The following is a 228,931-nucleotide window of genomic DNA, read 5'->3' as shown; positions in this document are numbered from 1 at the left end:
GGTGCCCTCGCATCATGTCAATCTGTGGACTGGGTCAGTAGCGGTCGACCTTGGGCATGTCGACACCATCGGTGGATCCGAGTGTGTATTCGAATGCCTTCTTCCAATCGCCGTCGTCCATGCCCTTCTCCAGAGCATCGTTGACCGCGTCCCGCAGGGCCTTGTCGTCCTTGGGCAGTCCGACACCGTAGGGCTCCTCGGTGAAGGGCTTGCCGACGACTTTGAATTCGCCTTCGTACTGCTTGGCATAGCCGCGCAGGATCGCGTCATCGGTGGTCACCGCGTCGACGGATCCCGACTGCAGGTCGGTGACGCACTTCGAGTAGGCATCGTAGGTGACGAGTTCGGCCTTCTTGTACTTGTCCTTGATGTTCTGTGCCGGAGTCGAACCGTCGACGGAGCAGACCTTCTTGCCGTCGAGGTCCTCAGGGCCGGCGATATCGGAGTCCTCGGCCACGAGCAGATCCTGACCGGCGACGTAGTACGGCCCGGCGAAGTCGACGACCTTCTTGCGCTCGTCGTTGATCGTGTAGGTGGCGACGACCATGTCGACGTTGCCCTGCTGCAGGAACGGCTCACGGTTGGCCGAGACGGTCTCCGTGTACTTGATCTGGTCGGGCTTGAAACCGAGCTGTGCGGCGACCATCTTCGCGATCTCGATATCGAAGCCCTCGGGCGTCTTCGATCCGGCCGAGACGTTGCCGAGACCCGGCTGATCGTACTTCACGCCGATGGTGATCTCGCCGGCGTCCTTCGCCGCCTTCCACGTCTTCGAGTCGGCGATGTCCGCGCTCTCGTTGACCGTGTATTCGGGTGCTTCTGCCTTGGCTCCGTCTCCGTCGGCAGGTGCATCCGGGGTTCCGCCCTGGCCGCAGCCGCTGAGTGCCAGCATTCCGATGGCCACCGAGGCGACCGCCAGTCTGAGCTTCTTCATGGTCTCTCCTTGTGAGTGAGGTGGTGCTGATTGAAAGCGGTTGTGTCAGTTGGTGAGGATCTTCGATAGGAAGTCTTTGGCTCGGGCGCTCTGGGGGTTCGTGAAGAACTCCTCGGGTTCGGAGACTTCGACGATCTCCCCGTCGGCCATGAACACCACACGATGGGCGGCTTTGCGGGCGAAGCCCATCTCGTGAGTGACCACGACCATGGTCATTCCCTCCTCGGCGAGTCCGACCATGACGTCGAGGACTTCGTTGATCATCTCCGGGTCCAACGCCGAGGTGGGCTCGTCGAAGAGCATCACCTTCGGCTTCATCGCCAGAGACCGGGCAATCGCAACACGCTGCTGCTGACCACCGGAGAGCTGAGCCGGATACTTGTCGGCCTGGTGGGCGACGCCGACGCGTTCGAGCAGCGCCATCGCCTGCTTGTCCGCCTCGGACTTCGGGATCTTGCGTACCTTGATCGGTCCCAGAGTGACGTTCTCAAGGATCGTCTTGTGGGCGAAGAGGTTGAAGGCCTGGAACACCATGCCGACGTCGGAGCGCAGCTGAGCCAGGGCAGCGCCTTCGGCGGGCAGTTCCCTGCCATCGATCGTGATGCTGCCGGAGGTGATGGTCTCCAGCCGATTGATCGTCCGGCACAGGGTCGATTTGCCCGAGCCGGAGGGGCCGATGACGACGACGACCTCGCGTTCGGCGATATCGAGGTTGACGTTCTTCAGCGCATGGAAGTCGCCGTAGTGCTTCTCGACATTGCTCAAGGACACCAGTGGTGGTGATTCAGCTCTCATATGTTGTGATCCTAGTGAATATGGGCGCGCAGAAGAACGGCACGCCCCGGGCAGACAGAACTGCAACCGACTTGTGACCTCGAGCACTCATCCGGCTGCAGTTCCTGCCTGGATGTGCCCGTCGCCCTCAGGCGTCGGCCGTGTGAGCGAGCTTCTCGCCCTCTCTGCGCAGCTCGATCTTGCGGATCTTGCCCGATACGGTCATCGGAAACGACTCACGGACTTCGACATAGCGAGGGATCTTGAAATGAGCGAGTCTGCCGGAGCAGAACTCACGGACCTCGTCGGCGGTGAGCGAGTCGAATCCGTCCTTGAGGATCACCCACGCCATGAGCTCCTCGCCGTACTTCTCATCGGAGACGCCGACGACCTGGACGTCGCGGATCGCGGGATGATGGTAGAGGAATTCCTCGACCTCGCGCGGATAGATGTTCTCGCCTCCGCGGATGACCATGTCCTTGATCCGTCCGGAGATGTCGACGTACCCATCGTCGTCCATGATGGCCAGGTCGCCGGTGTGGATCCAGCGAGCCGCATCGATGGTTTCGGCCGTCTTGTCCGGCTGATTCCAGTAGCCGAGCATGACAGCGTATCCGCGAGTGCAGAATTCGCCCTTCTGGCCGCGCGGAACGGTCTGTCCGGTGACGGGGTCGACGATCTTGATCTCCAGGTGGGGCATGACTCGGCCGACCGTCTCGGTGCGCTTCTCCAGTGAGTCATCCACTCGCGTCATCATCGACACCGGCGCGGTCTCCGTCATGCCGTAGCAGATGGCGACTTCGGACATGTTCATATCGTCGATGACTCGACGCATCGTATTGACCGGGCAGGGCGAACCGGCCATGACACCGGTGCGCAGCGAGGAGAAGTCGAATTCCGCGAACTGCGGATGCTCGAGTTCCGCGATGAACATCGTCGGTACACCGTAGAGCGAGGTGGCCTGCTCTTCGGTGACCGCCCGCATCGTCGCCACCGGGTCGAAGGCGGGAGCCGGAAGCACGATCGCTGCGCCATGGCTGAGTGCGGCCAGGTTGCCGATGACCATGCCGAAGCAGTGGTAGTACGGCACGGGAACGACCACGGTGTCGGCGGGGGTGTACGAGAGCATCTCGCCGATGAAGAAGCCGTTGTTGAGGATGTTGTGGTGGCTGAGCGTCACGCCCTTGGGGAATCCGGTCGTTCCGGACGTGTATTGGATGTTGATCGGATCATCGGCCGAGAGGTCGTCGATGAGCTGCTGCAACCGCACCGCGTATTTCGCCCCTTCGTCGTCGAGCATCTCGCGACCCTGCTCGATGAGGTGGGCGAAGGATTCGCGCTCGCCCACCGTGACACCGCCGATGAGGTCCTCGGTGACAGTGTCGAGGAAGACGAGGTCGAGGCCGGGGATCTTGGCCGCCACCTCGGTGGCGATGGCATGGAAGTCCGAGTGCGGAGGTGCGACGATCTGCGAGATCATCAGGCTCATTCCGGACTGTTCGACGACGAACTCGAGTTCGTGGCTGCGGTAGGCGGGGTTGACGTTGACGAGGATCGCCCCGATCTTCGCCGTGGCGTACTGGACGAGCGCCCATTCACCGACGTTCTGCGCCCAGATGCCGACGCGGTCGCCCTTCTTCACCCCACGTTCGAGAAGACCGATGGCCAGTGCGTCGGTATCACGATCGAAGTCGGAGTACGTCCACCTCCGGTTCGAATGCCGATCGACCAATGCCAGCGCTTCGGGATTCTCGGCTGCGGTGCGTTTGATGTGCTCGGCGATGGTGATCCCGAGCAGCGGTTCCGTCGAAGTTCCCGACGAGTAAGACAATTCGGACACTGCGGTGTGCTCCCTTGCATGCCAATTTTCACTGTGACTGATTGCACACTATTCCGTCACGGTCCCGCATGCAAAAGCTGAGGAGGAATTCAGCGGCCTCACCTGCGGATTCGGGGTCGACCTGCCCGATGGGAGCCGAGTGGGCGACGCTTCCGTTCTCGACCAGAACCAGGGAGTCGGCCAAGGCGGTGACATCGTCGACGTCATGAGTGACGAGCAGTGCACTGCGCCCCTTGAGCAGTCGGGCCACCACTTGCCGGGTCTCGACTGCCACATCCACGTCGAGGGCGGCGAGAGGCTCGTCGAGCAGCAGCAGCTTCGGCTCGACGACGAGAGCACGAGCCAGGGCGATGCGGGCGGCCTGCCCGCCGGAGACGGCGTCCGGTCTGCGGTTCGCGCACTGCCCCACGCCGAGGCGGTCGAGCATCGCCTGCGCGCGTCCATGTGCGGCGCCGCGAGACGCGCCCAAAGCCCGCAGACCGAAGCTGACGTTCTCGATGACGTTGAGGTGCGGGAACAGGAGCGGGTTCTGCGCGAGATGGACGATGCCGCGATCGTGGACGGGTGGCCACAGGCCCGCGGCGATATCGAACACCGTGTCCTCCCCGATGCGGAGTCGTCCGGAGTCGGGCACGAGGGCTCCGGTGAGTACCTGGAACAGGGTGGATTTTCCGGCCCCGTTGCGACCGATGATTGCGGTGGTTTCCGGTCGAGGCGAACTGAGATCCAGTGCGATTCCACGGGCACTGAGTCGGATTTCGGCACTGATGCCCTGCCCGGGGTCAGCGGATTGCGCGTCTGTGCTCTCCGCTCCCCCACGTTCGGATACATCCGTCGGGGAGCGCGGGGCCGCCTCGGCGGGGGCGGCGGCCGGGACCGTGGCGGCGGGAGTGGGCGTCGGGGAACTGCGCGGGGACTTCAGGCGGGGAGCGTGCGGGGACCGGTAGGCGAGGATGATGATGAGCACGGCGATGGCGATGAGCAGGAGCGAGAGGCCGATGGCTGCCTGCGGGTCGGATTCGCGCACGAGATAGATCTGCAGCGGCATCGTCCTGGTGACGCCGGACAGCGACCCGGCGAAGGTCAGCGTCGCCCCGAACTCGCCGAGCGAGCGAGCGAAGCACAGCACGGCACCCGTGATGATCCCGTGTCGGAGCAGCGGCAGGGTGACGGTGAAGAAGACGCGATTGGGTTTCGCGCCGAGCTCGGCGGCGGTGAGCTCATAGCGGCGGCCGAGCCCAGCGGTGGCGGTCTCGACAGACATGACCATGAACGGCAGGGACACGAAGACCTGCGCCATAATCACCGCCGAGGTGGTGTAGGCGAGGCTGAGGCCCGCCGCCTCGAGTCCGCCGCCGAGGATGGCCGACCGGCCCCAGGTGTAGAGCAGTGCGAGTCCGCTGACCACCGGTGGCAGCACGAGGGGCAGCAGGATGAGGGTGCGGACGATGCGCTGGCCGGGGAACGTTCGGGTGGCGAGCAGGTACCCGAGGGGAAAGCCGATGAGGACGCTGATGAGGGCCGAGGTCACCGAGGTCAGCAGGGACAGCTTCATCGCCAGTCGGGATTCCTCGGCCGCGATCACGGCAAGCAGACCCTGCGGTTCAACCCGGGTGAGCAGGCCGATGATCGGCAGGAGCAGGAAGACGATGCCGATGACGGCGGGCAGCCACAGCCAGCCCGGGATGAGCGGATCCGATCTGAGCCGCCTCTCTCGGCGGGGCGGGGACGTCTCCGGTGAGTTCGGGGAGGGCGCGGGCATTGTCAGCCTGCGGCGAAACCGGCGTCGCGCAGCAGCTTCTGGGCTGTGTCGGAGCCGAGGAACTTCACGAAGGCATCGGCTTGGTCCTGGTTCTCGCTGGCCTTGACGGTGGCGGCCGGGTACTTGTTGATGACCTTGTCTGCGCCGTCGAGATCGACCTGTTCGACCTTGCCGTCGCCACGGGCGATATCAGTGACGTAGACGATTCCCGCATCGGCCTGTCCGGCGCCCACCTTGCCGAGGACATCGGTGACCGAGTTCTCTTCGCTGACCGGATCGAGTTCGACGTCATTGGTCTCGGCCCACTTCTCCGTCGCGGCTCCGCAAGGCACCTGAGGCGCGCAGACGACGAGGTCATTGCCGGAGAAGTCCTTGGAGCTCTTGATCGCCTTCGGATTGCCGTCGGCCACGGCCAGGGTGAGCGTGTTCGAAGCGAACATCTCAGGATCGCCGGCGAGCAGATCGTCGTTCTCCAGCGTGTCCATGGTCTTCTCATCAGCGGTGGCGATGACGTCGGCGGGGGCGCCTTCGGAGATCTGGGAGACCAGGTCGGACGATCCGGCGAAGGAGAACTTCACCTCGGGTGCGTTCGGGTCGGCGGCCGTGAACTCATCGGCGATGTCTTCGAAGACTTCGGTGAGCGAAGCGGCGGCGAAGACGGTGATCTCTTCCGGTTGGTCCGCTTCGGCCCCCGTGTCGGGTCCGGAGGAGCAGGCGGTCAGGGTCAGGGCTGCGACGGTGCAGAGCCCCAGCAGGGTTTTCTTCATACCCCCATTGAACCCGCAGATGCGGTTCCGTGTCGACTTCAGTTCCGATTATGAGACTCGGATAATTTGCGCAGCACGGAAGAGTCGGCTGCCCCTCACGAACCCGGGACGGTGTCGATCGACACCATCGTCGCCTTCACCGAGGCGGTCGCGAGGCTTCCCGGTTCGAGCTCGAGTTCGCGACAGGCTTCGGCCGACATCAGCGATACCACGCGGAAGGGACCGCACTGCATGCTGACCTGGGCCATCACTCCGTCGATGTTGACGTCTGTGACGAGTCCGGCGAAGCGGTTGCGCGAGGAGCTCACGACGCCGCTGGGATCGGGCAGAGCCCCGGACGATGTTTGGGCGAGGGCGGCGAGCTCACTGCCTTCGACGACCGCCCGGTTCGACGCGTCTTTGTGTTGGGAGAGGCGACCATCGGCGACCCACCGGCGAACCGTGTCATCGCTGACTCCGAGGAAGCGTGCCGCATCGCTGATACGCAGTCGTGTCATTCGAGGGCTCCTACCCATTCGTCCGTGCCATCGCTGAAGTGCTGGTGTTTCCAGATCGCGACCCGGGCCTTGACCTCGTCGATGAGCTCGGAGCAGGCACGGAAGGAATCCTGCCGGTGAGCGGAGGCGACGACCGCGGCCAGGGCCACGTCGCCGATCTCGAGGTCACCGACGCGGTGGACGACGGAGAGCCTGACCGCGGGATGACGGGCAGCGACGTCTGCCGCCACCTCGGCGATCTGTGTTGAGGCCAGGGGGTGGTATTCATAGTGCAGTCGGCTCACTCCACGGCCTTCATCGTGGTCGCGGATGACACCGGAGAAGCTGACGGCGGCACCACAGGCGTCGGTGAGGACCTCGGGTTCGAGCTCCTGGGTCGAAATCGGGGTCTCGACGACTCCTGTGGTCACGACGGTTCCGGTGCTCATGACTCTCGTGTCCAATCGCCGCTCTTTCCGCCGGTCTTCTCGATGACCTTGATGTCGCCGATCACGGCTCGACTGTCGACGGCTTTGATCATGTCGAAGATCGTCAGCGCCGCCGTGGTCACAGCCGTCAGCGCTTCCATTTCGACGCCAGTCTTCGACACAGTCTTGACCGCGGCAGTGATGGCCACCGCGTCCTCGCGGAGTTCGAACTCCACATCGATTCCCGTCAGCGGCAGCGGATGGCACAGCGGGATGAGGTCGCTGGTGCGCTTGGCGCCCATCACGGCCGCGATGCGGGCCACGGGCAGGGCATCGCCCTTGGGCAGTCCCGCCTCGGTGATGAGGTCGATGACCTCGGACCGAGTGGTGATGAGGCCGGACGCGACGGCCCGGCGCTTCGTGACGTCCTTGTCGCCGACATCGACCATCTGGGCCGTCCCCGATGCGTCGACGTGGCTGAGTTTCATGCGATCTTCCACGTCATCAGCCTATCTTCCATAGCTGAGAACGGATCGCCTGTGCCCGCCTCCTCGGGTGAGACGAAGACGAGATGGCTGGCTTCGGCATAGCTGTGCAGCAGGTGGGATCGGGAGTCGCCGACGAACTCGAGGCCTGCCTCAGTCAGTCTGGCACGGCGGACCTGCAGCTTTCCGGCTGGAGGGGCTTCGTCGAATCCGTGGGCCAGTCGGTGGTGGGCGACTTCCCGGGGTGCTTCATGATCGGCCAGCCCGAGCAGGGCGGGGCGGATGAAGAGCTCGAAGCTGATGAGTGTGCTCACCGGGTTGCCGGGAAGTGCCACCCACGCGTGGTCGGCCAGACGTCCGCAGCCCTGCGGCCCCCCGGGCTGCAGGGCGATCGGTTCGAAGGTCATCGAAGAGCCCGCATCGAGATCGGCAGCGAGTTTGACGACTTCGTGCGCTCCCTTCGAGATGCCGCCGGTCGAGATGACCAGCTGAGCGTCGCTGTCGCGGACTCGGTCGAGCAGCTGCTGCGGGTCGTCGGGGACGAACGCGACCTCGGTGTCGACACCGAGGCGGCGCAGCCCGGAGCTGAGCGTCACGGAATTCGCGTCGTTGATCCCGGCGGCCGCCTCGGCGGCGATCTCATCACCCGTGCTCACGACGAGGACACGCGGCAGGCCGAGCACGGGCAGTTCGTTCACTCCACACGCGGCGGCCACGCCGAGGTGAGCGGGCGTCAGCATGGTGCCCGCGCTCAACACGGTCTGACCGGCGCTCACGTCGGAGCCGCGGGGGCGGACGAATGCTCCCGGGCGCGGTTCCGCATGAGCGTCGAGGGTGATGGATAGGGTGATGGATTCGGCACCGAAGCGTCCCGGCGAGGTGTCTTCGATCTTGACGACCATATCGGTTCCCTGCGGCAGCGGTGCCCCGGTCATGATCTCCACCGCGGTGCCCGGCTGGACTGTCTCACCACGGGACCCCGCTGCGACGCGACCGCATACGAGAATCGGGCTTCCGCCCATCTCTTCCACGGTGGCCGCGGCCAGGGCGTAGCCGTCCATGCTCGAGTTGTCGAAGCCGGGCACATCGATCGGCGATTCCACATCGGCGGTCAGTCGCCTCGGCGCTTCCAGCAGTGAACTCAGCGGCAGGCTCACCGGACCGGTCAGCGGCGATATGATTTCGGATATGCGCTCACGATGCATCTTCGCAGTAGTCATGGGACGATGATATCGACACGCTGTTCAAGGAGGATGACGCAATGGAGAAGATCGGCCTGCCCATGCCGGTGCTGAGAACTCCGACGGTCGACCCGGGCGAGGAGTTCACCGCTCATAAGGAGGACTCACTGCTCGACACCTTCGATCGCCGCGCTCGCGACCTCCGCATCTCCCTCACGGACTTCTGCAATCTGCGCTGCACCTACTGCATGCCGGAAGAGGGCGTCGAATTCATGTCCCGCGACTCCGCGATGTCCGGTGACGAGATCGTCCGCTTCGTCCGCATCGCCGTGGAGAAGTTCGGTGTCGACCAGGTCCGATTCACCGGCGGTGAACCTCTCACCCGCAAGGACATCAACGAGATCATCGCCGGTGTCGCGGCACTGGAGCCGCGACCGAACATCGCACTGACGACGAACGCGATCGGTCTGGACAAACGCGCCGCGGGACTGAAGGAGGCGGGACTGGATCGCATCAACGTCTCTCTCGACACGATCGATCCGGAGACCTTCGCGACCATGACCCGGCGCCCGTTCCTCAAACGTGTGCTCGAGGGCATCGACGGGGCGAAAGCCGCGGGACTCAACCCCGTGAAGATCAACGCCGTGCTGCTGCCGGGAGTCAACGACGCACAGGCTCCTGATCTTCTGCAGTGGTGCCTCGAACAGGATCTGAGCCTGCGGTTCATCGAACAGATGCCCCTGGACGCCGGACATTCCTGGGAGCGGACGACGATGATCACCGCCGCCGACATCTTCGCCCTCCTCGAACCCCGATTCGTGCTCACCCCGGATTCGGCCCCGCGGAACGGCGCCCCGGCCGAGAAGTTCCTCGTCGCCGATCGACGCCGTCCCGATTCGATCCTCGGCACTGTCGGCATCATCGCTTCGGTCACGCGTCCCTTCTGCGCCGACTGCACTCGCACCCGCCTGACCGCGGAAGGACGTGTGCGCACCTGCCTGTTCTCCCGCACCGAGGTCGATCTGCTCACGGCGATGCGCGACGGCGCCTCCGACGAATCGATTGCGAACCTGTGGAAGGGTGCGCACTGGAAGAAGCTCGCCGGTCATGGGATGGACACGGATTCGTTCGAGCAGCCACAACGACCCATGAGCGCCATCGGAGGATAAGTGCCCACCATCACCGTTCGGTTCTTCGCCGCAGCCCGGGAGGCCTTCGGCGCCCGCGAATCACAGATCCGTGCCGGGTCCGTCGATGAGCTCGTCACGACACTCGCCGAGGCGGCCGACCCCCAAGCCGCGACCGTGCTGTCGCGCTCGAGCTTCCTCGTCAATTCCGTGGCCGCCACCGATCGGTCCGTGAAACTGTCCGACGGTGACACCGTCGATGTCCTCCCGCCGTTCGCCGGCGGGTAGGACCTTGAACGGCGAGATCGGTTGAAGCCTCGTCAGCTCTGCTCTGGAGCCGCCTGTGACAGATAGGCGAGATATCCGCCGTTGACCGAGGTCACCGCGATGCCGTGAGAGCGCAGCTGCGCGGCGGTCTTCGCCGAGCGCACCCCCGAGCGGCAGTAGAGGGCGATACCGTGCGGCCGTGCTGGAGCGGCATCAGAGAAGGCGGACGTGTCCGCTGTGTCGGGAGTCGGCAGGCGGCTGGGATCGGCGAGCAGCTCGTCCATCGGAATGTGAATGGCACTGGGGACCATCCCCGAGGCGACCTCATCGTCATCGCGGATGTCGACGAGGATGGAGTCGGCGTCGACGTCCGCCCAGGTGACGGTGGCCGGCCCCAGAAGGCTTTCCCCTGTGGTCGGGCCGGCTATTCTCTCTGCGGTGTCGTCGGTCTTGAGTGAGTCGAACGTGTGCTGGGCGTAGTCGCCGCGGTGCTGCCCGAGGTCTGTCACCGGAGGCCTGCCCGGAATCGGTCGCACCGGGACCGTCTCCCAACTGGTGTCGAGGCTGCTGTGGATGGCCACGCTGTTGACGAGCGGTGTGCCGATTCCGGTGAGCACCTTGATGGCCTCCATCGCCATCGCGGATCCGATGCTTCCGCACAGGGGCCCGAGGACTCCGGCGACCGAACAGTCGGGCACACTGCCCGGAGCCGGAACCTCGGGGTAGAGGTCGCGCAGTGTGGCGCCGCGTTCGGCATCGAAGACGGCGACCTGACCGTCGAAACCGAGGATCGTCCCCCAGACGAGTGGGATTCCGAGAATCTCACAGGCATCGTTGGCAAGGTAGCGGGTGGCGAAGTTGTCGCTGCCGTCGACGACGATGTCGACGCCTTCGAAGAGTTCGAGAGCGTTGTCCGGAGTGAGCAGCTGCGGAATCGTCCGGACCTCGATCGACGAATTGATCCCGTTCATCCGCTGCCGGGCGGAATCGATCTTACGAGTGCCGATGGCCGCCTCGGTGTGGATGACCTGGCGATGCAGATTGCTCAGCTCGACGACATCGGGATCGATCACGGTGATCGTGCCGATGCCGACGGCCGCGAGGTAGCTGAGTATCGGGGCGCCGAGTCCCCCGGCACCGATGACGAGAACATGCGAGTCGAGCAGTGCGGCCTGCGCGCTTTCACCGAATCCGGACAGTCGGATCTGCCGGGCGTAGCGGGTCCGGTCGGCAGGACTCAGGCGTGAAGTCGACATGGCCCCATCCTAATCCGGAAGGGAGGGAGGGAAGGCGTCAGCACTCGAGGTAGTCGATGGCCGTGCCTGCGCACAGTTCTGCTGAACCATGCGGGGTATCGGTGCCGCGCGGGATTCTGATGATCACATCGGCCGCGGCGAAGTTCGGAAGCCTGGACCGGTCGGCAGGGAGGATCTCCCCTGATTCGGTGAAGGTGCCGGGACGGAAAGTGGCGGCGTTTCCGTGTGTTCGCAGACCGGGTCCTGCGAGAAGTCCCTTCCGCCATCTCCGTCGCAGGCTCTTCTGGGTCAGCAGCGAGCCGACGAAGAGGTGGAAGGCGACGAAGGCTCCCTGTGGAGTGCCGGGCAGATGGATGAGCGGCAGAGTGCCGCGGCGTCCGAAGCCCTGAGGCGATCCGGGTCGCATATCCAATCGGCGGAACGTCGAATGGTCGGGTTCCAGGACCTGACGGACGACTTCGAAGGCACCGGCGCTGATACCTCCGGTTGTCACCACGAGGTCGGCCTCGGCGCTCATCGACGTGAGCACACCTCGCAGCTCGTCGGCGTCGTCGCTGCACGTGGCTTCGATGGGTTCGGCACCGAAGCCGCGGACTGCGGCGGCGAGCATCGGCAGGTTCGAATTGAAGATCGAGGAGGCGTCCGCCTCGGTGCGACTCTCACCTGTCTGGTCGGCACCCTGGATTTCGTCCCCGGTGACGATCAGACCGATGCGGGGTCTGCGGAGAACTTCGATCTCGGTGATGCCGAGCATCGCCAGCACGCCGACTCCGGCCGAGGTGATCCGCTCCCCGGCGGTCAGGACGATGTCGCCCCGGCACATGTCCTCACCGATCGAGCGGATGTTCCACCCGGGCGGGACAGCGGCGGGGAGGGAATCGATTCGGATGGCTTCGGGAGCCGGCCCGGTCTGTCGAGCGTCGGTCAGCTCGACAGGGACGACCGCCTCGGCGCCGGAGGGAACGGGAGCGCCGGTCATCACGCGCACGGCACATCCCGTCTGCAGCGTGACGGCGGAATGTCCGGCGGGAGTGTCGCCGACGACTCGAATGGCATTCCCGTCGCGGGCGGAGTTCAGGGCGGCGCCGTCGAGGGCGAATCCATCCATCGCTGAGGCGGCGAAGTCGGGCACCGATCGCGGAGCTCTGATGTCCGAGGCCGTGGTGCGCCCGACGGCGCTGCGTACCGGCGTCGTCTCGGTGTGGAGATTCGGTGCCAATTCGGCGATGAGCTCGGAGTAGTCCTCTGGGTCCAATGATGTCCTTCCCTCGCTCCGATCCTACTTGTGAATCGGCGGAGCCAGACGCGATGATTCGGTGCGGCACTGGTCGAAGTTCCGGTGCGGCTCGGGCCGGGTTCGTCTACAGTGTGGAGCGTGGACACTGACCGAGCAGTAACCATCGAATCCTCACAGTTGAAACCGCTCAGCTGGGAGGCCGCTGCGGCTGCCTCGCTGGCGGTCTCGGCGGTTGTGCTCTTCGGCCTGGGAACGACGTTTCCGCAGGTCCGCGCCTTCGGATACGCACCGATGCTCGCGGCCCTGATCATCGCGTGGAGTGTCAATCGGAGTTTCGCCAGAGACCTCAGCATCATCGCCGCGTGTCTCGCTCTCATCTCGGCGATATCGGTCGAAGCCGATATCTCGTGGTCGAACATCGCACGCATGGGCGTTGTGCTCTCGGCCGTCGTCATCGGCCCTTGGCTCGTGACTCGTTATGTGTTCGAAGACAAGACGATCCAGTTTCCGCTGCGTCGCGGCCAGCCCTGGTCGCGGCTGGAGTGGGCCTGGCTGGTCTTCGTCGTTGTGGTCGCCTGGGCAGTGCTGCCGCAGTACTTCATGCGCACCGGGGTCTACCTCAACTGGCCTCCGCTGACGAACTGGTCGGAGATCATCCGACTGTTCTTCGGGGTCAACGCCGTGGGCATCTGGGACGAGCTGTTCTTCATCTGCACGGTATTCGCCCTCTTGCGCAAACACTTCTCGTTCTGGACCGCGAACGTATTCACCACGATCATCTTCGTCTCGTTCCTCTGGGAGCTCGGCTACCGGTCGATCGGTCCGCTGCTGACGATCCCCTTCGCACTCGTGCAGGCCTTCATCTTCACTCGCACGAAATCGCTGCCGTATACGGTCACGGTGCATCTGCTCTTCGACGCGCTCGTGTTCCTCACGATCGTCCACGCCCACCATCCTGACGCGCTGCCCATCTTCATCGGCGTCTGACTGTTGCAGGCAGCCTCTCGATGCCCGGCATCTGTCACCCGAACTCGTATAACCTGCCGGTGGCACCGCACCCCTCACCCGTCCGGCCACACCCTCGTGCTGCAACGCTCTGAAGCGACACTGCGGGTGAGGGATGCCCGCCCGGAAACGACGAAGGCTCCTGTGAGGCGGTGACCCACAGGAGCCTTCGGACTGCGCTGGCTATGCGCGAAGCTACTGAATCAGCGGATTCCGCGCAGCAGCCCCAGCATCGGCTTCGTCAGCGTCAGCGCGAGCAGGCCGAGCACGACCGACGATCCGCCGACCGACAGCCAGTAGGGTGCCTGGTTGCCGGCGTCGAAGTACCCGCCGAGCACACCGGACAGTGCCGTACCGACACCCGAGGCAAGGAAGAACACGGCGATCATCTGCGACTGGAAGACCTTCGGAGCGACCTTCGTCGAGAACGACAGGCCCACCGGCGAGATGAGCAGCTCACCGAAGACGAACACGGCCAGGGTGAGAACCACCCACAGCAGCGGAGTCTCATTGGGACCGGCCTCAGCGAAGGGCAGGAACATGAGGAAGCCGATGCCGATGAGCACGAGAGACAGTCCGGCCTTGACCGGTGTCGAGATCTGCTTGGGTCCGAGCTTCATCCACATCGTCGCGAACAGCGGGGCGAAGACGATGACGAAGAACGCAGGGATCAGCTGGATCCAGTTGATCGGCATCTCCCACCCGAAGATCGAACGGTTGAGCTGTGTATCCGAGTAGACGGTCAGAACGCCGAAGATCTGCTGGTACATCGACCAGAACACCACAACCGTCAGGAAGAACGGGATGAAGGCGAGGACACGAGAGCGTTCGTCGGAGTTCGTCTGCGGCGAGGTGTACATGACGATGAAGTAGCAGGCGGCCGCTCCGGCAGAGATCCCGGCGATCCACCAATCGAGGTTCTCCGGGTTGACGATCTTCGTCATCCACAGAATGACGGCGAGGAGAATGACGACCACGACGGCCACGATGAAGAGGTAGAGCTTGTTCTTCGGCAGCGGATTGACTGCAACACGAGACTCCGGCGGCAGGCTCTTGCGACCGGTGAGGTAGATGATCAGGCCGAGTGCCATACCGACCGCGGCGGCCCCGAATCCATAGTGGAATCCGATGTTCTTCTGCAGGAGTCCGGTGAGCAGCGGGCCGAGGAGGGCACCGATATTCACGCCCATGTAGAAGATGGTGAAGCCGGCGTCACGACGCGGGTCCTTCTCTTCGTAGAGTTCACCGACCAGTGCCGAGGCGTTCGCCTTGAGACCGCCCGAGCCGAGCGCGACAAGGATGAGGCCGACGGCCACTCCCCCGAAGCCGGGGATGAAAGCCAGGCAGATGTGACCGACCATGATGATGATCGCGGAGTAGAAGAGGACCTTCTCCGCTCCGGCGAGGCGGTCGGCGATCCAGGCGCCGAGGATCGTGGCGAGGAAGACCGCACCGCCGTACGCACCGACGATGCCCACGGCCGTACCCTGCTCCATCCCCATGCCGCCGTCGGTGACGCTGAAGTAGAGGTAGATCGCGAGGATGCCGTTCATCCCGTAGTAGGAGAATCGCTCCCACAGTTCCAGGCTGAACAGCTGCATGAGCGGCAGAGGGTGTCCAAAGAAGCGGGTATCGCTGCGGACGGCCTCGGTCGTCGAGGTGCTTGAAGACATTGTGTGCTTTCCGTAGTGGTGTGAGAGGCCACGATCCGTGGCGCATTTCACGATGGACCAGCGGACATCCTACTCCTCGGTTATGTCCCGGTCACACCTGGCAATGCCTGGGACACGCCGTCCCAAAACGCGGAAAGTCGAAGTGATTCAGATCTCTTCCTCGGCTCCGTTGACGCGCTGCCGTGACGGCTTGTCAGAGCCCAGATCGCGGTGCCTCCCGACGAACAGATTGAGGACACCGGCACACAGGACGATCGCCGAGGCGGCCACCGGGACGGCCATCGCCACGGCCGTTCCCCGATCCTCGGCGAGGATTCCGTTGATCGCCGAGGACACCGATTGGCCGACGATGATCGCCGACCCCGCCATCGACATCACGGTCGCCGACCGTCCGAGCGGCGCACGTTCGGCGGCGAGGCTGAAGAGGGTGACGAGGCTCGGGCCGATTCCCGTGCCCATGAGCAGCAGAGCCATGACGATGATCGGCATCGATTCCGTCGACGCGAGGATGACCGATCCCGTGACCAGAATGGGCGCGAAGCACAGCAGTCGCGCCCACAGAGCGAACGCAGAGGGGAACAGCGCCACCGAGATCGCCAGCACCGCAGAGCCGATGCCCATCACTCCGTAGATGAGACCGGCCTCCTCCGGCCGGCCGATGTCGTTGGTCAGCGCGGTGAGAGCGGTGAGGGTGGAGCCGAACACCATTCCGACGCCGAAGACACCGAGGATGATGACGAAGACACCGGCGGTGAACATGTCCTTGGCGGGGGCACGCTCGCCGAGGCTGCTCGACGTTCCAGTCGAACGCGCCCGCCCGGTCGGGTGGAGTGCGAAGGCGGAGACGAAGACGAGCGTCATCACGACCGCCCCGATGATGGGCGCGACCGGGGTGAAGAAGGTCGCCAAGAGTCCGACGAGGAAGGGTCCGAAGACGAAGATGACCTCATCGGCTGCGGATTCATAGGCCATCGTGGCATTGAGCACCTTCGGCCGCCTCGACAAGGGCAGCACAGACATGACGATGTCGACGAGGCGAGACCGCGACATCGGCGCGACCTGAGGTGAGGTGGCACCGATCGCGAAGGCGGCGATGAACACGACGAAATCCGGCAGCGGGCTGAAGACGACCCACGCCATGAAGGTCAGCGCCAGGCAGTTGAGGATCCCGGCGATGAGCAGAACATAGCGCTGACCCCACCGGTCGGCGGCCGCCCCGATGAAGGAACCGAACAGAGCCGTGCCCAATCCGACCACAGCTGAGTTGATCCCGCCCAAGCTCAGCGATCCGCGGCCGGCCACAACGAGGGTGAGCACACCGACGACGATCATGGCGAAAGGCATGCGGGCGACGAAGGCGATCGGGAAATAGCTGCGTCCGACGGCCGAGAACAGTGTCGGTGAGGACTGCTGCGCGGTGGTGCGCCGAGCCGAGGCGGGCATGTCGCTGTCTGTCATATCAATCCAGTTTCTGCTCCCGCTCGTCCGGGAGGTCGTGCCGCCGTGGTGACCTGGATCAAATCACTCGGTAGGTGCACGCTGTTGGTCTGAGAAAGTCGAACCGAAGGGTTCACCTTCAGGCTACTGTGTTTGGCGATCCGATTCGAGTGCCAATGCACCAAGCGACGTTGAGTTTGATCACCATGGCACGGACCTCATTCCCATCCGCGACTCAGAAAGAACGCAGATCGGTCTGCGAGGATGACGGCTATGAACTTCTTGTCTCGCGTCATCGTCAACGCCTGTGCGATCTGGGTGGCGGCCTGGATCCTGCCGGGTGTGACGATCACAGGGAACCGGGTCGTCGAGGAGCAGGCCGGCGCCATTCCGGCGATGATCATCTCCTACCTCGTCATCGGCCTCATCTTCGGATTGGCGAATGCCTTCATCAAACCGATCCTCAGCTTCGTCTCGGCTCCGATCACGTGTCTGACCCTGGGACTGTTCTCCATCGTCATCAACGCGATCATGTTGGCGCTGACGAGTTGGCTCAGCGGGTTCACCCCGTTCGAGTTCACCATCGATTCGTTCTTCTTCTCCGCCATCTTCGCCGCGATCATCGTCTCGATCGTCTCGGCTCTGCTCGGTTGGCTGGTCCCGGAGCGAAGCGCCGAACACGACCGGAGATGAGCAAAGTCCTCTACGCGATGTAGACTGTTGCTGAGAGTCAGCTGACCACCAGAAACATCGCCGGAGGAGACCATGTCCGATATCGCCGCCCCGAAGAGAACCCGCAATTCAGCATCGTTCGCCGATGTCATCGTCTTCGTCTTCGCCTTCGCTCTGTTCGTGTTCGGACTCTACCTCTTCGGAGCCTCATTCTCCTCACCTGAGGGAACCGAGTTCTGGGTGTTCTGGGGTGGTCTGCTCGCGTCGTGCTTCGCATTCCTCGTGCCGATTCTCTACCGCTGGGCGCGCGACTCCCGCCGCTGATCTCCAACACGGCTTGAGAAGGGCCGCTGCGCTGATGCGCAGCGGCCCTTCGTCGATTCACCGGCTTTCCTTGCGCCTTGTCACACGCCGAATCACCCGTCGATTCGCCGGTGGCAGAAATCCATGATCGCCGAGGCGGCCTCCTCCGACCGTTCATAGTGCACGAGGTGGCCCACCCCGCCCAATTCCACGAATTCGACGTCGGGGAGCTTCTCCACGAATGCCCGGGTCGGGCCGATCAGGGCAATGGCGTCCTGATCGCCGGCGATGACGAGCGTGGGCATACTCAGCTGGTCGGCCACCTCGGTGACGGTGTGCGCGACGGACGTCGCGAAGGCCTCTGACAGGGACGCGCGGTCAGCGAACGACGAGAAGTGCCGCGAATGCTGATCATGGATGTACGAACGCAGGCCAGGATCGCGGGTCGTGGCCATGGCCACGCTCATGGCGCGGACGATCACGGGGTTGCTCAGCAGGGAGCGACCGACTCGCTCGGGCAGCCGCGCGCCGAGGGCGTAATAGGCTCGGGTGACCGCGGTGAGGAAACGTGCGGGCCCTTCGAGGGCGGGGCTGGTGATCGGATTGATGAGCACGAGCTCGTCGACGACGTCCCGGTGGGAGGCCGCCAGGTGGCTGACCAGGATCGAACCGAAGGAGTGCCCCACCAGGATCGGTGTCACGCCCCGCTGCCTGCCCACCTCGGCGCGCAAAGCGAGGAGATGATCGACGAAGGCAGAGAGCGACGAACCCGAATCCAGCGGGGCAGTGAGACCGAACCCGGGCAGGTCGGGCACGATCACCTCGCGGTCGGTGATGCTGCCGGCGATGAGGTCCATTCCATGATGATCCCCACGGAAGCCATGCACCATCAGCAGCGGACGCCGACGCCGCTCACCCGGATAGATCCACGCGGCCGTGCTGTGGGAGCCCAGCCGGATGTCGGTCCGCCGTGATTCTCGTATCCGCACCTCAGTCGGTTTCGGCAGTGTGCAGTCGACTCACGGCACGTCGGGGCACGACCACCACCGGAACGGGCAGGACACGCAGCAGACGGCGAGCCTTCGCACCGATCGCGACCTTGCCTCCGTGGCCCAAGCGGCTCGATCCGATGAAGGCGAGGTCGCCGGGCTGCCAGTCGATGGTCTCGGCGGCCTCTTCGATATCGGCTCCGGCCTTGGTTCTCACCGTCGCACGGCCAGAGGCCAGCATCTCCGAAGCGTCGTCCGCCAGCACCGCTCCCCCGTACTGTTCGGCGAATTCGGTGATCTCGGCGACCTCGTCGTCATAGAGTCCGTCGTTCTCGATCAGGGACAGCAGTCTGAGATCGACTCCGAGGCCGACAGCCGATTCGATGGCCGCTCCGATGAGTGACGAAGCACCTGGGCGAGCCCCGTAGAGTGCGGTCACCCGCGAGATCGGCCCGATGTCGGACCTGCCCGACGGGGCGAGCACGACGGGCACCGTCGACGAGTGCAGCAGCGACGAAGCGACCGTGCCGATGCGCAGTTGGCGCATCAGTGTGGTGGCCCGTGCACCGATGATAATGCCCAGTGCGCCTTCCTGCTCGGCGACCTCCATGAGGCCCTTGGATTCGTTCGAGGCGATGTGGATGCAGCCTCTGGCGCGGATGTCATCGGGGATGAGTGCCAGGGCTTCGTCCAGCCAATCGTCGATCTGCTGGGCCACGATCCCGGCCCCGTCCTTGGGCACGGCGCTGCCGGCGAGAATCGTCGATGATTCCGGACGGACGATGGTGACCACGAGTTCGACGTCGATGGAACGCGCGATCGAAATGGCCAGCGAGATCGCATCCCGACCCCGATCCGTGGCGATGTATCCAACGACCAGACGTCTGGTGGTGGCGGTCTCTGACATCCTCAACTCCTCAAGCTGCGTGTCCGACTGATGCACGTCTCTTCCGATTCTACGTCGGCCCAAACAGCGCTTCGACCAACAGTTTTCACGAACCGTCTTTCTCACCCGAACAGACGAAGTGAAAATATTTGAGAAAATAATGAACAAAACTCCCACACGCAATGAAAGCTGTGCTAAATTCGACAGTGCAATTACGGATTCGCAGACACCACCCTGATTGCACCTTGACAATAGCGGACGTTGACGCCGTCCCCACGAGATCCACGACCATGAAAGGAGAGCAGTTACGATGATGAATTTTCTTGCAGGCCCTGACCTTCGAACGCCTTGGCATGAATACGCTGCCTGCCCGATTGGCGGACAAGGACTCGTCGGCTGACACAGCCGTCTCCCACGTCTTTTCCACCGGTTGGCTTCCGGCCACCGCTGTCCTCTGAGCCACCGGTTGCCTGATATCCGGCATTCTTCACGCCCGGCTTGTGTCCAGATCACTTTCGGCATCCCTGCTGTGCCTGGCACCGCCAGTTGCCGCACCTGATCCGGCCACTTCACGCCGACATCATTGAGTTCGGTCCGATCTGCTGCATTCGCGAGTGAGCGCCGTACCACCTGGCGCCTTCCGCTGTGCGGCCGACCAGTTCGGATTCATTGCCTATCGTATTCCGTTGCCATATCAGTGAATCTGTCATTTCAATGACCTATTGCCATATTGGCAATTAACTGCCTTTGTCATATGCACCCTTGCGCAGGCGATTCATTGTCAATGTCACGACTCTTTCGGCAATTGTTTATCTGACCGTCATTCCGGGATATCTCGTGCCCATTTGCGGATATCCCCTGCCCGAAAACCACGAGGAATAATTGTGTCCACCACATTCCCATTCACCTATCCACGACACTGGGCCCTGAGCACCGGAATGAAGCTCATCCGGTGGGCGCGCCGCCCAGCCCCGACACCCGAGTCGCGCCGCCTAAAGGTTGCCCTTCGTCAGCAGGCTCGCCTGCGCGAACACGCTCGCGAGCAGCGCGTACGTGAACTGCGCGAGCGGGATATCGTGCGCTACCTCAGCCAGGTCCGGCCGTTCATCTGATCCACCGCGGAGAATCCTCGGCGGATAGCTGACTCGCCGCGGCCCGAGTTCATCGGACTCGGGCCGCGGGGTTGGCCCCGATCAGTGCCTGAACACGGGGTTCCAGTATTCCCGCCCTTGTGGCGAGCGTCACTCTCCGCCGATTTGGTCTCTCACCCACACGTGGGTAATATTGATCAGGCAAGCGGGGGTATGGCGCAGTTGGTAGCGCGTCTCCATGGCATGGAGAAGGTCAGGGGTTCGAATCCCCTTACCTCCACCGCTGAAGGGCGGGGATCCGAACAAGGATCCCCGCCCTTCTTGCTACCTGACGGCGGCCCAGCAACCTGGCGCGAGGTTGCTGGGCCGCCGTCAGGTAGTAATTAGGGGCGGGTTTCCAGGGTGAGCAAGGTGCGTTTCTTTCCCTCTCCCCATGCGTAGCCGGTCAGGGATCCGTCCGCTCCGATGACTCGGTGGCAGGGCACGATGATGCTGATGGGGTTCTTTCCGTTGGCGGCCCCCACAGCACGCGCCGCACCGGGTCTTCCCAGCATCTCGGCCAGCTCAACGTAACCTGCTGTGCTGCCAAACGGAATCTGCGTCAGCGCCTGCCACACCGAGCGTTGGAATTCCGTTCCCTTCGCCGCCAAGGGCAGATCGAACTGTGTGCGCTGGCCTGAAAGGTACTCCCCCAGCTGTGCCTCGGCGCGGTGGAAGATCTCCAGGTCGTCTTCCGGAGTCGGTTCGACTCCGAACATTCTGTCGAGTCGAGCATCGATCGCCTCGGAGACCTCGAGATAGAGCCCGGTGAGGTGGGTCCCATCCGAGGTGAGCAGGAGAGGTCCCAGGTCCGTATCGAGGATCGTCGTATATACCGGCGCCGAGGCGGTCGGCAGCTCCATGGCAGCGGTGAACTTCCGTGCGGTGTCGGGTTGGGTCGTTGTCGGCGTGGTCATGTCTGCGTGTCCTTCGTGTGGGTGAGTCATGGGCAGAATCATTCGTTGCTCGGTCTCGGTCGGTCAGGCTGCTGGGCTGCGGGCGTGATGTGCCCACAGCAGGTGGGTGAGGTAGGAGCACCAGGGGCTGCAGTTCATGGCGACCTGCTTCCAATCGGCAGGTGCCGCTGAGTTCTCATCGAGTTCGGCGAGGGCCTTCTTCACGCCGAGGTCGGAGTCCATGAAGACATCGGGATCTCCGAGGGCGCGCATCCGGATATAGCCGTTGCTCCACGGACCGACTCCGGGCAGTGCCAGCAGATTCCGGCTCGCTTCCTCGCGGTCGCTGCCCGCGCCGAGGTTCACACTGCCCTCGGCCAACGCCTGCGACAGTGTCTGAATCGTCCTGATCCGACTCGAAGGCAACGCCCATTCGGATGCGGGGACAGCGGCGATCGCCTCGGCGGTGGGAAAGACCCTGTCGACTCCGCCGAAGCTCAGCTCCTCCGGCAGTGATTCTCCAACACCCGCGACGAGGCGTTCCAGATGGGTGCGGGCGGCGGCCAAGGAGATCTGCTGTCCGAGGACTGTCCGCAGAGCCAGTTCGACAGGGTCGCTGTGGCCCGGTGAACGAAGTCCTGGATGGTCGTCGACGAGACTGCGCAGGCCCGCCGACCGCAGTGTATGGGCGATCGCCTCGGGGTCGGCATCGAGGTCGAGGAGGCGCCGGACTCGTGCGACGGCGCTGCCGAGGTCGCGGGTGTCGGCCATGCGGATACGGCAGTCAACGAAGTCCCCGTGCCCTTGCCGCACCGTGATCACGGCGGGACCGTGAGCCAGCCGCATCGACCGGGTATAGGCGCCGTCCGACACGTTTTCGATCCCGGCAACGGCTCGTGCCTCGAGATACCCGAGCAGATGCGCGAAGTCGAACGGCGGGCGATACGCCAATCGGAGTACGACTTCGTCGGTCACCGAATGTTCGGCACCGTCTCTGCGCAGCTGTCGTGGGCAGATCGAATACATCGTTCGGAAGGTGTCGTTGAACTGTCGGATGCTGGAGAAGCCGGCGGCGAAGGCGATCTCGCTCATCGGCATCGCGGTGGACTCGATGAGTGTCCTGGCAGTGCGCACCCGTTCGGTGCGAGCCAGCGCCAGAGGTCCCGCACCGAGCTCGGCATGGATGAGGCGCCCGAGTTGGCGAGTGCTGTACCCGAGTTCGGCGGCGAGAGTTTCGACTCCCCCGCGGTCGACGGCACCGTCGCGGATGAGGCGCATGGCTCGGGCCACGACGTCTCCGCGGGTGTCCCACTGCGGCGAATTCGGACTGGCATCCGGGCGGCACCGTCGGCAAGCCCGGAAACCGGCGTCTGCCGCGGCCGCGGCCGTGACGAAGAAGTCCACGTTCTCCCGCCGCGGAGTCCTCGCCGGACACGACGGACGGCAGAAGATCCCGGTGGTGCGCACCGCGGTGAAGAACATTCCATCGAAGCGTCGGTCACGGGAAGTGACTGCCTGATAACACTGATCGGAGGTGAACATAGTTCCATTGTCCGCCCCGAGGAGAACGATTGCTAGCGGTTTTCGGTCACGGCAGTGGCCGGCACCAGACGAGGCAGGACGCGCACGAGGACGATCAGAACAAGAAGCTCGATGAGGGTCTGCGTCACGACCCCCGCTGGACCGATGCCCTCCCCGGTGATCGCACGAACGATCGGAAGCATGACCAGGGAATTGCGCGTGACGGCGGAGAGGATCACAGCACGTGACAGCCGCGGACCGACGTGCAGAGCCCGCGTGACGCCCCACCCGATCGTGGTCATCACGACAGCGAAGACTGCGAAGACGACGGCCACGGTCCCCAACTGTCCGGCGGAATGGGCGATCCTCGGGGTGACCGAGGCAGTGATGACGAGCAGCGTCAGCGTCATGACCGGATCCATCAGACGTGCGCTCGCGGCGAGGGGCCGGCCCAATCGTGGCCTCCGGCGGGCAAGTCGACGAACGACGACGGCGGCCGTAAGAGGAATGATGATGAACAGCACCAGCGCGCCGACGAGCGGACGAACAGGCAGATCGATGCTCAGCCGCCCTCCGGTGACCGCCCACAGCATCACGGGCAGCAACAGCAGCTGAGCGATCATGAGCATGGGAGTGAGCATCAACAGGCGATCGGCGGCGCCTCCGGTCGCGCGTGTGAATGCGATGACGTAGTCGATGCAGGGACACAGCAGCACGATGAGCACAGCCGGCAGCAGCGGATCAGCGATGTCGAAGACCGTGATGAGACCGGCGACCACCAGCGGGACGATGAGGAAATTCAACCCCGCCGTCACGGCAAGAAGAGGCAGATCGCGAACCGCACGCAATCCCGTTTCGAAGGGGATGTCGAGGAACGTGAGGAAGAGCAGAGCGATGAGGCACGGCGTCAGAGCGGTTTCGACCAGAGCGGCGAATCCGGAGATTCCCGCCCCGAGGATGACGCCGAGCACGGCACCGCCGAACCACCAGAGCATCTGCGTCGAGGGGCTGCGAACGGCGTCCGAGCTCGTCTGAGCCGATGGCTTGTCACGTCCGGACTCCGGGTGGGAAGGAGGCACAGCCGGTCGGCCGTTCAGTCGGCTTCGGGCCAGTAGTGGGAGTCTGGCAGCGCTCGTCGACCGAAGATGGCCTGCCCCACACGGACGCAGTCTGCGCCCTCTTCGATGGCCACTTCGAAGTCACCGGACATGCCCATCGACAGCCGCCCCAGGCCGAGAAGGTCAGGATCGGTTTCGCGAACCTGGTCGCGCAGACCGCGCAGAAGCTGGAAGCAGGGACGGACACGGTCGATATCCGAAGAGAAGACTGCCAAAGTCATCAGTCCCTGGACCTTGAGAGTCTCGAAGGCTCGCACCTCCTTGAGGAAGTCGAGGAGCTCTTCCGGCGGCATGCCGAATTTGGAGTCCTCAGAGGAGGTGTTGACCTGGACATACACGTCGAGGCTGCGTCCTTCCGCTTCGAGTCGACGGTCGAGGGCTCTGGCGACCTTGAGTCGGTCGAGCGCCTGGAATTCGCTGGCGAACTTCGCCACGTCCTTGGCTTTGTTCGACTGGAGGTGCCCGATCACTGCCCAATGAATGTCGAGGTCGGCCATCTCCTCGGATTTGCGGTGGGCTTCCTGAACCTTGTTCTCACCCAACTTCGCACAACCGGCGGCAACGGCGAGGCGGATGCCCTCCTGGGGTACGGTCTTGCTCACTGGAAGCAGCTCGATGTCGGCGCGGTCCCGGCCGGCGCGCTCGGCGGCAGCGGCGATCCGGCGCTTCACCTCGGCGATATTGGCTCGGAACTCCCCGACGGTCGTCGCCGTCGAGTACTGCCCATCGTGACTGAGTCCGCTGTCGTCTCCCATACGGTCATCGTACTCAGATTTTCCCTGCGTGCCCGCGATGTTCACGCCACGATGCGGGCCCGGTCGGTCGGTCCACGTCCGGTCATCGATTTGGCTTCCTCCCAGGCTGCGGCCAGTCGCGGCCCCACCTGCTGCAGTTCGCTCTCCGTCACCGTATAGGGCAGGCGCACCCACCGATCGAGTCCACCGGCGGGGGCGAAGTTCGGTCCTGCGACGAGGCGGAGACCATGGTTTCTCGCGGCGATCGAGAGTACCCCGGAACGTGCCTCCGGCAGTTCGGCCCACAGCGCCATTCCACCGGAGGGGACGATGAGCTTCCACTCTGGCAGCCATGACCTCACCTGTGCGGCGAGCAGGTCTCGGGCGGCTCTGAGCCGGGAGCGGCAGTCGGCGACAACGGCATCGTGATTGCTCATGAGTTCGACCGTGACGAGCTGTTCGAGGACCGGTGCTCCCAGGTCGAGTCCGAGCCGGGAGGACGCGAAATGACCGATCCGGTGGCGGGGAATGCGCATCCATCCGATGCGCAGGCCTCCCCAATAGATCTTGCTCACACTGCCCACTGTCACCGAGTCCGTGATCAGCGCGGACATCGGGGTGGCCATCCTGCCGTCCTCGAGTTCCAGTTCGACGAGGGATTCGTCGAAGACGGGGACGACTCGATGCCGACGAAGAGCCTCCGCGAGCTCACTGCGCTGGGCTTCGGGCAGCAGTGCGCCGGTCGGATTGTGGAAGTCGGGGATGAGATAGGCGCTGCGCGGACGTGTCTGTCCCATCAGCTGCTCCATGGCGTCGATGTCCCAATGATGCCCCTGAGTTCCGAACTCGAGGGGGTAGGTCACGAGAGCGGCGCCCGCGCCTTCGAGTGTGGCGATCGCATTCGGATAGGTGGGGCTTTCGATGAGCACCCGCGAGGTCGACCGTGCCCCGCCGAGGCGCGCGGACTCATGCGGTTCGACGTCGAGGAGGGCGCGGACGGCGATGGCCGCACCGCCGAGTGCCCCAGAGGTGATGAGGATCTGATCAGGGTCGGTCGGGGCGCCGCGCCGGGTATAGCGATCGGCGATGATCTCCCGCAGCACCGGCAACCCGGAAGGATAGTACCCGGTGCCGGGCAGGTAGGCACCCAAACGTGACAGTGCCCGATCGTAGGCGTCGAGGATATCCGGAGGTGCGACCGGAGCGGTGCACGTGAGATCGACCTCCGACTCGTCGCCGCCGGCAGGTGAGAGCAGGTGGTCGATACGGCCGCCCGGGACGCTGGGCAGCTGAACGATGCTGCCGGAGCCTCGGCGAGTGAGAATGTATTCCTGTTCCCGCAGCTGAGCGTACGCCCGTCCCGTCGTCGTCCGCGAGAGACCGGAGGCGGCTGCGAGTTCGCGTTCGCTCGGCAGCCTCGTGCCGACCGGGAGTCGTCCGTCGGTGATCGCCGCGGCCACTGCGGCGGCCAGCGATTCGTATGCGGGCGCCTTCCACGGTCCGTCTCCGATGATGCCGATGAGTCGTTTGGCTCCCAGGACCGGTGTGCTCATGGTTCTGACCTCATGGGACCACTTTCCACGAAGTGGCTATATCGCACAAGACCAATTTCGGTCATGATGGAAATGTCCCTCTGATCGCACCCTCAGAAAGCCACCACATGACGAAGATGAGAGCCCCGAGGCGTCAACTGGCCAACGTCGGTCCCATCGCTCAGCTGCGCGGCGGACGGCTGTGGCGGCGTCTCCCCCAGCTGATCCTCGGCCTCTACCTCTTCGGTGCCTCGATGGCGATGATGGTCAACGCGGGCTTGGGCATGATGCCGTGGGACGTCCTCCACTCCGGCATTCAGAAGCACGTGCCGCTGACCTTCGGCACCATCATCACAATTCTCGCGTTCCTCGTGCTCCTCATCTGGATCCCGCTGCGCCAGCAGCCGGGGATCGGCACGATTCTCAATGCCCTCCTCGTCGGGCCGGCGCTCGACCTCACCCGCCTGTTCCTGCCCCGGCCCGAAGAACTCGGGTGGAACATCGCGCTCATGGTCACGGGCGTCGTCCTCAACGGGGCCGCCTCGGCGATGTACATCGGCTCCCAATTCGGGCCGGGCCCCCGCGATGGGCTGATGACCGGGCTCTCCCGCGTGACCGGACGCTCGATCCGACTGGTGCGCACCCTCATCGAAGTCAGCGTCGTCGCCGTGGGCTGGCTTCTCGGCGGAGTCGTCGGGGTCGGCACAGTCCTCTATGCCTTGGGGATCGGCCCGATCACCCAGGCTCTGCTTCCCGCCTTCACCGTCGAACTCCGTCCCCGGTCGAAGCCGACGACCGCCGCCGAGGATGCACCCGAAGACTGAGCGACCGTCACCTCTGCGGGGCCCTCAGAAGATCGAGGACCTCAGTGAAGGACGGATCGAACGCATCCATTCACTCCATCGAATCGAGGATGTCGGTGAGATCGTCGAACGTCGTCAGCGGATTGACGATCGCGAACCTGGCATTCGGCCGCCCCTGGTGCGAGCTCGGGACGACGAAAGCGCGCTGGTCCTCGAGCAGACGATCCGACCATGCATCATAATCCGACCGCTGCCAACCGTCGCGTTCGAACACGACGACCGAGAGTTCGGGTTCGCGCACGAGCCGCAGATGCTCTCGATGCTTGATCTCCGTGGCGATCTCACGCGCCAGATCGATCGAATGGCCGATCGCCTCCCGATACGTTTCGGCACCATAGCTGGCCAGCGAATACCACAGCGGCAGCCCACGCGGTCGCCGCGTCAGCTGGATGGCGAAGTCTGAGGGGCTCCAATCCTGAGCGTCGGTGAGCGTATCGAGATATTCGGCCTTCTGCGTGTGCGCTCGCCTCCCCGAATTCGGATCGCGGTAGATGAGCACACAGGCGTCGAAGGGAGCGAAGAGCCATTTGTGAGGGTCGACGATGAGCGAATCGGCCTTCTCCACTCCGGCGAACTTGTGGCGTGCCTGCGGCGAGAGCATCGCGGCCAGACCGTAGGCGCCGTCGATGTGGAGCCAGAAGTCGAACTCGTCCTTGAGAGCGGCGATGCCGGCGATGTCATCGATGGTGCCGAAGTTCGTCGTCCCCGAGGTGGCGACCACCGCGATCACGGCGTCCCCGTGTTCGAGCAGGGCCTCACGCACGCCGTCGGGACGCAGGATCCCGTCCTCGCCGGTGGCCACCGGGGCGACATCGACATCCATGACCTCGGCAGCGGAGGCGACCGAGGAGTGGGCTTCGGCGCTGCACACGATCACCCAGCGTCCCGGCCGAGTCTCACCGAGCTTCTCCTTCTGTGCGTTGCGGGCGGCGACGAGAGCTGAGAGGTTGCCGATCGTACCTCCTTGGACGAAGACTCCCCCGGCTCCAGCGGGCAGCCCGAACTCTCCCGCCAGCCAGCGCAGGACTTCGTTCTCTGCATGGACGACTCCGGCACCTTCGAGCCACGAACCGCCGTAGAGAGCGCTGGCGGAGACGACCAGGTCGAAGGCGACAGCCGCCTTCGTGGGAGCGCTGGGGATGAACGACAGGTACTTCGGATGGTCGGTGGAGATACAGGCCGGAGCAAAGATGTGCTCGAAGATCGCCAGCGCCCGAGCTGATCCCAGCCCCTCCTCGGTGACGGTGGGACCGGCCAGTCGACGCAGCTCGGCTTCCGAGGTCGGATGGTCGAGCGGGGTGTCCTCGGCCAGAGTCCGACGACGCGAGTACTCGAGCACGAGATTCACGAGGTTTCGGGTCTCATCGGAGACGACGTGCATGCGGGAATGAAGACTGTCGGTCATTGGGGCTCCTCGGCGCGGTCGATGGTGATGGGGATCGCCCACCGATAACGAGACTAACCGCATAGAACCGATTTGTGGTGCCTCGGACGGTTCGGATCGACACGAATTCTTCTCCATGGCCACGGATCGCAAGTTCTGACTCTTATTCATATTTACTTGCGAGCGGACTTGTTGCTGAGGTAGGTTCGGCACCATGACAGGAGGGCAGACGACCGAAGCCGGGGATCATTCCCGCGGCACGATCGACAGGGGCTCCGAGGCCACCGGACTCCGCGTCCGGGACGCCATCCGGCGGTCCGGATTGAAGCAGCGCAAGATCGCCTCTGTGATCGGCATCGACGAGACGAAGCTGTCCAAGGCGCTGTCAGGTCGCCGCCGCTTCACTGCCGATGAGCTCCTCGGCGTGGCCACCGCCACAGGTGTGACCGTCCGGTGGCTGCTCGGCGACGAGTCCCAGGTCTCCGCGCTTCCGCCGAACCCAGCAGCCGCGGCAGTCAGCGACGACGACGCCAACCCGAGACGCACGATCGCCGAGACGGCGTGGACGCTGTTCGGCCGGTACGGCTTCGACGCGGTGCGCATCGCCGATATCGCGGCGGCGTCCGGGGTCTCGGCGCCGAGCATCCATTACTACTTCGCCAACAAATCCGAGCTCTTCGATGCCGCTCTCGACTATTCGGTCAAACTCGCCTTCGACCGTCAGATCGCGTGGCTCGACGACATCGCGGACCCCGCGCAGAGACTCGAAAGTCTGCTGAAGCTGCAGTCCCCACTGGGACGCACGGAACGCGGCGAATGGTCGATCTGGCTGCAGACGTGGACTCGAATGGCCCTCGAAGGTTCGGCCCTGTCGAACTATCCGCTCAGCTACGAACGCTGGTCGCGCACCGTCCAGACGACGCTCGAGGACGGTCAGCGCACCGGCTGCTTCCGAGCCGGCGATCCACGTGCCATGGCCGACGAGCTCACCTCCCTCCTCGACGGACTCGGCATCAAGGTGCTCACCGGGGTGATGGACACCGAGACTTTCTCCCGGCGTCTGCGCTCCTACCTCGATCGCGCCATCATGCATCCGTCGCAGGAAGCGACCGCTGCGAGTACAGCAGCCGCGCCGTCCGCCGCAGAACAACCCACGACCGACACAAAATCCGCAACCGCAACAACCGCCGATCGACTGAAGGAGTCATCATGAACCGCAAGGTCATCCTCACCTGTGCCGTCACAGGAGCCGGGGACACCACCGGCAAGAGCGAACACGTTCCCGTCAGCCCCGAAGAGATCGCGAACGATGCCATTGCCGCGGCCCGCGCCGGGGCGTCGGTCGTCCATGTCCATGTCCGCGACCTCGAGACGAAACAGGGTTCACGGGAGGTCGCGTACTATCGTGAGGTCGTTCGTCGCGTCCGCGCCGCCGATGTCGACCCGGTCATCAACCTCACCGCCGGAATGGGCGGCGACCTCGTCATCGATCCGCAGGATCCGCTGACCACGATGCCGGGCACCGATCTCATCAACGCCCTGGACCGACTCCCCCACGTCGAGGAGCTGCTGCCCGAGATCTGCACGATCGACTGCGGCAGCCTCAACTTCGGCGAAGGTTCGAACCTCTACGTCTCAACTCCTGACATGCTCCGCGAAGGGTCGAAGCGCATCCAGACCCTGGGGGTGCGCCCGGAAATGGAGATCTTCGACACCGGCAACCTGTGGTTCGCCAATGTACTGGTCGAGGAGGGACTCATCGACGCTCCGCCCCTGTACCAGCTGTGCATGGGCATCCCCTACGGTGCTCCGGCCGACCCTGGCCTATTGGCTGCAATGGTGAACATGCTGCCCAAAGGTGCGCAGTTCACGTCATTCGCCATCGGTGCCAACCAGCTGCCGTGGGTGGCCCACTCCGTGCTCGCCGGTGGTCATGCCCGCGTCGGACTCGAGGACAACCTCTACATGTCCAAGGGCGTCAAGGCCACGAACGCCGATCTCACCGCTCGTGCCGTCGACATCATCACCGGCCTCGGCGCATCCGTGGCCACTCCTGACGAGGCCCGCGAGATCCTCGATCTGCGCGTGCAGACACCGACCATCACCGGAGGCGATCTGTGAACGATTCCACCCCCGCCGCGCCCCTTCCCGACACGCCGGAGTTCCTCGGCTTCGACGCGATCGACACCATCACCTGCGTCGGCGCTGGAACGATCGGCGGCGGCTGGGCCGCATACTTCCTCGCACAGGGCTACCGGGTGAAGATCTGGGACCCGGCTCCGGACGCCGGCGAGAAATTCGGGCGCCTCCTCGATGCGGCTTGGCCGGCCCTGGCCGAACTCGACATGGCCGAGTCAGCCGACCGCACCGCCTGGTCGATCCACACCGACCTCGCCGAGGCGGTCGCCGGCACCGGATTCGTCCAGGAGTCCGCACCCGAGGACCTCGCCCTCAAGCGCGGACTGCTCGCCCAGATCGACGACGTGTGCCCACTGAATATCGTGATCAGCTCGTCGACCTCGGGATACAGCATGACCGAAATGGCCACCGAGGCGGCCCACCCCGAACGACTCGTCGTCGGCCACCCGTTCAACCCGCCCTACCTCATCCCCTTGGTCGAGGTCGTCGGCGGCCGGTCCACATCTGCTGCCGCCGTCGACTGGGCCGCCGGCTTCTTCAGCCATATCGGCAAGTCCGTCATCCGCATGGACCGCGAAGTCCCCGGCTTCATCGCCAACCGATTGCAGGAAGCTCAGTGGCGCGAGGCCCTGTACATGGTCGAGCAGGGCGAGGCCACGGTCGAGCAGATCGACCGCTCGATCACCGATGGCCCCGGTCTGCGGTGGCCGTTCCAGGGACCGATGCTCACGTTCCACCTCGCCGGCGGCGAGGGCGGAATGGCGCATATGCTCGACCATTTCGGCCCCTCGCTGAAGTCTCCGTGGACGCGGCTGACCGCCCCGGAGCTCAGTCAACAGCTGCGTGACGATGTCGTCGCCGGCTGCGATATCGAGGCCGGTGACCGCTCCATCGCCGACCTCGTGGCGCATCGTGATGCCGGAATCATCGCCCTGCGTCGGCTCACCGACCAGTTGGCCACCACCACGGCAGGCTCCGTCGGCGGTGAGTCTGCGGACGGCGCGGCAGGCGCTCCCCCCTCCTCTGCTGCGACCCCGACGTCCGCACCGATGTCAAGGGTCGCCTCGGCGACAACACTCGGGTCATACAGCACCGAAGTCGTTTCCGAGTGGATCGACTACAACGGGCACATGTCCGAAGCCTTCTACGTCCTCGTGTTCGGTTTCGCCACCGATCAGGTGATGGATCAGCTCGGCCTCGATGCCGCCTACCGGGTAAGCGCGAAGGCGTCCCTGTACACCGTCGAATCCCATATCCGCTACCTCGACGAGGCGGCCCTCGGCGATAGGCTCACCGTCGTCCCGCACCTCGTGAGTGCCGCTGAGAAGAAGCTGCACCTGGCCTATGAGATGTACGTCGGTGACCGGCTCGTATCGACCGAAGAGATCATGGCCCTCCACGTCGACCAGGCGGAGGACCGAGTCGTGTCCTTCCCGGACACCGTGGCGGAACGGATCTCACAGATCGACATGGAGCGCCCGGATTGGGTGGGTCGGGCGATCGGCTGAAGTACGTCAGGAATCAAGAAGCCGGCACCGCCTCGTGCCGCTATTCTGAAAATCATTGGTTCAACAGAAGCCGAGTGTCCCGACCCGAGCATCCGTACTTTGAGGAGTCACCATGACCGCCACGACTGCCGACGTCACTTTCACTGCGAACGCCGAGCTGCTCTTCGACCGGCCGATTCTGCGCCTGCCTCAGGACGCCAGCGATCAGCTGCCCTCACGCGGCCAGGTCGCAGTCACGGGCACCCTCGATGGCACCGATTTCAGCACTGTCATCGAACCCGACGGACGCCGTGGTCATTGGATCAGTCTCGATGACGACCAGTGGGAGAAGCTTGGGAAGAGAGAAGGAGCGGGGATCGAGGTCGGCCTGACGCCGACGAAGAACTGGCCGGAGGTGACGGTTCCCTCGGACCTCCGTGCGGCTCTCGACGGCGCCGGTGATCTCGACGATGTCTGGGCCGGACTCACGCCGATGGCCCGGTGGGAATGGGTGCGCTGGATCAAGTCGACGAAGAACGCCGATACACGGGCACGCCGTGTCGACGTCGCAATCTCGAAGCTCGAGTCCGGCAAACGTCGTCCCTGCTGCTTCGATCTGTCCTCATGTACGGACCCGGAACTGTCGAAGAGCGGAAAGCTGCTCGGGCTGGCCTGAGCTAGAGCTCATCCGACCGACGAGTCGGATGAGCTTCAGTCCGGCTGCGGAGCCCGCAGCACGGCACGTGCCGGGTGCACAGTCAGCGTCAGTCCTGCTCCAAGCACGGAGACGACCGCGGCGGCCGCGAAGAGCAGCCAGAACCCACCGACCAAGGCAACGAGCCCGGCGCCCAGGAGCGGACCGATCAGCTGTCCGAGGTTCGCGGAGCTGTTGACGAGACTGAGGTCGCGAGCATGGTCGTCCGGCTCGAGCAGAAGGTCCGTGGCCAGGGCGAGGCTGACCGCCATGTAGGCTCCGTATCCGGCCCCCATGACTCCGGCCGCCACTGCTGTCATGGTGAAGTTCGGGCTGATGAGGATGATGATTCCCGAACAGGCCTGGACGAGTGCGGCGATGACTGTCCAGAAGCGTCGGCTGCCTCGTCTGTCCGTGACCATGCCGACGAGGATCGAGGCCGCCACCACGAAGACCGTGTAGATGACGATGAGGATGAGCAGGCGGTTCTCGGCGTCGGCGGCGGGGATCATGATCCCGTAGAGCAGGAAGAACAGCAGCAGCGACGTTCCGAACGAATTGCCGACGTTGACGATGAAGCGGCTGAGGAGCAGCCGGGTGAAGCTCGGGTCGACAAGTGAGGATACCCGCGGCCGAATGAGATCACGACGGGCATGGAACTCGAGCACGGCGGCATGCGGCAGCGGCGGATCGGGCAGCAGCAGCGCAGTGACCGTGCCGATGACGAGGATGAAGCAGGCCAGCACCGCATAGGATGCGCCGGCGCTCAGGCCGAGCAGCACGATCACGGCCACGCCGACGACGACGCCGACCGCTTGAGCCGAGCTGGCTGCAGCGGAGGCTGCACCGCGCTGCTCATCGAGCTGATCGGCGATGAGTGCAGTCAGCGCCGAAGAAGCCACGGATACGCCGACCGAGGTGACCACCCACGCCGCCCCGACCAGCAGGGGTCCTTCCGCGCTGCCGGTGAGGACGAGACCGAGTGCGGCGACCACCGATCCTCCGATCGCCCAAGGACGTCTCCGGCCGTACCGCAACCGGGTGCGGTCGGAGAGCCGACCGGCCACGGGGGCGGCAGCGATACCTGCCAGGCCGCCGGCCGAGAGGACGAGTCCGGACCAGACGACTCCGTCGATCCAGTGTCCGCTCTGAGTGTCGAGCTGAAGTGGCAGGAGGAGTTGGATCGGTGTCAGCTGAACCGTCCAGATCGCCAACCAGGCGAGTGTGAACCACACCATCCACCCAACCGATACACGTACTCGCGAAACGGAGCCGCCTGGGTGAGGCGGAGGGCTGACCGCGCTCATGGCCGAACCGCGGAGATGAGATCCCGATACCAGCGAAAGGACGCCTTCGGTGTCCGCGTTCCGGTGTTCATATCGACGTGGACGAGGCCGAAGCGCTGGCTCCATCCTTCGGCCCATTCGAAATTGTCCAACAGCGACCAGACGGTGTACCCGTCGATGCGCACACCTGCTGCATTCGCTTCGATCACCGCGCCGAGGTGGTCACGCAGATAGTCGATCCGCTCGGAATCAATGATCTCCGTATCGGTGGTGTCGGGTTCGGGGAACGACGCTCCGTTCTCGGTGATGATGATCGGCGGCAGTGCGGTCCCGTAGCGTCGACCCATGTCGATGAGGAAGTCGCGCATCGTGTCCGGTCGGATCGGCCACATGGGACCGAACCCGGTCACGGGCGCCCCGGGTGTGAGCACCATCTCGAACGGCACCGGTCCTGCCGAGGCACGGACCGTGGTCGGATTGTAGTAGTTGAAGCCGTAGACCTCGTTCGGTGCGGAGATGAGGTCCATATCGCCGTCGGCCACCGGCAGCTCGACGCCGAAGGGGCTGAGGTCGGGATATCGTCCCGTGAGCAGCGGGTCAGTGAAGAGGCGGTTGTGAATCGCATCGAGCAGGTCGGCAGCGGTCTGGTCGTCGGCAGTCGACGGAGAGATGCGTGGAGCTAAGGGGAATCGAACCCCTGACCTTCTCATTGCGAACGAGACGCTCTACCAACTGAGCTATAGCCCCTTTTCGACTTCAGCTTACGCCTGCCCCCTGCCCTTGATCAAAATCGCACGAGCGGTATGGGACCTCGTGAGGCACAGTGTGTCACCTGGGGCGGGCCCGGTGGAGCCACTTGAACTCGGCGAGTACAGTCGAACGAGAGTCCCCTCTACGAAAGGACCGACAATGGCAGAAGAATTCGGAACAGTCGTCATCGGCGCAGGCCTGGCAGGAGGCACCGTGGTCGAATCGCTGCGGGATGCCGGTTACACCGCTCGGATCGCGCTCGTCGGCACCGATCCCGCGGCTCCGTACTACCGCCCGGATCTGTCGAAGAAGGTGATGATCGAGGGTTCGGATCCCGCCGACTCGGCCCTCCGAGGAGAAGACTGGTACTCGGCCCACGACGTCGAGACGTTCTTCGGCACCTCGGTGACCGCGGTCGACACAGATGCTCAGACCCTCACTCTCGACGACGGCGGTGACCTGTCCTATGGTCAGGTGATCCTCGCGACCGGATCGGTGCCCCGAACTCTTGATGTCCCCGGCGCTCAACTGGGCAATATCCACACTCTCCGCGACGCCGGGGATGCCGTGGCCATCCGGTCCCAGTTCGGTGAGGGCAAGAAAGTCGCGATCATCGGCGGCGGCTGGATCGGCCTCGAAGTTGCGGCCGCAGCGAAGTCTCACGGCTGCGATGTCACGGTCATCCTCCACACCGATGCTCCCCCGCTCTCCGGTGTCCTCGGGCAGGAGCTCGGAGAGTACTTCGAAGACCTGCACCGAAAGAACGGAGTGAACTTCCTCAAGAACGCGGACACGACAGCCTTCACCGGTGACTCCGCTGTCGAGGCCGTCGAAACGTCTGCCGTAAGTGTACCCGCCGATCTCGTCGTCATCGGAATTGGCGCGGATCCCGCCCTCGATCTGGCCACCTCGGCGGGTTTGACGACCGAGAACGGCGTAATCGTCGACGAACAGATGCGCACCTCTGATGGCAGCATCTTTGCCATCGGCGATATCGCGAATGCGAAGAACGTTCTGCGCGGTGAACGTCTGCGCGTCGAGCACTGGGACAATGCAGTTCGCCAGGCCGAGGTCGCAGCCTCGACGATCAGCGGCGGGGCCAAGACCTACGACTGGCAGCCGTATTTCTACACCGACCAGTTCGACCTCGGCATGGAATACGTCGGTCAAGGCGAATCCGAGGACGACGTCGTCATCCGCGGCGACAAGTCCAGCGGCGAATTCATCGTGTTCTGGCACCGAGCCGGCAAGGTCACCGCGGCCATGAACGTCAATGTCTGGGACTACGGCGACGAGCTCCGCGCCCTCATCGGCAAGGAAGTCAGCGCCGACCGTCTCGCCGACGAACAGGTGCCGGTCGGCGAACTCTGAGTCCGAGAACGTCCGAGTCGGACCGATCGCCGATCCATCGTCGACGCCGCGGGGCCGGTGACCGAATGTCACCGGCCCCGCGGCGTGCGTACCGACGTGGCAGAGAGGAATTCGCGCAGATGCGCTGCGAACGCCGCTGGATGACTGCGGTGCCAGTAATGGCCCATCCCGGGGACGAACCGGAGTTCGGCCCCGTCGATGCCTTCCGCCAACTCCCTGGCCGCAGGCCTGTTCGCGATGTCCCGCGTTCCGCACCACACCGCAGTCGGCACCCTCACCTCGCCGAGGCGGTCCCGCAGATCGGCGGCTTCGACCGCCGCGTACATAGCCAAGGTCTCGGACTTCGTCGATCCGTATGCGGCGAATGCCCGTTCCGGCAGTCGGATGGAGATCTGCCATTGCAGGCGCATCATCCACTTCGGCGGCCTCACCTGTCCACCGGAGAGAATCAGCGCGTCGAGTGCGCCGGGGTCGGCCCGGGCCGCGACCACCGTCGCCACCATCGCACCGAGGGAGAGTCCGCAGACCACTGTCGACTGCTCCGCTTCGATTGTCTGCAGTACTCGATCCGCGGCGTCGGACAAGTCGAACATTCCATCGTCGATGACGCCGAGTTCGCCGAGGTCGATGGCTTTGCACGACCAATCGGCCGGCAGTTCGGCGATGACGTCGTCCCAGACGTCGGCGCGCTCACCGGCGCCGTGGAGGAAGATCAATTGCGGATTGGCGGCGTTCATCGCGACTCCTCGGGTCTCGTGATCATTCTAGATCCCGCTCTGGCATCCTGGTAGACATGGATTCGCTCTTCGCCGATGAGGCCTTCGACCGCCGACCGAAAATAGTCGCCCCCGGCGCGGTCTGGGTACCGGGTTTCCTCAGCGCCGAGGCGCAGCAGTGGATCATCGCCCGCTATGCCGATTGGCAGTCCGGTCCGGTTCCTCCCCATGCGACGACGATCGCAGGGCATCCGATGAGTGTCACGACGATCGGGCTGGGCTGGCATTGGCAGCCCGGGCGCTACAACCGCCGCGCCGTCGACGTCAACGACAAGGTGGTGCTGCCCTTCCCCGATTGGATGACCCGTCTGGGCCGCCAGGTTCTGCAGTCCACAGCAGCGGTCGTCGAGGCCACACCGGATCTCGCCCCGGGTACAGCCGCCGCGTGGGGATTCGACCCCGCCGACTACCACCCGGATGTGGCCCTCGTGAACTACTACGACGAGCACGCGAAGATGGGTATGCACCAAGACAAGGACGAATTCGATCCTGCTCCTGTCGTCTCCTTGTCATTGGGCGATACTTGCCTCTTCCGGTTCGGGAACACGGAGACCCGCAACCGTCCCTTCGAGGATCTGCGGTTGGCCTCGGGTGACGCCTTCGTCTTCGGCGGCCCTGCCCGCTTCGCCTTCCACGGGGTCAGGTCGATCCAGCCGGGAACTGCACCGGATGCGGGACGACTGAACCACCTCGGCGGGGGCAGGATCAACATCACGATGCGCACGACCGGACGGAACTGAGCTCACGTGATCAATGGCCGGGCAGACCCGACTGACTGAGTCGGCTCAGGAGTCCTTCGCGTCGGGGTCGATGTCGACAACCCCTTCGGGCGGCGCTGCAAGCCGATTCGGTGACGTCTTCCGGAACACCGGCTGTCCGGACAGCACCGCCGACCTGGCCAGGGTGTTGCTCGCAACCGAGGACACGATGATCAGGCACAGCACGGCGATGACCGCCATGATCAGCGAACTCCAGGAGAACCCGGACGCGTAGAGGTCGTAGATGAAGGCCGCGATGACGATGAACGGCATACCCAGTCCGGTGGCCGGAGAGAACACATTGATCCGAGACAGGGCATCACGAACCCTGAACATCGCCAGAGCGGAGCCGAGCAGCAGCAGGGAGCCGGTGATCCCGAAGATCCCGACGAGGGTCGTGGCGAGTGCTTCATTCATCAGCGGTGCCCCCTCGTGAGGATTCGGGACAGAGCGATCGTGGCGAGGATGCCCACCATGGACGACAGGAAGATCACATCGAGGACGATCGACGAGGACACGGTGATGCCGAGCATGGTGACGATGGCGATCGCCGAGAAGTAGATGAGGTCCGAGACCACCGCGCGTGAGCCCTGATCGCGAGCAGTGAGCACGCGGATGAGGCCGATGATGATGGCGGCGGCGAGGATGACCGCACAGATGCTTGCGATGACGATCACGGACGGCCTCCCTGCGGATCGGCGTGTGGCCCCGGTGCTCGTCCGCGGGTCATGGACAGCAGTCGGGATTCCATATCGATGAGTCCGTCGAGAGCGGATTCCTCCGACTCCTCGAACAGAGCATGGACGAAGATCACCGGCGGGGTCGTCGACGTGCCGGCGGCGATCGCTGTCACCAGGGTGCCGGGAGTGATGGTGATCGACGATGCGAAGAGCGTGACTTCGAGGTCGGTGGCGCAGCGCATCGGCAGTTCGACGATCATCGGCTGGGCGTAGTCGCTGCGGAAGAGTCGGGAGATGATGGTCGCCGAGCCCGTGATGATCGCCCAGACGATGAAGCCGACGTATGAGATGCCGTGGATGACTCGCATCACGGTGCCATCACCGCCTCGATGTAGTCACTGTGATCGAGCAGACCTTCGGCTGCCCGATGCGTGAGGGCGAGCAGAGGCTCCGGGAAGCAGAAGAGCGCAACGGACAGCCCGATCATGATCGTGGCGGGCACCAGTAGTCGGCCCGGGATGCGCACGCTGCGCGTGATCGGTTCGGCCGGAGCACGCCCGGTCTCAGCCGAGTCCGGACGGAACGTCTGCATCGGCGGTCCCCAGAAAGTGTTGCGCCAGGTGCGCTGAAGCGCCAGCAGACTGATCAGTGCGCCCGCGACGATGACGGCGACCAGGACCCATCCGAAGCCGCCGCCGGTGTCCGTGGAGGCCCTGACGAGTCCGACCTTGCCCCACAGTCCCGAGGTCGGCGGCAGACCGACGAGTGAGAAGAGTCCGAGGATCATGAGGACGGTCGCCCACCGCTCTCGTGAGGCGAGCCCCGAGAGCTTGCGGAAGGAACCGGTGCCGTAGGTCTGTTCGACGGCACCCATGATGAGCAGGAGGCCTGCCATCGTGATCATGTGGTGCATCATGTAGAAAGCACCGGCACCGAGAGCCGCCGAAGTCAGCAGTGTGACGCCGATGAGGATATGGCCCACACCGGCCGTCATCTGGAATCCGAGCACGTTGCGCACCCGCACCTGCCCGAATCCGGAGACCGCACCGATGAGGATGCTGGCCACCGCGACGATGAGGATGACGGTCGCCCACGGGGCAGGTTCACCGTAGACGGTGGTGTAGATGCGATAGATCGCATAGAGCCCGACCTTCGAATGCAGACCGGAGAACAGCGACATCATTCCCGCCGAGGTGTTCGGATAGGAGCGGACGAGCCACCCGTGGAAGGGCGCGCCGCCGGCCTTGACGAACAGGGAGAGCAGCACCACGCCCAGAGCGATTGCGGCCTGTCCGGTCGGGCGGCCCTGATCTGCCAGGACAGCGAGGTTGACGGTTCCGGTGGCTCCGTAGACGAACCCGACACCGATGAGCAGCATCGTCGAGGTCAGCAGGTTGACCATGACGTAGAGACGTCCGATGCCGAGCCTGCGCCAGGTACCGGTGACGGCGATGAGAGCGTAAGCGGGCAGCATCATCACTTCGACGAAGACGAAGAAGTTGAACAGATCACCGGTCAGCAGCGCACCGTAGACGCCGGTGAGCATCATCAGGATGAGGGCCGGGACGAATCTGTACTGGTCCTCTCCGGTGGAGATGAGGAACAGGCTGCTGACGAGCGCTACGAGCGAGGTGAGCACGAGCATGAGCGCGGTGAACGTGTCCGAGACGAACACGATCGCCAGGCCGGGCACATAGTCACCGACCGAATGGGCGATCACCGAGGTCGAGGCGTGCACCCCGAGCAGGACGATGCCACTGCCGCCGACGAGCACAGGAACGGCGAGCAGGAGCAGCCGGTCGAAGGTGCGTGAGGTGATGAGCACGCTCAGGGCCGAGGCCAGGAGCGGGATGCCGATGAGCAGGAGGAGCAGTGCGGAGTTCATGAGTCGCGCTCCTCCCCTGTCTCGGGATTGCGTTTCTGATCGTCATCGTGGCCGAGCACGGCCAGCGCGAGCATGAAGATGGTCACCGCCAAGGTGATGACGATGGCGGTGAGGACGAAGGCCTGAGGCAGCGGATCGGCCGCCTCGGCGAGGTCACCGCGCCCGGCCAGAGGTTCCCCTCTCCACGCGCCGACGCCAGCCGAGAGCAGGATGAAGTTCGCGGCATGGGAGATGAGGGTGAGACCGAAGACTCCCCGGACCATGGAGCGCTGCATCATGAGGTAGACGCCGCCTGTGGTGAGGACGCCGATCGTCAGTGCCAGGATCATGCTTCCTCCTCATCTCCGTCGGCTGGTGGATCCCCGTGGAGGATATGCGTCGAATTCGCGCGCACCTTCGCCTCCCCGGACGCTTCGACGCCGCGGCGGCGGCTGCGTTCGGGGCGTTCCCCGCGGATGGCCTCCATCGGACCGCTCAGCTCACCGTAGAGCAGTTCATCGGCACGTTCGCGGGTGCGTTCGACGTCGCGGCGGATGATGCCGTTGGTGAGCACATCGTCTCCGGCCGGCGTGGCCGCGGAGTCCGAGACACCGAGGAGGTTGAACGAGAGCAGCATGAGGCCGAGTACCGCCAAGTAGACGCCGACGTCGAAGAGCATCGATGTCGTCCAATGCTGACCGGCGAATTCCGTGTGCATGGGCTGGAGGAACGAACCGGCGAGCAGGAGACCGATGATTCCTGTGACCACCGCCGTGGCGACTCCGGAGCCGATGAGATAGAGCGGCGCGCGCGGCGGACCGAGTGCCCGGTCCTTCGGCGTGGACAGGTAGGCCAGACCGATGACGGCGGAACCGACGAGGGCGGCGATGAATCCGCCTCCCGGAGAATTGTGACCGCGCCAGAAGATGAGCAGGGAGCTCAGCGCCAGCAGCGGCCCGAGAACCTTCAGAGTCAGCTGCAGAGGGATGACGTTCGGCCACGCCTCGTGGACAGCTCGATATGCGGTGGTGCCTTTGGGGCGGATCGACACCCACGGGGGCCTGGGCGGTTCCGGGATGTTCTCGGCCGGCGGGTCGATGAACTTGTCCTTGACCGTCGACATCACCGCGACGATCGCGATTCCGGCCATGCCGAGGACGGTCAGCTCACCGAGGGTGTCGAGTGCACGGAATTCGACGAGGATGGTATTGACGATGTTGTCTCCGCCGCTGATCTCCGGAGCCTTGTCGAGATAGTACTGGCCGAGGGCGGAGCGTTCCCGACGGCCGTTGAGCGCCAGAGTCAGTCCGGCGACGCTCGCGCCGACGATGATCGCCAGGAGCAGACGCGGTGTCTGCTTGCGCTTCGGGTACTTCCAGAACGAGCGCGGCAGCTTCTGCAGCACGAGCATGATGACGATGATCGTCATCGCTTCGACGAGCAGCTGTGTCAGGGTGACGTCGGGGGCGCCGAGAGCGAGGATCTGCACGGTGGCGAGGATGCCGATGGCCGAGAGCGCCACAACGGTGGTCAGTCGTGAGTGCGAGGTGCAGAGGACGAGCACAGCCACGGTGATGAGGATGAGCAGAATGATGTCCACCGGACGGCTGAGGTTCTCCTGCAGCGGCGGCAGTTCGGCGAAGACGACAGGCAGGGCCCCGATGGCGAGCACACTCAGCCCACCTAAGGACAGAGCGAGATAGGGCCCTGAGTTCATGGGACGGACGAAGGCGGAGAGCCCGTATCCCAGCCGTTTGAGAGTCTTCGTCAGTGAGTCGATGACATCGGCTCCGTCGAAGGGCAGCGTGGCTTTGTGGAAGAAGACGAAGACTCGTGATCGGCGGAGGATGATGAACACGCCGATGACGATGATGAGCCCGGAGGCGAGCAGTTCGATGTTGAACCCGTGCCACAGCGCCAGGTGCACATGTTCCGAGGCTGTCGGCACCGCTGCCCGCACCACCTGGTCGAGCGGGGTGTCGAGGAGGAACAGGACGAAGCTCAGGGGCACCGAGGCCAGGATCGGCAGGGCCGCTGCGATGAGCATGACGGGTGAACCGCGGTGGATGCGGCGCTCCTCGGGTTCGCGGCCGTCGATGAAGCTGCCCCAGACCGTCTTCGCGCAGTAGGCGAAGGTGAGCACCGAGGCACCCACGGCGACGAGCAGAGCCACCCAGCCGGCCCAGGGTCCGCCCGGGGTCTCCCCCAGCGCTGCGAACAGTGCCTCCTTTGACACGAATCCCAACAGCGGCGGAATCCCGGCCATGGACGCACAGCCGATGATCATCACGGTGAATGCCGCCGGGGCGGTGCGCATGAGCTTCGGAATCCGTGCGAGGTCTCTGGTGCCGGCGAGGTGGTCGACGACGCCGACCATCATGAACAGGCCGGACTTGAAGAGTGCATGCGCGATGACGTGGAGGGTGGCGGCGGCGATCGCAGCCTCGGTGCCGACCCCGATGACCGCGGTGATGAGACCGAGTTGGGACACGGTCGAATAGGCCATGAGCTTCTTCACGTCATGTTGGTTGAGCGCGAACCAGCCGCCCAGGCAGGCAGTGAGGAGTCCTGCCGTCACGAGCAGGACGTTCCATGCCGGCGTGGCGTGGAAGGTCGGTGAGAACCGGAGCATGAGGAAGATGCCGGCCTTGACGACGGCTGCGGCATGCAGATAGGCCGAAACAGGGGTGGCGGCGGCCATCGCATCGGGCAGCCATGGGTGGAACGGGAACTGAGCCGACTTCGTCATGGCTGCAACGCCGACGAGCAGGGCCACGAGCGTCGTGACTTCGGGCTGGCCCGCCCACACCGGGGAGCTGATCGCCTCGGCGAGGTTCGTCGTCCCCGTCACGGCGATGATCACTCCGGTGGCCACCAGCAGACTGAGGCCGCCGATGAAGGTGAAGAACATCGTCCGCAGGGCCGGTGCCTGCCCGGGGGATCCGGACCGGGCGATGAGGAAGAACGATGCCAGGGACGTCAGCTCCCAGCACACGAACAGCACGAGCACATCGTTGGTGAGCACAAGGGCGACCATGGAGAAGGTGAAGATCACCATCAGCCAATAGAAGCTCGTATTGCGTCCAGGGCTGAGATAGCGCGTCGAATAGATGAACACGACCGCACCGATGATCAGTGCGATATAGGTGAACACGACACCGATTCCGTCGGCGCGCAGCGCCAGGTCCACCCCGAGGCTGGGAATCCAGGGGTAGGACACTTCCGGATTCCTCCCGGCCATCACCTCGGCGGCGGTGGGAGTGAACAGGGCTGCCACGCCGAGATAGGCGATCGCCAACGGCCAGCCGCTCTCCCGACCCGCAGAACGGGTGAGAACGGGGGTGAGTGCGACGAGTGCGGCCAGAGCGATTAGCGTTAGGATCATGACCGGGCCTCAACGGCCGCGGGCACAGGTGATCGTTCCTTCACTCACTGATCCTTCGTGCGCAAACTGATAGACACAGGCTTTCGAAGATTCAGACTATCGACTCGGAGTTCCATGAGCAAAAGCACAAAGAGCCTCCAACCGTCACCGAGGCTGTCGGTCTTCTTCGACGCACGCTTCACCCGCACGACTCATCACGACGGGATCTCCCGGTACGGTTCGTGTCTGCTCTCGGCCCTGCTGACGGCCGTCGAGGGCACGGAGATCGACGTGACCATGATTATCAGCGATGAGGCTCAGTTGGCTCTGCTTCCCGAATGTTCGTGGGTGCAGCTGAGCGATCCCACCTCCCCCGCCGAGGTGGCCATCGCCGGGAAGCTCAATGCACTGGGCGCCGATGTCGTGTTCTCGACGATGCAGACGATGGGCTCGTTCGGACGTCGCTACGGACTCATCCTGACCATCCACGACCTCATCTACTACTCCCACCCCGAACCGCCGGGTGACCTGCCGCTGCCAGTGAGGCTGCTGTGGCGGGCGTATCACTTGAGCTTCTTCCCGCAGCGGTTGCTGCTCAATCGTGCCGATGCCGTGGCTGCTGTCTCCGAGACGACGAAAGAGCTCATCGCCGCAAACCGGTTGACGGATCGTCCGGTGCAGGTGGTGTCCAATGCCGCCGAGGCGGTCGCCGCGCCGGCGCGGACAGTGAACCGTCACGATGCGAAGACGCTCATCTACATGGGTGCGTTCCTGCCGTACAAGAACGTCGAATCCCTCATCCGCGCGCTCGAGCACCTGCCGGGGTGGACCCTGCACATCGCCAGCCGCATCGATGGCCGGAGGGAAGCTCAGCTGCGAGCCCTCATTCCCGACCGGGCGAGGGTCGTCTTCCATCGGGGAATCAGCGATGAGGAGTATGCCCGTCTGCTCGACGAGTCGACTGCCCTGGTCACGGCTTCGCGGGAGGAGGGCTTCGGTCTGCCCGTGATCGAAGCGATGGCCAAGGGAGTGCCCGTGGCCGTGTCGGATATTCCGATCTTCCGGGAGATCGCCGCCGAGGCGGCCGAATACTTCGACCCGGAGGATCCGCAGTCGATCGCGAACGCGGTCGACCGGCTCACCGATGCCGGCAGGTGGGCGGAGCAGTCCGCGGCCGGCAGGCGTCAGTCACAGGTCTTCGATTGGGCGAAGTCGGCAGACTCGCTGGTCGGCCTTATCAGATCAGTCGCGGCCAACCGCAAGACAGAGGGCTGAGTCCGAGCGGGCACCGATGCACGGATGTCCGCTTGCGGCTCGGCAGTGGCGCAGCGGCCTGTGACCGATCCCGCAGCGGTGCGACCGATCGACTCAGTGGGAGAGCGTGCCCCAACTGCGCAGGACCCATCGGTCGCCGGTGTACCCGAACTCTCCGTGACCGCAGTTTCCAAGGACCCCGAGCCGGCCGGTCCCGTTCATCTCCAGGAGGATTTCGGCGGCGGCGCGCAGCACCGCACCGTGGGCGACGATGGCGATCGTCGAGGCTTCAGCGGACTGCACGATATCGGTGATGGCGTCGGCGACGCGGCGACCCGACTGGGTACGCGATTCTCCTCCGGGAGGTGCGATATCGGCTCCGGAGGCCCATTCGGCGAGTTCGTCCGGCCAGGTCTCCGCCACCTCGGCGCGGGTGGAGCCTTCCCATTCGCCGAAGGCGGTCTCGCGCAGCCGCTCATCGCGAACGGGTTCGAGAGCGACGTGTGTCGCCAAGCTGTCGGCGGTCGCAGCGGCGCGCGAGAGGTCGGAGGAGACGATGAGTTCCGGTCCGAGTTCAGCGAGCCTCCTGGCGACCTGATCGGCCTGCGCGCGGCCGGTGTCGTTGAGAGGGACATCGGACTGTCCCTGGAACCGACCGGCGACGTTGAAGTCCGTCTGTCCGTGACGCCAGAACAGAACGGTCTTCGTCATGTGTCCGAGCCGGGTTCCGGCAGCTGCAGATCAATGACCGGGACGTCCTTCCACAACCGCTCGAGCGCGTAGTATTCGCGCTGTTCGGCGGAGAAGACATGGACGACGATCTCGCCGAAGTCGAGCAGCACCCAGTCCCCTCCCCGGCCCTCGCGGCGCAGCGGGGTGCGGTCGTGGACGAGCTGCACTTCCTGTTCGATCGCGTCGATGACCGCGCCGATCTGGCGTTCGTTGTCGGCGGAGACGATGAGGAACGCGTCGGTGATGTAGAGCGTGGAGCTCACATCGAGGCCGATGATGTCGGTTCCGAGCTTCTCGTCCGCGGCTTTGGCCGCGGTTCGAAGCAGCTGGGTGGATTCGGCGATCTCGCTCACAAGATCCTTTCGCATGGATGCGGTTATCGAGGTGGTGTGTCCCGGGTGCTGCTCAGAGGAACATGACAAGGGCGATGACAATGAGGGCCAAGGCGAAGAACGCGGCCACGCCGAGGACGATATAGGGCATCTTCGAAGGCTCTTCGCCCATGAGGATCTGACCGTCCTGCCCGGTCACCGAGCTGGCACGGATGCGTGAGCCGGGAGGGTTGACGGTCTCTTCGTCTTCGTAGTCGGCATTCGGCAGCGACCAGGCTTCGGGCACAGCGTCCATCGGCCGGGTCTCCGGATTGGCGGCCAGGGCGCGTGCCGCGTCGTCGGAGCCTGCGTCGCCGCCCGAATCATCGGTCCTGCCGGAGTCTGAGCCGGACTGCGGCTCGTCGGCACGATCGGACAGCGGCGTCTGCGGTCCGCGAGCATCGCTCTTGCGGGGTTCATCGACCTCGGGGATCTGCGCCGAGGCGGCCGTGACGACGCGGACTCCGGATGTCGAAGGCGGCTGCACGATCGGCATCCGCCGCGACCGGGACGAAGGCTCGGACTCGTCCTCGGCATATGCCTCAGGCTTCGCAGCCGGCTTGTCTTCCGGTGCAGATTCATCCGCGGGGGCTGCTGCAGCGGCAGCACTCGTGGTCGGCTTGTCGGTTGAGGTGTTCTGATCCTCTGGGTCCGGCTCGTCCGGGGTCTCGGCAGGCTTCTTGTGCTCGTCCTCGGTGCCCAGTGCAGGAGCGTCGCCGTCGAGAGCCGAGTACGGCATCGACAGTGCGTCATAGGGTTCGCTCTCCACGGTCGTCGGCCGCGGAGCCGAGGCAGGCGTGACAGGGGCCTCGAAGTCACGGGCGGCGACCTCGTCGGAGGCTCCCCCGAAACCGGCGGTGTCATAGGATTCGTGCTCCGTCGCAGCGGACTTCGCGTCGGGTTGCGAATCGGCTGCCGATTCCTTTGCAGCGGCTGCCGAAGCTTGAGTTTCGGCGGAGTCTGCTGTCGGCGTCGCAGATTCCGAGCTCGAGTCGGCGGATTCGGAATCCGAGACTTCCGGGATCGGTCCTGTCAGTCGGCCTTCGGCTGCGGCCTGGCGTTCGGCCAGTTCCTTCTCGTCGGCCACAACGGGCATCGCGCCGGTGGACAGATCGCCGTACTGCGAAAGTCCGTGTTCGCGCAGGTATCGCTTCTTCTCGGCACGCGATTGGAAGTGCGGCAACGGGGTTCGTGTCGGGTCGAGACGGTCTTCGGCATGTACCGGCGGCCGGGACTCCTGCGGGTGGTCCGAGGCCAGGGCGCCGCGTTCGTGGCTGGTCCGCGGCGAGGGCTCGGGGTCGATGCGCGAGACGGTGTCGTCACTGGTCTCGGCGGCGGGTTTCGCGCCGGGCTTCTTCGGGGGCAGCGGACTGAGGAGTCCGGCGCGAGAGTTCGGAGCCTCCTTCGGCTGCTCAGGAACCTCTCGTGCTTCGAACGCCTGTTCCGCCGCCAGCCTTTCGGCTTCCCGCCGTGCTCGACGTGACGTGAACTGCTCCTCAGCCATTCTCACTCCTGTACAACTCGTATTTCGCGATGTACTGCACTACGCCGTCCGGTACGAGGTACCAGACGGGTGCACCATCCATCACCCGTTGTCTGCAATCCGTGGACGATATCGCCAGCGCAGGGATCTGCACGAGACTCAGTCGGTCGACCGGCAGTCCCTCACCGCGGAGTTCGTGCCCGGGCCGGCTGACCCCGACGAAATGGGCCAGGGAAAACAGCTCATCCACATTCTTCCACGTCAAGATCTGAGCCAAAGCGTCCGCGCCGGTGATGAAGAACAACTCGGTATCGGGACCGTAGCTGCTGGCAAGGTCGCGCAGCGTGTCGATCGTGTAGGTCGGACCCGGTCTGTCGACGTCGGCTCGGGAGACGGTGAACCGCGGATTCGATGCCGTGGCGATGACGGTCATCAGGTACCGGTGCTCGGCGCTGCTGACCTCTTCGACGTCCTTCTGATACGGCCGTCCCGTGGGGACGAAAACCACCTCGTCGAGGTCGAAGGTCGCCTGGACCTCACTTGCCGCGACGAGGTGGCCGTTGTGGACGGGGTCGAAGGTGCCGCCCATCACACCGACTCTGCGTCTGTGCTCTGCCATATCAGTGGCGGTGCGAGATGCCCTTCCACGACCGAGACACAATGCCCATCGTGATGAAGATCGCCAAGGTGATGAGTCCGTACCAGATCGGATCCATCGGCAGCTCCACGTGGGCTGCGTGCTCCCCACCTTCGGCCGCGGCGGCCATAATGGCTGCGTTCACGTCATTTCTCCTTACTCAGTGATCCGTCGCGCGCAGAGCGCTTCGGGGTCGTTACCTTCTCAGTTTCTCATGAACCATCCGGGAATCCGGCATCGACATGAATTCTTCCCTCTCCGATGTCTCCCCTGGTCGGGCGGTGAGTACCCTGATCGCGGAGTGTCGGAGTCGATTCGGGCTCAGGAACGGACCTGGCCGTTGCCCATCATCACCCATTTCGTGGTCGTCAGCTGTTCGAGTCCCATGGGGCCGCGAGCATGCAGCTTCTGGGTGGAGATGCCCACCTCCGCACCGAAGCCGAGCTCTCCCCCGTCAGTGAATCGCGTGGAGACGTTGACTCCCACCGCCGCTGCATCGATGGCGGTGACGAAGGTGTCCGCGTTGTCGAGGTCCTTCGTCACGATCACCTCGGTGTGGCCGGAGCTGTAGGCACGAATATGATCGATGGCCTCTTCGATACCGGAGACGAGTTTGATGGCGATCTCCAGTCCCAGATACTCCTTGGCCCAGTCCCGTCTCGACACCCGTCGGACCTTCATCCCTGCCGGTGCCAGTGCCGAGACGTCCGAGTCGGCGTGGACGATGACCCCGGCGCCGTCGAGGCGTTCGAGGATCTTCGGCAGCACTCGTTTCGCGGCTTTCTCATGGACGAGGAGGGTCTCCAGCGAGTTGCACACACTGGGTCGATGTGTCTTCGAATTGAGGACGAGGTCGACGGAGGCCTTCACCGTGGCTGTGGAGTCGATGAACATGTGCACATTGCCCACACCGGTTTCGATGACGGGCACGATCGATTCCTGCACGACCATGTTGATGAGGTCGGCGCCGCCTCGGGGAATGAGCAGATCGACGTAGTCGCGGGCGTGCATGAGCACGTTCGCGCCTTCGCGTCCGTACTGGTCGATGCCGTTGATCGAGTCGGCAGGCAGTCCCGCCGATTCGACGGCGCGGCGGAGGATGGAGATGATCTCAGTGTTCGAGTTCTGTGCAGCCGATCCTCCGCGCAGGACCGAGGCGTTTCCGGATTTGAGTGCGAGGACGGCGATGTCGACTGTGACGTTCGGACGGGCTTCGTAGATCGCTCCGATCACGCCCATCGGCACACGGTTCTGGGTGAGTCGGATGCCGTTGGGCAGGGTGCGTCCGACGACGACGTCGCCGACGGGATCCGCGAGATCGATGACGTCCTCGACGGAGTCCGCGATCGCCGCGATGCGATCGGCGTCGAGGCGCAGACGGTCGAGCAGAGACTCGCTCATTCCGTTCTCGGTGCCGGCGGCGATGTCGGCGTCGTTGGCTTTGACGATGCGGTCGGTGCTGCTGCGCAGCGCCTCGGCGATGGCGCCGAGAGCGGCATTCTTCTCGGCGGTAGAGGTCGTTGCCAACAGGCTCGAGGCGGATTTGGCGTTGCGGACGATGCGGGTCACTCCGCGCACGGTCTTCGGGTGGATCTCGGCTGCTGCTGTCATGTGCTATCTCCCCCCGCTCACCTGTGTGAGAACGAGATCGTTTCGATGGATGACCTCTTTACGGTAATCATTTCCCAGACGGGTGCCAAGTTCCTCGGTCGTGGAACGGAACATCAGCGGCAGCTCGTCCGAGGAGAAGTTCGACATACCGCGGGCGATGACCTCGTCGTCGAGATTGCGGATCTCGACCGGGTCTCCAGCTTCGAAGTCTCCGCTGCAGGAGGTGACTCCCGCGGCGAGCAGGGACGTCCCCCGGGAGAGCACAGCTGTTTCGGCTCCTCTGTCGATCGTGACCGAGCCGAAGGTCCGGGCGAGATGGCGCAGCCACAGCAGGCGGGTGCCCCGTCGTCTGTGGGTGACAGCGAAGTATGTGCCCACGGCCTCCCCCGCCAGCGCCGAGGCGGCCTGCGGTGCCGAGGTCAGCACCGCCGGGATCCCCGAATCGGCGACCATGATGGCGGCGTCGACCTTCGTGGCCATTCCGCCCGTGCCGGTTCCGGCCGTCCCGACACCGCCGATGGCGAGGTCGTCGAGGTCGCTGGGTCCGTGCACACGGCTGATCAGGCGGGAGCCGGGCTGATCCGGGGGTCCCGAGTAGAGCGCATCGACATCGGAGAGCAGCACGAGCGCATCGGCGTGAGCCAGGTGAGCGACGAGGGCTGCGAGCCGGTCGTTGTCTCCGAAGCGGATCTCCTCGGTGGCCACGGCGTCGTTCTCGTTGACGATGGGCAGCGTGCCCAGGGCCAGGAGTTTGTCGATGGCGCGCTGCGCGTTCTTGTACTGGGTGCGTCGGATCAGGTCATCGGCGGTGAGCAGAACCTGGCCGGGAACGAGGTCGTAACGTCCCAACGCCCGCGTGTATGCGGCCATGAGCAGTCCCTGACCGACCCCGGCCGCCGCCTGCTGGCTGGCGAGGTCTCGAGGGCGCTTCTTCAGCCCCATCGGCTCCAGCCCGGCTGCGATCGCGCCGGAGGACACGAGGATGACCTCGTGACCGGCAGACCGGTGAGCGCCGATGACATCGGTGAGCGCGATGAGTTTGGCTTCGTCGAGTCCGCCGTCGATTGTCGTCAGCGAGGACGATCCGACCTTGACGACGATGCGACGGGCTCGGGCGATGTCGTCACGGAACGATCCTGCGGAAGAGTCCGCCTGAGCTGCGACGCTCACTCCTCGCCGGCTCCCTCACCAGACTCCGTCGCAGGTGCACCGAGGCGGCTCTCGCGGTGTGCTCGTTCGGCCAACCGCTCTTGTTCGAACTCGGCCCGGGTGGCGGCCTTCGCGTCCATCTTCTCGTGATAAGCGGCCTTGCGTTCCTTGCGTGTGGAGCGCGTTTCCTCGTCGAGTCGGGCGTCCGATCCGCGGGAGCCGAGCAGTTCGGCTCCGCCGACGGTTGTGGGATCCCAGTCGAAGACGACGCCGTCGTCTCCGCCGACGACGATGGTGTCGCCGGGTTTCGCTCCGGCCTTGAAAAGAGCCTCTTCGACGCCGAGGTGCTCGAGGCGGTCGGCGAGGTAGCCGACGGCTTCGTCGTTTCCGAAGTCCGTCTGCTGCACCCACCGACGAGGCTTGTCGCCGAGGACGCGGAACAGCGGGCCATCGGAGGTGCGTTCGGAACGGACTTCGAATCCGCGATCGTCGACGGCCTTCGGACGGATGACCACGCGCTGCGGTGTCGCTTCGATCTCGGCGCGACGTTCCCGTTCGGCGAGCACGAGCTCGGCCATGGCGAACGAGAGTTCCCGCAGACCGGCATGGCTGACTGCCGAGATCTCGAAGACCCGGTATCCGGCGGCCTCGAGATCGGGCCGGACGATATCGGCAAGGTCGCGACCGTCGGGGATGTCGATCTTGTTCAGCGCCACGAGCTTCGGGCGCTGCGAGAGCGGCAGGAGTCCGCTCCCGTCGTCGAGGTCGACGGCATAGGCGGCGAGTTCGGATTCGATGATCGTGAGGTCGGAGACGGGATCACGTCCGGGCTCCCACGTGGCCATGTCGATGACATGGACGAGGCCGGCACAGCGTTCGACGTGGCGGAGGAACTCGAGGCCGAGTCCCTTGCCCTCAGATGCGCCGGGGATGAGTCCGGGAACGTCGGCGACGGTGTAGCGCGTGTCGCCGGCCTGAACGACCCCGAGGTTGGGCACGAGTGTCGTGAATGGGTAGTCGGCGATCTTCGGCTTGGCGGCCGACAGCGCAGCGATGAGGCTCGACTTGCCCGCCGATGGGTATCCCACGAGGGCGATATCGGCGATCGTCTTGAGTTCGAGCACGAGGCTGAGGGTCTGCCCGGGCTCTCCGAGGAGCGCGAAGCCGGGGGCCTTGCGCTTCGTCGAAGCCAGCGCGGCATTGCCGAGACCGCCGCGGCCACCGGCGGCTGCTGTGAATTCGGTTCCTTCTTCGACGAGGTCGGCGATGACGTCACCGTTGGTGTTCTTCACCACGGTGCCCTCGGGGACGTCGACGATGAGGTCTCTGCCGTCGGCGCCGTGGCGCAGATCGCCCTTGCCGATCCCGCCGTCGTCGGCACGCACGTGCGGACGGTGGTGCAGTGGAAGCAGGGTGGTGGTCTGACGGTCGACGCGGAAGATGATGTTGCCGCCGTTGCCGCCGTCGGCGCCGTCGGGCCCGCCGAGCGGTTTGAATTTCTCGCGCCTGATCGAGGCACACCCGTTCCCACCTGCGCCTGCGGCGAGGTGAACGGTGACACGGTCTACGAACTCGGTGGCCATAATGTCCTTATATCAGATGAAGGGTGAGTCGTTCGACTCACCCTTCATGCTCCCTTTTCAGGGAGAGATCATATTGACGACGGAGCGGATCCGGGAAGGATCAGGCTCCGACGATGTTGACGATCTTGCGACCGTTGCGGGTTCCGAATTCCACGGCACCGGCGGTCAGAGCGAAGAGGGTATCGTCTCCTCCACGGCCGACATTGGCTCCGGGGTGGAACTTGGTTCCGCGCTGGCGGACGATGATCTCGCCGGCCTTGACGGCCTGGCCGCCGAAGCGCTTCACGCCGAGGTACTGTGGGTTCGAGTCGCGACCGTTGCGGGTCGAGCTGACTCCCTTTTTGCTTGCCATGTGAGAAGTCTCCTCTTACTTGATGTTCGTGATCTTCAGACGGGTGAGGTCCTGGCGGTGGCCCTGACGCTTCTTGTACCCGGTCTTGTTCTTGTACTTCTGGATCACAATCTTGGGACCGCGGAGTTCACCGGCGACCTCAGCGCTGACCGAGACCTTCGCCAGTGCGTCGGGATCGGTCGTGACCGTCTCACCGTCGACAAGAAGTACGGCATCGAGTTCGACGCTGTCTCCAGCCTTCGCCTTCATTCGGTTGACTGTGATGATATCGCCGACGCTCACCTTTTCCTGGTGGCCTCCGGCGCGGACGATGGCATAGACCATGGTCGAACCCTCTTTCTGTTGAAAACAAACGAACGGCGGTTGTCCCTTGGCTGCCGCAGAACGAGTCCCGCAGACATCCCATTGAGAGGAATCACCAGCCGTGGTGCGTCACGCGCACCGACGATCAATTCTAGTCGAGAGTGCACAGCAACGGCAAACCCGCCGCTCATGCTCGAGGGGAAGACCTGCCCATTGTGAGCCATCTCTCGTTCACTCCCGGAGGCAGGCGGCTCCCCGGGCACTTCCACTCAGCTTTCGCGCGTCTCCGCGATGCGCTCGTGCCGGCGGATGACCTCGGCGACGATGAACGCCAGGAACTTCTCTGCGAACTCCGGATCGAGATGGGACTCCTCGGCGAGTTCTCGCAGTCGGGCGACCTGCCTGGCTTCCCGCGACTCGTCGGCCGGGGGCAGACCGTGGTCGGCCTTGAGTTCACCGACGCGTTCGGTGAGTTTGAAGCGCTCGGCCAGCAGGTGAACGAGGGAGGCATCGATGTTGTCGATGCTGCCTCGCAGCTCCTGCAGCCGTTCGACTGCGCGTGTTCTGTCGTCTCTGTTCTCATCCACGCTCCCAGTCTATCGATGCCCGGACATGCCCGTGCGCCGCATCCGTTTGGGCGCGGCGCACAGGCATCCTTGATCGAGCTGATGCTCCTCCGATGCCGACGGAGGTCGGGATTCAGGCGGGCTGGTCGACAGGGACGGCGTCGGCGGTGTCCGGGTCGTTGAGCGTTCCGGCCCTCCGGTCGGCGAGGTATTTCTTCATCTCCTTCTTGACCACCGGCATGAGCATGTAGAGGCCGAGGATATTGATGAACGCGCACATGAACAGGGCCGCATCGGCGAATTCGACGACCTTGGAGAAGCTGGCGATGCAGCCGACGACGACGAAGAGGCAGACGAGCGTGCGGAAGATCATGATCGTGGCTTTCGAGCGACCGAACAGATAGCTCCACGCCCGCTCCCCGTAGTACGCCCATGTGATGAGGGTCGAGAAGGCGAACAGTGCGACGGCGATGGCCAGCAGGATCGGGTACCACGAGGCGACGGTGGAGAATGCATCCGAGGCGAGAGCAACTCCGCCGATCTCGCCCTCACCGAGGTCGTTTCGATACGAAGCCTGGTTGGCAACGATGATGGTCAGCGCGGTCATGGTGCAGATGATCACCGTATCGATGAAAGGCTCGAGCAGTGCGACGAATCCTTCGGAGATGGGGCGACGGGTCTTGACAGCGGAGTGGGCGATGGCTGCCGAACCGATGCCGGCTTCGTTCGAGAAGGCCGAACGCTGGAAGCCGATGATCATGACTCCGACGATGCCGCCGGCCACTCCCTGAGGGTTGAACGCTCCGGCGAAGATCTCGCCGATGGCGTTCGGGATGTTCGCGTAGTTGAGACCGAGCACGAGGAGGCATGAGACGACGTAGAAGATGGCCATTCCAGGGACGAGCTTGTCGGTCACCTTTGCGATCGAGCGGATGCCGCCGAGGATCACCAGGGCCACGAGCCCCGCAAAGATGAGTCCGAACACGAGCGATGCGAAGGGGCCAGCCAGGAAGCCGTCATCGCCGCCGGTGGCGGTGCGGACCTGGGCGAAGGTCTGATTGGCCTGGAACATGCCGCCGCCGACGACACCGAAGATGAGGATGGCGACGGCGAAGAGTCCGGTCAGAGCGGTCGCCACGGGCTTCGAGAAGCGTCGGAACGCAACGGGGAGGTATTTGAACGGACCGCCGTGGACGACGCCGTTCTCGTCGATCTCACGGTACTTCACCCCGAGGGTGCATTCGACGAACTTCGTGCACATGCCGAGGAGGCCGGCGACGATCATCCAGAAGGTCGCTCCGGGGCCGCCGAGAGCGATGGCCACGCCGACACCTGCGATGTTGCCGAGGCCCACGGTGCCCGACAGGGCAGAGGCAAGGGCTTGGAAATGAGTGACCTCACCCGGGTCGGACTTCGACGAGAACTTTCCGCGGATGATCTCTAGAGACAGCTTCGCCCCTCGAGCCTGGATGAAGCCGAAGTAGACGGTGAAGACCGCTGCGGCGAAGATCAGCCACAGGACGACGAAGGGGAATGAGAAGTCTCCGAAGGTGAGCGGAAAGAAGATGATGCTGCCGAACCATGTGGCGATCGGGTCGAACCAAGAGTTGATGGCATCGTCGACCGGTGAGACCGGCGCTGCTGAGATATGAAGATTGTCCATAGTGCGACAACCTACTGAGACTTGCGTCACATTCAAGCGTTCCATGTTGTGGGACCGTTTCAGTTATCGAACCGTTACCAAATGGGGCGTTCGCGGGACTTTTGAGATCCGCGTCTCATTACCTGACTTAGACTGGGGGCATGACTCAGAATCCTCAGCAGCCCGGTCAACGACCGAATCGATCCTCGGACCCGAACCCCGATCGCGGCCCCGTCCCCAGCGGTGATCAGAGCACACATATCCAGGCCGGACACAGTCAGCCCGCGGCCTATCCCGGGGCCGAAGCAGTGACGAATCCCAATGGCCACTATGGTTCGCAAGGTGCTCAGTCCGGGTCGATCGGCGGCTCGGGGGCGACGGCACCGTATGGTCCGCCCGCCGGCGCCCAAGCGAACACCGGTGCGCCGCCGCACCACCGTGAAGGCACACCGCTGCCACCGGCACCGCAGAGTCGTCGCACGGACGGACAGTCTGCCGGTTCAGGTCCGGTCCCGGCCACCGGGTCCGGACCTGTCTCATCGCAGGCACCGCCCCCTGGGACCCGACGGTCCGCTGCGCAGACGCCGAATTCCCACCGCGGCCCGTCCGCCTCGGGGCAGGGGAATTCTGCCCCCACGCGAATCGTCTCCCCCGATGGCGAACGCGTCCGAGAGAAGCCGGCAGGCGGGGTCTCAGGCTATTTCGCCATCGTCGGCGCCATCGTTCTGCTGCTCCTCGCCGTGCTCCTGGGCATCATCGGGTTCGTCATGACCTTCGCCCAGGTCGTCGTCGGTGTCGTCCTCTTCATCGTGGCCGTCCTCAGCTTCGTCGTTTCGATGTTCCTGTTCAAGGGCTGCACTTCGGTGGCGCCCGGACATGCCGTCGTCCTCCAGCTCTACGGCAAGTACGTCGGAACGGTCAGGCAGTCGGGTCTGCGATTCGTCAATCCCTTCTACACGAAGGATCAGATCTCGACGCGCATCCGCAACCATGAGACCTCGACGCTGAAGGTCAATGACCTCGACGGCAATCCGATCGAGATCGGCGCCGTGGTGGTCTGGCAGGTCCGCGATACCGCACAGGCGATGTTCGAGGTCGATGATTTCGAAGAGTTCGTCGCCATCCAGGCGGAGACCGCGGTTCGTCACATCGCCAACTCCTATGCCTACGATTCGTCGGATCCCGGCCGTATGTCGCTGCGTGACAACGCTGACGAGATCACCTCGCGGCTCTCCGATGAGGTCGCTGCCCGGGTCATGGCTGCGGGAGTCACGATCATCGAGTCGCGCATCACCCAACTGGCGTACGCCCCGGAGATCGCCCGTGCCATGCTCCAGCGCCAACAGGCCACGGCCGTCGTCGCTGCCCGTCAGCTCATCGTCGAAGGAGCTGTGGGCATGGTGGAGACGGCGATCGAGGAGATCGAAGGACGGCAGATCGTCAGGCTCGGGCAGACCGAACGCAGCGACCTCGTATCGAACCTGATGATCGTCCTCTGCGGTGACCAGGCCGCACAGCCGACGATCAGCACCACCCGCAATCAGCAGTCGCCAGGCTGACCTCCCGGAGCTGGGTCCACCGCACACGGCAGCGCCCCGCCGACGTCATCCGTCGGCGGGGCGCTGTCTTCTGTCTCAGCTCAGGAGAGGCGTTCAGTCCTCACCGATGATGACGAACGAGGTGGGCAGCTGCTCCTGCTTGGGGGCAGGGGCCCTCTTCGCCGGTTCGCGCTTCTTCGCCGGAGTGCTCTTGACCGGTTCAGCGGCGGCGACCTTCGTCTCGCTGTCCGCGCCGATCATCAACGGCAGATCCTTCGGCTCTTCGACGACCGGCTTCTGCTCGGCTGCCGGCTTCTGTTCAGCGGACTGTGTCTGCTCGTTCGCAGGCGTCGCTTCCGCCGGTGTGTGCTCAGCGCCGTTCGACTTCTCGCTGCCGGTGGGCTTCTCGTCGGGCGTCTCAGCCTGCGAGTCGTCGCTCCGGTTCGAGCGCGAACGTCGCCGGCCGTTCCGTGAACGCGATCGGGACTTGCCGTTCTCGCCGTTGTTCGCCGAATCATCGGACTGCGTCTGAGCGTCGGACGTCGATTCGGGCGAATCGGCATCATCCTTCTTCAGCGTGGCCTTCGCGATCGCGGCGACGGCTGACCGAGAAGCGTCCGATGACACTGTCTCATCTGCCGATTCGGACTCATTGTGCTTGGACTTCGAGCCTGAGTCTCCCCGGCGCTTGCGGTCACGGCGGTTGTCGTGGTTCGACGAGCGGCCGCCGCGATGCGCCTTCGATCCATCTTCTTCCGAACCCGGCAGAAGCAGTCCACGGCCGGTGAGGTCTTCACCGGCGCTGACAAGGGATTCGGCTAGTCCGGTGCCGATGCGCTTGCGCGTCATCTGCACGAGTCCCAGCGATGTCACTTCGGCCACCTGATGCTTCGTCCGGTCGCGACCGAGGCACTCGACGAGGCGGCGCACCACAAGGTCGCGGTTGGACTCGAGCACCATGTCGATGAAGTCGACGACGATGATTCCGCCGATGTCGCGCAGGCGGATCTGCCGAATGACCTCCTCTGCGGCTTCGAGGTTGTTGCGGGTCACCGTCTCCTCGAGGTTGCCCCCGGAGCCGGTGAATTTGCCGGTGTTGACGTCGACGACCGTCATCGCTTCGGTGCGGTCGATGACGAGTGAACCTCCCGAGGGCAGGTTGACCGTACGCTGCAGCGCCTTCTGGACCTGCTCTTCGATCCGGTAGTGGTCGAAGATGTCCTCGTCCTCGTTGTAACTGTGGACACGATCGAGCAGGTCCGGTGCAACGGATTCGACATACTCGTGGATGGTGTTCCATGCGCCGTCGCCGTCGATGACGAGCGAGCTGAAGTCCTCGTTGAAGACATCACGGATGATGCGCACGATCATGTCCGGCTCGCTGTAGAGCAGCTGTGGGGCCAGCACCTTCGTCGACTTCGACTTCTTCTCGATCGTCTCCCACCGTTTGGCGAGACGTTCGACATCACGCGAGAGATCGGAGTCGGTGGCACCCTCGGCAGCGGTGCGCACGATGACGCCGTTCGAATCGCCGACGAGCTGTTTGAGCAGCTTCTTCAGACGTGCGCGTTCGTTGTCGGGCAGCTTCCGCGAGATTCCGGTCATCGAATTGCCCGGAACGTAGACGAGGAACCGCCCGGGCAAGGAGATCTGGCTGGTCAGGCGGGCGCCCTTGTGCCCGATCGGGTCCTTCGTCACCTGCACGAGCACGGCGTCGCCGGGACTCAGCGCGGTTTCGATGCGGCGCGCCTTGCCGTCCATGCCGAGGGCGTCCCAATTGACTTCACCGGCGTAGAGCACGGCGTTGCGGCCCTTGCCGATGTCGATGAATGCCGCCTCCATGCTCGGCAACACGTTCTGGACCTTGCCCAAGTAGACGTTGCCGATGAGCGAGGACTGCTGACGGTTCTCCTTGAGGTAGTGCTCGACAGCGATCCCGTCTTCGACGACGACGAGCTGAGTCTGGTCACCGCTCTCCCGCACCAGCATGGTCCGGTCGACGGATTCACGTCGAGCGAGGAATTCGGCTTCGGTGATGATGGGGCGGCGGCGTCCGGCCTCGCGGCCCTCCTTACGACGCTGGCGCTTTGCCTCGAGGCGGGTCGAACCCTTGAGCGAGGTGACTTCGTCGCGGTCGGTGCTGCGGGTGCGAGACCGGCGACGGCGGCGACGGCGCGAGCCGCCGTCGGAGTCGTCATCACCATCGTCCGAATCCGAATCGTCGGAGTCCCTGTGGTCGGACTCCTTGTGATCGGAGTCTTGATGATCCGACTTCGAATGTGAGTCCTCGGCATCCGCATCGGAACGCTTCGAACCGCGATTACTCGACCGAGATCCCCGCTTCGACGACTTCGCGTCCTGGTTGCCGGCAGAGTCCGAGGAGTCGTCCTCGGAGTCCTTCGAGTCGTCTTCGGAGTCCGAGGAATCGTCGTGGGAGTCATCGCGACCCCGCGATCGGCGCCCGCGGCCGCCTCGCCGCCGACGCGGACCGCTGGAGGAATCGTCCTCACCACGGTCGTTCTGACGGTTCTCCTGTGAGGACGACGTGTCCTCATCGGAGTCGTGGGAATCTTCCCAGTCGTCGTCGGAGTCATCGTCGTCGACCGTGATGACCTCGGCGTGTTCGGCCTTCGGCACCTGGAAGATCAGGCCGCCGTCATAGGGCACGGCTGGAGTGGTGCGGGGTTCGGGTGCGGCAGCCGGAGCGGCCGGGGCCGCGAAGGGATTGCGCGGGTCGAAGCTCGGCGATGCCTGCGACGCAGCATCGGACTCACCGTCCTCTTCGTCGCCATCGGCATTGTCAGCGTCGTCGTGATCGTCGTCATCGTCGTCCGAGTCTCCGCGGACGAATTCCTCGAAGACGAGTCCCCGATTGGCCACGGCATCGCGTGCGGACTTCTGCCCGCCTCGGCGAGGGGTCGGTTCTTCGTCCTCTTCGTCGTCGCTGTCATCGGCATCACCGATGCGCAGCGACTCGGCCGCCTCGGCGATGTCATCGAGGCGCGCACGCACGCTGTCGTCGACATCCTCGTGTTCGGCGTTCTTGGCACCCGCCGACTGCTGCAGATTCGCGAGGTCCGCGAGAATGCCTTCGGTCGGATCTGTCGACTCTGTGCCGTCGTTCGACGTATCGTTCATCGTATCTCCCAGTCCGAAGACGCCGTCCACACCGTACGGATCTTCGGATCCTTGCATGGTCCGCAATGGACCGAAACCTGTGGATGGCACATCTGGCTCGCGCTCAGCGCGTAGGCCTTCCGTGCTGCCTCATCTTGTTGTCGACCTGCGAGGTCATACCCTCGACTCGGTGGAGGCACATCTCCTGCTCGGTGTGAGAACAGGTATCCGTCCGACCATTATGTCACAGAAGTGCCTCTGCGCTGAGGTTTCGATAGGGCCGGGGTTTGCCGCACGGGACATGGCCAGGCATTCTTGAGGAGTGAACACCACTCTGACTCATTCCGATGATCTCGAGTCCGCCGACACCACCTCGTCGTGGGTGCTCAGATCGGTGCCTTTCGGGATCTTCCTCATCATCGCCTCTGCCATCGGCTTCCTCGCCTCGTTCTCCCTGTCGGCGGAGAAGTACGAGAAACTGGCGAACCCGGACGTCGTGCTCTCGTGCGACCTCAACCCGTTCTTCTCGTGCGGCTCGGTCATGGAACATGCCGAAGCCGAGCTCCTGGGCTTTCCCAATCAGCTCATGGGCGTGGCAGCCTTCATCATCCCGTTGCTGCTCGGTGTGCTCATCCTGTCCGGCACCCGGCTGCCCAGCTGGGTGATGGTGGGACTGAATATCGGACTGGGCTGCGGCGTGGCGCTGGTGATGTTCCTGTTCTACGTCTCGATCTACAAGATCGGAGTCGGCTGCCCGTGGTGCATCATCGTGTGGACCGTGACGATTCCGATGTTCGTGGCCGTCACCGCCCGCAATCTGCTCACCGGCGCCTTCGGTCGGCGCGCCGCCGACAACGCCGTGCTGAGGGTCCTGGCGAAGGAGAACATCGCCCTGTCGGTGCTGTGGATGCTCATCATCTTCGCCTGCATCGTCGTGCAGTTCTGGGCATTCTTCTCCAATCTGCTCTGAACATGAATCACATGCAGTGAGGGTGCCTCACCAAACGGTGGGGCACCCTCACTTATTCGACCGGCTCGGCTCAGACGTCGGCCGCATTCGGTCTTCTGCCTGTCATCAGCCTTCGGCCGGGTACCAGATTCCGATCTCGCGTTCGGCCGATTCGGTGGAATCGGATCCGTGAACGAGGTTCTTCTGCACCTTCTCACCCCAGTCGCGACCGAGATCGCCGCGGATCGTGCCGGGGGCTGCTGCCGTCGGGTCGGTGGCGCCGGCCAGGGACCGGAAGCCGGGGATGACGCCCTGTCCGGAGGCGATGATCGAGACGATCGGCCCTTCGGACATGAAGTCGACCAGCGGCTGGTAGAAGGGCTTGCCTTCGTGCTCGGCGTAATGGGCTGCCAGTTCGGCGGCGGTGGCCGAGCGGAGATCCAAGGCGTCGATCGCATAGCCCTTGGCTTCGATTCGGGCCACGATCTGTCCGACGAGGCCGCGAGCGACTCCGTCGGGCTTGATGAGGATGAGCGTACGTTCCATTCCGGTCCTTCCAATGTCGTGTGGACGTCGGTCCACAGTCTACCCGGGCACCGGGGCGCTCCCGCCTCGGCGTTCTCACGGTTCAGCCGCGCGCGGCGACCTCACGATCGATGCGGGCCGACCAGTACACGGCCACGGCCCATAGGGCGATGAACAGCGCTGCGACGAAGAACATCGAGGTGAGCACGAAGCCGGAGGCCAGCAGCAGCCCCTGCACGACCCACCCGATGATCACACCGGGACGCTTCTCACCGATCCGCCGCGGCAGCAGGATCACGGCAATGATCGCCAAAACGGCGACGACCGAGGCGCCGATGAGCAGCTGTGCCAGGGTCAGGGTCTGCGCTGACTTCACCGACAGGCCGAAGGTCGTGAGCACGGCGAAGTAGACGACGACGAGCTCGCAGATGAGTATCGATCCGCAGAGCACGGGGTACTTCGATTTCATCCTTCCTCCCCTCGTCCGAGCAGCAGGCGCGCTTCGGCCACGGTGTAGATGGAGCCGGTGACGACGATCCCCGGACTCTTCGCATCGACGCTGTTGGCCATGTCGATGGCTTTCATCAGAGCGGCGTTGAGATCGGAGGCGACGATGACGGAATCCTCGTCGACCCATTCCCGCGCCGCATCGGCGAGGTCGCCTGCCGGCAGCGCACGGGAGTTGAGATTCTCGCTGACGACGAACACATCTGCGCTGCGATGAAGCTCTTCGATGACACCGTCGCTGTCCTTGTCCGCCAGCATCGCCAGCACGATGACGACATAGTCGAAGTCGAACGCCTCGTCGAGGGTCTCGGCCAGCACATGCGCAGCATCCGGGTTATGGGCGCCGTCGACGACGACGCTCGGTCCCGTGCGCAGGAGTTCCGCGCGGCCCGGTGACGTCACGCGGGCCAGCCCTTCGGCCACCGTCTCCTGATTGAGCGGCTTGTCTTCGGCTCCCAGGAAGGCCTCGGCTGCGACGATCGCGACCGCGGCATTGTGGGCCTGGTGAATTCCGTGCAGCGGCAGGAACAGGTCGGAGTAGACGTCTCTGCGGCCCTGGACCGTGATGAGCTGACCGTCGACGGCCCGCTGCCGTTCGAGGAGACGGAAGTCCCGCTCTTCGGCGGCCAGCGGAATCTCACGGCGGGCGGCTTCCTCGTCGAGGACCGCCTGGGCGGCCTCGTCCTGGACAGCAGACACGGCAACAGGTTCGGGAGCCGGGCTGTCCTCGACGCTGCGATCGAGGATCCCAGCCTTGGTCGCGGCGATCTCCTCGATGGTGTCGCCGAGGAACGCCTGATGATCGAGACCGATCTTCGTGAACACGCACACCTGGGCATCGGCGACGTTCGTCGAATCCCATTGTCCGCCCATGCCGACCTCGGTGACGACGACATCGACCGGAGCATCGGCGAACACGGCGAAGGCCAGCACGGTCAGCGCTTCGAAGTAGGTGAGCTTCGCGCGTCCTTCGGTCTCGAGCTGGGCATCGACGATCTCGAGGTACGGGGCGATCTCGTCATAGATGCGCACGAAGGTGTGAGCGGACACGGGGGCGCCGTCCACGGAGATCCGTTCGGTCACCGAATGCAGGTGCGGACTGGTGAACCGGCCGACCCGGAGCTCATGAGCGGAGATGAGCGAATCGATCATCCGTGCCGTCGAGGTCTTCCCATTCGTGCCCGTGATCGTGATCGTCGGGGCCGCAGTGTGGATATCGCCGAGGATCTCACACGCCCTCCGAGTCGCATCGAGGCGCAGCTCGACCTGCGTCTCCCCCGCCCGGGCCAGCAGCAGGGCATAGACGCGGGCGAGCTCGGCCCGAGTGGCCTCATCGACGACCGGTTCGGGCAGAGGTTCCGAATCCGCGTCTTGTTCTGCGGTCTGCGGATCTTCGACAGCGGCCAACAGCTCCTCGGCTGCTGCCACCGGATCCTCGGCTGGGGTGTTGTGCTCGCTCATGCCCGCTTCACCGCCAGACGGGTGCCGCCGGGGAGCTCTTCGGGGCTGAAGACCTCGGCATCGGCGTCGACCGAGCCGAAGTCCAGAGTGGTCGCCAGGGTCTCACCGGCGATGAGGTCGACGTGAGGCTCGAGCGCGGCGACCACCTCGGTGCCGGCTTCGATGGTGACGGCGATCCGGTCGGAGATGTCGAGATCGAGCTGCTTGCGGATGCCCTGGATGGCACGCACGGCATCACGTGCCATGCCTTCGGCCTCGAGCTCGGGTGTGACCCGCGTGTCGAGGGCGAGGAAGCCGGAGTCGAGTGCCGCGAGCTCCATGCCCTCGGTACCGGATTCGGCCACGGATTCGAGGGTGTACTCGCCGTCGACGAGTTCGATTCCGCCGCTGACGACGGTGCCGTCGGTGACGGACCAGTCGCCGGACTTCGAAGCCTTGATGACCTGCTGGACCTGTTTGCCCAGACGGGGTCCGGCGGCACGGGCGTTGACGACGAGATTCTGTGACAGGGAGAAGCCGGCGGCCTCCGCCTCGGCGACGTCGAGGACCTCGACGGTACGCACATTGAGCTCATCGGCGATGATCTCGGTGAAGTCGGAGCTCAGGTCCGTGTCGGTGGCGACGGTCAGCTGCGACAGCGGCAGGCGCACCCGCAGTTGGTTGGCCTTGCGCACCGAGGAGGCCGTTGAGCAGATATCGCGGGTGAGGTCCATCGCCGCGACGAGGTCTGCGTCGGCAGGGAATTCCTCGGCGTCCGGGTAGTCGGCCAGGTGCACCGACCGCTGCCCGGTCAGTCCGCGATAGATCTCTTCGACCGTGAACGGCAGCAGGGGTGCGGCCACACGGCAGAATGCCTCCAGGCAGGTATAGAACACGTCGAAGGACTCATGCGTGTCGGTGCCGCCGTCCCAGAACCGGCGACGCGAACGACGCACATACCAGTTCGTGAGCATGTCGAGGTAGTTGCGCACGAGTTCGCATGCCGCCCAGATGTCGAGTCCCTCCATCGCCTCGGCGAACTCGGTGATGAGGTCGTGCGTCTTGGCCAGGAGGTACCGGTCGAGGACCTGGGACGAGTCGTAGCGGGACTGTGCCTGGTAGCCTGTCTTCTCCCCCGCCGGACCGTCGGCCGCGTTGGAATAGGTGGCGAAGAACTGCCATGTGTTCCACAGTGGGAGCACGACCTGGCGGACACCGTCGCGGATGCCCTGTTCGGTGACGACGAGGTTGCCGCCGCGCAGGATGGACGAAGCCATGAGGAACCAGCGCATGGCATCCGAGCCGTCGCGGTTGAAGACCTCGTTGACGTCGGGGTAGTTGCGCAGGGACTTCGACATCTTCTGCCCGTCGGAACCGAGCACGATGCCGTGGGAGATGCAGTTCGTGAATGCGGGTCGGTCGAAGATCGCTGTGGCCAGGACGTGCAGCAGGTAGAACCAGCCGCGGGTCTGTCCCACATATTCGACGATGAAGTCGGCCGGGAAGTGGTTGTCGAACCATTCTGAGTTCTCGAACGGATAGTGCACCTGGGCGTAGCTCATCGAACCGGAGTCGAACCAGACGTCGAAGATCTCCGGGATGCGCTGCATCACCGACTTTCCGGTGGGGTCGTCCGGGTTCGGACGGGTGAGGTCATCGACCCACGGCCGGTGGAGGTCGACGTCTCCGGAGTCGTTGCGCGGCAGACGTCCGAAGTCGGCTTCGATCTCGGCCAGGGAACCGTAGACGTCCGTGCGCGGGTAGGCCGGGTCGGAGGAGATCCACACGGGGATCGGCGAGCCCCAGAAGCGGTTGCGCGAGATCGACCAGTCGCGGGCGTTTTCGAGCCATTTGCCGAACTGTCCGTGCTTGACGTTGTCGGGCACCCAGTTGATCTGCTCGTTGAGTTCGACCATGCGGTCCTTGAACTCGGTGACGCGGACGAACCAGGAGGACACCGCACGGTAGATCAGCGGGTTCCGGCAGCGCCAGCAGTGCGGGTAGGAGTGCTCGTAGGATTCGTGGCGGACCAGCAGAGCACCCCGCGATTCCATCGGACCCGTGTGGTTGCGCAGGTCTTTGATGATCGCCTTGTTGGCGTCGAAGACCTGCTGGCCGGCGTAGTCGGGCACGGTCGTATCGAAGCGACCGGCGTCGTCGACGGGACGGGCGGCGGTGATTCCGTAGGAGTCGGTGAGTTCCTTGTCCTCTTCACCGAAGGCGGGTGACTGGTGGACGATTCCGGTGCCGTCTTCGACAGTGACGAAGTCCGCGGCCAGGATCGTGTGCATGTTCTCGCCGAACTCCTCCTGACGGCCCTCGAAGTACGGGAACGGAGGTTCGTAGGAGGCGCCGACGAGTTCGCTGCCGGGGAAGGTGCGCACAACCTGCGGTTCGGCACCGAGTTCACGAGAGTAGGCTCCCAAGCGCGCCTCGGCAAGGATGAGAGTCTTGCCCTGAAGTTCTTCGGCACCGTCTTCACCGGGGATCACTGCGACGAGCGGGATCTCCGGGTTGACGGCCACGGCCTGGTTCGACGGAACCGTCCACGGTGTCGTCGTCCAGATGAGGACCCACTCGTCTGAGTCCTTGAGTCTGTATCCGAGGGTCACGGCCGGATCCTGACGCATCTTGTACACGTCGTCGTCCATGCGCAGCTCATGGTTCGACAGCGGTGTCTCGTCCTTCCAGCAGTACGGAAGCACGCGGTAGCCCTCGTAGACGAGGCCTTTGTCCCAGAGCTGCTTGAACGCCCAGATGACGCTTTCCATGTATTCGACGTTGAGAGTCTTGTAGTCGTTGTCGAAGTCGACCCACCGGCCCTGACGGGTCACATATTCTTCCCATTCCTGGGTGTAGCGCAGCACCGAGGAGCGGCAGGCGTCGTTGAATGCGGCCAGTCCCATGCGGCCGATCTCGGACTTGTCGGTGATGCCCAGCTGACGTTCGGCCTCGAGCTCGGCCGGCAGGCCGTGGGTGTCCCAGCCGAAGCGGCGGTCGACCTTCTTGCCGCGCATCGTCTGGAAGCGCGGGACGACGTCCTTGACGTAGCCGGTGAGCAGGTGACCGTAGTGGGGCAGGCCGTTGGCGAAGGGAGGTCCGTCGTAGAAGACGAATTCGTTCTCGCCGTTCTCGCCGGCATCGCGCTGGGCGATCGATGCCTTGAAGGTGTCGTCCTCCTGCCAGTAGCGCAGCACAGCGTCTTCGATGGCAGGGAAGTTCGGGGACGACGAGAGTCCGAAGGTCGAGGTCGAAACCTTGGGATAGAGAGGCTGAGTCATGAGCGTCCTTCTGGGTCACTGCGGTCACTGTCACGAGGACGACAGTCTGCCGCGGTACCACCTCGCTTATCCGCAGTCCGACCGGTTCAGGTCGGTCAGCGGATCGCTCATTCACTCAGACGATGACGGGTCCACCCGTCCGGGTCTACTGAGAACGCGGCGTTTCGAACGCTGGTTCCGTTCTTCCGGATGCTCCCCGGTGATAGCCGGATCGACGCAAGACAATCGTATACCGTCGACTCCGCCCGAGACCACTCGGCGGCGCGGGGATCTCCCTTGCCGAGGCGGCCCCGGGCTGGAGCCGTGGGTGCTCACAGCCCCCGGTTGCGTGCGACCTTATGCTGAGCGGCCTGGGCGATCGGTCGGATGACCATGAGATCGACGTTGAAGTGGTGGGGCCGGGTGAGGGTGTAGACGACGGCGTCGGCGACGTCGTCCGCGGTCAGCGGGTTCTCGACGCCTTCGTAGACCTTCGCGGCCTTCGTCTCATCACCGCCGACGCGTTTGAAGGTGAACTCGTCGGTGGCGACCATTCCTGGTGCGATCTCGATGACGCGCACGGGTTCGCCGGCGAGCTCGAGGCGCAGGGTCGCTGCCATCGAGTGGGTGCCGTGCTTCGCAGCGACGTAGCCACCGCCGCCTTCATAGGCCTGATGGCCGGCGGTTGAGGACATGACGACGATGTCTCCGCGGCCGGAATCGATGAGAGCCGGCAGCAGTGCTTTGACGACGCGCAGGACGCCGAGGACGTTGATGTCGAACATGTCCCGCCACCCGTCGACCGATGCTTCGGCGACGGTGTCGGTTCCGAATGCGGCGCCGGCATTGGCCACGAGGGAATGGACGGCTCCCCCGGCGACCACCTGTTCGGCCATGGACACCACGGCGGCGTCATCGGTGAGGTCGGCGACGATGTAGTCGGCTCCGGTCTCCTCGGCGAGGGCCTTGAGCTTGTCCTCACGGCGGGCCACGGCGACGACGTCCCAGCCCTGCTCGCGCAGCTGTCGGACCGTGGCCGCACCGATTCCGGAACTGGCTCCTGTGACTACTGCTCTGAGCTTTTCCATCTGTGTTCTCCTCTGTCGGGTCTGTCGGCGGGTTTGAGTCTGGATCCCGGAAGCGGGGTTTCCTGTTCGGATCTCAGTCTACGGAGTCGGCTCTCGGCCCCGTGCGATGTCTTCTGAGCCGAGATCGGTCTCGAAAGGGCCGCTCCCGGCCGGCTCGGGTGGCGTCGTTTCTTCCGGGGTCGTCGTGACGGTCGGGGATCCCTTCGCGCCCGGTCGGAGTTTCTTCACGTTTGGTCGGGTGTGCGGGTTACGGGGCCCGCCTTCGCCGAAGACGGCACGGAAGCCGGGGATCTTCACCGCCACCCAGGTAACTGCGGCGCAGATGATCGCATAGGCGATCGGCATGATCACGGCGTGGAGGAGGACGCCTGGCACGGTGTCCGGAAGGCCCATGGCATTTCGGACAGGGTAGAGCAGGAGCGGATGGAGGAGGAACACACCGAAGGAATACGGGTAGAACCGGTGCAGCAGTCCGAAGCCTTCGCGCAGATGGAAATGCAGGAGGAGGTAGGCGGCCATGGAGGCGAGGACGACTCCGGGGGCGAGGTATTCGTACGGGAACATCCACGGCTTCTCACCGGGACCCAGACCTGCCCAGACCGCGGTTCCGGCGACCGCGATGATGAGGCTGCCCCACGCCAGGACTGCACCCCTGACCGAGAGCATGATATCGCGCAGCACCCAGCCGAGGATGTAGAAACCGGCCATCGGCAGGAACCGGGTGGCGATATTGGCTTCGCCGACGTCGAAGACCATCGACACCCACTGGTCGGCCATGCCGATGCCGAGGAAGATCAGACCGGTCCCCCACTGCAGACGGCGGGAGCCGTGCACGCTCAGCAGGCGGAAGAACGGGGTGAGCAGGGTCAGACCGGCAAGGACGTAGAGGAAGTAGAGCTGGACGAAGGGCGATCCGGTGAGGATCGCAATGCCCGGATTCCAGGTGTCGTCGTCGGGCTGCAGGTAGTAGCGGCGGAACAGAACGTACACGACTGTCCAGAACACGAGGGGGATGCCGATTCGCCAGACACGTTTGGACAGGAACCTGCGCGGTTTGCTGCCCCGGTCGGGGTCGAGGGCCAAGGCCCCGGAGATCATGATGAATACGGGCACCGACCACCGGCAGGCGGAGTCGATGGTGTTGGCCAGCCACCAGCCGGGCCCCATACTTGCGAAGTTCTCTTCGACGACGGTGCCCAGGGAATGGATGGCCACGACGGCGATGATCGCGATCGAACGTGCCGGATTCATCCACGCGGTCGACGTGGGCGGCGGATTCTCTGTCGGAATTCGGTCCAAGGGCGCCATGTGTCCATGATGTCATTGCCCGCGGCGCAGGCGACTCACTGCGCCTTCAGGGTGTGAGCCGTCCCACGCCGTCGAGCTGGGGCGGCCGAGGCTGGAGTGCTGCGCTCGAGCTCCGGTGGGGCTTCGCGCGGCCACGGGCGCGAACCGGTTTGGCCGATCGCGAACCGGGTGAGAAAATCAGCAACTATGAACACACCTGCCTTTTCGGACTCGACGCACGAGTCAGTGAACCTTCCTGACAAGCCGGCCCTCGAGGGGCTGCGGGACAAATGGGACGCCGCGTGGAGCGAGCAGAACGTCTACGCGTTCGACGTCGACACCGATCGCGAGCAGGTCTACTCGATCGACACTCCCCCGCCGACCGCCTCGGGGTCGCTGCATGTCGGACACGTGTTCTCCTACACCCAGACCGACATCATCGCCCGCTATCAGCGGATGACCGGCAAGAACGTGTTCTATCCCCTCGGCTGGGACGACAACGGCCTGCCGACCGAACGTCGCGTGCAGAACTACTACGGAGTCACCTGCGATCCCGGCCAGCCCTACGACCCGGACTTCCAGCCGCCGGAGAAGGCGCCGAAGAATTCGCGCGACTTCGTCAAGGTCTCTCGCCAGAACTTCATCGAACTGTGCGAGAAGCTCTCCGCCGAGGACGAGAAGGTGTTCGAAGACCTCTTCCGCTCCACCGGACTGTCCGTGGATTGGAAGTACACATACCGCACGATCGATGACGATTCGCGTGCGGTGAGCCAGCGGGCCTTCCTCACCGACCTGAAGAACGGGCATGCCTATTCGCAGGACGCACCAACCATGTGGGACGTCACCTTCGGCACTGCTGTGGCTCAGGCCGAACTCGAGGATCGTGAGCGCGAAGGCGCGTACCATAAGGTGAAGTTCTTCCCCGAGGGCGCTGATGGCCTGGCCGACACCTCGGCGGAACCGATCATCATCCTCACCTCGCGTCCGGAGCTGATTCCTTCGGTCGTGGCGCTCGTCGCCCATCCCGATGACGAACGCTACGCCTCCCTGTTCGGCACGAACGTCGTTTCGCCGCTCTTCGGTGTCAGCGTCGAGATCCGCGCCCATGAGCTTGCGAAGTCCGATAAGGGCACCGGCATCGCCATGGTCTGCACCTTCGGCGACCTCACCGACGTCACGTGGTGGCGTGAACTCGATCTGCCGACCCGCGCGGTGATCAACCGAGGCGGCCGCCTCAACCTCGAGGTGCCCGAGTGGATCGCGAACTCACCGAAGTCCGATGCTGTGGCCAACTATGAGGCGCTGGCAGGAAAGACGACGTTCTCTGCGCGCAAGGACATTGCGCAGATGCTCATCGACTCCGGTGACCTCATCGGTGAGATCGAGCCGATCACGCATCCGGTCCCGTTCTACGAAAAGGGCGACAAACCGCTCGAGGTCGTCACCAGCCGTCAGTGGTACATCCGCAACGGCGGGCGGTCGGCCGAACTGCGGGATGCGCTCATCGCCCGCGGTCGCGAGATCGAGTGGCATCCGGCGTACATGCGCTCCCGCTACGAGAACTGGGTGGAGAACCTCAACGGCGACTGGCTGGTCTCCCGGCAGCGGTTCTTCGGTGTCCCGATTCCGCTGTGGTACCGCCTCGACGCTGATGGCCAGCCCGATTACGATGATCCGATCGTTCCCGAGTCGCTTCCGTGCGACCCCATCGCCGAGGCTCCTGCCGGCTTCACCGACGACCAGCGTGATGTGCCCGGCGGGTTCACCGCAGACCCGGATGTCCTCGACACCTGGGCGACGTCGTCGCTGACGCCGCAGCTGCTCGGCGGCTGGTCGCGTGACGAGGAGTTCTTCGACAAGGTCTTCCCCTTCGACCTGCGTCCGCAGGGACACGACATCATCCGCACTTGGCTGTTCTCCACCGTGGTCCGGGCGAACTCGCTCAACGATGCGGCACCGTGGAAGCACGCCGGCCTGTCGGGGTGGATCCTCGATCCGGACCGGAAGAAGATGTCGAAGTCCAAGGGCAATGTCGTGGTTCCGTCGGACATCCTCGGCGAGGCGAAGCCGGGATTCGGTCCTGACGCGGTCCGCTACTGGGCGGCCAGCGCGAAACTCGGTGCGGACACCGCTTACGACGTCACGCAGATGCAGATCGGCCGCCGGCTGGCGATGAAGCTGCTCAACGCCTCGAAGTTCGCTCTGGCACAGGGTGTGCATGCCGGTCTCATCGGTCAGCTCGGTGCCGTCACCCACGATCTCGATCGGGCCCTGCTGGCGAAGCTTGCCGAGGTCGTCGAGCAGGCCGGGAAGCATATGGCCGCTTACGACTATGCTCATGCACTGCGTGTGACCGAGAGCTTCTTCTGGGAGTTCACCGATGACTATGTCGAGCTCGTCAAGGACCGTTCCTACGGCTCATCGGGATCTGACGATCAGCTGTCGGCTCACGTCACCTTGGCTGCTGCTCTGGATGTCCTGCTGCGTCTGTTCGCTCCGTTCACTCCGTTCGTCACCGAAGAGGTCTGGTCCTGGTGGCGCACCGGTTCGGTCCACCGTGCGCCGTGGCCGGCAGATGAGGTGCTGAGCCACCCGGAATCGTCCGTCGATCCCGAGCTGCTGGCCTCGGTGGCAGCCGCACTGACCGAGATCCGCCGCACGAAGACCGAGGCCAAGGTGTCGCAGAAGACCGAGGTCGCTTCCGTGACCATTCAGGCGCCGGCCACCGTCGTCTCCGCGATCACGGCGGCAGAAGGCGACCTCACGGCGGCGGGCCGTATCAAGTCCCTGAGCACCGAGGAAGCCGGAGATGAGATCACCATTGCCTCGATCGACTTCGTCGACCAGGACTGAGCCGAACACCAGCCGGCCCTGACTGCCAGAAGAAGCAGCCTCCGGCCCCACCGGCTGAACTGAGACCCGAACTGGTCCCGCAGAGCCCCGCGACATTCGTTCCTCCGCAGCGTCGGAGCAGTGGATGCCGTGGGGCTCTGTTCATGTTCCGGAACGGATACACGAAATGACCGGGGTCTGCGTTCTCTCCGCCGTACTATGGTTATCGACCACTGAAGAAACACCGAAGTCCTCCCTGAACGAAAGGTCCCCAGAACCGTGAGAAGCGAACTCTTTTCCAAGCGCAACGCCGAGGTACAGAATCAAGAGCGGTGGACGCTACAGTCGAACAAGATGCTGCGTTCGGTGGTCACGCCGAACGCGCCGATGATCGCCACCAAGGGCGCGATGGTCGCCTATCAGGGCGATGTCCGCTTCACCCACCAGGGGTCGAAGTCGGTCGGCCAGTTCATGAAGAAGGCAGCCACCGGCGAGGGCGGAAACGTCATGCGCGTCGAGGGACACGGAGAGGTGTTCTTCGCCAGGGAGGCCTCGAACATCTTCATGATGGCGCTCGAAGGTCCGCAGGACGCACTGACCGTCAACACCGCGAATCTGCTCGCCTTCGACGACGCGCTCAGCTGGGAGATCAAACGCATCAAGGGCGGTGTCGGTGCGATGGTCAGCGGTTCGGGACTATTCAACCTCGAACTTGCCGGCCAGGGCACTGCCGCCATCTGCTGCAAGGGTGAGCCCATGGTCCTCGACTGCTCGCAGCAGCCGACCTTCGTCGATCCGCAGGCCGCCGTCTGCTGGTCGTCGGCGCTGGCCCCGCAGATCAAGACCGACGTCAGCGTCGGCACATTCTTCGGTCGCGGCTCCGGTGAGTCCGTGCAGCTGGCATTCCACGGCCCCGGCTTCGTCGTCGTCCAGCCCGCAGAGAACGCCGTCTACTCGGCCACCACCAGCTGACGCACCTGGCGGCCGTCCGCAGCATCACCACGCTGACGCACCCCCGACCTGCTGCTTCGGCAGCGAGTCGGGGGTGTCGTCGTCTCCCCCGCGCATCTCCCCATGTTCTCGCATCGGGCGCCCCTCACCCGTCGTGACTCAACGCCTTGGTGCACAACGGTGTTTCGACAGGACGGGTGAGGGATGCGCCAGCACCGGGGCGTTAAGACACCAACGCGGTAGAGCGAGAGCAGCACTGAGAGATGCGAAAGTACTTGAGCGTCATGGCTCTTGCAATCCGGTGTGAGTGGTACGCGGCAAGCTGCGCGACAATACCCGAAAGCGCAGAAGAGTCGGGCTATCCTGGCATGTCGGAGAAACCGAGTCCGCTTGGCCCATTCGGGACTCGACGTCGACTCTCCGCTGGGGCGTCAGGCATTCAAGGGCATGGGATCGGGGTGGCCGGGAATACTGGCCGGAATGGAGCAGGCCCTCCGGGACGACGACTCGCGCTGATTCGGGGACGACTCGTAGCAGGAGCACGGTCGAACGTCAGGTCTGCTCGATTGATCAGGCAGTGGGGACAGTGTGCTCGTGCCCGCCGCGTTCGACCCGGTATTTCCGGAAGGTCGGAAAGGCCACCGCACAGGCGAGCACGAGAACGATGACGGCGATGCCGCCACCCGCCGAGGCGACCGTGGTGTCTGTGACTGCAGCAACGGAGCCGTGGAGGACGTCCGCGATACGAGGTCCGCCGGCGACGACGACGATGAACACTCCCTGCATCCGACCGCGCATCGCATCGGTTGCGGCTTCCTGGAGCATCGTCTGCCGAAAAGCGCCGGAGACGATATCGGCTCCTCCGCCGACCGCCATCGCAGCCAATGCGACGACGAGTGCGGTCAGCCAGAACCCAGCCGCCAGCTCAAGGGACAGTCCGAACACCGTCATTGCCGCACCCCAGACGACGATGGCGACGATGACGGCCAGTCCCTGGCGCTCCACGCGTGAGACCCACCCGGAGAAGATCCCGGCCAATGCACTTCCGCCGGCCAGCGCAGCGAAGAGCAGCGAGAAGACGATGCCGCCCTCGGGCGGACCGTCGAAGGTCTCCGCGGCGATCTGCGGGAACAGGGCCCGCGGCATTCCGAAGACCATCGCAATGATGTCCACCAGCAGAGAGACCATGACGACGGTGTTCGTCCGCAGATACCGGAACCCGTCGACGATGCCTTTGAATCCCGACCGAGTATCGGGCTGTTTCTGCGGCGGCAGCGACGGCAGTCGGATCACTGCGTAGAGCGTAGCGAACAGGAACACGGCGTCGATGACGTAGAGCAGCTGGTACCCGAACAGAGGGATCAGCGCTCCGCCGACGACAGGGCCGACGACGGCGCCCAATGTCATCACAGTCATGTTCAGAGAGTTCGCCGCGGGCAGCAGGCCGAGCGGGATGATCGACGGCAGCAGAGCTCCCCGAGCCGGCTGGTTGAGTGCGAAGAATGCCTGCTGCATCGAAAATACAGACAGCAGCAACCAGACATTGTCGATGCTGAGCACCGCGATGAGGGCAAGTATCGCGCTCGTGACGATCAGACCGACCGTCGAGATCACGAGCAGTCTGCGTCGATCGATGACATCGGCCAACGACCCGCCCCACAGTCCGAAGACGATGAGAGGAATCAGCCCGAACGCACCGGCGAGCCCGACATACCCGGACGACCCGGTGATATGGAAGATCTGTGCGGGGATCGCCACAACAGTCATCTGCGCACCGATGACGGTGACGATATTGGCAACCCACAGTCGTCGGAACGACGCGTAGCGCAGTGGGCGTGTGTCGGCCAGGAGTCTCATGCGAAAAGAGACTCAGGCAGACTTCTTATTCGTCCTGTTCCGTGACTTCGGCACGAGGGTCGGGGCGACATTGGATTCGACGACGTCCTTAGTCACGACCACCTCGGCGATGTCTTCGCGTGAAGGCACATCGAACATGACCGGCTGCAGGACCTCTTCCATGATCGAGCGCAGGCCTCGAGCGCCCGTGCCGCGCAGCAGAGCGAGATCGGCGATGGCCTCAAGTGCCTCGGTCTCGAATGTCAGGGAGACATTGTCGAACTCGAACATCCGCTCGTACTGCTTGACCAAGGCGTTCTTCGGTTCTGTGAGGATCGACATCAGCGCGGCCCGGTCGAGGTTGGACACGGTGGCCAGCACCGGCAGGCGGCCGATGAACTCCGGGATGAGGCCGAACTTGAGCAGATCTTCGGGAAGGATGTCTGCGTACAGGTCCTCTTCGTCGTTCTTCGATTGCAGCAGGGCGCCGAAGCCGATGCCGTGCTTGCCCTTGCGGCCGGCGACGATCTCCTCCATCCCGGCGAATGCGCCGGCGACGATGAAGAGCACATTGGTCGTGTCGATCTGCAGGAAGTCCTGGTGCGGGTGTTTGCGCCCGCCCTGCGGCGGCACCGACGCCTGAGTGCCTTCGAGGATCTTCAGCAGTGCCTGCTGCACGCCCTCACCGGACACGTCACGGGTGATCGACGGGTTCTCCGACTTGCGAGCGATCTTATCGATCTCGTCGATATAGATGATTCCGTGCTCGGCACGCTGGATATCGAAGTCTGCGGCCTGAATGAGTTTGAGCAGGATGTTCTCGACGTCTTCGCCGACGTAGCCGGCTTCGGTCAGCGCGGTGGCATCGGCGACCGCGAATGGGACATTGAGACGTTTGGCCAGCGACTGGGCGAGGTAGGTCTTTCCCGAGCCGGTGGGACCGACGAGCAGGATGTTCGACTTCGCGATCTCAACTTCGGAGTCGTTGGAGCCGAGGGTCTTCTCGTCACCGGACTGCAGCGATCGGATGCGCTTGTAGTGGTTGTAGACGGCTACCGACAGTGCCTTCTTCGCCGGTTCCTGACCGACGACGTACTCCTGGAGGAAGTCGAAGATCTCACGAGGTTTGGGCAGCTCGAGTTCGGCCTGCTCCGGACTGGATTCGCTGAGCTCCTCTTCGATGATCTCATTGCACAATCCGATGCATTCATCGCAGATGTAAACACCAGGTCCGGCGATGAGTTTCCGAACCTGCTTCTGAGACTTCCCACAGAAGTTGCATTTGAGCAGGTCTGCTCCGTCCGCACTGCGAGCCACTGTCACAACCTTTCGCCAGGACGCTTGGCCCCAACTCTACCGCTCGTGTTTCCTGTACCTCAATAGCTTCCCATACGTGGCTGACACGAGCCCCCAGCCACGACTCGGTGTGTCGGCGGAAGGAACCGAGAACGGGTCCGTCCGATCACAATCGCACGAACCCGTTCTCAGTGTTTCCCTGTCCTCCGACAGGTGATCAGCTCGCGTTCTTGCGCGAAGAGAGCACCTGGTCGACGAGACCGTAGTCCTTGGCCTGCTCGGCCGTGAGGAAGAGGTCGCGTTCGATGTCGTTCGAGACCTGTGCGGCCTCCTTGTTCGAGTGCTTGGCCAGAGTTCCCTCGAGCCATTCGCGCATCCGCAGCACTTCAGCGGCCTGGATCTCGAGGTCAGAGGCCTGACCCTGTCCCTGCCCCTGCATCGCGGGCTGGTGGATGAGCACTCGCGCGTTCGGCAGGGCCAGACGCTTGCCGGGAGTGCCGGCGGCCAGCAGCACGGCGGCTGCGGAGGCGGCCTGACCGAGGCAGACGGTCTGAATCTCCGGCTTGATGTACTGCATCGTGTCGTAGATGGCCGTCATCGCCGTGAACGACCCACCCGGCGAGTTGATGTACAGAGTGATGTCACGGTCAGGATCCTGCGATTCCAGGACGAGCAGCTGAGCCATGACATCGTCGGCGGAGGTGTCATCGACCTGTGCGCCGAGGAATACGACGCGGTCGTCGAAGAGCTTGGTGTAGGGATCCTGGCGCTTGAAGCCATAGGGTGTGCGCTCTTCGAACTGCGGCATGACATAACGCGACTGCGGCATGTTCGACGCCGTCGAACCCGGCATAAAGTTCATTGAATTCATTCTTCCCTCACTCCTGCTCAGTTGTTCTCGACGTCGGACGCGCGGGTGACCATCTTGTCGATGAAGCCGTATTCGAGCGCCTCTTCGGCGGTGAACCAGTGGTCGCGGTCGTTGTCCTGGAGGATCTGCTCGAGCGACTTCCCGGTCTGCTGAGCGGTCAGTTCGGCCATCTGCTTCTTCATGTGCAGGATCAGTTCGGCCTGGATCTTGATGTCGGTGGCCGTTCCGCCGATGCCGCCCAGCGGCTGGTGCATGAGGATGCGAGCGTGCGGGGTGGCGTAGCGCTTGCCCGGGGTGCCCGAGGAGAGCAGGAACTGTCCCATCGACGCGGCCATGCCCATGGCCACGGTCGAGACATCGGGCTTGATGTACTGCATCGTGTCGTAGATGGCCATACCGGCGGTGACGGAGCCGCCGGGCGAGTTGATGTAGAGCGAGATGTCCGCTTCGGGATCTTCGGCGGCCAGCAGCATCATCTGCGCGCAGATGGCGTTGGCGTTGTCGTCACGCACTTCCGAACCGAGCCAGATGATGCGCTCTTTGAGAAGACGATTGAAGATGTGGTCGTCCAGACCCATTCCCCCACCGGCGTCGAGGCCGACGGGAGCTGTCATGTCGTATGCGCTCACGTTTCACTCCTGTGTTCTGTGGATGGCTTGTTATGGACTCTAACCGCTCTCCCCCGGGTTTTAGTCCGCGGCGAGGCCCGTGTTCGCCCTCAGCGTGATCGGACCTGCGCAGATGCGAAGACGGTGGGTGCGGATCGTGATCCGTACCCACCGTCTCATCAGGATTCCACCGCCGAGGCGGCTCGTCCTCAGTTCTCTTCGGCGGCCTCTGCAGGTGCTTCGTCCGCGGCTTCCGCGCTCTGCGCAGTCGCGTCGGCATCCTCGGCGCCGGCTTCCTCGGCGTCGTCACCGGCGGAGGTGAAGGCCTCCATGTCGACGACGTTTCCGGCGGTGTCCTTGACCGTGGCACCGGCGAGGACGGCGGCCAGGGCCTTGCGGCGCGAGACCTCGCCGACGAGGGCGTTGACCTGGCCGGAGCTGTCGAGCATCTGAGCGAACTCGTTGGGGTTCATTCCGTACTGCTGCGAAGCGGAGATCAGGTACTCGATGAGTTCGGGCTGGCTGACCTCGACGTTCTCGGCTTCGGAGACCGCATCGAGGATGAACTGCGTGCGCAGGTTGCGCTCGGTCTCCTCGGTGACCTCCTTGCGGTGCTCGTCGTCGTCCGAACGGTTCTCGGACTCGAGGTGACGCTCGACCTCGTCGGTGACGATCTTGGCCGGGACCGGGACGTCGAGGGTCTCGATGAGGTGTTCGAGGACCTTGTCCCGTGCCTGGACGCCCTGTTCGGTCTCCTTGGCCTTGCCGGCCTGGACGCGCAGGTCCTCCCGCAGTTCGTCGATCGTGTCGAACTCGCTGGCCAGCTGAGCGAAGTCGTCGTCGGCCTCGGGCAGTTCACGTTCCTTCACAGCGCCCAGGGTGATCTTCACAGTGCCCTGTTCGCCGGCGTGCTCGCCACCTGCGAAGGTGGTCTCGAAGGTCGTGGTCTCTCCGGCGGAGAGGCCGTCGAGCGCTTCGTCCATGCCTTCGAGCATCGTTCCGGCGCCGACCTGGTAGGAGATGTCGGAGGCGGTGTCGATCTCTTCGTCACCGATGGTGGCGACGAGGTCGAGGGTGACGAAGTCGTCCTTGGCCGCGGGGCGCTCAACGGCGACGAGAGTTCCGAAACGGGTACGCAGCTGCTCGAGCTCTTCGTCCACATCGGCGTCGGTGACCTCGATGGGGTCGACCTCGATGTTGATCGTGTCGTAGGCAGGCAGCGTGACCTCGGGGCGCACGTCGACCTCGACGGTGAAGCCGAGTTCGCCGTCTTCGGTTCCGTCGAGTCCGGGAACCTCGGAGATCTCGACCTCGGGCTGGCCCATCGGTTTGAGGTCGTGCTCTTCGACCGCGTTGCGGTAGAAGTCGTCAAGACCGTTGTTGATGGCTTCCTGGATCACAGCAGGACGGCCGATGCGCTGATCGATGATGCGCGCGGGGACCTTGCCCTTACGGAACCCGGGGACGGTGACCTGGGCCCCGATGGTCTTGTATGCCTCGTCGACGCTCGGTTTGAGTTCGGCGTATGGGACTTCCACGCTGATCTTGACCCGGGTGGGGTCGAGTTGCTCGACGGAGCTCTTCACAGTGTGACCTTTCAAATTCGACAGTCATGCATTTTCGGTCATCTCCGACCTGATCATCCGGGTTCGTGACCGCGAACGGCCATCTCACAGCCTGATCGGTCATCTCGTGACCTTAGAGGGAGCGAAAGTCCACGAATAGTTCGCGCACGTCCGCAAGACGCAATCCCCTATGTTACGCGAAACCCCGCCCGATACGCGAAACCGGGGTGATTTCACGAGCTCGCTCCACCTCGGCGTCCGTAGAGTTCGTCGAGGGTGATGATGACGTTGGCCGCCGTCCACGACAGCGGCGCCACGGAGACCGGATCGCCGTCCCCGCTGATCTTCTCCGGCAGGGACCCTGCGCTCGTGCGGTGCTCTGCCAGCCAGTCGAGGATCGATTCGGCTCGGTCGGTGAGTCCGAGGCGCGCGAAGCCGAGCCCCATGAGCGACGTCGACGGCGTCCAGCTGGAGCGGTCGATGATCCAGCCGTGTCCGGGCTTGATCCCTCCGGCCGGCTGTTCGAGGTGGTCCCAGACTCCGGCGAGAAGCTCGGGTTCGAGCGCGTAGATCCCCTCTGGCCGCTCCGGGACGAGTCCGGCCGCAGGCAGGTAGGCGATGGCCGAATCGGATCCGCCCGAGGTGGGGTACCGCTGCATCCCATTGGCGCCGAAGGTTCGCGTGAAGGTCGCTCGAAAATCGTCCGCTGCGAGCAGGACGGCTGCCGCGTCCTCGCCGAGGCGCCTCCACAGATCCCCATCAGCCTTGGTCAGTGCGGTGAGTGAGTTCATCCCGACCAGAGTCGGTCCGGCCAAGCCGAGGGTGACCTGGGATTCTCCGACTTCCCAATAGTCCGGGCCGACCGGAGGCAGGCTGCGACCGTGGGCGGTGAGGTCGAAGAGACGCCGGGTGGTCCGTCGCAGAAGGTCATCGAACTCGCCGAGGTCGAACTGAGCGGCCGCCGCAGTGGAGACCGAATGCACTTCGGAGATCGCCCATAGGACGAGGCCGAGGGAGTCGAACTGCGACTCGCGATCGTCCGGAGGCAGTCCGGACTCCGGGTCGACGCGGGCGGCGAACGACCCGTCGACCGCTTGTACGGACTGCAGGCAGCGCAGATGGCTCCATGACAGTTCCGACAACCCGACCCGCGCCAGAGCCACTGCAGAGAAGGCCGTGTCCCGCGGCCAGACATAGCGCCAGGCATCGGCCCATCCGGCGACCGGCGCGGGCAGCTCGTCGCTGAGAACCCATAGGTCGAGCAGGGCGGAGACAGCGAGGTCGCGGCGATGGGCAGGCAGAGTTCCCAGCCACGATTCGCAGCTGTCGAGGAATTCCCGCTGCCTCCGGGCCGGGCCCGGATCGGACAGATCCGGCATGACTCGTGACTGTGCGGGCAGGCGTCGCGCGGCGACGGCGTCGAGGGCCTCACGCCGGCCCAATCCGGTGTAGGCGGCGGTGACCGAGCGGACGGGATCCGGTTGGGCCGCCTCGGCGAGGGCTGCGGTGATCGTCGAACCGAGACCGATCGCACCGATCCCGGCGACCGCTCCGGTGAGCATCGCTCGCCGGCTGGGCCGGGCGATAGCCGACGCAGTGTCCCGCTCATCGCGCAAGGGCGTGCTCTGCGGCGGCTGATCGACTGTGGTCATCTGAGGATCTTACCCGTCCGAGAACGAAGAAGCCGGCCTGACCATCAGGTCAGACCGGCTTGTGGAGGGGATGACGGGAATCGAACCCGCACCATCAGTTTGGAAGACTGAGGCTCTACCATTGAGCTACATCCCCGTGTTGCGAGTTCGACTATAGTCGAGAACTTCTTCTAGCGCCAAATCGACATTCGGTGACCTGCGTCACTCCTGCGATCTCACTGTGAGGTGTGTCGCATTGACGGGTTTGCGCGATTCGCAAGGTGCACGTCGCGACCCGCCTGTGGTTAGATAGGAGCCGTCGCGGGATGTGGCGCAGCTTGGTAGCGCATCTGTTTTGGGAACAGAGGGTCGCAGGTTCAAATCCTGTCATCCCGACAGATTTCAGCCGCCCGGACCGATCGGTCCGATCGGTCCGGGCGGCTTTCTCGTGCCCAAATACGCTGGCCCCCAATTACTACCTGAGGGCGGCCCAGATACTTGGCGCTAGGTTGCTCAGCCGCCGTCAGGTAGTACCAAAGGAGACATCTCAGGTGAGGCTCACGCCTCGAAGTCGATGACCTGCCTGACGACCGTCCCGTCGGAGAGCGCGTCGAAGGCCTCGTTGAGGTCGTTCAGCTTGATCGTGTCGGAGATGAGCTCCTCGACGGGCAGCTTGCCTTCTCTCCACAGCTGGGCATAGACGGGGATATCCCGACTCGGCACTGCCGACCCCAGATAGGAGCCGATCACGGTCCGGGCCTCGGCTGTCAGGGTCACCGGGGTGATGTGAGACTGCGCATCCGGGGCGGGCAACCCCACCGTCACAGTCGTCCCGCCGACGGCTGTGGCCGTGAACGCGGTCTCGAAGGCCCGAGCATGCCCGACGCATTCGATGACGATCGGCGCTGTCCTCTGGCCAAGCTGCTCGGGGGTGTAGACCTCGACGGCACCGAGTTCCTTCGCCCGCACCAGCTTGTCGGGGTTCGCGTCGACGCCGATGACTCCGGCGGTCTCGATCGACAGAGCCGTGATGAGCGCGGCCATTCCGACTCCGCCGAGGCCGACGATCATCACCTCGTCATCCGGTCCCGGCCGTCCCGCGTTGAGCACCGCTCCCCCGCCGGTGAGCACGGCGCAGCCGAGCACCGCAGCGATGGAGGCGGGAACGTCGTCGTCGACGGGAACCACGGATGCCCGGTTGACCACTGCGTGAGTGGCGAACACGGACGCGCCGAGGTGGTGGAGCACCTCGGCGCCGGTGTCGTCGTGGAGACGCACCTTGTGTCCGTCGAACGGCAGGGTCCCGGCTCCGTTCGTCGCACTGCCGGGCGTGCACGGAAGTTTTCCGTCGGTGCGGCAGTTCGCGCACTCCCCGCAGCGAGGCAGGAACACTGTGACGACCTGTTGGCCGATCTCGAGATCATCGACGCCGTCGCCGAGCTTCTCAACGACTCCCGCGCCTTCGTGCCCGAGCACCATCGGCAGCGGGCGGGGACGGTTGCCGTCGACGACAGAGAGATCCGAGTGGCAGACCCCGGCCGCCGTCATCCGAATAAGCACCTCACCGGGACCCGGCTCATCGAGTTCGAGGGTCTCAACCGACATCGGCTGCGACTGAGCAAATGGCCGAGGCCGCTGCATCTCGCGCAGCACAGCGCCGTGGATCTTCACAGTGTTCTCCCTCTTACAGAGCCTGCCGGCCCTGCTCCTCATACTTCGCCATGATGTCGATGCGGCGTTCGTGGCGCTCATCGCCGGAGAACGGCTCGGCCAAGAATGCATCGACGATCGCGATCGCTTCGGCTTCCGGGTGCTGGCGGGCACCGACGGCGACGATCTGCGCGTTGTTGTGCTGACGGGCCAACTTTGAGATCTCCGGGTTCCAAGCCAGAGCGGTGCGTGCACCCTTGACGAGGTTGGCGGCCATCTGCTCGCCGTTGCCCGATCCGCCGATCACGACTCCGAGTGCTTCTTGACCGGCGGCTTGATCGTCGACGACGGCCTGTGCCGCGGCGATGCAGAAGGCCGGGTAGTCATCGAGCGCGTCATATTCAAGGGCGCCGTGGTCGACGACGTCGTGCCCGGCCGACTCGAGGTGCGCCTTGAGCACCTCCTTGAATTCGAATCCGGCGTGGTCGGTGCCGAGGTGAACCTTCATATGTCTGCCTTTCGGTGGGATCTGTTGATCGATCGAGTCCGCTGATTGTGCGGACCGTTGAGTCTCAGTCGAAGTTCGGGCCCTGGTCACGGGTGCGCTTGAGTTCGAAGAATCCCGGCGTCGAGGCGACCGCGAGGACTCCGTCGAAGAGGCGTCCGGCGTCCTCTCCCTTCGGAGCGGGGGTGACGACAGGACCGAAGAACGCGGTTCCGGCGACGCGGCAGATCGGTGTGCCGACATCGTCGCCGACCAAGCTCAGAGCCTCGTCGTGGGAGGCCTGGAGCTGCGCGTCGTAGTCATCGGTCTCGCCGTACTTCATGAGGTCGGCGGGCAGCTGAAGTTCGGCCAGAGCCTCGGACACCGCCTTCTCGAAGTCCTTCTCTCCGCCCGGGTGGATCCTTGTGCCGATCGCTGTGTAGAGAGGTTCGGCGATCTCCTCACCGTGCTCGGCGATCGCGGCGGTGACGATGCGCATCGGGGCCAGGGCCCGGTTCATCAGTGCCCGGTAGTCCTCGGGAATGTCCTTGTCCCGGTTGAGGAAGTTCAGGCTCATCGGGTGGAACTTCACCTCGACGTCGCGGACCTTCGCCACTTCGAGTCCCCAGCGTGAGGTCATCCATGCCCACGGGCAGGCCGTGTCGAACCACAGATCGAGTGTTTCCTTGCTCACTGTCTCTCCTCCGTCAAACGCTCGCGGGTCCCGTGCCGGGCACCCATCGTGTCAGTGCTCAATCTATCAAGACCGGCCATCCTCGGTGACGGTGGCCGAATCGCGATCCGTCGCACCGACACCGCCGCAGCGGAGCCTGTCCATGAAAGAATGACCGAGTACACCCGGTTCCCGAAGCGAAGGTCACCTCACTGTGCCGCAACACAATCTCACACGCGACGAAGCACGCGAACGTTCAGCCATCGTGGACGTCTCGAGCTACGAGCACACTCTGATCCTCACAGGAGTCGGTGAGAGTTTCCGCGTCCGTTCACGTATCCGGTTCACTGCGACAGCGGACTCGACGACGTTCATCGACGCCATCACCGCGAGTGTCGAGCGCGTCCGACTCAACGGCACCGACCTCGACCTCGCCGAGGTGGTCGCACCGGCCCGCATCACCCTTCCCGGCCTCGCCGCTGAGAACGAACTCATCGTCGATGCCCATTTCGCCTATATGAACACCGGAGAAGGTCTGCACCGATTCGTCGACCCGATCGATGACGAGGTCTACCTCTACTCTCAGTTCGAGGTCCCTGACGCCCGCCGTGTCTTCCCCGTGTTCGAGCAGCCCGATATCAAGTCTCCGTACTCCTTCACCGTCGTCGCGCCGGAGAAGTGGACCGTCGTCTCGAACTCCCCCACTCCGACTCCGAGCGATGCGAAGGAGACCTTCGCCGAGCTCGGAGAGGAACCGCAGGAGGGCATGGCGGTGTGGCAGTTCGCCCCGACCACGCCGATTTCGTCGTATATCACCGCGATCATCGCCGGCCCGTATGAGTCCGTGCATTCGCAGCTGACTTCCTCCGACGGTTCGATTGTTCCTCTGGGCCTCTACTGCCGCGCGTCTCTGCTCGAACACCTCGATGCGACGAAGCTGTTCCGGATCACGAAGGCCGGTTTCGAGTTCTTCGAACGCGAATTCGGTGTCTCCTACCCGTTCGAGAAGTACGATCAGCTCTTCGTGCCCGAGTTCAATGCCGGAGCGATGGAGAATGCCGGCGCCGTGACGATCCTCGAGAACTATGTGTTCCGGTCACGTCCCACCGAGGCTCTTGTCGAACGCCGGACCGTCACGATCCTCCACGAGCTCGCCCATATGTGGTTCGGCGACCTCGTCACCATGCGCTGGTGGAACGATCTGTGGCTCAACGAGTCCTTCGCCGAGTTCATGTCGACGCTGGCGACGGCCGAGGCCACCGAATTCGCCGATGCGTGGACGACCTTCGCCACGATCGAGAAGTCCTGGGCCTACCGACAGGATCAGCTGCCGAGCACGCACCCGATCGTCGCCCCGATCGAGGACCTTGCCGACGTCGAAGTCAACTTCGACGGAATCACCTACGCCAAGGGCGCTTCCGTGCTCAAACAGCTCGTGGCCTGGGTCGGTCGCGAGGAGTTCTTCTCCGGCCTCAAGAGCTACTTCGACAAGCACGCGTGGTCGAACACCGAGCTCTCCGATCTGCTCACGGAGCTCGAGGCCACCTCGGGCAGGGATCTGGAGAGCTGGTCGAAGCTGTGGCTGGAAGAATCCGGAGTCAACCTCCTCGAGGCCGTCGTCACCACTGAAGCCGGTGATGGCACGGCCGAGGCATCGGGAACGGACGAGCAGACGATCTCGAGCCTGCGCGTGACTCAGCAGCCCTGGTCGATTCCGGGTCAGCCGACCCCGTCGCTGCGTCCGCACCGGCTGGCCGTCGGCTTCTATTCGGACAACGGGCAGGGACGTCTGCAACGCACTCATTCCTTCCCCCTCGACATCGACGGAGAATCTGCAGAGGTGGACGAGGCTCGAGGCCTGGCCCTGCCCGATGTCATCGTCGTCAACGACGCCGATCTCAGCTATGCGAAGGTCCGCTTCGACGCCCGCAGCATGGACACTGCGGCGAACAGACTGGGTGACTTCGACGATTCGCTCACCCAGCTCCTCGTGCTGGCAACGCTGTGGGATGAAGTCCGTGACGGAGAACGGCCCGTCCACGACTACATCAACACCGTGCTCACGCACCTGAGCGCCATCACCCATTCCTCCGGACTGCTCACACAGATGCGCCAGCTCGATACCGCGGTCGGCTCCTACCTGCCGCCGCAGGAGCGCGAGGCGATGCACGCCGAGGTGGCTGACCGTTTCCTCGAGGTCCTCGAGGCGACCGAGGAAGGATCGGACCAGGCCTTCCAGTTCGTGCGCGGATTCATCCGTCACGCGACCACACCCGTTCAGCTGGATCGGCTGAAGTCCTGGCTGCGACCGGAGACCGAACGCGTCTATGGGATCGCCCTGGACACCGATCTCACATGGGAGATCATCATCGGCCTGTGCTCGAACGACGCCGTCGATGATTCGACAGTCGAGGAGATGAGCCGCAGAGACCCCAGCGCCACCGGTGTCCGCCACGCCGCGACAGCACGGGCCAGCCGCCCCACCTCGGCGTCGAAATCGCAGACCTTCACACGGATGGTCGACGATGCAGATCTGCCGAACTCGGAACTCGGGGCGCTCGCTCTCGGCTTCGGTACCGGGCTGCAGACGAACTCCGGGGATTCCATCGCCGCCGAGGCGCCGCTGCGGTCCTTCGCCGACGAATACTTCGCACGGGTGGCAGGCTGGTGGGAGACGCGGACCCTGGAGATGGCGCAGACGATGACTCTGCGGCTGTACCCACCGGTGAGTTCTGCCACAGTCGACGCCACGTCACAGTGGCTCGACGATCACCCCTCAGCGCCGAAGGGCCTGGTGCGGCTGATGCGGGAGAACCTCGCCGATGCGAAGCGGGCGCTGCAGGTTCAGCGTGTGTCCAGCGCTTCCAAGGGATCATTGAACCTTCACAGTTAGTCTCGAAAGATCATGACAACCGATGCAATAGATTCCACTGTTCAGAACGCAAGTGACTTCGATTGGGCAACGTTCCTCCTCGGCGCTCCGCTGAAGATCACCGTGATCATCATCGGCGCCATCGTCGTCAACCTCATCATCCGGCTCTTCATCCGCCGGTTCACCACTGCGGTGGCCAAGGGCACGGTGGGCAGCGAGAAGGCCGAAAGCGCGGGCCGAGCGAAGTTCTCCGCCACGGCGCTTGAGGCTCAGCGGACCGGGATCGATGAGCAGACGATCAAGCAGCGCCGAGCCCAGCGGGCGAAGACCGTGGGGCGCATGCTTTCGTCGGTGACGACGATCCTCGTCAGTGTCATCGCGGTCCTCATGATCCTCGATGCGCTCAGCTTCAACATCGCCCCGATCCTCGCTTCTGCCGGTATCGCCGGTGTTGCCATCGCCTTCGGTGCTCAGGAGCTCGTCCGCGACTACCTGTCGGGATTCTTCATCGTCATCGAAGACCAGTATGGAATCGGTGACACCGTCGACCTGGGCGAAGCCGTCGGCGAAGTCGAGGACGTCGGCCTGCGCCGCACCCAGATCCGTGACCTCACCGGCACCCTGTGGCATGTGCGCAACGGCGAGATCCTGCGTGTGGGCAATCTGTCCCAGGGTTGGGCTCGTGCCGTGCTCGACATCCCGCTCGACTACCGGACCTCGATGGATGAGTACCGCGAGATGACCGCGGACATCACGCGCACTCTGCGGAAGGATCCCGAGCTGGCCAGTGCGATGTTGGAGGATCCCGAGATCGCCGGTGTCCAGTCGCTGTCGGGCTCCCACCGGGTCATCCGCACGATGGTCAAGACCAAGCCGAACCTGCAGTGGATGGTCGAGCGTGCCTTCCGTGCCGAACTGATGACCCAGCTGGCAAAGCGCGGCGGACAGATCGGTATGGTGCAGGAGACGGTTCTGCGTACCCTGCCCGCTCAGGAGAAGGCGATGGCTCCGGCAGTCGCCGAGGATTCCGAGAATCCCTCGCCTCTGCCCAGTGACCAGGAGATCCGCAGCACCGTGCAGGAGGACTCCCCCAGTGAAGGATCGAGCGATGTCGCAGACAACTGACGGTTCCATCTTCGAGGCCGTCGGCGGGCATGACACGTTCACCCGCCTCGTCGACGTGTTCTACCAGCATGTCGATGCGGATGCTCAGCTCATTGCGATGTATCCCGACGGCCATGAGCTGGAGGGGGCGAAGCACCGTCTGCAGATGTTCCTCGAGCAGTATTTCGGGGGTCCGTCGACCTACCAGGAGCAGCGAGGTCACCCGCGACTGCGGATGCGGCATTTCGACTATCCGATCGATTTCGATGCCCGGGACCGCTGGCTGCGCTGCATGCGCGCGGCGCTCGACGATGTGAGCCTGCCGCCGCTGTACGACGAGATGTTCTGGGACTACTTCCAGCGGGCAGCGACCGCGATGGTGAATACGAACCCGAACATCCGGTGATCACTCTCCGGTGACCACAGACCGCTGATCACAGTCCGCGGGCACGCGTGAGCAGGTGACCGCCTGGGGCGACGAGACGCAGCCAGCCTCCGGATTCCATGATGCGCAGCTGACGGTCGTCATCGCGCCCCGCCGGTGGAATGAAGCGCAGCGCAGCGGCTGCGAAGGCCAATCCTCCTGGCATCCCGGTTCCCTGCTCACCCGTCATCGGACGTGACCACACGCGTGAACGCAGAGCTTTGACCGCGTGTCCCCCGGAACCCTCGGGCGCACCGGTGCTGATCTCTGCGATCCCTGACTCCGCAGTCTCGTGGAGCCGTCCGACGCTGATCGTGTCGTATTCGGACCAGCCCCCGCGCGGAGGCGCGATCCCGGTCCACGACACGAGCACCGAGTTCGGCGGCACCGGCAGAGTGGTTCCGTTCTCGTCTCTGGCGAAGCGGTCGAGCAGATTCGACAGCGGCACCGCCTCGTCGAATCCGTCTTGTTCGTGGTCGTCCAGGCGCAGCATCCGCATGGCCAGCACCAGCGGTGTCGAATCGCCGAGCCCGTGCGGGAACAGCGGTGCCACGGTGGCGGCCAGGACGTCGGAGGCGACCTGCAGTCGCATCGCTCCGTCAGCATCTGCCCTGTGGGCCAGAGAAGCGAAGGCGGAGAGATCCCGCATCGCCAGCGGGTCACTGATATGCAGATCCGTCATCGTCGGGCCCTCCGCAGCGGAACGGGCGTGCCGAGCACCGATTCCATGGCGACGGTCTCGGCTTCGCTGAGGCGTCGCGGCCGGCCGCTGGCGATGTCGATGAAGACGATGACGGTCTCGGCGACCGTGTAGGTGCGCGAACCGTCCGGTTCGCAGATGACATAGCCCACCGTCACCGAGGCGGGTCGCACATCGCTGATGACGAGATCGACGGCGATGGGTCCGGCCCGATAGGGAATCGGGGCACGGTATTCGATGGCGTGGGAGGCCACGAGCAGCTCGGTGGTGGCAGAGGCGTCGGCGAAGATCGTCGGTATCTCGACCCCGCTGACCGTCTCGGACACCCCATGCTCTCCCGGCGTGGTCGGTGCATCGGAGCTGTGGGTGGGAGAGCCGAGAGCACGGACGCGAGCCTCTTCCAGCAGTTTGAGCTGGGTGACGTTGTTCACGTGGCCGTAGGCGTCCATATCACCCCATCTCAGTTCCAACAGTACGCGGGTGAATTCGTCGAGAAGGGGGTTGGTGGCGCCAGAGTGCATGCCTCCCATCATGCCACCTTCCTCACGACGGTGCCGCACGCGATAGGATCGTGACTCGTACGCACGATTGGCCCAGTCATCCGAGGGAGAAGCCCATGACCGACGAAGCATCCTCCGAAGCGGAGGCGAACGTAGCTCGGCTGCACGAGATCCTCGATCTGCGCCGGCTCGAGTTCACTGCGGCGTCCAGCGAAACGGACTTCTTCATCGGGCACAGTCAGTACAAACCCGACGGTCGAGTCTTCGGCGGGCAGGTGCTCGCACAGTGTGTCGTCGCAGCAGCTGCCACACTTCCCAGTGACCGCCTGATCCATTCGCTCCACGGATATTTCCTGCGCGCCGGCGATGTCAGTGAGCCCATCGAATTCGGCGTCGAGCGGCTGCGCGACGGCCGTTCGTTCTCTGCCCGCCGCGTCCACGCATATCAGAAGGGCGCGCCGATCCTGTCATTGAGCGCTTCGTTCCAGGACGACCAGCCGGGTCTCAGCCATGCCGAGCAGATGCCGACCGGTCTGCCGGCTCCCGAGGACTGCCCGGAACTGCTTGACTATATCGGTGACGAGGATTCTCCGCTCGTCAGCGACTGGCTGCGGAAGCGTCCCTTCGAAGTCCGTCCTGTCGAGCCGTCTCTGCACACCTCGGGCGTCTCGGATCCCTCGATCACCGAACAGCATTCCTGGTTCCGAGCCAGTTCGAGCTTCGGCGACGATCCAGTGCTCAATGCTGCGGCTCTGGCCTATGCCAGTGACTTCAACCTGCTCGAACCTGTCCTTCGTCATCACGAGCTGACGTGGCGAACCCCGGGGCTGCGGGTGGCCAGCCTCGACCACGCGATGTGGTGGCACCACCGGGTGCGCGTCGACGACTGGATGCTCTATGTGCAGGAGTCTCCTGCCGCACAGGGTGGGCGCGGTCTCGGCTACGGCCGCATCTTCGCTCAGGACGGAACCCTGCTGGCTACTGTGGCCCAGGAAGGCATGGTCCGGGTCAAGGAGGTTCAGTGACGAGTAAGGACCCGACGATGATGGATATCATCGGCACCATCCTCAGCCGACTGGTCAACGTGGCGCTTTTCCTCGTCATCGGGCTGCTCAGCCTCGTGGCGTTCATGGGACGCACGGATCTGCATGTGGCGGTCTGCGGGCTGTTGGCAGTCGTATGTGGAGTCATAGGCACGATTCTCGTCCGTCTGTTGTTCAGAGGGATCGCGAACCTCGGCGGACTCACCCGCCGGTCAGAGGACTGACTCTTCTCCTCATTCGGTCGAGGCTTCGGGCTGGCTCGTTTTGGACGGTCCACCAGCGGACGCAGCGCACGTCTCCCACCGATTCTGTGCGGGCGCGTTCATCGTCCACCGGTTCCGCAAGGATACAGTGATGCCCCGGTCTCTATGACCGGGGCATCACTGTGTTCGCAAGAAGAGTCGGAACCGTTTCGGCTCAGACCGAACTGAGCTCAGTCTCGGGTGAGACGACGGTGGGTGACTCGGTGCGGTCGGGCCGCATCTTCGCCGAGTCGCTCGACCTTGTTCTTCTCATAGGCTTCGAAGTTGCCTTCGAACCAGTACCAGTTCGCCGGGTTCTCCTCTGTGCCCTCCCACGCGAGGATGTGCGTGGCCACACGGTCGAGGAACCAGCGATCGTGCGAGACGACCACTGCGCAGCCGGGGAACTCGAGCAGAGCGTTCTCCAGCGAGCCGAGGGTCTCGACATCGAGGTCGTTCGTCGGCTCATCGAGCAGTAGCAGGTTTCCACCCTGTTTGAGGGTGAGAGCGAGGTTAAGGCGGTTGCGCTCACCGCCGGAGAGGACTCCGGCTTTCTTCTGCTGGTCCGGGCCTTTGAATCCGAACGCGGAGACATAGGCACGGGAGGGCATCTCCACCTTGCCGACCTGGATGAAGTCGAGTCCGTCGGAGACGACCTCCCACAGGTTCTTGTCCGGATCGATTCCGCCGCGGGACTGATCGACATAGGAGATCTTCACGGTCTCTCCGACCTTGAGATCTCCGCCGTCGAGCTCTTCCATACCGACGATCGTCTTGAACAGCGTCGACTTTCCGACGCCGTTGGGGCCGATGACGCCGACGATGCCGTTGCGCGGCAGGGAGAAGCTCAGGCCGTCGATGAGTTTGCGCCCATCGAAGCCCTTTTCGATCTTGTCCGCTTCGATGACGACATCACCGAGGCGGGGGCCGGCCGGAATCTGAATCTCTTCGAAGTCGAGCTTCTGCGTCTTCTCCGCCTCGGCCGCCATCTCTTCGTAGCGGGCCAGACGCGCCTTCGACTTCGTCTGCTTCGCCTTGGGGTTCGAACGCACCCATTCGAGTTCGTCTTTCAGCCGCTTGGCGAGTTTCGCATCCTTCTTGCCCTGGACCTGAAGGCGCTCCTGCTTCTTCTCGAGGTAAGTCGAGTAGTTGCCCTCATAGGGGTAGAGATGCCCACGGTCGACTTCGGCGATCCATTCTGCAACGTGGTCGAGGAAGTACCTATCGTGGGTGATCGCGATGACAGCGCCCGGGTAGGTCTTCAGGTGCTGCTCGAGCCACAGCACCGATTCCGCATCGAGGTGGTTCGTCGGCTCGTCGAGGAGCAGCAGATCGGGCTTCTCGAGCAGAAGCTTGCACAGTGCCACACGACGACGTTCACCCCCGGAGAGTACAGAGACGTCCGCGTCCGGCGGCGGGCACCGCAGAGCGTCCATCGCCTGTTCGAGCTGAGAGTCGAGATCCCAAGCGTCAGCGGCGTCGATGGCCTCCTGCAGCTTGCCCATCTCTTCCATGAGGGCGTCGAAGTCCGCATCGGGTTCGGCCATCTCCTCGGAGATGGCATTGAAACGATCGACCTTTGCCTTGATCTCGCCGACGCCTTCTTCGACGTTGCCGAGGACGGTCTTCTCTTCATTCAGGGGCGGCTCCTGCATGAGGATGCCCACCGAGTACCCGGGGCTGAGTCGAGCTTCACCGTTGGAGGGCTGCTCGATACCCGCCATGATCTTCAGAATGGTTGATTTGCCGGCGCCGTTGGGGCCGACCATACCGATCTTCGCTCCGGGGTAGAACGACATCGATACATCGTCGAGGATGACTTTGTCACCGTGCGCTTTGCGCGCCTTGTGCATGGTGTAGATGAATTCGGCCATAGTGCACTCAGGCTATCGGTTCGGCGCACCCCAGCGCTACTTGACGCTCGGCATCCGCCGAGGATGACCGAACTTCCGCCGAGGCGGCCAGACCTGCGTTGACGAGCGCTCAGCCTCCGCCGAGAGACGGGGCTTCACCCGAAGTGCCACCCTCGCTCGAAGTCTCCTCGGACCCGCCCTCACCGGAGGACCCATCGGTACCCTGAGAGCCGTCGGTGCCTTCGGAGCCCGCAGTCCCTTCCGCTCCCCCGGTGCTTGCCGTCGAGGATTCGTCTTCACTCGGCGCGGGGCTCTCGGTTTCACCGTCCTTGCCGTTGATGTCCTCGCCGGGCAGGTGGCCGGCACCGTTCGAGTCGCCGTCTTCGTCGCGCTTCTCGCCCTTCGGCGCTTTGACACCTTTCGGCCGTTCGACTTCGCCGAACAGGCAGGAGCCCGTCGATTCCGTGGGCTGGACGAGGTCGGCGGTGGCTTTGCCCTTCCGGATCTCGCCGACGACGCACCCCTTGTCGGTCTTGACTCCGAACATCTTCGAAGGAACTTCATTGCCGAGTGGCGATTCGTCGATCGTCGCCTCGAGCTGTTCGGGCTCATATCCGGCGTCGAGCATCGTGGAGAAGAACTTCTTCGTCGACGGCACCGATTCCTTGTCACCGGTCAGCGGTTTGAGTGCCTTGAGCACCTTGTCGACTTCGGCAACGGGCTTAGCCTGGGTCTGCTTCGGCTGCGGCTGCGAATCATCGGCACCGAAGCCGAGAAGCGAGCAGCCCGACAATGCCAGAGTCAGTGCCGCAGCACTCAGCACAGGAACAAGACGCATCTGCAACCTCGACGAGAGGGGACGATTGACAGTCTCACTCTAGCGGATGACTTGGTCCGCGAGGCGCATCGATTCGACAGGATGCCAAGTAATTCACGCGATCAGAAGGGCGCCGCGACTTTTGCGGTCTGCTGGGCGATCGGATCATCTTCGGCACCGGTGTCGATATCGGCATCGTCGCCGCTCGAGGTATCGACGATGTCGCCATGATCGGTGTCACCGTCGGATTCGGACTCCGGCGGCGTTTCGGCTGGGCCCAAGGCGCTCCAACCCGAATCGTTCGATCCGGGTGACTCAGAGTTCGACTCTCCGGCAGTCGACTGTGAGCGGTCGGCTGCTTTAGCGCGCTTGTAATGAGCGGTTCCGTACCTCAAGTCGGGGCCGATATGCTCCGCGACCACCGTCGGCGAGATTCCGCTGCGCTCCTCGGTGGCCCATTCTCGATTCCTCAGGCTGCCCGATACGATCACCGCGGCGCCGGTGTTGAGCGACATCGCGGTATTGCTCGCCAGGTCGCCGTAGCAGTCGACTCCGAACCACGAGGTGCCGTCTGGGACGAACTCACCGGTGTTCTTGTCGACTCTCCAGTGGTTGACGGCCAACCTGAACGAGGCGCAGGCTCGCCCGGACGGCAGCGTTCGTGCGCTCGGCTCGGTGGCGATGGTGCCGGTGACGGTGATCGGGATTGCGGACATCGGTGTCTCCAAATCGGTGTGATGAAACCATACGGTCGTCTGCGTCCGCATGGATCTCCAGTGAGCCCGGTCCTTCGCTCGGGTGTCCAGAAACATGAAATGCCCTGTGGACAGAGGTTCTCCGTCCACAGGGCTTCACAGTCCGAGTCGCCCACGGGGTGTGTTCGAGTCGGAGATGCGCGTCTGCGTCTCAGCGGAGCATCTCGTATGCCCGTCGGTGCTCTCCGATGACGCTCTTCACCGAGTTGAGATACGAGCTCTGGGCGACGCGGCCGACCGCGTCTCGCAGCTTGCCGTCGACCTCGGATGCCGCCTCCTTCGCGCCTCTGGCCCGCGCCGACTTCGCCATCAGAGAGGTCACGAACGAGCCGATGCAACCGATCACGAACAGCCCGATGCTGACGATCCAACACCACGTCGGCAGGGCTCCCGAACCGATTGCGGCGACGAGGGCGGAGACGATGATGCCGAGGAGACCGATGATCGAGGCGACGAAGAAGATGATCTGCAGGGTGTGTGCCAGCGACCACCAACCGGGGCTCTGGCGAGTGATATCCACAGCCGTGACGGCCGAGTCGAGATTCTCCGACAGCTCGTCGGTGCTCTTCTTCTCTGCTTCCGCGGCCTCGTTCTGCCATGCCTGCGGCATGGTCGACACGGATTCTGCGATGAGTTCGTGCGCCATGAGCCGGACGTGGGAGCTCTGCGCCTTCGTCGTCGCCGGCACCGAAGCGCGGACGAGCTCGTCTCTGTCCTGACCGTGCTTGGCGCCCAGCGGATCGGGCGCATTGCGCTGGGCCCACGCGAGGATGGGATACCCGGTCTTGCGGTAGGAACGGCGGATGTAATCATCGTGCACGGTCTGTGCCACGGCTTCGACACCGGCGGCTTCCGACATCGTCTCGACCAGTCGGGATGCGCCGGCCAATTCGTCCGGCGAGGAGACCGGTTCCCCGAGCTCCTTCCGGATCCGATTGGCCATCGCCTGCATATCAGCCAACAGCCTCTCGGCCGCTGCGTCGTTCGAGTCGACGGTGTCGGCGAGGATGCTGCGGATCTCCGGGATGCCCTCTCGGGTCACGGCCGAGGAGATGCGCACATTCGTCTCGCTCAGCCCATCCTCGTTGAGCAGCTGGCGCAGATGGTCGGTTGCGGCCTTCTGCTCCTCCGGACTGAGTTTGTCGATCTGGTTGAGGACGACGACCATGTTCGCACTGTTCTCGGCGAGTTTGGTCAGGTACTCGGAGTGCAGCGAGAAGTCGGCGTACTTCTGTGGGTCGACGACCCAGAACACGACGTCGACGAGTCCCACCAGACGATCCGACTCGACACGGTGTTCCACTGCCGTGGAGTCGTGGTCGGGCAGGTCGAGCAGGATCAGTCCGTGCAGGCGTCTCTGATCGTCGCCGTCGAGCGCGGACTCGCGCCAGGTGCGGCTGCGTTCGGGCACGTGCAGCCAGTCGAGGACATCGTTTCCGCCCTCGCCCCAGACGCATGCGGTCGGTCGTGAAGTCGTCGGCCTGCGCACACCGACACGGGCGATCTCGAGACCGGCCACTGCGTTGAACAGTGAGGATTTGCCGGAGCCCGTCGACCCTGCGAAGGCCACGACGGTGAAGTCCTCACCCAGGCCCAGGCGGTCTTCCGCCCGGTCGAGCAGATTCTGAGCATCGGTGCGAACTTCTCCGCCGAGCTTGTCCTCACTCAGCGACAGGGCGTGTGAGATGCCTTCGGCGAGACGCCGGATCTCGGTCTGTGCGGAACTGTTCACAATGCCACCTCAAGTCGTTCACCGGAGGCGCGCAGGGCGCCCGCTTGCCGCGCCGGTACCGCGGATAGTCTCAGTGCGTTGTCGAAAGGAGTACGGCAGCCCGCCACGATGCCCACAGCCGCGTCGAGGAAGCGCTGTCGGATCGATGCGATGAGACCGGCCGCCTCGTCGGCTCCGAAGATCGTCTCCGCAAGATTGAGTGCGACTCCTGCCCCTTGTCGGGTGCTCTGCCCGCCATCGCTGGCGCTCCGCGGATCCCAGAAGGCCGCGTATTCGACGACGGCGCAGACGCCTGCAACGCCGAAGGACAGGATTCGGGCCTTGGACTTCTTGCCCTGACCGATATCGCGCACGAGCGCGTTGACTTCGTCCGACCACGTGCTCACCGCCGATTTCACTGAGTCCTCGAGCCCCGCGGCCACCGTGCGCAGTTCGGGTTGATCTTCGATGAGCGCTGCACCTGCAGCGGTGTTTCGCCATTCGGCATTGACTTCATCGACCACGTCGATGGCCTGTTCGCGCAGCGACACAGCCGCGCTGCGCAGGATGGCGACATGCAATGGAGTGGCCGCGTCATGTTTGCCGGTCACTGCGGCGGAGATGCGATCGCGCATTCGAGCCATCGTCGGCTCCAGTCCGCGGAAGAGCTGGCCTGTGCCCACGAAGTCCTGCCAGCGAGCATTGACCTCTCCGTGGAGGACCCGTCCGTCGGAGAAGACTTCGGCGAGTCCGGATTGAGCCGATCGGAAGCTCTTCTCCACTGAGCCGACCAGGGCGATGTGGGCCTGTTCCTGAGTTTCGGCGAAGTCGGCGAGCTCCCTGACCCGTGCGGGCAGGGCAGCGATCGCACCCGTCAGCGTGCGATTGCGGATGCGTTCGAGTGAGGTGCCCTCCGTGCCGACTTGAGAGATCCAGGAGCGAATAGTGTAGATCGCCGCATGAGGCAGCAGACCGTCTTCCAGCTCGAGCTCGGCGACGGAGAAGATCGGTGAGTTCGCCAGTCCTGCATCGGCGAGAAGACTCGACAGGTGATGCCTGACTTCGCGGTTGGCTTCGGGCGGAACCCGATCGAGAACGATGGCCACCGAAGTGCTTCGCGCAGCGGCCGTCTTCAACAGGGCCCACGGGGCGGCATCGGCGTACCGGTTCGCCGTTGTCACGAAGAGCCACAGGTCGGCGCTGAGCAGAACCCTGCGCGAGAGCGCACGGTTCGTCTCCGAGATGGAGTCGATGTCCGGACAGTCGAGGATGGCAGTGCCCGCTTCGATGTTCTCATCTGCGATGAGCACGACTCCGGGCATGGCCGACTGAGGATCGGAGCTGCGCGGCAGGTCAGGCAGGTAATGCTCTGATTCGAAGAACTTCGCATCGGCGGGGTTGAAGATGACGACCGGGTTGCCCGTCGTCGGTCGACGCACGCCGGCAGGACTGACATTGCGCCCTACGAGGGAGTTGACCAGTGTCGATTTGCCGGCACCTGTCGACCCGCCCACGGCGATGAGGAACGGAGTCCGCGAACGATTGATCCGCGGCAGCACGTAGTCGTTGAGTTCCGCAGTCAGTGTCGAGTGTGCTGTGCGAGCGTCGGCGAAGTCTTCGCTGCGCAGGGTGAAGCGCGTCTCCGAAACTCGCTTGACGATATCGTTCAACGCTTGGCCGACCGGCGGCGTCACGGCGCTCTTGCTCTCAGTCATCACGCCTCCACTCTCTATGTTTTCCCAGCTCGGCACCAACTGCCACGCCGTATCGGCGCGGAATTGCTCGGCACCGACGCCGATCGACCGGACCTGCGGGATCGGCGGATGCGAGCATGAGAAGCGCCCCCGGCGGGGCTCGAACCCGCGACCTACCGCTTAGAAGGCGGTTGCTCTATCCGACTGAGCTACGGAGGCTCAAATATCGTAACCGATGCCCGGATGAGAACAGAAAGCGGCCCCGGTTCGGTGCGGACTGTCTCGTCCGTCGCCTCGAACCGGGGCCGACGCTGCCGTGAAAGCTCGGCAGGAACATCTCAGTAGTGACGGGCTGCGTTCTCCATCGACTTCCTCACCGTCACGAATGACACGGCCACCACTCCCGTCATCGCAAGAATGACTGCCACGGCCTCGATCCCGAATGCGAAGTCGACGATGATCGGGAAGAATCCTGCGAGCATGAAGCCCAGCAACGCGACAAGCGTGAGTGCCGTGGCAACAGAGAAGAGCTTTGCACCATTCATTGTCTGTCTCCTTCGATCGATGCATCCGATGGAGAAAGACTAACGCCAGATGAGACTCACGTCACTGAGAATTTCAGAAGAATTCGTCTCAGGCTTCGCTTCGAGCGTCGATCGCCTTCTCCAGGCGTTCGAGTTTGCCGTCGATCTCGCCGGTGTAGCCGGGACGGATATCGGCCTTGACCACCAGTGATACCCGAGTGCCGAACTGGCCGACAGCCTCGGTGGCCTCTTTGATGACCGCGAAGACCTCGTCCCATTCGCCTTCGATGGTCGTGAACATCGAGTCCGTCCGGTGCGGCAGACCGGAATTGCGAACGATCTCGACAGCCGCTGCCACGGCATCGTGGACCGAGGCGTCGGCCCCTTCTCCCCCACTGGGAGCGACTGAGAAAGCTGCGAGCATGATGGTGGTCCCTTCTGTCCGGTCCGGTGGGGAGCCGATCGGCTCCCCACCGGTTCATCTGTCTGGATTGCGGTCGAACGACTCGGCTCAGGCCTGAGCGGGCACTGTCACGATGAGCGAGTCACCCTGCCCGCCGCCTCCGCAGAGTGCGGCGATACCCGTGCCGCCGCCTCGGCGCTGGAGTTCGAGGGCAAGGGTGAGGACGACCCGGGCTCCCGAGGCACCGATCGGGTGGCCCAGTGCGACGGCGCCGCCGTTGACGTTGACCTTGTCCTCGTCGATGCCGAGGTCCTTGGCGCTGGCCAGGCCGACGGCGGCGAAGGCTTCGTTGATCTCATAGAGGTCGAAGGAATCGGCTGCGACGCCTTCGCGTTCGGCAGCGACCTTGATCGCCTGTGAGGGCTGGTGCTGGAGAGTCGAGTCCGGACCGGCGGTCCAGGCATGCGAACGGATCTCGGCGAGGATCGGAGCGCCGAGCTCTTCGGCCTTCTCACGCGACATGACGACGACAGCGCAGGCTCCGTCGGAGATCTGTGAAGCGTTGCCCGCGGTGATCGTTCCGTCCTTCTGGAAGGACGGCCGCAGCTTGGACAGGGACTCGGCCGTCGTGTCAGGACGCACACCCTCGTCTGCGGAGATGGTGACAGCGCCCTTGCGCGAGCTGATGGTCACTGGCACGATCTCATTCTCGAAGGCACCGGCCTTCTGTGCCGCCGCCGCGCGCTGGTGCGAACGAGCGGAGAACTCATCCTGCTCAGCGCGCGAGAACTCGCGGTCACCGGCATTGGCCTCTTCGGTCAGTCCGCCCATGGCCTGATCGGTGAATGCGTCCCAGAGTCCGTCGTAGTCCATATGGTCCTTGGCGACGACATCACCGTACTTGTACCCCGAACGCGATTTCATCAGCATGTGCGGGGCCTGGCTCATCGATTCCTGCCCGCCCGCCACGACGACGTCGTACTCGCCGGCTCGGATCAGCTGAGCCGCTTGGGTGATCGTGTTGATTCCCGACAAACACAGCTTGTTGACCGACACAGCCGGAACGGACATCGGAATGCCGGCTTTGACTGCCGCCTGTCGACCGGGGCCCTGACTGTTGCCGGCCTGCAGAACCTGGCCCATGATCACGTAGTCGACGTCGGAGCCCTGAATGCCGGCACGATCGAGTGCCCCGGCGATGGCTTCGGCGCCGAGCTCGACGGCACTGAGTTTCGACAGCTCTCCCTGCAGTCGCCCGAACGGTGTGCGCGCTCCGGCGACGATCACTGCATCAGCCATATTTCCTCCTCGGATATCCGCGCTGCGGACGCGTGTCCGCAACACGTATGCATTTCGACATCCACCAGCCTAGTCGAGGCCCATGTGGCCTGCATCACGGGGTCCGCGCGGCCATGGATCAAGCCCTCGTCCACATTCTCGCATTCGCACCCAACACTCATGGAGTCTCCGTTAGAGTAGGACGAGGACAGCCTAAGAACACCCCCTTTCCAAGATGACAGGAGTTCGCTTCAGTGACGCCCACCGAAGAATTCCGCACAGCGATGCGCGGCTACGAGAAGAGTGAAGTCGATTCGCGACTGCAGCAGCTGCGCACCGAGGTCGAGTCGGTCCGCAAGGCCCTGGCCGATGCGCGCAGTCAGGTCATCAATGCAGATCGGGCGAAGTTGCAGATCGCCGGTGAGCTCTCCGAAGCCAAAGCACAGCTGAAGAAGGCTGCCAACGACAATGCAGAGGCGGCAGGGCCTCCCGGAAGCCGCATCGACCATCTTCTCAAGATCGCCGAGTCGCAGGCCCGCGAGACCCTGGCTCAGGCCAATTCCGATGCCGAGACGATTCGGAACAAGGCCCGCGCCGAGGCGGCGTCCGCTCGCGCTCGGATGCACACCGAGAGCAACGACACACTGTCCAATGCGCGCTCGGAAGCCGATGCAATCATCTCCTCGGCCGAGCTGCGCGCCGAAGAGACGATCAAAGCCGCTGAGAAACGCGCAGCCGAGCTCAGCGCAACCACCGAACGCGAGACCAACCAGGCCAAGGAAGCGAATGCCGCTTCCGCCAAGGAGGCTCGCGAGAGCCTTGATCTCGAGCTCTCCGAACTGCGGGCGACCGCTGAGAAGGAAGCTGCGGATCTGCGTGCCGAGGCCAAGACCGAGGCAGAGGAGACAGTGGCGGCTGCTCAGGCGCAGGCCGATGAGCTGCTCAAGTCCGCGAAGGCACGCGACGAGGCATCGAAGAAGGCCGGAAACGCCTTCGACGTCGAGCTCGCGAACAAGCGCAAGGAAGCCGAGACCGAACGCAAGAAGCGCTACGAAGAGGCTCAGGTCGAGAACAAGAAGCTCGTCGAAGAGGCTCAGGCACGCGCAGCGAAGGCCGACACCGAGGCCAAGGAAGCTGCCGAGCGTGCGGAGCAGACTCGCACCGACGCAGTGAAGAAGGCCGACGAGATCATCGCCGACGGAAAGTCCCGCGCACAGACGCTCATTGCGGAAGCTCGCGCCACCGCCGAGGCGACCATTGAGGAATCCGCGGCAGAGGCCAAACGCAATGTCGCCTCCGCACAGTCGCAGGTCGATCTGCTCACGAAGCAGCGCAAGACGATCACTGCTCAGCTCGATCAGCTCCGTTCGCTGTTCGCTATGCCCGGAGTCATGGGCGGCGACTCAGTGGATCCGGCGAAGGCCGAATCGGCGTCTCACGCCACCGAGCAGATCGCCGACGGTCAGGAGCTCGAAGACCTGCTGGCCGACGATGACTCGTCGGATGCGCCCAAGACCGATGACTCCGCGAAGTCGACCGATGACGCAGCATCGCACGACGCCGAAACCTCGAAGTCCGGATCCGCCTCGGGCGGGGGTTCGAAGTCGACCGGTCCTGCGAAGAACGATGGTGCCAGAGCCGAGGGCAACGGCCCTGCGAAGGCTTCCGACGAGTCGGCCGAAAGCTCGAAGTCGACTCCTGCTTCGAAGAACGCTGCGGAGTCGAACGCTGACTCTGCCGCTGATGAGAAGGACACGGCAGGCGAAGATCTGCCCAACGGCGCCACCGACGAGGACACGATCTCGATCAACGCTCAGGTCTCCGGCTCGAAGGACAACTCGAAGACCTCGCGCTCGCGCAACTCGCTGCGCTGAGATCGATTGAGTCGAGACCGACCGGGTCCAGCACGATTGATCTGAGACCGACCGAATCGATGATGACGATGGGACCCGCTGATGCGGGTCCCATCGTCATTGTGAGGCACGTTGGCTGACTGAGGTCTCAGTCGACTCCAGCCCTGTTGACGACAGCCCGGAGATCATCTGACCTCACCGGAAGCGGTCGAAGCAGTGCTGGTGCCAGTGCCGTCTGCTTTCGACCCCGATCTCGATTCCGTGGGGAGCATCCTGACGCCACGCAACGACATGGCTCGAGGCGGCACTGACATCCCGGCCACATCCAGGACAGACATAGACCTTTCCGGATTCGTTTCCCTTCACGGTCTGCACGGACCAGGTTCCGTCCGGCAGTGAACGGCTTGTCCTCATGCCTGCCACAGAGTCGGACAGATCGCGGGGAGACTGCTGCCATTTGTTCTTGCGACGCGAGGATGAAGATCGTGGCATTGAGTCATTGTCTCACGTAGGCTGAAGCGCGTGCGTCTAGTCATTGCCCAATGCTCCGTTGATTATGCCGGTCGTCTGACCGCCCACCTTCCGATGGCCACCCGCCTCATCATGCTCAAGTCCGACGGCTCGGTGCTCATCCATTCCGACGGCGGTTCCTATAAGCCGCTGAACTGGATGACTCCCCCGTGTACGGTTCGGCATATCGAGCCCGACGCCGAGCAGGCCGAGGCCGGCCTGACGGAGCTGTGGGAGGTTTCCCAGACGAAGACCGGTGACCGTCTCGTCATCTCCATCGCCGAGGTCCTCGCTGACGACTCCTATGAGTTCGGGGTCGATCCCGGGCTGGTCAAGGACGGGGTCGAAGCGCATCTGCAGGAACTGCTCGCCGAACATATCGAGACCCTCGGCGAGGGCTACAGTCTGGTGCGCCGCGAGTACATGACCGCGATCGGTCCGGTGGACATCTTGGCTCGTGACGACGGACAGAAGTCTGTGGCGGTGGAGATCAAGCGCCGCGGCGATATCGACGGTGTCGAACAGCTCACCCGCTATCTCGAGCTGATGAATCGCGATCCACTGCTGAGCCCAGTCAACGGAGTCTTCGCTGCTCAGGAGATCAAACCGCAGGCACGCACTCTCGCTGAGGACCGGGGCATCCGCTGCGTCGTTCTCGACTACGATGCCCTCCGCGGAATGGACGACCCCGAGACCCGCCTCTTCTGATCACCCACGATCAGCCGGCGGATCAGCCCACGGTCAACCTGCGGGATGGCCGGCCACCAACTCCAGCGTCGCCGATCAACCCGCGGGAAAGCCGGCCACTCACTTCATCCGCGCCGATCAAGCCGAGCCGTGTCGCTCCCTTCGTGCAGCGTCCGTAGCTCCTCAGCGCGGGCCCACACCGTCGATCAAGGCGGACAGCGTCTATCGCCCCGTCTACGGAACGACTTGCGCTGTCCGCCTTGATCGAGCGTCAGGATCACGCTTCGCGACGGCTGTCGTCCATGACTAGTCGTCGTCGCACTGACTCTCCGATCCGCAGGAAGAGGTCGGCGGAGAAGAGATCGCTCCACCGGACACGGAAGACCAACCAGCCCTCGTTGCGCAGCGCATACTCGCGGCGCCGTTCACGTTCGAAAGTCACTTGCGGATCCGCTCCGTCGAGGTGGTACTTTCCTGCACCATCGAACTCTGCGATGACCTTCGCCCGTCTATTGGCGAAATCGGTACGGCCCAAGTGTTTGCCGGCTCCATCGCGAATGTCGACCTGCGGCTCGAACCCCGGAATCGAATGCTCGACTAACCGCACCGCGCAGATCGACTCAGCGACGCTCTCGCGGCGTGCATCGACATTCTCCAATACCTTGACGATCTTCCGTGTGCCTGTGCGAACAGGATGCGCTTCACTGAAGGAACGCATCTGTTCGACGGTCACGACCGAGCTGCGCACCGCTGCATCGAGCGCCGCGACAGAGAATGCGAGCGGACAGTCCCGAGCAATGTCGAGCAGCGTCTGCAGGACCGTCGTCACCGGGATCCCATCGACGAACTCGTACCCTGCACGATCTGAGACGCGTCGCCGCACAAGCATCTTCGCCAGACGAACTCCGCTGCGCGGACTCACCGATTCGGCGAAGACATCGTCCCGCTCGACGTATGGAATCGGAAGGCCGTGAACGATGAGTGCACTGCGGTGAGAGAATACTGCGTCCGGAGGCAGGCGATCGACGTACGACCGGACGAGGATTCTCAGATCCTCCACGCGTTTGCGCAGGCCCGTCGACTCTATCGGCAGTGTGGTTGTGGGAGCCGCGGCTATCGCACTGACGAAACTGTGCGCCGGATCAGAACATTCTGCGGTGACAACATATCGCCCTCGTTCCAATCGTCGCAGACAGCATCGCTCGGCAGCTCTGATCCGATGACAGTCCCACCCGGCCTCGAGCAGTGCGGCAGTCGACAGACATCTATACATGCCTTCAAGCATGCGTGACGAGACGCGGGAGAACCAGGATGAGAAGTCGGGCTGTGGACAACCCTCGACTCTTCCACACAGACCGCATCGTCACGAGGAACGGCCGACGTGCAGGACCGCGGAACCACCGCGCAGGCCCTCGAACGGCGGTCGGCCGCAGTCGCCGTTCAAGGCGAAGCGCGAATTCCGCGCCGTTTACCTATCGACAGACGAGGGCGACCTTGAACGAGAGAGCGAACCTCGGACAGACGGGGGCCGGCTTAAACGAGCGCGACGACTACCGAAAACCGACGACCGACTTGCACGAACGAGGCAAATCCTGACTGCCAGGGTCCGCGGGGTTCGTCGAGTGAGAGAACTAGTCGAAGCTGAGGACGTCGCGCTTCTCGACGCGTTCGATGTCGACACCGAGGGCGCGAAGATTGTCGACGAAATTCTCGTAGCCGCGTTCGATGTGATCGATTCCCGATACCTCGGTGACTCCCCCGGCCCGGAGGGCGGCCATGACCAAGCCCGCTCCCGCGCGAATGTCGGAAGCTTCGACTTCGGCACCGGAAAGACTCTCGCTGCCGGTCACGAGCGCATGGTTGCCATCGATGCGGACCTTCGCACCGAGGCGGGCGATCTCCTGCACGAAGCGCCAGCGCGCTTCGAACAGATTCTCAGACAGCAGACCGATACCGTCGGACACCGAGTTCAAAGCGATGACGAACGGCTGCAGATCCGTCGGGAAGCCCGGGAACGGCATGGTGGCCACCCGGATGGCATGAGGACGCGAGGCGCCGAGGACGCGGAATCCCTTGCCCTGCGCTCCGTCACCGAGGATGATCTCGCCGAGGTCTTCGACCGTGGCGCCCGAATCCCGAAGCTTCATTCCGATATTGGGCATGATGTCGAGCCCGACTCCGCGTACGGTCACATCGCCCGCGCTCAATGCGGCGCCGAAGGCGAAGGTTCCGGCGACGATGCGGTCGCCGACGGTGCGGTGGGTGACCGGCTGCAGCGATTCGACACCGGTGATGGTGAGGTCAGAGGTGCCGATCCCCTCGATCTGCGCCCCCATCTCGACGAGCATCGTACAGATGTCGACGATCTCGGGTTCGCGCGCGGCGTTGGCGATGGTCGTGGTGCCGTGGGCGAGAGTCGCTGCCATAACGAGGTTTTCGGTGGCTCCCACGGAGGGGAACTCGAGGACGATCTCGGTACCGCGCAGACCCGTCGGAGCCTCTGCGACGAAATAGCCGTGGTCGAGGTGGACGACAGCGCCCAGGGCTTCGAGACCGGCCTGATGCATGTCGAGTCCCCGAGATCCGATGGCGTCACCGCCGGGAAGAGCCACATGTGCGGCTCGCATCCGTGCGGTCAGCGGGCCGAGGACGGAGATCGAAGCCCGCATTGCGCGGACGAGTTCGTAGTCGGCTTGGATGCCGACTTCGGCGGGGACGTCGATGCTCACGACGCCGTCTTCAGCGACATAGTCGACCTCGCAGCCGAGGCGGACGAGCAGCTCGACCATGATCCGCACGTCGAGGATGGCCGGGACGTTGGTGATGGTTGTGCGTCCCACGGCGAGGAGGCTCGCGGCCATCAGTTTGAGGACGCTGTTCTTGGCGCCTCTGACATCGATGGTTCCCGCCAACTGTGCGGGCCCGGTCAAGCGGAAGACATCCATTAAGTGAAACGTCCCATCGTCGGATTGAAGCCAGGAGGTGATGATTCGAGCCACGAAGCCATCGTGGACAGGGATTCGGTGTCCATTGCCAGAGACACGGAACGTGGACGACCGTCCGCCTTGCCATATGAGCAGTCGACGACGACCGCTTCGGGCAGAACCGAATACTGCTCACCGGAGGTGGGCTTGCGCCGGACGAGGATGTCGAGATCCGCGCGCGGCAATCGGAACGCGGCTCGCCGCGTCAGTGCAAAGACCGGATACCAGTCCAGTGAAGTGACCGAGAACACGGCCACGCCCAAACGCCAACGTGGGCGAGAAGAATACTCCTCGCCCACGTTGATGGAACAGTCAAAGGCACCCGAGAGCTTCGAGATCGACCTGCGTCGGATCGTGACGACCACGATCAGAGCAAGCGCGAGTCCTACCAACGAGAGCAGAACGATCAGCAGGACAGAAGGGTTCACGGTTGCCAGTGTAACCTGCGGATCAGAGAAGTTCGGCCTGATCAGCGGCAATGATCACACGGTTGTTCTCCACCGAGAGGAATCCGCCATCGGCTTTGACCCTGATGGTGTCCTCTCCCGGGGTGAGAATCCGTGCTTCGCCGTCGGCGACGACACCCAGCACGGGCTCGTGGCCCGGCAGGATGCCGATCTCGCCGTCGAGGGTACGGGCGATGACGCGTTTGGCCTCACCGACCCATACCTCGCGATCAGCGGCCACGACATTCACTTCGAGCGTCGCCATGGCTTACTTCTGCATCTCTTCGTAGTTGCGCATAACGTCGTCGAGGCCGCCGACGTTGAAGAATGCCTGCTCCGGGATGTGGTCGACTTCGCCGGAGCAGATCTTCGAGAAGCCTTCGATCGTGTCGGCCAGCGGCACAGTCGAACCGGGAACCTGAGTGAACTTCTCCGCGGTGTAGGTGTTCTGCGAGAGGAACTGTTCAATGCGACGTGCACGGTGAACGACGAGCTTGTCCTCTTCACCCAGTTCGTCGACACCGAGGATGGCGATGATGTCCTGCAGCTCCTTGTTCTTCTGCAGAATCGCCTTGACCTCGTTGGCCACGCGGTAGTGCTCGTCACCGACGATCAGCGGATCGAGGATGCGCGAGGACGATGCGAGCGGGTCGATCGCCGGGTACAGACCGCGCGAAGCGATGTCACGGCTGAGCTCCGTGGTCGCGTCGAGGTGGGCGAATGTCGTCGCAGGCGCCGGGTCGGTGTAGTCATCGGCGGGAACGTAGATCGCCTGCATCGACGTGATCGAGTGACCACGCGTCGAGGTGATGCGCTCCTGCAGCAGACCCATCTCGTCAGCCAGGTTGGGCTGGTAGCCCACGGCCGAGGGCATGCGACCCAGCAGGGTCGAGACCTCGGAACCGGCCTGGGTGAAACGGAAGATGTTGTCGATGAACAGCAGCACGTCCTGGTTCTGCACATCGCGGAAGTACTCCGCCATGGTCAGCGCCGACAGCGCCACGCGCAGACGGGTGCCTGGCGGCTCGTCCATCTGGCCGAACACCAGCGCGGTGTCCTTGAAGACTCCGGCCTCATCCATTTCCATGATGAGGTCGTTGCCCTCACGGGTACGCTCGCCCACACCCGCGAACACCGAGGTGCCCGAGTGGTTGTGCGCGATACGGAAGATCATCTCCTGGATGAGGACGGTCTTGCCGACGCCGGCGCCGCCGAACAGACCGATCTTTCCACCCTGGACATAGGGGGTCAGGAGGTCGATGCTCTTGATGCCGACTTCGAGGATCTCGGTCTTGGACTCGAGTTCGTCGAAAGCCGGAGCCTGACGGTGGATGGGCCACCGCTCGGAGATCTCCAGCTCCTCGCCGTCGGCGAGGTTGAGGCAGTCACCGGTGGTGTTCCACACGTGGTGTTTGGTCACGTCTCCGACGGGAACGGAGATCGGTGCGCCGGTGTCGACGACTTCCTGGCCGCGGACGAGTCCGTCGGTCGGCTGCAGCGACACTGCGCGGACCAGTCCGTTGCCCAGGTGAAGTGCGACCTCGAAGGTCAGCTTCCTGGTTCCCTCTGACAGGTCCACTGACGTGGTCAGTGCGTTGTAGATCTGGGGCACGGAGTCGAGCGGGAACTCGATGTCGACAACCGGGCCGATGACTCGGGAAATCCGGCCGAGGGCAGTGCCCTGTGCCGGAGAGGTTTCCGTTGCTGTGGCAGTCATGGTCTCTTTCTCTCTGCTCTCGCCGGTCAGTCGCCGGCTGCCGATGCCGCGAGGGCATCCGCCCCACCGACGATCTCGGTGAGTTCCTGGGTGATTTCCGCCTGGCGAGCCGTATTGGCCAACCGGGTGTAGGTCTTGATGAGATCATCCGCATTGTCCGTGGCCGTCTTCATCGCTGCCTGACGTGATGCCTGTTCCGAGGCCGAAGCGCTCAGGAGGGCCGACAGAATGCGCGAATCGATGTACCGCGGTAGCAGTGCGTCCAGGACGGCCTCTGCACTCGGTTCGAACTCATAGAGAGGGAACGCGGGCGCATCGGTCGGACCTGCGGACTGTCCGCCCGTCGTCGCCTCATCGGCGTCGACAACCTCCAGCGGCAGCAGTCTCCGATATTCCGGATCATGCGTGACGCTGGAGACGAACTTCGTGAACACGATGTAGATCTCATCGACACCCGAGTCCTCGGACTCCGGATCAAAGTTCTCCAACAGAGCTTCGCCGATCTCCCGGGCGACCTCAGCCGTCGGATTCTCGGAGATTCCTGTCCAGGACTTCTCGATCTTGCGATCACGGAAGGTGTAGTAGTTCTTGGCCTTGCTGCCGATCGTGAACAGGTCGACGCTCTTGCCCTCGTTGCGCAGCAGCCGAATGAGCTCCTCGGCTTCGCGCAGCAGGTTCGCCGAATAGGCACCGGCGAATCCGCGGTCGGGTCCGATCACGAGGACGGCCGCGTGCTTGACGTTGTCCGACTCCGTGGTGAGAACGTGGTCCACGTTCGACTCGCTGGCCACTGCCGACACGGCCCGGGTCAGGGCGTTCGCGTACGGGCCTGCGGCCTGCGAGCGGGCAATGGCCTTCTGAATCCGCGAAGCAGCGATGAGTTCCATCGCCTTGAAGATCTTCCTCAAGGACTGAGTCGAGCGGATCTTCTGTTTGAAGACCCTCTGCTGGGCTCCCATCAGTTCTTCCTTTCGCCGTTACGGAACAGGTTCAACGCTTCTGCCGAACGATCTGCTCCTGCTCGACCTCGTCGGAGGACGCGGCTGCGGTGTCTTCGCTGCCGGCCTTCGAACCGCTCTGGTCCGAGCTGGCGAAGTTCTGGGTGAACTCGGCCAGGACGCTCTTCAGCTCTTCGGTCGTGTCGTCGTCGAGCTTCAGCGTCTCACGGATGGTCGTGAAGATACCGGTCTTGCGCTCGATGTGATCGTGCAGTTCGGACTCGAAGCGGAGCACGTCGTCGACAGGGATCTCGTCGAGGTAGCCGTTGGTTCCGGCGAAGATCGACACGGTCTGCTTCTCGAACGGCATCGGGGCGTACTGACCCTGCTTGAGCAGTTCGGTCAGACGCGCGCCACGGGCCAGATCGCGCTTGGTCGCGTCGTCGAGATCGGATGCGAACATCGCGAAGGCTTCGAGCGAACGGTACTGGGCCAGCGAGATCTTCAGCGTGCCCGAAACTCCCTTGAGAGCCTTCGTCTGAGCGGCACCACCGACTCGAGACACGGACACACCGACGTCGACAGCGGGACGCTGACCGGCGTTGAACAGATCGGACTGCAGGAAGATCTGGCCGTCGGTGATCGAGATGACGTTGGTCGGAATGAACGCACCGACGTCATTGGCCTTCGTCTCGATGATCGGCAGACCGGTCATCGAACCGCCGCCGAGCTCATCAGAGAGCTTCGCACAGCGTTCCAGCAGACGCGAGTGCAGGTAGAAGACGTCGCCGGGGTAGGCTTCACGGCCCGGCGGACGACGCAGAAGCAGGGACACGGCGCGGTAGGCCTCAGCCTGCTTCGACAGGTCGTCGAACACGATGAGGACGTGCTTGCCGTCGTACATCCAGTGCTGGCCGATAGCGGATCCGGAGTAAGGAGCCAGGTACTTGAAGCCTGCAGGGTCCGAGGCAGGCGAAGAAACGATGGTCGTGTACTCGAGCGCTCCGGCCTCTTCCAGCGAACGGCGAACGCCGGCGATGGTCGAGCCCTTCTGACCGACGGCCACGTAGATGCAGCGGACCTGCTTCTTCGGGTCTCCGGTCTCCCAGTTGGCCTTCTGGTTGATGATCGTGTCGATCGCCAGAGCGGTCTTACCGGTCTTGCGGTCACCGATGACCAGCTGACGCTGGCCACGGCCAACGGGGATCATCGCGTCGATGCTCTTGTAACCGGTCTGGAGAGGCTCACGCACTTCCTGGCGGTCCATGACGCCGGCGGCCTGGAGCTCGAGCTCACGGCGGCCGACGGTCTCGATATCGCCGAGTCCGTCGACGGGACGACCCAACGGATCGACGACACGGCCGAGGTAGCCGTCGCCGACCGGAATCGAGAGGACCTCGCCGGTGCGGTACACGTTCTGCTCTTCGGCGATTCCGGAGAACTCACCGAGGATGACGACGCCGATCTCGCGTTCGTCAAGGTTCTGTGCCAGGCCCAGCGTGCCGTCTTCGAACCGCAGGAGTTCGTTGGCCATGGTGCCGGGCAGGCCCGAAACGTGAGCGATACCGTCACCAGCGGTGACGACCTTGCCGACCTCGGTCTTTTCCGAGCTCTCCGGGTTGTACGAATCAACGAACTTCCCGAGAGCGTCCCGGATCTCTTCCGGGCGAATTGTCAGTTCCGCCATCTGGTTTCCCTGCTTCCTTTACTCAAATCTTGCGTCCGACGACCGGTGGGCCGCCGATGCCGGAGAAGCCGGCCACTAGTGTCAACCTGCGAGCTTGCGCTGCACATCGGCCAGTCGATCGGCCACGGTCGAGTTCATCATCTCGTCGCCGACCTGCACCCGGACTCCCCCGAGAACATCGGGGTCGACCTGGACATTGAGGACGAGTTCGCGACCATAGCTGGCCGACAATGCCGCCTGCAGCCTATCGGTCTGCGACTCGCTCAGAGGTCTGGCGACGGTGACGTCCGCAACCGACCGCTGCTGGCGGGCGGCGAGGATATCGCTGTACTGGTCGAGCGCCTTCGCCACGCGGAGTCCGCGCGGGTGCAGAGCTGCCTGTTCGACCAGCTTGATGGTGTCTGGCTGTGCCTTGCCGGTAAGCAGGTCGGAGACGAGAGCACGCTTGCTCTCATCGGTGGCCTGCGAGTCAAGCGCGCGGGACAGCTCGTGGTTGGATTCAAGCAGACGCGCGAAGCGGAAGATCTCCTCTTCGACCTGTCCCAGCTTCCCGTCGGCCTGTGCGGCAGCGGCGATCGCTGTCACACCGGCGACTTCGAGGCTGGTGACGAGGTCCTGGGTCCGCGCCCAACGATGACCGACGGCCTTGTCGCTGATACGCAGAACCGCATCCGTGATCCGAGTCGAGAACAGAGTCCGCAGCAGCTGCTGCTTCCTCTCGGCCGACTCGGAGGAGTCTGCCAGAGCCTTGCGCAGTCCGACATTCTCGGCGAGGACGCCGACGAGTGCCAGAGTCTCCTCACCGATCTGTCGGGGGTCTCCCCCGGAGATCTCGGAATTCGCGGTCTCGAGGACGGCCTGCAGGGACAATCTGCTCGACTGGAGCATCACGCCCCCTTGACCGGCTGCGCGGACGAGTTGGACTCGAGATCGGAGATGAAGCGATCAACCACATTGGCCGAACGCTGGTCATCGGTGAGTGATTCACCGACGATGCGCGATGCCAGGTCCGTGGCAAGAGTGCCGACCTCGGAACGCAGCTGCACCATGGCGGACTGACGTTCGGCGTCGATCTGGGTCTGTGCCTGAGCGATGATGCGATCAGCCTCGGAGTGAGCCTGGGCCTTCATGTCGGCGATGATCTGGGCGCCTTCTTCCTGAGCCTCGGCGCGCAGTCGTGCAGCTTCGGCACGACCGTCGGCGAGCTGCTTCTGATACTCGGCCAGAGCCTGATCGGCTTCGGCCTGCACCTTCTCGGCCTTCTCAATTCCACCCTGGATGCGCTCAGCGCGCTCGTCGAGGGTCTTGTTGAAGGCGGGAAGGACGTACTTCCAGACAACCAGGAAGACGATCAGCAGACAGACGGCACTCCAGACGATGTCGTACAGCGCCGGGAGAAGCGGGTTCTCCGCGGAGGCGACGATGTTTACCGGAGTCATCTTTCAGTCCTCTTCGAGATCAGGGCAGGAAGAACGGGGTGGCGATACCGATGAGGGCCAGGGCCTCGATCAGAGCGATACCGAGGAACATGTTTCCGCGCAGGGCGCCGGCCATTTCGGGCTGACGGGCGGTTCCCTCGATGGTCTTGCCGATGACGATGCCGACACCGACACCGGGGCCGATTGCGGCGAGGCCGTAGCCGATGGTGCTGAGGCTACCGGTGATCTCAACTGCAGCGAGCGTATCCATAGGATGCTTTTCCTTTCATATGGCAGCCGGGTGGTTGGCCCGGCTTTGTAACACTAGGGGGTTACAGACTGGGTGCGATCTCAGTGTTCGTCCGAGATCGCGGCATTGATGTACACACAGGACAGAAGAGCGAAGATGTAGGCCTGCAGCACGACGATGAGCATCTCGAGAATGAAGACGAACATGCCGCCGGCGAAGGTGACGATGCCGAAGAACTGGAATCCGTTGGCGGCGTCGAAGAGGAAGAAGCTCGTAGCGGAGAAGCAGAGGACGAGCAGGAGGTGGCCGACCATCATGTTCGCGAAGAGTCGGATCGCCAGAGTGAACGGCTGGGTGACGAACTTGGTGATGAACTCGATCGGGATGAGCAGGATGTGCATCGCCGGCGGGACGCCGGGCAGGATGAGCGAATCCTTCAGGTAGCGGCCGAGGCCCTTCTCCGCGATGCCGGCCCAGTGGTAGGTCACATAGACCACGAGGGTCAGCACGATCGGCATACCGATGACGCCGGTTCCCGGCATATTGAGGAACGGAATGAGCTTCGTGACGTTCCAGAAGAGGATACCGAAGAAGATCGCCACAATGAGCGGCATGAACTTCTTGGCTTTCTCCTTGCCCATCGTGTCTTCGGCGATGCCGACGGTCACGAATTCCATGGCGAGCTCCATGCTCGACTGGAAGCGGGACGGGATGAGCTTCATGCGCTTGGCCCAGACGGCCAGCAGCACAACGACGGCGACGGTGGCGATGATGCGGATGAGCATCACGCGGTTCATTTCGAACGGTGTGCCCTCAAAGAGGAACGAGGCTGGAAAGAATTCAGCCATCGACGGTGCGTGGAAGCCGCCTTCTGCAGCACTGACTGTTGTGTTCGCGGCGTTGAGTGTTCCCACGTTTTTACTACTCTCCCATGGTCAAGGGCCCTGATGGCCTGGCCTTGGCCCCGCACTGAAGGCGAGGCTTGAGGTTCAGGAGCGACAAAGGGCGAAGATCCGCCCAAGCACCGGGTCTACTCTACCAACTGTAGAGAGTGACCGACAAATTCATCAGGCTTCTCTGTGCAATTTCTGTCAACGATTTTATACGACACGTCATTCGTCTTGCGCCTCGCCCTACGACGCGTCTCAAATGGGAGCGAGGATTGGTCTCCCCGACTAATTCGCCTCTGGATCGACATAGGGAACGCGTCCCTTGACCACGGTGATCGCTTCGACGAGGGAGGAGCCGATGACCGCGACGACGATCGTGAAGAAGGCGACCGTGCCGTCGAGCCAGGCCGCATCCTTGATGCGCCAGATGACGATCATGAAGATGAAGGCCTTGAAGAGGAACCCGATGCCGAGGAACCCGGCGATCGCGGTCAGTCCCATGTTCCGTCCGACGTACATGACGACGAGTGTGATGATGATGAAGACCGCAGCCAGTCCCCCGCCGACGGCCCCACCGACGAGTCCCGTCATCCCCGAGACCAGCCAGCCGATGCCCATGCCGAGGGCCGCGACGACGAGAACGAGGATGATGCCCCGGATGAGCAGCGTCCTCCAGACGCGGGTCCAGGCTGCTTCGACTTCGGTCTCTCGGCGCGGTATCGGATCGGTCACGAGATTTCCTCTCTGGCTTTCTGACGCATGCGAAGGGGATAGAAGGTGAAGATCAGGGTGATGGCAGCGAGGCCGCCGATGACGCAGGCCGAGAACAGCCAGCCCTTGAACAGGAGCAGCACCGATCCGAAGGCGATGAGCGCCGTCCAGGTGTAGAGGATGAGCACCGCACGCGCATGGGAATGTCCCAGACGCAGCATCCGGTGGTGGAGGTGTTTGGCATCGGCGGAGAACGGAGACTGTCCGGCACGCAGCCTACGCACCACGGCCAGTCCGAGGTCGAGCAGCGGCAGGAACATCACGGCCACCGGCAGGATGATCGGCATGAATGTGGCGAACGCTCGCTCTTGGCCGATCAGCGCCGGGTCGACCTGGCCGGTGACCCTGATCGTCGAGGCGGCGAGCAGCAGGCCGATGAGCATCGACCCGGAGTCGCCCATGAAGATCCTCGCCGGATTGAAATTGTGCGGGAGGAAACCGAGGCAGGCACCGACGAGGATCGCGATGATGAGCGAGGCGAGGTTCGCATACGACTCCGGTGAAGCGTCACGAGCGAGCCAGTAGGAGTAGATGAAGAAGGCGCTGCCGCCGATGGCGACGACGCCCGCGGCGAGACCGTCGAGTCCGTCGACGAAGTTCACCGCGTTGATGGTCACGAGGACGACGAGGACAGTGACGATGATCGACATCCGCGGGGAGCCGATGATGACTCCGCCGAAGGGGATCGACAGCAGCGCCACTCCCTTGATCGCCATGAAGCCTGCGGCGAGAGCCTGGCCCGCGAGTTTCGCCATCCAGTGGAGGTCCCAGATGTCGTCGATGACTCCGAGCAGACACAGCAGGCCGGCGGCTCCGGCGATTCCGATGATCGGGCCCAATTCGACGAAGATCCGATTGAGGAACGGCATCTGGGAGGCGAAGATGAGGCCGGCCAGAAGCCCGCCGAACATCGCGACTCCGCCCAGCCTCGGTGTCGGAATGGAATGGACGTCGCGGTCACGCAGCGGTGAGAAGATCTTTCCTCGTTCGGCCACCCGCTTGACCATTGGAGTCAGCAGGTACGCCACGAGGGCGGAGACGACGAGGATGAAGAGGTAGGCGCGCACTCAGCCGTCCAGGTCGATGAGTTCGGGGACGATTTCGCGCAGGTCCTCGGCGGTGATCGGACCGCGGCGCAGGATGCGGGGCACGTCGCCGCTGAGGTCGATGATCGTCGAGGACAGCCCCGACTCCCGCACTCCCCCGTCGACGTAGATGTCGACATCGTCGCCGAGCATCTCCTGCGCTTCGTCGGCGGTCCTGGCGGCGGGCTGTCCGGAGATGTTCGCACTCGACACGGCCAGAGGCCCGGTGCGGCCGAGCAGGGCCAGCGCCGACTCGTCGTCGGGCATGCGCACGGCCACGGTTCCGTGGGTATCGCCGAGGTCCCAGTCGAGGGAGGGCTGAGCGTTCGCGATGATCGTCAGCGGTCCGGGCCAGAATTTCGCGGTCAGTGCCAGCACGGTCTCATCGACCCCGTCGACGAGCCCGAAGATGGTCTCCGCGCGTGGGACGAGAACCGGAGGCGGCATGTCCCGTCCCCGGCCCTTGGCCGCCAGCAGAGCCGCAACGGCCGATGCGCTGAAGGCATCGGCGGCGATCCCGTAGACCGTATCGGTGGGGATGACGAGCAGGTTGCCTGTGTCGACGACTCGCGCGCACTCGTCGAAGACGAGTTCACGGATCTCTTCTTGGCTGACGTCGAATCGTCTCGACACGAGTTCTCCGTTTCGAATGTTCGGGTTGTGGTTTCGGTACTGGGCAGTACGCGGCGGGAATTCGTCTCCGAGATCCCCTACGCCTCACGGCGCGCCACTGTATAGCGGTCGCGTCCAGTGTAGTCATGGAATGTGGCGGCATGTCTCAGACTGGCCGTGGCCTCCAGGAGTTCCCGTGCCCCTTCGCCCTGTTCCTCGCTGTGTTCCATGAGGAAGAGTCCGCCTGATCTCAGCAGCTGCTCGGCTTGACTGATGATGAGTCCCGGAATCTCCAAACCCGAATCCCCGCCGTAGAGCGCGGCCGCGGGATCGTGTTCGGCGACCTCCGGGTCCCGCGGCACGGCGGAATCGGGAACATAGGGCGGGTTCGTCACCACGATGTCGGCACGCCCGCACAGATCCGGCCGAGCCTTCGTGATCGTCGTCGCATCACCGGAGATGAACTCGACCGTCGACTCGCCGAGGCGGCACTGCTCGAGGTTCTTCAGTGACCATTCCAGGGCCGCGGATTCGCGTTCGACGCCGAGGACGTCGACGCAGTCGAATTCGGTGGCAACGGAGAGGGAGATCGCTCCCGAACCGGAGCACAGGTCGATGACGAAGGGACGCCGAGCCTTGTCGTTCTCCGTCGTCGAGTCAGTTTCGGCGAGTTCGGACAGTTCGCTCAGAACGGCTCCGGCGAGCAGCTCCGTCTCCGGTCGGGGCACGAAGACTCCGGGGCCCACCTGCAGCTGCAGATGCCGGAAGTGGGCGATGCCGGTGAGATGCTGCAGCGGCGTCCGCCGCCTCCGCTGGTCACAGAGTTCGGCGAATCGAGTGCTCACCGACTCCGGCACGGGTTCGTCGAAGAGACGGCGGCGGCTCAGCGATGCCCTGTCGATCGACCATGCGTGGGCGAGCAGTTCGAGCGCATCGGCTTCGGGACTCGCTATGCCTGCTTCGGTGAGGAGCGTGGTCGCCCCGCGAAGGAGGTCGGAGACGAGAGTCGGCCTGACAGTGTCCAGGTCAGTCCCCCAGTGCGTCGAGGCGTGCGGCCTTGTCGGCGTCTCGGCAGGATCCGATGACCGGGTCGAGATCGCCGGCGAGCACCTGATCGAGATTGTAGGCCTTGTATCCGGTGCGGTGATCGGTGATCCGGTTCTCCGGAAAATTGTAGGTGCGGATGCGTTCCGAGCGATCAACGGTGCGCACCTGCGAACGACGGATGTCGGCAGCTTCCGCTGCCGCCTCTTCGGCCTGCTTGGCCAAGATCCGAGCACGGAGCATGCGCATCGCTGCGTCTTTGTTCTGCAGCTGGGACTTCTCGTTCTGGCAGCTCGCTGTGATTCCGGTCGGCAGGTGCGTGATGCGCACAGCGGAGTCCGTGGTGTTCACGGACTGGCCGCCGGGTCCGGACGAGCGGTAGACGTCGATGCGCAGATCGTGTTCGTCCAACTGGATCTCTTCGGGTTCATCGACCTCGGGGAAGACGAGCACACCGGCCGCGGAGGTGTGGATGCGTCCCTGCGATTCGGTGACCGGCACCCTTTGGACACGGTGCACTCCGCCTTCGAACTTCACCCAGCCGTAGGCGCCGTCGTTCTTCGCCTTGACGGCCATGGTGACGTCCTTGTATCCGCCGAGATCCGAGTGGGTGGCGTCGAGGATCTGGCTCGACCAGCCGCGCGAGTCGATCCACCGCTGGTACATCCGCAGCAGGTCACCGGCGAACAGTGCGGATTCGTCCCCGCCTTCGCCGGCTTTGATCTCGATGATGGCGTCTCGGGAGTCATCCGGGTCGCTGGGTACCAGGAGATCTTTGAGCTCACCCTCGGCCGTCTCCATCTCTGCGGACAGACGCTTGGCCTCCGCAGCGAAGTCGGCGTCGTCCTCGGCCAGCTCCACGGCGGCTGCGTGGTCGGCTTCGAGTTGGGCGAAGTGCCGGGCGGCCGCGGCGACCTTGTCGAGTTCCGCGTACCGCCTGGTCAGCTTCTTGGCCCGGCCGGCGTCAGCGTGGACCGCGGGGTCGGAGAGTTCCTCCTGCACCCGGGCGTGCTCATCGAGCAGTGCGCTGACGCTGGCCGTGAGGGTGTCGTCGACCATCTCAGCTGTTGTCGGTCGACGACTTCGGCAGCGGGGTCGTCTTCTGCACCTGCATGAGGAACTCGACGTTCGAGCCGGTCTCCTTGAGCTTCGACATGAGCAGCTCGACAGCCTGCTGCTGCTCGAGGCCCGAGAGCAGTCGGCGCAGCTGCCACATGACCTTCGTCTCTTCCTTGGTCATGAGCATCTCTTCGCGGCGGGTGCTCGAGGAGTTGACGTCGATGGCCGGGAAGATGCGCTTGTCGGCAAGCTGACGGCTCAGACGCAGCTCCATGTTGCCGGTGCCCTTGAACTCTTCGAAGATGACTTCGTCCATCTTGGAGCCGGTCTCGACGAGAGCCGTGGCGAGGATGGTCAGCGAGCCGCCGCCTTCGATGTTGCGTGCAGCACCGAAGAACTTCTTCGGCGGGTAGAGCGCATTGGCGTCGACACCGCCGGAGAGGATCCGACCGGATGCAGGCTGAGCGATGTTGTAGGCACGTCCCAGGCGCGTGATGTTGTCGAGCAGCACGACGACATCGGAACCCATCTCGACGAGACGCTTGGCGCGTTCGATGGCGAGTTCGGCGATCGTGGTGTGGTCGTCGGCCGGACGGTCGAAGGTCGAGGCGATGACTTCGCCCTTGACCGCACGCTGCATGTCCGTGACTTCCTCGGGACGTTCGTCGACGAGGACGACCATGAGGTGCGCTTCGGGGTTGTTCTCCGTGATCGCGTTGGCGATCTGCTGCATGATCGTCGTCTTGCCGGCCTTCGGAGGCGCAACGATGAGTCCGCGCTGGCCCTTGCCGATGGGGGTGATGAGATCGATGAGACGAGTCGAGTGCAGCTTCGAGGTGGTCTCGAGGCGCAGTCGATCCTGGGGGTAGAGCGGAGTCAGCTTCGAGAACTCGACACGGCTGCGGGCATCGTCGACGGTGAGCCCGTTGACGGAATCGAGGCGGACGAGAGCATCGAACTTCTCGCGCTTGTTGTTCCGCTGTTCGTTCTCACGCGGCTGACGGATCGCACCGGCGACAGCGTCGCCCTTGCGCAGACCGTTCTTGCGCACCATGGACGCCGAAAGGTACACGTCGTTCGGTCCCGGCAGGTAGCCGGAGGTGCGGAGGAAGGCGTAGTTGTCGTGGACGTCGAGGATGCCGCCGACAGGGATGAGCACATCGTCGTTGCGGATGTCCGGCTCGTCGTTGCCGCGGCCGCGGCGCTTCCGGTCACGACCCCGTCCGCGGCGGTTGTTGCCGCGATCGTCATCGTCGTTGCTGCGGTTGCGACGATCGTTGCGATCGTTGTTGCCGCCCCGGTCGTTGCGGTGGCCGCGATCGTTGCCGCCGTCCCGGTCGTTGTTGCCCCGGCCGTTGCCGCCGCCCCGGTCATTGCCGCCTCGGTTGTCGTCGGAACGGTCGTTGTTCCGGCTGCGACGGTCGTTGTCGCGCCCGCCGCGGTGGTCACGGTCGGAGCGGTCCTGGTCGCCGGAGCGATCCTGGCCGCCGTGGTCGGCCGCTTCCTCACCGCTGCTGTCGCGGCCCTCGGTCTGGGACTCGGAGCCCCGGGAGCGAGAACGGCTGCGGCGGGAACGCTGACGATCCTGGTCGCCGCTGTTCTCCTCGGAGGGTGCTCCTCCCGATTGATCCGCACCGGACTCGTTCGCCGTCGAAGACGACGAGGACTCGGAGTTCGGCTCGATGATGAGCGCCGGAGCGTCCTCGGACGCGGAAGCGACAGAGCGACGCGAGGAGCGACGATTCGTCGACTCCTGCTTCTTCTCGTCCTGCTTCTCCGCGGGCTTCTCGGTCTTGGCGGCCGGTTCTGCGGCGGGCTTCTTCTCGGTGGGGGCGGATTTCTTCTCAGCGGATCCGCCCGAGTGGCTGTTGATGGCGTCGATCAGTTCGCTCTTGCGAAGGCGACGGTAACCCTTGATTCCCAGCCCGGCAGCCATTTCCTGGAGCTGAGGCAGCCGCAGCGCTGTGAGGCTGCCTGTGCGCGGGGTGGAATCCTGAGTGGTGGTTTCAGACACGAAGGTCCTTCTCCCTCTTTCGGCCGTGCGGCATGTGCCGTTTGCTCACGGCGACGGAAACACCATTGACGGTGCGTTGTGAAAGAAAACCTGCTAAAGAATGAGCAGGAGATGTTCCAGAATGTATGACATCGGCGACGGACCTGTGAAGAACAGCGGGAAGCCGTGCCCTGTCGGAACACCCACAGTCTACTTGTTCGGAGACGATCTGGCGAATCGTTTCCTCAGATTTCTCGGCTCACCCGGTAACCACCCAGGTCAATCGCGGTGCGCTGAGCGACGAAGCCTTCCGGCACGAGGGCGTCGGGAACCGCCTCGGCGAGGACGAGCACCGTCGGTCCGGCGCCGGAGACGACGGCCGGGAGACCCTCGGCGCGCAGTGCGTCGACCAGCGCCATCGACTCCGGATAGGCGCCGCGACGGAATTCCTGATGGAGCTGGTCGCGGGTGGCTTCGAAGAGCACCTGGGAGTCATTGCTCATCCCGTGGACGAGCAGGCCCGCCCGAGCCGAATTATCGGCCGCGATCGCGTGATCGATGCCGGCGGGAATGAGTCCACGGGCGACCTCGGTGTCAAGGCGGAACGAGGGCACGAGCACGGTGACCGCCTCGACGGTGCGCACCGGCACCTGCCACGACTTCACTGGCTCCGACAGAGAGACGGTGAGTCCGCCGAAGATCGCGGGGGCGGCGTTGTCCGGATGCCCCTCGACGGCGGTGGCGATCTCGAGGATCCGGTCCCGGCTCAGCTCGACTCCGGTCGACCAGGCTCCGAGCTCCGCTGCGAGGGCGATGCCGGCCACGACGGCCGCGGCCGAGGAGCCCAATCCACGCGAATGAGGGATCCGGTTGTCGCACTCCAGCGACAGACGCTGCCTCAACTCCGCCGCGACGGCGGGAAACTCCGAGTCGAGCACCTCACCGATGATGCGCATGATCAGGTGCGAGCCGTCCCGGGGCAGCACCTCGGCGCCCTCCCCCGTGACCTCGACGCATCGGTGAGGATCGACCGCTGCGTCGTGGACGGTGACGATGAGGGTGTCGACGATGTCGAGGGCCAGCCCGTACGAGTCGTAGCCGGGCCCCAGATTCGCCGAGGTGGCCGGGACCTCGAGTCGGACGCGCACCCTCAGCTGTCCTCGAGTCCCAGGGCGCGTGCGGCGCTGACGGCGTCGACGGAGACCCGCTTGGTCTCGATATCGGACCCGTCGGCGGTGTGCAGGGCCCAGCTGGGGTCCTTGAGTCCGTGACCGGTCACGGTGACCGCGATCGTCGCATCGGCAGGGACCCGACCGGCGTCGGCCATCTTCAGCAGACCCGCCACCGAGGCGGCCGAACCGGGTTCGACGAAGATGCCCTCTTCGCTGGACAGGATCTTATGGGCGGCGAGGATCTCGTCGTCGGTGACCGAATCGATGAGACCGCCCGAGTCGTCACGCGCCGCTTCGGCCTGCGTCCAGCTGGCGGGGTTGCCGATGCGGATGGCGGTCGCCACCGTGTCCGGTTCGTCGACGGGGTGGCCGAGCACCAGCGGTGCGGCACCGGCGGCCTGGAAGCCCCACATCTGCGGCAGCTGCTTGGAGATCCCGTGTTCGCGGTATTCGTTGTAGCCCTTCCAGTACGCCGTGATGTTGCCGGCGTTGCCGACGGGCAGAACATGGATGTCGGGAGCGTCGCCGAGGACGTCGACGACTTCGAAAGCCGCGGTCTTCTGACCTTCGATGCGATCGGGATTGACCGAGTTGACGAGGTGGACCGGGTAGGACTCCGAGAGCTTACGGCACAACGTCAGGCAGTCGTCGAAGTTTCCGTCGACTTCGAGCAGGGTCGCTCCGTGGGCGATGGCCTGGCTCATCTTCCCCGGCGCGATCTTGCCGGTGGGCACGAGCACAGCGCAGGTCAGTCCGGCCTTCGTGGCATAGGCGGCGGCAGAGGCCGAGGTGTTGCCCGTCGAGGCGCAGATGACGGCCTTGGCACCGTGGGCCACAGCCTTGGTGATCGCCATTGTCATACCGCGGTCTTTGAACGACGCAGTCGGATTGAGGCCCTCGTACTTCACCCACACCTGGGCACCGGTGCGTGCGCTGAGCTTCTCCGCCCTGATCAGCGGGGTCCCGCCCTCACCGAGTGTGACGGCAGGAGTGTCAGCGGAGATGTCGAGGAGGCTGCGGTATTCCTCGACGACGCCCTGCCACTGGTGTCTGGGGTAGTTCATAGTCACTGTCCTTCTACGCGGATCACGGATTTGACGGTGTGGACGACAGGCAGATCGACGAGTCGATCGACCGTCTTCTGCAGAGTCGAGTCGGTGTTCGAGTGGGTGGCCAGCACGAGCTTCGCGTGCTGGACGCCGTTGTCGTCGATGTCCCCGATCGTCTGTCGCATCAGTTCGATGGATGCCCCTTCATCGGCAAAGACCTCGGAGACCGCGGCGAGCACACCGGGACGGTCGACCACGTCGAGGGTGATGTGGTACCTGGTCGTGATCGCCGAGATCGGCAGGATCGGGTAGTCCTCGTGGAAGGGGCGTTCGTACTGTCCGCGTCCGCCGAGCACCTTGCGCCTGGCCACGGACACGAGGTCGCCGAGCACGGCGGATGCGGTCGGTGCTCCCCCGGCCCCCTGTCCGTAGAACATCAGCTCGCCGGCGGCTTCGGCCTCGATGAACACGGCGTTGAAGGCACCGCGAACGGATGCCAGTGCGTGTCCTTGGTCGAGAAGCGCCGGATAGACGCGCGCCGAGAGTCCGGCGCCCGCCGGTGATGAGGCCACACGTTCGCACACGGCGAGGAGTTTGATGACGAAGCCCTGGTCCCGGGCGGTCTCGACCATCTCGGCGGTGACGTCTTCGATGCCTTCGACGTGGACGTCGTCGATCGACACGGGTGCGTGGAATGCCAGAGATGACAGGATCGCAGCCTTCGCCGCCGCATCGTGTCCGCCGATGTCAGCGGTCGGATCGGCCTCTGCGTATCCGAGCCCTTGGGCGGCGGTGAGCGCCTGGTCGAAATCCCAGCCCTCGGAGTCCATCTGGTCGAGGATGTAGTTCGTCGTGCCGTTGACGATGCCCATGATGCGTTCGATCCGGTCGCCGGCCAGCGAATCGCCGACGGGTCGGATGATCGGGATGGCCCCTGCCACCGCTGCTTCGTGCTCGAGGCGCACACCAGCGGCGTCGGCAGCGGACATGAGCTCGCCGTAGCTGGCGGCCAGCAGAGCCTTGTTCGCGGTCACGACCGATGAACCCTGGCGCAGCGCTGCGGTGATGAGCGAGCGGGCGGGTTCGATTCCGCCCATCAGCTCGACGACGATATCGGCTCCGGCGATGGCCGCCTCGGCGTCGGTCGTCAGCAGCTTCTCGTCAATTCCCGGGCGGGCCTTCGAGGCATCGCGGACGACGATGGCGCTCAGCTCCAACGGAGCGCCGATGCGCTCGGCCAGGCCCTCCGCCCGATTCTGGATTCGGGCGGCGACCTCCGTGCCGACGACTCCGCATCCGAGCATGGCAACCTTCAGTGCCTGCATTTCCTCACCTTTTCCGCTCTTGTCTCTCACACTCATCAGTTCGACGCCTCTCCCCCGGCCATTCCCGGGTCGGTGGCGAACATCTGCGTGTGGTCTTCGGGGGTCACGATCCACTCAACTCTATCGGCCTCGACGGCCAGCACGCCCGGCCGGGGCAGATGGTTGTAGTTGTTGGCCAGCGAGCGACAGTACGCCCCGGTGGTCGGGACCGCGACGAGATCGCCTGCGGTGACGTCTGCACCCATGTATTCGTCGCGGACGATGATGTCACCGGATTCGCAGTGCTTGCCGACGACCCGCACGATCGCAGGCTCGGCGTTCGAGTTCCGGTTGGCCAGGGTGCACGAATAGTCCGCGTCGTAGAGTGCCGTGCGGATGTTGTCGCTCATTCCCCCGTTGACGGCGACATATGTGCGAGTGCCGCTGTCCGTGCTCACCTGTTTGACGGTGCCGACCTCGTAGAGAGTGAACACCGCCGGGGAGACGATGGCGCGACCGGGTTCGATGGAGATCCTGGGGACGCTCGTGCCCAGGCCCCGGCATTCCTTGGCCACGACGGCAGCGAGCTCTGCGGCCATCTCCGCGACTGGGATCGGCGTGTCCTGGGAGGTGTAGCGGATGCCGAAGCCGCCGCCGAGGTCGACATCGGGCAGGTCGATGCCGTGTTCGCCCATGATCTCGGCTCGGAAGGCGAGTACGCGGGAGGCGGCGACCTGGAATCCGGAGATGTCGAAGATCTGCGAACCGATGTGGGAGTGGAGACCGTCGAGACGCAGATGTTCGGATTCGGCGACCAGACGAGCGGCCCGGGCGGCGATACCGTCGGCGAGGGAGAGCCCGAACTTCTGGTCTTCGTGAGCCGTGGCGATGAAGTCGTGGGTGTGCGCTTCGACGCCGACCGTGACTCGCAGCATGACCGGGGCGACCGTTCCTCTGGCCGCAGCGATGGATTCCAGACGTGCGACCTCATCGAGGCTGTCGACGAAGATCCTGGCCACGCCGTAGTCGAGGGCGTATTCGAGCTCCGCCGCCGATTTGTTGTTTCCGTGCAGCCCGACGCGGTCGCCGGGGACACCGGCGGCGCGGGCGATCATCATCTCGCCCAGGGAGCAGGTGTCGAGGCCGAGCCCGGCCTCATGCACCCAGCGGGCTACAGCTGTGCACAAGAATGCCTTCCCGGCGTAGAACACATCGGCGCCGGCCAGTCCCTTCTCCACGGAGAAGGCGTTGGAGAATGTGCTCAGGTAGGCCTCGGCACGGCTGCGGAAGTCAGCGACGTCCATGACGAGAGTAGGGGTCCCGTATCGTTCGGCCAGGTCCGTCACGGAATGACCGGCGATCGTGAGCACCCCGTCGTCGGTCTTCGTGACGTTGTCCGACCACAGACTCGGCAACAGGGCATTGACGTCATCGGGATAGGGCAGCCACACCGGGGCCGGTGTCGCGTGCAGAGTCCCTGCGATATGTGCGGGCATCAGATCCTCTCCGGGGCCGAAGCGCCCAATTGTCGTAGTCCTGCGGCGAGGACGATGATGACGGCTCTCAGAGCGAAGAGCCGGGAGGCATGGGTGACGGTGATGTCCTCATCGACCGTCGGAGTGACCGGACAGCGGCGGATCCAGTCCTCGACGGCATCGCCGAGGTCGATAAGAGCGTTGACGAACAGATCGTTCTCGCCGAGGCGGCGCGAGCGTTCCAGCGCTGACGGCAGTCCCGCCACGGCATTGAGCATTCGCGTCTCGCTCGGATCCTCGAGTCCCGCCGCGTCGACGGCCTCGGACGGGATTCCCGCCCGGTGCGCCCGCCGCTGCTCCCGGCAGGCGGCGGCATGGCCGCGCTGCAGGCTGTTCACCGCGACCGGGTCGACGTCACGGTCGTGGTCGCCGGTGACAGGCGCCTGTGCCGATTCCCGGTCCGCAGCGACGAGCAGCGTGCGCAGCGGCGACCCGTCCTGTTCCGCTCCCTCGATCGAATCGGTCTCCCCCGCTGCAGTGATGATGTCGCTGAGCACATGTGCTCGGCCAGCGGGAGTGAGGGTCACGTTGACGAAGCCGGGCCCGGCGATGACGGCATCCGCCACCCCGGTCAGGACACGCAGTTCGGTGCACAGATGTGCGGCGAGCTCGGTCCGCTGCTCGGGTGCAGCGGCGGCGCGCAGCGCCACGGGCGTCGTCCAGTCACCGAGTTCGGAACGGTTCGGAGCCAGGACGTCGATCTGCATGGCGAACCCCGGTGCGACGAGGCCTGCCTCGGCCGTCGCCAAGGCGCGCGCGAGTGCAGTCTGCAAGTCTTCCGGGGTCACTCGAACAGAGTACTCGGGCCCGGACGGCGAGGACGAATCCGATGTCGTCTTCGCTCTCATGACGAGACGGAAGCCCGCCAGGCCTCAGATGGCGCCGGGTCGGCAGGCGGCGTGGCTGACGAAGAATTTGACGGCCACCGAGGCGAGCACCACGACGAATGCCGGCCACATGCTGTCGAAGCTCTGGAGGAGAAAGGCGAAGATCAACGGGCCGGTGGCCGCGAGGAGATACCCGCCGCCCTGGACGAAGCCGGACAGGGAAGCCGCCGCCTCGGCGTTTCGCGCCCGGAGGGTGATGAGTGTCAGAGCGAGTGGGAACGTGGAGATGCCGATGCCCAGCAGCACTGTCCACAGCACGGGAGCCGCTGTCGGCAGCAGCCACAGACCCAGGTACCCCACGGCCAGGCTGAGGCAGAAGCCGACGACGATGGGATAGGCCGAGGTCATCTTCTGAGCCAGGGTCGGCAGGACGAATCCGAGGACGAGAGGGATGGCGGTGACCAGCGCGAGCATCGCCCCGCCGAAGGCAGCATCGAACCCGGAGCGGGTGAGCAGACCCGGCAGCCAGGTGAAGAGGATGAAGTTGTTGAACGACGTCAGACCCGTCATCGTCATCAGCGCCCAGGCCCGAGGGCTGCGCAGAAGGCGAGAGAGCTCACTGCCGCCGACGACGGCGACGGCCACCTCGGCGGCGGGTGCGGGCATGACGATGCGGATGGCGATCCACACGACCGCACCCAGAGCCGCGAAACCGGCCCAGACGAGCAGTGAGCCTCTCCAACCGACACCGGAGGCGAGGGGAACCGCCACGAGCGGCGGAATGAACGTCCCGAACTGGAGGAGCCCGACGTGCACGGTCGACATGAGGGCCACCCTGTCGGGGAAATACGATTTCACCAGGGGCGGGAGGATGACGTTGCCGATGCCCATTCCCAGCAGGGCCAGCACGCTCAGCGCCAGGAACAGCGATGGCGAATCGATGACCGCGCGGACACCCAGTCCGATCATGACCATCACCATGGCGGCCAAGGTCAGGCCGAGTCCGGAGAAGCGGGCATAGAGCCGCGGGGTGATGAAGCCGCTGATGCCGTAGAGCAGCGGCGGCAGCATGCCGATGACGGCCAGGAACACCGCGCTCAGTTCGATCTCTTCGCCCATGGTGTCGTGCAGAGGCGAGAGCCCGGTGACTCCGGGGCGCAGATTGAAGGCAGCGAAGACGATTCCGAGGACGATCAGAATGCGGATGCGCGCGGAGTTCATGAGCTCTTTCCTATCAGACACCGACGTCCGGTTCGGTGGCCGGGGCCCATCAGAAGTCGAGTTTGAGACCTTCGACCGGTGAGAGTCGGGACGCTCGCCTGGCCGGTGCCAGAGCGGAGAGGATGCCGGCGACGACCGCCACGCCGAGGATGCCGAGGAAGGACGGGGCAGAGAAGTCGACGATGAGGTCGGTGGAGTAGTCGTGGGTGACCAACCGTGTGCCGACGATGCCCAGGGCACCGCCGAGCACGAGTCCCAGCAGTGCGGCCACCGATGAGATGAGCACCGCCTCGAGCGCCAGCAGAGTCCGCAGCTGCGCAAGGCTCAGCCCCAGCGCCCGCATCAGCGCGTTCTCCCGGCGGCGCTCGATGACGGAGAGGCTGACCGTGTTCGAGACGCCGATGAGCGCGATGACCACGGAGACGAAGAGCAGAGCCACGGCCCCGGCGAGCATGACATCGATGAGTTCGGAATAGGCGCCCCGGGCGACGGCCGAGCCGCCGACCTCGTCGCTGGAGACGTCGAGCGTCTCGGCCACGGACTGTCGGATGCGGGTGATCTCGTCGACGTCGACATCCTCGTCGAGGCGGACGAGCACGGCCGTCGTCGTCGCCGAGATGCCGAGATCGTTGCCGACGTCGGGGGTGGTGAAGAAGGCGAGACTGGAGAGGCCGTCCCTGTGCACGGGCACGCTCATCTCGTTGAGCCCTTTCACCCGCACTGTCGGTGAAGGATAGTCTTCGGGGACTGTGACCCGTCCGGACACGATGTTCGCGGCCGCGTCTCCGAGTACGGTCTCGGCGCTGTCCGGGTCGATGACGAAGATCTCGGGACGGGAGCCTTTGAAGTCTTCGACCGCCTCGGCGCGGTGGGCGATGACCGCGGTGGACACGCCGGGGATCTCGCGCACATCGTCGAGTTGGTCATCATCGACGAGGCCCGACAGCGGCACGGAGATGTCAACGGGATAACGCTGGTCGAGGCCGTGGCTGAGCGTCGCTTTCGTCGACATGCCGCCCACGAGGATCGTCGCCACCAAGGTCACGCCGATGATGAGCGCCGTGGCTGTGGCCGCGGTGCGACGCGGATTGCGCAATGTGTTCAGGGTCGCCAGCTGACCGGGAACGCCCCAAGGGCTGAACAGCACCTCCCCCGTCCATGCGACGACGGGCGGGATGATCTTCGCCGCGCTGATGACCAGCCCCGTGACCACGAGTCCCCCACCCAGCGCTCCGCCGAGGATCCAGAGCTGCGAAGCCGACACCGCATAGACCGAGACGATGACGAGAACCACACCCAGCCCGATGCAGCCGAAACCCACGAGGTGGCGCGGACGAGCGCGGGTGCTCGGCGAGATGGATGCGTCGAAGGGCTGGAGTGCTTCGAGCGGTGTCACAGCGATGGCACTGCGAGCCGGTCGGATGGTGGCCACAATCGTCAGCAGGGCACCGACGACGACACCGCTGACCAGGGCGGAGACAGGAACGGTGAGAGTGTCGTAGGGGAACTCCTGCGGCCAGTAGCGCACCGCTACAGCCATCAGTCCGCGACTGCCGACGACCCCGGTGAGCACACCGAAGATCGACCCGAGCAATCCGACGAAGAGCCCTTCGGCCACGACCGAGCCGTACATCTGCAGGCGGGTGGCGCCGAGGCAGCGCAGCAGAGCGAATTCCCGACGGCGTCCGGCGACGATGACGGAGAAGGTGTTGGAGACGACGAGGATGGCGACGATGACGGAGATTCCGGCGAAGACGAGCAGGAGACCGGTCACGACAGCGTTGCCGCCGGAGAGGCGGTCGGTCTTCGCTTTCACGGCATCGTCCACGGAGAGCGCTTCGAGGCTGCCGCTCAGTTCCGAACCGTCGATGACCCTCTGCAGCTGTGTACGCACAGCCTCTGGGTCCGCGCCGCTCTCGAGGGCGATCTGAATGGCGATGACATCGCCCTGCTGGGCGAAATACTCCTGATAGCCCGATGCTGTCGTCAGCGCTCGAGTGGCGCCGGGCAGGGCCGGATCCTGCCCCATTTCGGCGATGCCCACGACGGAGAAGGTGACGCTGCTCTGACTCGGACCCCGGTAGATCGGCATGTCATCGTTTCCGCTCTCCACTGGCACAGCATCGACGGTGAAGCGAATCTCATCGCCGACTCCGACGTTGAGATCGCTGGCCGTGCGAGTGTCGAGCACGAGGTCCGTCGTCGCTTCCGGTCGCTGACCGGAGACCATATCGAACGTGTCGAGCCGTTCATCGGCGGGCACCGGAGACAGCGCAAAAGAGCTTTCGGAGAATGCGGCACCTCGGCCCGTGGTCACTGTGCGGGCCGACAACGACGCGGTAGCCACCCCGTCGACTTCGGCCAAGGGGCGCAGCAGCGGAGAGGCCTCGTCTCCCCCGACGAAGACGTCTCTGTCCGGGACGACGGTGAGGTCGGCTTTCTCGAAAGAACGGCCGACGGCGTGTTCGAGGCTGTCCTGCAGCGAGGAATTGATGATCAGGGTGGTTGCGACGAATCCGGAAGCCAATGCGATGCCGAGGCCGATTGCGAGGAATCGGGCCCAGTGGATCCGAATCTGCGCGAGGGCGACTGCGATCACAGAGAGCTCAGTTCACTCAGCGCCGTGACCACGCTCTCGCGCGTCGGCTGACGAACTTCACCCGTGGCTCTCCCGTCCTTGAGCAGAACGACCCGGCCGGCGTGCGATGCCGCGACGGGGTCGTGGGTGACCATGATGATCGTCTGCCCGTACAGGGTCGTGGCCCGACCGAGCAGGGACAGGACCTCCGCTCCGGCATGGGAGTCGAGGTTTCCCGTGGGCTCATCGGCGAAGATGACATCCGGTCGCGTCAGCAGAGCCCGGGCCACGGCGACTCTCTGCTGCTGACCGCCGGAGAGCTCGTGCGGACGATGCTGCAGCCGATCGCCGAGTTCGAGGCGTTCGACCACTTCGGCCTTCCACTCGCGATCGATCTTCTTCCGGGCCAGCGAGACCGGCAGTTCGATGTTCTGTTCAGCGCTCAGCGTCGGGACGAGGTTGAAGGCCTGGAAGATGAAGCCGACGCGGTCACGCCGCAGCTGAGTCAGCTGCCGGTCGTTGAGACGGGTGATGTCCTGGCCGCGCATGATGATCGAACCCGAATCGACACGGTCGAGCCCGGCAAGCACATGCATGAACGTCGATTTTCCGGACCCGGAGGGTCCCATGATGGCGGTGAAGCGTCCCGATTCGAAGTCGACGCTGATGTCGTCGAGAGCGTCGACTGCCGTATCACCGCGGCCGAAGCTCTTGCGCAGACCCTGCGCTCGGAGGACGATCTCATCGTCCCCCGCGCCGGTCTGGACGGGCTCTTCAGCAGATTCCGACATCGTATGCCTCACATCGCGGTCCGGGTCTCGTCTCCGACTACCTTAGATCCTGTCTGCACCATCGACCACTCGGACCGCGAATGCAGAACCGCCCACCTCAGAAGTTGAGATGGGCGGTGTCGTGGTGCCCGCGACAGGATTCGAACCTACGACCTTCTGCTCCGGAGGCAGACGCTCTATCCACTGAGCTACGCGGGCAACGGATGCAACTCTATCACCGTTGGGCACCACCTCCCAAAACGGCACCGCGGGCAGTCCTCGAGGACTGCCCGCGGTGCCGTAGGGCTGTGATCAGCGATGTTCGAGCAGATCAGGCACCCTTCATAGCCTTGCGGCCGGGCACGTATTCCCAGTGCCAGAGCTCATAGGAATTGCGCTTGGCCCAGTCCGGATTCTCCCACCCGAACTTCTCGGCGTTGGCGACGAGCCATTCGTACTGCTGGCCGGTTCCGTTCTGCGTTCCCGCGCCGAGGTCCAGTGCCAGGCCCCAACCGTGGTTGGAGGTTCCGGGACGAGCCGCGAAGCCGGGTTTGCGTGCGGCGACGGAGACCTGTGATTCCAGCGAACGGTAGGAGTCGGTGACTGCGAGGTCTTTGCCGGTGTCCTTCTTGAAGGCAGCGTTCATCTTCGCGAACGACACGGCCGCATCGGAGCGCAGCTTGTGATTGCCCACGCCGATCTCGCACAGCCATCCGTCGGGCAGCTCGCCGTTGCTCGCCTCACCCTTCGGGGCTGCTTCGTCACAGCCGGGCAGAACGGTCTTCGTGATCGCGCGAGACGCCGCGTCGACCTTGGTCTGCTTGGCGCTCGGGGCGCCGATGGTCATCGAGGTCTTGTCATCGTCGTCGACCTTGATGTCGGCGGAGACCGATTCGGCGTTGATCGCACGCGGCTGGGACTGTGCAGCCGTGTCGTCGACCTTGACTTCCTGGTTGCCGCTCATGTTGCCGGCGACCATCACGGCAGCGATGGCGGTACCGGTGACCGAGACGGTGGCCAGAGCGGAGAAGGTGGTGACTTGACGGCGGCGGACCGAGCGCAGCAGCGAACCGTCGGAACCGCGGTTGCCGAGCTGAGCCGCGGCCAGCGTCGACGTATGACCCGCAGGGGTCATCGGTCGAGAAGCCTCTTTGGCCATCGCTGCCCGTCGCGGTGAGCCCACTGTTGCGCGGGCCTCGGCGGCCATCGCCGCGCGACGAGGTGAGAGGGCTGCGGATGCGCTGTTCCGCGACTGCGATGTCACGGGATGCGAAGAGTTGATCGTCGAAACCTGCGAAGAGGCGTTCTGCTTCCGCAGATCACGTCGGCGGACCGGCGGCGCCTCGACGGTCGAGAGCTCACTCGACATAGTGCTCCATACTGTTGGTGAAGATTGTGCGGTGGAAGCCCTCTGCCGGGCGCCCGAAAGCTTATGTCACAACACTATAACGACATCGTTACAGAATGTCACCTTCAGTTCATACACAGCGTGTGACCTGGTCATTTCCTGACGATGCATGGTCACAGATCACTACAGGCGCCCTACTCCAGCTGTCCTGAATCACTGTTTCGTTACGAACCGTTACACAGTCGGTCACGTCTGGGACTCCGCGCCGAACGGCACTTCCCACGAGCACAGGCATGGGCTCACGGCCGAACACATGGCCCCGCGCACCGGCACAGCGCCGGGAGCGGACGCGACGCCTCGACGGCGGCCTCCCCGCAATCAGGAGGCCGCCGTCTAGGCGAATGGGTGAGCCGGGCGGATCGGCCGGCGCAGAACGCTCAGCGGCGGAAGTCGAATCGTCCCCGCTGCATCGCGTCCTGGACTTCGCCGACGAGCTCTTCGAGCACGTCTTCGAGGAACAGCAGGCCGAGGACCTGCGCCTGAGAGTCGATGACGCGGGCGACATGGATTCCCGCCTTCTGCATCTGCGCCAGCGCCTCTTCGACCTCGTCATCGGCGGTGACCGTGAACAGGGGGCGGAAGCGCTTGCTCTGCACTGGAGCGTCGAAGGCCTCTTCGGTGTCCGCGTAGAGGACATCCTTGATGTGGAGGTAGTCCTGCGGATACCCGTCGTCACCGACGACGAAGTATCGGGAGAAGCCTGTCTTGCCGACCAAGGTCACAAGCTCGTTCGGGGTCACCTTGTCCGAGATCGTGATGAGTTCGGACATCGGGACCATGATGTCGGACGCAGTCTTGTCGCTGAACTCGATGGCGCCCTTGAGCAGCCCAGTATCATCACTGAGCAGTCCCTCGCGCTTCGACTCGGCCACGATCGATTCGACCTGCTCGATCGTATAGGCCTCATTGACCTCGTCACGGGCCTCGATCTTGAACAGGTGGAGGACCCCATTGGCCAGGCCGTTGAGGGGGCGGATGACGAAACCGAAGACCCGCGCCAGGAACACCAGCGGTGTCGCCAGCAGCATCACGGCCTGGCCGGAGGCGGCAAGCGCCAGGTTCTTCGGCACCATCTCACCGATGACCACGTGCAGGTAGGTGACGACGCCGAGCGCCAGGACGAAGGAGATCGTCGAGGACAGTCCGGCGGGAATGCCCAGGCCCTCGAGGGGACCGGCGAGCAGGTGGTGGATGGCCGGTTCGGCCACATTGCCCAAAAGCAGGGAGCACACGGTGATGCCGAGCTGGCAGATCGCCAGCATCAGTGATACGTGCTCCATCGCATAGAGAGCGGTCTTGGCCGCCGCGGAGCCTTCGGCCGCTCGCGGTTCGATCTGTGATCGCTTGGCAGCGACAATCGCGAATTCGGCGGCGACGAAGAAGGAGTTGCCCAGCAGGAGAACGACCAGCCAGACCAGTCCGAACCAATCGGCGCTCATCGAGTCTCACCTCCGGTTTCGAAAGCCCCTGCGTCGGCGGCGCGCAGCACCACCCGGAGGCGTTCGATGCGTCGTCCGTGCATCCGTTCGACCACGATGCGGGCATCGTCCATGCGGACCTCGTCACCCGGTTCGGGAATCCGCCCGAGCTCCTTGAGGACGAATCCGGCCAGAGTCTCGTAGTCCGAGTCCTCCGGGATCGTGACCCCTATCGTCGACGAGATCTCATCGGGCCGCAGCTGACCGGGCACGATCCAGGAGCCGTCGCGAGCCGGTCGTGCCGCGACGCGCATCCGATCGTGCTCATCGGCGACCTCGCCCACGAGCTCCTCGACGACATCCTCGAGCGTGACCACTCCAGCTGTGCCGCCGAACTCATCGACGACCACAGCCATCTGCAGACCGGTGGCGCGCAGCTCCAAGAGCAGCGGGTCGAGGCGCTGCGTCTCCGGGATCTCACGGACCTCGGTCATCAGCCCTCCTGCGTAGGCGTCGTCGCGGTTGCTCGGAGGCACGGCGAAGGCCTGTTTGACGTGAACGACTCCGACGATGTGGTCCTTGTCCTCGTCAGCCACGGGGAACCGGGAGAATCCGGTGTCCCGAGCCTGTTCGATGATCTGTCGAGCCGTGGTGTCCTTGTCCACCGTGGACATGCGCGTGCGCGGAGTCATCACGTCTTCCGCGGTGCGCTCGGAGAAGCTCAGAGTCCTCTCCAGCAGACCTGCTGTCTGCTCATCGAGCACGCCCTCTTCGGCGGAGTGCCGCACGAGTGAGGTCAGCTCCTCCGGGGAACGCCCCACCGAGCCTTCTTCCTGCGGCTCGATGCCCATCGACATGAGGATCTTGTTCGCCGTACCGTTGAGGACGGCGATGACGGGCTTGAAGACGATCGAGAAGACGTACTGCATCGGTGCGGCGATGCGACCGGTCGCCAGCGGAACAGCGATGGCGAGGTTCTTCGGCACTAGCTCTCCGAAGATCATCGATCCCACGGTGGAGACGATGAGGGCGATGGTCAGCGCCAGCGGGGCCGCGAGGCCGGGGCCGACGCCCCAGGCCTCGAACAGCGGCGCCAGCAGCCTGCCCAAGGACGGTTCCATGAGGTAACCGGTGAGCAGAGTGGTGATCGTGATGCCCACCTGCGCTGCCGAGAGCTGGGTGGACAGGTGGGTCATCGAACGCCGCAGCGTCTTCGCGCCGACGACACCTTCTTCAACCGCTTTATCGGCTGTATGGCGGTCGAGCGTCAGCAGCGAAAATTCGGCTGCGACGAAGACTCCGGTGCCGAGGATGAGCAGCAGCGCGAGGGCGAGGAGTATCCATTCCATCAGTGACTGTCCCCGCCGATCGCTATCTGCTCAGCAGAGCAGTTGAGGTGTGAGACCCTCGCGGGGTGAGGGTCGTCATCTGGGGCGCCGGCTTCCCGCCGGCCGGGACTGTCACTGTGCATGAGGAGATCTTACCAACTTCCCGACAGCGGTCGGCCCTCTTCGTAGCCGGCGGCGCTCTGAACACCGACCGCGGCCATACGCGCGAATTCTCCGAGATCACCGGCCCCGGCATAGGTGCAGGAGCTGCGGACGCCCGAAGTGATGCCGTCGAGCAGGTCCTCGACCCCAGGAGATTCAGGGTCGATGTACATAGTTGACGAAGAGATGCCCTCTTCGAACAGTCCCTTCCGAGCGCGCGCAAAGGCCGATTCCGCTCTGGTCCGGTTGGCCACGGCCCGAGCCGAAGCCATGCCGAAGCTCTCCTTGTACTTCCGACCCTCTCCGTCGACGAGCAGGTCGCCGGGCGATTCGTGGGTCCCGGCGAACCAGGATCCGACCATCACCTGAGAGGCCCCGGCCGCCAGGGCCAGAGCGACATCGCGGGGGTAGCGGACTCCGCCGTCGGCCCACACGTGGGCACCCAGCTCGCGAGCCGCCTCGGCGCATTCGAGCACTGCGGAGAACTGGGGACGACCGACCGCGGTCATCATCCTGGTCGTGCACATGGCTCCCGGGCCGACTCCGACCTTGACGATGTCGGCGCCGGCAGCGACGAGGTCGCGGACCCCTTCGGCCGTGACGACGTTTCCGGCCACGATCGGCACCCCGAGCTCGGCATCCGCGATCGCCGACAGTGTGTCGAGCATCTTCACCTGGTGGCCATGGGCGGTGTCGACGACGAGGACGTCCGCGCCGGCTTCGACCAACGCAGCGGCACGTTCGACCGCGGCACCGTTGACGCCGATGGCCACGGCGATCTTCAGCCGTCCTCGATCGTCGACATTGGGCGTGTAGATGGACGAGCGCAGCAGCGACTTCGGAGTCAGGCTGCCGAGCACCGTGTTCTCATCGTCGACGACAGCGGCGAACTCGGCTCGCGACTCCGTCATCGACTCGAAGAGGGACTCCAGCTGTGCAGCGTCCTCCCAGTCTACCTCGGAAGCGCGGATGACATGCGGTGAGGAGTCCAACAGCTCCGCCACCGAGGTGAAGCGATCGACTCCGCGCAGATCTGCAGCATTGATGATGCCTTCGAGCCTTCCCCCGTCGTCGACGACGACGCCGAAGCCGTGCGAACGCTTGGCCAGCACGTGCAGAGCGTTGAGCACTGTGTCATCAGGCGAGAAGCGCAGCGCGGATTCGAAGATCCGGTCGCGGCTCTTGACCCAGGCGATGGTCTCCTGCGCGGCGGTCAGCGGAATGTCCTGGGGCAGCACCGCCAGTCCCCCGCGACGTGCCATCGTCTCCGCCATCCGTCGACCGGACACAGCAGTCATATTCGCTGCGACGAGCGGCGTCGTCGACCCGGTCGGATCGGTCGCCGTGAGGTCGACTTCGAAGCGCGAAGTCAGTGCCGACGAGTTCGGCACGAGGAAGACATCGGAGTAGGTGAGATCGGTGTTCGGGTCATTTGAGATGAAACGCATAACACTATTGTCCCTTAACTGCACATTCGATGGCACATCACGTTAGGCTTGGAGATGTCGTTAAGCAGCAAGTCTTGAATCAGGAAGTAGGCGATCAACGCCGTGTCCGTCAATACTCCGAACCGCACCGTTGAAGACTTCGGGTCGAATGAGTGGCTGGTCGAGGAATTGTATGAGCAGTACAAGTCAGATAAGAATTCGGTCGACCAGTCCTGGTGGCCCTTCTTCGACAAGTACGAGAAGAACGGCGGAGGCGCTCAGTCCGCTGCCGAGCCCGCCGCCAAGCAGGAGGCGAAGCCGGCCGCGAATAAGTCGGATGCCAAGGCCCCTGCTTCAGCTGCAGCCCCGGCGACCTCCCGTGAGACCTCTCGCGGCGTCTCCCCGTCTTCGGCTGAGTCCGAGACGCTGAAGGCAGAGACCAAGTCCGTGCCGAAGGTCACCGCGAAGGAAGCCGCACCGAAGCCCGCACCGGAGGAGACGATTACTCCCCTGCGCGGCCCCGCGAAGCTCATCGCCAAGAACATGGATGAGTCGCTCGAAGTCCCGACCGCCACCTCGGTCCGGGCCCTGCCTGCCAAGGCGCTCATCGACAACCGGATCGTCATCAACTCGCACCTCAAGCGCACCCGAGGCGGGAAGGTCTCCTTCACCCACCTCATCGGATTCGCCGTGATCCGCGCCCTGCAGAACTTCCCCTCGCAGAACGTCTCCTACGACGTCCGCGACGGCAAGCCCGTGATGGTCTCCCCCGCCCACATCAACTTCGGCCTCGCCATCGACGTGCCGAAGAAGGACGGATCACGCACCCTGCTGGTGCCCAACGTCAAGAAGGCCGAGACGCTGACCTTCCGCCAGTTCGTCGACGCCTACGACGGCCTCGTCGACAAGGCACGGCAGGGCAAGCTCACCGCCGACGACTTCGCCGGCACCACGGTCTCGCTGACGAACCCCGGCGGAATCGGCACGGTCCACTCCGTTCCGCGTCTGACCAAGGGCCAAGGCTGCATCATCGGTGTCGGCGCGCTCGACTACCCCGCCGAGTTCCAGGGTGCCAGCCAGCAGACCATCAACTCTCTGGCCGTGTCCAAGGTGCTGACCCTGACCTCGACCTACGATCACCGCGTGATCCAGGGAGCCGGTTCGGGCGAGTTCCTCAAGCTCGTCCACAGCTACCTGCTCGGCGAAGACGGCTTCTACGACGATGTCTTCGAATCCCTGCGCCTGCCCTACGAGCCGGTGCGCTGGGTTCCCGACGTCTCGGCCGAAGACCAGGACGACGTCAACAAGACCGCACGCGTCATCGAACTCATCGATGCCTACCGCACGCGCGGTCACCTCATGGCCAATATCGATCCTCTCGTCTATCGTCAGCGGTCCCACCCGGATCTCGACATCAATCAGCACGGTCTGACCCTGTGGGATCTCGAACGCGAGTTCCCCACCGGCGGGTTCGGATCGAAGCCGATGATGCCCTTCCGCAACATCCTCGGACTGTTGCGTGAGAGCTACTGCCGGACCACCGGCTTCGAATACATGCACATCGCCGACCCGGTCCAGCGCCGTTGGTTCCAGTCGAAGATCGAGGTCCCGCATCAGGAACTCACCCGTTCGGAGCAGGGACACATCCTCGGTCGTCTCAACGCCGCCGAGGCCTTCGAGACCTTCCTCCAGACGAAGTACATCGGACAGAAGCGCTTCAGCCTCGAAGGCGGAGAATCTGCGATCGTCCTGCTCGACGAGATCCTCAACCAGTCCGCCGACACCGGCCTCGACGAGGTCGCCATCGGCATGGCCCACCGTGGTCGCCTCAACGTGCTGACGAACATCGCCGGCAAGTCCTATGCGCAGATCTTCCGTGAGTTCGACGGAACCATGTCCCCGGACAGCGTCCAGGGCTCCGGCGATGTGAAGTACCACCTGGGCACCAAGGGTTCGTTCACCTCGCCGGCAGGCAACACCACCGGCGTCTACGTCGCGGCCAACCCCAGCCACCTCGAGACCGTCGATCCGGTCCTCGAGGGCATCGTGCGCGCCAAGCAGGATCTCGTCGACCAGGGCGAGTCCGGCTTCACCGTACTGCCGGTCCTCGTCCACGGCGATGCCGCATTCGCCGGACAGGGTGTGGTCACCGAGACGCTCAACCTCTCCGAGCTGCGCGGCTACCGCACCGGCGGAACGGTCCACGTCATCATCAACAACCAGGTCGGGTTCACCACTCCCCCCGCCTCGGCGCGGTCCTCGTTCTACTGCACGGACGTCGCCAAGTCGATCAACGCCCCGATCTTCCACGTCAACGGCGATGACCCCGAAGCCGTCGTCCGGGCGGCCCGCCTGGCCTTCGAATACCGCCAGGAATTCAACCGGGACGTCGTCATCGACCTCGTGTGCTACCGCCGCCGCGGCCACAACGAGGGCGACGATCCGTCGATGACCCAGCCGACGATGTACTCCCTCATCGAGAAGAAGGGCTCGGTGCGCAAGCTCTACACCGAATCCCTCGTCGGCAGGAAGTGCATCACCGACGAAGAGGCCGCCGAGGCGCTCAAGGACTACCAGTCCAAGCTGGAATCGGCTTTCGCCGAGACCAAGGAAGCCGAGACCGGCTCCTACGACGGAGAAGCGTTCAACGCTCCCTACGAGCCCAGCGACATCGAGACCTTCAACGATGCCGAGACGGCCATCAGTCCCGAGACGCTGCAGCGCATCGGCGAGGCCTTCACCGAGATCCCCGAGGGCTTCACGGTTCACAAGAAGCTGCGGGCGCTGCTCGAGAAGCGCAAGGAGATGTCGCTGTCGGGCGGAATCGACTGGGGCTTCGCCGAGCTGCTGGCCTTCGGTTCGCTGCTCATGGACGGCGTGCCGGTGCGGCTGGCAGGTCAGGACTCCCGTCGCGGGACCTTCGTCCAGCGCCACTCGGTGCTCATCGACTCGGTCAACGGCAACGAATGGACGCCGCTGCAGAACCTCACCGAGGAGCAGGCTCGATTCTGGGTCTACGACTCCCTGCTCAGCGAGTACGCCGCTGTCGGCTTCGAATACGGCTACTCCGTCGAACGCAAGGACGCCCTCGTGGCGTGGGAGGCTCAGTTCGGTGACTTCGCACAGGGTGCGCAGACCGTCATCGACGAGTTCATCTCCTCCTCCGAGCAGAAGTGGCAGCAGAACTCCGGTGTCGTCATGCTCCTGCCCCACGGCTATGAGGGACAGGGACCCGACCATTCCTCGGGTCGCATCGAGCGTTACCTCCAGCTGTGCGCGGAGAACAATATGACGGTGGCCTACCCGTCCTCGGGCGCCTCGTACTTCCACCTGCTGCGTCGCCACGCCTCGACGACGAACAAGCGTCCGCTCATCGTCTTCACCCCGAAGTCGATGCTGCGCCTCAAGGCTGCCGCGAACTCGCCGGAGGACTTCACCTCGGGCAGGTTCCAGGCCGTCATCGACGATACGGACGTCGATGCCTCGCAGGTCGAGCGCGTCGTCCTCGTCTCCGGCAAGCTCTACTGGGAGCTCAAAGCCAAGCGGGAGAAGGACAACGACACGAAGATGGCGCTCGTCCGCCTCGAGCAGCTCTACCCGCTCGACGAGGCGGCCATCACCGCTGTGCTCGACCGCTTCCCGGCCGATGCCGAGATCGTCTGGGCCCAGGAAGAGCCGGAGAACCAGGGTGCATGGCCGTTCATGGCACTGCACCTGCCCGAGCTCCTCGGCGGCCGTGAGGTCAAGGTCATCTCCCGTGCCGCTTCTGCCGCCACCTCGACCGGGCTCAAGCACTTCCACGAAGCTCAGCAGAAGGAACTCGTCGACCGGATCTTCAGCCGGTGAGCAGCGACGTCACCACAACCATCGCCGTGGTCGGAGGCCCTTTGGTCGCCGGCCACGGCGATGGCCGTGGCCTCGGGTGGGTCGGTCGGGTGACGGCGAGGACTCTGCCGAGTCTGCCTGAACTCAAGGTGTATCCCCTGGCCGTGCCGGCCGAGGATTCCGCTGGTCTTCACGGTCGGACCATCGCCGAGGCGTCCCTGCGGTTCACTCGGGAAGGGGACAATCGTCTGGTGCTGGCTCTGGGGTCCGGGGATCTCGATTCGGGGCGTTCGGTGGCCAGGGCCCGGCTCGATGTGGCCAACATCCTCGACGAGGCGTTGGCTCGGAAGGTCTCGACGTTCGTGCTGGGCCCTCCGCCTGAACACGACGGTGACCGCAACCGTCGCATCGCCGAGCTCAATGCCAGCTTCTCCGATGTGGCCAAGCGGCGCGGCATCACCTATGTCGACACCTTCACGCCCCTCCTCGGCCATCCCGTGTGGCAGCGCGAGGTCGCATCGTCGCGGGACCATATGCCGGCGCAGGAAGGATACGGTCTGTTGGCCTGGCTGGTTCTCCATCGCGGCTGGTTCAACTGGCTGGGAGTCCAGGACGTCCTCGGCGACAGCTGAGCCGTCGATGAGGTGCCCGACCGAAGATCTCTGCGGGTGCCCGGCCGACGAAGAGCTCAGCCGTGACAGTCGCATCATCTTGTCAGACGAATTCGGCAAGGCGGGTGACCTGGTCCGACTTTGCTCTGCTCGGGTGATCATGAGACAATTGAGCGTCTATCAAAGGAGGGCACAATGAGCAAGCGTGGCCGTAAGCGTCGCGATCGCCGCCGTAAGAAAGCAAACCACGGCAAGCGTCCAAACGCATGATTCGCTGATACGTTCGGTGAATGACGAAGGCGGGAAGAGATTCGAATCTCTTCCCGCCTTCGTTGTGTCCGTGGACTCCCCTGTGCTTGGGCGCCGGTCAGGAGTTCTGTTCGAGCGCGATCCGCTGCCGGATCTTCTCTCGCAGTCCCATCGGGGCACGGTCGTGGCTGCACGAACGACGCACGAGCTCTTTGAGCAGCGCTTCGATCTCGTACTCGTCATGACACGACGGGCACTGTTCGAGGTGGATCGAGATCTCGCGGATCTCCGTCGTCGTCAGTTCTCCGTCCAGGTAGTGGTAGATGCGCATCAGTGACTCGGTCCTGACGCTTTCGCAGCATCCTTCGTCGCTCATTTCGCACCTCCCTCTGGACTCACGAAACCGCGCTCGGCGGCATAGTCGGCCAGCATCTCTCGCAGCTGTCGGCGACCGCGGTGCAGTCGGGACATCACAGTGCCGATCGGCGTCTCCATGATCTCGGCGATCTCCTTGTACGGCAGTCCTTCGACATCGGCATAGTAGACGACCATGCGGAAGTCTTCGGGCAGTGCCGAGAGTGCTTCCTTGACGTCGGAGTCGGGAAGGTGGTCGAGGGCTTCGAGTTCGGCGGAACGACCGCCGGAGGACGAGTGGCTGTTCGCCTGTGCGATCTGCCAGTCCTCGATGTCTTCGCTGCCGTGTTCCTGCGGCTGACGCTGCTTCTTGCGGTAGTTGTTGATGAAGGTGTTCGTCAGGATCCGGTACAGCCAGGCTTTGAGGTTGGTTCCGGGCTTGTACTGGTGGAAGGCGGCATACGCCTTCGCGTAGGCTTCCTGGACGAGGTCTTCGGCGTCGGCCGGATTCCGGGTCATACGCAGAGCAGCTGCGTAGAGCTGATTGACATATTCCAGAGCATCCCGTTCGAAACGCGCCGACCTCTCGGCGTCGGTTTCGGGGGCTTCTTTGACTGATTCGGTCATCGCAGTCAATGGTACGCCCGTTCTCTCCAGGACGGCAGTGGCGCTCATAGACTTCTCCTTCTGCCTGTCGACTTCCCGACGGGTGCACCCGTCGAATGGCTTCACCCCGTACAACATCGGACCGACGCCCCACTATTCCCACCTCAGCAGTTATGCTTGCCAGTGAGATGACCGCCACGTAGGAAGGACCACTGTGTCTCCCATTCGTCTTATCGCACGGCCCATGCTGGCCGCCGGCTACATCCTCAACGGCGTCGAACGACTGCGCAAGCCGGAGGCAGCGGCCGCATCGGTCGGCCCGCTCCTCAACCAGGCTCGCAAGCAGGTCGACGTCCCCGTCGACGCAGTGACTCTCGCCCGAGCCACCGGTGTTGCACAGGTCGCTGCCGGTTCGATGCTCGCCATCGGACGCTTCCCCCGCCTCAGCGCATCGATCCTCGTCGGCACCTACCTGCTCGACACCGTCGGTGAGCGTCTGTCTGCTGACAAGACGACGTCGAAGGAGGAGAAGAAGGCTCGCAACGAACGCACTCTTCTGCGGACCTCGATGCTCGGCGGTGCCCTGCTCGCCGCCGTCGACACTGCTGGACGCCCCGGCCTGTGGTGGCGGACCCAGCACGCGGCCGAAGACCTGTGGTCGAGCGTGGAAGACACCTCGAAGCAGGCTCTGAGCGCACTCGGAGTTGACTGACATCTCCACGCACACTCCCCCGGCGACCGGCGACTGGCAGCCGCCGGTCGCCGGTTCCGCCGTCTCTGCCACTGTGACCGTTCCCGGTTCCAAGTCTCTGACGAACCGCTATCTCATCCTTGCGGCTCTCGCCCGTTCCGGATCCGATCTCAGGGGATGGCTTCGCAGCCGCGACACCCTGCTCATGGTCGACGCCCTGCGTCGTCTCGGCGCCGTGATCGACGAAGACGGCGATGAGCTCCACATCGAGCCGATCCCCTTCCCGGACGGACACGTACCCACAGACGCAGCTGCACAGGACTCCGCACCGATCACCATCGACTGCGGTCTCGCCGGAACCGTGATGCGCTTCATCCCCCCACTTGCCGCGCTCACCGGTCGTGAGGTCGTCCTCGACGGCGACGAACAGGCCCGCGTGCGGCCGATGTCGGTGACGATCGAGTCGCTGCGGGAGCTCGGTGCGTCGATCACCTCCGCAGCGAGCACATTGCCGATGACGATCCACGCCGACTCTCAGCTGCGCGGAGGCCACCTCGGCATCGATGCCAGCGCCTCCAGCCAATTCGTCTCTGGTCTGCTCCTCGCCGCTCCCGTCATGCCTTTGGGACTCGAACTCACCAACACTGCGGACTCGGTGCCCAGCCGAACGCATGTGGATATGACGATCGAAGTCCTCCGCGACGCGGGCGTCGACATCAGCGAGCCCGAACCCGAGCGCTGGATCGTCGAACCAGGACTTCCGCGCGGTCTCGACGTGCAGGTCGAACCCGACCTGTCCAATGCCGCAGCCTTCGCAGCGGCGGCCGTGGCCACCGCCGGATCCGTGACCATCGCCGACTGGCCCGTGCACACCACGCAGGCAGGTGACGGCTTCCGCGAGATCGCCGAGGCGTTCGGAGCCACGGTGCGCCTCGATAGGGAAGGACTGCACGTGCAGGGCCCGGACCGGCTCACCGCTGTCGATCTCGACCTGTCGGCCGTCGGCGAGCTCACCCCAGTGGTCTCGGCTCTCGCAGCTATGGCAGAAGGAACGTCGCAGCTGCGCGGAATCGGGCATCTGCGTGGGCACGAGACCGACCGTCTGGCGGCTCTGACCAGAGAGTACGGTGCCATCGGCGTCGATGTCGTCGAGCACGCCGAGGCACTGACGATCACCGGCACCACACACCTGCGCCCGGCGCTGTGGCATACCTACCACGACCACCGCATGGTCATGGCCGGTGCCGTCCTCGCCCTGCGCAATGACGGAATGGTCATCGAGAACGCCGGCACCGTGGCCAAGACTCTGCCTGCCTTCACCCAGCTGTGGGAAGCCATGCTCACCCCCGGAGCCTGATATGGCGAAGATCTTTCGCGATGAGGACTACCGCCCCCGGCCGAACCGACGCGGTTCACGACCGCGGACGAAGAACCGCCCTGACCACAAAGACGCTGTATCGGGCCTGGTCACCGCGGTCGATCGGGGCCGGTACCGGGTCATCCTCGCTGACGACGACGGGAACTTCCCGTCGAGTCCCCCGATTCGGAAGAAGGGGAAGCGGTCACGGGGGGCCACCTCGGTGACGGCGGTGCGCGCCTCGCACCTGCGCAAGCAGGCGATCGTTCCCGGAGACGTCGTCCGCCTCGTCGGCGACACCTCGGGGGCCGAGGGGACCCTGGCCAGGCTCGTGGAGATCACCGAACGGCAGACCCTGCTGCGCCGCAGCGCCGATGACACCGACCCGACCGAGCGCGTCCTCGTCGCCAACGTCGACGTCATGGGCATCGTCACGGCCACCGTGGACCCGGATCCCTCTTTCGGTCTCATCGATCGCGCACTCGTCGCGGCCTTCGATGCCGGGATCACTCCCCTGCTCATCGTGACGAAGACCGATCTGCGCCCGGCGACGGAGCTGAAGGAACGCTTCTCCGCGTCCGGGATCGACATCGTCGAATCCTCCATCGATCCCGACGCCGAGCCGACCGATACGACAATCGCCGCGAACGATGCGGCCCGCGACGAGACAGAACCTCACGCCGAGGTGGCCGAGCGTCTCCGTGGACGCATCAGCGTCCTCGTCGGCCATTCCGGGGTGGGCAAATCCACGCTGACCAACGTTCTCGTTCCCGCCGCCGAGCGCGCGACGGGCCATGTCAACGACGTGACCGGACGCGGACGTCACACCTCGTCCTCGGCCGTGTGCCTGCCGTTGGAACGCGGCGGATGGCTCATCGACACCCCGGGAGTGCGTAGCTTCGGCCTGGCCCATGTGGACCGGGAGACCCTGCTCTCCGCCTTCCCCGAACTCGTCGAGGCCACGGCCGATTGCCCCCGCGGATGCACTCACCTCGCGGACTCTCCCGGCTGCCGACTCGATGAATGGGTGGCCGACGGCAAGGCCGGACCGGGAGGAGTCTCACGGCTGGAGTCCCTGCGCCGGCTGCTGCCCTCGACTGGATAGGCTGGAGGCATGAACGACCTCGACTTGGCGATCGAACTCGCCGATCTCGCCGATGCCATCAGCCACCCGCACTTCCGGGCACAGGACTTCGCCGTCGAAACCAAACCCGATCTCACCCCGGTCACCGAATGCGACCGTGCGGTGGAGAAGGCGATCATGGATCGCCTCACAGAGGTTCGACCCGATGACAGCGTGCTCGGTGAGGAATTCGGTGCACACGGGCAGTCATCGCGACGGTGGATCATCGATCCCATCGACGGAACGAAGAACTTCGTGCGCGGGGTGCCGGTGTGGGCGACGCTGATCTCCCTCTACGACGGTGACCAGCCGCTGCTGGGAGTCGTCTCCGCTCCCGCGCTCGGTCGCCGATGGTGGGCAGTAACGGGCCAGGGCGCCTACGCGACCGAGCTCGGGTCCCCGGCCGAACGCATCGCTGTGTCATCCGTCGATTCTCTCGCCGATGCGTCCCTGTCGTATTCGTCGCTGTCGGGCTGGAAGGAACTCGGCATCCTCGATGAGTTCCTCGATCTCTGCGATTCGCTGTGGCGCACTCGCGGATACGGCGACTTCTACTCCTATATGCTGCTCGCCGAGGGTGCTGTCGACCTCGCCTGCGAGCCCGAGCTCGCGCTCTACGATATGGGAGCGCTCGTACCCATCGTCCTCGAAGCCGGAGGCACCTTCACGAACACGGCCGGACTTCCGGGGCCCTTCGGCGGCAATGCCCTGGCCAGCAATTCTCGCCTCCATGAAGCCGCACTCGACCGACTCGGTCGGGTCGCTCCCGCGGAGGTCTCCTGATGCCGGACATCATGGGAGCCCCGCTGTGGCATGAGATGGCCGAGGCCGCAGGGCTCACGAATCCGGACGGGTCGATCGGTGAGACGATCTACGGGCAGATGACGAAGTTCGCCGCCGAGGTCGGAGCCGTCAACCTCGGACAGGGCGCTCCGGGCACGGAGCCTCCGGACGAGCTCATCGCCGCAACGGAAGAGGCGATGCGGGCCGGTTTCAATCAGTACGCCCCCGGTCAGGGATACCCGCAGCTGCTCGAAGCTGTGGGCGCTCAACGCGGACGCGATTTCGGACAGCACGTCGATCCGGACGAGGTGCTCTACACTGCGGGCGCCACGGAGGGCCTGACCGCCGCGATCCTCGCACTGCTGCCGCCGGGCGGCTCTCTCGTCGCCTTCGAACCGTTCTACGACTCCTATCCGGCGGCGATCGCCGCCGCCGGCGGAACACTGCACACGGTGCCGATCCTGCCCGATGGCCGTGGTGACTTCGCCCCGGACTGGGAGACTTTCGACCGAGTGATCGCCGAGGTCGATCCGGCGATCATCCTCGTCAACACTCCGCACAATCCCACCGGGTTCATCTTCTCTGCCGCTGATCTCGCCCGCATCGGACGAGCCGCCGAGGCGGTCGACGCCTGGGTACTCTCCGATGAAGTCTACGAGCAGCTCGTCCTCACTGATCTGGGGCATGTGCCTCCCGCAGTTGCCATCGAGGATTCTGCACGCGTCGTCACGGTCTCCTCGGCGGGCAAATCATGGAACACGACAGGATGGAAGATCGGCTGGGTCATCGCCTCTCCCGAGGTTCGCCAGGCCATTCAGACCGTCAAGCAGTTCCTGTCGTTCACGGCCGGCGGTCCGATGCAGATCGGAATGGCCGATATGCTGGACGGCGATTCGCAGTTCGTCGCCGAGAACCGAGCTTCGCTGCGGGCACGCGCCGATGTCCTCGTGCCCGCCTGTCGCTCGGTGCCGGGCGCTGAAGTGTCCACTCCGCGCGCCGGCTATTTCACAGTGGTTGACTTCTCTGCGCTGACGGATCGCGATGCCTTCGAGCTCAATGAGCTGCTGGCCAGAGAATTCTCCTTGGTCGGAATTCCCGTACCCGCTCTGTGCAGGCAGGGCAGCCCGGCGTATGAGGCCTATAGGTCCTCGATCCGATATTCGTTCTGTAAGTCCGTTGCCGATGTCGACAAGGGCGCACAGCTATTCAACGCACTCGGAGGGCACCTGCGGGAGCACCCGGACGCGCTGCGTCGGAGGAACTGAGTATCGCTGGCTTTCGTGGCCGAGGCACAATGAGTTCCTGATACGCGGGACGGCACGGGCATCGCCGCGCCGAGGGACAGGAGTCGCGGCGCCCAAAGACGCCAGAAGGGGCGAACCGCATAGACGGTTCGCCCCTTCTGTCTCGGGCAGCGACGCTGCCCGCTGAGTCTGGCTCCGTGTCGGCGCACGCGCCGATCAGCAGCCCAGCTCAGGGCATATCAGGCTTTGACGAGCTCCAGTTCGAGTTCGATCTTGATCTTGTCGGAGACGAGAAGCTCTCCTCCGCCGAGGACGGCTTCGAAGGACATTCCGAAGTCCTTGCGGTTGACCGTGGCGGTGGCCGAGAGGCCGGCGACCTGGTTGCCGTTCGGATCGGTGGCAACTCCTGCGAATTCGGTGGCGAAGGCGACTTCCTTGGTCACGCCGCGCATCGTCAGTTCGCCGACGGTCTCGAACTCATCGGCTCCGTCGGCCTTGATCGCGGTCGACTTGAAGCTCAGCTTCGGGTGTTCCTCCGCGAGGAAGAAGTCACCGCTCTTGAGGTGACCGTCGCGCTGTTCGTTGCGGGTGTTGATCGAGTTCGCTGAGGCCTCGGCGGACACGGCGCTGTCTTCGAGGGTCTCACCGACGTTCACGCTGCCGGCGATCTCTTCGAAGTGGCCGCGGACCTTCGAGACGCCCGCGTGGCGAGCGGTGAAGGTGAACTCCGAGTGGATGGGGTCGATGTTCCAGGTTCCGGCGGTGAGTCCCTGAGGCAGAGCAGTCATGATTTCTCCTTTTGGTTGAAATTTGAAGTACAAGAATGACTATAGTTCAACTTTCAACCAGCTGCAACCGCTGCAGATGAACGGCAAGTGACCATGTGGCGGAGGTCACCTGTATTCGGTTTGGCCGCCAGGTGACCCCTCGTGTAAAGTTAAGAACACGCCGCGGGGTGGAGCAGTTCGGTAGCTCGCCGGGCTCATAACCCGGAGGTCGGGGGTTCAAATCCCTCCCCCGCCACGATAGCGGCAGAACCCCCAGTCAGTTCTCTGACTGGGGGTTCTTCTCATTCACACCCCTTGCCGACCGACTTTGCAGAGCCGATTCCCTGCCGACCGCTCGACTCAGCGTCGACCGCTCGCCGCATAACTCGATACAGTGACGGCAACTCGAGCGCTCGGCACGTCGAACGCCATCAAGCACCCAGGCAGATGTCGATCTGCAGAGCGCACGGCCTGTTTCACCGCACCGCCTTCATCTCGCATCAAGCCGATGCCGAATCTCGGACTGACGCAGCGCCTCAGACAGGTGCGTTGCCCTCAGCTGACGCAGCACCTCAGACAGATACCGCGCACCTAGGCTGACGCAGCGCTGCGAGTGCGTCCAGAGAAGCGAGCGACGCCGGTCTCACCTCCGGCGAATCCATTGCGAACGACGAACGCCCCTGGGATGTCCCAGGGGCGTTCGTCGCGGAAAGTCCGAACTCGGTCGGCACGGCCTCTCAGCGCCGTACCGGTTCGCCTCTGACTCAGTTGCCCGAGTCGCCGCCTTCGTCAGCCGGCTCCGAGGCAGGAGCGGAGGATTCCTTGCCCGCCGCGTCCTCTGCCAGCGACGGGTCAGCCGCGACGGCATCCTCAAGCGCCTTCTTCAGGCGGTCCTGGGCCTTTCCGTACTCCGCGAAATCGCCGTCCTTCAGCGCGGCATCGGAGTCCTCCATGGCCTTCTTCGCCTCTTGGAGAGCATCGTTGAGAGCCTTGTCCGGCGAGCCGGACTTCGAATCCGCGTCCTCTCCGCCGGAGGTCGATCCCGACTCGCCATCTCCGCTGTCCTCGGTTCCGGCGTCACCGGCCGAGGCTCCGGAATCTCCGCCGAACACCTGGTCGAGCGCCTCGTCGAGGGTCGGAGCGAACCCGATGTCCTCACCGAACGCCACGAGCACGTGCTGCAGCAGCGGATAGGAGGTCTCACCGGCAGACCGGACATAGACCGGCTGGACGTAGAGCAGACCCCCGCCGATCGGCAGAGTCAGCAGATTGCCGTTCTCGACTTCGGACTCACCCTGACGCAGCAGGTTCAGACTGCGCTGCACATCGGGCGCGGTGTTGAAGTTGTTCTGAGCCTGACCAGGTCCGGGCACAGTGGTGTTGCGCGGAAGCTGCAACAGGCGCAGCTTGCCGTAGCCCTCGGCTGTCTCGCCCTTCTTGTTGCCGGCATCGGCATCGGCGGAGAGGAACCCGGTGAGGTTGTTTCGCGACTGCCCCTCGGACGATCGAGCCGGGATATACGAGCTCGTCAGCGAGAACGACGGCGACTGCTGGCCCGGCATCTGCAGGGTCATGTAGAACGGCGGCTGCGTCAGCCCGCTGCTCGCCTTCGTCGTCGGATCGGTCGGCAGAGTCCAGAAGTCCTGACCGGAGTAGAACTCACTGGCGGAGGTGACATGGTACTTCGTGAGCAGGTCGCGCTGGACCTTGAACATGTCTTCCGGGTACCGGACGTGGCTCATCAGATCACCGGACATCTCCGAGGACGACTTGATGATTCCGGGGAACACCTTCATCCAGGTCTTGAGAACCGGATCGTCCTTGTCCCACTGGTACATGTCGACGGAACCGTCGTAGGCATCAACGGTGATCTTCACCGAGTTCCTGATGTAGTTGACTTCATCGTCCGGCAGAGTCGCCACCGAGTTCGGAGCCGACGCCGTGGTCGAATCCTCAGTGGCCTGCTGGAGCGGCTGAGGTGTCGAATACGGGTAGTCCTCGGCGGTGGTGTAGCCGTCGAGGATCCACTTGATCTTCCCGTCCACGACTGCCGGGTACGGATCGCCGTCGACCTTGAGGAAGGGAGCGAGCTTCTCCACACGCTCACGCGGGTGACGATCGTAGAGGATCTGGGACTCCTCGTTGAGCGCGTCCGAGAGAAGGATCTGCTCGTCCTGGAACTTCAGGGCGTAGGCGAGACGATTGAACACATTGCCCACCGACGGTCCGCCGTCACCGGAGAACGTGCTGTTGACCTGACCGGAGCCGCTCTTCTCATCGGAGGGGTAGTCGAGCTCACGCGGAGTCGCACCCTTCGGGGCGCCGACGATCGAATAGTCCGGAGATGACTCTCCGAAGTACACACGCGGCTCGTATTCGGGGAACTCGCCCTTCGGCGGAATATCCGACTCCATGAACAGCGGTTCGCCGTCCGGGTTGCGCTGGTTGCCGTTGGCTGCGACCACACCGAATCCGTGAGTGTAGACGATCGCCCGGTTGAACCAGCTCTGGTTGTTTACCGAGCTCGGGGCGAGTTCGCGCACCGAGATGACAGTGTCGCGCATGTCCCCGTCGATGTTGTAGCGGTCGACGTCGAGCTTCTGCGGGAACGAATAATACGGTCGCACCTGCTGCAGCTGCCGGAAGGTGTCCGAGACGAGGTTCGGATCCAGCAGACGGATCGACGCCGCGGTCTCTGCGTCCTTGCGCAGGTCACCCTTCTTGCCGGTGGTGCTGGGCGAGTAGGGAGTCACCTCGATGTCATCGAAGTCGAACGCATCGCGTGTGGCATCGATGTTGTGCTGGATGTAATCGGATTCCTTGCTCTGCTGCGACGGATTGACCTGGAACTGCTGGAGCAGGGCCGGGTACGCGATGATCGAAACTCCGCCGAGCACGATGAGGGTGAGCGTGGCGATGATCGAGATCCGCCAATTGCCCTTCCACGCGGTGTAGACGAACAGCAGTGCGACCAGGACGGCGGCGATGGCGACGATCGCCATGGCCGGCAGGGCGGCATGATCGTCGACGTAGGTGACGCCGGGGACGATCCCGCCGGCAGCGGTCATCCGGTCGTAGCGGGAGAGCCACAGCCGACCGGCCTGAACGATGACGAGAACCGCCACGGTGATGCCCAGCTGCCACTGGGCGGCCTTCGTCAGGATGACGCCCTTCTGCTCCCCCGGACGGATTCCGCCGAAGAGGTAATGGGCGACGAGGGCGGCGATGAGCGCCAAGAGCAGCGCCATGCCCAGCTGATTGCCGATGAGGCGCAGACCGGGCAGGACGAAGACGAAGAACGATTTGTCGAGACCGAACTGAGGGTCCTTCGAGCCGAAGGACGTCGAGTTGATCCATTCGAGGATCGTGTTCCAGTGCGCCGAGGCGGTGATGCCGGCGAGGACACCCATGACCGCGGGAATCGCGATCGTCGCGACCCGCCGCAGAGGCTCGATGGCCTCACGATAGCGGTCGAGGTTCTCCTGTCGCGGGGTCGTCGGCGCGTAGACCGGACGATGGCGGTAGGCCAGATGAAGGCTCAGCCAGACCGGGACGGCCATGAGGATGAAGCCGCCGAGGAATGTCAGCCCGCGGGTGAGCCACATGGTTCGGAAGACGTTCGCCGCGTCGATCTGGCGGAACCACAGCACCTCGGTGTAGACCTGGGTGAAGGCGATGAAGGCGATCAGCAGGATCGCCACAGACACGAGGGTGAGCAGCAGCGGCGAACGTCTTGGCCGATTCGCCGGCATGCGTGCGGAGGTGGGTGAGGACGAGGTGCTCACTACTGCCCTTTCTCATTGTTGTCGGCACCATCGGCGGGACATTTCGGCAGGTCCGAAGTGTTGCCGGCGGCGTACTGCTCCACGGTGGTCTGCGCGTCATCGAGCGTGTCGATGCGCGCCACCGTGATCTTGGATTGGTCCGCGGCGGCCATGACCTCCGCGCAGTTGTCGGCGGGAGAGAGGAACAGCGTCGCTCCCTTCTCGGTGGCGGCGGCCACCTTCTGGCGAGCACCGCCGATCGGGCCGACCGTTCCGTCAGGGGTGATCTCTCCCGTGCCAGCCACATGCTTGCCGCCTGTCATCGCACCGGGAGTGAGTTCATCGATGATGGCCAGCGCGAACATCGTCCCGGCTGAGGGACCGCCGACGCCGTCGACGTTGAACTTCACGTCGACGGGGAACTCGAAGTCCTGCTTCATCGTGATGCCGATCGCCTTGCGGTCGTCGACCTTCGCGGGAGTCAGGGAGATCGTCTTCGATTTCCCGTCGCGTTCGATGCCGAGCTCGACGGAGTCCGTCCCCTGCACTGTCCTGCTCATGATCTGCGCGGCCTGGGGATCGGAATCGAGCTTCTTGCCGTTGACCGACATGAGTCGGTCTCCCTTGCGCAGCTTGCCCTGAGCCGGAGCATCGGCGACGACGTCATCGACCGACAGATGCACGGAGTACGACTTGTCCATCTGGCCCATGGCGGCGGCGATGGCGACATCCTGGCTCGAGGACATCTCGACCGCATTCGATTCGGTCACGTCCTCGCGAGTGGTGTCCAGCGGGTAGTACGCCTCCGTGGGGACGACGGTCTGTTCGCCGTTGATGAGTGCGCCGAGTGCCTGAGAGGCAAAGATGTCGCGACCGGGTCCGCCGCTGACGGCGACGGTGAGCATGTCGATGCGGCCTGCAGTCGGATAGGTCTTGGCTCCGGAGACGCTGATCATGGGGTCGCCCTGGTAGTCGCCGAGGGTGTTGAAAACCGGTCCCGGCAGCTGAAGCATGTACGGAACCGGCAGAAGCACGGCCAGCGCGATGAAGACGTAGGTGAGGACGCCCGAGGTCGTGGCCAGACGTGGAGTCCGTCGTCGTTTGGTGCCGCGTGTCGGTGCCGGTGACGCCGGCACGGCCCGAGGGGCGTTCTCTGTCATGTAATCCTTTCGCTGCACCGCCCCACCAGTCTAGTTGAAACCTCAGCGTCCGTTTCACAGACTCCTTTCGCCCGGTGCGAACATCCTGCGAAACCTCCCGGAATTGGGAAGCTTCGCACATTCGGAACCGTTAACGTTGATGTCAAACCGATTCTTGGGGGCTGTAGAACAATGACCGATGACAACAACAACGAACAGAATCCGTTCGAGCAGATCTTCGGAATGCTCTTCGGCGCCAATGGTCCCGGATCCGGTCAGGGAGATGACAAGAACAGTTCGGGCATGCCGCAGGGCTTCTCGATCGATCCGGCGATGATGTCCACGATCATGAATCAGATGCAGGGGCTCTTCGGGCAGGGTGCCGATTCGCAGGCCCAGGCAGTGTCGATCGCTCAGAAGGCGGTTCCGACTCCCGACCCCTCTGTATCCGAGGACGCTGAGCGGGCGACGACCGATGCGTTCCGTCTGGCCGAGCTCTGGCTCGCCGAGGCCACCGACTTCTCCGTCGCCAACCGCTCCGCCCGTCCGCTGCGCCGAGCCGACTGGGTCAAGGAGACGATGCCCGGTTGGCAGAAGTTCGTGCTGCCCATCAAGGAGAACATGTCCTCGGCCCTGACGGACACGCTCGAGTCCCAGGTCCCGGCCGAGATGAAGGGCATCCTCGCAGGCGCATCGTCGATGTTCGGATCGATGAGCGATTCGATGTTCGCCATGCAGATCGGACAGGCCGTCGGCGCGCTGTCCGAAAGCGTCCTCACCGGCACCGAGGTGGGACTCCCGCTGCTGCCCCACGACACTGCCGTGGTCATCGAGAAGAACGTCGAGACGTTCGCTTCCGAGATCGACGTCGACGTCTCCGAGGTCCGCATCTACCTCGCGGCTCAGGAGCTCGCCCACCTCGCTCTGTTCGAGCGCGCCCCGTGGCTGAGCGCCCAGGTCGAGACCGCTCTGACTCGTTATGCGCAGGGACTGAAGGTCGACACCTCGCAGATCGAGGACATGGCGTCGAACATCGATCCGTCGAACATCTCCGACCTCAGCGACAATATTCGCCAGGGACTGTTCAACCCGCCGACGACAGACGATCAGAGGAAGGCGCTGACGTCTTTGGAGAACCTCCTCGCCGTCATCGCCGGGTGGGTCGACGTTGTCGTCTATGAGGCGTGCAAGCATCTGCCAGGTCGCGATCAGATCCGCGAAGCGCTGCGCCGTCGGCGGGCAACCGCGGGACCGGCGGAGAAGACCTTCTCAACCCTTGTGGGTCTCGAGTTCAACCCCCGTCGCCTCCGCGATGCCGCCGCGCTCTTCGCGTATCTCGAGACGCAGGGCGGCGCCGAAGCCCGCGATCGCGTGTTCTCCCATCCGGATCTGCTGCCGACCACGCAGGATCTGGACGACCCGCTGGGCTATTCCGAGCGACGTCAGGCCGAATGGACCAACGAATCGAGCATCGATGAGGCCCTGTCCCGCATTCTCGCCGAGGGACTTGAGGGAGCCGGCGGCAGCGATGCGAAAACAGAGTCCGAAGAGACGGATCGCAACGACTCTGCGCCGACCGATGACAGCAGCTCCGACGACGACAGCTCCGACGATCGCGACGATCGCTGAATGATCGATCTCGATACCGCCCGGCAGGAAGTCGAGCGCGGACCGCGGAACTCATTCTCCGCGTCCTTCGCGGAGCTATTCGACCGGCAGGGTGCCGATGCCCTGCACCGCTCCGGCGGTGAGCACCATCTCACAGCCAGCTGTCTGGTCATCGATCCGGTCACCGAGGCGGTTCTGCTCAACCACCACCGGAAGGCCGGGCTGTGGGGTCAGTTCGGAGGACACCTCGAATCTGTCGACACCTCGCTGCATGATGCCGCTCGCAGAGAGGCCGAAGAGGAAAGCGGTCTGCGCCCGCTCGCACGAGTCACTGCCGATCCCATCGACGTGCATGTGCATGACCTCTCGGCCGCGTTCGGGACCTGCACCCGACACTTCGACGTCGTCTTCGCAGCCCAGGCTTCGACTGACGATTCGCCGAATGTGTCGGAGGAGTCCTTCGACGTCGCCTGGTTCACTCTGGACCGACTGCCCGCTGACCTCATGCCCGACCTGCCGGACCGGCTGCCGGGCCTCTTCCGCTCCGCTGTGTCAGCGCTCAGCTCCCACGCCTGAAACGCTCCCCATCGCTGAATCCTTCGAGATAGATCTTTGCGTCGGTCTGCCGCGGATGGCGATCGGCCAATGCATGGAATTCCTTCGAGTGGGGACCGATCTGGAGATGGACGAGTTCATGGACGACGACCGTCTCCAGCACCCAGCGCGGCACGGCCTGCAGGCGATGGGAGACGCGGATGTCACCCGTCGACGTCGTCGTTGACGCCCATCTGCTGACATTCTGATTCGTCACCCAGCGGATCGACGTCGGTCGCAGCCTGCCGCCGAAGAAACGACGGCTCATCTCCTCAGCCAGCTCGGCGAGGTCGGCATCCGACGAGTGATCACGGGCGGAGAGGCGATTGAACAGATCCGTCAGCGAACGGATGTTGCGCTCCACGCTGTAGCGCTCAGGAGTGCGCAGCACGTAGGTCTCGACCTCCTTCGAGACGGCGACGGTCTTCTTCCGCCGTACCGATCGACGCACTTCGATCTCACCCCGGGCGATCGCCCGCAGCACCTCTTCTTCACTCCACCGCTGTGCTCTGCTCACCGGACCATCATAGGAAACCGCACTGACACGGTGACAGTGCCACCGGCACCGTGGCGGCGTCTCTGCAGCGGTTCTGAAGACGAACAGCCTTCGGAGTTTGTGAGTTTCCTGAGTCTGCCGAAAAGTTGAGGTCGAATCCCCCGTCCACAGCCGCCTCCGAGAACGCAGTCCCCGCAGAACGGGAGCTGATCCGACCCGGGAGCGTGTTTATCAACAGTCATATCGACACTCAAGGCGCCTTTCCTCCACAGACTCCACGGCGATTCCCACAGGTTATCCACAGGCTGTTGACGTGTCTGTGCATGACGGTGCATTGACGCGGAGGCTTTTGCGGAATAAGTTCTATGCTTGACCCCGGAAAACCCGAGGATGCGTGCGGAAGGGGAAGCCGCACGAGTCCTCGCGAGCGCCTGGGGCACTATGCGGCTGAGGGCATGCCGGGACGCGCTTCCCGGCCTGTCCTCAGCCGTTTTTCCACAGGATTATCCACAACTTCTCTCCTGCCGTGGCCATTCCGGCTCTCGTTCACTACTGTGGAAGTCTCCACGATGGCGAGGCGAAGGGGCCGAGATGTTCAGAATCTTTCCGAGTGTTCCCATCACATGGCGTTCGTCCTCGTGCATCCAGTTCGGCGCAGATGATCCTGTGCTCATCGATGGGCTGCTGCTCGGTGACGCCAGTCTCATCGAAGATCTCCGTCTCGGCATCGGCTCGGCTCAGTTCTATTCACGCGCTCAGGAACTCGGGGTCGACCTCAGCAGGGCGAGCTCCCTCATCACCCTCCTCGGCGAGGCAGGTGTCCTCATCCCGGCCGACGCGGACGGCGGCGCCGTACCGAAGGGGTCCCCGGTCTTCGCCGCGGCGCGCATATTCAATCTGTCGCCGGATCGGGTCTCCCAGGTCCTCAGGTCCCGGCCCGTGCTGGTCACGGGTCCATTGCGCTCCCATGTCGAAGGGCAGCTGGCGGCTCTCGGATTCGCCGTCGCCGCGGCTCGCCGTGTCGAGGAGCTCGATCTCATGGCTTCACCGGTGGTGGTCACGAGTTCTCACCTGGTTCCGGACCTCAATTCCGCCATGTGGCTCAGTGATCGCGAAGTCGACCACTGTCAGGTCGTCCTCGGTGAGCAGTCTGTGGAGATCACGGGACTCATCCGGCCCGGTTCGACACCGTGCTCTGTGTGTTCCTGCCTGCACCGGAAGGACAGCGATGCCGGTTGGCTCGATCAGCATCCGCGTCTGCGTGCCCTGCCGGAGCGTGAGAGCCTCAGCGATCCCGCCGCACGCATCCTCGGTTCGGCGCATGTTGTTCAGATGCTTCGTCAGGCGCTGCTGCGCCCCGAAACAGCACCGATCCGACGCGTGGTCACCTTGGATGCCGGCGAGGTCACGGATAGTGGAATGACCTTCCACGATCGCTGCCAGTGTCGCACGCCGGTCCCGGATTTCGGGTCAGTCGCCGAGCAGACCCAGTAGGTGAGTTCCGTAGAGTTCGAGCTTCGTCGCACCGATGCCGGGGACCCGCGCAAGTTCGTCGAGGGTGCGGGGACGGACCTCCGCGATGACTGACAGCGAGGTGTCCGTGAGAACGAGGTACGGCGGCAGTCCCTGCTCCATTCCGATGCGCACCCGCCAGCGTCGCAGACGGTCCAGCAGCTCGAGATCGATGTCGGCAGGACAGTCCGCACATCGTCCGAGTGCACGGTCGAGGTGCGAGACCAATGCCCTCCCGCAGCCGCGGCAGCGGTTGAGCGCCGCAGAGTTCGACGCTGTGCGGCCATCTCCCATCGTCGGTCCCGACTGCCCGAGTTCGGCGAGGAAGCGTGATGACCTCCGCGGTCTCTGTTTGGAGTCGAACCGGGCCAGCGACCAGCTCATCCGCAGGTCTGTGCCTGCACGCGTCAGCGCCACGTAGAACAGGCGACGTTCCTCAGCGATGGCTCGAGGCGTCTGGGCATAGCTGATGGGCAGCAGACCTTCGCTGAGACCCACCAGGTGCACACTGTCCCATTCCAGGCCCTTCGCCGCGTGGAAGGAAGCCAGAGTGACGCCTTCGATGTCCGGGGCGAACTGGTGCTCGGCACGATCCGACAGGTCGCTGAGGAAGACCTCCATCGGCACAGGGAGTTCCTGACCGTGCTGATGCTCCTCGGCGAGGTCGACGAGGGCATTGAGCGATTCCCAACGCTGTCTGCCGGCTCCGGCGGCCGGCGGCTCTCGGGTGAATCCGAGAGAGCCGAGAACCTCTGTCACGGCTTCGGTCAGACGCTGTCCGCTCGAGGTCGCGCGTGCGGCCTTGAGCATGAGAACGGCCTCCTTGACCTCTTTGCGCGCGAAGAAGCGCTCTCCGCCGCGCAGCACATAGGGAATCCCGGCTGCGGCCAGAGCCTGTTCGTAGGAGGGACTCTGTCCGTTCGTGCGGAAGAGGACTGCGATGTTGCGCGGACGACGTCCGGCCTGGATCTCTGCCGAGATAGCCTGGACGACCCCGGTGGCCTCGGCCTCGTCGGTCGGATACTCCACCATGCGCGGCAGGCGGCCCATCGGGTTGTCGGTCCGCAAGGTCAGCGCGGTCCGAGAGGTGTGTCGCAGCAGATTGTTCGCGGTGGACACGATGGCCTGGGACGACCGGTAGTTGCGCACCAGGCGGATCGTTCTGGCCTCGGGCATCGACGTGCTGAGCGAACCGAGCAGGCTCGCATCGGCTCCCGCGAAGGTATAGATGGTCTGAGCGGGATCGCCGACGACGCAGAGATTGTCACGGGGGCCCAGCCACCGGGAGAGAACATCGTATTGGAGCGGCGAGACGTCTTGGAACTCGTCGACGACGAAGTGCCTGTACTGTTCGCGGATCTCGGCTGCGATCGCCGGATACTCGGCCAGAACTCCCGAGAGCACGAGGAGCACATCATCGAAATCGAGCAGCCGTCCCCGTGTCTTCGCCTCCCCGTAGGCTTCGAAGATCCGCACCATATCGTCGACGCTCAGCTGACCGGGGAGGTCCCGGGCCGCTGCCTTCGTCGCATAGTCGTCGACGCCGAGCAGGGACGAGGCCGCGAACTCGATCTCCGACGCGACGTCTCTGGTCAGTTCCCGACTGGTCTCCAACCCGAGGCTCTGCATGACCGAGCCGATGATGCCCGCCTTGTTCTCGATGATCCGCGGAAAGTCTCCTTCGGCGAACCGGTCCCAGAAGAACCGCAGCTGACGCAGCGCTGCGGAGTGGAACGTACGGGCTTGGACCGCGGGGACTCCGAGTCCGCGCAGGCGTGAGCGCATCTCCCCCGCCGCCTTGGCGGTGAATGTCAGCGCGAGGACATGGTTGGCAGGGAACACATCCGACGCAATTCCAAAGGCGATCCGGTGCGTCATGGCGCGGGTCTTACCGGTGCCGGCACCCGCGAGGACGATCACCGGTGAGTCGAAATGGGTGGCGACGGCGCGCTGTTCCTCGTCCAAGGCCTCGAGCAGGGCCGTGGCCGAAGCATTCATGCGTTGTCCAACCAGCTGTACAGGAGCTGACCGGCGATGGAGATCGTCGATGGAGCGCGCACCTCGCCGTTCGCAATGGCAGCGCGCAGCTCCGCCCGGGTGAACCAGCGCAGCGAGGCGATCTCAGCCTCGTCGGCGGCGAAGTCTCGGCTGGGAGCGACGGCCGAGAAGCCGAGCATGAGCGAACAGGGAAACGGCCACGGCTGAGAGCCCAGATACCGAGGTTCGGTGACTTCGAGATGAGCTTCTTCCCAGATCTCGCGGATCACCGCGTGTTCGAGTGTCTCACCCGGTTCGACGAATCCGGCCAGGAGCGAATACCGGTCGGATTCCCAGGCGGCGTTGTTGCCCAACAGGACACGTTCGACTCCGTCGTCATCGGTGTTGACGATGACGACGATGACTGCCGGATCGGTGCGGGGAAAGTGTTCGCTTCCGGTCACCGGATCGCGGCGGACCCATCCGCCCATGATCGGAGTGGTCGGTGCGCCGGTGCGCGGGGAGAACAGGTGTGCACGATGCCAGTTTCCCAAACCGACGATCTCGCAGGCCAGGGATACCTGCACATCGTCAAGGGCTTCGGCGAGATGACGCAGGGTCAGCCAGACGGGTTCGGAACTGTCGATCCCCTCTCCCGGAGCGGTCAGCAGATCGGTGGCGTCCCGGGCGCGAGAGGCGTCCAATCGGGAATCGACGTGGCTGCGACCGTCGTCGTCCAAGGACACTCCGATATAGCGGGTGCCCTGTGGGTCTCGGCCGAGGTAGACCTCCGTCTGGCCCTCCGGCACAGCTTCGCGGTCGGTCAGGAAGAGCCCGCCGCCGGCGACGAGCAGCGATCCGCGATGTTCGAGGACGGCGAGGGCCCCTGAGGCCCAGATCTCGCTGAGGTCTCCGTCGTGGCCCCGAGTCAGATGGTCCCGATCGATTCCGTGTCGGGCGAGGCTGATCGGCTGCACTGGAGGCAATGGCTTCATGCCCTCCACGATATCTCAGCGTCCTGACACTCAGACCGTGGCCGTGAATGCCTGACCGGACCCGAATGTCCCCTCGGCAGACACGCTCGACGGCGAGTCCCGTGTCTCAGTCGAACCCAGACGGTAGATTGGGGAAGGTGGATACCAAGGCGCTCAAGTTGACTGCGATCGCGGCGACGATGCTCGACGGCTTCGTCCCGACGACATGGACACCCCTGCCGCCGCTGGATGCCGGAGTCAGAGTCCTGCTCGGCGATGACGATCAGCAGCTCGTCGCAACGGCTCAGACCCAGCTCGATCGGACCGCGGACATCGGCTCAGCAGCCGAGGCGGGACGAATCTACGAGTCCATGTATCCACACGCTGACTTCGTATGGCCGCGCCTGCGGGCCATCACCGAGGTGGACGCCGACTACTTCGACACGTCGTCCCCGACGACTGTGACACTAGCCGATCCGCTGCCGGGTGCGCCGCTGGGCGATGTGCCCATCTCCGACACTGCGCGGGCCAGTTCGCTGGCCCAGGCTCTGGCGACTCTGCATTCGGCTGCGCCCGAGCCCGTCGCCGATGCCGGTTTCCCGGTGGAGGATCCCTCTCGATCACAGTTCCTCATCCTTGAGCGCCTCGACCAGGCGGCGAGCACCGGACGAGTCCCGTCGTCTCTGCTGCAGCATTGGGAGGAGGAATTCGAGAAGGTGGCGCTCTGGCATTTCCTTGCCACGCCCATCCACGGTTCTCTCGATGAGACGAGCGTCTATACCGATCAGGAGCGAGTGCTCGCACTCGCCGAGATCGGTCGTCTGCGCGTCGCCGATCCGGCCATCGATCTGGCGGCGGCCTCCGCGCTGATCGATCCTGCCGCCCTGCCGACCTTCTACGAGGAGTACCGCAATTCCCGGCCCCGCGCCGACGAGCATGTCATTGCCCGCGCCGAGCTGTTGGCCGAATTCGCAGTGCTCGACTGGCTGCTCGAGGCGGTCGACTCCGGGGATGAAACCGCCGTCGAGGATGCCGCCGGGCTCCTCAGCTCGTTCAATGAGGTCCTGTTCGGTTCCTCCGCCGATGCAGCCGCCTCCACTGAGGAACCGACTTCTGAGTCCGCGATCGAACCTGCAGACGGTGGAGACACTCGCGGAGCGGCCCCGAATTCCTCTGCCCCGGCAGCGGCCGATGCTCCCGACGTGGAAGCCGCGATCACGGAGACCGCAGCCCCCGATGTGTTCATTCCCGGAGCTCAGCCTCCGTCGGCGCCCTCGGAAGACGATTCGGAGTTCGACTCCGAGCCGGGATCGCAGGTGCGGACCGAGCCGACTCGGGACGCCGACGAAACTGATGACGGGGAAGAGACCGGCCGGATCCGCTGATCTCAGCCCATGTCGTTGTCTTCCAGCCATTCGACGACTTCGGCCTCATCAGGCAGATCTGTGAACTGCACGATGTCGTCACTGCCGACGAAGTAGAACGTCCCCGTCACCTCGGCGATCTCCGGATGCACCCTGAGAATCGCGAACCGGTAGAGCGCCAGCTGCCATTTCATCACTTCGAGCACTGCCGCATCGGGTTTCTTCGAGGTCTTCCAATCCACAACTTCGGCATGATCCCCGGTGATGAAGACCGCATCGATCTTCCCCGGCACCCGGAATCTGCCGAGGACGAGTTCGAAGGACATCTCCACATGGTCGGCCCGACGCGTCGCGAACTCGGAGGCTGAGAATGTCTCCTGCAGCCGTTGGACCGTCGCGGCGTCGATCGGTCTCACTGATTCGTCTTCGCCGATTTCGATGCTCGACTGGCCGAAGTGCTGTTCCACCCAGGAATGGAAGGTCGTTCCGATCTCGGCCGCCCGGCTGGGCGGAGCCGGGATCGGACGCAGGGTCTGCGTACGGAAACCCTGCGGGTCCCTCCTCCATGCGACCAGCGCCGTTGCCGACAGACGGTCGGGCATGGCCGCAGCGGACACCGCTTCGGGCCGGTCACCGATGCGCAGGGCCTGAGCGGCGAAGCGCCCGATCGTTCCCGGATTATCGGCCAAGGACTCCAAGCTGACGTCCGGGCTCGCTTCGACCCAACCGGCGGCTCGCTGTGCGGCGGCGACCTGCTTCGTGCGCGGCACCGGCCATGGAGTGGTCTCGATGCGGTCCTCCGCCGTGTCGTCGGCAGGTTCCGGAATCTCCACTTCGAGGCCCAAGGCTTCGATCGCTTCGGTGAGGAAGGGCGAGGGGTCGTCGGGAACCGCGCGCGAACCCATCAGTTCCGCCCCGAGCCACAGATGCCTCTTCGCACGAGTGAACGCCACGTAGGCGAGGCGTCGCTCCTCCCCCTCGTGCGCGTCGGCGATCCGTGGACGGATGAAGTCTCCGATCCACTCATCCAGGGCCTTCTTCGTCTCGAATTCGGCCTCCCGCAGGTCGAAGTCGACGAGGTGTGCGCGGTCACCGCGCAACGGGTACGGCAGAGCCGTGCGATCCATCCACCCTTCCTTGTCCCGCGGCTCGGTGGGAAAGTCCTTGACCACCAGAGACGGAACGGCGACGGCGTCGAACTCCAGACCCTTCGAGGCATGGACGGTCATGATGTTGATCGCATCGGCTGCCGTCGTCGGCTCGGCGACGCTCAGCGCATCATGAGCTTCCATGAGACTGAGCCAGGAAAGGAAGCCTGTAATCGAGGGTTTGTCATCGGTGGCCGAGTACTGGCTGGCCGCGGAGAGGAAAGCGTCGACGGAGGCTCTGTGCAGATTGCGCAGCGAATCGCCGAGGCCCCAGATATCCGAATCGATTCCGGTCTCGGACATCGCGGTGCGGATGATCGAAGCCACGGTGCCGGTTCCCGACCGGGTGGCCCGCAGCGCGCGAGCCAACCGGACCAGACGATGCAGCGCCTCCGAGCTCAGACCGGACCGCTGATAGTCGGCGATGAGTCCCCTGTCAGCAGCTGTCCGCGCTCCTTGGTCGAGGACGCGCCGCACTTCGATGAGCTCATCGATGCCTTCGACGATCGTCGCCTGGTCGATAGCTTCGGCGATCACCTCCTCGGCGGCCGGTTCGGTTCGCTCGGACGCTCGCCGCTCGGTCTGACGGCGAGTGAAGGCCTGCAGCCCCGCGATGTCGCCTGCGCCGAGGCCGAGCATGCGTCCGCTGACGAGCCTCATGATCTCGTCGCCGGCCATAGGATCGACCGCAGCGGTGAGCACCGCGCGCAGATCTGCGACGAAGGGATCGGTCAGCAGCCCGGAGGAACCGTGCACGTGTACAGCGAATCCGGCGGCTTCCAGCGCCGCCGCGACCGGCGCGAAGTGGGCACGTTTGCGGCACAGCACGGCCTTCGACGAACCTGCGGGGATCGTGTGGAACCAATCCGTGAGTGCGCGCAGGCCCGTGGTGAGGAAATCGGGATCGTGGGCACCCGAGCTGATTTCGACACAGACTTCGCCCTCACCGGCATCATCGCGGGCCGACAGCGGAGACTCGCTGCTGTCAGCGAGTCCGGCGGCGATGCGGTTGGCCACCTGCAGGATCGAGCGGTCGTTGCGCCAGCTTGTGCTCAGCGACAGTGATTCGACGTCCCGGAAGTCCGATGAGAAACGCACCATGTTGTCGGCGCTGGCGCCGCGCCAACCGTAGATGGCCTGGCGGGGATCACCGACTGCGGTCACTGCGGTGGAGTGGAAGAGGTCGCGCAAGAGCTTCAGCTGAGCCACCGAGGTGTCTTGGAACTCGTCGAGGAGGACGATCTTCCACCTGGCTCTCTCGGCCTCGGCCGCGGCGGGCACCTCGTCGAGGATGCGTTGGGCGAATCGCACCTGGTCGGAGAAGTCCATGGCCAGATTGCGCCGTTTCGCGCGCATATAGGCATCAGCCAGTCGGGCCGTTCGGATCTTCGCTTCGAGCTTTGCCCGTCGTCCACTGGGATCGACGGGCTTGCCCTTGCTGGACACCAGGGCAGCCAGGCACTGCTCAAGATAGTCCGTGACGTCGTCGACATCACGACCGTGATCATTCATCTGCCCTGCCAGGGCGATGACATCGGCGATCATCGTCTCGCGGGAGAAATCGCCGGGGATCTCGTCGGGTGGCGTCGAATCGATGAGAGTCCCGGCGATGGTGTGTGCCGCGGCGTCATCGAGGAGGACAGTTTCGGGTTCGATGCCGATGCTCACCCCGTGTTCGCTGACGATGGACGCGGCATAGGAGTTGTATGTGGACACGGTCGGATTGTCGAGACCGGGCAGTGAAAGGTCCTGACCCCGGCCGAGGTTGTGCCGCAGACGCGACAGAAGCACTCGGATGCGTCCGCCGAGTTCTCCGACTGCTTTGCGGGTGAAGGTCAGGCCGAGGATCTCTTCGGGAGAGACGAATTCGTTGGCGACCAGCCACACCACACGCTGGGAGATGACTGTGGTCTTTCCCGATCCGGCCCCGGCGGTGACTTTCATCGACTGTGCCGGGTCGGCCTCGATGATCACCTTCTGCTCCGGGCTCGGAGGGAAGGCCTGGGCAGGGTCGGCAGCCGTGAGCTCGGCAAGCCGCTCGGCGGTGAAGCGCATCAGTTCTCCTCCAACATCTTCGGGCCGATCGCCGGGCACGATGATCGGACGGGGCACGACTTGCACTTCTGCGGGTCGACCCGTGCAGGGAAGCTCGCGGCACGCATCCTGCCGGACACGTCGTCGATGAGTTCACGAGCCCAGTCGGGGTTCTCATCGACGTCGAGCGCCGACTGCTCCCGAACAGTGCGAGCCGACTTGCGCAGGAAGACGAGTTCAGCGCCGAAAGCGTGTGCATCGAGCTCCTGGTCCTCACCGATCCTGATGGTCCCGGAATTGATGGCTTCCTGATACACACCCAGCTGTGCATGCCGGTCCATCTCCTTGCCGGCGACGACGTTCCTGCCGGTCTTGAAGTCGACGATGCGCAGTCCGCCCTCGACCTCCTCGACTCGGTCGAGGCGTCCGGTGACCTTCCACTCACGTCCGTTCGAGTCGACACCGACCGCATAGACCTGTGCTTCGACTCCGACGAGGCGGCCCGGAGTCTTCTTGATGTAGTCGCCGAGCCGGTCGGCCATGGTCATCGCCACATCGAATTCCCGTTCCCGTTCCCATTCTGCGTCGAATTCCAAGGACGCGAACTCAGTTTCCACGAAGCTGCGGATCGCGGAGGTGGGGCCCTCCGGATAGTTCTCGGCGGCGGCGTGGATGATGGTTCCGAGACTTTGGGCTGTCGACATCGGGCGGTCACCACCGTTGTGGGTGAGGAACCACCGCAGAGAGCAGTCGGTGAATGCTTCGACCTGGGAGGGTGAGACGCGAACCGTATCGGAGTCGGTGAAGAGCGGCTCATTCGTGGTGATGTCCTCAGCCTCGCGCCACTGCGTCGGTGACCCCACCGCCCCGCCACCAGCTGAGAGCGCCCGCATCAGCGCCGCCCATGACCGCGTGTCCGCGTCCGGAATCGCAGAGCTTTCGGCGCTTTCGGTCGTGGTGGCGTCCACAAGCGTCGACGATGGCCCCGCAGCTTCGACATCGGCCGCGGCAGCCGTCAGCAGCAGATGAGCGCGGGCATGTGCTGCCATCTCCGGTACCGTCAGCGGAGGCAGCTCATCCTCGTGGGTGATCGCATAGCCGTCGGCCGCCTCGGTGCCCTTGGCGGAGCCAGCGGCGAGCACATCGAAGAACGGAGACGGCTCGGTCTCCGCATCGGTGACGGCGGTGACGATCACGCGTTCCTGCGCACGGCTGAGCGCGGTGAAGAACAGCTCGCCCTCTTCACGCAGATTCGTCCGTTTCGCATGCGCGTGGTAACCGGGGTCGCCGGTGACCGTCTCACCCGTGGCGAGCACCGCCGTGAGGTCGGTGAGGCCGAGGATTCCGCCGCGCAGCTTCGGGTTCGGCCAGACGCCTTCGTTGACTTCGGCGATGATCACCAGAGGCACACGCACATGGGCCAGTGAGGACGGGGTGCCCACCAGCACGTGGTCGGCGAATCCTGCGGTATCGGCCAGGGAATCCTGGGCGATGTCCTGTTCGGCGACGATGCCGGCGAACGAGCGAGCGGTGAAACCGCCGCGGTCGGCGATCTTCTCGGCCAGCGCGAACAGCCGGAGCACCGAATCGAGATAGCCGTTGGTCACCGATTCCGGGTCGCGCAGGGCTTCGATCTGCCATTTCTCAGCGACTCCGGCCGCGTCCCAGATGCTCCAGAGCGCTTGGTGGGGGTCGGTGGTGCCGACCTCAGCAGCGGCGTGGAGCATCCGTGAGATCGTGGCCAGTCCCTGTGGGGACGAATCGTCGATCGGGCTGCGCAGTGCCTGAGCCAGCGACGCCGTGCTGCTGGACGCCGGGAACTGTCTGCGCACTGCTCGCCGGAATCGGCGGATCTGCACGGGGTCGAGGCGGACGTAGATGCTGCCGGCCAGGGACAGAGCGAGGTCGGCGATCGACTCGTCATCGTCGAAATCAGGGGCGGCCGAAAGCAGGTCCAACAACGGTGCGGTCGCGGGGTCGACATTGAGCGGCTGCATGAGAGTGGCGATCGAGACCCCTGAGGCTCTCAGCTCATTGGCGATCGCGCGAGCACTCGACGAATTGCGGCAGATGAGTGCGACATCGGACCAGCTGTGCCCCTGTTCGACGAAGTTCGTGATCCGACGGGCCAGATATCGGTGTCCGGACGCACTGCCCTCGAATACGTGCGTCTCCACGGCAGGCTCGGACGACACGGGAGACAGCTCTTCAACCGGTGACGCTGTCGGAGCTGATTGCGGCACGGTCACCGACGCCTCAGCGGAAGCCGCAGAATCAACAGCATCCTCGAGGGGACGTGGGCGCGGCATATGACCGGTCGACCAGCGCGTGGTGATCCTGGCTCCGAATCCGTCGATGGTCGTCGCCAATGCAGGGTCGACATCCCACTGACGATCGAGCACGACCGTTTCGAAGCCGGCCTCGGCCGTCGCCCGATCGATGATCGACGCGTCGGCTCCGTGGAAACGTCCGGTCACCGTCTCGGGCGAGCCGAACAGAGCGATGGCACTCCCCCTGGCCCGCAGCTGTTCGAGGATTCCCCAACTGGCGGCAGGGAAGTCCTGGACCCCGTCGGCCAGAACCACTGTGGGCAATCGGTCGGGGGCGAACGTCCACGAACGTCCAGCCGTCACCTCGGCAGGTTCGCGGAGGATCTCGAAAGCGGCAAGGGCGAGAACGGTCGCGGAATCGACGCCCCCGTAGCCGGGCATGGACATGATGCCCAGATATTCGTCGAGGATCTCAGCCACGGCCTGCCACCGAGGGTCGGGGTTGTCGGCAAGGGCACGATCCAGGGCGCTGCGACCGAAGTCGAACACGTGTTCTGCGTTCTCCGGCGACGTGTCGGGCGTGCGCATTCCGAAATCGAACTCCATCACTCGGTTGAGCGCGTCGCGGACCTCGGTTCGGAAGGCCGAGGTCGAGCGCACCTCGGCGGTGATCTCCGACGGCCACGCCGGGCCACGGGAACGACCGAGTTCGTGTCCGGCGAGGAGATCGGCGAGGAACACATCCTGATCGGCACCGGAGATGAATTCGAGATCCTCCCCGGTCCGCGTCGTATGTGCGGCACGGGCGATCCCGTACGCGAACGACGCCAGACTGCGGGCCGGGGCGGAGGAGAGAACCGCGTCAGCGGGCAGCTCGAGACGATTGCGCAGCACATCGGCGTGATCACGGTCGGGTGTGAGAACGAGGACCGAGGCGGGGTCGATCGTCGACACCAGCTGTGCATAGAGCGACTCGAGCAGAGTCGTCTTCCCTGTTCCCGGCCGCCCGATGATATTCAGGCAGCCGCCCGAGAGCAGGGTGCTGCCCATCCGCTGCGTCATCTCATCCATACTCGTATTCCATCACGGCCCGCTGACATGAGACTTCCGAGCCCCTGACCGGCGCGTCGTCAAAGTGACAGCGCGGATGCCCGGTGCACAGCCTGACTTCGCGTAGCATTGAAGAATGTCGAGTCCACAACAGAGATTGCCCCGTGACCAGCGCCGCGACCAATTAGTGGGAGTCGCACGCTCCGTTTTCGCCACCCGTGGATATCGGACGACCTCAATGGACATGATCGCCGAGGCAGCCGGTGTGTCCAAGCCTGTTCTCTATCAGCACTTCGATTCGAAGCAGGACCTCTACCTGGCACTCATCGATTCCTCGGCGGCGCTGCTCGACTCTCGGCTCGCCGAAGCTCTGGGATCGACGACAGATCCGCATGAGCAGGTCCACGCGACCTATCGCGCGTATTTCGACTTCGTGGTCTCACACCGCGAAGAGTTCGTCATCATCTTCAATTCGGACGTCTACGAGCCGAAAGCCGAACAGAAGCTGCGCGCGCTGCGGGAGAGTTCGGCGACACGGGTCGTGTCGGCGCTGAAGAACTTCGCCCGCCTCAGCGACGATGAGGCACAGCTGCTGTGCCGGGCTCTCATCGGCACCGCCGAGGTCGTCGTCAAGCAGATCGACTCTCAACGCGGTGTCGACGTCGACACAGCTGTCGAACTGCTCACCCAGATGAGCTGGGGCGGACTGCGGTCGTTCGCAGATCGCTGACGTTCCACCGGCCGCTCAGCCTTCAGCAGAATCCATGGGGAAGAAACCCAAGTCTGCGGACGTTAAGCTGAACACAGTCCAATCCGTCATCGATCACCGAGCATCGGCACAAGGAGCACCATGGAAATCAAGATCGGCGTCAAGCAGACTCAGCGCGAGATCACCCTCGAAACGGACGAGGATGCGAAGGCTCTCGCCGCCCGCATCGAAGAGAAGATCCAGTCCGATGGGCTGCTGACCTTCACCGATACGAAGGGCCGTCAGGTCTACGTCCCCTCCGCTTCGCTCGGCTACCTCGAAATCGGTGCCGAGACTTCACGTCGCGTAGGCTTCAGCGCCTGAGCTGCGCCTGAGCGGAAGGGCCCCGGTCGCAACGACTGGGGCCCTTTTCGCGTTCGCGGCGGAACCGTGCGTCCCTCGCAGGATCGCGAGTCCGTCGCAGGTTCGTGCTGCAGACGCGGAATCGTGCTCCGCTGCCGGTGCAAGCGCCTATAGTGTGATCAGGCGACGAGACCGAGCGCCGACATCCGCTTCGAGTGATTCGACGTCACCGCCGGGATCAGCTCGACGACGAGATCTTCGTCGAGGCCGAGGAACGGATCGGTGAGCAGACTGCGTGCCCGTCCCAGGGTCTCGGCGACGAGCTTGCGGCCCCACAGGGCCAGCCGCGAGGCCAGCTGTGTGTCGACAGCCACTTCGGAGGTCAGACGATTGCGCGCATATTCGCTGGCACGTGTATCATCGAGAATTGCAATAGCCAGGCTGTATCCGGGCTCCGCGAGTTCGTCCACCGCCGTGCGGTAGAAATCATTCATGATTCCGTCGAAGACGAATCCCTTCATGAGGCTTTCGTACCAGTCGCGAGGACGAGTCCTTTCAGCCAGAGTGCTGAAGGTCGGTTCGAAATGCTGACAGAGCTCGATCACATCCTGGCCCATCTGATCGATGTGCTGTGAGAGCTGTTCGAAGTTCGCGAATGACTGAGAGGCCAGCCGCGCCAGGATGACCTTGTCATCCAGATCCGCTGCGGTCGTCGCGTTTGTGGCCATACGTTCGAAACCGGTCAGCTCGCCGAACGCCAGAAGTGCGAGCGTTGCAGCATCATTACCGGCCAATGGGACAGAATCGGGCATAGTTCAAGACTACCGGTTCGCACCATGACAAGCGCGTACGCGCTAAAAGGAGTTTGGAATATGGCGGAGACAGAAGCGGATTTCGCGGAGCTGGGAGTCGCCGGACCGATCGTGGCCTCACTGGCCTCGGCAGGAATCACCCACCCCTTCCCCATTCAGGCACTGACACTGCCCGTGGCACTGTCGGGAGCCGACATCATCGGGCAGGCGAAGACGGGCACCGGAAAGACCCTGGGATTCGGAATCCCCCTGCTCCAGCGTGTCGTCGGCAAAACCGAGGACTCGTCGGTCACCTCCGACCCCGATTCGACTCCCGACAGCGTGGGCGATGCCAAGGAGCCGCGGCTGCCGCAGGCCCTCGTGGTCGTTCCCACCCGTGAGCTGGCCAAGCAGGTCGCGGCCGATCTCGTCACCGCCTCGGTGCAGCGTGACATCGACATCATGACCATCTACGGCGGCATGGACTTCGATCCGCAGATCAACCGGCTCAAATCCGGCGTCGACGTCGTCGTCGGCACCCCCGGCCGCCTCCTCGATCTCTATGGTCGCAAGATCCTCAAGCTCCACCGCGTCCGCACCGTCGTCCTTGACGAAGCCGATGAGATGCTCGACCTCGGCTTCCTGCCCGACGTCGAGAAGATCATCAACGCGGTGCCCGCCCACCGCCAGACGATGCTGTTCTCCGCCACCATGCCGGGTGCGGTCATCACCCTCGCCCGCCGCTACATGAACCAGCCCACCCACATCCGCGCCCAGGACCATGAGGACCTGTCGCTGACGGGCAAGAACACCACGCAGTTCGTCTACCGCGCCCATTCGATGGACAAATCCGAGCTCGTCGCCCGCATGCTCCAGGCCGAGGGCCGTGGTCGCACGATCATCTTCACCCGCACCAAGCGCACCGCCGACAAGCTCGCAGCCGAACTCGAGGATCGCGGTTTCGCAGTCAAGGCGCTCCACGGCGATCTCGGTCAGTCACAGCGTGAGAAGGCTCTGAAGTCCTTCCGCGGCGGAAAGGTCGACGTGCTCGTGGCCACGGATGTCGCGGCCCGCGGAATCGACATCGACGATGTCACCCATGTCGTGAACTACCAGTGCCCCGAGGACGAGAAGACCTACGTCCATCGCATCGGACGCACCGGTCGAGCCGGCAACTCCGGTGTCGCCATGACCCTGGTCGACTGGGATGACATGCCCCGCTGGCGTCTCATCAACAAGGCCCTCGGCCTCGACTTCGATGAACCCGCCGAAACCTATTCGACCTCGCCCCACTTCTTCTCCGAGCTCGGCATCCCGAAGGGCACCAAGGGCCGACTGCCGCGCCAGCACCCCGAAAGCGAGGACGAGAAGTCCTCCGGTGAGCGCCAGGCCCGTGAGTCTGATCGTCGCGGTTCCGGCCGTGGCCGTTCGGATTCTCGCCAAGGCGGCTCATCCGACCGTCGTGACGCCACGTCCGCATCCGGCGAGGAGAGCCGCAAACCGCGCCGCCAGCGCAGCCGTCGCCGCACCCGCGGCGGCAAGCCGGTCAACCGCGCGCAGGGCGGCCAGGCGGGTCAGGGCGGTCACCCGGCCACCGACTCCAGCGAGGACTGACCTCTCCGCTGGCGAGACCTATTCTCCGTACCGTCTGCACGAAGGGCCCCGACCACTCGGCGGGGCCCTTCGTGCATCCTGCATTCGATTCGAGCCCTGATCCCGTTCGATTCTGTGACCGATGATGTTCGCACGCTTCATCATCCATCACGCGCATGCGCTGCGTCCGCCGAATCCTCGGCCGATCTCAACCGCCGGATGAAGGCTGGCGCAGATCGGAGCCGGGCTCAGCCCTGGATGTAGTCGACGCCCCCCGGCCGTGATGCCGCACGCTCGAGCAGCTTCGCGAGCATATGGTCGGAGGTGACGTGCTCGCCGAGGCGGTTGGGTTTGCCCGTGCCGTGATAGTCGCTGGAGCCGGTGACGATGAGGTCGTGCTCATGCGCCAGACGTCGCATCGCCTCTCGCTCCTGCGGAGGGTTGTCCCTATGGTCGACCTCGAGTCCGTCGAGACCGGCGGCGATGAATTCGGTCATCGCCGAATCGGGCACGACCCGACCGCGCATGGCCGCGCGCGGATGGGCGAAGACCGAGACTCCCCCGGCCTCCCGAATCAGCCCGATCGCGGTGATCGGATCGATCGTCGGCAGGGACACATGATATTTTCCCTGGCTGGACAGAATCGACGAGAACGCTTCGGTGCGGGACTCGACGACGCCGGCCGCGACCAGCGCATCGGCGATATGCGGACGTCCGATCGTGGCGTCCTCTCCCGAGACGGAGAGCACCGCATCCATGTCGATCGGATAGTCTTCGGCCAATCGTTCGATGATGAGGTGGGTGCGATCGAGTCTCGCCCGCCTGGTCTCCTGCACGACCTCGGCCAGCCCCGTATCGTACGGGTCGTGGAGGTAGGAGAGCAGGTGCACGCTGATCCCCTCGTAGCGGCAGGAGATCTCCATTCCCCTCACCAGGCCGAGCCCGTAGACGCGGGCGGCATCTTCGGCAAGGGTCCAACCTGCAGTGGTGTCGTGATCGGTGAGTCCGACGACGTCGATGCCCTCCATCGAGGCTTCTGAGATGAGTTCGGACGGGGTCTGGGTCCCGTCCGAAAATGCGGTGTGCACGTGGAGATCGATGACCATGGTCACAGTCTATCTGCATCTGTCGTTCCGACTTCCACGTGTACACACCATGTCACTCCGCCCGTCTAGACTGGCGGCATGACAGAGCACAACTCAGATACCCCAGACTCGACTCAGGACCTCGCAGACCGCGTCAACAACCGCTCGCATCGCCCGAATTCCGCCGCCTTCCGCGACTTCGTCGCCTCCGGTTGGGATCGCACTCCCCTCAACGCCGAGGCTCTCGCCGCCGCCGGTTTCACCCCTGCCCGTCGGGACGCGGTCTCGGCGGCATTCCCCGGCGAACGGCTGGTCGTTCCCGCCGGCGGACTCAAGGTCCGCTCGAACGACACCGATTATCGCTTCCGCGCTCATTCCGCGTTCATCCACCTCACGGGTCTGGAAACCGACTCCGAACCCGACGCCGTGCTCGTCTTCGAACCCGAGGGCGACGGCCACGATGTGACGCTGTACTTCCGTCCCCGCGCCGGAGCCGATACGGAGGAGTTCTTCTCCGATTCCCGCTACGGAGAGTACTGGGTCGGACCGCGTGCCGATCTCGAAGCGATGTCCACCATGACCGGCATCGCAACTGAGAGCTCCGCCACTGTCGATGACGCCATCACGAAGGATCTCGGGGCCATCTCCGTGCGCCTCGTCCGACAGGCCGACGCCCGCATCGACGGAGTCATCGACCTGGCTCGCAGCCAGGTCCAGGCCGATCTCGAGACATCCGAGGCAGGCGACGCCGAACTGGCCCAGCTGCTCTCCGAGCTGCGCCTGATCAAGGACGACCACGAGATCGCGCAGCTGCGCGAAGCCGTCGCCATCACCCGCGCCGGTTTCGACAACGTGGTGGCAGCGCTGCCGAAGGCACTCGGACACCGTCGTGGTGAGCGTGTCGTCGAGACCGCGTTCGAGACCGCCGCTCGCTCCGACGGCAACGGGGTCGGCTACGACACGATCGCCGCCTCGGGCAACAATGCCTGCACCCTGCACTGGATCCGCAATGACGGTCAGGTCCGGGACGGTGACCTCATCCTCGTCGATGCCGGAGCCGAAGCCGATTCGCTCTACACCGCGGACATCACCCGCACCCTGCCCGTTTCGGGCACCTTCACTCCGGTGCAGGCGAAGATCTACGATGCCGTGCTCGATGCCTCCGATGCCGCGTTCGCTGTGGCCGCAGATCACCCCAACCGTCCTGTGAAGTTCCGTGAGGTCCACGAGGCGGCCATGGAGGTCATCGCGAAGCGTCTCGAAGAGTTCGGTGTGCTGCCGGTCTCCGCTGCCGTTTCGCTGTCACCGGAAGGACAGCAGCACCGTCGGTGGATGGTCCACGGCACCAGTCATCACCTCGGCCTCGACGTCCATGATTGTGCGCAGGCGAGAGCGGAGATGTACTTGGACGCGACCATCGAACCGGGAATGGTCTTCACCATCGAACCCGGACTGTACTTCAAGTCAGACGACCTGCTCCTGCCCGAGGAGTTCCGCGGTAACGGTGTCCGCATCGAGGACGACGTCCTCGTCACCGCCGACGGAGTGGAGAATCTCTCGGCCGACTTCCCCCGCACCCGCGCCGAGATCGAGGCCTGGGTGCAGAGCCGAGCCCAGGACCGCTGATGACCTCGGATACCGCACGCGGTTCGGGCTCCGAGGCACGACCCGGCCCGTTCCGCGGGCGCGGAGTCCTCGAGATCCCCGGTATCCGCCTCGGCCATGCCGGTGAGTTCACCGACAGCCGGCTGACCGGGATCACCACCGTGCTGCCACCGATCGGTTCGACCATCGGCGTCGATGTCCGCGGGGGCGGTCCCGCCACCCGTGAGACCGATGTCATCGCAACGGGAACACATTCCTATGGTGCCGATGCCATCGTCCTCACCGGCGGATCCGCATTCGGGCTGGGTGCCGTCTCCGGAGTCGTCGATACCCTCGCCGAGGCGGGGCTCGGATTCCCTGCTCCCGGACTTGCCGATGCGGTCATTCCGCTCGTTCCCGCCGCCGCGATCTTCGACCTCGGCCGCGGAAACGGTTCCGTGGCACCGCCGAGACCGGATGAAGGCGCCGAGGCGACACGAGCGGCGCTGTCCGGACGGACGGACGACGTCCGAGGCAGCATCGGGGCAGGCATCGGAGCCCGGTCCGGATTCCAGAGTGTGCGCGGAGGGCTCGGATCCTATGCCGTCCGGCTGCCCAGCGGAACCATGGTCGCGGCGCTCGTCGTGGCGAATTCGCTGGGAACGATCGGCACACCGTCGGGCGGTCTGTGGTTGGACCCGCTGCTGCGCTCGATCGGCCTCGATCTGCCGAAGGTGCTGAGTCTCCCCGACTCGGCAGCGCCGGTCCCGGGGACTGCTGCGAAGAACACGACGATTGCGATCGTCGCAACCGATGCACGCCTCGACTCGGCGCAAACCACGCGGATGGCATCGGGTGCGCACGCGGGCATCTCCCGAGCTGTGCGGCCCTCGCACACCCTCTTCGACGGCGACACGGTCTTCGGCATCGCCACCGGAGCGCAGGATCTGCCCTCCGATCGTGACGCCGCCACCCGAGAGCTCGTGATGATCTCCGCGGCGGCGGCCGATGCGCTGAGCTTGGCGATCCTCGACGCCCACGCTTCGGCGACACCCGTCGACAGCTCGTGGGGGCAGCCGCCGACGCTGAGCGAGATCGCACCGGATTTCACCTCGGAGTTCAACGCTCTCTGATCACGGAGACGGGGCCCGCCGTTCGGCGGGCCCCGCTCCTCTCAGTTCTCCGCAGCTTCCAAGCGCCATCATCCGACAGCCGCACGAAGCTGCAGCTCCTTCTTCAGCTGTCAGTCGTTGCGAGCCGACTGAGCCTCTTCGGAGTCGAGACCCTTCGGGTCTCGGACTTCCTTCTTCTGCTGAGCATCGAAGCCATCCTGACGCAGCAGCTTCTGCGATTCGGTCTTCGCGGCGGCCTCATCCTCGACCACGGTGAACCGGACCGACTCGGTGAAGTCACGACCGTAGCGGTCGGTTCCGGTCACCTCGGCGGTGTGGGTGCCCAGGTCGAGGTTCGAGGGGATCTCGGTCCGCCACAGGTGCGAGCTCGACTGGCCCACATTGCCGGAGGTGCGCAGATTCTGAGATGCCGTGTACGGATCGGTGTACTCCCAGCCCTTGGCCAGAGCTTCGCCCTTGCCCGGCTGAGTGTGCTCAGACCGCTTCGGTGCTTTGCCGTCGAAGCTGACCTCCACTCGTGCGTCCGAGGTGCCGGCGAGGAAGCTCGAGGTCAGCCAGGTCTCGCCCTGCTTGAGGTCCTCGCGGGTGACGACGCGTTCGGAGATCTCCTTCGGAGCGGTGCCCTTCTTGTCCGCGTCCTGCCAGTCCTGGGCTTTCTGCGCCCAGTCGCGCCACTCGGGCGAGTTCACGCCGAGCAGCAGCTGGTGGTCGTCGGATTCGTTGCGCACGGTGTAGCGTTCGCTGCGCGAAGCACCGTCGTATTCGAGGGTGAGCACGCCCGGTTCCGAAGCGTCCTGAGTGAATGAGTACGGCAGCCCGTCGGCGTTGAGGCCGCCGGAGTACCAGTCGCCGGAGACGGCACCGGCGACGATCTGCGTGTTCGGCAGCTTCTCGATCCCGGCTGCAGCCCATTCCTTCCTCGTCTCGCCTGCGACGAGGTTCTCCTGAGTGTGAGTGTGTCCGCCGACGGTCACGGCGTTCGGGTAGTCGGAGATGACGTCGTAGAAGTCCTTCGCGTTGTCGACGACGACCTCTTTGTGCGTGAGAATGGGCGCGTGGGTGGCGACGACGACCTGTGCGTTCTTCGGCACGTTCTTCAGATCGTTCTCCAGCCAAGTCAGTTGATCCTGACTGATCTTCTCCTTGTACTTCTTCTTGTTCGCCTTGCCCTCGTATTCGATGCTGTCGAGGACGACGAAGTGGGTTTTGCCGACGTCGTAGGAGAAGTAAGAGGGTCCGAACTGGTCACGGAAGGTGTCGAGGGCGTGAGCGTCGTCGACCGCGTCGTAGTCCTGGTCATGGTTGCCCGGGGCCACGCGCACGGGTCCGTTCATCTGGGAGTAGATATCGCGCAGTTCATCGTTGAGACTGAGGTCGTCACCGACGTTGTCCCCGAGCAGCAGCACTCCGCAGGCCCCATAATCACTGCGATCGGCAAGGTCACCGACGGCTCCGTCGCGGGCGTAGCCCATCTCTGTCTTGTCATAGGCCTGGGTGTCGGAGGCGATCGGGCAGTTCTGCTCGCCCTTTGCCGAGGCCTTCGACTCAACCATCGGGAAGTTCACGGCCTTCGGCGTGTCCCCTGTCGGTTCGATGCCGCCGTATTCGAGATCACCGGACCCTTCGGGCAGATGGTTGTAGCTGAACTGTGCGACCTTGTCCTCATCGACGGGAACCTGCCAGCCGGACGGCTGAGTGATGGAAACGGTCATGTTGTCCCGCACGGGCAGCTCGTAGCGGCCCTCGCCGTCGGTCTGGACGACGTCGACGCCGTTGGACACCGCGACTCCGGCCACTCCCTTCTCGTCGCCGTCGAGCTTCGAGTTCTCGTTCACGTCATCGAAGACCTGACCGGTGAACTTCTTCGGGTCGGCGGCCTTGCCGCGGTCGACCTGGACGTGGCCCTCGTAGAGTTCAGCCGGTGCGTCCGCGGCCGTCGCCGAGGTCGGCGAGAGAAGCGGAGCGAAGAGCGAGAGCGCGGCACAGGCTCCCAGGCCTGCGGCAGCGGTGCGCGGGCGGATTCGTCGTGTCTGCATGGATTTCTCCTGTATTCGACTATGGCGGGTTCTGCCGAGAAATGACCCTAGGGAGACGGGGCGACATCGAGATGAAGCAGACAGGACGGCTTGATGAATAGGAAAAGTGGGCGAGTGGAACCCGACGCCCACTGCGTTCACCGCCCGCGAATGTGATCTCGATTCAATTCGTGGAGGCGATCACTGAAAACTCCATGCACCACGTAGTCTGAGAACATGAGTGGTCCACCGAAAAGAGTTTTCGTCGCCCGACTCGTCTCCGCCCCCGTGTTCGACCCTCTCGGCGATCAGGTCGGCCGTGTCCGTGACGCCGTCGTCGTCTATCGTGCGACGATGCGGCAGTTCCCGCGAGTCATCGGCCTCGTCGTCGAAGTGCCGGGCCGTCGCCGCGTATTCGTGCCGATGGGCCGGGTCACCGCGATCGACTCCGGCCAGGTCATCACGACCGGCCTGGTGAATATGCGCCGCTTCGAACAGCGCGAATCCGAGACCCTGGTGATGAATGACCTGCTCGACCGACGGCTGCGTCTGCGCGAGGACAACTCACCGGTGCTCGTCGAGGACGTCGGCATCGAACAGCAGGTGAACAAGGACTGGGAGGTCACCAGGCTGTTCGTGCGTCGTGTGCCCGAACGCAGCGCCTTCGCCGCGTTCCGCCGCCGCGGCGAGACCAAGCAGATCGACTGGACGGATGCCGACCATCCTGTGGATTCCGAGGTCGATCAGGAAGCCACTCAGCTCATCGCCGCCTATCAGGACACGAAGCCTGCCGACCTCGCCGATGTGCTCTTCGAGATGAACGCCGCTCGCCGCCTCCAGGTGGCCCGTGCCCTCGATGACGAACGCCTTGCCGATGTCGTCGAGGAGCTGCCGGCCGAGACCCAGATCGAGATCCTCACCGGACTCGAAACCGAACGAGCCGTGACCGTGCTCGAAGAGATGGCTCCAGACGATGCGGCAGACCTCCTCGGCGAGCTCAGCGATGAACAGGCCGAACGATTCCTGACTCTGATGGAACCGGATGAGGCCGAAGATGTGCGTACGCTTCTGGCGTACGACGATGACACAGCCGGCGGTCTGATGACGACCGAACCGGTCATCCTCACCCCGGAAGCCACTGTCGCCGAGGCGCTGGCCCATGTCCGGCGGGAAGACCTGCCTGCGGCGCTGGCTGCCGCGGTCTTCGTCTGCAGGCAGCCGGTAGAGACCCCGACTGGCAAGTATCTGGGTCTCGTCCACATCCAGGAGATGCTGCGCCATCCGCCGCACGAGGCCGTGGGCATCATGCTCGACACCGAGGTCGAACCGCTGTCGCCGGAGACTCCGCTCGGCGAGGTGGCGAAGCTGCTGGCCGCGTACAATCTGGTGTCGGTGCCGATCACCGACGACAACGATCGCCTCGTCGGTGTGGTCACCGTCGATGACGTCCTCGACGAGCTGTTGCCCGAGGACTGGCGAACCACCGGTCGAGACGATCGCAGCAGGGGGTAGATATGGCCGTCGATGATTTCGAGATCCCGCGGTCGAGCAAGCGCCGACTGCCGAGCTTCACCGTCTCCCCCGAGACCTTCGGACGCGGAGCCGAGGCCTTCGCTCGGTTCATGGGCACTCCCGCGTTCCTCGTCGGGATGACGGTGTTCTGTGCGGTGTGGCTGCTGTGGAATACCCTGCTGCCGGAATCGTGGCAGTTCGACCCGCGATCGCTCAACTTCACCCTGTTGACCCTCATCCTGTCCCTTCAGGCCTCCTATGCCGCGCCGTTGATCCTGCTCGCGGAGAACCGCAGCACCGACCGGGACCGCGTCGAGTTCGAACACGATCGGCAGCGCGCCGAACGCAACCTGGCCGACACCGAGTACCTCGCACGAGAGGTGGCGGCGCTGCGCATCGCCATGCGCGAGGTCGCCACTCGTGACTTCATCCGCTCCGAGCTCAAGGATCTGCTCAAGGAGCTCGAGGAGGAGAGACAGGACGAAAACGGGACCGACAAGGTCGATCCCCGGGCCTCCGAAAAGCGCCGAGGCGGCCCTCGAGGCGGATGACGAGACGACCGCCGAAGCGGTAGTGTTGAGGGCCCGGGAGCACTGTTCCGGGAAGGAAAGGACGTGGGCATGACTGGTCCCTCTGAGGACGCCGTGAGAGAGGCGCTGACCGGGGTCATCGACCCTGAGATCCGCCGCAGCATCGTCGAACTCGATATGGTCGAGTCGATCGTGATCGAAGGCGGCAAGGTCACCGTCACAGTTCTCCTCACGATCGCCGGGTGCCCGCTGAAGGACACGATCACCAAAGACACCAAGGCTGCGGTGGCCGGTGTCGACGGGGTCGCCGAGGTGGCTGTCGTTCTGGGCACGATGACCCCCGAACAGCGCAAGGAGATGAAGGAGAAGCTGCAGGGCTCCGGCACCCGCGATATCCCCTTCAATCGCCCGGAATCGCTGACGAAGGTCTATGCCATCGCGTCCGGAAAAGGCGGAGTCGGAAAGTCGTCGGTGACCGCGAACCTCGCCGTGTCCCTGGCGGACAAGGGCCTGCGTGTCGGCATCGTCGATGCCGATATCTACGGCTTCTCCATCCCCGGTATGCTCGGTCTCTCCGGCAAGCCGACCCGAGTCGATGAGATGATCCTGCCCCAGGTCGCCCATGACGTGAAGGTGATGAGCATCGGCATGTTCGTCCCGCCGAGCCAGGCCGTCGTCTGGCGCGGTCCCATGCTCCATCGCGCTCTGCAGCAGTTTCTCACCGATGTGTTCTGGGGCGACCTCGACGTGCTGCTGCTGGATCTGCCTCCCGGCACAGGTGATATTGCGATCTCCGTGGCTCAGCTGCTGCCCGGATCCGAGCTCCTCGTCGTCACCACACCGCAGTCGGCGGCCGCCCAAGTCGCCGAACGTGCGGGATCCATCGCCACACAGACGAAGCAGACGTTGGCAGGAGTCATCGAGAACATGTCATGGATGGAGATGCCCGACGGCACTCGGATGGAGGTGTTCGGCTCCGGCGGAGGTGCCAGCGTGGCCGAGAACCTCGCCGCCGCCCTCGACCAGGAGGTTCCACTGCTCGCCCAGATCCCCTTGGACACTCGTCTGCGGGAAGGTTCGGACGCGGGTACCCCGGTCGTGCTCGGCGGTCCAGATTCGCCTGCGGCGAGGGCTTTCGACACCCTTGCGGAGTCGCTGCGGCGACGCAGTCGCGGCCTGTCCGGCAGGTCCTTGGGACTGAGCCCGGTCTGAGTCGGTGTCTCCTCTCTCCCCTCGCGATACCCTCGTCTACTCTGCCTTCGTCGGCCTCAGCGCTCTGACCACTCTCGTCCTCTTGGCCGGAGCTGTCGTCACTGCTCTTCGAGATGACCCCACCCCCGGACGGCCGGTGGAATCCGCGCAGCGAACGATCGCCGCCGAGAACCGGGACGCTCTCTCCGCAGTGCTGCGCAGCTACGCGCTCGTCTCAGACGAACGCACGCCGCGACTGGACGTCCACACCTTCGGTCTGCCCACGGCCGCCTCGTTGAATGCGGCGATCGAAGAACATGTGCTGTCTCTCATCGACGGTTCCGGAGGCTTCGCCGACCGCGCTGCCTTCGACCCCGTTCAGACAGCCCCTGTCCACAGGTGGCCGGCGACGGCTTTCACACCAGCCCAGACCAGCATCGATGACGCTCCTGCGTCTCGAGTCGACCCGCGTGCTGTGGACATCAGCACTCGGGTGTTGGCAAGCGGCGGGAAATTCGTCGTGACCGCAATCGATGTTCAGTCGCCGCATCCGCAGACAAGGCTGCTGCTGACCGATCTCGCCCACGACAGCACAGTCAATGCCCGCCGGCTCTTCGCCGCACCGGTCGACCCGGCCGCCGTCGGAGCCGATGACACCGGCACGCTGACGATCAATGACGATGCCGTCTCCGACACCGATCTGTCCTCCATCGGCGTCCGTGTCCAGAAGGCGCTGCACAGCAGTCTCGAACTGCCGCAGCCGTTTGATCTGCGCTCCCCCGACTTCTCCTGCGCGCTGCTGCCCTGTGTGGCGCTGACCTATGACGACGGTCCCGGAGAGGCGAAGACCGAACAGACGATCCTCGACGCAGCCGATGAGGCGAACATCCGTCTGACCTACTTCTTCCTCGGGAAGAACACGGTTGCCTTCCCCGAAGTGGCCGAGCGCATCATCTCCGCCGGCCATGAAGTCGACGATCACACGTTTTCGCATGTCCAGATGGACAAGACCTCCTCGGCGACGATCCGCAGAGAGCTCGACCGGACGGACAGATCACTGCGATCGGTCGGAGTGAAGGACGAACCTCTCGTCCGTCCCCCGTACGGTGCCCTCGACAAACGCGCAGCACATGCTCTGGGTGGCCCTGCGATCATATGGGACGTCGATACCGGAGATTGGCAGCACAGAGATGCGAAGAAGACGGTCCGACGTGTGCAGTCTCTGACCAGGCCCGGATCAATCGTGCTCATGCATTCCATTCATCCGTCGACCGCGAAGGCGGCTCGGGAGGTGTTCTCGGCCGTGGCGGACAAGGGCCTCTACGCAGTGACCGTGCGCGAGCTCTTCTCCGGGATCGAATGGAAGAAGGGCGGGTCGTACTTCTGCCGCGGCTACGGCGATGAGCTGTGCTCGAATCCCGAACATCCCGCGGTGATGAAGAACTGAGCCACTGACGCTTGCACGGAGGTGGGAATGCAACATTCCCAACAGACGCCGTCGGCCCCAACCCCAGGTGGGTTCCGGGGGCGGCTCAGGTGGCTTCGGGGTCGAACGGTGCCGCAGCGGAACGGTCGCGCTGGTCGATCTGAGCTTGGAACCGTTCGATGGGTGATTTCTCCCGGGTAGGGGTCGCCCCGGTGTCGGTCTCAGTGGACAGGGCAGCACCGGAGGACTCAGCGGATGACAATTCTTCAGAGGCCCGTTCCTGACGTTTGGACTCGCGGATGGCTGCATCCTCTTCGACGAGTGCCTCACGTACGATGCGGCGGGGATCGTACTGGCGCGGATCGAGCTTCTGCCAGTCCACGTCCTTGAAGTCGTCGCCGAAATCGCGTCGGACGCTGTCTTTCGCGCCTTCGGCCATGCGACGCATCTGCCGCACGAAGTCCCGCAGCTTCTGAGCGTATTCGGGTAGGCGTTTGGGTCCGATGACGACCAACGCCACAACGACCAGAATCACCATTTCGGTGCCGTTGATACCGAACATGGTCTCAAGTCTACCGTGGACGGCGGTAGCATCGACTCATGGTCAGCTCAGGTTCGACATCCCGCTTCCGGGAGGTGCAGTGGACGAGATAGCAGTCGAACGGGTGCTGCGCATCATCGAACTCGTACCCGCCGCACGCGTCGTCGCCTACGGGACAGTCGGCGCCGTTGCCGACTGCTCACCCCGCTATGTCGGACGGGTGATGAGGGAATTCGGATCGAACGTCACTTGGTGGCGAGTCGTCAACGCGGCCGGGATCCTGCCGCCCGAGATCTTCGCCCGCGCCCGCATCCACTGGGAAGAGGAGGGCACACCGCATTCACATGAGCGGGTCGAACGCGCGGCATTCCTCGAAGTCGATGAACTCGATCGACTGTGGCGCAACCAAGGAATCGACCCCGATTGCAGTTAGACTTGGGAGAACTCAGCACCAGAAGGGAGGGGCCGGTTGGCACGCGAAAATGCAGGTGATCTCACCTTCTCGGAACAGTACAACGGTCCCGATCCGCTGCTCGACGCCGCTCGCACCCACTCTCATGAGTTCGGGATCGCACCGGTGTCGCAGACCACGGCGAGGACGCTGACGCTGCTGGCCCGACTGCTCACACCGGTCGCGGCCGTCGAGGTCGGCACCGGTGTGGGAACGTCGACGCTGTCACTTCTGCGCGGGATGCCGACCGCCGGGATACTGACGTCGATCGACACGAATTCGACGACCCAGAGCGCAGCTCGTGACCTCGCCGACATGGCAGGAATCCGGCCGGGGCGATTGCGTCTGATGAGCGGTCGAGCCGAAGAGGTGCTCAAACGTCTCGCGCCTTCGGCCTATGACATGGTCTTCATCGACGTGGAGCCGGGCAGCCTTGAGAGGATGATCCAACCCTCTCTCCGCCTGCTCGATGCCCAGGGCCTGCTGGTCATCCACAAGACTCTGCTCAAGGGCGCCGTCGCCGATCCCGTCGATCGCAGTCCCCGGACTCAGGCGGCACGGAGCATGCTCAACCGCATCGCCGAACAGGAGCACCTCGAACGGGTTCTGCTGCCCATCGGAGAAGGGCTGCTGCTGCTGCAGAAGACCCGGTGAATGCAACAACAGCAGAGACTTACAGGTAAGTCTCTGCTGTTCGTGCGTCTCCGTCCGGCCGTGTTCTGCGGCCGTCGGCTCAGAGCCCCAGCGTCTGGGCGAGAGTGTCGTGGAGTCCGGTGGCTTCATCTCTGCTGAGTTCGATCACCAGACGGCCTCCGCCTTCGACTGGAAGCCGCATCACCATGCTTCGGCCTTCTTCGGTCACTTCCAGAGGTCCGTCGCCGGTGCGGGGTTTCTGGGCTGCCATATGGGCTCTTCCTTCCGTTGTCATTCAAAGACGGTTCACACCAGGTGGACCGAATGATGTACCTACGATTATTCCATGATCCGCGCGTTCCCGGTAACTCTCCCGCCCAACGGACGGTGACGGGGGCAGATCAGCAGGCGATCACGGCGGCAGATCGGCCGGCGGAGTGAAGTGCCACAGGTAGGCGACCCATACGATCTGAAGCAGGATATAGGCCACCAGCATCGCGGCCCGATAGCCTCGTGAGCGCACCAGCGACAACGTCAGGGCCAGCGGGAACAACGGCAGCAGCAGACGCAGGGTGGAGGTCTGCGGATTGAAGAAGATGAGCAGATACAGGCCGTACCCGAGGCAGAACAGCTGCAGTGTCCGTCCCATATGCGCTCCCGCCGGGGAGAAGATCAACGCGAGCATTCCGGCGACGACGATGACGAGCAGCACCGGACCGAGCGGACCGATGAGGCTGATCGACCGAGCCACCCACTGGACGACGAACGTGGTCTCGCCGGTGTGCCAGGCCGCCTCGGTGTCGGTATAGGCCGTCAGCGATCCGGTTGCCCACCAGGCATGGACCGGGTGGATGAGGGCCGCTGCGCAGGAGAGCACACCCAGGGCCCAGGACCGGATCACCTCGCCGGTCGGATACGGATCGCTGCGGCGGCGGAGGAAGCGGTCGATGAGGTGGAAGAGCATGAAGAACGAGAACGCCACGCCGATCGGCCGCGACAGATCCATGAAGACGACGACCGGGATCGCCGTGAGATAGCGGCGTTCGACGACGAGGAACAGCGCCGACGCCTGCAGCAGGAGGGTCAGTGATTCGGCATAGCCGGTGGAGAAGATCGCGGCCGGTGGGAAGAACATCACGAGCGCTAGGCCCATCAGCGCCTGACCGGCATCGACGTACTTCCGGAAGAGGTGGAGGATGACGATCGAGGCCAGACCGGCCGCGATCGTGGACACGATCGGCGAGATGACTTCGTAGCTCAGCCCCGTGAGGTCGGCCAGAGTGGACACGATCGAGGGGTGCAGCGGATAAAACGCCCACTGGTTCTCCGCGACCGCTCCGGATTCGTCGACGGGCAGGATGCGGGGATAGCCCTCATCGGCGACGCGCCCGTACCAGCCGCCGTCCCAGAAGTTGAGGAAGTCATTGAGCGTCGTCGTCACAGGCGACGACGACCAGTTCGCCGGGTCCTGCCGTTTGAGGACTGCGGCGAAGATCGACATGCTCACGACGCGGGAGGCGAAGTACACTGCCACGGCCTGCAGCCACACGGGCAGAGCCATGAACAGTGCGCCGAGGCGGCTGAAACGGGAGGAGTCGAAGACTTCGGGGGCGAGGGTGATTCCGGGGAGGTCTGCGGGGCGGCTCATCGTGGTCCGGCAGCCGTTTCCGGTCCGTCAGGTGAGGTTGTCGGTCTGGTGGGCGATGCCGCCTCGGCGGGGGCGGCTGCGGTTTCGAGTTCGCTCAGGCGTGCCCGCAGCATCGCCATGGCCGCGTCGACGTCTTCCATCCGGTAGCCGCGCAGCGCGGGCCGGAACCGCACCGATTCCAGGTCCTTGACGGTGAACTCCGCCGGCAGCCCGGTCCAGCTCTCTTCGGCCTCGTCGACGGTTTCGGAGGAGAAGACGTTGAAGGTCGCTGCGACGACGAATACGAGGACGAAGACCGCAGCTGCGACACCGATGACAATCCACAGAGGCATGCCCCCATTTTCGCATAGGCGCCTGCACGGAAGGCTCAGCGCAGTCCGCGCACGGTGTGTCTCGGCGCCGCTTCGCCGGTGATCGCCACGGTCACGTCGATGGCGTCGGCAGTGGCCCTGACATCGTGGGTGCGGATCATCGCCGCTCCCTTCTCGACGGCCAGCGCGGTCGCGGCGATCGTTCCGTACAGCCGGTCCGACGGGGCGACCTCACCGATGGCCTCACCGACGAAATCCTTGCGTGAGATCGCCAGCAGCACCGGATAGCCGGTGGCGGCGAATCGGTCGAGTTCACGCAGCAGACGAAGCGAGTGGTACGTGTTCTTCCCGAAGTCGGGAGTGGGATCGATGATGATCCGGTCTTCGCGCACCCCTGCTGCACGCGCCGCCTCGGCGAGGTCGATGACGCCTGCCAAGGTGGAATCGACGACGTCACCGGCCTTTAGGCCATAGCGGTTGCGGTGGGCGTCGGTGCGCGGATCCACCCCCCCTGTGTGGGAGCAGACGATGCCGACATCATGTCGGGCGGCCACCTCGGCGAGCTTCGGGTCGATCCCGGCCCAGGTGTCGTTGAGCAGTCCCGCACCGGCCCTGCAGGCAGCCTCGGCCACTTCATGGCGCCAGGTGTCGACGCTGATGAGCACGTGCGGGTGGGACCTTGCGACTGCTTCGATGGTCGGGCACACGCGGTCGATCTCCTCGGCCACGGAGATCTCCCGTCCGCGGCCGGCGCGCACTCCCCCGATATCGACGATCTGAGCACCCGCCGAGGCGGCCGCCTCCACCGCCGTGATCGCCTCGTCGAGGGTGGCGGCGGATTCGTAGAACGAATCTGTGGTGCGGTTGATCACGGCCATGATCGCCGGGGTTCCGGGCCGAGCCCGGGCCAGATCGAACCGTTCGCCCTCCGGCACTGATGAGATGTCGCCCCTCATGGTCGACCGTTCGCAGGATTCGCCGCGGCCGAGTCCTGGCCGTGTCCCGGTCCGATCGCGGCGACGACTTCGTCGATGTCATCGGTGAGGGTGAACATGTTCAGGTCTGTTTCGCTGATCGTCCCTGCGGCCAGCAGGGTGTTCTGCATCCAGTCGACGAGCCCGCGCCAGTAGTCGGTCCCGAAAAGCACGATCGGGAATGAGGTGATCTTGCCGGTCTGGACCATGGTGAAGGCTTCGAACAGCTCGTCCAGAGTGCCCAGGCCTCCGGGCATGACGACGAATCCGCGCGAGTATTTGAGGAACATGGTCTTGCGGACGAAGAAGTAGCGGAAGTTCACGCCGAGTTCGACATGCTGGTTGAGTCCGGTCTCGAAGGGCAGCTCGATGCCCAGCCCGATGGACACTCCCCCGCCCTCGCAGGCACCGAGGTTGCCGGCCTCCATGATTCCGGGTCCCCCGCCGGTGATGATCGCATTACCGTTCTCGGCGATGCGGCGAGCGATCTCGCGGGTGTCCGCATAGGCCTGGGTGCCGGCTTTCAGACGGGCTGAGCCGAAGATGGACACTGCCGGTCCGATCTCGGCCAGCGAGCCGAATCCTTCGACGAACTCGGCTTGGATGCGCATGACACGCCACGGGTCCTCATGCACCCAGTCGGTGCCCGACTTCGATTCGAGGAGGCGCTGGTCCGTCGTCGTCGCCGGCACCTGGTCACCGCTCAGCCTCAGCGGGCCCTTGCTGTAGAAGCCCGGGTCACCTGTTGGGTCGTCTCCCCGGTCGCCTGTCTGATCGTCGGCGGAAAGGCGCCCGGGAGCACTCGAAAGCTCGCCATCGACGTCGTCTGTCGCTCTGGTCATCTCGTTCACCGGCCCTGAAGGTAGCTGCGCAGAGTTGCGGTGGCCTGTTCCACCTCGGTGACTCTCACATGCTCGTCCGACTTATGGGCGTACAGAGGGTTGCCGGGACCGAAATTCACCGCCGGAACGCCGAGGGCGCTGAACCTGGACACATCCGTCCAGCCGAGCTTCGGTGCCGGGGACAGACCGAGGGTGTCGATGAAGTCCTGGGCGATCGCCCGGTCGAGTCCGGGGCGGGCCCCCTCGGCGGCATCGGTGACGACGACGTCGAATCCGGTGAAGAGCTCGCGCAGGAAGGATTCCGCCTCGGCGGCCGACTTGCTCGGAGCGAAGCGGTAGTTCACGGACACCACGCACTCGTCGGGCACGACGTTGCCGGCGACTCCCCCGCGGATGTTCACGGCGGACAGGGATTCGCGGTAGTCGAGCCCATCGACCGTGACGGTGCCCGTCTCGAATTCGGCGAGCCGGGTGAGGATCTCGGCGGCAGCATGGATGGCGTTGACACCCATGAAAGCACGGGCCGAGTGGGCCCGGACTCCGGTGGTGGTGACGTCGACGCGGATGGTTCCGTTGCAGCCGCCTTCGACGGAGGCGTTCGAGGGTTCGCCGAGGATCGCGAAGTCACCGGCCAGCCAATCGGGATGGTTGCGGGAGACGCGGCCGAGTCCGTTGAGTGAGGCATCGACCTCCTCATGGTCGTAGAAGACCCAAGTGACATCGCGGTTCGGACTGGTCAGCGCGGCCGCGGTGGACAGCTGCATCGCCACTCCGGCCTTCATATCGCAGGCACCCCGCCCCCAGATGACCTCATCATCGGGGTAGTCGTCTCCGGACATGTGGGTGCGTACGGGCGGAAGGTTGTCTTCGACGGGAACGGTGTCGAGGTGGCCGGCGACGACGATGCGCTCGGCCAGCCCCAGGTTCGTGCGAGCGATGACGGTGTCTCCGTCGCGGAGGATCTCCAGGTCCGGTCCCGGACCCGCGCTGATCCTCTCCAGCACAGCGACGACGGCATCGGCGAGGACGGTTTCGTTCCCGGACACGGATTCGATGGCGCACAGTCGGCCGGTGAGTTCGGCCGGGTCACCCACCGCGGCGAACAGGTACTCGCCGAGGTCGCCGACGGGCGCGAATATGGCATCAGTCTCAGCAGATGGATCGACAGTCATGTCTCTTAGCCTAGTACGGCGCCACCGTCTAGGCTTGAGGCATGACAGAACGCATCGTTTCCGCACGTGGACTCGCCACGATCCATTCCGACACCGTCCTCTCCGTCTGGTACCCGGTACTGAGCACCGGCGATACCCACGACACCGCCGAGGCGGCCGCCACCGCTCGCGCCGCCGACGACGGTCTCGACGCCCTGGAGGGCACCGATGAGGCTCGCGGCACCCGCTCAGAGGTCGTCACCACCACGATCGATCTCGACGCCGGTCCCGCCTCGGCGGCCGACGCCTACCTGCGTCTGCACGCACTGTCCCACCGCGTCGTGACCCCCAACGACGTCAACCTCGACGGAATCTTCGGCCATATCGCCAATGTCGTGTGGACCTCCTTCGGCGCCTGCTCCCCCGAGGACTTCGAGGCCACTCGCGCCAAGCTCCTCGCCCGCGGCCCTGTTGCCGTGTACGGGCTCGACAAGTTCCCGCGGATGACGGACTTCGTCATCCCCTCCGGCGTGCGCATCGCCGACGCCGACCGTGTCCGCCTCGGCGCTCACCTTGCTCCCGGCACCACCGTCATGCACGAAGGCTTCGTGAACTTCAATGCCGGGACGCTCGGTTCGGCCATGGTCGAAGGCCGCATCTCCCAGGGCGTCGTCGTCGGAGACGGCTCGGATATCGGCGGCGGAGCCTCAATCATGGGTACGCTCTCCGGCGGCGGCACGCACCGCATCTCCATCGGCTCGGGCAGCCTCCTCGGCGCGAACGCCGGTGTCGGCATCTCCATCGGCGATGACTGCATCGTCGAAGCCGGTCTCTACATCACTGCAGGCACTCGCGTGACGGTCCCTGGCGAAGACGATGCCGTGGTCAAGGCCGCCGAGCTCAGCGGGAAGAACAACATCCTTTTCCGCCGCAATTCGGTCACCGGCACCGTCGAGGCGATCGCTCGCGACTCAAAGGGCATCGAGCTCAACCCCGACCTCCACTGAGTCAGCCTCCGGCGACCGGCGAAACGGGTCTCATCGACCGACCTGCCGTTCGCTGGAAAGATGAGGGCACCTTGTTGACGGTGAGGCGGAAGCCGAATCGCCTGCGAAGAGCAGCCAAGGGCGCGTTCACATCATGTGGACGCGCCCTCAGCGCATTCACTCCTCCGATAACGCGCCCCATCGCTGCAGTCCTAGCGAACACGCACGCATCTGCCTCGCCTGCGAGCATGCATCCACCATGGCTCGTCGCAAATCACTCCGCTTGAGGCAAAACATCTCGCGCGTGCCATAACGCCCCGTTCCTGCAGGAGGTTGTGGCACCAACGGTGACGCATGCCCAAGCACGTGTAGGAGAAGCCACCACCGGCGCATAGTGGCACTACCGGTGCGGGATGGCGAACGAAGGCCCACGCTGAGGACATGTTGGCGACGGGAGGCCTGCCGGAGAAATGCACCTGTGAAAAGGGCAGCGCGGAACAGCGCAGCCGGTGCGGGGGAAAGGGCAGCGGCGCGGGACGGACCTGGGCAGTTACGACTGTGCCGGGCAGGTGAATGCACAACGGCGCCGGGCAGACGAATCTGCTCCGACGCCGTTGCGTCCGCTGGGACTCAGCGTTCGCTGATGTCCTTGTAGTTCCGGTTGTATTCGCCCGTGTAGATCTGTCGGGGACGGCCGATCTTCGTCTCGGGGTCCTTGATCATCTCGCGCCACTGGGCGATCCAGCCGGGCAGGCGACCGACCGAGAAGAGCACGGTGAACATATTCGTCGGGAATCCGAGAGCCTTGTAGATGAGGCCCGTGTAGAAGTCGACGTTCGGGTAGAGCTTGCGCTCGACGAAGTAGTCGTCGGCCAGCGCGATCTCTTCGAGCTGCTGAGCCAGTTCGAGCAGCGGGTCGCCGCCGGACCGCGCGAGAACCTCGTCAGCCGTCTTCTTGATGATCTTCGCGCGCGGATCGTAGTTCTTGTACACGCGGTGACCGAAGCCCATGAGACGGACGCCGTCTTCCTTGTTCTTCACGCGTTCCATGAACTTCTTCGGTCCGTCCTCGGAGGCCGCGATCTGCTCGAGCATCTCGAGCACTGCGGAGTTCGCGCCGCCGTGCAGCGGTCCGGCCAGGGCGTTGACGCCGGCCGAGATCGACTGGAACACGTTGGCCTGCGACGAGCCGACGAGGCGAACCGTCGAGGTCGAGCAGTTCTGCTCGTGATCGGCGTGGAGGATGAACAGCTGATCCATGGCCTTGACCGCCAGCGGATCCGGTTCGTATTCCTCAGCGGGAACGCCGAAGTTCACTCGCAGGAAGTTCTCCACGAGGCTCAGCGAGTTATCCGGGTGGATGACCGGCAGGCCCATGTTCTTCCGATGCGCAAGTGCCGCGATGGTCGGCATCTTCGCGAGCAGACGGAACGACGAGGTGTCGATCTGGTCTTCGTCAAAGACATCGAGGTCATCTTGGTAGAACGTCGACAAAGCCGCGACGGCAGCTGCAACCATAGGCATCGGATGAGCGTCGTACGGGAACGCTCGGAAGAAGCGCCGCAGGTCCTCGTGGACGATGGTGTGTCCGCGCAGGCGAGCGTCGAAGGCATCGTACTGTTCCTGAGTCGGCAGCTCACCGTAGATGAGGAGGTAGCAGACTTCGACGAAGTTCGACTGTTCCGCGAGCTGTTCGATCGGGTAACCGCGGTACTGCAGCTCACCGTTGTCACCATCGATGTAGGTGATGGACGACGAGGTGGTTGCAGTGTTGGCAAACCCTGGATCGTATGTGACCGCGCCGGTCTCTTTGAGCAGAGAACCGATACGGTATCCGTTGTTGCCCGCTGTTGCTGACACCTCGGGCAGTGTCAGCTCCGTATCAGCGATCCTGAGGTTCGCCTCCGAAGTCATTCGATCTCCTCACCGTTGACCGACCCCAAGAACTTCCTGAGGTGTTTTGCACAGTTCTTTCAAAGACTACCGACAACTGCGGGAATCAGAAAATCACTGCACGCTTCATTTACTGGCTGGTAATACGTCTGACCAGGGCAGATAACAGTTTTTCGCCCTGCATGAAGTCTTAGCAGGAACTTAGCGGACGCTCGGAAACCGTCGACTTCCTCGCACCGTGCCCCGCCCTCGTAATCATCTCGCGGCGGCCCGAAGACGCTCGGCCGCGGCTCGAATGCGTTCGTCGGTGGCGGTCAGCGCAATCCGCACATGGTCGGCAGCCGCCGCTCCGTAGAACTCTCCGGGACCCGCCACGATGCCGAGTTCGGCAAGGTCAGCCAGGGACTCCCAGCAGTTCTTGTCCGCGGTCGACCACAGGTAGAGACCAGCAGTCGAATGGTCGATGCGGAATCCGTACTCTTCGAGACCAGTTCGCAGCTGCTCGCGTCGTGACCGGTAGGTCTCCTTCTGCGCCAGCACGTGTTCGGTGTCGCGGAGTCCGGCGACCATGGCTTCCTGAATCGGGAACGGCACGATCATTCCCGCGTGCTTGCGTGAGCGGGTGAGATCGGAGATGAGCTCGGCGTCACCGGCGACGAACGCCGCGCGGTAGCCGGCGAGGTTCGACTGCTTCGACATCGAGTACACACTCAGCACACCGGCATTCGACTCCCCCGCGGCTGCAAGTACGCTCGGCGCCGGCTCATCGGATTCCCAATTGAGCAGTCCGTAGCATTCGTCCGATGCGACGACGACTCCGGCGGCACGAGCACGGCGAACCACCTCGGCGATGTTGTCGACGTCGAGGACCTCACCGGTCGGGTTGCTCGGCGTGTTGATCCACAGCAGACCGACACCGTCCAATGCCTCCCCGTCGACGATCTGCGCGGCGTCGAGACGGCGGCATTCGACACCAGCGATCGTCGCACCCATCTCGTAGGTCGGGTAGGCAGCGGAGGGACAGGCGACGGCCAGTCCTCGCTCGCGCAGCCCCAACAGGGTCGGCAGCCAGGCTACGAGCTCCTTCGAGCCCACAGTCGGCAGGATCTCCGTGGCGGGATCGAGCTGAACCGAATGCCAGTTCTCGTACCACCAGGCGACGGCTTCCCGAAGCTGTGCTGTTCCGGCGGTCGTCGGGTAGCCGTGCGCATCCCCTGCGTCCGACAGCGCACGCCGGATCACCTCGGGGGTGGGGTCGACCGGAGTGCCGATGGAGAGGTCACACACTCCGTCGGGATGCTCGGCGGCCCGGTGGCGGTATTCCGTGAGCCGGTCCCAAGGGTAGTCCGGGAGGTTGAGTCCGAAGGCGTTCGTCATCGGTCAGTCGTCGTGGTTCTGCGGCGGCAGGGCGGAGATGATCGGATGGTCCTTGCCGGTGTTGCCGAGCTTCGCGGCACCGCCGGGCGAACCGAGGTCATCGAAGAATTCGACGTTGGCCTTGTAGTACTCTTCCCACTCATCGGGCACATCGTCCTCATAGAAGATGGCCTCGACGGGGCACACCGGTTCGCACGCACCGCAGTCGACGCATTCGTCTGGGTGGATGTACAGGCTGCGTTCGCCCTCGTAGATGCAGTCGACGGGGCATTCGTCGATGCAGGCCTTGTCCTTGAGGTCGACACAGGGCTGGGCAATGATGTACGTCACTGGGCTGACTCCTCGAAAGACTCACAGATGGTGCGCATATACATCCCACAATACGCCTTCGCCCGATTCCCGTGACCACCGGTCTCAAGTGATTCGCATTGCATCTGACATCCCCGCCCACGCCTGCACCCGACCGGAACGTGCGTGTCATAGGGTGGGAGGGCATCAATTTCGCGGAGGAAGGCCAGAAGTGGACGATCTGCAGCCCGGCAGACGAGTGGTCGTGCGGTATTCGCTCGCACCCGGTGACACCCATTCGACGTCGGATGCCCTCGGCGTCGTCACAGCCGTCGACGAGGCGGGGCTCGAGATCGATACGAAGCGCGGCCCCCTGCGCATCGCTCGCGACCAGATCCTCCTCGTCCACGAGGTGCCCCCGGCTCCGACGAAGGCCGGGCGCACGCATGAGATCGTCTCCGCCGTGGATCTGCGGCGCATCTCCGCCGCCGCCTGGCTTCCCCACGACGTGTCCTGGCTGCACGTGGAGAATCTACGTAACGAAGGCACCGAGGCGGCCGCCGAGGTCAGTCTGCTGCAGAAGGGCTGGCTGCTGCGGCATTCGGAATCCGCGACCCGGCGCGCCAATTCCTGCCTGCCCGTGACCGACACCGGCCTCGGGTGGGAACAGGGCCTCGATGCCGTCGAGGAATGGTATCGGACCCGAGGCAGGCCGAGCCGCGTCCAGATCTATTCCGCTGACGATTCCTCGACGCTGGCACCCGAATGTGAGGGGCTCGCTCCCCTGCTCTCGGTTCGCGGCTACACCCCTTCCGGGGCCACACTTCTGCTCACCGGCGCCACCGCGGAGGCAGCCGGCGGTGCGTCCTCCCCCGCCGAGGCGGCCGCCGCCGGTCTGATCATCGACGTCTCCGATGCGCCGACCACCGAGCATTTCGCCGCATGGACGTCACAGCGCAGCCCCGGTGAGGAACCGGGTTCGGCCGAGGCGTTCAAGACACTCATCGAAGCCGATCAGCCGTGTGAGTTCGTCACCGCCTATGCCGAGCATCCCGATGGATCCCGGACCATGGTGGCGGCCTGCAGGGTGGTCGAGCGCAGCAAATGGGGTGTCATCACCAACCTCATCACTCGTCCCGATCTGCGACGACGCGGTGCCGGGCGTTCGGTGGCCGCTGCCTCGGCGGCACTGCTCGCTCAGCGCGGGGTCAGGTCCTACCTCGTCGACGTCGAGTCGAGCAATGAGGCGTCGCTGGGCCTCTTCGCCTCTCTCGGTGCGACAGTGCGTCACCGGTCCTGGTACGCCGAAGCACGCTGAACGGTCAGCTGAACGGTCAGCCGGACGGAATCCTGTGAGGAGGGTTCAGCCCTTGCACTCGACCTTGTTCACGGGCCGGTAGACCGTGGTGAAGCCGTCCTTCGTTGTCTTGCCCGAAGCGATGTCCTTCATGGTCCGGGTGATCCGGATCGACCAGCCGCCCTTCGGCGACTGCGGGGAGCAAGAAGGCCCGCTTTCGGTGACCGACCCCGGTGAGGTGTGGTTGAACCGATCCGAGGCGTCGGCCGACACATCGTACTTCTTGACGCCGAAGACCTTCGCATGGACCTCTCCGTCTTTGAGGTACATGTCGAGGACGACCGGAGTCTTCGAGTTGTTCGTGAACTTCATATCGATCGACGACCAGTCGAGGGTCGACTCGCGGCCCTCCGGATAGCGGGAGATATAACGCGAATGCGCCTGGTGTTCGTCGAGTTCGAAGCCGGCGAAGAACGCCGCATTGAACAGAGTCGTCGACACCTGTGAGACGCCGCCGCCGTAGTCTTCCTTCATCTGCCCTTCGGAGATCACGCCGGCAGGTTTGTAGCCGTTTGCGGCGGTGCGCTGGCCCAGAGCTTCATTGAGGGAGAACTGCTCACCGGGTTTGAGAACGGTGCCGGAGACCCTCTTCGCAGCCACCCGCAGGTTCGTATCGCGGTTGGGTTCGGAGCTGTAGCCGGTGGAGAAGTGTGACACGGTGTCGGAGACATCGGCCTTCTTCGCGTCCTTCGTCGTGAACTCGGGTTTGACCGAGGCCAGTGTCACCGTGGGCTTGTCCTCCTTGCCGTTGATGGCATCGGTGACCGCGCCAGTCAGCTCCTTGGCCTTGATCCCGATTCCATCGCGGGAGGGCACGACCTCGGGCTTGCCGTCCTTGATCTCGAAACTCGCGTCTTCGGCCGGTCGCCCGATGTCCTTGTTCGCGGCCAGCACGGACTTCTGCAGGGCCTCCTGATCGAAGACAGGCTTGAGCTTCGAGTCCTCGGCCTTGAACGTCAGAGTCTTCGCGACGGTCTTCGGAGACACGGTGAGGTCACCGCCCTTGACCTTCGAATCCGCATCCTTCCCAGGCTTCGCCGTGATCGTGAGGTCCTTGCTCACCGCGTCTTTCGCGAATCCGTCGGCCATGTCCTCGGCTTCGGACGTGGTGATATCGGGGTCGACGTTCGTCGGACTGACCGGGAGAGCATCCTCGGTGCGCAGCCAATGATCGTCGACGGCGGTGCGCACGGCGGCGGTCTCGACGGTCTGGCCCTTCTTGCCGTCCTTGACCTTCGGTGTGGTCTTGTCGAACTCGAGTTCGGCGTCCTTGGGATCCACGGCCAGGGATTCCGTGACCTTCGCAGTCTCCTTGTCGAACTTCTCCTCGTCGACCTCGATGACGGGATCCACTTCGTCCTCGCCGAACAGGCGGTCCCAGATGACGGTGGGGTCGAGGCTGAAGCCGGTGATGCGCTCGACTGTCGCTTCCGCGTCGAAGGTGATTCCGGCCTTCTCCGGGTCGAGCTTCGCCGTCGGTTCTCCGGCCTTCAAGACGATGTCCTTCTCCGCGTCATCGCGCAGGTCGTTGCGCAGTGTGTTCTCGGCGTCTGTCGCGGACTTGCCGCCGATGTCGATTCCCGCCACGGTCGTCCCCGGCGCGAGCATGCGACCGCTGAAGAAGCCGATCACCACATAGATGGCGGCCAGCACAACGACGGCCACGAGGATGAAGGGCCAGACCGACTTCTTCCGGGCAGCGCTGCCGGACGGGTCGGGCCCGCCTGCGTTCGAGGTTCCATCGGACAGGGTATTGGTCGGCATCATTCTCCCGAGGGTGTCGATAACGACTGATTCGGTGCGGTTCGCACGAGTCTAGCGAGTGCGATCGTGCCCGCGCACGTTGATGAAGGAGAAGACGGCAGTTAGGACCATCGGTCCGAGCAGCCATACAACGGAACGCAGCAGTCCGGTGACGATCATATCTGCGCCGGGCAGCCACTTCGGCTGGCCGAAGACGAAGGACAGTACGGCGATGATCACGGCGGCGACCAGCATCGGGGCGCTGCTGCGATACATCGTCTTCAGATGCCACAGCCCCGCAGCGGCCAGAGCCAGGGCCAGCACGAGTCCCCACGGCAGGATGATCGGGGTCTCGCCGAGGTCGACCACCGTGACGTTGAGATGCTGCATTGTGCCGAGGAAGGCGATGAGCAGTCCGAGCACAGCGGAGTGGAGGTAGGCGAAGATTCCGGGCTTCCGCGGTGCGCGACTCCGACGCAGGGGCTGAGCCGCTGTATTCTCCTGAGCTTCGACCGCTGCGACATCGAGGCCGGCGAGCACGTGCGGGGCGAATCCGGCGTTGAGGATCTCCGTCGGGATCGGCGCCCCGGCTCCGATAGAGAAGTATTCACGGTCGCCGATCTTCTGGCCGACTCCGTTGGACAAGGCGAAGAAGCCGCCGGCGACACTCACTTGGGTGCGGTGGGCTTCCAGCGCTGCCCGTTTCGCCGGCAGCACCGCGCTGACGTCCTGGTCGATGACGATCTGACCGACCGGCGGTTTGGCCGGGATCGTGTCGGCGGGGGCGAATCCGGTGTCTGCGAAGCCTGCCTGGTGCGGGTCGAACGAACGGCGGGCCACCTCGGCGGGGGTGTCGACGTAGAGCAGTCGACCGGTCCGCCATTCGGCGAAGTCGATTGCCGCGGTCGTGGCCTCGTGCACCCGCACGTGGTCGGGGTGACCGTAGCCCCCGTTGGCGGCGTAGGTGATGATCGCGTGCGGTTCGAAGGCGTCGATGACGGCGGCGATGTGTCTGGCCACGGTCGTGATGTCGGCTGCGCACAGAGCGTTGTCGGTCATCGATGCCGCGGGTCGAGCGTGACCGTCCGGTCCCCATTCCATTCCCGAATCCTCGAAGGTGCGCGTGGTCCCGCCGAGGAAGGTGTGCATACGCACACCGAGAGCAAGCATCGCCTCGGCGATCTCCTGCTCCCGGACCCGGGCGAGACCGGCCCGGTCGCCCTCGAGCTGCTTCAGCTCTGCGGGGATGACCTCGCCGCCCTCACCGCGGGTGGCGGTGAGCACCATGACCTCGGCACCCTCGGAGACCAATTCGGCGATCGTGCCGCCCGTCGTGATCGTCTCATCGTCGGGATGAGCGTGCACGAGGAGGACGCGTGGCGTAACAGTCATTGGTTCCTGGGTGCTCGAGGTCATTCGGTGCTGCCGGATCAAGGAATCCGGCTCAGGCGTTCTGGCGGCGCATCTTCGCGTAGAGCTTTGCGCGTTCCTTCTGATCGAGTTCGACCTTGCGGATGCGGATGGCACCCGGGGTGACCTCGACGCACTCGTCCTCACGAGCGAACTCGAGGCTCTCCTCGAGGGTCAGCTTGCGCGGCGGAGTGAGGTTCTCGAAGCTGTCGGCAGAAGCCGAACGCATGTTCGTCAGCTTCTTCTCCTTCGTGATGTTGACGTCCATATCGTCGGCGCGCGAGTTCTCGCCCACGATCTGGCCTTCGTAGACCTCGGAGGTCGGTTCGACGAAGAAGGTACCGCGGTCCTGCAGGTTGATCATCGCGTACGGGGTCACTGTTCCCGCGCGGTCGGCCACGAGAGATCCGTTGATGCGGAACTCGATGTTGCCGGCCCACGGTCCGTATCCGGCCGAGATCGTGTTCGCGATACCGGTGCCGCGGGTCTCGGTGAGGAACCGAGTGCGGAATCCGATGAGGCCGCGAGCGGGGACCTTGAACTCCATCCGCACCCAGCCGGTGCCGTGGTTCGTCATGGTCGACATGACACCCTTGCGGGCAGCCAGCAGCTGGGTCACGGCGCCGAGGTAGTCCTCCGGCACATCGACCGTGAGCTCTTCGAAGGGCTCATGGACCTTGCCGTCGACCTGTTTGGTCACAACCTGAGGCTTGCCGACCGTGAGTTCGAATCCTTCACGGCGCATCTGCTCGACGAGGATGGCCAGAGCCAGCTCACCGCGACCCTGGACCTCCCAGGCGTCGGGGCGTTCGGTCGGGACGACTTTGAGCGAGACGTTGCCGACGAGCTCCTGGTCGAGGCGGTCCTTGACCATGCGGGCGGTGACCTTCGTGTTCTTCTCACGGCCGGCCAACGGGGAGGTGTTGATACCCACGGTCATCGAGATCGCCGGATCGTCGATGACGATCGCCGGCATCGGCTTCGGATTGTTGATGTCGGTGAGCGTGTCACCGATCATGATGTCGGGAATGCCGGCGACGGCGACGATGTCACCGGCCGAGGCCTCCGTGGCGGGCACCCGGTCGAGACCCTGGGTCTCGAGCAGTTCGGTGATCTTCACCGAGCTGATCTCGTCACCGCGGGCCCAGGCGACCTGCTGGCCCTTCTTCAACGTGCCGCCGAAGATGCGCAGCAGAGCCAGACGGCCGAGGAACGGCGAGGCGTCGAGGTTCGTGACATGTGCCTGGAGGATGCCGTCGGAGTTGATCTCCGGTGCCGGGATCGTCTCGAGAATGGTCTTGAACAGCGGTTCGAGGTCGGGGTTGTCCGGGACCGCTCCATCGGCGGGCTGTTCGAGGGAGGCGGCACCTGCCTTCGCGGCGGCGAAGACGACGGGCACATCGAGGACGGAGTCGACGTCGAGGTCGGGGACTTCGTCGGCGAGGTCGGAGGCCAGACCCAGGAGCAGGTCCTGAGCTTCCTCGACGACTCCGTCGATGCGGGCATCGGCACGGTCGGTCTTGTTGATCACGAGGATGACGGGCAGCTTCGCGGCCAGCGTCTTGCGCAGGACGAAGCGGGTCTGCGGCAGCGGACCTTCCGATGCGTCGACGAGGAGGACGACGCCGTCGACCATGGACAGTCCGCGCTCGACCTCACCACCGAAGTCGGCGTGCCCGGGGGTGTCGATGACGTTGATGACGATGGGGTCCTCGCCGGCCGAGGGACCGTTGTAGAGGACGGAGGTGTTCTTCGCGAGAATGGTGATGCCCTTCTCACGTTCGAGGTCGCCTGAATCCATGACGCGTTCGGCGAAGTCGCCGTGTTCGCTGAACACACCGGTCTGCCGGAGCATGGCGTCGACCAGCGTGGTCTTGCCGTGGTCGACGTGTGCGACGATTGCTACGTTTCGGCGGTTTTCCCGTCGTGTGATGGCTTCAGTCATCAAGAACCTTTTTGAGATAGAGAGATCGGTCCAGCCCGGACCCAACAGACAATTATACGGCCACCCGCACGCTCTCGCGTGCAGGTGGCCGTCAGCTTGGGCGGACTCAGGCGTTCATCGTGGCCTCGAGAACCGCGTCCCTGGCCTCCCGACGCTTGCGCTGCTCCTGCGGATCCGGAACGGGAACCGCAGACAGCAGACGCTGTGTGTACGGGTGGACGGGGTTCGACACGACCTGTGAGGACTTGCCGATCTCGACGAGGTAGCCGTGGCGCATCACCGCGATGCGCTCGGCGATGCGCTCGACCACGGCCAGGTCGTGGCTGATGAACAGACACGCGAAGCCGTATTCCTTCTGCAGACCTTCGAACAGGTCGAGGACCTTCGCCTGCACGGACACGTCGAGGGCCGAGGTCGGCTCATCGGCGATGAGCAGCTTCGGGCGCAGGGTCAGGGCACGGGCGATGCCGATGCGCTGACGCTGACCTCCGGAGAGCTCATGCGGATAGCGGTTGCGCATAGAAGTCGGCAGTTCGACCGCGGTCAGCAGCTCCTCGACCCGCTTGCTCAGCTCCGGCCCTTTCATCCCCTCGTGGAGGTAGAGCGGCTCACCGATCGACTCTCCGACCGGCAGTCGCGGGTTGAGCGAGGAACCGGGATCCTGGAACACGATCCCGACTTCCTTGCGCAGGGGCCTCATCTGCTTATTGCTCAGGCCCTTGATGCTCGTGCCGTTGACGACCATGTCGCCTTCAACGGTGGGCAGCAGCCCGAGAGCGGCGCGCCCGATCGTGGTCTTGCCCGACCCCGACTCCCCCACCAGGCCCACGACTTCGCCGGGGGCGATCATTAGATTGATGTGATGAGCGGCGCGGAAGGCCTTCTTCCTTCCGATTGCGGGGTACTCGATCGCGGCGTCACGCAGCTGCAGGGCAGAGGGCTTCGAGAAGTCCGCCTGCGAACCTGGATGGTAGTACGTCTCCGTGGAGTCCATCTCGATATCGGGACGGTCCTGCGCGGTCACCTGAGCGCGAGCCTCGGCCACGGCCATATCGGCAGCCCCGGCCTCGGAGAGACCGTCGCCACCTACGGCGGAGTCCGGTGCGCCGACCGGGTCATCGGCGTGCGAGGCCTGATCGGAAGTGATATCGGACAGCGAGGCCTCGACATCGTCGATGCTGCCGCCGAATGCTTCGCTGTCGGTACCCTCACCGAGGTGGGGAACAGCCTCGAGGAGCTGCTTCGTATACGGATGCTGCGGGTTGTAGAAGATCTCCTCCGCGGTACCCGATTCGACCACCTTGCCGGCGCGCATGACGATGATGCGATCGGCCATATCCGCCACCACGCCCATATCGTGCGTGATGAGGATGATGCCCGCATCGAGCTTCGACTTCAGTTCGCGCATGAGCTTGAGGATCTCGGCCTGCACCGTGACGTCGAGCGCCGTGGTCGGCTCATCGGCGATGAGCAGCTTCGGCTGACAGGCCAGAGCCTGCGCGATCATGATGCGCTGACGCTGACCGCCGGAGAGCTGATGCGGGAACGAATGGAACCGATCCTCCGGATCAGGGATCTCCACCAGCCGCATGAGCTCGAGCGCCCGTTGCTTCGCCTCACTGGGACCGATGTCGAGGTGGACGCGCAGCGTCTCCACGATCTGGTACCCCGCGGTGTAGACCGGGTTGAGCGCAGTCATCGGCTCCTGGAAGATCACGGAGATGTCGTTGCCGCGCACGGCCTGCATCTTCTCCGGAGGCATGCCGATGAGTTCGCGCCCATTGAGCTTCGCTGAGCCGGTCGCACGGCCGTTGCTCGGCAGGAGGCCGAGCAGTGACATGCTCGACTGCGACTTTCCGGAGCCGGACTCGCCGACGATCGCAAGAACCTCGCCGGCATTGACCGTGTAGTCGAGGTGTTCGGCGGCCATCCACCATTCGTCGCTGACCCAGAACTGGACTCCGAGGTCATTGACCTCGAGGATCGGGGAGCCCGTCTTCGGCTGGGCCTCTGCTTTCTTCTCAGCCATCACTTCGCCTCTTTCTGTGCCATGCGCTCGGCCTTCTTCATCTTCCTCCAACTCGGGATGGTCTTCATCCGCGGGTCGAACGCGTCGCGCAGACCGTCGCCGATGAAGTTCACACACAGAGCGATGACGATGATGAACAAGCCGGGCCACCAGAACAGCCACGGACGAGTGGCGAAGGAGGTCTGGTATTCGCTGATGAGCTGTCCCAACGAGATGCCGGGCGGTTTGATGCCGAAGCCGAGGTAGCTCAGCGAGGCTTCGAGCACGATCGCCTGACTCATGATCAGCGTCGTGTTGACGATGATGACGCCCATGGCATTGGGCAGCATGTGCTTGAACATGATCCGGAAATCGCTGGCCCCGGCCACGCGGGCCGAATCGACGAACTCCCGTTCGCGCAGCGACATGAAGTCACCGCGGACGAGACGTGCAAGACCCACCCAGAGGATGCAGCCCAGCGCCACACCGAGCAGCGGGCCGTTCGCTCCGCCGACGAGCACACCGAGGATCGATCCGACCACGATGACCGGCAGGATGACGAAACCGTCGGTGATGCGCATGAGCACCGAATCGACCCAACCGCGGTAGTAGCCCGCAACAGCACCGACGACCGTGCCGATGATCAGGCAGACGATGCCGATGATGAACATGACGACGAGAGAGATCTGTGTCCCTTTCATCACTCGGGAGAAGTTGTCACGACCGATCTCATCCTGACCGAAGGGATGATCACCGAGTGAGAAGAAGTTCGCAAACGACCAGGTCGGGGCTCCGCCGGGGTTGACCACGGGCCCGGACGCCGTATGACTGAACTTCCACCAACCGGGGATTCCCGCAAATCCCTGTGCGCTGAAGGCGAAGATGGCCACGAGCACAAGGACGACGATGGAGATCATCGCGCCTTTGTGACGGAGGAATTTGCGCAGGACGATCTTGCCCTGGGAAAGACCTTCGGTTTCCTTCGACTCGATCGCATTGTCCCCGACTTCGTCGAGGGCGAGAGCGTTCTGTTTGTCGTTGTCAGTACTCATGCGTTCACTCGGATTCTCGGGTCGAGGACGGCATAGAGGAAGTCCGCGACCAGGTTGGCGATGATAGCGAGCAGGCCTGTGATCAGGATGTAGGCCATGACCGGGTCGAGCTCTGCCTGTCTCAGCGAATCGATGAAGAGCTTGCCCATGCCGTTCCAGCCGAAGATCGTCTCCGTGATGACGGCACCGCCGATCATTGTGATGATGTCGACGGGAACGACCGAGGCCAATGGCAGCAGCGCATTGCGCATAGCGTGCCGCATGATCACCGTACGTTCGTTGAGACCTTTGGCTCGTGCCGTGCGGATGTAGTCCTGGCCCAGGACCTCGAGCATCGAACCGCGGGTATAGCGGGTGTACGAGGCGAAGGAGATGAGGACGAGAGCGATCGACGGCAGCAGCAGGTGAGTGAACGAGTCGAGGTTCGTGATCCAGAAGTCGCCGTCGATATTCGGCGCCGATGCACCGATCGTCGCGATCGGACGATTGTTGATGGCCGGGTCGTCCGAATACTCCTGCCAGCCCTGCAGCACACGGTCGGCGAAGATGAGCACTGCCACGATGATGGCCGTGAAGCTCGTCGTGCGCGCGGTATCCCAGGGATCCGGGCCTCGGAATGCCAGACCGATGCCGACGGCGACGGCGATCGCAACGATGAAGAGCCCGAACATCCACAGCCAGTTCATGTCGACGTAGTAGAAGAGGTTCATCAGCGGCCAGTAGAGCAGCGCGCCGACGGCCACCGTGATGAGTGTGGCATAGAGCACGCGGCGGTTCTTCAGGCCCGTCGACAGGTACGTCATGACGATGGCCGCACCGGCGCCGATGACGACCACGCCGAGGAGGCCGATCGTCGGGTGCTGCATCCAGCCGCTGGCGAGGATGTAGTAGATGGTGCCGAAGGTGATGACCGCTGCGGCGACGAAGGTGATCACGCGACGCTTCGCGCTGCCGCCGAGCGCACCCATCCAGAACAGCCCCATGGCCACACAGCCGATGATGATCGGCCACCAGGATTCCAAGGTCGGATCGTTGATGAAGTTGTTGATGTCGATCGCTCCGTACTGCTTGAGCAGCACCGCCACCCAGAAGACGGGCAGCGAGTAGAGGAGGAACGAGACGAAGGTGATGAAGTAGTCGAAGCCCGAGTACTGGCGGATGGCCGAGATCATGCCGACGGCGATGCCGAGGATGATGGCCACGATCGTCGAGGCGGTGATGAGCTTGATCGTGTTGACGATCGCGCCCTGCAGCTGTTCGGTGACTTCCTGACCCGACTTCCAGGCGATGCCGAAGTCACATTGGCCGATGGCGCAGCCGCCGACTCCTGCCAACCACTTGAAATACCGGACGATGGCCGGAGTGTCGAGGTCGAGGAGACGTCGACGCGACTCGTAGAGAGCTTCGATGTTCGGTGATGTGCTCGCGCGCAGGTCCCAGAAGAAGTCGAGCGCGACGTTGAGGAGCAGGTAGAGGACGAAGGTGACGACGAGGAGCACGAGCGCTGTCGACAGCAATCGTCGGAGGATGAATCTGATCATGATGGGAGTTCCGTTTCAATCTTCCGAAAACGCCGCTGTGGGGACCACACAGTGATCCCCACAGAGGGCTTGAGTGGAGAAGAACCGATCGCGTCAGTCGCGGATCAGTTGACTTCCCACTCCCAGTAGTTCCAGAACATCGTCGGCGACACAGCGGTCGACTTCACGTTCTTCACGCTGTCACGGTAGATCGTCAGTTCGGGGAACTGGAAGATCGGCGCACCGAAGGCATCTTCGGTCAGCTGCTTCTCCATGTCGATGAGGAGATCCTGCTGCTCCTCTTCCTTGGACACGAGAAGCTTGTCGAGGATCTTGTTCATCTTCTCGCTCTTGTAGCCGCCGTAGTTGTTCTGCGCACCGTAGCGGAAGTTCGCATCGTTCTCGGACACGCCGGTGCCCTCGGACTGCCAACCGAACAGCGAAACATCGTAGGTGCCGTCACCGAGGCGGGTGCCCCAGTTGACATCTCCGACGTCCTTGATCTTGAAGCCGGCTTTCTCAGCCGATTCCTTGATCAGCTGGAATTCCTGCTGACGACGCGAGTTCGTGTTGTCGTACATGACACGCACGGTCGGGGAGTCCACTCCGGCTTCCTTGAGCAGCTTCTTCGCGGCCTCGACGTCACCATCTGCGGCATCGGCGACGCCGTTGACCTTGGTGATCGCGTCGTACATCGGCGAGCCCGGCACCTGCGAGTACGAATCACGGGTGACGGCTTTGTCGTTGAGGGGCTTGATGATCTTCTCGACGATGTCCTCACGCGGCAGAGCCTTGAGGAACGCCTGACGGACCTTCTTCGCCTTCTCCTCGTCGCCGCCGTTGGCAGCAGGATCGAAGGGACCCTTGTTGTCGAAGGTGAAGTCGACGTGCTCATACGTCGCACCATCGGCGGCATCGACATTGACTCCGTCGATCTTCTCGGCGGCGGAGAGGACGTCAGCGGTCGCCTGCGGCTGAGTCATATCGACCTCACCGTTCTCGATCGCCTGGATCATCGCCATCGGGTCGCCGTTGTAGCGGACCGTGACTGTCTTGACCTTCGGCTTCACCGGACCGGTGTACTTGTCGTCGAGCTCGAGGGTGACATACTGTCCCTCCTCGAACTTCGTCATCTTGTACGGACCGTTGTGGACCAGCAGGTCCTCGTCCTTCGGCATCGAAGTGAAGTCGAACCCGGTGTTCCAGGTGTTCGAGATCTTCGACAGCTTCTCGGTGTCCTTGTCCTTGATGGCCTTGAGGATGGCCTCCTTGCCCTTCTCGGCATCGTCGATCCCGAGAGCCTTCTTCGCCACGATATGAGCGGGCACACCGACGCCGTCGGCACCAGTGCCGAATTCGGTCTGCCAGTCGGCGAAGGGCTTGGAGTATTCGAGGGTGATCTCCTTGCCGTCGTCGGAGATCTCGGGGAACTTCTTGATCAGAGCCGAACCGGCGGTCGAGGAATCGAAGTAGACGGTCTTCGCGTCGTTCTTCTTCACCGTTCCGTCGTCGTTGTTGTTGGCTTCGACGGTGTTGAAGTTCGCCGAGGTGCCGGCCCAGGTCAGCGCCAGGTCGGCGGCGTCGACGGGGGTGCCGTCGGACCACTTGGCATCATCATTGAATGTGTACTTGACCTTGAGCGGGTCTTCGGAAACCTGTTCGACCTTGCCGAGGGCTCCGTCCTGAACTTCGAGGTCACCATCGTAGTACCCGAAGTTGTCATTCATCATGTAGGTGAGAATGGCGTTCGAGGTTGCATTGCCGTTGGCGGTCAACGTATTCATCGACCGGAACGATTCGTTCCAACCGATATTGATGGCGGTGTCCTTCGATGCTTCGTCGTCATCGCCTCCGCCAGGGGGTGTGCAGGCGGTGAGCACCATTGCAGCGGCAGCCACAGAGGCACCAGCCGCGAGGAAGCGCTTGTTCACGTTCTCTCCTTGTTGTTCTAGGGCGAGTCACCCTCGTTCTTGCACCCCAAAGCCGGAGTGCATTCCGGTCACGTGAAGCATTTCGGCAGAGACCGAAGCGCATGTGACCGCGTTCATGTTTTTCACATGGATTGCAACAAAGTTAATTCACCGGCGACTGTGACGGAGTCCACATAATGAGCAAATTTCGGAATCGTTACCGTTTCGAAACCAAGGGAACAGACAACTTTTGTTCAGTCTCAATGGATAGGATGATCAGGTGGCTGACAGTGAGATAGATCGCAATGAGACCGAGCCGACCGTCGTGCGGACGACGAGTTCGACGGCCCTGTTCTTCATCGTCGGCGGGCTCTGCGCCTTGGGCGTGCTCTCAATCCTCTTCGGCGATTTCACGCTGCGCGGTCTGGCCGCCGCAGGCATCCCTCTGGCCGTCGGCACCTTGGTCTTCGTCTTCTACCGGTTCCCCCGCGTCGAGCTGCACAGACAGCAGCTCATCTTGGTCAATCCGCTGCAGACCGTGACGATCCCGTGGAACCTCGTCGACGGCTTCGAGACCCACTTCGGTCTGAGCGTGCGCACCCATGAGAAGAAGTTCGCCTCATGGCCGCTGGCCGGCAAGGGCAAGAAGTGGGAGAAGGACGAGCACGATATGCGCCGGCTCGTCGAGAATCCGAGCCCGGCCGTCGACACAGTGCTCGAGCGCTATTCGTCGCTCAGCGACGCAGAACTCGCCAACCCCGGTGGGCAGCGTGTCATCGAGACGAGATGGAACATCGGCATCATCGCCGTGGGTCTCCTCGCCATCGTCTGGGCGCTCTTCGGCTTCGCGGCACTGCCGAGCTGAGGTCACCAGCCGCGTTCGCGCCACTCCCCCAGTTTCGGACGTTCCTCGCCCAGGGTGGTCGAGTCCCCGTGTCCGGGCAGGACGAGAGTCTCGTCCGGAAGTTCGCCGAATACCCGCTCCTCGAGGTCGTCCATGAGTGAGGTGAAGTCCTCCGCCGACCAGGTCTTGCCCGGCCCGCCCGGAAACAGCGAGTCACCGGAGAACAGGATCGTCTGACCGCCGTCGCGCAGAAGCAGTGCGATCGAGCCGGGAGTGTGCCCGCGCAGTGCGATGGCTTGGAGGACGAATCCGCCGAAGTCCCCGACATCGAGGTGATCGACAGAGTGCGCGATCTCCACGCCTTCCGCCTCGGTGATGGCGGCCGCGTCCGCGGCACCGGCGATCGTCATCGCCTCGGGATAGTTCGCCGAGGTGGCCGGCAGTGCCCGAATATGATCCCAGTGCTGGTGTGTGGTGATGATCGCTCGCAGCATGGGTTCCGCGTCGGTGTCCTGGGCTCCCGAGTCGATGAGCTCGGTGATCGCCTCGGCGTCGTCGGCGGCGTCGATGAGCACCTGGGAGCCGGTCTCTTTGGCGGTGAGCAGATAGACGTTGTTCGCCATCTCGGAGACCGCGATAGAGCGGATGATGACGTGCTCGGTTTCGATCGTGTGCATTTCCAAACTCCTCAATCTGTGCTGATGCTTCCGAGGTTCAGGGACAGGTCACCAGGCTCCGCGGGTGTACTGCGGAGGGTAGGGTCCGGGTTCGGCTCCGAGGACATGGGCGGCCCGCTGCGGCCAGGAAGGTTCGCGCAGGGCTGCTCGGGCCATGAAGATCGCATCGGCCTGTCCCGTGCTGAGGATGGTCTCGGCCTGCTTCGGATCGGTGATGAGTCCGACGGCTCCGGTCGGCACGCCCTCGGCGCGGATCGCCGCGGCCAGCGACACCTGGTAACCGGGACCGATGGGGATCCGCACCGGATAGTTGCCGCCCGAGGAGACGTCGATGAGGTCGACTCCAGCCTCCGACAGCGCACGGCTGACATCGGCGGCTTCGGCGATGTCGAATCCGCCGTCGGTCCATTCGCTGGCCGAGATGCGTACGAACACCGGCACATCCTCACCGACCTCGGCGCGGACGGCCGCATAGACCTCGTGGAGCAGTCGGGACCGACCGGCGAGATCGCCGCCGTATTCGTCGCTGCGCTGGTTCGACAGCGGGGACAGGAAGGAATGGAGCAGATAGCCGTGGGCTGCGTGGAGCTCGACGAGGTCGAACCCGGCATCGATCGAACGTCGGGCAGCGGCCGCGAAGGCGGCGACCACCTCGGCGATGTCGTCCTTCGTCATCTCCACGGGCTCGGCCAGCTGCGGATAGGCGATGGAGCTGGCGCCGAACGTCGGCCATCCGCCCTCGGACTCGGGGACGCTGCCCTTCGGTTCACCGGTGAAAGGACGATAGGTGCTGGCCTTGCGGCCGGCATGGGCGAGCTGAATGCCGATGATGCTGCCCTGGGAGTGGACGAAGTCGACGACGGCCGACCATGACTCTGCCTGGTCGTCGTTCCAGATTCCGGCGTCCTGTGGTGAGATTCGACCTTCGGGGACGACTGCGGAGGCTTCGGTGAGGATGAGCCCGAATCCGCCCTGCGCCCGGGCACCGAGGTGGACGAGATGCCAGGGGCCGGGCATTCCGTCTTCGGCTTCGCAGGAATACTGGCACATCGGTGCCAGCCAGATGCGATTGGGGATCTCGGTTCCGCGCAGTGTCAGCGGTTCGAACAGCTCAGTCATGACATCAGTCTGCCAGTTCCGCTCGGACTCAGACACCGGTCCCGAATACCGGAACGGCGAAGATGCCGCGGTCCGCTCCACTCTAGAGCTGGCCGCAGAACTCCTGGATGTGATCGACGACGATCTCAGGGTGTTCGACCATCGGCAGGTGAGCGGAGTCCGGGATCGTGGCGAAGTGCGAACCTTCGATCTGTTCGGCCATCTCCGACATCGCTTCGGGAGTGCAGCCGGAATCCTGGGCGCCGGCGATGACGAGCGTCGGGGTGGCGATCGAGCCGAGCTTCCCACTCAGATCGTAGGTCTTCAGCGCCGAGGCGGCCGCGATGTACGCCTCGTCATCGACCAGGGCGAGGTCGGACAGGATGAGGTGGCCGGTGGCGATGTCCTCGCCGAGGAACCCGGCGGCGAACCACCGATCGGCGGTGTCATCGACAAGTCCCTTGGTGCCGTCGGCGCGGACTTCGCCGATGCGTTCGTCCCAGGATTCGGGAGTGCCGAACTTCTCGGCCGTCGCACAGGCGACGAGTCCGGTCAGCGAATCGGGGTGGTTGAGCGCCAGGGTCAGACCGACGCCGCCGGAGATCGAGACTCCGCAGTAGATGAAGGACTCCACCCCGAGCTCGGCGAGGGACTCGACGACACCGGAAGCCAGCGCTTCGACTGTCAGCGGGGCGGCCGCCTCGGCGAGGGAATCGCCGGCGGGAAGGGTATGTCCGGGAAGGTCGGTGAGATAGATCTGGAAATCGTCGGCCAGACGCGCGGCCACGGAGGTCCACAAAGGCATCCGAGTGCCCAAAGCGTTGCCGAAGACGAGGACGGGAGAACCGGGATTGTCGTTGAAGGCACGAACGGCGATGCGCATGGAGGCTCCTTGAGAACTGAAAGTGCGAACGGATTTCGACTGGATACGACGGTCGTCGATGAGCTGGATTCGACGGGGAAGCTGTGTCGGGATCGGTCAGGAGTCTGTCGTTGACAGCCTACCGCCGGAGTACTCGAGATAACAGCTCGGGCACAGTGACTCATAGGTCACGGAATTGCCGTCGATGGCGACCTGATCGCCGTCGAAGATGAACTGTCCGTCGACGAGGCGGCCGTTGAACATCGCCTTGCGGCCGCAGCGGCAGATCGTCTTGAGTTCTTCGAGGGTGTGAGCGATCTCGAGCAGTCGCGCTGAACCGGGGAATGCCTTCGTCTGGAAGTCTGTGCGGATTCCGTAGCACATCACCGGCACCGAGGCGGTGGTGGCGATCCGCATGAGCGAATCCACTTGGACGGGGCTGAGGAACTGCGCTTCGTCGATGAGCAGGCACGCGACCGGGATCTTCGGGGCGTCGATGGATTCGATGAGGGCATCGTGGTCGACGTAGTCGGCATGTTCGGCATAGATCCGCTCCACGTCACCGTCGGCGGGGATGACGAAGTCGACCTCACGGGTGACGCCCAATCGGGACACGATCTGCGATGCGCCTTTGGTGTCGATCAGCGGCTTGGCCAGCAGAACGCGCTGGCCGCGTTCCTCGTAGTTGAAGGCCGCCTGCAGAAGAGCGGTCGACTTGCCGGAATTCATCGCCCCGTACCGGAAGTAGAGTTTGGCCACTGTCGTCCTCTTTCTGTTGTCCGTGCCGACACAGAAGACTACCGGGTGCCACCTGGGGATGTGAGCACCATCATCGGCCGGGGCCGCCTACCGAAATGGCCCAGAAGGTAGGATGGAGGGCGATAAACCCCAAGAAGATGCGGAGTGGTCCTTAACTATGGCTAAAATCATTTACACGCGCACGGATGAAGCGCCGCTTCTGGCGACGTATTCGCTCAAGCCGATCATCGAAGCCTTCGCCACGTCGGCCGGTGTCGAGGTTGAGACCAGGGACATCTCTCTCGCCGCACGCGTGCTGGCCCAGTTCAACGACCGTCTGCCTGAGGAACAGCAGGTCGGCGACGCACTCGCGGAGCTGGGCGATCTCGCCAAGACCCCCGATGCCAACATCATCAAGCTGCCCAACATCTCGGCGTCCGTCCCGCAGCTGAAGGCGACGATCACCGAACTGCAGTCCCAGGGCTACGACCTGCCCGCCTACCCGGAAGAGCCTTCGACCGATGAGGAGAAGGACGTTCGGGCACGCTACGACAAGGTCAAGGGTTCGGCCGTCAACCCGGTGCTGCGTGAGGGCAACTCCGACCGTCGCGCTCCGCAGGCAGTGAAGAACTTCGCCAAGGCCCACCCGCATTCGATGGGCGAATGGTCCAAGGACTCGAAGACCCGCGTCGCCACCATGGGCTCGGACGACTTCCGCGACAACGAGAAGTCCGTGATCATCGAGGCCGATGACACCCTGTCGATCCGCCTGCGCACCGCTGCGGGAGAGACGAAGGTCCTCAAGGAGTCCCTGCCCGTCCTGGCCGGCGAGATCGTCGATTCGACGAAGATGAACGCCGCCGCCCTCGACGAATTCGTCAAGGACCAGATCGCCGCGGCCAAGGCCGACGACGTCCTCTTCTCCGTCCACCTCAAGGCCACGATGATGAAGGTCTCCGACCCCATCCTCTTCGGCAAGGTCATCGAAGCTTTCTTCCCCGACGTCTTCGCCGAGTACGGTGACGTCCTCGCCGAGGCGGGACTGACCTCCGACAACGGACTGGCCGCCATCCTCGCCGGGCTCGACACCCTGCCTGCCGAGGCGGCTGCCGGAGTCAAAGCCGGAATCGAGAAGGGTCTGGCCGACGGGCCCGACCTGGCCATGGTCAACTCGCACAAGGGCATCACGAACCTCCACGTGCCCTCCGATGTCATCGTCGATGCCTCTATGCCGGCGATGATCCGCGTCGGCGGCAAGATGTGGAACAAGGACGACCAGACCCAGGACACCCTGGCCGTCATCCCCGACTCCTCCTATGCCGGCGTCTACCAGACCGTCATCGAGGACTGCCAGGCCAAGGGCGCCTTCGACCCGCGGACCATGGGCACCGTTCCCAACGTCGGTCTCATGGCGCAGAAGGCCGAAGAGTACGGCAGCCACGACAAGACCTTCGAGATCCCGGAGGCCGGAACCGTCGAGGTCGTCAACTCCGCCGGCGATGTGCTGATGAGCCACGAGGTTGCTGCCGGTGACATCTGGCGTGCCTGCCAGACGAAGGACATCCCCGTCCGCGACTGGGTCAAGCTTGCCGTCACCCGTGCCCGCCTGTCCGAGACTCCGGCCGTGTTCTGGCTCGACGAGACCCGCGCCCACGACCGCAACATCACGTCGAAGGTCGAGGAATACCTCAAGGACCATGACACCGAGGGCCTGGACATCCGCATCATGAACCCGGTGGAGGCCACTCAGTTCTCCATCGACCGCATACGCGAGGGCAAGGACACCATCTCGGTGACCGGCAACGTCCTCCGTGACTACAACACCGACCTGTTCCCGATACTCGAGCTCGGCACCTCGGCGAAGATGCTCTCCGTCGTTCCGCTCATCGCGGGCGGCGGGCTGTTCGAGACCGGTGCCGGCGGCTCGGCTCCGAAGCACGTTCAGCAGCTCGTCGAGGAGAACCACCTGCGCTGGGACTCCCTCGGTGAGTTCCTTGCCCTGGCAGAGTCCTTCCGCCACGAGTTCAACGTCCACGGAAACGAGCGGGCCGGCGTCCTGGCCGACACCCTCGACGCCGCGACCGGCAAGTTCCTCGAGGAGAACAAGTCGCCGTCGCGCAAGGTCGGCGAGATCGACAACCGCGGCAGCCACTTCTACCTCACCCTGTACTGGGCGCAGCAGCTGGCCGAGCAGACCTCGGACGAAGCTCTGGCCGAGGCCATCTCCCCCGTGGCGAAGGCACTGGCTGAGAAGGAGGACGCCATCGTGGCCGAGCTCCTCGAGGTTCAGGGCAGCCCGGTCGACCTGGGTGGCTACTACTACCCGAACGATGCGAAGACCGAAGCCGCCATGCGGCCTTCGGCCACGCTCAATGAGATCATCTCCTCGCTGAGCAAGACCGTCTGATCAACTGATCGACTCCCCTTAGGAAAGAGTCCCGGCAGCGGTTGCCGGGACTCTTTCTGCAAACCTGACTTATGCGCCCTATCAGCAGTTATGATGGGGCGCATGAGTACTCAAGACCCGCGTGGCGATTCGCAGACGCCCGAAGAGCTCCTGGCCGAAACCGATTCAGTCCTCGGCAGCGATACTCCCGCGACGGGCGAGACCGCTGCGGTGGACAAGACCCGAGAGATGTCCCCGCAGGAGCGGCATGAGCAGACCCAGCCTCCGACGGGACACACCGGTGAACTGCCGTCGACGAAGGCCGGATCCGGAATGTCCGCGGGAATGTGGGTCTCCCTCATCCTCGGCGCCCTCATCGTCGTCCTGCTGCTCATCTTCATTCTGCAGAACAATGTCCCGGCCGAGTTCAAGTACTTCGGCTGGCAGTTCGAACTGCCCCTGGGCGTGGCGATGCTCTTCGCTGCGATCGGCGGCATCCTCATCGCCGGAATCATCGGTTCGGTGCGGATCTTCGTGCTCAACCGCAAGCTGAAGAAGATCAACAAGGCCCTGGGCCGCTGATCGATGGCGCACCACCCCAGCTTCACCGAACTGCCCACCGAGCTGCCCGTCACCCTCATCCTCGCCGATACCTCGGCCGAAGCGGCCTGGGCGCGGGATGACGATTCCGTGCTCACCGAGCAGGAACGCAACTATGCGAAGGAATTCGACGCCGAGGCGGCCGCCACCTGGTCTGCCGGCCGAGTCGTCCTCCGCCATGTGCTCGGAGCGCATCTGGGTCAGGACCCCGCCGCGATCGAGATCCGCCTCGACTCGGCGGGCAAACCACGTCACGACGAGTGTGAATTCTCCGTGTCGAGGTCTCGTCGTCTCGTCCTCGTCGCCGTCGCCGACGACCCGGTCGGACTCGACATCGAAGCGATCCCCGAGCGAGATGTCGCACTGGAGGCGATGCAGCTGCTCCATGAGAGAGAACGGGCAGAACTCGAAGCGCTTCCCGATGACGACTTCGCCGCCGGCTTCGTCCGTGTGTGGGCACGCACCGAAGCTTTCCTCAAGGCGCTGAGCACGGGCCTGGCTCGCGATCCGGGTCTCGACTACATCGGCGCCGGACCGGAACCGAACTCACCGCATCCCGATGTCGACATCCACGATCTCGAGGCCGGTATTCCCGACGGACATATCGCGGCCATCGCCTTCAACCGCTGAGCGCACCGTCGCACCAAAGCGAGAATTCTCCGCCGATCAAGGCCTACAGCAGATATGTGCCGGTAGACGGGCGCACAAGTGCGCCAACGCTTGATCGACGGAGAGCGGCGCGCGGGAACGCTTGATCGACGGAAAGCACCGTGCGGGAACGCTTCATCGGCGTAGGGCGGCGTGCGACAGCGGTCAGGGGTTCTGCGGCTCGTCTTCGCTGAACGACGGGCCGTTCTCGCCGGTCGTGAAGACCACGGCGATGCCCAACGAGCCCACTCCGACCAATCCGAAGAGGACCCAGGCGCCGGCAGGGTTGCTCGCAGCGGCGAGGATGAGGCCGACGACGACCGCGACGATGAGAAGCGCGTCGAAGACCATCGGGAACTTCAGGTAGCGTTTCTCCCCCTTGGTCACGGCATAGGAGATCTGGGTGGCAGCGCTGAGGAAGAGCAGCACCAGCGCGGTGACGACCAACCAGCGTGGGGCGAGGAAGAAATCCTCGAGCCCGCCGATGAAGATGAAGCCGAGCACGGCCAGCAGCAGCTTGATGATGCCGTCGACTGCAAATCCGGAATTCCTCATGACTGAATCCTACTCAACAGGGACTTCACCGCCCCCAAGGCCTCCCGCAGCGCAGGGGCCTCGACGTTCGAATGGGCGATGACCAGACCGTGTCGAATCTCGTCGCCACCGGTCCAGCCGCGAGCCAACGAGGCGACGAGGATGCCGCGCTCGGCTAGCTCCCTCAGGAGGCTTTCGGCCTGGGCCTGAGACGTTTCGATGACGAGGGTGCGTCCCTCGTGGACGAGACCGGGGATCGGGCCGATCTCGGATACGACATCCTCGGCGGCCCGGAGTCGCCGCCGTCCCCGGGAGATGCGGCGACGCAGCCCACCGGAGCCGAGGTAGGAGGCGATGGCCATCTGCAGAATCGGCGAGTAGGCCGGCCCGAGTGCCGCGCGCAGGCTCATGAGCTCCTCCGAGATCGGTCCGCGAGCGATGACGTATCCGGTCGATACGGCCGAGGTCAGCAGGGCAGAGAAGGTGCCGATGTGGACGACCTGCGCGCTGCTGCCGGTCGATGATGCGAGGTCGAAGAGGGTCGGCAGCACTGTGCGGGTGAAGCGGGCCTCACTGTCGTAGTCGTCCTCGACGATGAGGACGTTTCCTCGAGCTGCCCAGTCCAGCAGGCGGGCACGCTGGTCGACCGGCATCGGTGTTCCGTGCGGGAACTGGTGATTCGGTGTCACGACGGCCGCAGCCACATCGGCCCGTGCCGGCGAGGAGCCGACCAAGTCCAGAGGCACAAGCTGCTGGTCGGTCATCGCCTGGCGCAGACCCGGGAAACCGGGATTCTCCACGGCGATGGATCCGGAGACGCCGAGGCTCAGCAGCAGGCGCAGACCATCGCGAGACCCGCTGGTGAGGATGATCTCGTCGGGGTCGACGGCCATCCCACGAGTCAGCCGCAGATAGTCGGCGATCGCCCACCGGGCACGGGGCTGGCCCAAGGGGTCGATCGGGCCCGGGTCGAGGTCGAGTGATTCCCTCCAGGCCCGACGAAAGGCCGGTTCGCGCAGAGGATCGTCACCGCCGAACCCCGGGCGCAGGTCGACATAGTTGCGCAGGCGCCGCCTCGGCGAGTCCGGAACTCGGCGCTTGGGACGCACCGTCGTCGAGGCGGCGGGCAGGTCGGGATTGATCCGCGTGGCCGAACGCTCGGCGGCGATGAGGAATCCTTCCACGGCAAGCTGCGCATAGGCGGTCTCCACACTGCCGCGAGAGATTCCGAGATGCTTGGCCAACCGACGGCTCGAAGGCACAGCATCCCCCGGCCGCAGAGTCCCCTCCGAAATCAGACGACGCAGCTCCTGAGTGAGCTGATCCGGCAGCGGAGTCGACAGACCTTTGTCGACGTTCACCGGCAGAGCGATGCCCTCGGCCTGAGTGCCGTTCGGTGACTTCGTGACCATGAGTCGATCATAGAGCGATCACGTCTATCTGGCCTAAAATACTTGCATATTACTGGCTCTCTCAATGAGCCACTCATCGGTTTAGGCTGGTCGAGAACGGCCGTTCACCCCGAAGAACCACGATCCCTCCGACCTCCGGCAGCAGACAGAGATCCCTCTGTTCTGTTCCCCGTGGCGACCCGGATCGACTCCGCGACAGTGAATGGATCTACACCACAATGACCGAAACACAGACCCTGCTCAACACCGGACTGGCTCAGATGCTCAAGGGCGGCGTCATCATGGACGTCGTCAACGAAGAGCAGGCACGCATCGCCGAGGCGGCCGGCGCTTCCGCAGTCATGGCCCTCGAACGCGTCCCTGCCGACATCCGCGCACAGGGTGGAGTCGCCCGGATGAGCGACCCCGACCTCATCGACTCGATCATCAGCGCCGTGTCTATCCCGGTGATGGCCAAGGCCCGCATCGGCCATTTCGTCGAGGCCCAGATCCTCGAGACCCTCGGTGTCGACTACATCGACGAATCGGAGGTCCTCTCCCCCGCCGACTACGTCAACCACATCGACAAGTCCGTCTTCAAGGTGCCGTTCGTCTGTGGTGCGACCAACCTCGGTGAGGCTCTGCGCCGTATCCAAGAGGGCGCATCGATGATCCGCTCGAAAGGCGAGGCAGGAACCGGCGACGTCTCCGAGGCGATGCGCCACCTGCGGACCATCAACTCCGAGATCCGTGCACTGGGAGCGAAGAGCGAAGACGAGCTCTACGTCGCGGCCAAGGAGATCGCCGCCCCGTACCACCTGGTCAAGCAGGTCGCCAGCCTCGGCCGTCTGCCCGTCGTGACCTTCGTCGCCGGCGGCATCGCCACCCCGGCAGACGCAGCGATGATGATGCAGCTCGGTGCCGACGGCGTCTTCGTCGGCTCCGGCATCTTCAAGTCCGGCAACCCGGAGGCCCGTGCGAAAGCCATCGTCGAGGCGACCACGCACTTCGATGACCCGCAGGCCGTGGCCGAGGCATCCCGCGGACTCGGCGATGCGATGGTCGGCATCAACGTCGCCGACGTCCCCGCACCGCACCGCCTGGCCGAGCGCGGCTGGTGAGAGTCGGCGTCCTCGCCCTCCAGGGAGCCTTCCGTGAGCACCTGCTCATGCTCGGCTCCCTGGGGGTCGACACCCTCAAAGTCACCAGGTCCGAACACCTTACGGGCCTCGATGCGCTCGTTCTGCCCGGCGGTGAGTCCACTGCCATGGTGCGCATCGCCGCCGGCACGGATCTCTTCGCGACTCTGCGCGAACACATGGCCGGCGGTCTGCCGGTCTTCGGCACCTGTGCCGGACTCATTCTCTTGGCCGACCGGCTCAGCGACGATTCGCTGGGTGGGTATGACCGCCTCGGCGGGCTCGATATCATCGTTGCCCGCAACGCCTACGGTCGACAGCGCGAGTCCTTCACCGCCCCGCTGACCGTACGCGGACTGGACGAACCGGTCGAGGGCACATTCATTCGTGCCCCGCAGATCCTCGAGCTCGGGCCTGACACCGAGGTGCTCTCCCGTCACGACGACGTGCCCGTCCTCGTCCGGCAGGGCTCGGTCTGGGGTGCCAGCTTCCACCCGGAATTGGGCACCGACGGACGAATCCATGCAGAATTCCTCCACCACCTCGGTGCCGCTGTGTAAAGATTGACTCATGACTGAGCAGGCGTTGCAGACACTCAAAGACGGATACACCTTCGACGGCGAGACACTCGATCTTGGGGTCGCCCTGAACGGTGAAGAACCCTCGAAGGAGACCCCGATCTCCATCCCGTTGTCCATGCTCAATCGGCACGGCCTCGTCGCCGGTGCCACGGGAACCGGTAAGACCGTGACCCTGCAGGTGCTCGCCGAGCAGCTGTCACGGGCCGGAGTGCCGGTGTTCGCCTCTGACATCAAGGGCGATCTCTCGGGCATCGGCGCTGCCGGCGTCGAATCCGACAAGCTGCGCAAGCGCCTCGATGCCGCCGGTCAGGACTGGCAGTCGCGGTCCAATCCGACCGAGTTCTACACTCTCGGTGATTCGGGGCTCGGCACTCCCCTGCGAGCGACGGTGACCTCGTTCGGGCCGATTCTGCTGGCAAAGGTGCTCGAACTCAACGACACTCAGGAATCCGTCCTCTCTCTGGTCTTCCACTATGCCGATCAGGCAGGGTTGGCGCTGCTCGACCTCTCCGACCTCAAGGCCGTCCTCACCTTCCTCACTTCTGACGAGGGAAAGGCCGATCTCGAAGGCATCGGCGGGGCGTCGAAGGCCACCGTCGGCGTCATCCTGCGCAAGATCTCCGAACTCGCTGCCCAAGGCGGCGACGTGTTCTTCGGCGAACCGGAATTCGACACCGCTGATCTGCTGCGCACCGACGACAACGGTGCCGGAATCGTCTCTGTGCTCGAACTGCAGAAACTCAGTCAGTCGCCGGCCCTGTTCTCCACGTTCCTCATGTGGCTGCTGGCCGACCTGTTCCAGGACCTGCCGGAGGTCGGCGACCCGGACAAGCCCTCGCTTGTGTTCTTCTTCGACGAAGCCCACCTGCTCTTCGCCGGCGCGTCGAAGGCCTTCCTCCAGTCGGTGACGCAGACCGTGCGACTGATCCGCTCGAAGGGCGTCGGCATCTTCTTCGTCACTCAGACGCCGAAGGATGTTCCCGAAGATGTGCTCGCACAGTTGGGTTCGCGCATTCAGCACCAGCTGCGGGCACATACACCCAACGACGCGAAGGCTCTCAAAGCGACCGTGCAGACCTTCCCGAAGTCCGACTACGACCTCGAAGAGCTGCTCACCTCGCTCGGCATCGGCGAAGCCGTGGTCACCGTCATGGACCCCGATGGTGCTCCGACCCCGGTGGCACCGACGCGAATGCGAGCCCCGGAGTCGAAGATGGGGCCGATGAGCGAGGACGAGATCAAAGCGGCTGTGGCGGAGTCGCCCCAGCATGAGAAGTACGGGACCGCGATCGACAACGAATCTGCCCGCGAGATCCTCACCAAGCGCCTCGAAGGCGGGTCAGAAGCTCACGCCGAGGAACGGAAGTCAGCTCCTGCCGATGCGCCCGCCGAGAGTCAGGGTCGCGACGCTTCAGCGGACAAGATCGACTTCCCGGAGGAGTCAGGCGGTTCTGGGAAGAAGTCGGCGAAGAAGGACGACGAGAACCTGTTTTCCCAGGTCGTGAAGTCCTCGGCGTTCAAACAGTTCACAAGGACCGCGGCACGCGAGATCGCACGCGGAATCTTCGGCACCTCACGACGCCGGCGCTGATACCCGCAGTGTCTTCTCACCGGCGCTCACCCGCAGTTCCAGGCAGTCGCCGATGAGGTCTCCGTCGAGTTGTGCCGGTACCGGATATTCGACGGTGACCGTCGTCTCGGTTGTGCGCCGATAGTTCATGAGCGGGTGGGCCTCCGGTCTGCCCTGCAGGCATGCCGCGGCGATTCCTGCCCAGGCTCGGCACCGCGCCATGGGTGAGTGCGGAAACGGGCCGACGGTGAGCATGGAGAAGGTCGGAGCATCAATGCGCGCTTCGGGGAACACGGCGATGGGACCGGCAGGACGGGCGACCTTCGACGCCATCACCGACCACACCAGCCCCGAGTCGGTTCCCTCCCCTGTGCTTGCGGTGTCTTCCGCTCTTGCGGCGTCCCTCATGCTTGCGGTGTCTCCCGTGCTCGCGGTGAAATCTGCGGCGACGAGGGTCTGCGCGGCTCCCCAGGCGTAGCCGAGCAGCCCGAGCGAGACATGGTGGTGGGCGACGGCCCGGGCGTCTCCCCCGATTCCTGCGAGACTGATGAACTCGGTGCGATGTCGAGCGCCGTCGGCCGTCTGGTACTCCGCAGTATTGATCGGAACGTTCCGGAGGTTCGGCGGATAGCCGTCACGGATGATCGAGGCGATCGTGCGCTTGCAATGGTCAATGGCGTGCCGGGAGGATCGGAGGCCGATATGGCGGCTGAGCACGTTCGCGGTCCCGGTCGGGACGAGGAACGTCAGGATGTCCGCCTCGGCGAGTACCGGCGCTGTCGCTCGGATGGTGCCGTCGCCACCGAGGATGATGACGATGTCAGCGCCCCATTTGACGAGCTGTTCGGCTTGCCAACGACCGGAACGGTCGACGCTGGTGGTCATGCTTCGGTAGTGCGCGCCGGTATTGCGCAGTTCCGGCACGAGCTCGGCATACGCCCGCAGGGTCGCCGGGTGTTTGGGATTGAGGATGATCCCGACGGCAGTTCGGCCCGCAGGCGATGCCGGTCGGTCGCCTTCACCCACACGGCTGGCCCACTGTGTGCGTGTCATGTGGCGATCGTCCACCGTCGGTCGTCTCTGCGTGCTCAGACGAAGGCCGGGTGGGTTGCACTCACCGATTCGACGGCCTCGAGGTCAACCTTCTCCCCTGGGAAGGTGTCGACGCGGACCCGCGGACCGGTCTTGAGGGGTGATCGTTTCCAGGTCGCGCGTGCGCGGGTGCCGGTCACCACCGTGTTCTTGAACATTCCGTTGCCTCCGGGCACAACGAGTCTCTCATTCGCAGGGTCGAGTGTGGCGCTGCGGTCCTTGTACCCGAGGATGATCTCGTCGAATCCCGGCAGCAGCATGGTCTCCTGCGCCGCCGTCTCCCATTCGGCCAGTCGGTCCTCCAGATCCGGTGCGTGAGCGTAGTCGGTGCCGTCGATGTCGGTGCTCACGATCTCTCCGGCATCGATTCCGGCGCGGATGGCCTTTCTCATTCTCGTCTTCGGCAGTCCCGTCCACCGTGTCGCGTCATCGACTGTGACCGGTCCGTGACTGGTGACGAAGCGTCTCATCCATTCGTGGTCGGCCGCCTCGGTGTCCAGCTCTGTAGGTGTGGGCACCCAATCGGCGGTGAGCACGTATTTCATGTCATCTTTGCCCTCGATCACGGGGGCTTGGACGATGATGTTCTGCAGCGCCAAGGAAGTGATGAGGTAACGGGCGTGGCCGTATTCGTCTCCGGCACCGATGGGAGCGAACGCTTCGAGCAGCTCTTCGCGCGTCAGCGGTCCCCGGTCCCGGATGGCCGCTGTGGCGAGTTCCGCTGCAGTATCGAGCATCGCGTCGGTGATGCCGAAATACTCGCGCCGCTTGGCCGTGGATTTCATGATCCGTGCCCCGGTGAGGCCGAGGATCCACCCGATGTCCTTGGCCGTGGTCAGATGGATGGTGCCGCGCTGGGTCCAGGAACGCACGATCTCTCCGGAATCGATGGCGGCACGGACCGCGGCCACACCGTCAGTGACATCCGGTCCTAGGCGCAGGGCGATGGAGATCAGTGCACCGCCGAGAGCTTGGGCTTGGACACAGCCGAGATGCTCGACGACTGCGCCGGCGGTTGAGAGGTCGGTTCCTGTCGGTGACTCGGGTGGAGGTCCGATGAGTCCCTGCGAGATCAGACGGGCTGCCGAGATCTGATGTGCGTCCATGGTCCAACGGTAGTGCACGCCGGTGACATGGCGGTTGTGAAAAGACGACAGAGCTGGGATCGCAGACGGCGATCGTACAGTTGACCGTTCAGCCCATGATGTCGATGAGTCCGGGCACCCGCACCCGCGGCAGTGTGCCCGAGGAGGCGAATTCGCCCCAGGTCCGGCGCAGCTCGGGACCGGCGATATCGGTGGTCGCACCGTAGTCGAGGAAGGAATCGTGCCAGATATCGCCGGGGAAGATCAGCGGCAGATCTCCGGAGTGGGCCGCGTCGAAGAAGCTGCCGTCTCCGCGGGAGACGATGAGCAGGCGGGCGCCTTGACCGCCGGACATCCGGTGGCGGTCGTAGAATTCGCGTCCGGCCCGGGTATAGACCGCCGAGGTGATTCCGGAGATGAGGGATTCGAGCATCGGCGAGGTCAGGGTGCGATCGTAGAGGCGACGCAGTGCGGGAACGAAACCGGCGAAGAACGCGATCTCCCGTTCCGTGCGGGTCATGAGGACGTCGAATTTCGGGGCGACTTCGGCCCAGGCCTCGGCTGCCTTCGAGCGTGATGGCAAAGGGTACTGGCCGTAACGGACTCCGAAGCACATTCCGGCATGCAGACCCCCGACGAGGGCGGCTTTGTGCACTTCTTCCTGCGCTCGGAGGATGCCGTCGACGCCGGCTTCAGGGTCGATCTTCTGGGCGACTTTCCCCATTGCCCAGTTCATTGCGTCGGTGCCGCCGGCGAGTCCCAAGGGTGCTGAGGCCATGAGCACACGATGGAAGAGTCCTGCGGTGCCTTCGGCGATCATGAGGTGGGCGCAGGCGTCTGCTCCGGCGCTTTGCCCGGCGATCGTGACGTTGTCCGGGTTGCCGCCGAAGGCGGAGATGTTCGTCTGCACCCAGCGCAGGGCGGAGATCTGGTCGAGCACTCCGAGGTTGAGGTGTTCGTCTCGGCCGGTTCCGAGGTATCCGAGGACTCCGAGGCGGTAGGTCACGGAGACGACGATGATGTTCTGCTCGGCGGCCAGGGCGTGCGGATCGTAGATCTCCGCGTCCCCGGCCCCGGCGACGTAGGCTCCGCCGTGGATCCAGACGAGGACGGGAAGCCCCGCCTCGGTGATGGTGTCCTTCGGCATAGTCACGCTCACGCGCAGACAGTCTTCGCTGATGGGCAGCCCGCCGAGCTGATCGAAGGTCATTCCGGCATTCGGGTCGCGGCGCAGCTGCGGGCTTGCCGGGCCCGGTCGACCGCCGTCGATGAAGTCCACCGGAGGTTCATCGACGGGAGGGAGGAAACGACCTGCACGGGCGTAGCGGATGCCCCGTGCGCGGATCACGTCGTCGTTGACGTAGGCGCGCACGCGTCCGCACGGGGCGGCGATGTCCCGTGTCTCCTCCACTTGGTCAGCTTACTTGCTGGGTTCGACCGGGGGTTCGGCCGACCAGGGGAAGACGATCCACTGATCGGTGCGCTTCCACACGAAGTCCGGGTCGATGATCGATGCGGACTTCGCGTAGATGACGGCCGACTGGGCTTCCGCACCGTGTTTGCGCAGCAGTTCGAGGACGAGGGCGAGGGTGCGGCCGGAGTCGGCGACGTCATCTACGACGAGCAGCTTCTTGCCCTTGATCGCTTCGATGTCGAGCATCGGGGCGAGCAGGATGGGGTCGGGCAGGGTCTCGTGGACGTCGGTGTAGAACTCGACGTTGATGGCGTCGGAAAGCTTGAGTCCGAGCGCGTAGGCGAGTGCTCCGGCGGGCAGCAGTCCACCGCGGGCTACGGCGATGACGATCTCGGGATCGTAGTCGGAATCCGCGATGGTCTGCGCCATCTCACGCGCCGATCGGCCGAACATGTCCCAGCTGAGAATCTCTTTTTCGTCGAGATCGGTCGAATCGGCGTGATAGGCCATGGATGCTCCTCGTGTCTGCCCGTTTGTGGTTCGAGCTTCAAGGATACGCTGTCGCCGGTTCAGCGCAGAAATACCTCGAGTCCGGCTATCTCCTGCGCCTGCGAACCGGTATGGGTCGGCGGGTTCGGGTTGACCCAGTACTCCCCCGTGTGGGCATTGCGTTCGAGCAGGCGGTAGTCGATGAGTTCGCGACGCAGCAGGGCGAAGTCCGGATGGAAATCCCCGAGGATGCCGTTGAGTCGTTTCTCGGCGTAGACCTGGTCCGGGTCGAGGGCGGCGAGGACTTCGATGAGGACGAGCACGAGGGCGCGTCGTTTCGTCGGAATGGCGACGATGTGGCCGTCCGGCATGAACGTTTTCAGTGTCTTCGCCCGAAACCGTGCGATCTCCGGGGCGATGACGGATTCGCTGCGGGAATCACTGTTGGATCCTGAACCCTGTTTCGCGGCGACCAGCGCGGTGCGGGCCGTGGTGTAGTTCTCACCGGTTTCGGTCATCCGCGTGCGAACGAGCTTCTTGAAATCCTTGTCCTTGGTCATGGTGTCACTTCCTCAAACGACCAAGTCTCCCCCAGCACGAAACCTGGTCAGGAAATCACCGTGCCGGTTTCGTCCGAGGATTCTCTCCCCTTCGCCATGCGGTCGGTGTGCTGGGAACACGACCTCGGCTGGGCGTTGGATGCGCCGAACACCAGTATAGACACAGTGGTCGGCGTTCGAAGCCGTTGCCGGTTGTCAGCTCTCGAGCGCTTCGAGGTACATCCACCGCCCGGCACGGCGGACGAAGGAGGAGTTCTCTTCGAGGACATGATCGCCGAGGTGGTCCCGGAATCGCGCACGGAAGTGCACGGTGCCGGTGACATCGTCGAATCCCCCGCCCGTGGTGGACACGATTTCGAGGCCGAGCCACGTGGTGGCGTCATCGACGCCGACATCGTCGGGTCGGGTCTTGGCATGCCAGGTGCGGAAGAGGTGGTCTTCGTTGCCGCGGACGAAGGCGGTGTAGCGGGAGCGCATCAGCGCCTCGGCGGTGGTGGGCCAGGATTCACCGTCGAGGGCGGGGCGGCAGCAGTCGTCGTAGGCGGTGCCGGGAGGCATTCCGGAGCAGGGGCAGATCATCAGTCGATGATATCGGCAGTGGACAGCCGTAGGCGGCGTGCGAAGATGGAGTCATGACTTCACTGTTCCTGTCTGGAGATCCGAAGGCCGATGCACTCTTGGCCGAAGACCGCTTCGCTCTGCTTGTCGGGATGCTGCTCGACCAGCAGGTGACCATGGAGAGCGCCTTCGCTGGGCCGGCCAAGCTGGCAGATCGACTAGGCAAGCTCGATATCGACGAGATCGCCGAGATGAACCCGGACGATTTCCTCGACATCTTCGCCCAGACTCCCGCAGTCCACCGGTTCCCGAAGTCGATGGCTGGACGGGTGCAGAAGCTGGCCGCAGCCATTGTCGACGAATACGACGGCAACCCCGAGGCTATCTGGACTGAGGGCGACCCCAGCGGTGCTGAGGTCCTCAAACGGCTGAAGAAGCTGCCCGGATTCGGCGATCAGAAGGCCAAGATCTTCCTGGCCTTGCTCGGTAAGCAGTTCGAACTCCAGGCCGACGGTTGGCAGGAGGCTGCCGGTGATTACGGAGACGCAGACGCCCGCCGATCGATCGCCGACGTCGTCGATGACGTCACTCTGCAAGAGGTGCGTGCTTTCAAGAAGCAGCAGAAGGCCGCGGCCAAGACGGCGAAGGCCGCGAACAAGTAGCCGCAGTTGCCGAAAGATCGTTGTTCCCACGCACTCGGGCGTGAGTTATCCACAGATTTCACTTCGCCTGTTCTAAAAAGCATGCCGGTCGAATAATGTAGGGAATCCGGGTGCCGGCCGATGGGGTCGCGCCGCAGTTGCAGACCACAGAGGCGTGGAATGAGAACTGGATCGTCCCGACCGTATCGTCGACCTTCCCAAATATTCGTTGCCGTTTTCTCCGCGCTGAGTATGGTCTCGGTTGTCGGCTGTGCCGACAACTCGCCGGTAGCCGCACCGACGTCGACCCTGCCCGCCCAGCAGCCCGACGGAGGGTCGACCGATAATCCCCCCGAGGTGGCCATCCCCGACTACGAAACCGACCTTGACCTCGACAAAGAGGAAAAGAAGGCCGTCGAGGGCGCGCTGGTGGCATTCGACGACTTCATTCAAGCCATTAATGAAGCGTATTCCGGGAAGTTCGAGGTAGCTGATGAGTTTCCGAAATTCGCATCCGGTGATGCGCTTAAGTCAATTCAGGCCGAAGCCAAATCAGTAGCCTCCAACGAGGCTACCTTTAAGGGCCAAATCGAACCGTTGAAGGTCGAAGTATTTGAAGTCACGAGAGTCGACGAAACAGCGAAATCTGGCTCGGTCCTAGTGAACTTTTGTGTTGACACCTCTAGGTGGACAATGACCCCGGCAGGTCAAACTCCAACTTTGAATCCTGATGGAAAAGTGACGATGCAACACACCATTCAGTTAGATGATGAAAGCTGGAAAGTCGACCAGCAAACCCTCTGGGAACGACGTTGTTAGGAAATAGGTCTTCCCACAGCATTCTTTGTTTTGCAATCGTCGCCATTTGCCTGTTCATGTTTCCTCCGCCGGCGGAGGCAGCACCAGGCTGCACGATTGGCGACACTAGCGGGTGTAAAGCGGTAAAACCCCCGGTTCCCCAACCGCCTCCGGGCGGAGGGGGATCTGACGGCGGCGGAGGCTCCGGAGGTGGCGGCTCTGGTGGAGGAGGCAACGGCGGCGGTGGTTCCGGAGGCGGAGGTGGCGCCGGCGGCGGCGGTCAGCCTGACTGCCCGACTGAAGACGTCGGCTATCTGTGCGTAAGTGAACCCGGCCCCGGTGGCGGAGGGGGCGGTGGCGGCGGCGCTCCGGCTCGGCCCGATCCCCCGACCCACATCCCGGAATCGCAGTTCCAGAATTTCGACATACCGGCTCCCACAATCTATGCCTGGCCGAAGGATTGGGCTGTCGTCGGCAAACCGGCGGCCTTCTGGACGGACATCGACGTCAGTTATATCGACATGACCCTGCTGACCTATGCAGTCAAGGTCAAAGTCACCCCAGAGCGCTTCAATTGGGACTTCGGAGACGGCTCGGGCACGACCACTACTGCGAAGGGGGCGAAGCCCCTGCCCGGCGGCACACCCCAGATCGGACACGAATACCAAGAATCCGGCAAGGTATCGGCATCGATGACTGCGACATTCAGCGGAGAATTCTCGGTCGACGGCGGACCCTGGCTCCCTATCGACGGATTCGCTCACGTCGCCAGCAACGACATCGGCATTGAGGTCTACCGCTACCACCGCTACCTTGTCGACGAAGACTGCTATTCGAATCCCCGCGGGCCGGACTGTGCCCAATCTGCCCGATGACGCCGTGACATTCTCAGTCGGAAAGGCTCGGCCCATCGCCCCGCCATGATCGGTGAACCCGTGACGAGAGAAACCTGAAACAATGGCCCCATGGTGTGCCGAATCAACGAGCTCCTGATCGACTCTCATTGGCCTATCGTCATCATCGGCGCGGGCCAAGCCGGACTGTCCGCAGCACATTACCTGTGGCGCGACGGCCTCGCACCGGGCAAAGACTTCATCATCCTCGATGCCGGAGACGGCCCCGGTGGTGCCTGGCGAGAACGGTGGGACTCATTGACCCTGGGCACCACCAACCACATCTCCGACCTGCCTGGGTTTCCTCTCGGACGTCCCGACCCGAACGTCCCTGCCTCCGAGATCGTCTCCGACTACTACTCCCGGTTCGAACGCGAACTCGAACTCTGCGTCATCCGGCCGGCTGAAGTGGACACCGTCCGGTCCGAAGAACCCGGACAGGGACGATTCACCATCACAGCCACCGTCGACGGTGAACACGTGACGCTCTCCAGCGACTACCTCATCAACGCAACCGGCACGTGGACCCAGCCTTACGTCCCCTTCGTCCCCGGCATCGCGGAGTTCGAGGGCCACCAGCTGCATACCGTGAACTTCCGTGACGTCGAAGACTTCCGGGGACTGCGCACGCTCGTGGTCGGCGGCGGAATCTCCGCCACGCAGTTTCTCCTCGAACTCGCCGAAGTGACCGACACTCTTTGGGCCACACGCCGTCCCCCGAACTTCACGTCCAGGGACTTCGACGGCCAATGGGGACTTGAGGTCGAACGAGCCGTTCGCGAACGAACTCTGTCCGGTCTGGCCCCAGCCAGCGTCGTCCGCACGACTGGCCTGCCGATCCGCAGAGAGTTCCGGGAAGGAATCGACTCGGGAGTTCTGGTGTCTCGAGGCATGTTCGACCGCATCCTTCCCCACGGCGTCCACTTCCCCGGACTCGGCGACACCGAGCTTCCGACCACGTCGGAAGGCTTGGGTCCTTCGGCCAGCGACTACCTGGCGGTGCCCGAATCATGGGCGCCGTTCGACGAACCCCATGTCGAAGAGGTCGACGTGATCTTCTGGAACACCGGGTTCCGAGCAGCACTCAAACACCTTGCACCGCTGCGCCTGCGCACACCTGATGGCGGAATCTCCATGGAAACCGAGGTCGCGGTCAAAGACGATCCACGGCTGTTCCTCGTCGGCTACGGATCAGCCAGTTCCACGGTCGGCGCGACCAGGGCCGGGAGGATAGCGGCTCGAGAACTGCTCAAACGCATGTCTGGCAGTCGGCAGCCTCAGCGCAGGTCTGGGGCTTTGAGCACCTGATCGCCAAAGCGAACCGTCGGCAGCATCTGTCGGAACTGGTCTTGAGCCTCTGTGTCATCGGCTTGCGCAAGCATGTCGACGCTGACCTTGAAGAGTCGACCGTCGACAGATATTCCGGCAACTGCACCGAACATCACGGAGTCCTCTTTGTCGACAGCTCGCATGTCATCGGGTGCCAAGGTGCCGTGGAAGACCCAGTACTCTCCACCGCTGAGTGATCCGGTGGCCTCACTGGTCATGGACGATCCCGACGTGCTGAACATCCTCTCCCGCGCCTTGTCCACCAATTCTTGAGGTGACGACTCGTCGTCATCAATGCAGTTGACAGTGATGATCGCGCCAGAATCAGCTTCGTAGAGCCGATAGCCGTCGTAGCCGGACCCATCTGCCCAGTCGGCGCCCAAGGCCAAACTGACTTCGACGGGACATTGTCCGCCCAGGTCGACAGTGGTCTCGCTCATCCCGTCGGGAATCGTCGGGCCGGTTGCGGTCGGCGAAGGCGACTGTCCGTCGCCGATTCCCACATTCGCCGGTTTGGATCCCGCATCTTCGGAGCTGCTGACCTTGAACGCCGAACATCCGCTGAGAGTCAGGCCCAGGGCCAGCGTCACCGCTACGAGTGGTCTGTTCATCATTGTCTGCCTTCACTCGATCGGCGTGGTCCTCCACATCGTACCCAATCATCTGGTCGTCCCTGGTCTCTGGCGCAAGCGTCAACTGCCGCCTAGCCTGGACTCATGACTGAGATCCCGCTTTTCGATGACTCCGATATCAACCGTGTGCTCTGCGTGGTCGCCCACCCTGACGATATGGAGTACGGCGGTTCGGCAGCCGTGTCGAAATGGACCGATGAGGGCAAAGAAGTCGCCTATCTTCTGCTCACCCGAGGCGAAGCAGGAATCCGGGACATGAGCCCGGAGGAAGTGGCACCGCTGCGCGCCGAGGAACAGCGTCGGGCGTGCAATATTGTCGGCGTCGACGATCTGGAGATCCTCGACTTCCCGGATGGTCTGCTGGAACCCACGCACGAGTTGCGTCGGGCAATCGCGCGGAAGATCCGCGAGTTCCGCCCGAATGCGGTAGTCGTGACGACTTTCGACCTCCAAGTGCAGTGGGGACTCAATCATGTCGACCACCGCCATGCCGGAGTTGCCACCGTCGATGCTATTCGCGATGCGGACAATCCTTGGGTCTTCACCGATCTCAAGGATGAGGGACTTGAAGCGTGGAAGGCTGATCGGCTGCTCATCAATGGTGCCCAGCCCACTCACGCCGTGGCGCTCACTGCTGCGCACGTCGACCGTGGTGTGCGATCGCTTGAGGCGCACAAGGTCTATTTGGACGCCCTCAGCGATCATCCGGCGCCGAAGGATATGATCCCCGGCATCACCACGAGCGGTGGAGAACTCGCCGGCGTCGACTACGCCCTGCCGATCACAGTCGTCGATATGTGAGCACTTCGCCAATTGCTCCTTGTCAGCAGCCGGTGCTCCGAACCACTTCGACCGGCACGCTGCTGATAGAGAACAACCGGGTGGGACGCGTGTGCGTCCCACCCGGTTCGTATTTCACTAGTCAAACTTTCGACTCGCGGGAGAAGATCAGGCTTCCAGAGCTGCGATTGCCGAGTCGTAGTCGGGTTCGGTGGTGATCTCGTCAACGAGCTGCGTGTACGTCACGGTGCCCTTCTCGTCGAGGACGACAACGGATCGGGCGAGCAGACCAGCGAGCGGACCGTCGACCATGGTCACACCGAAATCCTTGCCGAACGAGCTGCGGAATCCCGACGCCGTCACGACGTTCTCGATGCCTTCAGCGCCGCAGAAGCGAGCCT

At 64.2% G+C, this 228,931-nt stretch carries 204 protein-coding genes and 7 tRNA genes (1 of these 211 only partly in view); 66 read left to right on the top strand and 145 right to left on the bottom strand.

The genetic code is table 11. From position 1 onward, the window contains the following. Positions 1-34 precede the first annotated feature (34 nt). From ACOZ9V_RS08930 to ACOZ9V_RS08890, 9 genes are all read right to left on the bottom strand, one after another. The gene (locus ACOZ9V_RS08930) at positions 35-934 is read right to left on the bottom strand and encodes a glutamate ABC transporter substrate-binding protein (RefSeq protein WP_139467106.1); all 900 of its coding nucleotides are present in this window, start codon (positions 932-934) and stop codon (positions 35-37) included. A 45-nt stretch (positions 935-979) separates the two neighbouring features. Further along, on the bottom strand, positions 980-1,729 hold the full coding sequence (locus ACOZ9V_RS08925) for an amino acid ABC transporter ATP-binding protein (RefSeq protein ID WP_374990246.1): 750 nt from the start codon (positions 1,727-1,729) through the stop codon (positions 980-982). 127 nt (positions 1,730-1,856) lie between these two features. Then, positions 1,857-3,548 carry an AMP-binding protein gene (locus tag ACOZ9V_RS08920; protein ID WP_172169332.1) on the bottom strand — a complete coding sequence of 564 codons (1,692 nt, stop codon included), beginning with the start codon at positions 3,546-3,548 and terminating at the stop codon, positions 1,857-1,859. 28 nt (positions 3,549-3,576) lie between these two features. Beyond that, the gene (locus ACOZ9V_RS08915) at positions 3,577-5,310 is read right to left on the bottom strand and encodes an ABC transporter permease (protein WP_434595206.1); all 1,734 of its coding nucleotides are present in this window, start codon (positions 5,308-5,310) and stop codon (positions 3,577-3,579) included. A 2-nt stretch (positions 5,311-5,312) separates the two neighbouring features. After that, positions 5,313-6,077, bottom strand: a complete 765-nt coding sequence (gene modA / locus ACOZ9V_RS08910) for a molybdate ABC transporter substrate-binding protein (RefSeq protein ID WP_434595204.1) — start codon at positions 6,075-6,077, stop codon at positions 5,313-5,315. Between the two features lie 95 nt (positions 6,078-6,172). After that, on the bottom strand, positions 6,173-6,574 hold the full coding sequence (locus ACOZ9V_RS08905) for a TOBE domain-containing protein (RefSeq protein ID WP_434595202.1): 402 nt from the start codon (positions 6,572-6,574) through the stop codon (positions 6,173-6,175). Further along, entirely contained in the window at positions 6,571-7,002 is a 432-nt protein-coding gene (locus ACOZ9V_RS08900) for a molybdenum cofactor biosynthesis protein MoaE (RefSeq protein ID WP_139467095.1), read from the bottom strand. Before ACOZ9V_RS08900 ends, ACOZ9V_RS08905 begins: the two co-directional genes overlap by 4 nt. Further along, positions 6,999-7,469 (bottom strand): cyclic pyranopterin monophosphate synthase MoaC, encoded by a 471-nt coding sequence (gene moaC / locus ACOZ9V_RS08895; protein ID WP_139467425.1) that lies wholly within the window; start codon positions 7,467-7,469, stop codon positions 6,999-7,001. The genes ACOZ9V_RS08900 and moaC overlap by 4 nt, the downstream gene beginning before the upstream one ends. Further along, positions 7,466-8,686 carry a molybdopterin molybdotransferase MoeA gene (locus ACOZ9V_RS08890; RefSeq protein WP_434595200.1) on the bottom strand — a complete coding sequence of 407 codons (1,221 nt, stop codon included), beginning with the start codon at positions 8,684-8,686 and terminating at the stop codon, positions 7,466-7,468. Before ACOZ9V_RS08890 ends, moaC begins: the two co-directional genes overlap by 4 nt. Before the next feature lie 41 nt (positions 8,687-8,727). Between ACOZ9V_RS08890 and moaA the strand changes: the two genes are divergently transcribed. Beyond that, positions 8,728-9,816, top strand: coding sequence for a GTP 3',8-cyclase MoaA (gene moaA, locus ACOZ9V_RS08885; protein WP_434595197.1), 1,089 nt, complete (start codon positions 8,728-8,730; stop codon positions 9,814-9,816). After that, the gene (locus tag ACOZ9V_RS08880) at positions 9,817-10,062 is read left to right on the top strand and encodes a MoaD/ThiS family protein (protein ID WP_434595194.1); all 246 of its coding nucleotides are present in this window, start codon (positions 9,817-9,819) and stop codon (positions 10,060-10,062) included. It abuts the gene before it with no gap. A gap of 32 nt (positions 10,063-10,094) precedes the next feature. On the opposite strand, the gene ACOZ9V_RS08875 is transcribed toward ACOZ9V_RS08880, so the two are convergent. Further along, positions 10,095-11,297 (bottom strand): ThiF family adenylyltransferase, encoded by a 1,203-nt coding sequence (locus tag ACOZ9V_RS08875; protein WP_434595191.1) that lies wholly within the window; start codon positions 11,295-11,297, stop codon positions 10,095-10,097. A 37-nt stretch (positions 11,298-11,334) separates the two neighbouring features. Further along, positions 11,335-12,552 carry a molybdopterin molybdotransferase MoeA gene (locus tag ACOZ9V_RS08870; RefSeq protein WP_434595189.1) on the bottom strand — a complete coding sequence of 406 codons (1,218 nt, stop codon included), beginning with the start codon at positions 12,550-12,552 and terminating at the stop codon, positions 11,335-11,337. 111 nt (positions 12,553-12,663) lie between these two features. On the opposite strand from ACOZ9V_RS08870, the gene ACOZ9V_RS08865 reads away from it, so the two are divergent. Beyond that, entirely contained in the window at positions 12,664-13,521 is an 858-nt protein-coding gene (locus ACOZ9V_RS08865) for a CPBP family intramembrane glutamic endopeptidase (protein ID WP_434595186.1), read from the top strand. Between the two features lie 221 nt (positions 13,522-13,742). Here ACOZ9V_RS08865 and ACOZ9V_RS08860 read toward each other — a convergent pair whose 3' ends face one another. Continuing rightward, a complete protein-coding gene (locus tag ACOZ9V_RS08860) occupies positions 13,743-15,212 on the bottom strand; it encodes a peptide MFS transporter (RefSeq protein ID WP_434595183.1) in 1,470 nt (489 codons plus the stop codon). Positions 15,213-15,359: 147 nt separating this feature from the next. Continuing rightward, the gene (locus ACOZ9V_RS08855; RefSeq protein ID WP_434595180.1) at positions 15,360-16,670 is read right to left on the bottom strand and encodes an MFS transporter; all 1,311 of its coding nucleotides are present in this window, start codon (positions 16,668-16,670) and stop codon (positions 15,360-15,362) included. Between the two features lie 252 nt (positions 16,671-16,922). Here ACOZ9V_RS08855 and ACOZ9V_RS08850 point away from each other — a divergent pair, with 252 nt between their 5' ends. Further along, entirely contained in the window at positions 16,923-17,342 is a 420-nt protein-coding gene (locus tag ACOZ9V_RS08850) for a phage holin family protein (RefSeq protein WP_039210811.1), read from the top strand. 72 nt (positions 17,343-17,414) lie between these two features. Next, positions 17,415-17,645, top strand: coding sequence for a hypothetical protein (locus ACOZ9V_RS08845; protein ID WP_139467084.1), 231 nt, complete (start codon positions 17,415-17,417; stop codon positions 17,643-17,645). 92 nt (positions 17,646-17,737) lie between these two features. Here the strand turns inward: ACOZ9V_RS08845 and ACOZ9V_RS08840 are convergent, their stop codons facing one another. Together ACOZ9V_RS08840 and ACOZ9V_RS08835 are read right to left on the bottom strand one after the other, a co-directional pair. Beyond that, a complete protein-coding gene (locus tag ACOZ9V_RS08840; protein WP_434595176.1) occupies positions 17,738-18,613 on the bottom strand; it encodes an alpha/beta fold hydrolase in 876 nt (291 codons plus the stop codon). 1 nt (position 18,614) lies between these two features. Further along, positions 18,615-19,520 (bottom strand): universal stress protein, encoded by a 906-nt coding sequence (locus tag ACOZ9V_RS08835; protein ID WP_434595173.1) that lies wholly within the window; start codon positions 19,518-19,520, stop codon positions 18,615-18,617. A gap of 863 nt (positions 19,521-20,383) precedes the next feature. Between ACOZ9V_RS08835 and ACOZ9V_RS08830 the strand changes: the two genes are divergently transcribed. Both ACOZ9V_RS08830 and ACOZ9V_RS08825 read left to right on the top strand, forming a co-directional pair. Beyond that, positions 20,384-20,611 (top strand): hypothetical protein, encoded by a 228-nt coding sequence (locus ACOZ9V_RS08830; protein WP_434595170.1) that lies wholly within the window; start codon positions 20,384-20,386, stop codon positions 20,609-20,611. A gap of 186 nt (positions 20,612-20,797) precedes the next feature. Beyond that, positions 20,798-20,870 (top strand) — tRNA-Ala (locus ACOZ9V_RS08825). Positions 20,871-20,973: 103 nt separating this feature from the next. On the opposite strand, the gene ACOZ9V_RS08820 is transcribed toward ACOZ9V_RS08825, so the two are convergent. From ACOZ9V_RS08820 to ACOZ9V_RS08800, 5 genes are all read right to left on the bottom strand, one after another. Next, on the bottom strand, positions 20,974-21,546 hold the full coding sequence (locus ACOZ9V_RS08820) for a methylated-DNA--[protein]-cysteine S-methyltransferase (protein ID WP_434595167.1): 573 nt from the start codon (positions 21,544-21,546) through the stop codon (positions 20,974-20,976). Positions 21,547-21,609: 63 nt separating this feature from the next. Beyond that, positions 21,610-23,007: a DNA-3-methyladenine glycosylase 2 family protein gene (locus ACOZ9V_RS08815; protein ID WP_434595379.1), complete on the bottom strand. Its 1,398-nt coding sequence runs from the start codon at positions 23,005-23,007 to the stop codon at positions 21,610-21,612. A 92-nt stretch (positions 23,008-23,099) separates the two neighbouring features. Further along, the gene (locus tag ACOZ9V_RS08810) at positions 23,100-24,041 is read right to left on the bottom strand and encodes an arsenic resistance protein (RefSeq protein ID WP_434595164.1); all 942 of its coding nucleotides are present in this window, start codon (positions 24,039-24,041) and stop codon (positions 23,100-23,102) included. Between the two features lie 98 nt (positions 24,042-24,139). Beyond that, positions 24,140-24,919, bottom strand: a complete 780-nt coding sequence (locus ACOZ9V_RS08805) for a YggS family pyridoxal phosphate-dependent enzyme (RefSeq protein WP_434595162.1) — start codon at positions 24,917-24,919, stop codon at positions 24,140-24,142. Positions 24,920-24,960: 41 nt separating this feature from the next. Then, complete coding sequence (locus ACOZ9V_RS08800) at positions 24,961-26,451, bottom strand: PLP-dependent aminotransferase family protein (protein ID WP_434595159.1); 1,491 nt, start codon at positions 26,449-26,451, stop codon at positions 24,961-24,963. A gap of 107 nt (positions 26,452-26,558) precedes the next feature. Here ACOZ9V_RS08800 and ACOZ9V_RS08795 point away from each other — a divergent pair, with 107 nt between their 5' ends. Next, complete coding sequence (locus ACOZ9V_RS08795) at positions 26,559-27,254, top strand: YczE/YyaS/YitT family protein (protein ID WP_139467070.1); 696 nt, start codon at positions 26,559-26,561, stop codon at positions 27,252-27,254. Positions 27,255-27,324: 70 nt separating this feature from the next. On the opposite strand, the gene ACOZ9V_RS08790 is transcribed toward ACOZ9V_RS08795, so the two are convergent. Continuing rightward, on the bottom strand, positions 27,325-28,698 hold the full coding sequence (locus ACOZ9V_RS08790) for a pyridoxal phosphate-dependent decarboxylase family protein (RefSeq protein ID WP_434595156.1): 1,374 nt from the start codon (positions 28,696-28,698) through the stop codon (positions 27,325-27,327). 193 nt (positions 28,699-28,891) lie between these two features. Between ACOZ9V_RS08790 and ACOZ9V_RS08785 the strand changes: the two genes are divergently transcribed. From ACOZ9V_RS08785 to ACOZ9V_RS08770, 4 genes are all read left to right on the top strand, one after another. Continuing rightward, complete coding sequence (locus ACOZ9V_RS08785; RefSeq protein WP_434595153.1) at positions 28,892-29,890, top strand: TetR family transcriptional regulator C-terminal domain-containing protein; 999 nt, start codon at positions 28,892-28,894, stop codon at positions 29,888-29,890. Further along, on the top strand, positions 29,887-30,798 hold the full coding sequence (locus tag ACOZ9V_RS08780; protein ID WP_434595150.1) for a 3-keto-5-aminohexanoate cleavage protein: 912 nt from the start codon (positions 29,887-29,889) through the stop codon (positions 30,796-30,798). Before ACOZ9V_RS08785 ends, ACOZ9V_RS08780 begins: the two co-directional genes overlap by 4 nt. Beyond that, positions 30,795-32,324 carry a 3-hydroxyacyl-CoA dehydrogenase NAD-binding domain-containing protein gene (locus ACOZ9V_RS08775; RefSeq protein ID WP_434595148.1) on the top strand — a complete coding sequence of 510 codons (1,530 nt, stop codon included), beginning with the start codon at positions 30,795-30,797 and terminating at the stop codon, positions 32,322-32,324. Before ACOZ9V_RS08780 ends, ACOZ9V_RS08775 begins: the two co-directional genes overlap by 4 nt. A gap of 112 nt (positions 32,325-32,436) precedes the next feature. After that, a complete protein-coding gene (locus ACOZ9V_RS08770) occupies positions 32,437-32,979 on the top strand; it encodes a YdeI/OmpD-associated family protein (protein WP_172169292.1) in 543 nt (180 codons plus the stop codon). 35 nt (positions 32,980-33,014) lie between these two features. Here ACOZ9V_RS08770 and ACOZ9V_RS08765 read toward each other — a convergent pair whose 3' ends face one another. The 3 genes from ACOZ9V_RS08765 to ACOZ9V_RS08755 form a co-directional block, all read right to left on the bottom strand. After that, positions 33,015-34,409: an MFS transporter gene (locus ACOZ9V_RS08765; protein ID WP_434595145.1), complete on the bottom strand. Its 1,395-nt coding sequence runs from the start codon at positions 34,407-34,409 to the stop codon at positions 33,015-33,017. Further along, positions 34,301-34,993, bottom strand: coding sequence for a glycoside hydrolase family 1 protein (locus ACOZ9V_RS08760; protein WP_434595142.1), 693 nt, complete (start codon positions 34,991-34,993; stop codon positions 34,301-34,303). Before ACOZ9V_RS08760 ends, ACOZ9V_RS08765 begins: the two co-directional genes overlap by 109 nt. Next, a tRNA-Ala gene (locus tag ACOZ9V_RS08755) sits at positions 34,958-35,030 on the bottom strand. The genes ACOZ9V_RS08760 and ACOZ9V_RS08755 overlap by 36 nt, the downstream gene beginning before the upstream one ends. A 162-nt stretch (positions 35,031-35,192) precedes the next feature. Between ACOZ9V_RS08755 and ACOZ9V_RS08750 the strand changes: the two genes are divergently transcribed. Then, positions 35,193-36,404 (top strand): NAD(P)/FAD-dependent oxidoreductase, encoded by a 1,212-nt coding sequence (locus ACOZ9V_RS08750; RefSeq protein ID WP_434595139.1) that lies wholly within the window; start codon positions 35,193-35,195, stop codon positions 36,402-36,404. A 68-nt stretch (positions 36,405-36,472) separates the two neighbouring features. Here the strand turns inward: ACOZ9V_RS08750 and ACOZ9V_RS08745 are convergent, their stop codons facing one another. Then, positions 36,473-37,141: an alpha/beta fold hydrolase gene (locus ACOZ9V_RS08745; protein ID WP_434595137.1), complete on the bottom strand. Its 669-nt coding sequence runs from the start codon at positions 37,139-37,141 to the stop codon at positions 36,473-36,475. Between the two features lie 56 nt (positions 37,142-37,197). On the opposite strand from ACOZ9V_RS08745, the gene ACOZ9V_RS08740 reads away from it, so the two are divergent. Beyond that, positions 37,198-37,920: an alpha-ketoglutarate-dependent dioxygenase AlkB family protein gene (locus ACOZ9V_RS08740; protein WP_434595134.1), complete on the top strand. Its 723-nt coding sequence runs from the start codon at positions 37,198-37,200 to the stop codon at positions 37,918-37,920. Positions 37,921-37,965: 45 nt separating this feature from the next. On the opposite strand, the gene ACOZ9V_RS08735 is transcribed toward ACOZ9V_RS08740, so the two are convergent. The 6 genes from ACOZ9V_RS08735 to ACOZ9V_RS08710 are packed head-to-tail and all read right to left on the bottom strand — an operon-like array spanning position 37,966 to position 43,867. After that, positions 37,966-38,355 (bottom strand): cation:proton antiporter, encoded by a 390-nt coding sequence (locus ACOZ9V_RS08735; protein ID WP_101545629.1) that lies wholly within the window; start codon positions 38,353-38,355, stop codon positions 37,966-37,968. Continuing rightward, on the bottom strand, positions 38,355-38,615 hold the full coding sequence (locus ACOZ9V_RS08730) for a monovalent cation/H+ antiporter complex subunit F (RefSeq protein WP_139467051.1): 261 nt from the start codon (positions 38,613-38,615) through the stop codon (positions 38,355-38,357). Before ACOZ9V_RS08730 ends, ACOZ9V_RS08735 begins: the two co-directional genes overlap by 1 nt. Then, positions 38,612-38,986, bottom strand: a complete 375-nt coding sequence (locus ACOZ9V_RS08725; RefSeq protein WP_139467420.1) for a Na+/H+ antiporter subunit E — start codon at positions 38,984-38,986, stop codon at positions 38,612-38,614. Before ACOZ9V_RS08725 ends, ACOZ9V_RS08730 begins: the two co-directional genes overlap by 4 nt. Beyond that, positions 38,986-40,503, bottom strand: a complete 1,518-nt coding sequence (locus ACOZ9V_RS08720) for a monovalent cation/H+ antiporter subunit D family protein (protein ID WP_139467049.1) — start codon at positions 40,501-40,503, stop codon at positions 38,986-38,988. Before ACOZ9V_RS08720 ends, ACOZ9V_RS08725 begins: the two co-directional genes overlap by 1 nt. Continuing rightward, positions 40,500-40,832 carry a sodium:proton antiporter gene (locus ACOZ9V_RS08715; RefSeq protein WP_139467048.1) on the bottom strand — a complete coding sequence of 111 codons (333 nt, stop codon included), beginning with the start codon at positions 40,830-40,832 and terminating at the stop codon, positions 40,500-40,502. The genes ACOZ9V_RS08720 and ACOZ9V_RS08715 overlap by 4 nt, the downstream gene beginning before the upstream one ends. Then, entirely contained in the window at positions 40,829-43,867 is a 3,039-nt protein-coding gene (locus ACOZ9V_RS08710) for a DUF4040 family protein (protein WP_434595129.1), read from the bottom strand. Before ACOZ9V_RS08710 ends, ACOZ9V_RS08715 begins: the two co-directional genes overlap by 4 nt. 114 nt (positions 43,868-43,981) lie before the next feature. On the opposite strand from ACOZ9V_RS08710, the gene ACOZ9V_RS08705 reads away from it, so the two are divergent. Continuing rightward, entirely contained in the window at positions 43,982-45,121 is a 1,140-nt protein-coding gene (locus ACOZ9V_RS08705) for a glycosyltransferase family 4 protein (protein WP_434595126.1), read from the top strand. A 93-nt stretch (positions 45,122-45,214) separates the two neighbouring features. Here the strand turns inward: ACOZ9V_RS08705 and ACOZ9V_RS08700 are convergent, their stop codons facing one another. The 12 genes from ACOZ9V_RS08700 to ACOZ9V_RS08645 form a co-directional block, all read right to left on the bottom strand. Then, complete coding sequence (locus ACOZ9V_RS08700) at positions 45,215-45,811, bottom strand: histidine phosphatase family protein (RefSeq protein ID WP_434595123.1); 597 nt, start codon at positions 45,809-45,811, stop codon at positions 45,215-45,217. Beyond that, positions 45,808-46,185: a ribosome silencing factor gene (gene rsfS / locus ACOZ9V_RS08695; protein WP_229663911.1), complete on the bottom strand. Its 378-nt coding sequence runs from the start codon at positions 46,183-46,185 to the stop codon at positions 45,808-45,810. The genes ACOZ9V_RS08700 and rsfS overlap by 4 nt, the downstream gene beginning before the upstream one ends. Before the next feature lie 52 nt (positions 46,186-46,237). Further along, positions 46,238-47,707 carry a hypothetical protein gene (locus ACOZ9V_RS08690; protein WP_434595120.1) on the bottom strand — a complete coding sequence of 490 codons (1,470 nt, stop codon included), beginning with the start codon at positions 47,705-47,707 and terminating at the stop codon, positions 46,238-46,240. Then, entirely contained in the window at positions 47,700-48,305 is a 606-nt protein-coding gene (gene nadD / locus ACOZ9V_RS08685; protein ID WP_139467041.1) for a nicotinate-nucleotide adenylyltransferase, read from the bottom strand. The genes ACOZ9V_RS08690 and nadD overlap by 8 nt, the downstream gene beginning before the upstream one ends. Before the next feature lies 1 nt (position 48,306). Continuing rightward, the gene (locus tag ACOZ9V_RS08680; protein WP_167443897.1) at positions 48,307-48,468 is read right to left on the bottom strand and encodes a hypothetical protein; all 162 of its coding nucleotides are present in this window, start codon (positions 48,466-48,468) and stop codon (positions 48,307-48,309) included. 176 nt (positions 48,469-48,644) lie between these two features. Then, positions 48,645-49,934: a glutamate-5-semialdehyde dehydrogenase gene (locus tag ACOZ9V_RS08675; protein WP_434595116.1), complete on the bottom strand. Its 1,290-nt coding sequence runs from the start codon at positions 49,932-49,934 to the stop codon at positions 48,645-48,647. Between the two features lie 3 nt (positions 49,935-49,937). Next, positions 49,938-51,104, bottom strand: coding sequence for a glutamate 5-kinase (proB, locus tag ACOZ9V_RS08670; protein ID WP_434595113.1), 1,167 nt, complete (start codon positions 51,102-51,104; stop codon positions 49,938-49,940). Beyond that, positions 51,101-52,666 carry a GTPase ObgE gene (gene obgE / locus ACOZ9V_RS08665; RefSeq protein ID WP_139907960.1) on the bottom strand — a complete coding sequence of 522 codons (1,566 nt, stop codon included), beginning with the start codon at positions 52,664-52,666 and terminating at the stop codon, positions 51,101-51,103. The genes proB and obgE overlap by 4 nt, the downstream gene beginning before the upstream one ends. A 100-nt stretch (positions 52,667-52,766) precedes the next feature. Beyond that, positions 52,767-53,018 (bottom strand): 50S ribosomal protein L27, encoded by a 252-nt coding sequence (rpmA, locus tag ACOZ9V_RS08660; protein WP_025776788.1) that lies wholly within the window; start codon positions 53,016-53,018, stop codon positions 52,767-52,769. A 15-nt stretch (positions 53,019-53,033) separates the two neighbouring features. Next, complete coding sequence (gene rplU, locus ACOZ9V_RS08655) at positions 53,034-53,342, bottom strand: 50S ribosomal protein L21 (RefSeq protein WP_025776790.1); 309 nt, start codon at positions 53,340-53,342, stop codon at positions 53,034-53,036. A 248-nt stretch (positions 53,343-53,590) separates the two neighbouring features. Further along, entirely contained in the window at positions 53,591-53,908 is a 318-nt protein-coding gene (locus ACOZ9V_RS08650; RefSeq protein ID WP_139467033.1) for a chorismate mutase, read from the bottom strand. Positions 53,909-54,020: 112 nt separating this feature from the next. After that, positions 54,021-55,550: an alanine/glycine:cation symporter family protein gene (locus ACOZ9V_RS08645; protein ID WP_434595109.1), complete on the bottom strand. Its 1,530-nt coding sequence runs from the start codon at positions 55,548-55,550 to the stop codon at positions 54,021-54,023. A gap of 140 nt (positions 55,551-55,690) precedes the next feature. Here ACOZ9V_RS08645 and ACOZ9V_RS08640 point away from each other — a divergent pair, with 140 nt between their 5' ends. Then, positions 55,691-57,088 (top strand): SPFH domain-containing protein, encoded by a 1,398-nt coding sequence (locus ACOZ9V_RS08640; protein ID WP_434595107.1) that lies wholly within the window; start codon positions 55,691-55,693, stop codon positions 57,086-57,088. Positions 57,089-57,181: 93 nt separating this feature from the next. Here the strand turns inward: ACOZ9V_RS08640 and ACOZ9V_RS08635 are convergent, their stop codons facing one another. Continuing rightward, a complete protein-coding gene (locus ACOZ9V_RS08635) occupies positions 57,182-60,205 on the bottom strand; it encodes an Rne/Rng family ribonuclease (protein ID WP_434595105.1) in 3,024 nt (1,007 codons plus the stop codon). 301 nt (positions 60,206-60,506) lie between these two features. Between ACOZ9V_RS08635 and ACOZ9V_RS08630 the strand changes: the two genes are divergently transcribed. Next, positions 60,507-61,154, top strand: coding sequence for a vitamin K epoxide reductase family protein (locus ACOZ9V_RS08630; protein ID WP_434595103.1), 648 nt, complete (start codon positions 60,507-60,509; stop codon positions 61,152-61,154). A gap of 105 nt (positions 61,155-61,259) precedes the next feature. On the opposite strand, the gene ndk is transcribed toward ACOZ9V_RS08630, so the two are convergent. The 6 genes from ndk to ACOZ9V_RS08600 form a co-directional block, all read right to left on the bottom strand. Next, entirely contained in the window at positions 61,260-61,679 is a 420-nt protein-coding gene (gene ndk, locus ACOZ9V_RS08625; RefSeq protein WP_039210750.1) for a nucleoside-diphosphate kinase, read from the bottom strand. A gap of 82 nt (positions 61,680-61,761) precedes the next feature. Then, positions 61,762-62,127 carry a DUF4233 domain-containing protein gene (locus tag ACOZ9V_RS08620; RefSeq protein ID WP_181270464.1) on the bottom strand — a complete coding sequence of 122 codons (366 nt, stop codon included), beginning with the start codon at positions 62,125-62,127 and terminating at the stop codon, positions 61,762-61,764. Further along, the gene (locus ACOZ9V_RS08615; RefSeq protein WP_181270463.1) at positions 62,124-63,626 is read right to left on the bottom strand and encodes a bifunctional folylpolyglutamate synthase/dihydrofolate synthase; all 1,503 of its coding nucleotides are present in this window, start codon (positions 63,624-63,626) and stop codon (positions 62,124-62,126) included. Before ACOZ9V_RS08615 ends, ACOZ9V_RS08620 begins: the two co-directional genes overlap by 4 nt. Beyond that, on the bottom strand, positions 63,623-66,886 hold the full coding sequence (gene ileS, locus ACOZ9V_RS08610; RefSeq protein ID WP_181270462.1) for an isoleucine--tRNA ligase: 3,264 nt from the start codon (positions 66,884-66,886) through the stop codon (positions 63,623-63,625). The genes ACOZ9V_RS08615 and ileS overlap by 4 nt, the downstream gene beginning before the upstream one ends. 311 nt (positions 66,887-67,197) lie before the next feature. Then, positions 67,198-67,953, bottom strand: coding sequence for an SDR family oxidoreductase (locus ACOZ9V_RS08605; protein WP_181270461.1), 756 nt, complete (start codon positions 67,951-67,953; stop codon positions 67,198-67,200). A 78-nt stretch (positions 67,954-68,031) separates the two neighbouring features. Continuing rightward, positions 68,032-69,261: an acyltransferase gene (locus tag ACOZ9V_RS08600; protein WP_434595100.1), complete on the bottom strand. Its 1,230-nt coding sequence runs from the start codon at positions 69,259-69,261 to the stop codon at positions 68,032-68,034. A gap of 186 nt (positions 69,262-69,447) precedes the next feature. On the opposite strand from ACOZ9V_RS08600, the gene valS reads away from it, so the two are divergent. From valS to ACOZ9V_RS08585, 3 genes are all read left to right on the top strand, one after another. Then, positions 69,448-72,093, top strand: coding sequence for a valine--tRNA ligase (gene valS / locus ACOZ9V_RS08595; RefSeq protein ID WP_434595098.1), 2,646 nt, complete (start codon positions 69,448-69,450; stop codon positions 72,091-72,093). Between the two features lie 258 nt (positions 72,094-72,351). After that, complete coding sequence (locus ACOZ9V_RS08590) at positions 72,352-73,044, top strand: AIM24 family protein (protein WP_139467014.1); 693 nt, start codon at positions 72,352-72,354, stop codon at positions 73,042-73,044. 369 nt (positions 73,045-73,413) lie between these two features. Beyond that, entirely contained in the window at positions 73,414-73,539 is a 126-nt protein-coding gene (locus tag ACOZ9V_RS08585; protein ID WP_434595096.1) for a hypothetical protein, read from the top strand. 54 nt (positions 73,540-73,593) lie between these two features. On the opposite strand, the gene ACOZ9V_RS08580 is transcribed toward ACOZ9V_RS08585, so the two are convergent. The 7 genes from ACOZ9V_RS08580 to ACOZ9V_RS08550 all read right to left on the bottom strand — a co-directional run bounded on the left by ACOZ9V_RS08580 (position 73,594) and on the right by ACOZ9V_RS08550 (position 80,987). Beyond that, positions 73,594-74,880 (bottom strand): MFS transporter, encoded by a 1,287-nt coding sequence (locus tag ACOZ9V_RS08580; RefSeq protein ID WP_376905254.1) that lies wholly within the window; start codon positions 74,878-74,880, stop codon positions 73,594-73,596. 12 nt (positions 74,881-74,892) lie between these two features. Continuing rightward, a complete protein-coding gene (clpX, locus tag ACOZ9V_RS08575; protein WP_181270457.1) occupies positions 74,893-76,176 on the bottom strand; it encodes an ATP-dependent Clp protease ATP-binding subunit ClpX in 1,284 nt (427 codons plus the stop codon). 196 nt (positions 76,177-76,372) lie between these two features. Continuing rightward, a complete protein-coding gene (locus ACOZ9V_RS08570) occupies positions 76,373-77,017 on the bottom strand; it encodes an ATP-dependent Clp protease proteolytic subunit (protein WP_139467010.1) in 645 nt (214 codons plus the stop codon). Between the two features lie 26 nt (positions 77,018-77,043). Next, complete coding sequence (locus tag ACOZ9V_RS08565) at positions 77,044-77,640, bottom strand: ATP-dependent Clp protease proteolytic subunit (RefSeq protein ID WP_101545567.1); 597 nt, start codon at positions 77,638-77,640, stop codon at positions 77,044-77,046. Between the two features lie 203 nt (positions 77,641-77,843). After that, the gene (gene tig, locus ACOZ9V_RS08560) at positions 77,844-79,220 is read right to left on the bottom strand and encodes a trigger factor (RefSeq protein ID WP_139467009.1); all 1,377 of its coding nucleotides are present in this window, start codon (positions 79,218-79,220) and stop codon (positions 77,844-77,846) included. A gap of 212 nt (positions 79,221-79,432) precedes the next feature. Continuing rightward, a complete protein-coding gene (locus ACOZ9V_RS08555; protein WP_434595092.1) occupies positions 79,433-80,851 on the bottom strand; it encodes a hypothetical protein in 1,419 nt (472 codons plus the stop codon). Between the two features lie 62 nt (positions 80,852-80,913). After that, positions 80,914-80,987 (bottom strand) — tRNA-Gly (locus ACOZ9V_RS08550). A gap of 165 nt (positions 80,988-81,152) precedes the next feature. Between ACOZ9V_RS08550 and ACOZ9V_RS08545 the strand changes: the two genes are divergently transcribed. Further along, positions 81,153-81,226, top strand: a tRNA-Pro gene (locus ACOZ9V_RS08545). A gap of 162 nt (positions 81,227-81,388) precedes the next feature. Here ACOZ9V_RS08545 and ACOZ9V_RS08540 read toward each other — a convergent pair. From ACOZ9V_RS08540 to ACOZ9V_RS08530, 3 genes are all read right to left on the bottom strand, one after another. After that, entirely contained in the window at positions 81,389-82,501 is a 1,113-nt protein-coding gene (locus tag ACOZ9V_RS08540) for an alcohol dehydrogenase catalytic domain-containing protein (protein ID WP_434595089.1), read from the bottom strand. 13 nt (positions 82,502-82,514) lie between these two features. Next, positions 82,515-82,988 carry a ribose-5-phosphate isomerase gene (locus tag ACOZ9V_RS08535; protein WP_139467007.1) on the bottom strand — a complete coding sequence of 158 codons (474 nt, stop codon included), beginning with the start codon at positions 82,986-82,988 and terminating at the stop codon, positions 82,515-82,517. A 64-nt stretch (positions 82,989-83,052) separates the two neighbouring features. After that, positions 83,053-83,658, bottom strand: a complete 606-nt coding sequence (locus ACOZ9V_RS08530) for a mycothiol-dependent nitroreductase Rv2466c family protein (protein ID WP_139467006.1) — start codon at positions 83,656-83,658, stop codon at positions 83,053-83,055. A 193-nt stretch (positions 83,659-83,851) separates the two neighbouring features. Between ACOZ9V_RS08530 and pepN the strand changes: the two genes are divergently transcribed. The 3 genes from pepN to ACOZ9V_RS08515 are packed head-to-tail and all read left to right on the top strand — an operon-like array spanning position 83,852 to position 88,019. Continuing rightward, positions 83,852-86,530, top strand: coding sequence for an aminopeptidase N (gene pepN / locus ACOZ9V_RS08525; RefSeq protein ID WP_376905256.1), 2,679 nt, complete (start codon positions 83,852-83,854; stop codon positions 86,528-86,530). Between the two features lie 12 nt (positions 86,531-86,542). After that, positions 86,543-87,634, top strand: a complete 1,092-nt coding sequence (locus ACOZ9V_RS08520; protein WP_139467004.1) for a mechanosensitive ion channel family protein — start codon at positions 86,543-86,545, stop codon at positions 87,632-87,634. Next, positions 87,618-88,019, top strand: coding sequence for a globin (locus tag ACOZ9V_RS08515; protein WP_264801534.1), 402 nt, complete (start codon positions 87,618-87,620; stop codon positions 88,017-88,019). The genes ACOZ9V_RS08520 and ACOZ9V_RS08515 overlap by 17 nt, the downstream gene beginning before the upstream one ends. A gap of 28 nt (positions 88,020-88,047) precedes the next feature. On the opposite strand, the gene ACOZ9V_RS08510 is transcribed toward ACOZ9V_RS08515, so the two are convergent. Beyond that, positions 88,048-88,719 (bottom strand): hypothetical protein, encoded by a 672-nt coding sequence (locus tag ACOZ9V_RS08510; protein ID WP_434595086.1) that lies wholly within the window; start codon positions 88,717-88,719, stop codon positions 88,048-88,050. Next, positions 88,716-89,258 carry an acyl-CoA thioesterase gene (locus ACOZ9V_RS08505; protein ID WP_434595084.1) on the bottom strand — a complete coding sequence of 181 codons (543 nt, stop codon included), beginning with the start codon at positions 89,256-89,258 and terminating at the stop codon, positions 88,716-88,718. The genes ACOZ9V_RS08510 and ACOZ9V_RS08505 overlap by 4 nt, the downstream gene beginning before the upstream one ends. 95 nt (positions 89,259-89,353) lie before the next feature. Between ACOZ9V_RS08505 and ACOZ9V_RS08500 the strand changes: the two genes are divergently transcribed. Further along, complete coding sequence (locus tag ACOZ9V_RS08500) at positions 89,354-90,262, top strand: acyl-CoA thioesterase (RefSeq protein ID WP_434595082.1); 909 nt, start codon at positions 89,354-89,356, stop codon at positions 90,260-90,262. Then, positions 90,259-90,504, top strand: a complete 246-nt coding sequence (locus ACOZ9V_RS08495) for a hypothetical protein (RefSeq protein WP_229663906.1) — start codon at positions 90,259-90,261, stop codon at positions 90,502-90,504. The genes ACOZ9V_RS08500 and ACOZ9V_RS08495 overlap by 4 nt, the downstream gene beginning before the upstream one ends. 209 nt (positions 90,505-90,713) lie before the next feature. On the opposite strand, the gene ettA is transcribed toward ACOZ9V_RS08495, so the two are convergent. From ettA to ACOZ9V_RS08450, 9 genes are all read right to left on the bottom strand, one after another. Further along, on the bottom strand, positions 90,714-92,396 hold the full coding sequence (gene ettA / locus ACOZ9V_RS08490; RefSeq protein WP_434595081.1) for an energy-dependent translational throttle protein EttA: 1,683 nt from the start codon (positions 92,394-92,396) through the stop codon (positions 90,714-90,716). Positions 92,397-92,505: 109 nt separating this feature from the next. After that, positions 92,506-93,213, bottom strand: a complete 708-nt coding sequence (locus ACOZ9V_RS08485; protein WP_434595080.1) for a DUF6993 domain-containing protein — start codon at positions 93,211-93,213, stop codon at positions 92,506-92,508. 101 nt (positions 93,214-93,314) lie between these two features. Next, a complete protein-coding gene (locus tag ACOZ9V_RS08480) occupies positions 93,315-93,908 on the bottom strand; it encodes a single-stranded DNA-binding protein (RefSeq protein WP_434595079.1) in 594 nt (197 codons plus the stop codon). Positions 93,909-94,098: 190 nt separating this feature from the next. Beyond that, on the bottom strand, positions 94,099-95,679 hold the full coding sequence (locus ACOZ9V_RS08475; protein WP_181270450.1) for a GTPase: 1,581 nt from the start codon (positions 95,677-95,679) through the stop codon (positions 94,099-94,101). Continuing rightward, complete coding sequence (locus ACOZ9V_RS08470; RefSeq protein WP_434595077.1) at positions 95,676-97,373, bottom strand: dynamin family protein; 1,698 nt, start codon at positions 97,371-97,373, stop codon at positions 95,676-95,678. The genes ACOZ9V_RS08475 and ACOZ9V_RS08470 overlap by 4 nt, the downstream gene beginning before the upstream one ends. Before the next feature lie 124 nt (positions 97,374-97,497). Next, positions 97,498-97,571: transfer RNA gene (locus ACOZ9V_RS08465), tRNA-Arg, on the bottom strand. 119 nt (positions 97,572-97,690) lie between these two features. Continuing rightward, positions 97,691-97,897, bottom strand: a complete 207-nt coding sequence (locus ACOZ9V_RS08460) for a hypothetical protein (protein ID WP_139466994.1) — start codon at positions 97,895-97,897, stop codon at positions 97,691-97,693. Between the two features lie 88 nt (positions 97,898-97,985). After that, entirely contained in the window at positions 97,986-98,300 is a 315-nt protein-coding gene (locus tag ACOZ9V_RS08455) for a thiamine-binding protein (protein WP_181270448.1), read from the bottom strand. Between the two features lie 87 nt (positions 98,301-98,387). Next, the gene (locus ACOZ9V_RS08450) at positions 98,388-99,578 is read right to left on the bottom strand and encodes an acetyl-CoA C-acetyltransferase (RefSeq protein WP_181270447.1); all 1,191 of its coding nucleotides are present in this window, start codon (positions 99,576-99,578) and stop codon (positions 98,388-98,390) included. A 233-nt stretch (positions 99,579-99,811) separates the two neighbouring features. Between ACOZ9V_RS08450 and ACOZ9V_RS08445 the strand changes: the two genes are divergently transcribed. Beyond that, positions 99,812-101,431, top strand: a complete 1,620-nt coding sequence (locus tag ACOZ9V_RS08445) for a cell division protein (protein WP_181270446.1) — start codon at positions 99,812-99,814, stop codon at positions 101,429-101,431. Between the two features lie 501 nt (positions 101,432-101,932). After that, positions 101,933-102,628, top strand: a complete 696-nt coding sequence (gene nucS, locus ACOZ9V_RS08440) for an endonuclease NucS (RefSeq protein ID WP_139466990.1) — start codon at positions 101,933-101,935, stop codon at positions 102,626-102,628. 256 nt (positions 102,629-102,884) lie between these two features. Here nucS and ACOZ9V_RS08435 read toward each other — a convergent pair whose 3' ends face one another. The 30 genes from ACOZ9V_RS08435 to ACOZ9V_RS08290 all read right to left on the bottom strand — a co-directional run bounded on the left by ACOZ9V_RS08435 (position 102,885) and on the right by ACOZ9V_RS08290 (position 135,721). Then, the gene (locus tag ACOZ9V_RS08435; RefSeq protein WP_434595074.1) at positions 102,885-103,436 is read right to left on the bottom strand and encodes a hypothetical protein; all 552 of its coding nucleotides are present in this window, start codon (positions 103,434-103,436) and stop codon (positions 102,885-102,887) included. Positions 103,437-104,238: 802 nt separating this feature from the next. Then, the gene (murA, locus tag ACOZ9V_RS08430; protein WP_139907928.1) at positions 104,239-105,552 is read right to left on the bottom strand and encodes a UDP-N-acetylglucosamine 1-carboxyvinyltransferase; all 1,314 of its coding nucleotides are present in this window, start codon (positions 105,550-105,552) and stop codon (positions 104,239-104,241) included. Beyond that, positions 105,552-106,019: a DUF2550 domain-containing protein gene (locus ACOZ9V_RS08425; protein ID WP_025776910.1), complete on the bottom strand. Its 468-nt coding sequence runs from the start codon at positions 106,017-106,019 to the stop codon at positions 105,552-105,554. The genes murA and ACOZ9V_RS08425 overlap by 1 nt, the downstream gene beginning before the upstream one ends. 22 nt (positions 106,020-106,041) lie before the next feature. Further along, positions 106,042-106,302 carry a F0F1 ATP synthase subunit epsilon gene (locus ACOZ9V_RS08420; protein ID WP_101545515.1) on the bottom strand — a complete coding sequence of 87 codons (261 nt, stop codon included), beginning with the start codon at positions 106,300-106,302 and terminating at the stop codon, positions 106,042-106,044. A gap of 3 nt (positions 106,303-106,305) precedes the next feature. Beyond that, positions 106,306-107,754 (bottom strand): F0F1 ATP synthase subunit beta, encoded by a 1,449-nt coding sequence (atpD, locus tag ACOZ9V_RS08415; RefSeq protein ID WP_039210687.1) that lies wholly within the window; start codon positions 107,752-107,754, stop codon positions 106,306-106,308. Positions 107,755-107,780: 26 nt separating this feature from the next. Then, complete coding sequence (locus tag ACOZ9V_RS08410; protein ID WP_139907926.1) at positions 107,781-108,713, bottom strand: F0F1 ATP synthase subunit gamma; 933 nt, start codon at positions 108,711-108,713, stop codon at positions 107,781-107,783. A gap of 31 nt (positions 108,714-108,744) precedes the next feature. Then, a complete protein-coding gene (gene atpA / locus ACOZ9V_RS08405) occupies positions 108,745-110,379 on the bottom strand; it encodes a F0F1 ATP synthase subunit alpha (RefSeq protein WP_139907924.1) in 1,635 nt (544 codons plus the stop codon). An 81-nt stretch (positions 110,380-110,460) separates the two neighbouring features. Beyond that, positions 110,461-111,267 (bottom strand): F0F1 ATP synthase subunit delta, encoded by an 807-nt coding sequence (locus ACOZ9V_RS08400; protein ID WP_139907922.1) that lies wholly within the window; start codon positions 111,265-111,267, stop codon positions 110,461-110,463. Next, positions 111,267-111,818, bottom strand: a complete 552-nt coding sequence (locus ACOZ9V_RS08395) for a F0F1 ATP synthase subunit B (protein WP_039210678.1) — start codon at positions 111,816-111,818, stop codon at positions 111,267-111,269. The genes ACOZ9V_RS08400 and ACOZ9V_RS08395 overlap by 1 nt, the downstream gene beginning before the upstream one ends. A gap of 19 nt (positions 111,819-111,837) precedes the next feature. After that, positions 111,838-112,068 carry a F0F1 ATP synthase subunit C gene (gene atpE, locus ACOZ9V_RS08390; RefSeq protein ID WP_139907920.1) on the bottom strand — a complete coding sequence of 77 codons (231 nt, stop codon included), beginning with the start codon at positions 112,066-112,068 and terminating at the stop codon, positions 111,838-111,840. Between the two features lie 80 nt (positions 112,069-112,148). After that, positions 112,149-112,895 (bottom strand): F0F1 ATP synthase subunit A, encoded by a 747-nt coding sequence (gene atpB, locus ACOZ9V_RS08385; protein WP_039211199.1) that lies wholly within the window; start codon positions 112,893-112,895, stop codon positions 112,149-112,151. Between the two features lie 327 nt (positions 112,896-113,222). Beyond that, positions 113,223-113,669, bottom strand: coding sequence for a hypothetical protein (locus ACOZ9V_RS08380; RefSeq protein WP_139907916.1), 447 nt, complete (start codon positions 113,667-113,669; stop codon positions 113,223-113,225). After that, positions 113,666-114,775, bottom strand: coding sequence for an MraY family glycosyltransferase (locus ACOZ9V_RS08375; RefSeq protein WP_139907914.1), 1,110 nt, complete (start codon positions 114,773-114,775; stop codon positions 113,666-113,668). Before ACOZ9V_RS08375 ends, ACOZ9V_RS08380 begins: the two co-directional genes overlap by 4 nt. Next, on the bottom strand, positions 114,776-115,426 hold the full coding sequence (locus ACOZ9V_RS08370; RefSeq protein WP_139466979.1) for an L-threonylcarbamoyladenylate synthase: 651 nt from the start codon (positions 115,424-115,426) through the stop codon (positions 114,776-114,778). It abuts the gene before it with no gap. Positions 115,427-115,503: 77 nt separating this feature from the next. Next, positions 115,504-116,430 carry a peptide chain release factor N(5)-glutamine methyltransferase gene (prmC, locus tag ACOZ9V_RS08365; RefSeq protein WP_139909757.1) on the bottom strand — a complete coding sequence of 309 codons (927 nt, stop codon included), beginning with the start codon at positions 116,428-116,430 and terminating at the stop codon, positions 115,504-115,506. A 1-nt stretch (position 116,431) separates the two neighbouring features. Next, positions 116,432-117,508, bottom strand: coding sequence for a peptide chain release factor 1 (prfA, locus tag ACOZ9V_RS08360; RefSeq protein ID WP_139466978.1), 1,077 nt, complete (start codon positions 117,506-117,508; stop codon positions 116,432-116,434). A gap of 1 nt (position 117,509) precedes the next feature. Then, positions 117,510-119,522, bottom strand: a complete 2,013-nt coding sequence (gene rho / locus ACOZ9V_RS08355) for a transcription termination factor Rho (RefSeq protein ID WP_139907912.1) — start codon at positions 119,520-119,522, stop codon at positions 117,510-117,512. A gap of 224 nt (positions 119,523-119,746) precedes the next feature. Further along, a complete protein-coding gene (thrB, locus tag ACOZ9V_RS08350) occupies positions 119,747-120,649 on the bottom strand; it encodes a homoserine kinase (RefSeq protein WP_139907909.1) in 903 nt (300 codons plus the stop codon). A 2-nt stretch (positions 120,650-120,651) separates the two neighbouring features. Next, complete coding sequence (gene thrC, locus ACOZ9V_RS08345; RefSeq protein WP_139907907.1) at positions 120,652-121,737, bottom strand: threonine synthase; 1,086 nt, start codon at positions 121,735-121,737, stop codon at positions 120,652-120,654. Positions 121,738-121,739: 2 nt separating this feature from the next. Then, complete coding sequence (locus ACOZ9V_RS08340; protein WP_139907905.1) at positions 121,740-123,047, bottom strand: homoserine dehydrogenase; 1,308 nt, start codon at positions 123,045-123,047, stop codon at positions 121,740-121,742. Positions 123,048-123,082: 35 nt separating this feature from the next. After that, positions 123,083-124,522 (bottom strand): diaminopimelate decarboxylase, encoded by a 1,440-nt coding sequence (lysA, locus tag ACOZ9V_RS08335; RefSeq protein ID WP_139907903.1) that lies wholly within the window; start codon positions 124,520-124,522, stop codon positions 123,083-123,085. After that, complete coding sequence (locus ACOZ9V_RS08330; protein ID WP_180987859.1) at positions 124,522-125,349, bottom strand: DALR anticodon-binding domain-containing protein; 828 nt, start codon at positions 125,347-125,349, stop codon at positions 124,522-124,524. The genes lysA and ACOZ9V_RS08330 overlap by 1 nt, the downstream gene beginning before the upstream one ends. 84 nt (positions 125,350-125,433) lie before the next feature. Continuing rightward, positions 125,434-126,609, bottom strand: coding sequence for an MFS transporter (locus tag ACOZ9V_RS08325; protein WP_434595059.1), 1,176 nt, complete (start codon positions 126,607-126,609; stop codon positions 125,434-125,436). 49 nt (positions 126,610-126,658) lie between these two features. Next, a complete protein-coding gene (locus ACOZ9V_RS08320) occupies positions 126,659-129,208 on the bottom strand; it encodes an ABC transporter permease (RefSeq protein ID WP_139466970.1) in 2,550 nt (849 codons plus the stop codon). Then, positions 129,205-129,978 carry an ABC transporter ATP-binding protein gene (locus ACOZ9V_RS08315; protein ID WP_139466969.1) on the bottom strand — a complete coding sequence of 258 codons (774 nt, stop codon included), beginning with the start codon at positions 129,976-129,978 and terminating at the stop codon, positions 129,205-129,207. The genes ACOZ9V_RS08320 and ACOZ9V_RS08315 overlap by 4 nt, the downstream gene beginning before the upstream one ends. A gap of 122 nt (positions 129,979-130,100) precedes the next feature. After that, positions 130,101-130,176, bottom strand: a tRNA-Arg gene (locus ACOZ9V_RS08310). A 112-nt stretch (positions 130,177-130,288) separates the two neighbouring features. Then, positions 130,289-131,326, bottom strand: coding sequence for a M15 family metallopeptidase (locus ACOZ9V_RS08305; protein ID WP_434595055.1), 1,038 nt, complete (start codon positions 131,324-131,326; stop codon positions 130,289-130,291). 416 nt (positions 131,327-131,742) lie between these two features. Beyond that, positions 131,743-132,804 carry a hemolysin family protein gene (locus ACOZ9V_RS08300; RefSeq protein WP_101545483.1) on the bottom strand — a complete coding sequence of 354 codons (1,062 nt, stop codon included), beginning with the start codon at positions 132,802-132,804 and terminating at the stop codon, positions 131,743-131,745. Beyond that, positions 132,801-134,132 carry a hemolysin family protein gene (locus ACOZ9V_RS08295; RefSeq protein ID WP_139466966.1) on the bottom strand — a complete coding sequence of 444 codons (1,332 nt, stop codon included), beginning with the start codon at positions 134,130-134,132 and terminating at the stop codon, positions 132,801-132,803. The genes ACOZ9V_RS08300 and ACOZ9V_RS08295 overlap by 4 nt, the downstream gene beginning before the upstream one ends. Positions 134,133-134,263: 131 nt before the next feature. Further along, a complete protein-coding gene (locus ACOZ9V_RS08290) occupies positions 134,264-135,721 on the bottom strand; it encodes a GuaB1 family IMP dehydrogenase-related protein (RefSeq protein ID WP_139907896.1) in 1,458 nt (485 codons plus the stop codon). 102 nt (positions 135,722-135,823) lie between these two features. Here ACOZ9V_RS08290 and ACOZ9V_RS08285 point away from each other — a divergent pair, with 102 nt between their 5' ends. The 3 genes from ACOZ9V_RS08285 (at position 135,824) to ACOZ9V_RS08275 (ending at position 140,406) form a co-directional block, all read left to right on the top strand. Next, positions 135,824-139,546 (top strand): multifunctional oxoglutarate decarboxylase/oxoglutarate dehydrogenase thiamine pyrophosphate-binding subunit/dihydrolipoyllysine-residue succinyltransferase subunit, encoded by a 3,723-nt coding sequence (locus ACOZ9V_RS08285; RefSeq protein ID WP_139466964.1) that lies wholly within the window; start codon positions 135,824-135,826, stop codon positions 139,544-139,546. Then, positions 139,543-140,157, top strand: coding sequence for a GDSL-type esterase/lipase family protein (locus ACOZ9V_RS08280; protein ID WP_434595052.1), 615 nt, complete (start codon positions 139,543-139,545; stop codon positions 140,155-140,157). The genes ACOZ9V_RS08285 and ACOZ9V_RS08280 overlap by 4 nt, the downstream gene beginning before the upstream one ends. A gap of 174 nt (positions 140,158-140,331) precedes the next feature. Beyond that, positions 140,332-140,406: a 50S ribosomal protein bL37 gene (locus ACOZ9V_RS08275; protein WP_098731028.1), complete on the top strand. Its 75-nt coding sequence runs from the start codon at positions 140,332-140,334 to the stop codon at positions 140,404-140,406. 97 nt (positions 140,407-140,503) lie between these two features. Here the strand turns inward: ACOZ9V_RS08275 and rsrA are convergent, their stop codons facing one another. Together rsrA and ACOZ9V_RS08265 are read right to left on the bottom strand one after the other, a co-directional pair. Then, the gene (gene rsrA / locus ACOZ9V_RS08270; protein WP_039210641.1) at positions 140,504-140,761 is read right to left on the bottom strand and encodes a mycothiol system anti-sigma-R factor; all 258 of its coding nucleotides are present in this window, start codon (positions 140,759-140,761) and stop codon (positions 140,504-140,506) included. Continuing rightward, positions 140,758-141,414 (bottom strand): sigma-70 family RNA polymerase sigma factor, encoded by a 657-nt coding sequence (locus tag ACOZ9V_RS08265; RefSeq protein WP_373284066.1) that lies wholly within the window; start codon positions 141,412-141,414, stop codon positions 140,758-140,760. The genes rsrA and ACOZ9V_RS08265 overlap by 4 nt, the downstream gene beginning before the upstream one ends. 145 nt (positions 141,415-141,559) lie before the next feature. On the opposite strand from ACOZ9V_RS08265, the gene ACOZ9V_RS08260 reads away from it, so the two are divergent. Genes ACOZ9V_RS08260 through ACOZ9V_RS08240 form a run of 5 tightly spaced genes read left to right on the top strand, consistent with a single transcriptional unit; the run spans position 141,560 to position 146,564 of the window. Then, positions 141,560-142,057, top strand: coding sequence for a DoxX family protein (locus ACOZ9V_RS08260; RefSeq protein WP_139907894.1), 498 nt, complete (start codon positions 141,560-141,562; stop codon positions 142,055-142,057). Further along, entirely contained in the window at positions 142,050-143,393 is a 1,344-nt protein-coding gene (gene aroA / locus ACOZ9V_RS08255) for a 3-phosphoshikimate 1-carboxyvinyltransferase (protein ID WP_219922131.1), read from the top strand. The genes ACOZ9V_RS08260 and aroA overlap by 8 nt, the downstream gene beginning before the upstream one ends. A gap of 1 nt (position 143,394) precedes the next feature. Further along, positions 143,395-144,498 carry a ribosome small subunit-dependent GTPase A gene (gene rsgA / locus ACOZ9V_RS08250; protein ID WP_139466960.1) on the top strand — a complete coding sequence of 368 codons (1,104 nt, stop codon included), beginning with the start codon at positions 143,395-143,397 and terminating at the stop codon, positions 144,496-144,498. A gap of 9 nt (positions 144,499-144,507) precedes the next feature. Continuing rightward, a complete protein-coding gene (hisN, locus tag ACOZ9V_RS08245) occupies positions 144,508-145,299 on the top strand; it encodes a histidinol-phosphatase (protein WP_139466959.1) in 792 nt (263 codons plus the stop codon). Next, on the top strand, positions 145,299-146,564 hold the full coding sequence (locus tag ACOZ9V_RS08240) for an aminotransferase class I/II-fold pyridoxal phosphate-dependent enzyme (RefSeq protein ID WP_434595049.1): 1,266 nt from the start codon (positions 145,299-145,301) through the stop codon (positions 146,562-146,564). The genes hisN and ACOZ9V_RS08240 overlap by 1 nt, the downstream gene beginning before the upstream one ends. A 218-nt stretch (positions 146,565-146,782) precedes the next feature. Here ACOZ9V_RS08240 and ACOZ9V_RS08235 read toward each other — a convergent pair whose 3' ends face one another. Then, entirely contained in the window at positions 146,783-147,331 is a 549-nt protein-coding gene (locus tag ACOZ9V_RS08235) for a YceI family protein (protein WP_139466957.1), read from the bottom strand. Positions 147,332-147,492: 161 nt separating this feature from the next. Between ACOZ9V_RS08235 and ACOZ9V_RS08230 the strand changes: the two genes are divergently transcribed. Continuing rightward, positions 147,493-147,566: transfer RNA gene (locus ACOZ9V_RS08230), tRNA-Met, on the top strand. Positions 147,567-148,074: 508 nt separating this feature from the next. Here the strand turns inward: ACOZ9V_RS08230 and ACOZ9V_RS08225 are convergent. Both ACOZ9V_RS08225 and ACOZ9V_RS08220 read right to left on the bottom strand, forming a co-directional pair. Beyond that, positions 148,075-151,095, bottom strand: a complete 3,021-nt coding sequence (locus ACOZ9V_RS08225; RefSeq protein WP_434595047.1) for a UPF0182 family membrane protein — start codon at positions 151,093-151,095, stop codon at positions 148,075-148,077. Beyond that, entirely contained in the window at positions 151,095-152,234 is a 1,140-nt protein-coding gene (locus ACOZ9V_RS08220) for a YlbL family protein (protein ID WP_139466955.1), read from the bottom strand. The genes ACOZ9V_RS08225 and ACOZ9V_RS08220 overlap by 1 nt, the downstream gene beginning before the upstream one ends. 171 nt (positions 152,235-152,405) lie before the next feature. Between ACOZ9V_RS08220 and ACOZ9V_RS08215 the strand changes: the two genes are divergently transcribed. Together ACOZ9V_RS08215 and ACOZ9V_RS08210 are read left to right on the top strand one after the other, a co-directional pair. Then, positions 152,406-153,842 carry a zinc-dependent metalloprotease gene (locus ACOZ9V_RS08215; protein ID WP_139466954.1) on the top strand — a complete coding sequence of 479 codons (1,437 nt, stop codon included), beginning with the start codon at positions 152,406-152,408 and terminating at the stop codon, positions 153,840-153,842. Next, complete coding sequence (locus tag ACOZ9V_RS08210) at positions 153,843-154,397, top strand: NUDIX hydrolase (protein ID WP_139907689.1); 555 nt, start codon at positions 153,843-153,845, stop codon at positions 154,395-154,397. Here ACOZ9V_RS08210 and ACOZ9V_RS08205 read toward each other — a convergent pair. Next, entirely contained in the window at positions 154,381-154,932 is a 552-nt protein-coding gene (locus ACOZ9V_RS08205) for a M48 metallopeptidase family protein (RefSeq protein ID WP_139466952.1), read from the bottom strand. The two genes, ACOZ9V_RS08210 and ACOZ9V_RS08205, sit on opposite strands and share 17 nt — an antisense overlap. Before the next feature lie 570 nt (positions 154,933-155,502). On the opposite strand from ACOZ9V_RS08205, the gene ACOZ9V_RS08200 reads away from it, so the two are divergent. After that, entirely contained in the window at positions 155,503-156,405 is a 903-nt protein-coding gene (locus tag ACOZ9V_RS08200) for a hypothetical protein (protein WP_139466951.1), read from the top strand. On the opposite strand, the gene ACOZ9V_RS08195 is transcribed toward ACOZ9V_RS08200, so the two are convergent. Both ACOZ9V_RS08195 and nudC read right to left on the bottom strand, forming a co-directional pair. Next, positions 156,382-158,421, bottom strand: coding sequence for an ATP-dependent DNA helicase UvrD2 (locus ACOZ9V_RS08195; RefSeq protein WP_434595043.1), 2,040 nt, complete (start codon positions 158,419-158,421; stop codon positions 156,382-156,384). The genes ACOZ9V_RS08200 and ACOZ9V_RS08195 overlap by 24 nt on opposite strands. Continuing rightward, on the bottom strand, positions 158,418-159,395 hold the full coding sequence (nudC, locus tag ACOZ9V_RS08190; RefSeq protein ID WP_139466949.1) for an NAD(+) diphosphatase: 978 nt from the start codon (positions 159,393-159,395) through the stop codon (positions 158,418-158,420). Before nudC ends, ACOZ9V_RS08195 begins: the two co-directional genes overlap by 4 nt. A 137-nt stretch (positions 159,396-159,532) precedes the next feature. Between nudC and ACOZ9V_RS08185 the strand changes: the two genes are divergently transcribed. After that, on the top strand, positions 159,533-160,759 hold the full coding sequence (locus ACOZ9V_RS08185) for an aminoglycoside phosphotransferase (RefSeq protein ID WP_229663904.1): 1,227 nt from the start codon (positions 159,533-159,535) through the stop codon (positions 160,757-160,759). Between the two features lie 2 nt (positions 160,760-160,761). Here the strand turns inward: ACOZ9V_RS08185 and ACOZ9V_RS08180 are convergent, their stop codons facing one another. Together ACOZ9V_RS08180 and ACOZ9V_RS08175 are read right to left on the bottom strand one after the other, a co-directional pair. Then, entirely contained in the window at positions 160,762-163,941 is a 3,180-nt protein-coding gene (locus tag ACOZ9V_RS08180; protein WP_181270436.1) for an ATP-dependent helicase, read from the bottom strand. Further along, positions 163,941-167,261 (bottom strand): PD-(D/E)XK nuclease family protein, encoded by a 3,321-nt coding sequence (locus ACOZ9V_RS08175; protein ID WP_434595041.1) that lies wholly within the window; start codon positions 167,259-167,261, stop codon positions 163,941-163,943. The genes ACOZ9V_RS08180 and ACOZ9V_RS08175 overlap by 1 nt, the downstream gene beginning before the upstream one ends. A gap of 115 nt (positions 167,262-167,376) precedes the next feature. On the opposite strand from ACOZ9V_RS08175, the gene ACOZ9V_RS08170 reads away from it, so the two are divergent. Both ACOZ9V_RS08170 and ACOZ9V_RS08165 read left to right on the top strand, forming a co-directional pair. Further along, positions 167,377-167,970, top strand: a complete 594-nt coding sequence (locus ACOZ9V_RS08170) for a TetR/AcrR family transcriptional regulator (RefSeq protein ID WP_253903686.1) — start codon at positions 167,377-167,379, stop codon at positions 167,968-167,970. A gap of 120 nt (positions 167,971-168,090) precedes the next feature. Further along, a complete protein-coding gene (locus ACOZ9V_RS08165; RefSeq protein WP_173153838.1) occupies positions 168,091-168,312 on the top strand; it encodes a DUF3107 domain-containing protein in 222 nt (73 codons plus the stop codon). A gap of 158 nt (positions 168,313-168,470) precedes the next feature. Here ACOZ9V_RS08165 and ACOZ9V_RS08160 read toward each other — a convergent pair whose 3' ends face one another. Continuing rightward, positions 168,471-169,103, bottom strand: a complete 633-nt coding sequence (locus ACOZ9V_RS08160; RefSeq protein ID WP_039210607.1) for a ferritin-like fold-containing protein — start codon at positions 169,101-169,103, stop codon at positions 168,471-168,473. Positions 169,104-169,163: 60 nt separating this feature from the next. On the opposite strand from ACOZ9V_RS08160, the gene ACOZ9V_RS08155 reads away from it, so the two are divergent. Continuing rightward, entirely contained in the window at positions 169,164-170,696 is a 1,533-nt protein-coding gene (locus ACOZ9V_RS08155; RefSeq protein WP_434595039.1) for a DEAD/DEAH box helicase, read from the top strand. A gap of 227 nt (positions 170,697-170,923) precedes the next feature. Here the strand turns inward: ACOZ9V_RS08155 and ACOZ9V_RS08150 are convergent, their stop codons facing one another. Beyond that, positions 170,924-171,781, bottom strand: a complete 858-nt coding sequence (locus ACOZ9V_RS08150; RefSeq protein WP_139466944.1) for a PHP domain-containing protein — start codon at positions 171,779-171,781, stop codon at positions 170,924-170,926. A 78-nt stretch (positions 171,782-171,859) separates the two neighbouring features. Here ACOZ9V_RS08150 and ACOZ9V_RS08145 point away from each other — a divergent pair, with 78 nt between their 5' ends. Both ACOZ9V_RS08145 and ACOZ9V_RS08140 read left to right on the top strand, forming a co-directional pair. After that, a complete protein-coding gene (locus tag ACOZ9V_RS08145) occupies positions 171,860-173,386 on the top strand; it encodes an aminopeptidase P family protein (RefSeq protein WP_259356721.1) in 1,527 nt (508 codons plus the stop codon). After that, positions 173,386-174,477 (top strand): P1 family peptidase, encoded by a 1,092-nt coding sequence (locus ACOZ9V_RS08140; RefSeq protein WP_434595037.1) that lies wholly within the window; start codon positions 173,386-173,388, stop codon positions 174,475-174,477. Before ACOZ9V_RS08145 ends, ACOZ9V_RS08140 begins: the two co-directional genes overlap by 1 nt. 110 nt (positions 174,478-174,587) lie before the next feature. On the opposite strand, the gene ACOZ9V_RS08135 is transcribed toward ACOZ9V_RS08140, so the two are convergent. Continuing rightward, positions 174,588-176,513: a calcineurin-like phosphoesterase C-terminal domain-containing protein gene (locus tag ACOZ9V_RS08135; RefSeq protein WP_181270431.1), complete on the bottom strand. Its 1,926-nt coding sequence runs from the start codon at positions 176,511-176,513 to the stop codon at positions 174,588-174,590. Between the two features lie 216 nt (positions 176,514-176,729). Between ACOZ9V_RS08135 and ACOZ9V_RS08130 the strand changes: the two genes are divergently transcribed. From ACOZ9V_RS08130 to ACOZ9V_RS08115, 4 genes are all read left to right on the top strand, one after another. Further along, positions 176,730-178,004 carry a magnesium transporter MgtE N-terminal domain-containing protein gene (locus tag ACOZ9V_RS08130; protein ID WP_101544936.1) on the top strand — a complete coding sequence of 425 codons (1,275 nt, stop codon included), beginning with the start codon at positions 176,730-176,732 and terminating at the stop codon, positions 178,002-178,004. Between the two features lie 2 nt (positions 178,005-178,006). Next, complete coding sequence (locus ACOZ9V_RS08125; protein ID WP_229663902.1) at positions 178,007-178,555, top strand: DUF1003 domain-containing protein; 549 nt, start codon at positions 178,007-178,009, stop codon at positions 178,553-178,555. Positions 178,556-178,624: 69 nt separating this feature from the next. Beyond that, entirely contained in the window at positions 178,625-179,746 is a 1,122-nt protein-coding gene (locus ACOZ9V_RS08120; RefSeq protein ID WP_181270429.1) for an Mrp/NBP35 family ATP-binding protein, read from the top strand. A gap of 4 nt (positions 179,747-179,750) precedes the next feature. Further along, on the top strand, positions 179,751-181,172 hold the full coding sequence (locus ACOZ9V_RS08115) for a polysaccharide deacetylase family protein (protein ID WP_139466939.1): 1,422 nt from the start codon (positions 179,751-179,753) through the stop codon (positions 181,170-181,172). 85 nt (positions 181,173-181,257) lie between these two features. Here the strand turns inward: ACOZ9V_RS08115 and ACOZ9V_RS08110 are convergent, their stop codons facing one another. Next, on the bottom strand, positions 181,258-181,713 hold the full coding sequence (locus ACOZ9V_RS08110) for a twin-arginine translocase TatA/TatE family subunit (RefSeq protein ID WP_139466938.1): 456 nt from the start codon (positions 181,711-181,713) through the stop codon (positions 181,258-181,260). 79 nt (positions 181,714-181,792) lie between these two features. On the opposite strand from ACOZ9V_RS08110, the gene ACOZ9V_RS08105 reads away from it, so the two are divergent. Together ACOZ9V_RS08105 and ACOZ9V_RS08100 are read left to right on the top strand one after the other, a co-directional pair. Next, on the top strand, positions 181,793-182,125 hold the full coding sequence (locus ACOZ9V_RS08105; protein ID WP_139466937.1) for an MGMT family protein: 333 nt from the start codon (positions 181,793-181,795) through the stop codon (positions 182,123-182,125). Between the two features lie 36 nt (positions 182,126-182,161). Next, positions 182,162-182,797, top strand: coding sequence for an O-methyltransferase (locus tag ACOZ9V_RS08100; protein ID WP_139466936.1), 636 nt, complete (start codon positions 182,162-182,164; stop codon positions 182,795-182,797). A 79-nt stretch (positions 182,798-182,876) separates the two neighbouring features. Here ACOZ9V_RS08100 and ACOZ9V_RS08095 read toward each other — a convergent pair whose 3' ends face one another. The 6 genes from ACOZ9V_RS08095 to dapE form a co-directional block, all read right to left on the bottom strand. Next, complete coding sequence (locus tag ACOZ9V_RS08095) at positions 182,877-183,047, bottom strand: DUF3117 domain-containing protein (RefSeq protein ID WP_064485784.1); 171 nt, start codon at positions 183,045-183,047, stop codon at positions 182,877-182,879. Between the two features lie 141 nt (positions 183,048-183,188). After that, the gene (locus tag ACOZ9V_RS08090; protein WP_139466935.1) at positions 183,189-184,424 is read right to left on the bottom strand and encodes a hypothetical protein; all 1,236 of its coding nucleotides are present in this window, start codon (positions 184,422-184,424) and stop codon (positions 183,189-183,191) included. Then, complete coding sequence (locus ACOZ9V_RS08085; RefSeq protein ID WP_139466934.1) at positions 184,421-184,756, bottom strand: DivIVA domain-containing protein; 336 nt, start codon at positions 184,754-184,756, stop codon at positions 184,421-184,423. The genes ACOZ9V_RS08090 and ACOZ9V_RS08085 overlap by 4 nt, the downstream gene beginning before the upstream one ends. A gap of 35 nt (positions 184,757-184,791) precedes the next feature. Then, complete coding sequence (gene folP, locus ACOZ9V_RS08080) at positions 184,792-185,691, bottom strand: dihydropteroate synthase (protein WP_434595032.1); 900 nt, start codon at positions 185,689-185,691, stop codon at positions 184,792-184,794. Next, positions 185,688-186,551 (bottom strand): TIGR00730 family Rossman fold protein, encoded by an 864-nt coding sequence (locus ACOZ9V_RS08075; protein WP_172169112.1) that lies wholly within the window; start codon positions 186,549-186,551, stop codon positions 185,688-185,690. The genes folP and ACOZ9V_RS08075 overlap by 4 nt, the downstream gene beginning before the upstream one ends. A 5-nt stretch (positions 186,552-186,556) precedes the next feature. Next, positions 186,557-187,723 (bottom strand): succinyl-diaminopimelate desuccinylase, encoded by a 1,167-nt coding sequence (gene dapE, locus ACOZ9V_RS08070; protein ID WP_172169109.1) that lies wholly within the window; start codon positions 187,721-187,723, stop codon positions 186,557-186,559. A 41-nt stretch (positions 187,724-187,764) separates the two neighbouring features. Between dapE and dapD the strand changes: the two genes are divergently transcribed. Next, positions 187,765-188,709 carry a 2,3,4,5-tetrahydropyridine-2,6-dicarboxylate N-succinyltransferase gene (dapD, locus tag ACOZ9V_RS08065; protein WP_139907645.1) on the top strand — a complete coding sequence of 315 codons (945 nt, stop codon included), beginning with the start codon at positions 187,765-187,767 and terminating at the stop codon, positions 188,707-188,709. Between the two features lie 609 nt (positions 188,710-189,318). Here the strand turns inward: dapD and ACOZ9V_RS08060 are convergent. The 3 genes from ACOZ9V_RS08060 to fdxA all read right to left on the bottom strand — a co-directional run bounded on the left by ACOZ9V_RS08060 (position 189,319) and on the right by fdxA (position 192,288). After that, positions 189,319-190,602 (bottom strand): citrate synthase, encoded by a 1,284-nt coding sequence (locus tag ACOZ9V_RS08060; protein ID WP_434595029.1) that lies wholly within the window; start codon positions 190,600-190,602, stop codon positions 189,319-189,321. A gap of 234 nt (positions 190,603-190,836) precedes the next feature. Beyond that, positions 190,837-191,958, bottom strand: coding sequence for a succinyldiaminopimelate transaminase (gene dapC / locus ACOZ9V_RS08055; protein ID WP_434595027.1), 1,122 nt, complete (start codon positions 191,956-191,958; stop codon positions 190,837-190,839). Positions 191,959-191,961: 3 nt separating this feature from the next. After that, the gene (gene fdxA, locus ACOZ9V_RS08050) at positions 191,962-192,288 is read right to left on the bottom strand and encodes a ferredoxin (protein WP_025776980.1); all 327 of its coding nucleotides are present in this window, start codon (positions 192,286-192,288) and stop codon (positions 191,962-191,964) included. A 190-nt stretch (positions 192,289-192,478) separates the two neighbouring features. Here fdxA and ACOZ9V_RS08045 point away from each other — a divergent pair, with 190 nt between their 5' ends. Then, entirely contained in the window at positions 192,479-193,564 is a 1,086-nt protein-coding gene (locus ACOZ9V_RS08045) for a GNAT family N-acetyltransferase (RefSeq protein ID WP_434595024.1), read from the top strand. 45 nt (positions 193,565-193,609) lie between these two features. On the opposite strand, the gene ACOZ9V_RS08040 is transcribed toward ACOZ9V_RS08045, so the two are convergent. From ACOZ9V_RS08040 to ACOZ9V_RS08010, 7 genes are all read right to left on the bottom strand, one after another. Further along, entirely contained in the window at positions 193,610-195,370 is a 1,761-nt protein-coding gene (locus tag ACOZ9V_RS08040) for a VanW family protein (RefSeq protein WP_434595022.1), read from the bottom strand. A 48-nt stretch (positions 195,371-195,418) separates the two neighbouring features. Next, the gene (locus ACOZ9V_RS08035) at positions 195,419-196,738 is read right to left on the bottom strand and encodes a PIG-L family deacetylase (protein WP_434595020.1); all 1,320 of its coding nucleotides are present in this window, start codon (positions 196,736-196,738) and stop codon (positions 195,419-195,421) included. A 52-nt stretch (positions 196,739-196,790) separates the two neighbouring features. After that, positions 196,791-198,701 carry a translational GTPase TypA gene (typA, locus tag ACOZ9V_RS08030; protein ID WP_139466927.1) on the bottom strand — a complete coding sequence of 637 codons (1,911 nt, stop codon included), beginning with the start codon at positions 198,699-198,701 and terminating at the stop codon, positions 196,791-196,793. Positions 198,702-198,807: 106 nt separating this feature from the next. Beyond that, positions 198,808-200,730 (bottom strand): ABC transporter ATP-binding protein, encoded by a 1,923-nt coding sequence (locus tag ACOZ9V_RS08025; RefSeq protein ID WP_139466926.1) that lies wholly within the window; start codon positions 200,728-200,730, stop codon positions 198,808-198,810. Then, complete coding sequence (locus ACOZ9V_RS08020; RefSeq protein ID WP_139466925.1) at positions 200,730-201,761, bottom strand: ABC transporter permease; 1,032 nt, start codon at positions 201,759-201,761, stop codon at positions 200,730-200,732. The genes ACOZ9V_RS08025 and ACOZ9V_RS08020 overlap by 1 nt, the downstream gene beginning before the upstream one ends. After that, a complete protein-coding gene (locus ACOZ9V_RS08015; protein ID WP_139907628.1) occupies positions 201,758-203,302 on the bottom strand; it encodes an ABC transporter permease in 1,545 nt (514 codons plus the stop codon). Before ACOZ9V_RS08015 ends, ACOZ9V_RS08020 begins: the two co-directional genes overlap by 4 nt. A 104-nt stretch (positions 203,303-203,406) precedes the next feature. Further along, positions 203,407-205,212, bottom strand: a complete 1,806-nt coding sequence (locus tag ACOZ9V_RS08010) for an ABC transporter family substrate-binding protein (protein ID WP_139466923.1) — start codon at positions 205,210-205,212, stop codon at positions 203,407-203,409. Between the two features lie 259 nt (positions 205,213-205,471). Here ACOZ9V_RS08010 and ACOZ9V_RS08005 point away from each other — a divergent pair, with 259 nt between their 5' ends. Then, positions 205,472-206,056 carry a hypothetical protein gene (locus ACOZ9V_RS08005; RefSeq protein WP_229663900.1) on the top strand — a complete coding sequence of 195 codons (585 nt, stop codon included), beginning with the start codon at positions 205,472-205,474 and terminating at the stop codon, positions 206,054-206,056. A gap of 2 nt (positions 206,057-206,058) precedes the next feature. Here the strand turns inward: ACOZ9V_RS08005 and ACOZ9V_RS08000 are convergent, their stop codons facing one another. The 4 genes from ACOZ9V_RS08000 to ACOZ9V_RS07985 form a co-directional block, all read right to left on the bottom strand. Beyond that, a complete protein-coding gene (locus ACOZ9V_RS08000; RefSeq protein ID WP_139466922.1) occupies positions 206,059-206,712 on the bottom strand; it encodes an MBL fold metallo-hydrolase in 654 nt (217 codons plus the stop codon). 48 nt (positions 206,713-206,760) lie between these two features. After that, positions 206,761-207,831, bottom strand: a complete 1,071-nt coding sequence (locus ACOZ9V_RS07995) for an NADH:flavin oxidoreductase/NADH oxidase (RefSeq protein ID WP_181270424.1) — start codon at positions 207,829-207,831, stop codon at positions 206,761-206,763. An 82-nt stretch (positions 207,832-207,913) separates the two neighbouring features. Beyond that, on the bottom strand, positions 207,914-208,693 hold the full coding sequence (locus tag ACOZ9V_RS07990) for an alpha/beta fold hydrolase (RefSeq protein ID WP_139466920.1): 780 nt from the start codon (positions 208,691-208,693) through the stop codon (positions 207,914-207,916). A gap of 96 nt (positions 208,694-208,789) precedes the next feature. Further along, a complete protein-coding gene (locus ACOZ9V_RS07985; RefSeq protein ID WP_139907616.1) occupies positions 208,790-209,431 on the bottom strand; it encodes a thymidine kinase in 642 nt (213 codons plus the stop codon). Positions 209,432-209,588: 157 nt separating this feature from the next. Between ACOZ9V_RS07985 and ACOZ9V_RS07980 the strand changes: the two genes are divergently transcribed. From ACOZ9V_RS07980 to ACOZ9V_RS07970, 3 genes are all read left to right on the top strand, one after another. Then, on the top strand, positions 209,589-211,817 hold the full coding sequence (locus ACOZ9V_RS07980; protein WP_434595015.1) for an NADP-dependent isocitrate dehydrogenase: 2,229 nt from the start codon (positions 209,589-209,591) through the stop codon (positions 211,815-211,817). A gap of 102 nt (positions 211,818-211,919) precedes the next feature. Continuing rightward, a complete protein-coding gene (locus ACOZ9V_RS07975) occupies positions 211,920-212,378 on the top strand; it encodes a LapA family protein (RefSeq protein ID WP_139466917.1) in 459 nt (152 codons plus the stop codon). A gap of 3 nt (positions 212,379-212,381) precedes the next feature. Next, a complete protein-coding gene (locus tag ACOZ9V_RS07970) occupies positions 212,382-213,026 on the top strand; it encodes a 4'-phosphopantetheinyl transferase family protein (protein WP_181270421.1) in 645 nt (214 codons plus the stop codon). A 183-nt stretch (positions 213,027-213,209) separates the two neighbouring features. On the opposite strand, the gene ACOZ9V_RS07965 is transcribed toward ACOZ9V_RS07970, so the two are convergent. Continuing rightward, the gene (locus tag ACOZ9V_RS07965; protein ID WP_172169086.1) at positions 213,210-213,599 is read right to left on the bottom strand and encodes a hypothetical protein; all 390 of its coding nucleotides are present in this window, start codon (positions 213,597-213,599) and stop codon (positions 213,210-213,212) included. Beyond that, the gene (locus ACOZ9V_RS07960; protein WP_172169083.1) at positions 213,596-214,990 is read right to left on the bottom strand and encodes a PLP-dependent aminotransferase family protein; all 1,395 of its coding nucleotides are present in this window, start codon (positions 214,988-214,990) and stop codon (positions 213,596-213,598) included. Before ACOZ9V_RS07960 ends, ACOZ9V_RS07965 begins: the two co-directional genes overlap by 4 nt. Before the next feature lie 218 nt (positions 214,991-215,208). Between ACOZ9V_RS07960 and pdxS the strand changes: the two genes are divergently transcribed. From pdxS to ACOZ9V_RS07945, 3 genes are read left to right on the top strand one after another with little or no spacing between them, the layout of a single operon-like run. Beyond that, positions 215,209-216,090, top strand: a complete 882-nt coding sequence (gene pdxS, locus ACOZ9V_RS07955) for a pyridoxal 5'-phosphate synthase lyase subunit PdxS (protein WP_139466913.1) — start codon at positions 215,209-215,211, stop codon at positions 216,088-216,090. Further along, entirely contained in the window at positions 216,087-216,668 is a 582-nt protein-coding gene (gene pdxT, locus ACOZ9V_RS07950) for a pyridoxal 5'-phosphate synthase glutaminase subunit PdxT (protein ID WP_434595010.1), read from the top strand. The genes pdxS and pdxT overlap by 4 nt, the downstream gene beginning before the upstream one ends. A 10-nt stretch (positions 216,669-216,678) precedes the next feature. Next, a complete protein-coding gene (locus ACOZ9V_RS07945) occupies positions 216,679-218,280 on the top strand; it encodes a helicase HerA-like domain-containing protein (protein WP_139907601.1) in 1,602 nt (533 codons plus the stop codon). Here ACOZ9V_RS07945 and ACOZ9V_RS07940 read toward each other — a convergent pair. The 6 genes from ACOZ9V_RS07940 to ACOZ9V_RS07915 all read right to left on the bottom strand — a co-directional run bounded on the left by ACOZ9V_RS07940 (position 218,263) and on the right by ACOZ9V_RS07915 (position 223,478). Beyond that, positions 218,263-219,312: a diacylglycerol/lipid kinase family protein gene (locus tag ACOZ9V_RS07940; protein WP_434595007.1), complete on the bottom strand. Its 1,050-nt coding sequence runs from the start codon at positions 219,310-219,312 to the stop codon at positions 218,263-218,265. The two genes, ACOZ9V_RS07945 and ACOZ9V_RS07940, sit on opposite strands and share 18 nt — an antisense overlap. A 35-nt stretch (positions 219,313-219,347) precedes the next feature. Next, entirely contained in the window at positions 219,348-220,457 is a 1,110-nt protein-coding gene (locus ACOZ9V_RS07935) for a winged helix DNA-binding domain-containing protein (protein ID WP_172169074.1), read from the bottom strand. Between the two features lie 88 nt (positions 220,458-220,545). Further along, the gene (locus tag ACOZ9V_RS07930; RefSeq protein ID WP_181270418.1) at positions 220,546-221,847 is read right to left on the bottom strand and encodes a carboxylesterase family protein; all 1,302 of its coding nucleotides are present in this window, start codon (positions 221,845-221,847) and stop codon (positions 220,546-220,548) included. A 9-nt stretch (positions 221,848-221,856) separates the two neighbouring features. Then, on the bottom strand, positions 221,857-222,360 hold the full coding sequence (locus tag ACOZ9V_RS07925; protein ID WP_025778180.1) for a phosphoribosyltransferase: 504 nt from the start codon (positions 222,358-222,360) through the stop codon (positions 221,857-221,859). Between the two features lie 59 nt (positions 222,361-222,419). Continuing rightward, complete coding sequence (locus ACOZ9V_RS07920) at positions 222,420-222,899, bottom strand: DUF2087 domain-containing protein (RefSeq protein WP_434595002.1); 480 nt, start codon at positions 222,897-222,899, stop codon at positions 222,420-222,422. Positions 222,900-223,094: 195 nt separating this feature from the next. Beyond that, positions 223,095-223,478, bottom strand: a complete 384-nt coding sequence (locus tag ACOZ9V_RS07915; protein WP_229663899.1) for a YchJ family protein — start codon at positions 223,476-223,478, stop codon at positions 223,095-223,097. Positions 223,479-223,531: 53 nt separating this feature from the next. Between ACOZ9V_RS07915 and ACOZ9V_RS07910 the strand changes: the two genes are divergently transcribed. The 4 genes from ACOZ9V_RS07910 to ACOZ9V_RS07895 all read left to right on the top strand — a co-directional run bounded on the left by ACOZ9V_RS07910 (position 223,532) and on the right by ACOZ9V_RS07895 (position 227,097). Beyond that, positions 223,532-224,119: an HhH-GPD-type base excision DNA repair protein gene (locus ACOZ9V_RS07910; RefSeq protein WP_181270417.1), complete on the top strand. Its 588-nt coding sequence runs from the start codon at positions 223,532-223,534 to the stop codon at positions 224,117-224,119. Between the two features lie 231 nt (positions 224,120-224,350). Continuing rightward, positions 224,351-224,917, top strand: coding sequence for a hypothetical protein (locus ACOZ9V_RS07905; RefSeq protein WP_434594997.1), 567 nt, complete (start codon positions 224,351-224,353; stop codon positions 224,915-224,917). A 500-nt stretch (positions 224,918-225,417) separates the two neighbouring features. Then, positions 225,418-225,771 carry a hypothetical protein gene (locus tag ACOZ9V_RS07900; RefSeq protein WP_434594994.1) on the top strand — a complete coding sequence of 118 codons (354 nt, stop codon included), beginning with the start codon at positions 225,418-225,420 and terminating at the stop codon, positions 225,769-225,771. A gap of 90 nt (positions 225,772-225,861) precedes the next feature. Continuing rightward, a complete protein-coding gene (locus tag ACOZ9V_RS07895) occupies positions 225,862-227,097 on the top strand; it encodes an NAD(P)-binding domain-containing protein (protein WP_181270414.1) in 1,236 nt (411 codons plus the stop codon). Here ACOZ9V_RS07895 and ACOZ9V_RS07890 read toward each other — a convergent pair. Next, complete coding sequence (locus ACOZ9V_RS07890) at positions 227,067-227,729, bottom strand: hypothetical protein (protein ID WP_218973595.1); 663 nt, start codon at positions 227,727-227,729, stop codon at positions 227,067-227,069. The two genes, ACOZ9V_RS07895 and ACOZ9V_RS07890, sit on opposite strands and share 31 nt — an antisense overlap. A 105-nt stretch (positions 227,730-227,834) precedes the next feature. On the opposite strand from ACOZ9V_RS07890, the gene ACOZ9V_RS07885 reads away from it, so the two are divergent. Further along, on the top strand, positions 227,835-228,551 hold the full coding sequence (locus ACOZ9V_RS07885; protein ID WP_139466901.1) for a PIG-L deacetylase family protein: 717 nt from the start codon (positions 227,835-227,837) through the stop codon (positions 228,549-228,551). A gap of 147 nt (positions 228,552-228,698) precedes the next feature. Here the strand turns inward: ACOZ9V_RS07885 and tpx are convergent, their stop codons facing one another. Continuing rightward, on the bottom strand, positions 228,699-228,931 hold the end of the coding sequence (gene tpx, locus ACOZ9V_RS07880; protein WP_181270412.1) for a thiol peroxidase. It continues 268 nt past the right edge of the window; the window shows 233 of its 501 coding nt (coding positions 269-501); its start codon lies off the right edge, out of view; it ends in the stop codon at positions 228,699-228,701.

Origin of the sequence: Brevibacterium sp. 1718, from assembly GCF_051131255.1 — a bacterium.
GTDB classification, from domain to species: domain Bacteria; phylum Actinomycetota; class Actinomycetes; order Actinomycetales; family Brevibacteriaceae; genus Brevibacterium; species Brevibacterium sediminis.
The sequence above is the reverse complement of the archived record's forward strand: the minus strand, read 5'-3'. Positions and strand labels throughout refer to the sequence as shown.

What these genes read in the sequence shown, in the direction of transcription:
- ACOZ9V_RS08305 (WP_434595055.1), bottom strand. Translation starts at nt 131,326, where the DNA reads ATGTCGAGTGAGCTCTCGACCGTCGAGGCGCCGCCGGTCCGCCGACGT.
- ACOZ9V_RS08395 (WP_039210678.1), bottom strand. Translation starts at nt 111,818, where the DNA reads ATGACTCCGGTAAACATCGTCGCCTCCGCGGAGAACCCGCTTCTCCCG.
- ACOZ9V_RS08000 (WP_139466922.1), bottom strand. Translation starts at nt 206,712, where the DNA reads ATGCACACGATCGAAACCGAGCACGTCATCATCCGCTCTATCGCGGTC.
- ACOZ9V_RS08215 (WP_139466954.1), top strand. Translation starts at nt 152,406, where the DNA reads ATGACCGATGACAACAACAACGAACAGAATCCGTTCGAGCAGATCTTC.
- ACOZ9V_RS08845 (WP_139467084.1), top strand. Translation starts at nt 17,415, where the DNA reads ATGTCCGATATCGCCGCCCCGAAGAGAACCCGCAATTCAGCATCGTTC.
- moaC (WP_139467425.1), bottom strand. Translation starts at nt 7,469, where the DNA reads ATGAAACTCAGCCACGTCGACGCATCGGGGACGGCCCAGATGGTCGAT.
- ACOZ9V_RS08180 (WP_181270436.1), bottom strand. Translation starts at nt 163,941, where the DNA reads ATGCGCTTCACCGCCGAGCGGCTTGCCGAGCTCACGGCTGCCGACCCT.
- ACOZ9V_RS08135 (WP_181270431.1), bottom strand. Translation starts at nt 176,513, where the DNA reads ATGCAGACACGACGAATCCGCCCGCGCACCGCTGCCGCAGGCCTGGGA.
- ACOZ9V_RS08745 (WP_434595137.1), bottom strand. Translation starts at nt 37,141, where the DNA reads ATGAACGCCGCCAATCCGCAATTGATCTTCCTCCACGGCGCCGGTGAG.
- ACOZ9V_RS08690 (WP_434595120.1), bottom strand. Translation starts at nt 47,707, where the DNA reads ATGGCTGAGGAGCAGTTCACGTCACGTCGAGCACGGCGGGAAGCCGAA.
- ACOZ9V_RS08600 (WP_434595100.1), bottom strand. Translation starts at nt 69,261, where the DNA reads ATGGCGCCCTTGGACCGAATTCCGACAGAGAATCCGCCGCCCACGTCG.
- ACOZ9V_RS07960 (WP_172169083.1), bottom strand. Translation starts at nt 214,990, where the DNA reads ATGGTCACGAAGTCACCGAACGGCACTCAGGCCGAGGGCATCGCTCTG.
- ACOZ9V_RS08815 (WP_434595379.1), bottom strand. Translation starts at nt 23,007, where the DNA reads ATGTTCTTCACCGCGGTGCGCACCACCGGGATCTTCTGCCGTCCGTCG.
- ACOZ9V_RS08460 (WP_139466994.1), bottom strand. Translation starts at nt 97,897, where the DNA reads ATGAATGGTGCAAAGCTCTTCTCTGTTGCCACGGCACTCACGCTTGTC.
- ACOZ9V_RS08300 (WP_101545483.1), bottom strand. Translation starts at nt 132,804, where the DNA reads ATGAGCGCCGATTGGTTCGGACTGGTCTGGCTGGTCGTTCTCCTGCTG.
- ACOZ9V_RS08915 (WP_434595206.1), bottom strand. Translation starts at nt 5,310, where the DNA reads ATGCCCGCGCCCTCCCCGAACTCACCGGAGACGTCCCCGCCCCGCCGA.
- ACOZ9V_RS08175 (WP_434595041.1), bottom strand. Translation starts at nt 167,261, where the DNA reads ATGGATGAGATGACGCAGCGGATGGGCAGCACCCTGCTCTCGGGCGGC.
- rsrA (WP_039210641.1), bottom strand. Translation starts at nt 140,761, where the DNA reads ATGAGCGACGAAGGATGCTGCGAAAGCGTCAGGACCGAGTCACTGATG.
- atpB (WP_039211199.1), bottom strand. Translation starts at nt 112,895, where the DNA reads ATGGCTGAATTCTTTCCAGCCTCGTTCCTCTTTGAGGGCACACCGTTC.
- ACOZ9V_RS08795 (WP_139467070.1), top strand. Translation starts at nt 26,559, where the DNA reads ATGACGAAGATGAGAGCCCCGAGGCGTCAACTGGCCAACGTCGGTCCC.
- folP (WP_434595032.1), bottom strand. Translation starts at nt 185,691, where the DNA reads ATGAGGGGCGACATCTCATCAGTGCCGGAGGGCGAACGGTTCGATCTG.
- ACOZ9V_RS08075 (WP_172169112.1), bottom strand. Translation starts at nt 186,551, where the DNA reads ATGACCAGAGCGACAGACGACGTCGATGGCGAGCTTTCGAGTGCTCCC.
- ACOZ9V_RS08740 (WP_434595134.1), top strand. Translation starts at nt 37,198, where the DNA reads ATGGATTCGCTCTTCGCCGATGAGGCCTTCGACCGCCGACCGAAAATA.
- ACOZ9V_RS08325 (WP_434595059.1), bottom strand. Translation starts at nt 126,609, where the DNA reads ATGAACTCCGCGCGCATCCGCATTCTGATCGTCCTCGGAATCGTCTTC.
- ACOZ9V_RS08925 (WP_374990246.1), bottom strand. Translation starts at nt 1,729, where the DNA reads ATGAGAGCTGAATCACCACCACTGGTGTCCTTGAGCAATGTCGAGAAG.
- ACOZ9V_RS08785 (WP_434595153.1), top strand. Translation starts at nt 28,892, where the DNA reads ATGACAGGAGGGCAGACGACCGAAGCCGGGGATCATTCCCGCGGCACG.
- ACOZ9V_RS08800 (WP_434595159.1), bottom strand. Translation starts at nt 26,451, where the DNA reads ATGAGCACACCGGTCCTGGGAGCCAAACGACTCATCGGCATCATCGGA.
- ACOZ9V_RS08020 (WP_139466925.1), bottom strand. Translation starts at nt 201,761, where the DNA reads ATGAGTACTGACAACGACAAACAGAACGCTCTCGCCCTCGACGAAGTC.
- ACOZ9V_RS08555 (WP_434595092.1), bottom strand. Translation starts at nt 80,851, where the DNA reads ATGACCACAGTCGATCAGCCGCCGCAGAGCACGCCCTTGCGCGATGAG.
- ACOZ9V_RS08735 (WP_101545629.1), bottom strand. Translation starts at nt 38,355, where the DNA reads ATGAATGAAGCACTCGCCACGACCCTCGTCGGGATCTTCGGGATCACC.
- ACOZ9V_RS08900 (WP_139467095.1), bottom strand. Translation starts at nt 7,002, where the DNA reads ATGAGCACCGGAACCGTCGTGACCACAGGAGTCGTCGAGACCCCGATT.
- ACOZ9V_RS08235 (WP_139466957.1), bottom strand. Translation starts at nt 147,331, where the DNA reads ATGACTGCTCTGCCTCAGGGACTCACCGCCGGAACCTGGAACATCGAC.
- ACOZ9V_RS08450 (WP_181270447.1), bottom strand. Translation starts at nt 99,578, where the DNA reads ATGGCTGATGCAGTGATCGTCGCCGGAGCGCGCACACCGTTCGGGCGA.
- ACOZ9V_RS08040 (WP_434595022.1), bottom strand. Translation starts at nt 195,370, where the DNA reads ATGATGCCGACCAATACCCTGTCCGATGGAACCTCGAACGCAGGCGGG.
- ACOZ9V_RS08810 (WP_434595164.1), bottom strand. Translation starts at nt 24,041, where the DNA reads ATGCTCTGGTGGTTCGGCGGTGCCGTGCTCGGCGTCATCCTCGGGGCG.
- ACOZ9V_RS08905 (WP_434595202.1), bottom strand. Translation starts at nt 6,574, where the DNA reads ATGACACGACTGCGTATCAGCGATGCGGCACGCTTCCTCGGAGTCAGC.
- ndk (WP_039210750.1), bottom strand. Translation starts at nt 61,679, where the DNA reads ATGGAACGTACGCTCATCCTCATCAAGCCCGACGGAGTCGCTCGCGGC.
- ACOZ9V_RS08820 (WP_434595167.1), bottom strand. Translation starts at nt 21,546, where the DNA reads ATGACCACGCCGACAACGACCCAACCCGACACCGCACGGAAGTTCACC.
- ACOZ9V_RS08645 (WP_434595109.1), bottom strand. Translation starts at nt 55,550, where the DNA reads ATGGACAATCTTCATATCTCAGCAGCGCCGGTCTCACCGGTCGACGAT.
- ACOZ9V_RS07915 (WP_229663899.1), bottom strand. Translation starts at nt 223,478, where the DNA reads ATGATCTGCCCCTGCTCCGGAATGCCTCCCGGCACCGCCTACGACGAC.
- ACOZ9V_RS08035 (WP_434595020.1), bottom strand. Translation starts at nt 196,738, where the DNA reads ATGACTGTTACGCCACGCGTCCTCCTCGTGCACGCTCATCCCGACGAT.
- ACOZ9V_RS08715 (WP_139467048.1), bottom strand. Translation starts at nt 40,832, where the DNA reads ATGATCCTGGCACTGACGATCGGCGTCCTCACCACAGGCGGCGTCTAC.
- nadD (WP_139467041.1), bottom strand. Translation starts at nt 48,305, where the DNA reads ATGGCAGAGCACAGACGCAGAGTCGGTGTGATGGGCGGCACCTTCGAC.
- ACOZ9V_RS08265 (WP_373284066.1), bottom strand. Translation starts at nt 141,414, where the DNA reads ATGAGCGCCACTGCCGTCCTGGAGAGAACGGGCGTACCATTGACTGCG.
- moaA (WP_434595197.1), top strand. Translation starts at nt 8,728, where the DNA reads ATGGAGAAGATCGGCCTGCCCATGCCGGTGCTGAGAACTCCGACGGTC.
- ACOZ9V_RS08170 (WP_253903686.1), top strand. Translation starts at nt 167,377, where the DNA reads ATGTCGAGTCCACAACAGAGATTGCCCCGTGACCAGCGCCGCGACCAA.
- ACOZ9V_RS07945 (WP_139907601.1), top strand. Translation starts at nt 216,679, where the DNA reads ATGACTGAGCAGGCGTTGCAGACACTCAAAGACGGATACACCTTCGAC.
- typA (WP_139466927.1), bottom strand. Translation starts at nt 198,701, where the DNA reads ATGACTGAAGCCATCACACGACGGGAAAACCGCCGAAACGTAGCAATC.
- rpmA (WP_025776788.1), bottom strand. Translation starts at nt 53,018, where the DNA reads ATGGCAAGCAAAAAGGGAGTCAGCTCGACCCGCAACGGTCGCGACTCG.
- ACOZ9V_RS07920 (WP_434595002.1), bottom strand. Translation starts at nt 222,899, where the DNA reads ATGACCAAGGACAAGGATTTCAAGAAGCTCGTTCGCACGCGGATGACC.
- ACOZ9V_RS08860 (WP_434595183.1), bottom strand. Translation starts at nt 15,212, where the DNA reads ATGTCTTCAAGCACCTCGACGACCGAGGCCGTCCGCAGCGATACCCGC.
- ACOZ9V_RS08710 (WP_434595129.1), bottom strand. Translation starts at nt 43,867, where the DNA reads ATGATCCTAACGCTAATCGCTCTGGCCGCACTCGTCGCACTCACCCCC.
- thrC (WP_139907907.1), bottom strand. Translation starts at nt 121,737, where the DNA reads ATGAACTACCCCAGACACCAGTGGCAGGGCGTCGTCGAGGAATACCGC.
- ACOZ9V_RS07980 (WP_434595015.1), top strand. Translation starts at nt 209,589, where the DNA reads ATGGCTAAAATCATTTACACGCGCACGGATGAAGCGCCGCTTCTGGCG.
- ACOZ9V_RS08140 (WP_434595037.1), top strand. Translation starts at nt 173,386, where the DNA reads ATGACCTCGGATACCGCACGCGGTTCGGGCTCCGAGGCACGACCCGGC.
- ACOZ9V_RS08855 (WP_434595180.1), bottom strand. Translation starts at nt 16,670, where the DNA reads ATGACAGACAGCGACATGCCCGCCTCGGCTCGGCGCACCACCGCGCAG.
- murA (WP_139907928.1), bottom strand. Translation starts at nt 105,552, where the DNA reads ATGGATGTCTTCCGCTTGACCGGGCCCGCACAGTTGGCGGGAACCATC.
- ACOZ9V_RS08315 (WP_139466969.1), bottom strand. Translation starts at nt 129,978, where the DNA reads ATGTCGGAATCTGCTGAAGAGCCCGTCCAGACCGGCGCGGGGGACGAT.
- nudC (WP_139466949.1), bottom strand. Translation starts at nt 159,395, where the DNA reads ATGAAGCCATTGCCTCCAGTGCAGCCGATCAGCCTCGCCCGACACGGA.
- ACOZ9V_RS08095 (WP_064485784.1), bottom strand. Translation starts at nt 183,047, where the DNA reads ATGGCAGCCCAGAAACCCCGCACCGGCGACGGACCTCTGGAAGTGACC.
- valS (WP_434595098.1), top strand. Translation starts at nt 69,448, where the DNA reads ATGAACACACCTGCCTTTTCGGACTCGACGCACGAGTCAGTGAACCTT.
- ACOZ9V_RS08145 (WP_259356721.1), top strand. Translation starts at nt 171,860, where the DNA reads ATGACAGAGCACAACTCAGATACCCCAGACTCGACTCAGGACCTCGCA.
- ACOZ9V_RS08805 (WP_434595162.1), bottom strand. Translation starts at nt 24,919, where the DNA reads ATGGGAGACGACAGCGGACTCAGTCACGATGGGCAGTACTCGACGGCG.
- ACOZ9V_RS08155 (WP_434595039.1), top strand. Translation starts at nt 169,164, where the DNA reads ATGGCGGAGACAGAAGCGGATTTCGCGGAGCTGGGAGTCGCCGGACCG.
- ACOZ9V_RS08120 (WP_181270429.1), top strand. Translation starts at nt 178,625, where the DNA reads ATGACTGGTCCCTCTGAGGACGCCGTGAGAGAGGCGCTGACCGGGGTC.
- modA (WP_434595204.1), bottom strand. Translation starts at nt 6,077, where the DNA reads ATGAAGAAAACCCTGCTGGGGCTCTGCACCGTCGCAGCCCTGACCCTG.
- ACOZ9V_RS08720 (WP_139467049.1), bottom strand. Translation starts at nt 40,503, where the DNA reads ATGAACTCCGCACTGCTCCTCCTGCTCATCGGCATCCCGCTCCTGGCC.
- ACOZ9V_RS08520 (WP_139467004.1), top strand. Translation starts at nt 86,543, where the DNA reads ATGACAACCGATGCAATAGATTCCACTGTTCAGAACGCAAGTGACTTC.
- ACOZ9V_RS08165 (WP_173153838.1), top strand. Translation starts at nt 168,091, where the DNA reads ATGGAAATCAAGATCGGCGTCAAGCAGACTCAGCGCGAGATCACCCTC.
- ACOZ9V_RS08705 (WP_434595126.1), top strand. Translation starts at nt 43,982, where the DNA reads ATGAGCAAAAGCACAAAGAGCCTCCAACCGTCACCGAGGCTGTCGGTC.
- ACOZ9V_RS07965 (WP_172169086.1), bottom strand. Translation starts at nt 213,599, where the DNA reads ATGAGGAATTCCGGATTTGCAGTCGACGGCATCATCAAGCTGCTGCTG.
- ACOZ9V_RS08615 (WP_181270463.1), bottom strand. Translation starts at nt 63,626, where the DNA reads ATGAGCGAGCACAACACCCCAGCCGAGGATCCGGTGGCAGCAGCCGAG.
- ACOZ9V_RS08210 (WP_139907689.1), top strand. Translation starts at nt 153,843, where the DNA reads ATGATCGATCTCGATACCGCCCGGCAGGAAGTCGAGCGCGGACCGCGG.
- ACOZ9V_RS07975 (WP_139466917.1), top strand. Translation starts at nt 211,920, where the DNA reads ATGAGTACTCAAGACCCGCGTGGCGATTCGCAGACGCCCGAAGAGCTC.
- ACOZ9V_RS08890 (WP_434595200.1), bottom strand. Translation starts at nt 8,686, where the DNA reads ATGACTACTGCGAAGATGCATCGTGAGCGCATATCCGAAATCATATCG.
- ACOZ9V_RS08835 (WP_434595173.1), bottom strand. Translation starts at nt 19,520, where the DNA reads ATGTCAGAGACCGCCACCACCAGACGTCTGGTCGTTGGATACATCGCC.
- ACOZ9V_RS08510 (WP_434595086.1), bottom strand. Translation starts at nt 88,719, where the DNA reads ATGACGGATCTGCATATCAGTGACCCGCTGGCGATGCGGGATCTCTCC.
- ACOZ9V_RS08195 (WP_434595043.1), bottom strand. Translation starts at nt 158,421, where the DNA reads ATGAATGCTTCGGCCACGGCCCTGCTCGAGGCCTTGGACGAGGAACAG.
- ACOZ9V_RS08850 (WP_039210811.1), top strand. Translation starts at nt 16,923, where the DNA reads ATGAACTTCTTGTCTCGCGTCATCGTCAACGCCTGTGCGATCTGGGTG.
- ACOZ9V_RS08410 (WP_139907926.1), bottom strand. Translation starts at nt 108,713, where the DNA reads ATGGGAGCCCAGCAGAGGGTCTTCAAACAGAAGATCCGCTCGACTCAG.
- ACOZ9V_RS08455 (WP_181270448.1), bottom strand. Translation starts at nt 98,300, where the DNA reads ATGCTCGCAGCTTTCTCAGTCGCTCCCAGTGGGGGAGAAGGGGCCGAC.
- ACOZ9V_RS08420 (WP_101545515.1), bottom strand. Translation starts at nt 106,302, where the DNA reads ATGGCGACGCTCGAAGTGAATGTCGTGGCCGCTGATCGCGAGGTATGG.
- ACOZ9V_RS08780 (WP_434595150.1), top strand. Translation starts at nt 29,887, where the DNA reads ATGAACCGCAAGGTCATCCTCACCTGTGCCGTCACAGGAGCCGGGGAC.
- ACOZ9V_RS07890 (WP_218973595.1), bottom strand. Translation starts at nt 227,729, where the DNA reads ATGAACAGACCACTCGTAGCGGTGACGCTGGCCCTGGGCCTGACTCTC.
- ACOZ9V_RS08515 (WP_264801534.1), top strand. Translation starts at nt 87,618, where the DNA reads ATGTCGCAGACAACTGACGGTTCCATCTTCGAGGCCGTCGGCGGGCAT.
- ACOZ9V_RS08605 (WP_181270461.1), bottom strand. Translation starts at nt 67,953, where the DNA reads ATGGAAAAGCTCAGAGCAGTAGTCACAGGAGCCAGTTCCGGAATCGGT.
- rplU (WP_025776790.1), bottom strand. Translation starts at nt 53,342, where the DNA reads ATGGTCTATGCCATCGTCCGCGCCGGAGGCCACCAGGAAAAGGTGAGC.
- ACOZ9V_RS08025 (WP_139466926.1), bottom strand. Translation starts at nt 200,730, where the DNA reads ATGGCTGAGAAGAAAGCAGAGGCCCAGCCGAAGACGGGCTCCCCGATC.
- rsgA (WP_139466960.1), top strand. Translation starts at nt 143,395, where the DNA reads ATGGCGAAGATCTTTCGCGATGAGGACTACCGCCCCCGGCCGAACCGA.
- lysA (WP_139907903.1), bottom strand. Translation starts at nt 124,522, where the DNA reads ATGCCCGCACATATCGCAGGGACTCTGCACGCGACACCGGCCCCGGTG.
- ACOZ9V_RS08470 (WP_434595077.1), bottom strand. Translation starts at nt 97,373, where the DNA reads ATGACTGAGAGCAAGAGCGCCGTGACGCCGCCGGTCGGCCAAGCGTTG.
- ACOZ9V_RS08760 (WP_434595142.1), bottom strand. Translation starts at nt 34,993, where the DNA reads ATGAGAAGGTCAGGGGTTCGATTCCCCTTAGCTCCACGCATCTCTCCG.
- ACOZ9V_RS08765 (WP_434595145.1), bottom strand. Translation starts at nt 34,409, where the DNA reads ATGGAGCCAGCGCTTCGGCCTCGTCCACGTCGATATGAACACCGGAAC.
- ACOZ9V_RS08620 (WP_181270464.1), bottom strand. Translation starts at nt 62,127, where the DNA reads ATGAAATCGAAGTACCCCGTGCTCTGCGGATCGATACTCATCTGCGAG.
- ACOZ9V_RS07925 (WP_025778180.1), bottom strand. Translation starts at nt 222,360, where the DNA reads ATGGCCTATCACGCCGATTCGACCGATCTCGACGAAAAAGAGATTCTC.
- ettA (WP_434595081.1), bottom strand. Translation starts at nt 92,396, where the DNA reads ATGGCCGAATTCATCTACACCATGCACAAGGCGCGCAAAGCGCACGGT.
- ACOZ9V_RS08090 (WP_139466935.1), bottom strand. Translation starts at nt 184,424, where the DNA reads ATGAGCCGCCCCGCAGACCTCCCCGGAATCACCCTCGCCCCCGAAGTC.
- ACOZ9V_RS08480 (WP_434595079.1), bottom strand. Translation starts at nt 93,908, where the DNA reads ATGTCCGCAATCCCGATCACCGTCACCGGCACCATCGCCACCGAGCCG.
- ACOZ9V_RS08580 (WP_376905254.1), bottom strand. Translation starts at nt 74,880, where the DNA reads ATGAGACTCCTGGCCGACACACGCCCACTGCGCTACGCGTCGTTCCGA.
- ACOZ9V_RS08675 (WP_434595116.1), bottom strand. Translation starts at nt 49,934, where the DNA reads ATGACAGCAGCAGCCGAGATCCACCCGAAGACCGTGCGCGGAGTGACC.
- ACOZ9V_RS08875 (WP_434595191.1), bottom strand. Translation starts at nt 11,297, where the DNA reads ATGTCGACTTCACGCCTGAGTCCTGCCGACCGGACCCGCTACGCCCGG.
- ACOZ9V_RS08505 (WP_434595084.1), bottom strand. Translation starts at nt 89,258, where the DNA reads ATGCACTCTGGCGCCACCAACCCCCTTCTCGACGAATTCACCCGCGTA.
- ACOZ9V_RS08535 (WP_139467007.1), bottom strand. Translation starts at nt 82,988, where the DNA reads ATGAAGGTTCACCTCGGCACCGACCACGCCGGATTCGAATTCAAGGAG.
- ACOZ9V_RS07895 (WP_181270414.1), top strand. Translation starts at nt 225,862, where the DNA reads ATGGTGTGCCGAATCAACGAGCTCCTGATCGACTCTCATTGGCCTATC.
- ACOZ9V_RS08635 (WP_434595105.1), bottom strand. Translation starts at nt 60,205, where the DNA reads ATGAACGATACGTCGAACGACGGCACAGAGTCGACAGATCCGACCGAA.
- ACOZ9V_RS07885 (WP_139466901.1), top strand. Translation starts at nt 227,835, where the DNA reads ATGACTGAGATCCCGCTTTTCGATGACTCCGATATCAACCGTGTGCTC.
- hisN (WP_139466959.1), top strand. Translation starts at nt 144,508, where the DNA reads ATGAACGACCTCGACTTGGCGATCGAACTCGCCGATCTCGCCGATGCC.
- ACOZ9V_RS08290 (WP_139907896.1), bottom strand. Translation starts at nt 135,721, where the DNA reads ATGCGTTTCATCTCAAATGACCCGAACACCGATCTCACCTACTCCGAT.
- ACOZ9V_RS08060 (WP_434595029.1), bottom strand. Translation starts at nt 190,602, where the DNA reads ATGACTTCGGAGGCGAACCTCAGGATCGCTGATACGGAGCTGACACTG.
- ACOZ9V_RS07995 (WP_181270424.1), bottom strand. Translation starts at nt 207,831, where the DNA reads ATGACTGAGCTGTTCGAACCGCTGACACTGCGCGGAACCGAGATCCCC.
- ACOZ9V_RS08700 (WP_434595123.1), bottom strand. Translation starts at nt 45,811, where the DNA reads ATGACGAAGACCGTTCTGTTCTGGCGTCACGGACAGACGGACTTCAAC.
- atpD (WP_039210687.1), bottom strand. Translation starts at nt 107,754, where the DNA reads ATGACTGCCACAGCAACGGAAACCTCTCCGGCACAGGGCACTGCCCTC.
- atpA (WP_139907924.1), bottom strand. Translation starts at nt 110,379, where the DNA reads ATGGCGGAACTGACAATTCGCCCGGAAGAGATCCGGGACGCTCTCGGG.
- ACOZ9V_RS08770 (WP_172169292.1), top strand. Translation starts at nt 32,437, where the DNA reads ATGACCGCCACGACTGCCGACGTCACTTTCACTGCGAACGCCGAGCTG.
- ACOZ9V_RS08160 (WP_039210607.1), bottom strand. Translation starts at nt 169,103, where the DNA reads ATGCCCGATTCTGTCCCATTGGCCGGTAATGATGCTGCAACGCTCGCA.
- ACOZ9V_RS08340 (WP_139907905.1), bottom strand. Translation starts at nt 123,047, where the DNA reads ATGCAGGCACTGAAGGTTGCCATGCTCGGATGCGGAGTCGTCGGCACG.
- ACOZ9V_RS08485 (WP_434595080.1), bottom strand. Translation starts at nt 93,213, where the DNA reads ATGCGTCTTGTTCCTGTGCTGAGTGCTGCGGCACTGACTCTGGCATTG.
- obgE (WP_139907960.1), bottom strand. Translation starts at nt 52,666, where the DNA reads ATGGCCACCGAGTTCGTAGACCGTGTCACCGTTCACCTCGCCGCAGGC.
- ACOZ9V_RS08500 (WP_434595082.1), top strand. Translation starts at nt 89,354, where the DNA reads ATGACCGACGAAGCATCCTCCGAAGCGGAGGCGAACGTAGCTCGGCTG.
- ACOZ9V_RS08220 (WP_139466955.1), bottom strand. Translation starts at nt 152,234, where the DNA reads ATGACAGAGAACGCCCCTCGGGCCGTGCCGGCGTCACCGGCACCGACA.
- dapC (WP_434595027.1), bottom strand. Translation starts at nt 191,958, where the DNA reads ATGACGAACGCCTTCGGACTCAACCTCCCGGACTACCCTTGGGACCGG.
- ACOZ9V_RS08085 (WP_139466934.1), bottom strand. Translation starts at nt 184,756, where the DNA reads ATGCCTCTGTGGATTGTCATCGGTGTCGCAGCTGCGGTCTTCGTCCTC.
- pdxS (WP_139466913.1), top strand. Translation starts at nt 215,209, where the DNA reads ATGACCGAAACACAGACCCTGCTCAACACCGGACTGGCTCAGATGCTC.
- ACOZ9V_RS08150 (WP_139466944.1), bottom strand. Translation starts at nt 171,781, where the DNA reads ATGGTCATCGATCTCCACGTGCACACCGCATTTTCGGACGGGACCCAG.
- ACOZ9V_RS07990 (WP_139466920.1), bottom strand. Translation starts at nt 208,693, where the DNA reads ATGCGCATCGCCGTTCGTGCCTTCAACGACAATCCCGGTTCTCCCGTC.
- prfA (WP_139466978.1), bottom strand. Translation starts at nt 117,508, where the DNA reads ATGGTCGACGACACCCTCACGGCCAGCGTCAGCGCACTGCTCGATGAG.
- ACOZ9V_RS08240 (WP_434595049.1), top strand. Translation starts at nt 145,299, where the DNA reads ATGCCGGACATCATGGGAGCCCCGCTGTGGCATGAGATGGCCGAGGCC.
- ACOZ9V_RS08110 (WP_139466938.1), bottom strand. Translation starts at nt 181,713, where the DNA reads ATGTTCGGTATCAACGGCACCGAAATGGTGATTCTGGTCGTTGTGGCG.
- ACOZ9V_RS08125 (WP_229663902.1), top strand. Translation starts at nt 178,007, where the DNA reads ATGGCCGTCGATGATTTCGAGATCCCGCGGTCGAGCAAGCGCCGACTG.
- ACOZ9V_RS08725 (WP_139467420.1), bottom strand. Translation starts at nt 38,986, where the DNA reads ATGCGAGTCATCCACGGCATCTCATACGTCGGCTTCATCGTCTGGGCG.
- ACOZ9V_RS07910 (WP_181270417.1), top strand. Translation starts at nt 223,532, where the DNA reads ATGACTTCACTGTTCCTGTCTGGAGATCCGAAGGCCGATGCACTCTTG.
- ACOZ9V_RS07900 (WP_434594994.1), top strand. Translation starts at nt 225,418, where the DNA reads ATGACCCTGCTGACCTATGCAGTCAAGGTCAAAGTCACCCCAGAGCGC.
- ileS (WP_181270462.1), bottom strand. Translation starts at nt 66,886, where the DNA reads ATGACTCAGCCTCTCTATCCCAAGGTTTCGACCTCGACCTTCGGACTC.
- ACOZ9V_RS08640 (WP_434595107.1), top strand. Translation starts at nt 55,691, where the DNA reads ATGACTCAGAATCCTCAGCAGCCCGGTCAACGACCGAATCGATCCTCG.
- ACOZ9V_RS08790 (WP_434595156.1), bottom strand. Translation starts at nt 28,698, where the DNA reads ATGACCGACAGTCTTCATTCCCGCATGCACGTCGTCTCCGATGAGACC.
- atpE (WP_139907920.1), bottom strand. Translation starts at nt 112,068, where the DNA reads ATGGATACGCTCGCTGCAGTTGAGATCACCGGTAGCCTCAGCACCATC.
- ACOZ9V_RS07935 (WP_172169074.1), bottom strand. Translation starts at nt 220,457, where the DNA reads ATGGACGCACATCAGATCTCGGCAGCCCGTCTGATCTCGCAGGGACTC.
- ACOZ9V_RS08200 (WP_139466951.1), top strand. Translation starts at nt 155,503, where the DNA reads ATGTTCAGAATCTTTCCGAGTGTTCCCATCACATGGCGTTCGTCCTCG.
- ACOZ9V_RS07940 (WP_434595007.1), bottom strand. Translation starts at nt 219,312, where the DNA reads ATGACACGCACACAGTGGGCCAGCCGTGTGGGTGAAGGCGACCGACCG.
- ACOZ9V_RS07970 (WP_181270421.1), top strand. Translation starts at nt 212,382, where the DNA reads ATGGCGCACCACCCCAGCTTCACCGAACTGCCCACCGAGCTGCCCGTC.
- ACOZ9V_RS08295 (WP_139466966.1), bottom strand. Translation starts at nt 134,132, where the DNA reads ATGGAATGGATACTCCTCGCCCTCGCGCTGCTGCTCATCCTCGGCACC.
- ACOZ9V_RS08750 (WP_434595139.1), top strand. Translation starts at nt 35,193, where the DNA reads ATGGCAGAAGAATTCGGAACAGTCGTCATCGGCGCAGGCCTGGCAGGA.
- ACOZ9V_RS08130 (WP_101544936.1), top strand. Translation starts at nt 176,730, where the DNA reads ATGAGTGGTCCACCGAAAAGAGTTTTCGTCGCCCGACTCGTCTCCGCC.
- ACOZ9V_RS08930 (WP_139467106.1), bottom strand. Translation starts at nt 934, where the DNA reads ATGAAGAAGCTCAGACTGGCGGTCGCCTCGGTGGCCATCGGAATGCTG.
- ACOZ9V_RS08570 (WP_139467010.1), bottom strand. Translation starts at nt 77,017, where the DNA reads ATGAACTTTATGCCGGGTTCGACGGCGTCGAACATGCCGCAGTCGCGT.
- ACOZ9V_RS08565 (WP_101545567.1), bottom strand. Translation starts at nt 77,640, where the DNA reads ATGACAGCTCCCGTCGGCCTCGACGCCGGTGGGGGAATGGGTCTGGAC.
- dapD (WP_139907645.1), top strand. Translation starts at nt 187,765, where the DNA reads ATGACAGAACGCATCGTTTCCGCACGTGGACTCGCCACGATCCATTCC.
- dapE (WP_172169109.1), bottom strand. Translation starts at nt 187,723, where the DNA reads ATGACTGTCGATCCATCTGCTGAGACTGATGCCATATTCGCGCCCGTC.
- ACOZ9V_RS08015 (WP_139907628.1), bottom strand. Translation starts at nt 203,302, where the DNA reads ATGATCAGATTCATCCTCCGACGATTGCTGTCGACAGCGCTCGTGCTC.
- ACOZ9V_RS07905 (WP_434594997.1), top strand. Translation starts at nt 224,351, where the DNA reads ATGGTCTCGGTTGTCGGCTGTGCCGACAACTCGCCGGTAGCCGCACCG.
- ACOZ9V_RS08400 (WP_139907922.1), bottom strand. Translation starts at nt 111,267, where the DNA reads ATGCTCCAGTCGAGCAGATTGTCCCTGCAGGCCGTCCTCGAGACCGCG.